Genomic DNA, 222,117 nt, shown 5'->3' with positions numbered 1-222,117 from the left:
GAGCGCCTGACCCTGGACTTCGGCGCCGCCCGCCGGCGCCTGCAGATCCAGAAGTTGCGTGGCGTGGACTTCATCGCCGGCTATCACGACTTCGTCCTGCGCCGCGGCGGCCTGGAGATCTATCCGCGCATGATCGCCGCAGGGCGCTACCAGGATTTCGTGGGCCAGCCCGTGCCCAGCAACATCGCGGACATGGATGCGCTGCTGCATGGCGGCCCCCTGCGCGGCACCAGCACCCTGATCACCGGCCCGGCCGGTACCGGCAAGACCACCCTGGCCCTGCAATATGTCACCGCGGCCTGCGCGCGCGGCGAAAGGTGCGCCGTCTATGAATTCGACGAGCGTATCGGCACCCTGCTCAAGCGCGCGGAAAGCATGGGTATGCCGCTCCATCGCTATATCGACGAGGGTCTGCTGGTGGTCCACCAGATCGATCCGGCCGAACTGTCTCCCGGCGAATTCGCCTGGCGCGTACGGCGGGATGTCGATGAGAACGACTGCCGACTGCTGGTCATGGACAGCCTCAACGGCTACCTCGCCGCCATGCCCCAGGAGCAACACCTGATCCTGCAGATGCACGAGTTGCTTTCCTACCTGAGTCAGTCCGGGGTGGTGACCTTTCTCATCAATCCCCAGCACGGTCTGGTCGGGACGATGACCTCCAGCCTCGACATCTCCTACATCGCCGATACCGTGGTGCTGATCCGTTTCTTCGAGGCCCAGGGCCGACTGCGCAAGGCCATTTCCATCCTCAAGCACCGCGGTGGCGGCCACGAGGACGCGATTCGGGAATTGCGCATCGATACCCGGGGCATCCGGGTGGGTCAGCCCCTGGTGGACTTCCGCGGCGTGCTGACCGGCACCCCGGAGTACTTCGGTGCCAAGCAACCCCTGATGGAAGAGCGCGATTGACCGAGACCAAGACGTCTTCCTGCGAGCTGATCATCTGTGCCCCGCTCCGGGGCGATGCCGCCAGCCTGCAGCGACTCTTCACCCAGGGCTATCACACGCGCTGCCTGTCCACGCTCAACGAGGTTGCAGCCGCGCTGGGCGACGAGACGGGCATCATCGTGTTTACCGAGGAGGCTCTGCGCCAGGAGCTGAACGCTCTGGCGCAGGCCTTGGAGCGCCAGCCGACCTGGTCGGACATCCCGCTGGTGCTGCTGGCTTCCGACTCCAAACGCTCGGGCCGCGGCAACGATCTCCTGCGTCGTCAGCTGCCCGCGGCCGCCACCAATCTGGTCATCCTGGAGCGGCCCCTGAGTGGGGCCTCCCTGCTGAGCAGCGTGGCCGCCGCCTGGCGGTCGCGACTGCGCCAGTTCGAGATGCGCGACCGTCTCGCCGAACTCGCCCAGGAGCGCGAACGCCTGCAGACGCTGCTGGAGAACCTGCCGGTGGGGGTGTGCTTCATGGATGCCCAGGGCCGCACCCTGGTCAGCAATCCCTTCTATGAGCAGTACGTGCCGGGTCAGCGCATTCCGTCCCAGCAACCGCAGGAAGTGGCGCGCTGGACCGCGCTCGACAGCAATGGCCGGCTGCTGCCGCCCGAACGTTTCCCGGGCGCTCGGGCGCTGGGTGGCGAGCGGGTCAAGGGGCAGGACTTCTATCACACCAGTGCCACCGGCGAGGAATCCTGGCTGCGGGTGAGCGCGGTGCCGCTTCACGACGCCGGCCAGCAGATCATCGGTGCGACTACGGTGATCGCCGATATCAGCGAGGAGAAACGCGCGGAACTGGCCTTGCGCCGCTTCAACGAAGAACTGGAAGTCCAGGTCGAGGAGCGCACCCGTACCCTGGCGCTTACCCTTAGCGAATTGCAGCGGGAAACCGCCGAACGCAGTCGCGCCGAAGAGCAGCTGCGTCAGTCACTGAAGATGGAAGCGGTCGGCCAGCTCACCGGCGGCATCGCCCATGACTTCAACAACATGCTCACCGGGGTGCTGGGCGCCCTGGACCTGATGAAGATCAAGAACAAGGGGCAACTTGCCGGCCTGGAGCGCTACATGGAGGCGGCGCAGCACTCGGCGCATCGGGCGGCGGCGCTCACCCAGCGGTTGCTGGCCTTCTCGCGCAGGCAATCGCTGGAATCGCGCCCGATGTCGGCCAACGACCTGATCCTGGCGCTGCAGGATCTGCTGCAGGGCACCGTGAGCGAGCAGATCTCGGTGACGCTGGAACTGGACCCGACGGCGCCCTGGATCCTGGCCGACGCCAACCAGCTGGAGAATGCCCTCCTCAACCTGGTGATCAATGCCCGCGATGCCATGCCGGATGGCGGCGTCGTCACCCTGGCGACCTATCCGGTGACGGTCACCGAGCCGGCGGCCGAAGACGAGGCGCTGCCTCCAGGAGACTATGTCTGCATCGAGGTGCGGGACACCGGAACCGGCATTCCGGAGCGGTTGCTGGACAAGGTGCTCGAGCCCTTCTTCACCACCAAGCCCCAGGGCCAGGGCACCGGTCTGGGGCTGTCGATGGTCTATGGCTTCGCCCGGCAGAGCAATGGCCGCCTGACCCTCGCCAGTGACGCCAGCGGAACCCGGGTGTGCGTCTATCTGCCCACGGCGGAACAGCGCCGCGAGCCGCAGCGCGCCGAGCCGGCGGAGCTCGTCCAGGGTGCCGGCCAGACCATCCTCCTGGTGGAAGACGACGATGCGGTACGGCTGGTCAATCAGGAGGCGCTGCAAGCCCTGGGCTATCGGGTCTGGAGCGCGGCCGAGGGCAAGGCCGCGCTGCGTCTGCTGGATCAGATCCCGCAGCTGGACCTGCTGGTGACCGACGTCGGCCTGCCGGGCCTGAACGGCCGCCAGTTGGCGGAGGTCATCCAGCAGCTCAGGCCGCGGCTGCCGGTGCTGTTCCTCACCGGCTACGCCGAGGGCGCACTCAGTAGGACCTCCTTCCTGGGTGGTAACATGGAGCTGATGACCAAGCCCTTTACCCTGGACCAGTTGGCCGCGCAGGTCGCCGCCATGCTGTCCGGGTCCGCCAATCGGGCCGTGGCGCCCTCCTGAGGTCGCCGCCGCCCCGCGACCTAGCCAAGGACCCCATGACCTCCCAGATCCGCCCCGCCCGCCGCGAAGACGCCACCCGCATCCACGAACTGATCGTCGAACTGGCCGACTATGAAAAGGCCGTCCACGAGGTGCTGGCCAGTCCGGCCCAGATCGAGGCGACGCTGTTCGCCGCCGACACCCCGACCCGGGCGCTGGTCGTCGAGCACGACGGCGTGGTGGTGGGCTATGCCGTGTATTTCTACAGCTATTCCACCTGGCTGGGCCGCAACGGCATCTACCTGGAAGACCTCTATGTGAGCCCCAGCGCCCGCGGCACTGGCCTGGGCAAGGGCCTGCTGCGCGAACTGGCCCGCGAAGCGGTGGCCAACGACTGCGGCCGCCTGGAATGGAGCGTGCTGGACTGGAACACCCCGGCCATCGACTTCTACGAAAGCCTGGGCGCCCAGGCCCAGAGCGAATGGGTGCGCTATCGCCTGGATGGCGCGGCGCTGCGGGATTTCGCCGAGAGTGGGCGGTAGGATTCACAGGTTGAATTGAGCGCCAGCGAAGCCCGACGCGATGGGACGCGACATGGGTAATGTTGGTTGCGGTTATGGCGATCCGCTGTTGCCGGGGGACGCCGATCGCGGCCATGGGCCGCTCCTACGGATTCCGATTCCCCTGCAGGAGCGCCCCATGGCCGCGATCAACGCCGTAGCGTGGAAAACGGCGCAGCCTTTTCCACCGGGGACGTCGGCATGGGGCGCGCCCTCACCCCAACCCTCTCCCAAAGGGAGAGGGGGATTTTCGACCAAGGATCAGCGTCGTAGCGTGGAAAACGGCGCAGCCTTTTCCACCGGGGACTGCGGCATGAGGCGCGCCCTCACCCCAGCCCTCTCCCAGCGGGAGAGGGGGCTTTGTCCGAGTGATAATCAGATCTTTGCCAGCCCTGAAAATCGCAGCACCGTAGCGTGGAAAACGGCGCAGCCTTTTCCACAGGGGACTGCGGCATGGGGCGCGCCCTCACCCCAGCCCTCTCCCAGAGGGAGAGGGGGCTCTGTCCGAGTGAAAATCAGATCTTTGCTAGCCCTGAAATCGCAGGCGACCGGCACAAGCCTGTCCGCATCGGCGGACCGCCACCCGTTACCGATCCGCCAGTTCCACCTGTGCCGGGCGGCGCTGCATCAGTACCTTGCCGTTACGGATGGAGTACAGCGGCAGGCCCTGGCTGCGGACCATCTCGTAGTCGCTGTCGGCGGAGAGCACCAGCAGGTTGGCCGGTCGCCCTTCCTCCAGGCCGTAGCGATCGCCCAGGCACAGGGCCTTGGCGCTGTTGACCGTGACCAGATCCAGCGCCGATTGCAGGTTGCGATAGCCGAGCATGTGGCAGATGTGCAGCCCCGCTTCCAGCACCCGCAGGATGTTGCCGTTGCCCAGCGGATACCAGGGATCGACGATGGAATCCTGGGCGAAGCAGACGTTGAGGCCGGCCTCCAGCAACTCGTTGACCCGGGTCACGCCGCGGCGCTTGGGAAAGGTGTCGAAGCGGCCCTGCAGGTGGATGCTCTCGGTCGGGCAGGAGATGAAGTTGATGCCGGCGTGGGTCAGCAGGCGGAACAGCTTGGCGCAGTAGGCGTTGTCGTAGGAGCCCATGGCGGTGGTGTGGCTGGCGGTGACCCGCGAACCCATGCCGCGGCTGCGTGCCTCTTCGGCCAGCACCTCGAGAAAGCGCGAATGGGGATCGTCGGTCTCGTCGCAATGGACGTCCACCAGGCAGCCGGTGCGCTCGGCCAGGTCCATGAGGAATTTCACCGAGCTCACGCCCTGATCGCGGGTGTATTCGAAGTGCGGGATGCCGCCGACCACATCCGCGCCCAGGCGAATGGATTCCTCCATCAATTCGCGCCCATTCTTGAAGGACTCGATGCCCTCCTGGGGAAAGGCGACGATCTGCAGGTCGATAAGGTGGGCGGTCTGCTCGCGCACCTCCAGCATGGCCTTGAGTGCGGCCAGCGACGGATCGGTGACGTCGACATGGGTGCGCACGTGCTGGATGCCATGGGCGGCCAGGGCGCGGATGGTGCGCGTGGCGCGGGTCTTGGTGTCTTCCTGGGTGATGGTGGCCTTGCGCTCGCCCCAGCACTCGATGCCCTCGAACAGGGTGCCGCTCATGTTCCAGCGCGGCTCGCCGGCGGTCAGGGTGGCGTCGAGGTGGATGTGCGGCTCGACGAAGGGCGGCACCACCAGGTTGCCGGCGGCGTCGATGTCGTCCGGCCCTACCGCAGGCGGCATGAGCTGCTCGGCGATGGCGGCGATGCGTCCGCCTTCGAGGCGGATGTCATACAGGCCTTCGCGGTCACGCAGGCGGGCGTTGAGGATGCGCATGGTCGATCTCCTAGAGCGAAGCGGGGGCGGCGGCACGACGACCGCGACTCAGGCCATTGAACACGCCATAGCCGAGCGCCGCCACCCCGATGCCCACCAGGGGCGCCACCCAGGGCGAACCGAAGGCGGCGATGGTGCCCAGGCCGTAGGCGGCCAGCCCCGGCCAGTTGTAGTGCGGCAGGCGGGCCTCGGCGAGCAGCGGATAGCGCCCGCGATGGCGCAGCCAGAAGTCGGCGACGATCACCCCGCCTATGGGTGGGATCACCGTGCCGAGCAGCACCAGATAGGGCACCAGCAGGTCGTACATGCCCAGCACGGCCAGGGCGGTACCGATCAGGGCGCCGGCCAGGGTCACCGTCTTGCGGCGGCTGGTACGCACCAGATTGCAGCCGGCCACGGCGAAGTTGTAGATGGTATTGTCCTGGGTGCTCCAGATGTTGAGCAGCAGCATGGCCAGGGCGGCGGTGGCGAAGCCCTGCAGCATCAGCACCTCCACCACGTCCGGCTGCTGGTAGACGATGGCGCCATAGGCGCCGATCAGCACCATCAGGCCGTTGCCGATGAAGAAGCCGATCAGGCTGGCCAGCACCGCCACCCGGGTGGAACGGGCGAAGCGGGTCCAGTTGGTGGCCTGGGTTGCGCCGCTGACGAAGGTGCCGAACACCAGGGTGATGGCGGTGGACAGGTCCAGGCTGGCGCTGGGCTGGATCGCCAGCAGGCCGGCCAGGCCGCCGGCCTTGGCGGTGGTCACGCTCATGGACAGGATCAGCAGCAGCGCCATGGCCGGCACGGCGATCCAGGAGAGGATCTCAAGGCCGCGGTAGCCGATGTAGGCGGTGGCGCAGAAGCCCAGGCCGAATACCGCCATCAGCGCCAGCACTGCGCCCTGCTCCAGGCCGAAGTACCTGCCCAGCACCACGGCAGCGGTGGCCGTCCCCCAGGCGTACCAGCCGATCTGGGTGAAGCCGAGGATGAGGTCGCACAGCTTGCTACCGCGTTCGCCAAAGGCGAAGCGCCCCATCAGCACCGAGTTGAGGCCGCTGCGACAGGCGATATGGCCGAGGGCGGCGGCATAGAGACCCAGCAGCAGATTGCCGAGGGCGATCACCCACAGCAGGTCGGTGAAACCGAAGGCGACCCCCAGCTTGCCGCCGGCGAACATGGTGGCGGTAAAGAAGGTGAAGCCCAGCAGCACCATGGCCAGGGAGGCCAGCCCCTTGCGGGCGTGGGGCGGGACTTCGCTCAGGGGATAGTCGTTGCCGGCGTTGCTCATAAGGCATTCCTCGGGATGGGCGTACCTGAGACTTAGCAGTGGCCGTGCCAGGCCCCGCCAAGCGGCATGGCAGAGGCCAGGACGCCCTCGCCGGCCGGCCCCTGGAGCCCGGCTTTGGTGCAAGGCACAGCCCCGTGCCTTGGCCGGGAGCGGTCAAGTGTGAGACGGTTGCCGCGGCCGTCTCACAAGGAAAAGATCATGACCACGCCACGCCTCGCCGTCCTGGGTTCCGGTCTCATGGGCATCGGCATCGCCGTACACCTGGCGCGCCACGGCCATGCCGTGCAGCTGCAGGACGTCGACCCCGCCCGCCTCGCCGAGGTGGCCGCCACCGCGCGCACCCTGCTCGCCGAGCTGGAAGAAGCCGACATCGCGGTGGACACCGAGGCGGTCATCGCCCGCCTCAGCACCACGACCGAGCTGGCCGATCTCGCCGACTGCGACCTGCTGTTCGAAGCCGTGCCCGAGCGCCTGGAGCTCAAGCACCGCCTCTATGCCCAGCTCGAAGCCGTGCTGCGCCCCGATGCCCTGATCGCCAGCAACACCAGCGGCCTGCCACCGGACGAGTTGGCCGCGCACCTGCGCCATCCCGAGCGCCTGCTGATCGCGCACTTCTGGAATCCACCGCACTTCATTCCCCTGGTGGAGCTGGTGCCCGGCACGGCCACCCTGCCCGCCCATCTGGAATCCGTGCGCCTACTGCTGGAAGCCGCGGAACTGGAAGCCGTGGTCCTGCAGCGCGCCATTCCCGGCTTCGTCGGCAATCGCCTGCAATTCGCCCTGCTGCGCGAGGCCCTGCACATCGTGCAGAGCGGCGCGGCGGATGCCGAGACGGTGGACCGGGTGATGCGCGCCTCCCTGGGTCGGCGCTATGCCATGGTCGGGCCGCTGGAAGCGGCGGACATGGGTGGCCTGGATACCTTTCGCGACATCGCCCGGCATCTCTGGCCGACCCTTGCGCGGGACGAGGCGCCGCTGCAGCTGCTGGAAGACCAGGTGGCCGCCGGCCGTACCGGCCTGCGCAGCGGCCACGGCTTCCATGAGTGGGACGCCGCGCGGCGTGAGCGCATCGTCCAGCGGCGGCTGCACCAGCTGCGCCATGCGCTGAAGCCATGAGCCGCACCCCGCCGGGTCTGCCCGGGCTGGAAGACTACGCCGACATCCGCCAGCGGGCGATCCGCTCGCTGTTCGAGATCATCGAGCAGACCAGCAACGGCACGGTGATCGTCGACCGCGAGGCGCGCATCGTCTGGATCAACCAGAGATACGCCCAGCACTTCGGCCTGCCGGATGCCGCCGCCGCCATCGGTCAGCCGGTGGAACAGGTCATTCCCCACAGCCTGCTGCGCGAGGTGGCGCGCAATGGCCAGCCGATCCTGCTGGACATGCTGGAGACCCGCAACGGACCGCTGGTGGTGATGCGCCTGCCGATCCATACCGACGAGGGCGAACTGATCGGCGCCATCGGCTTCGCCCTGTTCGACCAGTTGCAGCAACTGGCGCCGCTGGTGACCCGCTACCTGCGCATCCAGGAAGAACTGGCCACCACCCGGCGCTCGCTGCAGCATGCGCGCACCGCCAAGTACGGCTTCGGCCACTTCGTCGGCAGCGGCCCGGCCAGCCTGGAGGTCAAGCGCCGCGCCCGGCGCGCGGCCGCCAGCGAGGCCGCGGTACTGCTGCTGGGCGAAACCGGCACCGGCAAGGAGTTGCTGGCCCACGCCATCCACGGCGCCTCGCCACGGGCCGGGCGGCCCTTCGTCAGCATCAATGCCGCGGCCATCCCGGAAAGCCTGCTGGAAGCGGAATTCTTCGGCACCGCGCCGGGCGCCTTCACCGGTGCCGAACGGCGCGCCCGCCCGGGCAAGCTGCAGATCGCCCAGGGCGGCACCCTGTTTCTCGACGAGATCGGCGACATGCCCCTGGCCTTGCAGGCCAAGCTGCTGCGGGTGCTGCAGGAAAAGGAGTACGAACCCCTGGGCTCCAACGAGGTGCTGGCCTGCGACGTGCGCATGATCGCCGCCACCTCCCGCGACCTGGAGACCGCCGTGGCCGAGGGACGCTTTCGCGCCGATCTCTATTACCGCCTCAACGTGCTGCCGATCCGCATCCCGCCGCTGCGTGAACGCCTGGACGACCTGGCGGTGCTGGCCGAGGCCATCCTCGACGGGCTGCCGCAGGTGGGCGGACAGTCGACGCCCGACCTCACCGCCGACGGCCTGGCCTTACTGCAGCGCCAGCCCTGGCCCGGCAATGTGCGGGAGTTGCGCAACGTGCTGGAGCGCGCGGTGCTGCTGGGCGACGACAGCCAGCTGGACGCCGCGGCGCTGGCGGAGGCCCTGGGCGTTTCCGCCGAACTGCCAGCCAAGCCTGTGACGAGCGCTACCGGCGAAACCTACGCCGAAGCGCGCCAGCGCTTCGACCGGGAATTGTTCCAGGCGACCCTGGCCGCCTGCGGCGGCAAGGTAGACGAAGCCGCCCGGCGCCTTGGGTTGGGGCGTTCCACGCTATACAAGAAGCTGGTGGCGCTGGGGCTTATGTCTCGAACATGAGACAGATCCATAGATAGAGACAAAGCCTGTAGGAGCGGCCCATGGCCGCGATTGACGATCTATCGCGGCCATGGGCCGCTCCTACAGAGTCATGCGCAGGCTGGGTGGAGAAGGCTTTATCGTCGAAGCCCAACATGGCCGGCGTCGAGCTGTTGTTGGGCTTCGCTGCGCTCAGCCCAACCTACGGGGTCCAGATTTTGAGACAAAATGGCGGTAATTGGCAGCGATCAAAATAAAAATCCATACAAAACAATAACCTATGAATCTGGCACGGTTCTGGCTCCTGCATTCGGGCGATCTCTGCATCGCCCTATAACAACAAGAACCGCTTCGCCCCAGGCGAAGCTCTAGGAGAAGCCATGAGTGTCCTGATCGCACTCGCCGCCCTGGCGCTGCTGATGTTCGCCGCCTACCGGGGTTTCAGTGTCATCCTCTTCGCCCCTCTCGCCGCCCTCGGCGCCGTGCTGCTCACCGACCCGTCCGCCGTGGCGCCCGCCTTCACCGGGGTGTTCATGGACAAGATGGTGGGCTTTCTCAAACTCTATTTCCCGGTGTTCATGCTGGGCGCCCTGTTCGGCAAGCTGATCGAGCTGTCGGGCTTTTCCCGTGCCATCGTCGCCGCGGCCATTCGTCTGCTCGGTCGCGAGCGGGCCATCCCGGTGATCGTCGCGGTCTGCGCCCTGCTCACCTATGGCGGCGTCTCGCTGTTCGTGGTGGTCTTCGCGGTCTATCCCTTCGCCGCGGAGATGTTTCGCCAGAGCGACATCCCCAAGCGGCTGATCCCGGCGACCATCGCCCTGGGCGCCTTCTCCTTCACCATGGACGCTTTGCCCGGCACGCCGCAGATCCAGAACATCATCCCCACCAGCTTCTTCCAGACCACCGCCTGGGCCGCGCCCTGGCTGGGCCTGGCCGGATCGCTGTTCGTCATCGCCGTGGGCCTGACCTACCTCGGCAGCGCTCGCCGCAAGGCGCGCAACAGTGGCGAAGGCTATGCCAGCGTACCGCTGCGCAACGAACCCGAGACCGCTGCCGACCTGCCGCTGCCCAATCCCTGGCTGGCCCTGGCGCCGCTGGTGCTGGTGGGCGTGCTCAACCTGCTGCTGACCCGCTGGATTCCCGACTGGTACGGCGCCACCCATAACCTGGCCCTGCCCGGCATGGCCAAACCGGTGACCCAGGAAGTCGCCAAGCTGACCGGCATCTGGGCGGTGGAAGGCGCGCTGCTGGCGGGCATCCTGCTGGTGCTGGCGACCGGCTTCGGCGCCATCCGCGGACGCCTGGCGGAAGGCAGCAAGACGGCCGTCTCCGGCGCCCTGCTGGCCGGGATGAACACGGCCTCGGAATACGGCTTCGGCGCGGTGATCGCCGCCCTGCCCGGCTTCGTGCTGTTCGCCCAGGGCCTCAAGGCCATCCCCGATCCGTTGATCAACGAAGCCGTCAGCGTGACCCTGCTGGCCGGTATCACCGGCTCGGCGTCCGGTGGCATGAGCATCGCCTTGGCCGCCATGAGCGACACCTTCATCGCCGCCGCCAACGCGGCCGGCATCCCCCTGGAGGTGCTGCACCGGGTGGCGGCCATGGCCAGCGGCGGCATGGACACCCTGCCGCACAACGGCGCGGTCATCACCCTGCTGGCGGTGACCGGCCTGACCCACCGCGAAGCCTATGGCGGCGTGTTCAAGATCACCCTGATCAAGACCGTGGCGGTGTTCTTCGTCATCGCCCTCTACTACCTGACCGGCCTCGTCTAAGGAGACAGCCATGGACCTCACCGGCAAGACCGCCCTGGTCACCGGCTCCACCAGCGGCATCGGCCTGGGCATCGCCCAGCGCCTGGCCGCCGCTGGCGCCACCCTCATCCTCAACGGCTTCGGCGATCCCGCTGCGGCCCAGGCCAGCCTGCCCGGCCGCAGCGGCTTCCACGGCGCCGACCTGTCCAGGCCAGAGGAGATCGAAGAGCTCTTCGCCTACGCCCAGCGCGACTTCGGCGGCGTGGACATCCTGGTCAACAACGCCGGCATCCAGCACGTGGCGCCGGTGGAAGACTTTCTGGTGGAGCGCTGGGACGCGGTGATCGCGCTCAATCTCTCGGCGGTGTTCCACACCACCCGCCTGGCGCTGCCGGGCATGCGCGCGCGCGACTGGGGGCGCATCATCAACATCTCTTCGGTGCATGGCCTGGTGGCCTCCACCGGCAAGGCCGCCTATGTGGCCGCCAAGCATGGCGTGGTGGGCCTGACCAAGGTCACCGCCCTGGAGACCGCGCGTACCGGCATCACCTGTAACGCCCTCTGCCCGGGTTTCGTGCTCACCCCGCTGATCCAGCAGCAGCTGGACAGCCGTGGCAGTGATCCGGACCAGGCGCGGCGCGACCTGCTCAGCGAGAAGCAGCCGTCGCAGGAATTCGTCACCACCGACCAGTTGGGCGAACTGGCGCTGTTCCTGTGCAGCCAGGCCGCTGCTCAGGTACGGGGCGCCGCCTGGACCATGGACGGCGGCTGGACCGCCCAATAACGACAAGAGGATCTCCATCATGAACAAGCTCTATCCCAACGCCGCGGCCGCCCTCGATGGGCTGGTCAGCGACGGCATCACCCTGGCCGTGGGCGGCTTCGGTCTCTGCGGCATCCCCGAGGCGCTGATCGCCGCCCTGAGAGACACCGGCGCCCGCGAACTGACCGCCATCAGCAACAACGCCGGGGTGGACGGCTTCGGCCTCGGCCAGCTGCTGGAGACCCGGCAGATCCGCAAGATGATTTCCTCCTACGTGGGCGAGAACAAGGAATTCGAGCGCCAGTACCTGGCCGGCGAACTGGAGCTGGAATTCACCCCCCAGGGCACCCTGGCCGAGAAGCTGCGCGCCGGTGGCGCGGGCATCCCGGCGTTCTATACCCGCACCGGCTACGGCACCCTGGTGGCCGAGGGCAAGGAGGTCCGCGACTTCAATGGCCAGCCCCATGTCATGGAGCTGGCGCTGATCGCCGACGTGGCTCTGGTCAAGGCGCAGCGCGCCGACAAGGCCGGCAACCTGGTCTTCAACAAGACCGCGCGCAACTTCAATCCGCTGTGCGCCATGGCCGGTCGCGTCTGCGTGGCCGAGGTGGAAGAGCTGGTGGAGGTCGGCGAGCTGGATCCCGACCAGATCCACCTGCCCGGCATCTTCGTGCAGCGCCTGGTGGTCAACGCCAGCCCCGAGAAACGTATCGAGAAACGCACCCTGAGCGAGGAGAAGTAAGATGGCCTGGACCCGCGAACAGATGGCGCAACGCGCCGCCCGGGAGCTGCAGGACGGCTTCTACGTCAACCTCGGCATCGGCTTGCCGACCCTCGTCGCCAACTATATCCCCGCCGGCATGGACGTCTGGCTGCAGTCGGAAAACGGCCTGCTCGGCATCGGCCCCTTTCCCACCGCCGAGACGGTCGATCCGGACCTGATCAACGCCGGCAAGCAGACCGTCACCGCCCTGCCCGGCAGCAGCTATTTCGACAGCGCCGCGAGCTTCGGCATGATCCGCGGCGGCCACGTGAACCTCGCCATCCTCGGCGCCATGCAGGTGTCGGAACAAGGCGACCTGGCCAACTGGATGATCCCCGGCAAGATGGTCAAGGGCATGGGCGGCGCCATGGACCTGGTAGCCGGCGTGCAGCGCGTGGTGGTGCTGATGGAGCACACCGCCAAGGGCGCCCACAAGATCCTGCCAGCCTGCGACCTGCCGCTGACCGGGGTCGGCGTGGTCGACCTGATCATCACCGACCTGGCCGTGCTGGAGGTGACCGAAGGCGGCCTCAAGCTGGTGGAACTGGCCGAAGGCGTGAGCCTCGATGAACTGCGCGCCGCCACCGGCGCCCCCATCCAGGCCTGAGGAGACCCCAGCCATGCAAGACGTCGTCATCGTCGCCGCCACCCGCACCGCGGTCGGCAGTTTCCAGGGCTCCCTGGCCAACGTACCCGCGGTGGAGCTCGGCGCCACCGTCATCCGCGCCCTGCTGGCGCAGACCGGTGTGGCACCGGCCGAGGTGGATGAAGTCATCCTCGGTCAAGTGCTCACCGCCGGCGCCGGCCAGAATCCCGCCCGCCAGGCGGCGGTCAAGGCCGGCCTACCCCACGAGGTGCCGGCCCTGACCCTCAACAAGGTCTGTGGCTCCGGCCTCAAGGCGGTGCAACTGGCCGTCCAGGCGATCCGTTGCGGCGACGCCGATATCGTCATCGCCGGTGGCATGGAGAACATGAGCCTTGCGCCCTATGTGCTGCCCAAGGTGCGCAGCGGCCTGCGCCTGGGGCATGCCGAGCTGGTCGACTCAATGATCAGCGATGGGCTGTGGGATGCCTTCAACGACTACCACATGGGCCAAACCGCGGAGAATCTGGTGCAGCAGTACCAGATCAGCCGCGAGGCCCAGGATGCCTTCGCCGCCCGCTCCCAGCAGCGCGCCGCGGCGGCGGTGGAATCCGGGCGTTTCCGCGAGGAGATCACCCCGGTGGCCATCCCCCAGCGCAAGGGCGAGCCGCTGCTGTTCGACACCGACGAAGGCATTCGCGCCGACACCACCGCCGAGGGCCTGGCCCGCCTGCGGCCGGCCTTCGCCAAGGACGGCAGCGTCACCGCCGGCAACGCCTCCAGCCTCAACGACGGCGCCGCCGCGGTGCTGGCAATGAGCGCGACCAGGGCCGAGGCGTTGGGCCTGACGCCGCTGGCCCATATCGCCGCCTATGCCAGCGCCGGGGTCGACCCGGCGATCATGGGCATCGGCCCGGTCTCGGCCACCCGCAAGACCCTGGAAAAGGCCGGCTGGCAACTGGCCGACCTGGACCTGATCGAGGCCAACGAAGCCTTCGCCGCCCAGGCCCTGGCCGTGGGCCAGGAGCTGGGTTGGGATGACGAGAAGGTCAACGTCAACGGCGGCGCCATCGCCCTGGGCCACCCTATCGGCGCCTCGGGGTGCCGGGTGCTGGTGACCCTGCTGCACGAATTGCGGCGGCGCGAGGGCCGGCGTGGCCTGGCGACCCTGTGTATCGGCGGTGGTCAGGGCGTGGCCCTGGCGGTGGAGCGGCGCTAGTCCCTATCGCGGCCGTGGGCCGCTCCTACAGATACGGACACACTGTAGGAGCGGCCGCATCGGCGGACCGCCATGGCCGCGATATGACCCCAACCGCGTGGAAAAGGCTGCGCCGTTTTCCACGCTACGCCTGATGTTCCCCTGAAAAACAACAACAAAAGGATCTCCCATGAGTTCAACCCCCTCCCGCGATTCGCGCAGCGCGCGGTTCGCCCTGGCCTGTTCCAACTGGGCCGAGCGCTGGTTTCCCGATTCCTGGGTGTTCGCCGTGCTCGCCGTGGCCGTGGTGGCCGTGGTGGCCCTGGGCATGGGCGCGCCGGCGGCCAAGACCGCCAAGGCCTTTGGCGACGGCTTCTGGAGCCTGATTCCCTTCACCATGCAGATGGCCTTCGTGGTCATCGGCGGCTATGTGGTGGCCAGTTCCGGCCCGGCCGGGCGCCTGATCGAGCGTCTGGCGCGGGTGCCCCGTACCGGTCGTGGCGCGGTGTGCTGGGTGGCCCTGGTGGCCATGCTCGCCTCGCTGCTCAACTGGGGCCTGAGTCTGGTGTTCGGCGGCCTGCTGGTGCGCGCCCTGGCCCGCCGCGAAGAACTCAAGATGGACTATCGCGCCGCCGGCGCCGCGGCCTACCTGGGCCTGGGCGCGGTCTGGGCGCTGGGGCTGTCGTCCTCGGCGGCGCAGTTGCAGGCCAATCCGGCCAGCCTGCCGCCCTCGATCCTCGCCATCACCGGGGTGATTCCCTTCAGCCAGACGCTGTTCCTCTGGCAATCGGGCGCCCTGCTGCTGGTGCTGCTGGTGGTCTCGGCGGTGATCGCCTATGTCACCGCGCCCGGGCCGGACAGCGCACGCGATGCCCGTGCCTGTGGCGTCGACGTCACCCCGGCACCCAAGCCGGCCGCCACACCGACCCGCCCGGGAGAATGGCTGGAATACAGTCCGATCCTGATCGTGCTGCTGGTGCTCCTGGCCGCGGGCTGGCTGGTGCAGGAATTCGCCAGCAAGCCGGCCATCGAGGCCATTTCCGGGCTGAACACCTACAACCTGCTGTTCATCTCCCTGGGCGCCCTGCTGCACTGGCGGCCGCGGCATTTCCTCGACGCCGTGGCCCGCGCCGTGCCGGCCACCACCGGAGTGCTGATCCAGTTTCCGCTGTACGGCTCCATCGCTGCCATCCTGACCAAGGTCAATGGCGCCGATGGCCAGACTCTGGCGCACCATATCGCGGCATTTTTCACCCAGATCGCCACCCACGACACCTTCGCCCTGCTGATGGGCGTCTACTCGGCGCTGCTGGGGTTCTTCATCCCCTCCGGCGGGGGCAAGTGGATCATCGAGGCGCCCTACGTCATGCAGGTGGCCAACGATCTGCAGTATCACCTGGGCTGGGCCGTGCAGATCTACAACGCCGCCGAGGCATTGCCGAATCTGATCAATCCCTTCTACATGCTGCCGCTGCTGGGCGTGCTGGGGCTGAAGGCGCGCGACCTGGTCGGCTTTTCCTTCGTGCAGCTGCTGGTCCATGCACCCCTGGTGCTGGTGCTGCTATGGCTGTTGGGGGGAACGTTGGCCTATCTGCCGCCGGTACACCCGTAGCTCGGGTGGGGCGCAGACGGTAAAGCGGGAGGGGTGGAGCGGGAGCCGGCTGAATCTCAGCCGGCGATGGCCAGGCGGGTGCTGTCGATGATGGCCTGCAGGCGGCTCGGGTTGCTGTATTCGTCGCGGTAGATCCGGCGGGTGTGCTTGGCCACGCCATGCTCGTTGACGACGATGAAGGAAAAACCACGCTTGCTGGGCGCGTCGATGACGCAGCTCATCGGCGCGAAAGCGGCGCTGAGGGCATGCATGGCGTTCTGGGCTTGGGCTTGTATGTTCATGACTTCAGTTGTAAACCTCACGTGTGACGCTGCTATGACAAAGGTCTTGACCGATAGTGCCTAGACTTGCCAGTTATTGTTAGCAATAGGCGTGCCGGAATGTAACAAGGCCTTTTCCGACACGCCCTGCCCTCACTTGCCGGCAGCCTGCTGGCGACGCTTGGCTCGCCGCGACAGCATGTTCAGGCCCTCGATCAGCGCCGAGAAGGCCATGGCCGCGTAGATGTAGCCCTTGGGCACATGGGCGCCGAAACCCTCGGCGATCAGGGTCATGCCGATCATGATCAGGAAGCCCAGCGCCAGCATCACGACGGTGGGGTTGTCGTTGATGAACCTGGCCAGGGGGTCGGCCGCCAGCAACATGACGGTCACCGCCACCACCACCGCGATCACCATCACCGGCAGGTGCTCGGTCATGCCGACGGCGGTGATGATGCTGTCCACCGAGAACACCAGGTCCAGCAGGAGGATCTGCACGATGGCCGAACCGAAGGCCAGGGTCGCCGTCTCGCCGCCCTTGCTCAGGGCGCTGTCGGGCTCGGGATCGACGTTGTGATGGATCTCCTTGGTCGCCTTCCACAGCAGGAACAGGCCACCGGCGATCAGGATCAGGTCCTTCCAGGAAAAGCTCTTGCCGAACACCTCGATGATGGGCTCGGTGAGCTGGACGATCCAGGCCACGGTACCGAGCAGACCCAGGCGCAGGATCAGCGCCAGGCTGATGCCGATGCGGCGGCCCTTCTGCTGTTGGTGCGCGGGCAGCTTGTTGGTCAGGATGGAGATGAAGATGAGGTTGTCGATGCCCAGCACCACTTCCATCACGATCAAGGTGGCGAGAGCAGCCCAGACGGTCGGGTCGGCGGCGAGTTGTAGCAGATAGTCCATTGCGGCGCGGTTCCAGTGGGAAGAGAAAGGCCTGACAGGGTCAGGCCGCAGGTCTCACCATCAGAGCTTCGCATCTGTGAAATGCTCGTGAAGGCCTCTGCCGCAATTGTTTCAAACTGTCGCAGCGGTACGCCGCTGAACGAAGCGCGCCACATAGTCGTCGGCCGGCTGGCCGAGGATGTCCGCCGGGGTGCCCACCTGCACCAGCCGACCGTCACGCAGGATGGCGATGCGATTGCCCAGGCGCAGGGCCTCGTCCAGGTCATGGGTGATGAAGACGATGGTCTTGTGCAGGCGCTGTTGCAGCTCCAGCAGTTGCTCCTGCATCTCGGCGCGGATCAGTGGATCGAGGGCGGAAAAGGCCTCGTCCATCAGGATGATCTCGGTATCGGCCGCCAGGGCGCGGGCAAGGCCGACGCGCTGGCGCATGCCGCCGGAGAGCTGGTGCGGCCATTTGCGCTCGTAGCCGGCCAGACCCACCACCTCCAGCCAGTGCAGCGCCCGTTCGCGGCAGACCGCCTTGGGCTCGCCGCGCACCTTGAGACCGTAGGCGACGTTGTCCAGCACTCGCCGATGGGGCAGCAGGCCGAAGCTCTGGAACACCATGCTGATGCGCTGGCGGCGCAATTCGCGCAGCGCCGGCAGTGGCAGCTGGAGGATGTCCTGGCCATCGATGAGGATGCGCCCGCTGCTGGGATCGATCAGCCGGTTGAGGTGGCGCACCAGGGTCGATTTGCCGGAACCGGAAAGGCCCATGATGACGAAGATCTCGCCCTCGGCGATTTCCAGGGACAGATCGTCCACCCCCACCACGCAACCGGTGCGGGCGAGGATCTCGGCCTTGTCGTGCCCCTCGCGCAGCAGCGCCAGGGCCGCCTGTTCGCGCTTGCCGAAGATCTTGGAGACCCGCTCGACGACGATCTTCATCGCTCCACCTCATGGCGCTGGCGGCCATAGGCCTGGGTGATGCGGTCGATGACCACGGCGAGGATGACGATGGCCAGGCCCGCCTGCAGGCCCTTGCCCACGTCCAGAGTCTGGATGCCCACCAGCACCTCTTCACCGAGGCCGCGGGCGCCGATCATGGAGGCGATCACCACCATGGACAGCGCCATCATGGTGGTCTGGTTGATGCCGGCCATGATGCTCGGCAGCGCCAGCGGCAGCTGCACGCCGAACAGCTGCTGCCAGCGACTGGCGCCAAAGGCGTTGACCGCTTCCATGACCTCGCGATCGACCTGGCGGATGCCCAGATCGGTGAGGCGGATCAGCGGTGGCGCGGCGTAGATCACCGTGGCGAAGATCGCCGGCACCTTGCCCAGGCCGAACAGCATCAGCACCGGGATCAGGTACACGAAGCTGGGCATGGTCTGCATGATGTCCAAGAGCGGCATCAGCACCAGGCGCAGGCGGGCGCTACGGGCGCAGAGGATGCCCAGGGGCACACCGATGATGACCGCGATGGCGGTGGCCACCAGCACCAGGGCCAGGGTCTGCATCAGCTTGTCCCACAGCCCCAGGGCGCCGACCAGGAACAACAGGCCGGTGATCAGTAGCGTCGGCACCACCCGGCGGGTGGCGTGGGCGGCCAGGGCCGCGACGATCAGCAACAGCGCCCACCAGGGGGTGCCGCGCAGCAGGCCCTCGAGCCAGACGATGGCCTGCAGCAGGGTGTCGGAGATGGTTCGGAAGACGTCGCCGTAGCGCGTCACCAGCCAGTCGACGCCACGATTGACGGCGTCGGCGAAGGAAAAGGTCAGGCCTTCGGGAAACATCCTAGAGCGCCGCCTGGATCTTGCTGCGCGCCGCGGCGTCGGTCACCCAGGCCTGCCAGAGTTCCGGATGGGCCTTGAGCAGCGCCTTGGCGGCGGCGGGGGCGTCCTGCTTGGTTTCGGCCTGCTCGGCCAGGGTGCGGTTGAGCAGTTCGATGGGCACATTGACCCGACTCAGCACCGCCACCAGTTCGGGGGCGCCGTCGTGGAAGGGCTTGGAGAGGCCGGCCTGCACCTGGATGCGCTTGGCTTCGCCATCGCGCGGCTTGAGCTGGACCATGTCGACCCGACCCAGCAGGGGCGTTGGCGACCAGTAGTAGGTGAGGATCGGCTGCTTGCGCTTGGTGGCCGAGACGATGGCCGCATCCAGCGCCGGACCGGTGCCGGGGCGGAAGTTGGTGTATTTGTCGCTCAGGCCGTAGCTCTGCAGCATCTGGGTGTTTTCCAGTTCGCAGGTCCAGCCGGCCGGGCAGTTGTAGAAGCGGCCCTTGCCCGGCTCTTCCGGATCGCGGAACAGCTCGGCGTACTGACCCAGGTCGGCGATGCTCTTCAGCTTGGGCGCCTTGGCGCCCTCGCCTTCGACCAGATAGCGCGGCACGTACCAGCCTTCGGTGGCGCCCTCGATTGGCGCACCGACGCCGATCACCTTGCCGGCCGCGGCGGCCTTGTTCCAGGCCTCGCTGCGGCCGATCCACTCCTCGGCGAACACCTGGATGTCGTTGTTGCCCAGGGCCTGCTCCAGGGTGATGGAGTTGCCGGGGATGCTATCCACCTTGCAGTCGTAGCCGTGCTGCAGGACGAAGCCCATCAGTTCGGTGAGCAGTATGCCGCTCTCCCAGTTCACCCCGGCGAACTTGACCGGCTTGCTGGCGCACCAGCTGTCGGCTTGGGCGGTACCGGCGGCGAGCAGGCCAAGGGAAAGGCCGGCGGCCAGGAGGGAACGGCGAGGAAAGGCTGTAGGCATGGGTGGCTCCGTCTGCACTGGGAGGGCCAGGGCGGCAGAGCCGGTCCGCTGGCTATCCTATCTTGGTCAGCGCCAATGGCTCAGGGTTCAGCCAGAGGCCCTGGCACTGCCGTTACCCGCCTCGGCGCTGCTGAATCCGGGAGCCTGCTCCGGTCGATCGATCGTCGCCACCCGGGTCCGTCGATCTCTCTTCACTGGCTGCGACACCCGCGCGAATGGCCGCTGCGCTCGAACTTTGCCCACGCGCGCCTCTTCTACCGGAGGTCACCTTCGCGGAGCCGAGCATGCGTATCCATCACCTCAACTGCGGCTGCATGTGCCCCCTGGGCGGGGCGCTGTACGACGGCTTCAGCCGCGGACTCGCCGCCCACCTCGCCTGTCACTGCCTGCTGGTGGAAACCGACCGGGACGGCCTGGTGCTGGTGGATACCGGCTTTGGCGAAGCCGATCTGCGGGAGCGCGGCCGGCGCCTGAGTCCCTTCTTCCGGCTGATGAATCGTATCCAGTACGATCCCGAACTCAGCGCCCTGGCGCAGCTCCGCCGCCTGGGTTTTCGTCCGGGCGATGTCCGCCATATCGTGCTGACCCATCTGGATTTCGACCACGCCGGCGGCCTGGACGACTTTCCCCAGGCCCAGGTCCATGTGCTGCAGCGGGAGTGGGATGCGCAGCGCCAGCGCCACGGCTTCATCGGTCGGCGCCGCTACAGTCCGGCGCAGTGGCAAGGCATCCGCCATTGGCATTTCCACGAGCCCCGGGGCGAGGCCTGGCACGGCTTCGCCAGCGTGCGAGACCTGCCTGGCCTGCCGCCGGAAATCCTGATGATCCCCCTGCCCGGCCACACCCCGGGCCATGCCGGCATCGCCGTCCAGCACGACGGGGGCTGGTTGCTGCACGCCGGCGACGCCTATTTCTACCGCGACGAGATGCGCCGGCCCGAACGCCACTGCACGCCGGGGCTGAGGTTCTACCAGCGACTGATGGAAGCCGACCGCGCCAGCCGCCTGGACAACCAGGCCCGCCTGCGCGAACTCTCCCTGCGCCAGGACCTGGGGCTGACGCTGTTCTGCAGTCATGATCTGATGGAGCTCAAGCGGTTGCAGGAGGGTGAGCGGGTTTAGGTTGCATAAGTACGGGGCTGACTGCGGTACAAGCACCCAATCGCGACCATGGCGGTCCGCCGATGCGGCCGCTCCTACAGTTCAGATTGGATGCAGGAGCGAATGTCTTGGCGTTTTAGGGGTACATCAGGTGTAGAACCGTAGCGTGGAAAACGGCGCAGCCTTTTCCGCTGGGGACTTCGTGGCGAGGGACGCCCTCACCCCAACCCTCTCCCAAGGGGAGAGGGAGTCATCCGTGCAGACGCTCATCGCCACTAGCCCCCGCAGGATCGCGGTCGGCCGACGTGCCTGCGTCCGCAGGAGCGGCCGCATTGGCGGACCACTATGGCCGCGACAGGTCTTAAGCAATCACTGGATAACCCTGCTCCACCGCTTCTCGCCGCCAGTCCAGCAGCGGTAGATAGGTCGTCTCGTCCACCGCCGTGACGCCCTCGAGGGCCAGGATGTCGGCCAGGGCAGGATCGGCGGCCAGGCTGTCGTTCAGGGCGGCGCGCAGGGCTTCCACGTCCGCATCCGAACGACTGGCGGCGGTGACGAAGGGCAGCGTCGGACTGGGGCGGGTGCGTTGCAGCAGGCGCAGACCGGCGACCCGCTCGGGTTGGGCGCGCTGCAGATAGCCGTAGGTCACGGCATCCACCGAGGCGACATCGGCATGCCCTTGCTGCAACAGTGCCAGGCTGTTGGCGTGGCTCTCGCTGACGATCATCTCGCCGAAGAAGCGGGCCCGCTCCGCCAGGGGCGCCACGGCGTGGCGCAGCAGATTCATGCCGGTGTTGGAATCCAGGCCGTTGAGCGCCACGCGCTTGCCGCGCAGATCGGCCAGGCTGGTCGCCTCCAGCGTCTCGGGCACCAGGATGAAGGCGCAGTGCTCGGCCGCCTGGCAGCCCGCGAAGCGATAGCGCGGCGCCGCCACCAGGCGCACCTGGCCGCGCAAGCGGGTGGCCCAGGGATAGCCGCAGGTCTGCGCCAGCAGCAGCTCGGGATGCGTCCAGAGCGCCGGCAGCTCCTCGGGCGCGGGGTCGAGCGTCTCGTCCAGGCGCAGCGCCACGGCTTCGGCCAGCTGGCGATAGGCGTCGCGCACCTCGGCAGGCTCGACGTACATGGTAAGGGCGGCGACGGTCATGGGCGGCTCCAGCATGGAAAACCGCCATTATCCGCTATCACTGCACTCAGAGCGCCGCCTTTACCCGTTCGGCGTTTTCCGCCGGCAGCCAGGTCGTCCAGACCTCCGGATGCTCCTTGAGGAAACGCTTGGCCACCACCTGGGCGTCTTCGCGTTTCTCGGCCATGCCGGCAAGGATGCCGTTGAACTGGTCGAGGGGGAATTCGACCTTCTCGAACAGCGCCACCAGGGCCGGTGCCTTGTCGTGCAGGTCGCGGGAGACGCCGATGGTGATCTTGGCCGGCAGCGAGCGCGACGGCAGCGGATCGGGATTCTTCGGATCCGACAGGGTCTCCCAGGCCTTCTCGCTGAAGGGCGGCTCTTCCAGCTGGACCAGCTTGTAGCGGCCCATCAGCGGGGTCGGCGACCAATAGTAGAAGAGCACCGGCTCGCCACGGCGCATGGCGGTGGCGATGGCCGCGTCCAGCGCGGGACCGGTACCGGTGCGGAAGTTGGTGTAGCTGTCGGTCAGCTTGTAGGCCTTGAGCTTCTGGCTGTTGACGATCTCGCAGGTCCAGCCGGTCGGACAGTTGAGGAAGCGGCCCTTGCCAGGCTCTTCCGGATCACGGAACAGCTCCTTGTAGCGCGGCAGATCGGCGACGCTCTTGAGGTCCGGCGCCTTGGCCTGGATGCCACGCGCGGGGTCGCCCTTGACCAGGTATTCCGGTACCCACCAGCCTTCGGTGGCGCCCTTGACCGTCTCGCCGACGGCAAAGACCTTGCCGGCCTTTTCCGCCGCGCGCCCGGCCGGACTGCGCCCGGCCCACTGCTCGCCAGTGACCTGGATGTCGTTTTGCGCCAGGGCGTTTTCCAGGGTCACGGTGTTGCCCGGCACGCTGTCGGTCTGGCAGCCATAACCCTTTTCCACCAGCAGGCGCAGCACCTCGGTGGTGAACATGCCGCTCTCCCAGTTGGGGCCGGCGAACTTCACCGTCTGCGGATAGGGACAGCCGCCGTCGGCGGCAAAGGCCAGCGGGGTGATGGCGAGGCTGGCGAGGGTCAGGGCGAGACGCAGGCGCATGGGCTAACTCTCCGACGAGGACGTGGGCCTTTCGACCCCCGGCACTGCCATTCGTCCCCGCGGCCCAGAGCTATTTCACAGCGGACCGCCCTCGGCGGTCTTGCGCAGGCCGGCGATCACCGTCTCGCCGGTTTCCCGGGCCAGCTCGGCGTACCAGGCCTGGGTGGCCAGGGGCTCATGCCCGTGGGTGATCTCGCAGCGCTTGCGCGCCCGCTCGACGATGCCGGCCACCCGCTCCAGCCGCGCGGCCTGATAGGCCTGGAGCGCGGCCAGGGGATCCTGTTCGGCGTCCAGACAGCGCGCCAGCACCCAGGCATCCTCCATGGCCTGGCAACCGCCCTGCCCCAGGTCCGGGGCCATGGCATGGGCGGAATCGCCCAGGAGCGCCACCCGCCCCTGCACCAGGGTCGGCAACGGCCGGGTATCGTGGATCTCCACCCGGGCCACGCCCTGGGGGTCCAGCCGTTCGATCAGGCGCTGCACCGGCGGCGCCCAGCCGGCGAAATGCTCGGCCAGCTCCGCACGGTAACGGCTGCGATCGTTGGGCGTGCCCTTGGGCAGGGGCACGTCGAAGAAGAAATAGAATTCATCGCCGCCCATGGGCATCAGCGAGACCCGCTGATGCGCCCCGACGAATTGCGCCCAGTCCTGGGCCTCGGCCAGATCCGGCGCGATCTGCACCCGCCCGTTCCAGTTCACGTAGCCGCAATACTCGCGGGTGATGGCCTGGCCCACCACCCGCTCCCGCAGGCGCGAGTGGGTGCCATCGGCGGCGATCAGCAGGTCGGCCCGTTCGCGCCGACCATCGCCGAGCAGCACGGTCACCCCGGCCGCATCCTGCTCGAAGCCCTCGCAGCCGACGCCCAGGGTCACGTGCTCGGCGCCCACCGCTTCGAGCAGGAGGCGCTGCAGGTGGGCGCGGGCGATGGGGCGCGCCGGTCGGCCCACGGCCTCGTAGAGCGGCAGCAGGCTGAACCGGGTAAGCAACTGTCCCTCATGGTCGCGATAGCTCATGGTCTGCATGTCGCCGCTGACCGCGGCGATAGCGGACCCGAGCCCCAGTTGCTCCAGCACCTTGACGCCATTGGGCCAGATGGAGAGGGCCGCGCCGATGGGGGCCAGATCCTGCGCGCGCTCGAACAGGCGGACCCGGTGGCCGGCCTGTTGCAGCGCCAGGGCGGCGGTGAGACCGCCCATGCCGGCGCCGGCGATGATGATGTCGAGAGATGGCATGACGGACCTCGTTGACCGGTAACAGATGCCTTGGGCAAGCAATTTCCTGACCAAGTGGTCAAGTATTGCCGCCCGGGCGTTGCCCGCTTGCCAGGGGCCCAGAAACGCACCAGGGTGGTGCCCCTTGACCATTGGTCGCTTCGTTTCCAGGCAGGCTGCCCTTCGTCGGCTCGCATGACGCATTCCAGAGCTCTTCTATACTCCTAAGGTAGTCGCCAGTCGCGTTGTACCCAGCATTCGCCATCCACAGAGGCCCGCTTGCGGCGACCACAGCGGGTGAGGAGCAGGATCATGATCAATCATGTCTGGGGCCTGCTGGCCCATCCCGATCGCGAGTGGCAACAGATTCGTCGCGAAGGGGAAACGGTCGGGCACTTCTTTGCCCATCATGTCGCCTTCCTGGCGGCCATTCCCGTCGTCGCTTCCCTCGTGGGTACCACGACTTTCGGCTGGCGCTTCGGTGGCGGTGAGGCCCATGTGCTGGACCTGCCCACGGCGGTGGTTCTGGCGGTCATCAGCTATGCGCTGATCATGGCGGCGGTGGTGGCCATGGGGCACGTGATCCACTGGCTGGCGCGGCGCTATCCGGATCGGCCCAGCGCCAACCGCTGCATCCTGTTCGCCGGCTACGTGGCTACGCCCATGCTGCTGAGCGGCCTGGTGGGCTTCTATCCGCTGGTGTGGCTGTGCGCCATCGCCGGGATCGTCGGCCTGGCCTATTCGGCCTACCTGCTCTATACCGGCATCCCCTCCTTCCTCAATATCGATCAGCGGGAAGGCTTCATCATGTCCGGCTCCACCCTGGCCATCGGGGTGCTGGTGCTGGAGGTGCTGATGGCCACCACGGTGATGATGTGGGGGTATGGACCCGAGTTGTTTGGCTGATCGAACGTCGTTTTGACATAGCAAAAAGCCCGGATCCGTCAATCTATCCGGGCTTTTTGTCGTCAGGGGCTAGTGGCGGGAGAAGCCGTAGAGATCCATGGCCAGGATGCGATGGGCGATGCCGTCGTGATGAACGCTGAAGGTGCCCTCTGGATCGGCCGCGCCCAGGGCGACGAACAGCGGCAACAGGTGCTCGTCGGTGGGATGGGCCTGACGGGCCTGCGGCGCCTGACGCCGGTAGTCGAGCAAGGCGTCCAGATCCCGCTCGCGCAGGCGGCTCTGGATCCAGAGCTGGAAGTCCCGCACATAGCCGGGAGACTCGGCGCCGCCACGGCGGAAGTCACCGAGGTTGTGGGTCAGGCTGCCCGAACCGATCAGCAGGGTATCCGCCGGTAGCACCCTGGCCAGTGCCCGGCCCAGGGCAAAGTGATAGTCCGGTCCACGGGCGGCGCTCATCGACAGCGGCACCACAGGAATTTGCGCGTCGGGATAGAGATAGCGCAAGGGCACCCAGGCGCCATGATCCAGCCCCTGCTCGCCCGTCTCGGCCTCCCAGCCCTGCTCGCGTAGGCCCTGGGCCAGCTGCTCGGCCAGGGTCGGAGCGCCAGGTGCGGGATATTCCAGCTGATAGAGGGCCTCGGGAAAGCCGTAGAAGTCATGGACGGTGGCCGGCCGCGTGGCGTTGCCGAATACCGGTATCCGGGTGTCGAAGTGCGCCGAGACCACGACGATGGCGGCTGGGGTCGGCAGCGACCGTCCCAGGGCGCGCCAGGCCGCTCCCGCCGCACCGGCGTCGAGCGCCTCCATGGGCGAGCCGTGGGAAACGAACAGGGTGGGAAGCGACATGGTGGCGACCTCTCGAGCAGGATTCAGGAGCGCTTGCGTGCATCCCAGGAGAGCTGGCCCGCGCCCAGCAGCGCCAGGGCGGCAGCGGTCACGGCGAGAAAGACCGGATATTCCCAGCCACCGTGGGGATTGGAAAAGGACCAGCCGTTGCCGAAATGGACCGTCGCCGCCGCGAACAGTTGGACGGCAGCGACTGCCGCGACCGGACGCACCCAGGCGCCCAGGATCAGCAGCACGCCGGCGCCCAGCTCGAAGAAGGTGACCGGATAGGCCAGCCAGCCGGGAAAGCCCACCGAGGCGAAGAAACCCGCCGTGCCCGGCAGAGTGAACACCAGCAGCTTGGTCAGGCCATGGGCCAGGAACATGGCGCCCAGGGCCAGGCGCAGCAACAGAGGAGCATAGGAAGAGGTACGGTCGGTCATGCTGATTCTCGAACTGAGGAAAGATGACCCCATTGTCCTGTTTCCAAGACGCGAATAAAGGTGCACGCTGGGAATGAACTGTGCACGTTATGGAAACAATCCTTGGATACCCTGAAAGCTCTGCAGGCCTTCGTCAAGATCGTCGAACTGGGCAGCCTGACCGCGGCGGCGGAGCGGTTGGAGCTGTCCCGCTCGGTGCTGACCAAGCACCTGGCCGCCCTTGAACGGCATTACGGTACCCGGCTGCTGCAGCGCACCACCCGTACCCTGAGCCTAACCGAAGCCGGACGCACCCTCCATGAAGGACTGGTGCCCCTGCTGGGTGATCTGGAGGCCCTCGAACAGCGCCTGCAGGAAGGCCACGAACGGCCCCGCGGGCGTCTCAGGGTCAGTGCGCCCCTGACCTTTGGCGTGCGTCACCTTGCGCCCCTGGTGAGCAGTTTCCTGCACGAATATCCCGAAGTCGCCATCGACCTGGAGCTGAGCGATCGCCAGGTGCGCCTGGTCGAGGAAGGCTTCGATCTGGCCGTGCGCATCGGCGACCTCAGCGATTCCAGCCTGGTGGCGCAGCCCCTGGGAGCGGTCGAGCTGTTCATCTGCGCCGCGCCCGCCTATCTGCAGCGCCACGGTCGCCCCGAGCATCCTGCCGAGTTGCGCGAGCACCGCTGCCTGCTCTACAGCTATGCCAGCGACGGCGATCTCTGGGAATTCCGGCGCGACGACGAGCGCCTGCAGATCAAGGTCAGCGGGCCGCTGCGAGCCAACAACGGCAGCGTCCTGCACCAGGCGGCGCTGGACGGCCATGGCATCATTCGCCAGCCGGATTTCCTGGTGGGTGATGACCTGGCGGCAGGTCGCCTGGAGCGACTGTTCGCGCCCTGGTACACCCAGGCCATCGCCATCCATGCCCTCTATCCCCATCGACGCCTGGTGCCGGCCAAGGTACGGCTGTTCATCGCCTGGCTGCAGCGACACCTGGTCACGCCCGGGCCGCGAAAAGCACTGCCGTAGGTCGCCGCCGAACGGTCATTGGGAGGGGCTTCGCAGCCTCGCGGGGCTTGCCTAGAATCCCCGTCTGTCCCGCCGGCGCTGCCGGTTTCTGCGATGGCTGTCGTCCATGTCGACCGAGAATCCCTGCCTCAGCTGTGGCGCCTGCTGCGCCCATTTCCGCGTGTCTTTCTATTGGGGCGAATGCCAGTCGGCCGGTGGCCTGGTGCCCGATCACCTGACCGTCGCGATCAGCCCGCATCTGGTGGCCATGCAAGGTACCGAGCAGAAGCCGGTACGCTGCACCGCCCTGCTCGGCGAGGTCGGCTGCGGCACGCGCTGCACCGTCTACGAGAACCGTTCCAGCACCTGCCGCGAGTTCACCGCCGCCTGGGAGAACGGCGAAGCCAATCCCCATTGCGATGCGGCCCGCGCCGCCTATGGGTTGCCGCCCCTGACGCCACCGTTGCAGCCGCATCTATCGCCCGATCGCGTAGCTTAGGCACTGTACGAAAACTGCCTGCGCTCGGTGATGCTTCGTTGAAAAACCTTTCGGAATGCTCATTTACCACTCGTAAACTCCGCTTCCTCAAGGTTTTTCGCCTCGCCTCACCATCGCTCGGCGACTTTTCGTTCAGCGCCTAGAGGAAACCAAACGGCCATCGCCGCTGCCCAAAAAGGCGACGGCTGGGCTGTAAAGCGTGGAAAATGCAGTGCGGATCAGGTTTTCACGGCCCTGCTTGATCGAATACCCTATCGCTCTTTCGCCCGCTATGCGTATCCTGTAGCGCCGAACAACAAGGCTGCTTCAACCGGCCACGTAGAGGCTCACAAAGGCTCTACGCAAGGCAAAGCTGCCGCTATACTGCCTGGCCAATACTCACACATGGAGTTTTTACATGAATAAAGCTGAGCTGATCGACGCCATTGCCGCGTCTGCCGACCTGCCCAAGGCCACCGCTGCCAAAGCCCTGGACGCCTTCACCACTGCGGTGACCGACGCCCTGAAGCAAGGCGACAGCGTCAGCCTGGTCGGTTTCGGAACTTTCGCAGTAAAAGAGCGCGCTGCTCGCGAAGGCCGCAACCCGCAGACCGGTGCCACCATCAAGATCGCCGCTGCCAAGCTGCCCGGCTTCAAGCCCGGCAAAGGCCTGAAAGACGCCGTCAGCTAAGACTGCGTTGGTCGATTCTTGTCTTCCGGGCGCTCCAGAGCGCTTCGGAAGACAGTCCCCCGCTCCACCCGCTCTCTCCCTCCTCCGCTTTTCCCCTCTTCGTCCTAGTGAAAATCCCGACTCGACACCATGAGCTCGTCGAGCAGCGGACTCAGATCGGTCAGGCGACCGGCGATCAGGTGCTGCACCCCCGCCTCCCGTTCCAGATGCCCCTCGACCTGTAGCAGCCGTGCCTGCAGCAGGGGTCGACGCTGCTGTTCACCCACTGCGCGCCAGACCACCACATTGAGCATGCCGTGCTCGTCTTCCAGGGTCACGAAGATCACCCCGCTGGCCGTGCCCGGGCGCTGACGTCCGCGCACCAGTCCGGCTACCCGCACCAGGGCACCGGGCTTGATCTCGTCCAGCTGCCGGAAATCCCGACAGCGCCGCGCCTGGAGTTCGCCGCGCAGCAGACTCAGCGGATGCGGCCCCAGGGTGGTGCCCAGCATGCGGTAGTCGGCATGGACGTTTTCCGCAACACTGGGCGCGGGCAAGGCTGGTCGTTCCTCCAGGGCGCTGTCCGCCGATGCGAACAGCGGCAGCTGGCGCTCCACCCCGGCCATGGCCCAGCGCGCCTGATGGCGATCACCGGCCAGCTCCGCCAGAGCACCGGCCTCGGCCAGCTGTCCGCGCGCCCGGGCATCCAGCTCGGCCCGGCGACAGAGGTCCTCGACATCGCGAAAGGGCTGCGTACCCCGTGCCGCCACCAGGCGCCGACCCACCGCCTCCGCCAGTCCCTGCACCAGGCGCAGGCCTAGGCGGATCGCCGGCTGATGGCCGGCCCCCGCCTCCAGCCGGCAGTCCCAGTCGCTGGCCTGCACGGTCACCGCGCGCACCTCGATGCCGTGGCGCCGGGCGTCCTGGAGGACCTGGTCGGGACTGTAGAAACCCATCGGCCAGCTGTTGACCAGGGCACAGGCGAAGGCGGCCGGCTCGTGGCACTTGAGCCAGGAGCTGGCATAGGTCAGCAAGGCGAAGCTGGCGGCATGGGATTCGGGAAAGCCGTAGCTGCCGAAGCCCTTGATCTGCTCGAAGAGGCGCGCGGCGAATTCCGGGCGATAGCCGCGTTCGACCATGCGGCTGTGCAGGCGTTGACGGTGGGGTTCGAGGCCGCCATGACGCTTCCAGGCCGCCATGGAGCGACGCAGCTGATCGGCCTCGCCCGGCGAATATTCGGCGGCGACCATGGCGATCTGCATCACCTGTTCCTGGAACAGCGGGACTCCCAGGGTGCGTTCCAGCGCCGGCCGCAATTCGTCATGGGGATAGTCCGCCTCTTCCTCGCCATTCCGGCGGCGCAGATAGGGATGCACCATGTCGCCCTGGATCGGCCCGGGGCGGACGATGGCCACCTCGATCACCAGGTCGTAGAGGGTTCGCGGCCGGAGGCGCGGCAGCATGGCCATCTGGGCGCGGGATTCGATCTGGAACACCCCCACCGTGTCGGCGCGGGAGATCATGGCGTAGGTGGGCGCATCTTCCTGGGGCAGGCTGGCCAGGGTCCAGCGCTGGCCGCGCCAGTTGGCGACCAGGTCGAAGCAGCGGCGCAGGGCGCTGAGCATGCCCAGGGCGAGGATGTCGACCTTGAGCAGGCCCACGGCATCGAGGTCGTCCTTGTCCCACTGGATCAGGGTGCGCTCGGGCATGGCGGCGTTTTCCACCGGCACCAGCGTGGCCAGGGGCGCTTCGGAAATGACGAAGCCGCCGGGATGCTGGGAGAGATGCCGGGGAAAGCCGATCAGTTGACCGGCAAGGATGAGCACCCGCTGCAGCAGGGGGCTGTCGGGATCGAAACCCGCTTCGCGCAGGCGCGCGGGGCCGGGGATCTCGTCGGTCCAGCGCCCGGCGCACCCGGACAGGGCGTCGAGCTGGTCGCCCGGCAGGCCCAGCGCCTTGCCGACATCGCGCAGGGCGCCGGCGGCATGGTAGGTGCTGACCACCGCGGTGAGCGCGGCCCGCTCGCGGCCATAGCGGCGAAAGACGTACTGGATGACCTCTTCGCGGCGCTCGTGCTCGAAGTCGACGTCGATGTCGGGCGGTTCGTCGCGCTCGCGGGAGATGAAGCGCTCGAACAGCAGATTGCCGGTGAGCGGATTCAGCTCGGTGATGCCCAGCACGTAGCAGACCACCGAGTTGGCCGCCGAGCCGCGGCCCTGGCAGAGGATGTGCTGGCGGCGGGCATAGTCGACGATGTCGTGCACGGTGAGAAAGTAGTTCTCGTAGCCCTTCTCGGCGATCAGCGCCAGCTCCCGGGCCACCTGGTCGGTGACCCTTGCCGGCGCCCCCTCCGGCCAGCGCCATACCAGGCCGCGGCGGGTCAGCTCGGCCAGCCAGGAGCCCGCCGTCTCGCCGGTGGGTATCACCTCCCGGGGATAGCGATAGCGCAACTCGCCCAGTTCGAAGCGGCAGCGGGCGGCGATCGCCAGGGTCTCGGCGCGCAGCGCCGCGGGATAGAGGCCCTCCAGCACTGCCAGCGGCCGCAGATGACGCTCGCCGTTGGGATGCAGGTGATAGCCGGCCTCGGCCACCGGCAGGTGATGGCGGATGCCGGTGAGCACATCCTGCAGGGCACGGCGTCCGCGGGTGTGCATGTGCACGTCGCCGCAGGCCACTGCCGGCACGCCCAGCTGCCTGCCCAGCGACTGCAACTGCAAGAGTCGGGCGGCATCGTCGGCGCCGCGCAGCAATTCGACGCCGAGCCAGAGGCGCTCGGCGAAGACGCTCCTGAGCCATTCGCCCTCCTCGGTCGCGGGTTCGCCGCCCGGCAGCCAGATCGCCAGCAAGCCGGGCAAGGGCTGCTGCAGATCCGCACGACCCAGCTGATAGCGGCCCTTGGGTGCTCGGCGGCGGGCCCGGGTGATCAGCGCGCAGAGGCACTCGTAACCCGGCAGATCCTCCACCAGCAGCACCAGGCGCAGACCGTCGTCGAGGGTCAGTTCGCTGCCGATGACCAGGGGCAGCCCGACCTGGCGCGCCGCCTGCCAGGCGCGGACGCTGCCGCTCAGGGTGCATTCGTCGGTGATGGCCAGCGCCGCGTAGCCCAGCGCCTTGGCCCGCTCGAACAATTCCAGGGCACTGGAGGCACCGCGCTGGAAGCTGAAATTCGACAGGCAGTGCAACTCGGCATAGCCGCTCATGCGAACCAGCCCTGGATCCACCAGGGCGCCTCCTCGCCATAGCGGCGAAAGGCCCAGGCCTGGCGTCCGTCGGCCACCTCGATGCGATAGTAGTCGCGCCGCTGATCGCCCCCGTCCCACCAGCCGCTTTCGATGCGCTCGGGACCGGCGAGGACCCGGCGCGGCTGACCGTCGAGGGGACGCGGTTCGCTCAGCAGCCAACCCGGACGCAGGCCGGGCAAGGTGGTCTCCAGACGCCGCTCATGACGCCAGACCAGGGCGCGCTCGGGACGATGATCCGCCTGGATGCCGAGACCCAGCACCGCTTCCTCGCCCAGCCGGGCACGCAGGCGTTCGCGCAGCACCTCCCAGCCCACCGCCTGGGCGGGGCGCTCGTCGAACAGGCCATGGCGTTCCGGCACGAAGAGCGGCAACTCCTCGCTTTCCAGGCGCAGCGCCAGCACCGGCGCCACCACCTGCAGCTGTTCGAGGCGACCGCGGGCGAATTCGAACAGCAGGGCGGCATCGCGTTCGGGGGCCAGCAGGCCGATGGTGAGGGTGGTGGCCGGCCCCTGGCGATGTTCCAGCCAGAGCAGGAAGCGCTGCACGCCCCGGTCGCGACTTGCCAGCCAGACCGCCAGATCGGCGGTGAGGCGACGCAGGGGGAACAGCAGCGCCTGGTGGGATTCCACCTCGAAATTGAGCTCCACCCGCGCCACGAAACGATCGGGCGGCCGATAGAACTCCAGCGCCAGGCTGCGACTGCCGCCCAGCAGATCCAGCTGCTGCAGCAGCTCGGGGGCGAAGCGCCGGGCCAGGGCGGCCCTGGGCAGGGCCTTGAGTTGCTCCAGGCGGCGGATGCCCATGCGCACCAGCGCCTGGGCCTGCTGGGGGGCGAAACCGGCGCGCTCCACGGGCAGCCGATCGAGCAGGCGCGGCAGATCGTCCGGCGCGGCGATGAGGCCATCGGCGACATTGGTCAGCATGCGCGCCGCCACCGGATTGGGCGCCAGCGCCAGCCGGTGGCGAAAGCCCAGGCCCTGGAGCTCCTGGCGCAGGCGCCGCTCCAGCCGTGGCCAGGGCCCCAGCAGCGGCAGGCTGGACTGGATCTCCAGCAGCAGCGCCCGCGGATAGTGGCGACTGACCTGGGAGCTGAAGCCGTAGCCCCAGGCCGCCAGCAGCGCCTCGGCCGTCTCGATGAGCGCCGGGTCGTATTCCTGCTGCTCGAAGTCGCGGGTCAGCGCCTGGGCGGCGGCCAGGGTCAGGCCGGGGCGCAGCCCCAGGGCCCGCGCGGCCGGATTGACCGCCTGCAGCAGGCGGCGCTGTGGCGGACCGGAAAGCAGCACCAGCGGCCGCTCCGGCTGGGGATGACGGCGCAGCACGGCATCCAGCGCCAGCTGCGGAAAGAGGATGCAGGCCCAGCGCATGGCAAGCTCAAGCGCCGCCGGCCAGATCGAGCACGCCGGGCTGACCGCCGCGGCATTTGCGGATGTGCAGCCGCTGCAGCGGCGCCCTGAGTTCCAGGCGCAAGGCCGCCGGCGAGGGATTGTCCAGGGCGGCGGCCGGGCGCAGGGCGAAGGCCAGGGTACGACCGCTCTCGGCGGCGACCTGCAGCCGGCGCAGCTGGCGATCGTCGGCCCGCTCGGGCCAGCAGAGCACCGCGCCGAAGCAACCGGAGCGCAGGCACTGCTCGGCGGCCCAGAGCACCTCGGCGCCCTGGGCGCGGATCACCACCAGGGCATCCAGCGCCACGCCGGCCGCCTGCCAGGCCAGGGGATAGGGCAACAGCGGCGGCCCGATCAGGGCGATGCGCTCGGCGGCCTGGCTCAGGCGCGCCAGGGTCGGCCAGAGCAGCCGCAACTCGCCATGGCCGGGGCCGGCGAGCAGCAATTCGGTCAGGGCCGCCTCCGGCCAGCCGGCGCCGGGCAAATGGGCATCCAGGGCGGCGACCCCGGTGGGCTGGTCGCTGCGCCGGGCGTCGGGACTGGTCTGCCCCTTCCACAGGCGCCGCTCCTCGAACAGCCGGGCCAGGCTGGCGCCGCCGCTCATGCCGCCAGACCTGCAGGGATATTGTCCATGGCCATCGCCTCTATCTGTATATGCATACAGTATTAGAGGCGATTCGCATCGGGGTCAAGTCGAACCGCTGTCTTTGCGGTTGCAGGGATCGCTCAGATCCAGATCACCACGCCGACCAGCGCGGCCAGCAACAGCCACTGTTCGAGGTAGTAGCGGAAGCGGTTGCGCTTCTTCAGCGCCTTGCCGCGCTGGCGGATGCGATAGAGGTGCCGGAAGGCGCGATTGAGGCCGCCGGTCTTGTCGCTGGCGTCATTGGGCGAGGCCGCCGAGGCCAGCAGGGTGCCACTGACCCAGCGGTTGAAGGCGCTTGCCCAGCGATAGCGCAGCGGCCTTTCCACGTCGCAGAACAGGATGATGCGATCCTGGTCGGTGGTGTTCTCGGCGTAGTGGATGAAGGTTTCGTCAAATACCACCGCCTGGCCATCGCGCCAGTGATAGCGCTGGCCGTCCACCTCGATGAAGCAGCGTGGATCATTGGGCGTGGCCAGGCCCAGGTGATAGCGCAGGGAGCCGCCATAGGGATCGCGATGGCGCACCAGCCGCGATCCGGGCGGCAACTCGGCGAACATGGCCGCCTTGACCGTGCCGATGCCGCGCAGCAATTCGGTGGTCCTGGGGCACAGCTGCATGGCGGAAGGATGGCTGTCGCCGTACCACTTCAGATAGAAGCGCTTCCAGCCGCTCTTGAAGAAGGAGTTGAAGCCGGCATCGTTGTGCTCGGCGGATTTCTTGATCTGGCCGGCGCGCAGCAGGTCGAGGGCCTCGTCGCGGATCAGCTGCCAGTTGTCCTGCAGCACCTGGAGTTCGGGAAAGCGCTCCACCGGGTGATAGGGCGCGTTGGGCACCCGCGAGGTCAGGAACATGAAGGTGTTCAGCGGCGCCAGAAAGGTCGAATGGTCACTGAGCTGACGCAGCAAGCGATGGCGCACCCGGCCGCGAAAGTGCACATACAAAACACAGAGAAAAAAACCGCCAATCACGAACCACTTCACGCGTCGCTGCCCTGAAAAGAATGTTTCCGGATGTTATACGCCTCACCTCGGGCCGGGCCTAGTCTTTACAGTCTGACGATAAGCTGAATGCCTGGTGTCGAGCCGGACAGCAGCACTGGGAGCCGTAGCGGGCATCTTGTATCCTGCAGGTGACAATTCGAGTGCCCGGAGGGCCTCATCATGCGTTCGCTGCTCTATGGCCTGCTGCTCGCCAGTGGCGTCGTGGCCGCTCAGGATGTCTACAAGTGCGTAGACGACCAGGGCCGGACGACCTATACCCAGGGCGCCTGCCCGACGAATAGTCAGATCACCACCATTCCGCTGCAGAGCCTGCCCGAGAGCAACGGTTTCACGCCGCCGCCCCGGCCTGCCACGCCGCCGCCGGCCGCCGCGCCGCGGGAGGTCACCGTGGTACCCGCCCCCGCTTCCAGCCGCCAACGTCCGGTCGACGACGTCACCGTGGTCGGTGGCTCTTCGTCCTCTTCCAGCTTTCGCCAGGAAAGCGAGGTGCGCGGCTCCGGCATCATCTATCAGCCGGTGCCGGTCTACATCGACCGCCGGCCGCGCAACGAGACCTGGCACATGGTGCCCCATCCCCAGGCGCAGCAGCCCCAGCCGCCGGCGCCTCCGCCGCCGCCGAACCGGGGCATTCCCATCGATCGCTAGCACTAGAGCTTGTGCAGGAAGTTGACGACGAACTTGCGCCCTTCGGTGCGGTTCTCGGCGTCCTGCTCGAAGTAGCTGTTGACGGTGATCAGATTCTCCCGGGAAAAGGCGTAGGTGAAACCCGGCCCCCAGGCCCAGACCTTTTCCCGCCGCCCGCTGACGTCGTGACCATCGACCTGGGTGTCGGTGATCTGCCGCAGCCAGTAGCCGCTCAGACCGACGCTGAGGCGATCGTTCAGCGCGTACTGGGTGGCGAAGTTGGCGTGCAGCGCCTGGCCGGCCTGGGTGTCGGAGACCGCGCCGAAGCTGCGCAGCGGCTGGTCGTTCTTGCCGTTCCACAGGTACCAGAAGCGTCCGGTCACCGACCACTGGGGCGTCAGCCAATAGGTGGTGGCGTAGTAGGGATTGAAGGACCAGAAGTTGCTGCCCGGATTGATCGCCCGGTCGCGGTCGTAGCGACCGGTGGGGGCGACGATCTCGGCCTCGATGCGTTGCGCCCAGCGCGGACCGCCGTCGGGGCGGGTGGTGGTGGGCAGTTGCAGGAAGGCACCCAGGGTCAGGTCCCCTACCCCTTCGCGGGCGCTCAGCGCCTGGCCGCCGAGGCCGTCATCGACATCGGCGTGGGCCAGCCAGGGCAGGATGGCGGTGAATCCGGGCATGGCGCCGTTGGCCAGGGGCTGGCCGACATAGATGATCTGGCTGACCGGGGCGAAGGTGGTCAGCTCCTGCTTGGGCAGGGGCAGCTTGCGGCCGTCCTGGTCGTTGAAGCGGCTGGTCTTGCCGTAGATCAGGTACTCCTCCCAGTACCAGCCGGGACCGTCCGGCGCCGGGGCGCCGTCGTAGAAGCTGGTGGAGCCGAGATTGAGACCGGGCAGGTCGTAGGCCTGGGCCAATGTGGAGGCGAGACTGGCCGCGGCCAGCAGACCGAATCCGAAACGTGTGCGCATGACGTCGTCCTGAAGTTGTTCTTGTTGTGGGAAAACGCGATCGCCGCACCGGCCGGCGCGGCGATCCGGGTCAGACGTAACTGGCGGCGAGACCGCCATCCACCGGCAGGTTGGCGCCGTTGATCCAGCGCGAGGCATCGCTGCAGAGAAAGGCGATCACCGCGGCCACCTCGTCGGCCAGCGCCGGGCGCAGCATGCGCTGGCTGTCGCGGGCGACGCGCTCTTCGCCGAGCATGCTGACGAAGTCGCCGAGGATGGGGGTGAATACCGGCCCGGGCGCCACGCAATTCAGGCGCACGCCGAATTCGCGCAGCCAGCTCTGGGACTGCACGAAGCTCCAGACGATGAGCGCTTCCTTGAAGTACTGGTAGCAGGTGGCCTGGTCCACCGGATGACGCTCCAGCCAGGCCTGGGCCGGGGCGAAGTCGGCGATCTGCGCCAGCTCGCGGTGCTGTTCCAGGCGCTCTGGCCATTCGGCGCCGAGGATGGAGGCGACATTGACGATGGCGCCGCCCGGCCCCAGCCGCGCGACCAGTTGCTGGCTGAGCAAGCGCAGGCCGAGGTAGTTGACGCGCGCCACCGTCTCCCGGGGCGCCGTGCCCGGTACCCCGGCGATGTTGCACAGGCCGTGCAGGCGCGCCGGCAGGCGACTGACCAGGGCGGCAATGCTGTCGGGGTCGCCCAGGTCGGCCTGGTGGAAGTCGTCCAGGCTGAACTGGGGCTGGTTGCGGTCGACGCCGATCACATAGGCGCCCTGGAAGCGCGCCAGCCGCGCCAGTTCGGCGCCGATGCCGGAGGCCACGCCGGTGACGACCAGGGTCTTGCCATTCAGGGTCATGGGATTTTCCTCTTGTTGTTATTGGTTGGGTAACACGGGCTAGAAGGGATAGCTCGGCGGCTCGTTATGCTCGGTCACCCACTGCCACTGGCTGTAGTCGTCCCAGTTGCACAGGCCACCGACGCTGCCGCCGTTGCCGGACTGCCCACGGCCGCCGAAGGGATTGACCACCTCGTCGTTCACCGTCTGGTCGTTGAGGTGCAGCATTCCGCACTCCAGCCGTTCGCCCAGCGCCCGGGCGCGGGCCAGGGAGCCGGAGAGCACGCCGGCCGCCAGGCCGTAGGGGGTGCGATTGGCCAGGTCGACGGCCTCGGCCTCGCTGGCGAAGGTCACCACGCTGGCCACCGGTCCGAAGATCTCTTCGTCGAAGGCGCGCATGCCGGGACGGACGCCGCTCAGTACGGTCGGGGCATAGAACAGCCCTTCGTGCCGGCCGCCCTGCTCCAGCCGGGCACCGGCAGCGAGGCTGTCGGCGACGATGCCCTGTACCCGTTGCAGTTGCCGGGCATTGATCAGCGGACCCAGCTGGGTAGAGGGTTCCAGCGGATTGCCCAGGCGCAGGGCGGCGGCGCGGGCGGCCAGGCGTTCGGTGAAGGCGGCGGCGAGGCGCTGGTGCACCAGGATCAACCCGGTGGCCATGCAGATCTGCCCCTGGTGCAAAAAGCTGCCCCAGGCGGCGCAGCCGACGGCGCGGTCGAGATCGGCGTCGTCGAGCACGATCAGCGGATTCTTGCCACCCAGTTCCAGGGCCACCTTCTTCAGGTGGCGTCCGGCGCTTTCCGCCACCTGGCGTCCGGCCTGGGTCGAGCCGGTGAAGGCGATCATCCGCACCTGGGGATGGGCGCAGAGCGCCGCGCCGGCTTCGGCGCGACCGGGCAGCACCTGCAGCACGCCCCGGGGCAGGCCGATGGCCTCGAACAGCCGGGCGATGAGGATGCCGCCACTCACCGGCGTCTGGTGATCCGGCTTGAGCACCACGGCATTGCCGCAGGCCAGCGCCGGGGCCACGGCGCGCAGGGAAAGGATCAGCGGAAAGTTGAAGGGCGAGATCACCCCCACCACGCCATGGGGCAGGCGCCGGGCATAGGACAGGGCCCCGCGCTCGCTGGGCAGGACCACGCCATGGGCCTGCAGCAACTGACCGGCGACCTGCTGCAGGATGACCCCGGCTTCGCGCAATTCCAGCTCGGCCTTGGGCAGGATGCCACCGGTCTCCCGGGCGATCAGGGGGGCCAGTTCGGCGCGATTCATCTCCAGGTGCGCGGCGGCGGCCAGGAACAGCCCGGCCTTTTGCCGGGCGGTCCAGGCCGCCCAGGCCGGTTGCGCCCGGGCCGCCTTGGCGCAGGCCTGGTCGATGTCGGCGACGCTGGCCAGACCGGTGCGGTGCAGGGGCTGGCCGGTGGCAGGTTCGATGACCTCCAGGGTGCCGCCCTGGGCGGCGATCCAGTCGCCATCGAAGATCCGCTCGCGCCAGGGGGCGCCGTCCAGGAACGGCGTGGATGATCTGCTCATAGCCTTCTCCTTGTTGTTATCGGGCCGCGGTGGGCACAGGCAAGGGAGCAAGGGCTGTGCCCAGACCGGGCTGACAGGAAAAAGCGCCGTTCAATCAGGGACTTGCTGGCTTGAGCGGACGCAGGTAGCAGGCTCGACCGGCAAATGCCTTGCTCAAAAGATAAAGTTATGAGGTATAACCTTTTCCTCGATTGCGCATTTGCGCAATTCACCCGAGAGGTCGTGCCATGGCCCGTTCCGAACGTCTGTCCCTCAGCGATCTGCAGCAGGCCGCTACCGGCTTCCAGCGTGGCGACAGTGCCGCCTGGGATGGCAGCGCCAGCCCGACCCAGGCGGAACTGGCCGAGTGCCTGTTCTTCTCCCCCGGTGATGGCCGCATCTGGCTCAACGACCAGCGCATGCTGCTGGTACACGCCTCCGCCTTTGGTGCCCTGCGGCGCGAGCTGATCGGCGCCCTGGGGCAGGAACGCGCCCGCGGCCTGCTGACCCGGGTCGGCTATCTTTCCGGAGTGCGCGATGCCGAGCTGGTGCGCAAGCGCTGGCCCCAGGCCGACGCCGCGGCGATCTTTGCCGCCGGTACCCGGCTGCATGGCCTGGAGGGCCTGGTGCGGGTCGAGCCGCTGCATTTCGAATTCGATGTCGACCAGGGGCGCTATGGCGGCGAATTCCTCTGGCATCACTCGGCCGAATGCGACGAGCACCAGATCGCCCATGGCCAGGGCAGCGATCCGGCCTGCTGGATGGAGATCGGCTATGCCATCGGCTACGTCAGCAGCCTGTTCGGTCGCCTGGTGATCTTTCGCGAGGTGGAATGCCGCGCCATGGGGCATGCCGTCTGCCGGGTTGAGGGTCGCAACGCCGAACGCTGGCCCGACGTGGCGGAAGACCTGCGCTATCTCAATGCGGCCGGCGATGGCGCTCCGGCGCTGACGCCGGCGGAACGCCTGCCCGCGCCCCTGCCCCACGCCGCCGACGGCCAGCAGCCGCTGGTGGGGGCCTCAGCGGCCTTCAACAGCGCGTTCCAGGCGCTGCAGCGGGTCGCCCCGACGCCGGCCACGGTGCTGCTCACCGGCGAATCCGGGGTGGGCAAGGAACTGTTCGCCAGCCACCTGCACCGCCTCAGCCGCCGCGCCGACGGCCCCTTCGTCGCCCTCAACTGCGCGGCCATTCCCGAGAATCTCATCGAAGCCGAATTGTTCGGCGTGGAGCGCGGCGCCTTCACCGGCGCCAACCAGTCCCGCGCCGGACGTTTCGAACGGGCCCAGGGCGGCACCCTGTTCCTCGACGAGATCGCCTGCCTGAGCCTGCCCGGCCAGGGCAAGCTGCTGCGCGCGCTCCAGGAGCGCGAGATCGAGCGGGTCGGCGGCAGCCGCACGCTCAGGGTGGACGTCCGGGTGATCGCCGCCACCAACCTGGATCTGCGCGAGGCGGTACGTCGCGGCGACTTCCGCGAAGACCTCTTCTATCGCCTCAACGTCTATCCCATCGGCATTCCGCCGTTGCGTGACCGGCGCGACGACGTGCCCCTGCTGGTGGATCTGTTCCTGCGGCGCTTCTGCGCCGCCTACGAACGGCCGCCGGTGGGCCTGACCATGCGCGCCCTCAAGGCCCTGCTGCGCTACGACTTTCCCGGCAACGTACGGGAATTGCAGAATCTGGTGGAGCGCGGGGTGATCGCCAGCGATCCGGGCGAACTCATCGACCTGCCCCATCTGTTCCGCGGTGAACCGTTGCCCGCCGAGCTCATCGACGAGGCGCCGCCTGCCACCGGTTGGCTGGAGCGCCTGGGTGTGGATGGCGAACGCCCGCTGCCGCTGGCGCAGCTGGAAGCCGAGCTGCTCGACGAAGCCCTGGCGCGCAGCCAGGGCAACATGGCCGCCGCGGCGCGCCTGCTCGGCCTGAGCCGCGCCCAGTTCGCCTATCGCCATCGCCGCGCCCGCCAGGATCTGGACTAGAATGACCCCTCGATACCCTCCCCTCGCCATCTCCGACGGAAGCCCTTCCCGCCGATGAGTTCCCCCGACGACGCCACGCCCCTGGACCCTGCCGCCACCCCCTGGCTGGACACCGCCGTAGGTTATGCCCTGCGCCGCGCCCAGATGAAGATGTTCCAGCATCTGGTGGACAGCCTGGCCGCCTATGACCTGCGCCCCGCCCAGTTCACCGCCCTGGTGATCCTCGAGCAGGAGCCCGGCCTGATGCAGGCCGACCTGGCCCGGCGCCTGGCCATCGAGCCGCCGCAACTGGTCCTACTGCTGAACAAGCTGGAACGCCAGGGTCTGGCCGAGCGGGTGCGCGGCACCCAGGATCGCCGCGCCTATGCCCTGCACCTCACCGAGCAGGGCCGCGCCCTGGTCGGCGAACTCAAGGAACGCGCCGCCGCCAGCGACCGCGCCGCCAGCGCCCCGCTGGACGACGCCGAGCGGGCTGAGCTGTTGCGGCTGCTACGCAAGCTCAATGGGGAGTTGGGCTGAAAGTTGGTTAGCGGTGTGCCCTGTTGGGCTTCGCTGCGCTCAGCCGCAACCTACGGAAGCTGACCGCCCCTCTCCTTCAAGGAGAGGGCTGGGGTGAGGGTCAACAGAAACAGCTTGGGCGCGCCCCTCAGAAACCGTACAGACTGACCGGATTATCGCGCAGGATGGCATTGCGTACCTGCTCATCCGGCGCCCAGTCGGCCAGCAGGTCGAAGATGCGTCCATCGTCCGGCTTGTTGCCGGTCGCGACCGTGGGATGCGGCCAGTCGCTACCCCACAGCAGCCGCTCCGGATGGCGACGCACCAGCTCCCGGGCCACCGCGCCCACATCGGCGTAGTCCGGCGCACCGCTGCGCGACCTGATATAGGGGCCCGACAGCTTCACCCAGGTACGCTCGCCGTCCAGCAGGCGGGTCACCACGGCGAAGGTCGCCGAATTCACCCCCTCCGGTTGAGGCACATGGCCCATGTGGTCGATCACCAACCGCGCCGGCAGCCGTTGCAGCCGACTCTCCAGCTCTGTCAGCTGATTGCCCGTGGCGACCACCTGGACATTCCAGCCCAGCTCATCGACCCGCGCCGCCAGGGGCTCCAGATCGGCCAGGTCGGCGCCCCCATAGCTGAGATTGAAACGGATCCCGCGCACCCCGGCCTCGTGCAGCGCCTGCAGTTCGGCATCGGTGATGCTCCGGTCGAGGACAGCTACACCGCGGGCCTGGCCCCGGCTGCGCGCCAGGCCGTCGAGCATGCAGCGATTGTCGGTGCCGTAGGTGGACGGCGTGACGATGACCATCCGGCGCAATCCCAGCAGCGCCTGCAGCTGGTGATAGTCGTCCAGGGAGGCATTGGGCGGGAGCAGCTTGGCGCCCGGCGCCGCCGGGTAGCGGTCGTCATAGAGGTGCATGTGACAGTCGACACTGCCGGCCGGCGCCTTGAGTCTCGGTGCCGTTTGAATACTGGAGAACGGAGTGGCGGCCTGGACGCCGAGGGCATCGAAAAGGCACAGGGCGGCACTCGCCTGGGCGCTCGCTTTCAGGAAGCGCCGACGATTGAAGGTCATGATGGATTCCTTGAAAGGCTGCCGGCCCGGACGGGCCGGCAGCGATCAGCTTTAACCGGCGTTGGTCGCTACGGCCTGGGCGTCTGCCTTGGCGCGCGCCGCGGCTTTACGACCCATGATCAGTACCAAGAGGCCACTGATGGCGCACAGGGTGGCCAGCGGCAGTACCGCCAGGGCGTGGCTGTGGGTGGCGCCATGGATGGCGCCATAGACGTTGACCATCACCCCGCCGCCGATGAGGTTGGCCAGGGCACCGATGGCGGCCAGGCCGGCGGCGGCGGTGGAGGACGACAGCCAGCCCGAGGCCAGTGCCCAGAACGGCCCCTTCATCGAATAGGCCCCGATCAGCACCAGACTCAGCAGGATCACCGTGGCGGCCAGGGACGAGGTGAACATGCCCGCCAGCAGGCCCACGGCGATCAACAGCATGGTGAGCGAGGTGTGCCAGCGACGCTCGCCGGTGCGATCCGAACTGCGCCCCCAGAGGACCATCGCCACCGAGGCCAGGCCATAGGGAATGGCATTGGTGAGGCCGACCTCCAGGTTGGACAGGCCAAAGGACTTGAGCAATTGCGGTGCCCAGACGCTCATGGTGCTACCGGCCGCCGAGGCGCCGGAATAGATCAGCGCCATTACCCAGATATCCTTGTGCTTGAGCAGCTGCCACAGCGAGATATGGCCGATGCTGGTCTTGCGATTGCGCTCCTCGGCCAGCTTGAGCGTCAGCCAGTTGCGCTGCTCGTCGCTCAGCCATTTGGCCTGCTCCGGACGGTCGGTCAGCACGAACAGGCAGGCGATACCCAGCAGCACCGCCGGAATGCCTTCCAGGATGAACAGCCAGTGCCAGCCACGCATGCCCATCCAGCCGTCCAGGCTCAGCAGCAGGCCGGAGAGCGGTGAACCCAGGAAATTGGCGCCCGGGATCGCCACCATGAAGATGGCGACCATGCGCGCTCTATAGTTGGAGGGCAGCCAGTAGGTGAGGTACAGCAGCACGCCAGGGAAGAAGCCGGCTTCCGCGGCGCCCAGCAGAAAGCGCATCACATAGAGCGAGTTGGCGCCCTGGACGAAGGCGGTACCGGCCGAGATCAGGCCCCAGGTGATCATGATCCGGGCGATCCAGATGCGCGCACCGAAGCGCTGCAGCGCCAGGTTGCTCGGCACCTCCACCAGGAAATAGGAAAAGAAGAACAGGCTGCTGGCGAAACCGAAGATCGCCGGCGTCAGGCCGAGATCCTGGTTCATCTGCAGCGAGGCCATGCCGATGTTGCCACGGTCGATGATGGCGATGAGGTAGCAGACGATCAGGAACGGCAGGAGGCGCCAGGCGACGCGGCGCATCGTCGCGCGTTCCAGTTCACTGATTTCGGACGTGGAAGAGGTCATGCAGGCTCTCCGTCTTATTGTTGTGGAGATAGACGTAGCGAGCGGCTCCGGGAAGGAGACCGCCCGCCCTGACGCGAGGATCAGGCCGCGATCAGGTGACGATTGACCACGGCACGGGTTTCCACCGCCTTGCCGTTCCAGCGATCGAGTACCTGCTGCACCGCCACCAGCCCGACCCGGTCGCGGGCCTCGGTGGTGTTGGCGCCCACGTGCGGCGTGGCGACCAGGTTGGTCAGGCCCCAGAGGGCGCTGTCGGCCGGCGGCGGCTCGGGGTGGAAGGTATCCAGGCCGGCACCGCCGATCTGGCCGTCGCGCAACGCCGCGACCAGCGCCTGGGTGTCGATCAACTCGCCGCGGGCGGTATTGATCAGCAGGCTGCCGGGACGCATCCGGGCGAACTGGGCGGCGCCGAACAGGTGGCGATTGGCCTCGGTGAGCGGGCAATGCAGGCTGATGATGTCGCACTCGGCCAACAGGTTATCGAAGCTCTCCTCCCGGCGCACGTGGTCACGCACCGGCAGGCTCTGAAGGTAGGGATCGTAGACCCGCACCTGCATCCGCAGCGGCGCCACCAGGTCCATCAGCACGCTGCCGATGGAACCCAGGCCCACCAGGCCGAGGGTCTTGCCAAACAACTCGGTGCCATTGGCCTGGGCCTTGTCCCAGTGCCCGGCATGCATCCGCGCGTTCAGCCAGGGGGTCTGCCGGGCCACGCTGAACATCAGGGCGAAGGCGTGCTCGGCCACCGACTGGGCATTGGCGCCCAGGGCGATGGTGACCGGAATGTTTCGGTCGGCCGCCGCCTGCAGATCAATGGTGTCGTAGCCGACGCCGTGCTTGGCGATGATCTCGAGCTTGGCCGAGGCCTCGATCATCTCGCGGGTCAGCTTGCCCTGGCGGACGATGATGGCGTCGGGCTGTTCCTGGCGGATCAGCGCGACCAGCTCGTCATGGGGCATGTAGGGCTGGGTGGGTACCACGCGGATGCCGTGGGCGGCAGCCAGGGCCATGGCGTCGGGCGCGAGTTCGGGGCCGGTGAGAAGCAGGGTGCGGGTCATGTGGGTTATCCCTTGTTGTTATGACGTCGTCCGTCGAGCGGACAGCCAGATGAGCAGGCCTTGACCTTAGCATAATGGAATAGCGTTGCAATACTGAACGTAACCTGGAATTTAACGCCACCCATCCGACCGTTGAATGTTTAAAAAAGAAATGCCATTCTGAAATTCGACACCCGCTCCAGCGGCATCCAACAAAGCCCACAAGAGAAATGCCCATGACCATCGGATTCAGAGTTCTCAATGCCCAACGCAAGGTCGCAGCCGAATGGGTCGCGCGTTATCGTGAGGTTCCGGTCGCCAATGTCAGCGACTCGATGAACCGCATGACCGCCGGCGGCTCGCGCCTGCGTCCCATGCACCGCCAGGGCGTGCTGGCCGGCCCGGCACTGACCGTGAAGGCGCGCCCGGGTGACAACCTCATGCTGCACTACGCCCTGGACATCGCCGAGCCGGGCGACGTCATCGTGGTGGATGCCGGTGGCGACCTGACCAATGCCCTGATCGGCGAGATGATGGTGGCCTATGCCCTCAAGCGCGGCGTGGCCGGCATCGTCATCAACGGCGCCATCCGCGATGCCGCCAACATCGGCGCGGGTGACTTCCCCCTGTTCGCCGCCGGCATCTCCCACCGCGGCCCCTACAAGGATGGCCCGGGCGAGATCAACGTCCCCATCGCCATCGACGGCATGGTCATCGAGCCGGGCGATCTGATCATCGGCGACGACGACGGCCTGCTCTGCGTGCCCTACGACCAGGTCGCCGAGGTCTATGACCGCGCCACCGCCAAGCACGCGGCGGAAGAAAAGCAGATGCGGCAGATCGCCGAAGGCACCAACGACCGTAGCTGGGTGCTGGAATCGCTCAAGAAGAAGGGTTGCGCCCTCCCCTAGTCCGTATCCCGAATGAAGAAAGGCAGCCTGGTGCTGCCTTTTTTATTGTGCTTCAGCCCAACGGGTATCCCGTTGACCTCAACCTGTCTCCCTGACCGAGCACGACAGGTCCGCAGGAACCAGGAACCAGGAACCAGGAACCAGGAACCAGGAAAGCATGGTCGCGGTTCGAAGGCTTGAGCCAACCAGCCTTGCGACGCGTCAGGAGGACATGACAAGACAGCCGGGTAAACCCCTTGCTGCGAAGAGGCGCGTCATAGATCGACGACGCCAGCTGCCGGCATCCCGCCAGCGTCTCCTGCCCGGTCCTATCCGGAGCGCTGGCCTCTCGCCCAAGAGCAGCCAGCCACAAAAGCAGAAGGCGGCTCATCGCCGCCCCCTTCCTGGCTCGCCCCTGAATCAGGTGCGACCCGCAGGCTCTAACCCGGTCCCACCAACTGGCTTCACCGGCGCCCGGCGACTCGGGTCGCCCAGCCAGAGCATCATGACGACACCCAGCGCCAGTACCGAGGCCACCACATAGAAGGGACCGGAGTAACTCTGGGTCGCATCCTTGACCAGGCCGATGGCGAAGGGCCCGACGAAGCCGCCGAGGTTGCCGATGGAGACGATCAGCGCCAAGCCGCCCGCTGCCGCCCTACCGGTCAGGAAGCTGGAGGGAATGGCCCAGAAGGTCGCCTGGAAGGACAGGATGCTGGCCACCGTCACGCTCAGACAACTCATGCGCAACAGCGGATCGGCCGAGAGCGCAGCGCCCACCAGACCGCAGGCGGCCAGCCCCAGCGCGCCGGCCACATAGGGCAGTCGGTGCGCACTCAGGTTGGCCTGCCGCGCCCAGAGGGTCATGGCGACGGCGCCGAGGATATAGGGGATGGTCGCCACCAGTCCCACGGTGGTGTTCTGCATGCCCAGGCTCTTGATGATCTGCGGCATCCAGATCCCGATCCCCACGGAGCCGACGATGCCGCAAAAGTTGATGGCGGCCAGCACGAAGACCTTGGGATTGGTGAGGGCAGCGCGCAGGGTGGAGCCATGGGCCGCGCCTATCTCGCGCTGCTCGCGGGCCAGTCGTTCGGTCAGCCAGGTGCGCTCGCGAGTCGACAGCCAGCGCGCCTTGGCCGGCGAATCCACCAGCACGAAAAGACAGAGGATACCCAGCAGCACCGCCGGCAAGGCTTCCACCACCAACAGGAATTGCCAGTTCTTCAACCCCATGAAGTCATGGATGTCCAGCAGGAAGCCCGACAGCGGCGAGCCGATGATGTTGGCGGTGGGGATGCCCAGCAGGAAGGCGGCGGTCGCCTTGGCGCGCCACTTCCCCGGGAACCAGTAGGTGAAGTAGAGGTAGACCCCCGGGGTGAAGCCGGCCTCGGCCACCCCGAGCAGGAAGCGCAGGATGCTGAAGCTGACCGGGCCGGTGGCGAAGGCCGTGGCCATGGAGATCAGGCCCCAGCTGATCATGATCCGGGCGATCCAGATCCGCGCGCCAAAGCGCTGCATGAGCAGGTTGCTGGGAATCTCGAAGATGAAATAACCGAAGAAGAACAGACCCGCTGCCCAGCCGAACATGGTTGCCGTCAGGCCCAGGTCCTTGTTCATGCTGATGGCGGCGAAGCCGACGTTGGTGCGATCCAGGTAGCTGATCACATAGCAGGCGAAGATGAACGGCAGGATGCGCCACAGGGCGCGATGCAATACCTGTTCGCCTTCGGCATCGGTCAAGGGCGGCTGGCCGCCCAGCGGGGTCTGACTCATGGATAACCTCTGTTGTAATTATTGTGGTGCTGACAGGGGCGCCGGAGCGCTGTTTACAGATGAGAGAACAGGGGTAGGCCCCGCACGCTGGTTTCCACCCGCAGGATGCTGCCGGTCTCGGATTCGGTGATGAACAGGCTGCGCCCCTCGGGGCCGCCGAAGGCCAGGTTGGTGTTGCTGATGCCCGCGCAGGATTTCAACCGCGCCAGGGGCTCGGCCACCTGCGACAGCTGCCAGACCGAGCCGAAACCGGTATGGGCGATATAGAGGTTGCTCTCCTCATCCAGCGCCAGGCCGTCCGGACCACCGAGGCCACCGTGGAGCTGGGCGAAGACCCCGACCTTGCCGATCAGCGAGCCGTTGCCCAGGGGAATACGCCAGATCTGCTGCGCACGGGTCACCGCGATCAGCAGGTGGTTGAGCCGCGGATCGAAGACGATGCCATTGGGGCTGGGCACCGTGTTCAACAGACAGCTGAGCTGGCCGTCGGCGCTCAGGCGATAGATCCGGCCGCTGGCATCCTGCAGGCCGGTCTGGCCCTGGTCGGTGAAGTAGAGATCCCCGGCCGGCGAGAACACCAGGTCGTTGACCCCCTTGAAGCCTTCCGAGCCGGCGCTGCCCAGTAGCGTCTCCACCTCGCCGCGCAGCGGATCGAGCAGCAGGATGCCGCGCTTGTAGTCGGCGATGAAGATGCGCCCGTCACGATGGATCTTCAGGCCATTGGGCCAACCGTCGTACTCGCAGACCAGTTCCCACTCCCCTTGGGGATCGATGCGGAAGATGCGCCCATTGGGGATGTCGGTGACATAGAGATTGCCCTGTCGATCGAAGGAAGGCCCTTCGAGGAAGGAATCGATCGCCCTGCCCTGGCGGTTGGCATCCGCCCAGGCCGTGCGCTTCGGCTGGCGATAGCGATCGGGCAGGCGGGTGAAGACAGAGGTTTGGATAGTCGGCGGCGCAGCGAAAAAGCTCATGACCAGGCACCTGAGAGAGGCTGAAGCCCCTCGGCAAAAAGGGCTATGCAATTTTATTTTTAACGAAATGCCGTTGCAAAAATAAAACACTCAAGGCCAATTGCAAGCAAAAGTTTTCAGCTGACGAAGGCTGCATCCTCAAGGCTGCTTGACAGGCACGGCTTTTCTAAATACTCCTTAAAAGAAATGGCATTTCAAAAATAACAAGGAGAACGCCATGCTGCATTCGTCCGGCCGCTCATCCCGTCCCGCCCTGCGTCAGCTCGCCCGCGTCCTGGGTCTGGCCGCCAGCCTCACCTTGGCTACCGTCCTCCCGGCTCAGGCCCAGACCGAACAGAGCCAGGTCACCCTGGCCATCCAGTACGGCTACGCCTATCTGCCCGTGACCCTGGCGGACAAGCTGGGCTTCTTTCGCGAGCAGGCCAAGGCCGCCGGCCAGCCCGACACCCAATTCGAGATCAAGCGCATCAGCGGTTCGCCGGCCATCAACGACGCCCTGATCAGCGGCAACATCGACATCGGCGGCTACGGCCTGCCCGGTACCCTGGTGGCCTGGCAGAAGACACAGAAGTCACTCGATATCCGCGCGCTCTGCGCCCTTGTCGCCGGCGACAACGCCCTGTTCGTCAACGACCCTTCGATCAAATCACTCAAGGACTTCAAGGCCGACCAGAAGATCGCCGTGAGCTCTCCCACCGGCCAGCAGGCCCTGCTGCTGCAGATGGCCGCCGAGCGCACCTTCGGCCCGGGCCAGGCACACCGGCTGGACAACCTGATGGTGGCCCTGCCCCATCCCGACGCCACCGCCAGCCTGCTCAACAAGGCCGGGATCACCGGCTACATCGGCCCCAACCCCTACAGCTATCTGCTGGCCAAGGACGCCAAGGTCACCAAGCTCTTCGACTTTTCCAAGGAACTCGACCTGCGCATGACCAGCGGGGTGCTGACCACCACCGGCAAGTTCGTCAAGCGCAACCCGAAACTCAGCGCCGCCGTGGTCGCCGCCATCGGCCAGGCCCAGGACTTCATCAAGGCCGAGCCGCGCAAGGCTGCCGAACTCTTCCTGCAGTCGGAGCCCTCCAGCCTGAGTCTCGATCAGGTGGAAGAGATGCTGCGTGGCGTCAGTGGCGAATGGTCGGTGCAGCCTATCGGCGTCATGACTCTGGCCACCTTCATGGTCGGCAGCGGTGCTCTCAAGGAGGCACCGCAACGCTGGCAGCAGGTCTTCTTCGATCCCGTGGCCACCGGCGAGGGCAACTGACATGAACGCCGTACCGACCTCCGCACCCACCGCCGTACCGGATAGCCCTGCCTGCCTGCTGCAGGTCGACAACGTGACCCTGCAATACAAGACCCGCGAACAGCTGATCACCGCGACGCACCAGGTGTCCTTCGCGGTCCGCGAATACGACCGCTTCATCCTGCTCGGCCCCTCGGGCTGCGGCAAATCCAGCCTGCTCAAGAGCGTCGCGGGCTTTCTCGAACCGGCGGCGGGCCACATCCGCCTCCAGGGCCAGGACGTCCGCGAACCCGGTCCGGATCGCATGATGGTGTTCCAGGAATTCGACCAGTTGATGCCTTGGAAGACCGTACTCGGCAATATCCTCTTCCCGCTCCAGGAAACCCGCCGCTTCCCCGCCGGCGAATTGCGCGACCGCGCCCGGGCCGCCGCGGTCAAGGTGGGCCTGGAGAAATTCGTCGATGCCTATCCGCACCAGCTCTCCGGTGGCATGAAGCAACGCGTGGCCATCGCCCGCGCCCTGGCCATGGAGCCGGCCATCCTGCTGATGGACGAACCCTTCGCCGCCCTCGACGCCCTCACCCGGCGGCGCATGCAGGAGGAACTGCTCGGGCTCTGGGAGCAGTCGCCCTTCACCCTGATGTTCGTCACCCACTCCATCGAGGAGGCCATCCTGCTCGGCTCGCGCATCTTGGTGCTCAGCCCTCATCCCGGCCAGGTCCGTGCCGAGCTCGATGCCAGCCAGTACGGCTTCCGTCAGCAGGGCGCCGCCGGCTTCACCGCCTTCCACAATCGCATCAGCCAGATGCTGTTCGGCCCCAACGCCAGCGAGACCGCCCATGACTAAGCCCGCCGTCATCCTGCAACCGCGCCCGGACCTCGAATACACCCCCGTCGCCCCCGGCCAGGTCGGCGACATCGCCCGGCGCCTGGGCCTGGCCGAGCGCCTGTTCGCCCAGGCCGGCGTGCGCCGCACACTGGTGCTGATCGCCCTGGCGCTGATCTGGGAGGTCTATGCCCGCTATCTGGACAACCCGCTGATGTTCCCGACCTTCAGCGACACCGTCGTCGCGCTGTGGACCGATCTGGTCAATGGCGCCCTGCCCCTCGCCGTGCTCAGCTCGCTCAAGGTACTGATGGTGAGCTATGGCCTGGCCATCGCCCTGGCGATGCTGCTCACCACCCTGGCCGTGTCCACCCGGGTGGGCACCGATATCCTCGCCACCCTCACCGCCATGTTCAATCCGCTGCCGGCCATCGCCATCCTGCCGCTGGCCATGCTCTGGTTCGGCCTCGGCGTGCAGAGTCTGATGCTGGTCATCGTCCACTCGGTGCTCTGGGCGGTGGCGCTCAACACCTACTCGGGCTTCCTCTCGGTCAGCCAGACCCAACGCATGGCCGGGCGCAACTATGGGCTGCGCGGCATCCGCCTGGTAGCTAAGGTGCTGATCCCGGCGGCGGTTCCCTCGATCCTCGCCGGCCTGAAGATCGGCTGGGCCTTCGCCTGGCGTACCCTGATCGCCGCCGAGCTGGTGTTCGGCGTCTCCGGCAACTCGGGCGGCCTGGGCTGGTACGTCTTCCAGCACCGCAACGCCCTGGAGACCTCCAACGTCTTCGCCGGCCTGCTGATGGTCATCATCATCGGCCTGGTGGTGGAAGGCCTGGTGTTCCGCAGCATCGAGGTGCTCACGGTCCGTCGCTGGGGCATGCAGAATTGAGCCTTCGCTCAGCGTCCAAAGGAAGCTCCTGGAGCCGTCACCATGGCTGAGGCTCCGGCTTCCCCCCACGCCCCGGTACGCGAGGCCTGGCTGGCCCAGGTCCAGGAACCGATCCTGGAGCCCGAGCTGCCCATCATCGACGCCCATCACCACCTCTGGGACCGACCCGGCCAGCGCTACCTGCTGCCCGAGTACCTGGCGGACACCGGTAGCGGCCATCGCATCCTGGCCTCGGTCTATGTGCAGTGCCGGTCGATGTACGGCGCGGACCGGGCCGCGCCCTTCGACGCTGTGGGGGAAGTGGAATTCGCGGCCGGAATAGCGGCCCAGAGCGCCAGCGGTCTCTATGGCGAGAGCCGGCTCTGCGCCGCCATCGTCGCCGGCGCCGACCTCCGCCAGGGCGAGGGGATCGTCCCGGTTCTGGAAGAAATGCAGGCGCGCAGCGGCGGACGCCTGCGCGGCATCCGCAACGCCACTGCCTGGCATGGCGATCCGCGCCTGGTATCCAATCCGCGACCACCGCCGGCCAAGGTGCTCACGGACGAGCGCTTCCACGAAGGCGTGGCCTGTCTTGCCCGGCATGACCTCTCGCTCGACATCTGGGCGTACCACACCCAGCTCGACGAGGTCCTGGCCCTCGCCCGCAGATTCCCCGACCAGTTGATCGTCCTCGATCATTTCGGCGGCCCGCTTGGCGCCGGACCCTATGCGCACCAACGCCAGGAGGTGTTCCAGACCTGGTCCCTGGCCATCCGGGAACTGGCCAGGTGCAGCAACCTGCGCCTGAAGCTGGGCGGCCTGGGCATGAAGGTCGGCGGCTTCGCCTTCGACGAGAGAGCCACGCCGCCCAGCTCAGCGGAGCTGGCGGACCTGTGGCGGCCCTATGTGCTGACCTGCGTGGAAGCCTTTGGCGCCGAGCGCTGCCTGTTCGAAAGCAACTTTCCCGTGGACAAGGGCATGTTTTCCTACGGGGTGCTCTGGAACGCCTTCAAGCGCCTGACCCAGGGCTGGGACAAGGATGACCGGGCAGCGCTGTTCAGCGGCACGGCCAAGGATACCTACCGCCTATCATCAAATAGCAGATCGGCCGTGGTTACCGCACGATCCTGAGGCTGTCGCGACGGACCTCGCCGGGACTCTGGATCCCCAGCAGCGCCATGTTGCGCGACAGTTCGGTGGCCAGGATGCCGATCGCATGCTTGATGCCCGGCTGGCCGCCCACGGCACCGGCATAGTTCATCGGTCGACCGACGAAGACGAAGGTCGCCCCCAGCGCGAGCGCCATGAGGATGTCACCGCCGCGGCGGAAGCCGCTGTCGATCATCACCGGATAATCCGAACCGACCGCCTTGACCACCTGCGGCAGGATGGCGAGGGGCGCGACACTGCCATCCAGCTGGCGTCCGCCGTGGTTGGAAACGATGATGCCCTCCACGCCGACCTCCCGGGCGCGCACGGCATCCGCCGGATCGAGGATGCCCTTGACCACCAGGGTGCCCGGCCAGTGGCGGCGGATCAGCGCCAGATGCCGCCAGCTCAAATGATCGCGGGCGCCGAAATCGCGCATCACATTGGCCGACACGATGGGCGCGCCACGGCCGACGCCGGAATTCTCGAAGTGCGGCATGCCCCGCCGGAGCAGGGTGCGCAAGGCGGTACCCAGCAGCCAGCGCGGGTGGGTGATACCCTCCCAGGCCAGGTGCAAATCCGGCTTCAACGGCGTGGAAAAGCGTGCGCGAATCAGATTCTCCCGATTGGCCGACACCGGTACGTCGGCGGTGACCACCAGCGTCTTGAAACCGGCGCGCTGCACCCGCTCGAGGAGAGCGAGGATCCTGGCGTCTTCGCCCGGCACATAGGCCTGGAACCAGGCGCCTGGATTTTCCTGCACCACCGCCTCCATCGGCAGCAGGGAGGAGCCGCTCATGATCGCCGGAATATTGGCCTCCCTGGCCGCCCGGGTCTGGATGAGGTCACCCTCGAAGGCGGTGAGGGCGCTGATGCCCATGGGCGCGATGCCGAAGGGCGCGCTGTAGCGCTGCCCCAGGAGCGTCGTTTCGAGGCTGCGCGCCGAGGTATCGGTGAAGACGCGCGGGACCCAGGCATAGCGATCGAATCCCGAGCGGTTCCCGTGCAGCGACTTTTCCTCTTCCGCGCCACCGCTGACGTAGGCGAACAGCGGCTTGGGCAGGTGGCGGCGAGCGGCCGCCTCGAAATCATCGAGGGACAGAATCGCCTGCAGGCGTCGGGGTATCCGGTAGCCGCCGCTGCCCTTGGGCAGGGTGTGGGACGCCAAGGGATAGTCTTGCAGTCTGCTCGTCTGGTTCATGCCGCTGGCCTGGTCGTTTTGGCCATCTTAGGCACCCGACCCGCCAAGAAAAGTTATTCTTCGTCGATCCAAAAACAAGAAAAACTCATGAAGATCGAAGCCTTCCTGACCTTGCAGGCGGCAGTGGAGCGCGGCTCCTTCGCCGCCGCCGCGGAGGCGGTGAACCTGACCCCCAGCGCTGTCAGCCTGCAGATCAAGCAGCTCGAGGCCTACTTCGGCCAGTCACTGTTCGATCGCTCGGGTCGGGCGGTGCAAGCCACGGGGTTCGCCCGACAATTGATCGACACCATGGCCCGGCCGTTGGCCGATCTCGAGAAGTTGCGCAATCAGCGCGCCCAGCCGCTGACCGGTCGCGTCCGTCTCGGGGTGACGGGTTCGGTCCTGACCACCCTGCTCCCCAAGGCGGTCGCCGAACTGCAGCAACGCGCTCCCGGCATCACCCTGCAACTGGAGCGGCACAATACGCCCGAATTGATCGCCGCCCTGAAAGCGGATCGTCTGGATGCCGCCATCCTGATCAGACCACCAGGCGGCGGCTCGGCCCGGCTGCATTGGCATGACCTGCTCCGCGAGCCGCTGGTACTGGTGGTGCCAGCGCAGCTCGCACCCCTGGAGCCCGAGGCGTATCTGCGGCGCTATCCCTGGATCAGGCTGGATCGCAAGCTGGTGGTCGGTCGCCTGGCGGCGCGCTTCGTCGATGGCCTGGTGCCCCAGTGCGAGGCCCTGCTCGATGTCCCCAGCGCCGACGCCATCGTCGCCATGGTCGGCCTGGGTCTGGGCGTCTCGGTGCTGCCGCGACTGCGCCCGGAACACCTGGGGCCCTATGAGATAAGGGAGGTCTCCCTCGGCACCGCCGCGCCCACGCGCCAACTCGCCATGGCGCGCCGCAAGCAGGACTCCGAAAGCGCCTTGCTCGACACCATCGCCCAGGCCTTCGACGTCGCCTGTCGCTAGCACGCCGAGGGGGCGGCGAGCTCAGCCCGTCGCCCCCTCCCCGCTCAGGCCTCTTCCTCCTGGAAGGCCTCTTCCCGCTTCCGGCGAAACGCCGGCAACACCATCATCACCAGCAGGATGGCCGAGGCGGCGAACAGGGTGGCGCTGATCGGCCGCTGGACGAGCACGGACGGATCCCCCTGGGAAATCAGCAGGGCGCGTCTCAGGTTGGTCTCCAGCAAGGGGCCGAGGACGAAACCCAGCAGCAGCGGACCCGGCTCGCACTTGGCCTTGCGGAACAGATAGCCCAGCAGCCCGAAGATGATCACCAGGGCGACATCGAAGCCGCGGTTGTTGACGCTGTACACCCCGACGCAGCAGAACAGCAGGATGGCCGGGAACAGCAGCCGATACGGCACCTGCAGCAATCGCACCCAGACGCCGATGAGCGGCAGGTTGATGACCAGCAGCATCAGGTTGCCGATCCACATGCTGGCGATCAGGCCCCAGAACAGCGCGGGCTGGTTGGTGATCACCGAAGGCCCGGGAGTGATGCCGTGGATCATCATGGCGCCGAGCATCATGGCCATGATCGAGTTGGACGGGATGCCCAGGGTCAGCAGCGGGATGAAGGACGACTGGGCGCCGGCGTTGTTGGCCGACTCCGGCGCGGCGACGCCTTCCACCATCCCGGTGCCGAATTGCTCCGGCGTCTTGGAAACCTTCTTTTCCAGCGAATAGGCGCTGAAGGCGCTCAGGGTCGCACCGCCGCCCGGCAGGACGCCGAGGAAGGTCCCCAACGCCGTGCCCCTCAGGGTAGCCGGCCAGGCCCTGCGGAAGTCCTCGCGGGTGGGCCACAGCCGGGTGATCTTGCCGGCCAGGGTGCCGCGGGCTTCGCGGGATTCGAGGTTGACGGCGATCTCGGCGATGCCGAACAGGCCCACCGCGATCACCACGAAGTCGATGCCGTCGTAGAGATCGGTGGAACCGAAGGTCAGGCGCGTGGTGCCGCTGCTGACATCCATGCCCACCATGCCGAGCAGCAGTCCCAGGCAGACCATGCCGACCGCCTTGATCACCGATCCGCTGGCCAGGATGGTCGCCGCCAGCAGGCCGAAGACGGTGAGCGCCACGTATTCCGCCGGCCCGAAGGACAGGGCGAAGCGCGACAGCACCGGGCCGGCCACCGCCAGGGCCACGGTGGCGACGGTCCCGGCGAAGAAGGACGCCAGGGCGGCGGTGGCAAGCGCTGCTCCCGCCCGCCCCCGCTTGGCCATGGCATGGCCGTCCAGCGCCGTGACCACCGCCGAGGCCTCGCCCGGCAGATTGACCAGGATCGCCGTGGTCGAGCCACCGTACTGGGCCCCGTAGAAGATGCCCGCCAGCATGATCAGGGCCGCTAAGGGTGGCAGGAAATAGGTGATCGGCAGCAGGATCGCCACCGTCGCCGTGGGCCCGATGCCGGGCAGCACGCCGATCAGGGTTCCGAGCAGGGCGCCGATCAGGCAGAACGCCAGGTTGGTCGGGCTCATGGCTTCGGAGAAGCCCAGGTAGAGCGCGTCGAAGATCTCCATCAGAAAGGCCCCACACGCATTTGGACATCCAGTCCATAGATGAAGACCAGCACGCCGAACAGGGTCAGCACCACGCTGGAGATCAGCACCTCGCGCAGCCGCCACTCGCGGTCGGCCATGCTGCCGAAGATCACCAGCCCGGCCGCCGCGACGATGAAGCCGGCATACTCGGCCGCCAGGGCGAAGCCGCCGACGGAAGCCAACAGGATCAATAAAGGCCTGAGCTGTACGGCGCCGATGGATTCCGCGTGCTGCCACAGGCCCAGCAGACCGATGACGACGCCGAGGATGATCACCAGCGAGCCGACCAACACCGGCAGATAGCCCGGCCCCATCATGGCCGCGCTGCCGAACGGCAGATCCTTCGACGACCAGAGCACCAGCGCCCCCAGGCCGATGAAGATGGCACTGGCGAGCAGGTCGGGGCGGCTACCGCGCGCCGCGCGTGTCACTGCACCCATGGCGAGACGCTCCACAGCTTCTGGTAACCCGCGAGCTGCGCCGGCATCTGGGCGGCCCAATCCTCGCCGGACAGATAGGCCAGCGGCAGCGACAGGTCCCCGGCCTGCTTGACGAAGGCCGGATCCTCGATGACCTCTTTCACCGCCTGCGCCATCCGCTGCTCGATGGCCTCGGGCACCCCGGACGGGGCGGCGATGCCCCGTTCGGAGGTCATGACCAGGTCGACGCCCTGCTCCCTGGCAGTGGGTAGATTGGGCTGCTGCGGCATACGCTCGGCGGAGAATTGCGCCAGCACGCGGAAGTCGTCGTCCGCGTTCATCTCGCTGATGTTCTGCCCGGCCGCGCTGATATGGCCGCCCATCAGCGCCGTGCGCGACTCGGACGCGCCGCTGAAGGGCACGTGGGTGAGCTTGATGTCGGTCAGCTGCTGCAGCTCCACCATCATCAGGTGGTCATCCGTCCCCACGCCGGAGGTACCGACCGAGAACTTGCCGGGCGCTGCCTTGGCGGCCGCGGTGAAGTCGGCCAGGGTCTTGTAGGAGGAATCCTTGGGGACCGCCAGCACGGTGGGGTCGTCGACGATGCGTGCCACCGGGCGAATCTTCGCCGGGTCGTAGCCGACCTTGCGCTGGACCCGGGTACTGAGGAAGCCGGGGGTATTGATGAAGGCGAAGGTGTAGCCATCGGGTTTCGCCTTGCTCAGCATGGTGTAGGCGATCTCGCCCGCCGCGCCGGGGCGGTTGACGATGACGATCTTCGCGCCCAGGCGCTTCTCCAGATAGGGCTGCATCGCACGCGCCATGACATCGGTGCTGCCACCGGGGGCATAGGCGACCAGGAATTCGATCGGCCGGTCTTCCGGCCAGGCGGCCTGCGCACTGAAGGAGCTGAGGGACAGCGCCAGGAAAGAGGCAAGCACAGCACTCGCGGTCTTGGTCATGGATAGCTCTCTATTGTTTTTGTTGGATTTGACGTGGCCAGGCGTCACGCGCGGCAGCGGCGTCCAGGGCGACGCTGCCGGCGTTGACTGATCACGGAATAGCGTTTCCGGCCGCAAGGAAGATCTCTCGGCCGGCACCCGTTGAAGCAAGATAATGGAATGCCATTTCGTAAACGAGACAGGGCATTGGCTACGCTGCTGAAAATTCGTAACCAAAAAAGTCCTATCAAGCTTTTTACGGCCTAACGATCAGCGTGAGCCAGGCTCCTGAAGCCGCCAAAAAATATTATTTGAAATGACATTTCTTTTTCAAAGGATCGCTCATGACTTCCCACAGCTTCACTCGCTAGCCCGGAACGCCCTTCCCACTTCAAAAAGGAATACAGGACCCATGATGAGGGCCGCCGGCCTGGTCATTCGTTGCCTGGAAACGAGGGTGGAATACCTCTTCGGCATTCCCGGGGGAGAAAGCCTGGACTACTTCGAGAACGACCGGCTCCTGCGCCAGGAGATCCAGGAACGCAGCGCGGCGATCTGAGCGGCGGCGCAAGCAAAGCAATGCTCTGACGGCATGATCGGGGCATTGGTGGACGCTCACCTCGGGGCGGGTGGGCCATTGCCATTGAAATGTCTAGCTATCAATAAAGGTGGATAGCAGCGCCTGGACAGCTGACCGGTGTGAGTGACTCACTAGGCGCACACCGGGCGCTCGCGGATAATGGGGCGATAGCTGCCCTTTAGGAACACTCGCTTGAACACCAACCGTCCTCGCCCAGGCGTTTCCGGCGTTGCCTCTGCTGATCGCGTCTTGACCGTTCTCACCGCCTTTCGCATCGGCGATGCCGCCCTGAGTCTCGCCGAGCTGGCCAATCGCACCGGTCTGATCAAGAGCACCATCATGCGCCTGGTGGTGTCCCTGGAAAAATACGGCCTGGTGACCCGGCTCGCCGATGGCAACTATATCCTGGCCAGCGAGGTCGTGCGCCTCAATGCCGTCTACCAGGACTCCCACGATGTCGGCCGCCACATCATGCCGCGGCTGCATCAGCTCACCGAAGAGAGTGGCGAAACCGCCTCCTTCTATGTACGACACGGCGCCTACCGACTCTGTCAGTACCGGGTGAATTCCCCGCATCGCCTGCGTCTGCACCTCCAACCCGGCGACATGCGTCCCATGGACCAGGCGGCCGGTGCCCAGGCCCTGCAGACGCCCTACGCGGTGGCCAAGGCGGGGATCATCCCCTTCTACTCCTGCGGTGCCACCGATCCGCACGCCTCTTCCGTCGCCCTGCCCATCTATGACGCCCAGGAAGAGCTGCTGGGTGCTCTGGTGATCTCGGGGCCGGCCAATCGCCTCAGCCTGGAACGCGCCCAGACCCTGTACGAGGTCCTGCGCGAAGCCGCGGATGAACTCACCCGCAGCCTGGGCGGCAAGCCCCTGTACGGCACGGATCAGGCGAAGCGCAAGCCACGCAAGGATGAGTGATCGGGCATAAGGGCCGGCGGCCCCTGGCGCCAGTCTCCGCCGCCCTCGCGTAACGCCCCTCTCCCACGGAAGAGGCTGGGATGAGGGATGTCGTCAGCCCCCCTTGTAGGGCTTCCCTACGCTCAACCGCAACCTACGAACGTCGCGCAGTGGCACTGAACGCTCCTTCTCCCTCTGGGAGAGGGCTGGGGTGAGGGATGTCGTCAGCCACTCACCCCCTTGTGGGGCTTCGCTACGCTCAACCGCAACCTACGAAAATCGCGCAGTGGCACTGAACGCCCCCTCTCCCTCTGGGAGAGGGCTGGGGTGAGGGCAACCCCAGCCGCCGAATTACGCCCTGATCAACAGCGGCGCCGTTCCCCGGTAGCAGGCGTCCAGCCGCTCGGCGCGATGGGTCAGGACGCTGCGCTGGTTGAGCGAGCCCTTGTCGGTGATCTCGCCGCGGTCGGCGGATGGTGGCTCTTCCTGCAGGGCGATCCATTCCAGGCGGCTGGCGTTGCCCGAGGCCTCGCGATTGAGGCGCCCCAGCCAGGCGGCGAACCAGTCCTGCACGGGGGCGCTGGCCAGCACCGTGGCGGCATCGACCCCATCGTCCAGCCCGGCCAGTTGTCGGCAGTCCGCCAGGCGCGGAAAGACCAGCAGCCCCAGGCACTCGCGATCCGGCGCCGCCACCACCACGTCCTGCACCAGCGGCGTCCCCTCCAGCACCGCGCGATTGCGCAGGGGACCGACGCTGACGAAGACCCCGGACGAGAGCTTGAAGTCCTCGGCGATGCGACCGTCGAACATCAGGCCCAGTTGCGGATTGGCCGGATCGACCAGCTTGAGCGCATCGCCCGAGCAGTAGAAGCCTTCCTCGTCGAAGCAGGCGGTGGTCTGGGCGGCATCGCGCCAGTAGCCGGGCATGATGTGCGGACCGCGGAAGCGCCCTTCCAGCTTGCCGTCCACCGGTACCAGCTTGAGTTCGCAGCCCGGTGCCGGCACCCCGACATAGCCGGCCACCGACAGCGGGCCGGTGGTGAAGGTGCAACTGGGCGAGGCCTCGGTCATGCCCAGGCCGGCCATCATGCGGATGCGTTCGCCGCAGTGGGCCTCGGCGATGCGATCCAGGCGATCCCAGACGCTTTGCGACAGCCCCGCCGCGGCAAAGAAGAACAGTCGCATGCGGGCGAAGAAGCGCTCGCGCAACCTGGCGTCGCGCTCCAGGGCATTGGCCAGTTCTTCCCAGCCGCGCGGCACCGTGAGGTAGGCGGTGGGCGACACCTCCTGCAGGTTGCGCAAGGTCTCGCCAAAGCCCTGGGGCGTCGGCTTGCCCTCGTCCAGGTAGAAGGTGCCACCGTTGTAGAGCACGATCCCCAGGTTGTGGCTGCCGCCGAAGGTGTGGTTCCAGGGCAGCCAGTCCACCAGCACCGGCGGCTCTTCGCCGAACACCGGAAAGGTCTGCAACAGCATCTGCTGGTTGGCGCAGAGCATGCGCTGGGTGGTGGTCACCGCCTTGGGCAGCTTGGTGGAACCGGAAGTGAAGAGAAACTTGGCGATGCTGTCCGGCCCGGTGGCGGCGAAGGCGCGCTCGGCGGCGGCCAGCTCACCGCGGGCGAGCAGCGCCGCGAAGGCCAGGGTGCTGCGACCCTGCACCTGGCCGCGGGTCGCGATCACCGGTACGTCGGCGGGCAGTACGGCATCCAGCGCCTTCTGGAAGGCCGGGCCGTCGCTGACGAACACCAGCCCCGGCTGCAGCAGACCGCAGACATGGCGCAGCTTGGCGTGGTCCTGGGACAGCAGCGCATAGCCGGGTGACACCGGGCAGAAGGGAATGCCGGCATAGAGCGCCGCCATGGCCAGCTGCAGGTGCTCGGGGTCGTTGCCGGAGAGAATCGCCAGCGGACGCTCGGCGCAGAGGCCGAACTCCAGCAGCGCGGCGGCCAGCTGGCGCACCCGCTGCAGCATCTCGCCATAGGAAAATTCGCGCCAGGCGCCGCCGGCCTCCCGTGCGGCGAAGAAGGTGCGGTCCGGTGCCACCGCGGCCCAGTGCAGCAGGCGATCCAGCAGCCGCGGCGGCGGTGGGGTCAGGGCTTCCTGGGAGGCCATGTAGAGCAGTCCCCCGCGCTCTTCCACCGTGACCCCGGGGTGGCCCAGGGTCACCGGGCGATAGCGCAGCGGCTGATCGGCGGGCGCGCGGGTTTGCGTGACGTGACTCACCTTGAATTCTCCTCTGGGCTGGCGCCCGGAGGCGCCTCTTATTGTTGTTGCAACAGGAGCTAGGGACTGCGGACGCTAGATCGGGTAGTGACGTGGCCCCGTCTGCAGCGTCACCCAGCGCAACTGGGTGAAGTGGTCGATGGAGGCGCGCGAACCGAAGCTGCCGTAGCCGCTGGACTTGACGCCGCCGAAGGGCATCTGCGCCTCGTCGTGCACCGTGGGGCCATTGATGTGGCAGATGCCGCTCTCCACCCGCTGGGCCAGCGCCAGGGCGCTGGTGGTGTCGCGGCTGAAGATGGCGGACGAGAGACCGAATTCGGAATCGTTGGCCAGGCGCAGCAGGGCTTCGTCGCCCTCGGCACGGATCACCACCGCGACCGGTCCGAAGGATTCCTCGGCATAGAGCTGCATCTCGGCGGTGACGCCATCCAGCAGGGTCGGCTGGAGGATGCTGCCGTCGAGCTGGCCACCACAGACCAGCCGGGCGCCCTTGCCCACGGCGTCGTCGATCATGGCCTTGATGCGGGTGCCGGCGCTGGCGTCGATCAACGAGCCCAGCACCGAGTCGGCTGCACTGGGATCACCCGCCTTGAGGGTGCGCACCTTGGCCGCCAGGCGCTCGACGAAGGCGTCGGCGATGCGGCTGTCGACCAGCAGGCGCTCGGTGGACATACAGATCTGCCCCTGGTTGAAGTAGGCGCCAAAGGCTGCCGCGGCGACCGCGGCATCCAGGTCGGCGTCTTCCAGCACCAGCAGCGGCGCCTTGCCGCCCAGTTCCAGCACGGCGGGCTTCAGATGGCGCGCCGACAGCTCGCCAACGATGCGACCGACCCGGGTGGAGCCGGTGAAGTTGACCCGCCGCACCGCCGGGTTGGCGATCAGCCGTTCGACGATGGCCGGGGCATCCTCCGGGGCGTTGGTGACGACGTTGACCACGCCGTCGCCCAGCCCGGCGTCCTGCAGCACCTGGCCGATCAGCCGGTGCACGCCCGGACTCTGTTCGGAGGCCTTGAGCACCACGGTGTTGCCGCAGGCCAGCGGCATGGCCAGGGCGCGGGTCCCCAGGATCACCGGCGCGTTCCAGGGCGCGATACCCAGCACCACGCCACAGGGCTGGCGCAAGGCCATGGCGAAGCTGCCGGGAACGTCGGAAGGGATGACTTCGCCCTGGATCTGGGTGGTCATGGCCGCCGCCTCGCGCAGCATGTTGGCGGCCAGGTGGACGTTGAAGCCGTACCAGTTGGCCATGGCTCCGGTCTCCCCGGCCAGGGCGACGAATTCGCCACTGCGCGCCGCCAGGCCATCGGCTGCCGCCAGCAAACGGCGGCGGCGCTCGCCCGGCGGCAACGCGGCCCAGGCGGGAAAGGCGGCCTGGGCCGCGGCCACCGCGGCGTCGGCATCGTCCAGGGTGGCGGCGGCCACCGTGGAGACCACCGCGCCAGTCACCGGATGGCAACGCTGATAGCTGCGACCGTCGCCGGCCGGGCGGCTGGCGCCGCCGATGAGCAGGGATACCTCGACCATGACGCTACCTCTTGTTGTTGTATGTGGGGCGGTGGCGATCTAGCGCTTGTAGGTCTGCAGACCGGGCTTGATGCTCTTGTCGTCGAGGAATTGCTTCATCCCCTGCTCCCGCCCGCCTTCCGGATCCTGCAGGCGCGACTGGTCGAGCTTGGCATAGAGGTAGTCCTCGTTCTGCTCCCAGGTCAGTTCGCGGCAGCGCTTGAAGCCGACCTTGGCGGCACGCAGCACCACCGGATTCTTGTCCAGCAGCTCGCGGGCCAGGGCGGTGGTCACCTCGCGCAACTGGTCGCGCGGCACGCTCTGGTTGACCAGGCCCATGGCCGCGGCCTCGGGACCACTGAAGGTCTTGCCGGTCATCACATAGTAGAGGGCGGTGCGATGGCCCACGGTATCGGCCAGGGCCTTGCTCACCAGGTTGCCCGGCGGGATGCCCCAGTTGATCTCGGACAGGCCGAAGGTGGCCTCGTTGGCGGTAATGGCCAGGTCGCAGGCCACCAGCGGACTGAAGCCGCCGCCAAAGCACCAGCCGTTGACCATGGCGATGGTCGGCTTGGCGTACATGCGCAACAGCTTCCACTGCCACTGGGAGGCTTCGCGGCGAATCTTTTCCTGGAGGATCTCGGGGCCGGCATCGGTCTCGCGGAAGTATTCCTTGAGGTCCATGCCCGCGGTCCAGGCCTCGCCGGCACCGGTCAGCACCAGCACGCCGGCACTGGCGTCCTGCTCCAGGGTCTCCAGCACCTCGACCATCTCGCGGTTGAGGGTGGGGCTCATGGCATTGCGTTTTTCCGGACGATTGAGCGTCACCCAGGCGATACCGTCCTCGATGTCCACTTTGACCGTCTGCCAGCGTCCGTCGTAACTGCCCATGGCGTGTGCCTCTTGTTGTTGGGTGGGTATGGCACTGAAGCTACGCCAGGGAATTAGTTAAGTCAATTAACTATTTTTGGCAAAACGATGATCCTGGCAAAAGCGGCTAGCCCAGCGCCTTGCCCGCGGACACGCTCAAACCCGCTGACGTCGGCCGTCCTTCGGGGCGGGTCAGCAGGAGCAGCAGCCCCGCCGCGACGAAGACGCCAGCAAAGACCAGGTACAGCCGCAGCGGCGGCCACCCGTTATCGAGGAGCAGTCCTGCCACCACCGGCGAGAGAATGGCGCCCAGGCGACCAATCCCGATGCCCCAGCCCACCCCGGTGGCGCGCACCTCGGCGGCATAGGCCAGTGCCGGCAGCGCATAGAGCCCGGCGACGCAGCCATTGGCGAAGAGCCCGATCAGCAGCCCCATGGCCAGGGCGCCCAGGTAGGAACTGTCCATATGGGCGAAGGCCACCAGCAGCAGCGCGGTGGTCAGCATGAAGCCGCCCAGCGCCCGGGACAGCGGCAGGCGAGCGAACAGCAGACCCACCAGGGCGGCGCCAAAGATGCCGCCCACGCTCAGCAGCACGCCACCGGCCACCCCCTGCTGCTCGGAAAGCCCCAGGGTGGTCAGCAGCTTCGGCGTCCAGCTCATGATGAAGTAGAAGCCGAACATGGCCAGAAAGAACAGCGTCCACACCAGCAGGGTGGTCCGCCGCAAGGCCGGAGCCAGCAGCCGGCCAACGGTGCCGGCGGCGCCGGGGCTTGCCACCTGCGGTGGCAGCGCGGCGAGCTCAGGCTGGCCAAGTCGCCGCGCCAGGCGATTGACCTGTACCAGGGCCCCGAACGGCCGCCGCGTGAGCAGAAAATCCAGCGATTCCGGCAGACCAAGGAGCACCAGTGGCATGGCGCCCAGGGTGATGAGGCCACCCGCGCAGAAGACCGCGCGCCAGCCCCAGTGCGACAGCAGCCAGACCGCCAGCAAGCCACCCAGGGTCGCTCCCAGCGCATAGCCCATGCCCTGCAGGCTGACCGCCAGGCCCCGCCAGCGGCGCGCCGAATATTCGCTAGCGATCACGTTGCTGCTGGCCAGCACTCCACCCACGCCCAAGCCGGTGAGGCCGCGTAGCAGTGCCAGTTGCAGCGGCGACCCCGCCAGCGCCGAGAGCAACATGCCGCTCCCCGAGAGCAGCAGGCAGACCAGGATCAGCCGGCGGCGCCCCCAGCGATCGGCCAGCGGCGCCAGCAGCAGCGAACCGGCCGCCATGCCGACCAGGCCGGCGCTGAGCAGCAGCCCGACCTGAGCACCGGAGAGTCCCCACTCGCGGGATACCGAGGCCGCGGTAAAGGCCATCACCAGCACATCGAAGCCATCGATCATGTTGAGCAGGATGCACACCAGGACGGCCAGGTACTGGAAGCCGCGCATGGGCCCCCGGTCGACGATCTCGCGCAGGTCGGTCATAGCCCACCTCGCGCAACGAGCAGGTGACGGCGACCGCGCGGGACGCGCCCGGGATTGGACGGAAAGAGAGCGAGGCGTACTGACATGGCGAGCATCCTTGGGTTCTTGTTGTTGGAATCTCAGCCCGCTAACGCTGGCAAATATGGATCCAATCCACAAGATGCCGCTGCCCAATCGAATCCAGGCGCCAACCTCTGTCCTGCCCGGAAAGCGATGGCCGATCAAGGCTATTCCGTCTTATAAGAGCCCGTATCTTTGACCAATTAGCGGGCGATTATCGAGCAGCAATCGCCCTCGACGACCTGGCAGCCGCATTGACACCCCCAAAGACATCAATCGATTATTGGATCCAATATACAACAACAAGAGGTCTCGTTTATGTACCCGAAGAACGCCTGGTACGTCGCCTGCACCCCCGACGAAGTGCAGGACAAACCCCTGGGCCGCCAGATCTGCGGCGAACCCCTGGTCTTCTATCGCGATGCCAACGGCCAAGTGGTGGCCCTGGAAGATTTCTGTCCGCACCGCGGCGCGCCGCTGTCCCTGGGCTTCGTCCGCGACGGCACCCTGGTCTGCGGCTATCACGGCCTGGAGATGGGCTGCGGCGGCAAGACCCTGGGCATGCCGGGGCAGCGGGTCGGCGTCTTTCCTGCGGTACGCCCCTATGCCGCCGTCGAGCGGCACGGCTTCGTCTGGGTCTGGCCGGGCGACCAGGCCAAGGCCGATCCTGCGCTGATCCCCCACCTGGAATGGGCCGAGAGCCCGGACTGGGCCTATGGTGGCGGCCTCTATCACATCCAGTGCGACTACCGCCTGATGATCGACAATCTCATGGATCTCACCCACGAGACCTATGTCCACGCCTCCAGCATCGGCCAGAAGGAGATCGACGAGGCGCCGCCGGCCACCCGCGTCGAAGGCGACGAGGTCATCACCAGCCGGCACATGGAAAACATCTCCGCCCCGCCCTTCTGGCGCATGGCCCTGCGCGGCAACGGCCTGGCCGATGACGTCCCGGTGGATCGCTGGCAGATCTGCCGCTTCACCCCGCCCAGCCACGTCATGATCGAGGTAGGCGTGGCCCATGCCGGTCATGGCGGCTACGACGCCCCGGCGGCGGTCAAGGCCGCCAGCGTGGTGGTGGACTTCATCACCCCCGAGACCGAGACCTCCATCTGGTACTTCTGGGGCATGGCGCGCAACTTCAAGCCGGACGATGCCGAGCTCACCGCCAGCATCCGCGAGGGCCAGGGCAAGATCTTCGGCGAAGACCTAGAGATGCTCGAACGCCAGCAGCAGAACCTCCTGCGCTATCCCGAGCGCGGCCTGCTCAAGCTCAACATCGACGCCGGCGGCGTGCAGTCGCGGCAGATCATCGACCGCCTGCTGGCCGCCGAACAGGCCGCCACCGGCATCCCGGTCCGGCAGATCGCCTAGGAGACCTCCCATGCTCGACCTGATCGTCACCGCCGTGCAGCGCGAGGCGCCCACCATCCTGGCCTTCGACCTGGCCCGCGCCGACGGCGGCCCCCTGTCCGGCTTCGCCGCCGGCGCCCATCTGGAGATCGCCCTGGGCGACGGCCTGCTGCGCCACTATTCGCTGTGCGCCACGCCCGAACCCGCCCCGACCCGCTATCGCATCGCCGTGCTGCTCGTCCCCGACTCCCGCGGCGGCTCCCAGGCCATGCATCGCCTGCAAGTGGGCGATCGGCTGCAGGTCAGCGAGCCACGCAATCTGTTCGCCCTGGTGCCGAGCGCGCGCCGCACCCAGCTGCTGGCCGGCGGCATCGGCATCACCCCCCTCCTGGCCATGGCCGAACAGCTCTATCGGCAGGGCGCGCGTTTCACCCTGCGCTACCTGGTGCGCGACCGCGAACACGCGGCCTTCATCCCCTGGCTCAAGGCGCGGCCCTATGCCGAGCAGGTCAGGGTGCATTTCGACCAGCACGATCCGGCGCTGCGCCCCAACTTCCAGCACCTGCTCGGCCCGGCGGCGCCGGACGACCATCTCTATGTCTGCGGTCCGGCCGGCTTCATGGCCGCGGTGGTGGACGCCGCCCAGGCCCAGGGCTGGCAACCCGGACAGATCCATCGCGAATTCTTCGCCGCCGATCCCGCCGCCCAGGGCGAGCAGCGGCCCTTCGAGGTGGAGCTGGCGCGCAGCGGGCGCCGTGTGCAGGTACCGGCCGAGCGCAGCGTGGTCGAGGTCCTGGCCGATATGGGGGTCGTCCTGCCGGTGTCCTGTGGTCAGGGCCTCTGCGGCACCTGCCTGACCCCGGTGCTTGACGGCGAACCCGAGCACCGCGACCTCTTTCTCTCCGCGGCCGAGCACGCCGCCAACGACCGCTTCACCCCCTGCTGCTCCCGCGCCAAGGGCGAGCGACTGGTGCTGGATCTCTAACGACCCGAGCCCTCCTAGCCTCCCCCTCTCCCCCTGGGAGAGGGCCGGGGTGAGGGAACCGGCCTACACCAACACCCGCACCGACCCCGCCTCCCCCTCTTCCCCACCGAACCAGCGTGCATAGCCCAGGGTCGCCTGGGCGTGCTCGCGCATGATGCCCTCGGCACGCGCGCCCTGGCCGCGCACCAGGGCATCGAAGACCGCATGGTGCTGCAGATGGGCGAAGTTGAAGCGGCGGTATTCGCGCTCGAGATTGTCGGCATCCACCGCCAAGGCGCTCACCGAGGCGAAGGGCAGATGCTCGTGGCGGCCCAGGGCCAGACCGATGGCCGGATTGCCGCTGGCCGCGACGATGGCCTGGTGAAAGGCCCGGTTGAGATCGTGGTACTCCTCCAGATCCTCCAGCAGCACATGCCCCTTGGCGAACAGCAGATCGCCCCGGCGCAGGCAGTCTTCCAGCCGGGCGCGCGTCGGCGCGTCCAGGCCACGCTCGGCGGCCTGGCGCGCGGCCAGGCCCTCCAGCACCCCGCGCACCTCCACGGCGCCTTCCAGATCGGCACCGGTCAGCGCCCGCACCTGATAGCCGCGGGCACCGCTACGCTCCAGCAGGCCTTCCTCGGCCAGGGTGCGCAGGGCCAGGCGCACCGGCATGCGCGACACGGCGAAGCGCTCGGCGGTGGGAATCTCCGCCAGGCGTTCGCCCGCGCCCAGTTCGCCGGACAGGATCATCTGCCGCAGCGCCGCCAGCACCCGCTGTCCCGGCTTGCTCATGGCTGTCCCTCTCCTTCATTGATCTCGGCCAGCAGCCACTGCCGAAAGGCCTGCAGCGATGGCAGCCCCTCGTTGCGTGGCGGATAGACCAGGTAATAGCTGCGGCGACTGACCAGCGCCGGCCCACAGGCCAGCAACTCGCCCTGGGCCAGTTCGTCTTCCACCAGCACCCGCGGCACCAGGCCGATGCCGATGCCGGCGCGCACCGCCTGGATCAGGTGCGAGGTCAGCTCGAAACTCGGCCCCGGGCGCATCGCCCGATGCGGCAGCTCGTGATGCCGGAACCACTCGCCCCAGGCCTGGGGATTGTTGGCCACGCCCAGCAGCAGCTGGTCGGCCAGGGTGGCAGGCGTGGCGTCCGGCAATTCCGCCAGGGTCGCCGGGCTGGCGATCACCACCAGGTGCTCGGCTTGCAGCGGATGGGCACGCAGCCCCGGCCAGTCCCCGCTGCCGACGCTGATGGCGGCGTCGATCTCGCTGGCGGCGAAGTCCACCGCCTGGATGCGCGAATGCAGGTGCACCAGCATGCCGGGGTGGGCGGCATAGAAGTCGCCTAGGCGCGGCAGCAGCCACTTGGAACCAAAGGTCGGCAGCACCGCCAGGCGCAGGGTGCCCTGGCCGGAGGCGAAGGCCATGGCCTGCAAGGTGGCGCTGCGGATCTGCCCGAGGGCCAGGCCCAGTTCGCGACTGTAGGCGCGACCGACATCGGTGAGGACGATCTGCCGCCCCTCGCGGCGAAACAGCGTCAATCCCAGCAACTGTTCCAGGGCCTGCACCTGGCGACCGACGGCGCTCTGGGTCAGCGACAGCTCCTCGGCCGCCCGGGTATAGCTCTCATGGCGCGCCGCCGCCTCGAAAGCCAGCAGCAGCGACATGGAGGGCGTCAGGCGACGGTGATTCATTCAGGATCTTCCGGCATAGGCGGCGGAATCTTCGGTTGTGGCGCCGCCGCGCTGTGGTGAGAATGCCTACTATAGCCAGAAAAGGTCGACGCCATTCCTTCGCTCGCTGAAGGAGACGGCCGTCCGCCGCCAGAGAGCCCGCCTGATGAACATGATCGCCCGCCTGCCGGCCCCGGCGCCCCTCGCCGCCGCCTACACCGACTTCCTGACCACCCTGGCCGCCAGCGGCTTCCAGGGCGAGATCGCGCTGGACCATGCCAGCCGCACGGTCATGGCCACCGACAACTCCATCTATCAGCGCCTGCCCCAGGCGGCGGTCTTTCCCAAGGACAGCGCCGACGTCCAGCGCCTGGCCCGGCTGATGGGCGAGCCGCGCTTCCAGGGCGTGGTCCTGACCCCGCGCGGCGGCGGCACCGGCACCAACGGCCAGTCCCTGACCGATGGCATCGTGGTCGACCTCTCCCGCCACCTGAACCAGATCCTCGAGATCAACGTCGCCGAGGGCTGGGTGCGGGTGCAAGCAGGCGTGGTCAAGGACCAGCTCAACGCCGCGCTCCGGCCCCACGGCCTGTTCTTCGCCCCGGAGCTGTCCACCTCCAACCGCGCCACCATCGGCGGCATGATCAACACCGACGCCAGCGGCCAGGGCAGCGTGACCTACGGCAAGACCCGCAACCACGTGCTGGAGCTGGATGCCTACCTGATCGGCGGCGAGCGCCTGCAGAGTCGCCCGGTGGACAGCGCCGAGCTGGACGCCCTCTGTGCTCGCGACGACCGCACCGGCGCCGTCTATCGCTGCGCACGGGACATCGCCGAGCAGCAGGCCGACCTGATCGAGGCGCGCTTTCCCAAGCTCAATCGCTGCCTGACCGGCTACGACCTGGCGCACCTGATCGAGGCAGACGGCCGCTTCAACCTCAACAGCGTGCTCTGCGGCGCCGAGGGCTCCCTGGCCTTTATCGCCGAGGCCAAACTCAACGTCTTGCCGATTCCCAAGTATTCGGTGCTGGTCAACGTTCGCTACGCCAGCTTCATGGATGCCCTGCGCGACGCACGCGCCCTGATCGAACTCAAGCCGCTGTCCATCGAGACGGTGGATTCCAAGGTGCTCCTGCTGGCCATGCAGGACATCGTCTGGCACAGCGTGGCGGAGTATTTCCCCGAAGACGTCGCGCGTCCCACCCTGGGCATCAACCTGGTGGAATTCAGCGGCGACGATCCCGAGGAAGTGGATGCCCGCGTCCAGGGCTTCCTCGAGCACCTGCGCCAGGATCCTACCGTCGAGCGCCTCGGCCACACCCTGGCCGTCGGCCGCAATGCCGTGACCCGGGTCTACACCATGCGCAAGCGCGCGGTGGGCCTGCTCGGCAACGTCCAGGGCGAGATCCGCCCGCAGCCCTTCGTCGAAGACACCGCGGTACCGCCCGAGCGGCTGGCCGACTTCATCGCCGAATTCCGCGCCCTGCTCGATGGCCACAACCTGCAATACGGCATGTTCGGCCACGTCGACGCCGGGGTGTTGCACGTGCGTCCGGCGCTGGATCTCAAGGACCCGCGCCAGGCGGCGCTGGTCCGGCCGATCTCCGACCAGGTGGCCGCCCTGACGCAGAAATACGGCGGCCTGCTCTGGGGCGAACACGGCAAGGGCGTGCGCTCGGAATACGCGCCGGCCTTCTTCGGTGACCTCTACCCGGCCCTGCAGGCGCTCAAGGGCGCCTTCGATCCGCACAACCAGCTCAATCCGGGCAAGATCGCCACCCCGCTCGCCAGCGGCGCAGAGTTGCTCAAGGTCGATGGCGTGACCCTCCGCGGCGAACTGGACCGCACCCTCGACGAGCGCGTCTGGCAGAGCTACGGCACCGCCATGCACTGCAACGGCAACGGCGCCTGCTACAACTACGATCCCGACGACGCCATGTGCCCGTCCTGGAAGGCCACCCGCCAGCGCATCCATTCGCCCAAGGGCCGCGCCGCCCTGATCCGCGAATGGCTGCGCCTGCAGGGCCAGGCCGGCATCGATGTCCTGGCCCCGGCGCCGCGTGGCGCGCTGAACTGGCTCAAGGCCCTGCCGCAGCGCTGGCGCAATGGCCGCCAGGCCGAGGCGGACTTCTCCCACGAGGTCTATGACGCCATGGCCGGCTGCCTGGCGTGCAAGTCCTGCGCGGGCCAGTGCCCGATCAAGGTCAATGTGCCGGAATTCCGCTCGCGCTTTCTCGAACTCTATCACCGTCGCTATCTGCGCCCCGTCCGCGACTACCTGATCGGCTCCCTGGAATTCAGCCTGCCGCTGTTCGCCCGCGCCCCGGGCCTCTACAACGCGGTGATGGGTGCGACGCCGATCCAGCGGCTGTTCGCCGAGCGCATCGGCATGGTCGACAGTCCCCTGCTCAGCCGCTTCGACCTGGTGCCGGTCATGCATCGGTGGCAGGTGCAGATCGCCACGCCGGAGCGGCTGCTGGCGTTGAGCGAGGAAGAGCGCGCCAGGACCGTAGTGGTGGTACAGGATGCCTTCACCCGCTACTTCGAGACGCCGCTCACCGCCGCCTTCCTCGAACTGGCGGCCCGGCTGGGCCAGCGGGTGTTCCTCGCGCCCTATCGCGCCAACGGCAAGCCGCTGCAGGTGCAGGGTTTTCTCGGCGCCTTCGAGCGCACCGCACGGCGCAACGCGGCCCAGCTCGCCAGCCTGGCCGGCTTCGGCGTCAAGCTGGTTGGCCTCGATCCGGCCATGACCCTGGTCTATCGCCAGGAATACCCCAAGGTCCCCGGCATCGCCAGGATGCCCGAGGTCCTGCTGCCCCAGGAATGGCTGCTGCAGGTGTTGCCGAAAGAGCAGAAGGTGGTCGGCGACAAGGTCTATCGCCTGCTCGGCCATTGCACCGAGAAGACCAACGCCCCGGCCAGCGTCAGCCAGTGGCAGCAGGTGTTCGAACGCCTAGGTCTGGGCCTCAAGCCGGAAAGCACCGGCTGCTGCGGCATGTCCGGCACCTACGGCCACGAGGCACGCAACCTGGCGACCTCCAAGGTGATCTACGACCAGTCCTGGGCCCGCGCCCTGGCCGTCCCGGCGGACCAGGGCGAAGCCCTGGCCACCGGCTATTCCTGCCGCAGCCAGGTCAAGCGCATCGATGACCGCCGCCTGCGCCATCCGCTGGAAGCAGTGCTGGATGCGGTGCGGGGCTGAACGCTCCTGCCCTACCCCTGATCGCGGCCATGGGCCGCTCCTACAGCGGTATCCGTGCCTGTAGGAGCGGCCCATGGCCGCGATCAGAACCCTAATGCAGAAGCAGCCATATCGGCGGAGCACCGCGGCCATGATTAATCAGTAGCGAGGAAAACCGCGCAGCGTTTTCCACGGGCATGCGAACAGGCCGAAGGGCAAGAACCCTCGACCCAAGCAAGCTACATAGAGAAGGAAAAACCCGAGAAAGCCCGACCAGAAAAATCGCGCCCAAACGAAAAAGCGGCCACTAGGGCCGCTTCTCGATGGTTGCTGGCGTTCAGGACCAGACAACCTTTGAATGGCGCAGCGGACGGGACTCGAACCCGCGACCCCCGGCGTGACAGGCCGGTATTCTAACCGACTGAACTACCGCTGCGCATTACCTCGAGTGGTGGGTGATGACGGGATCGAACCGCCGACCCTCTGCTTGTAAGGCAGATGCTCTCCCAGCTGAGCTAATCACCCGTTTGCTCTCGAAGTGGGGCGCATTCTACGGAGGGGTTTACGACCTGGCAACCCCTTTTTCAAAAAAATTTTCCCAGCACTTCCAAAGGCTTAGCGCTGCCCCTGCGCGCACCTAAGAAAGCGCGCATTCCCGACGACCATCGCGATCCGGGGTTGGCCTCCGGGGCGGGCGACGCGGATAATGCGCGCTTCGTTTTTGGGAGTGACACCATGTGGTTCCGTAATCTGCTCGTCTACCGTCTCACCCAGGAAGTCGCCTTCGAGACCGAAGCCCTCGAAGCCGCCCTCGCCGCCAAGCCGGCTCGTCCCTGCGCCAGCCAGGAATTGTCCACCTATGGATTCGTCGCCCCCTTCGGCAAGGGCCCGGACCTGCCGTTGGTGCACGAAAGCCAGGGCTTCTTCCTGATCGCCGCGCGCAAGGAAGAACGCATCCTGCCCAGCAGCGTGGTCAAGGAAGCCGTGCAGGAAAAGGTCGACGAGATCGAAAACCAGCAGATGCGCAAGGTCTACAAGAAGGAGAAGGAGCAGATCAAGGACGAGATCGTCCAGGCCTTCCTGCCGCGCGCCTTCATCCGGCGCCAGACCACCTATGCCGCCATCGATCCCAAGCAGGGCTGGATCCTGGTCGACGCCTCCAGCGCCAAGCGCGCCGAGGACCTGCTCTCCACCCTGCGCGATGCCCTGGGCTCGCTGCCGGTCCGCCCGCTGGGCGTCAAGCAGGCCCCCATGGCCACCTTCACAGACTGGGTCAAGGCCGGTGACGCCACCCATGGCCTCTACATCCTCGACGAGTGCGAACTGCGCGATGCCGGCGAAGACGGCGGCGTGGTGCGCTGCAAGGGTCAGGACCTGACCAGCGAAGAGATCCAGAACCACCTGGGCGCCGGCAAGCTGGTCACCAAGCTGGCCCTGGCCTGGCAGGACAAGCTGGCCCTGCTGCTGGACGACAAGGTCACCATCAAGCGCCTGAAGTTCGAGGACCTGCTGCAGGACCAGGCCGAACAGGACGGCGGCGAAGACGCCCTCGGCCAGCAGGACGCCAGCTTCGTGCTGATGATGATGACCCTGGCGGAATTCCTGCCACAGCTGATCGAAGCCCTGGGTGGTGAAGAATTGCCACAGGGGCTCTAAGCTCACCTCAAGGCCGGCGCAGACCGGCCTTTTTTCTGCCTATTGAAAAAGGAGTTTGCCATGCGTGCCCTGGCCGCCTTCAGCCGCTTCGTCGGCAATACCTTCGCCTTCTGGGTGCTGCTCGCCGCCCTGCTGGCGTTCTTCGCCCCCGCAGTATTCAAGCCGCTGAGCGTGGCCATCGTGCCGCTGCTGGGGGTGATCATGTTCGGCATGGGCCTGACGCTCAAGGTCGAGGATTTCGCCGCCGTCGGCCGTCACCCCTGGCGGGTGCTGCTGGGGGTGGTGGCGCACTTCGTCATCATGCCGGGGGTGGCCTGGGCGCTCTGTCAGCTGTTCCACCTGCCGCCGGAGATCGCCGTCGGCGTCATCCTGGTCGGCTGCTGCCCCAGCGGCACGGCGTCCAATGTCATGACCTGGCTGGCCAAGGGCGACCTGGCGCTGTCAGTCGCCATCGCCGCGGTGACCACCCTGCTCGCGCCCCTGCTGACCCCGGCGCTGATCTGGCTGCTGGCCTCCACCTGGCTGCCGATCTCCTTTGGCGGGCTGTTCTGGTCGATCCTGCAGGTGGTGCTGCTGCCCATCGCCCTGGGTCTGGTCGCCCAGCGTCTGCTCGGCCAGCGCGTCGGCGCCCTGGTCGAGGTGCTGCCGCTGGCTTCGGTGGTGAGCATCGTGGTGATCGTTGCCGCGGTGGTGGCCGCCAGCCAGGCGCGCATCGCGGAATCCGGGCTGCTGATCATGGCGGTGGTGATCCTGCACAACGGTTTCGGCTTCCTGCTCGGCTATCTCACCGGCAAGTTCTGCAAGCTTCCGGTGGCCCAGCGCAAATCCCTGGCACTGGAAGTCGGCATGCAGAATTCCGGGCTCGGCGCCGCCCTGGCCACGGCGCATTTCTCGCCGCTGGCCGCGGTCCCCAGCGCCCTGTTCAGCGTCTGGCACAACATCTCCGGGGCGCTACTGGCCACCCTCTTCCGCCGCTTCAAGGACGACGACGCGCGTCCCTGAAGTCTCGTGCCACACCTGCCGGAGCAGCGCCTGGCAGGTGTCCTCGGTGAAGGGCTGCGGCCGGGCGATGCCGTAGCCCTGGGCATAGTCGACCCCCAGGGCAGTCAGCGCCGCCACCACCGCCGGGTTCTCGGCGAACTCGGCGATGGTCTTCTTGCCGGTGAGATGGCCCAGCTGATTGATCGCCTCGACCATGGCGCTGTCCACGGCGTCTTCCAGCAGGTGGCGGACAAAGCTGCCGTCGATCTTCAGGTAGTCCACCGGCAGGTGCTTGAGGTAGGTGAAGGACGACATCCCGGCGCCGAAGTCGTCCAGCGAGAATCTCACCCCCAGGCCACGCAATTCGTCCATGAACAACCGCGCCGCATCCAGATTGGCCACGGCGCTGGTCTCGGTGATCTCGAAGCAGATGCGCGCCGGCGCGATCTGCCAGCGCTGCAGCTGCTGCCTGACGAAATCGGCCAGACCCGCCTCGCCTAGCGAATGCCCGGACAGGTTGATGGCCAGAGTGTCGAGCAACCCGTCGGGCAGCTCGGCGAAGCGCGCCAGGGCCGCGGCGATCACCCAGCGATCCAGGTCCGGCATCAGGCCATAGCGCTCCGCGGCCGGGATGAAGGCGCCCGGCGCGATCAGCCGCTCGCCCTCTTCCAGTCGCATCAGCACCTCCACGTGGCGATCCGCGACGGTCTCCTGGCCCAGCCCCAGGATCGGCTGGACATATAGCCGAAACCTGTCCTCGGCCAGCGCCCGGTGCAGGCGCTGCACCCAGGCCATCTCGCCATGGCGCTGATCCAGCTCCACATCGCCCGGGGCAAAGACCTGGATGCGATTGCGCCCCTTGTCCTTGGCCGCGTAGCAGGCCAGATCGGCCAGGCGCAGCGCCTCCTCGGGCGCCAGGGCCTGGCCTCCCAGGTGCACCACGCCGATGCTCAGACCGACGCGAAAGCCCTGCCCGGCCGCTTCGAATTGCAGGCTACCGACGCAGCAGCGCAGGCGCTCGGCCACGGCCTCGACCTGCGCCGGCGTACGGTTTTCCAGCAGGACGCCGAATTCGTCGCCGCCCAGCCGTGCCAGGCAATCCTCTTCGCCCAGTTGCTGAGCGAGCAATTCGCACAGCTGGCGCAGCAGGCGATCGCCATGGAAATGCCCGGAGGTATCGTTGACGATCTTGAACTGATCCAGATCGATGAACAGCAGCGAGGCACAGGCCAGGTCCTCGCGGGCCAGCAGGCGCTCCAGCCGGGTCTCGAACTCGCGGCGATTGAGCAGCCCGGTCAGGGCATCGTGACTGGCCTGCCAGGCCAGATCATGCAGAAAGGCGCGCTCGCGGGTCTGGTCGTGCATCACCAGCACCACCCCGGTGCCGGACTCGCCCCGCGGCAGGGGGGTCACCGTCAGGGCCACCGGCACCCGGGTGCCGTCGATGCGCACCAGCTGATGCGCCAGAGGCTCGTTGCCCGCCAGCCAGTCCTGGCTGCGCAGGCGTTCGGCCAGCGGCTGGGTCGACGCCGGCTGGTCCTCGGTCTGGATGTCGAACAGGTGGGTGACGGGCGTACCCGCCGCCAGCCCCGGCCACGCCAGCAGGCGCTCCGCGGCCGGGTTGTGATAGAGCAGCCGACCCTGGGCATTCAGCGCCAGCACGGCATCGCCCAGGGACGCCAGGATGACCTGGATATGTTCTTTTTCGGCCTGCAGCGCCTGCTCGGAGCGCCAGCGCTGCTGCACCAGGCTGTGCATGCGCCAGATGGCCAGGAGCACCAGCAAGGCGCCGACCAGGACGTTGGCGATGAACAGGGCCGCCACCAGCTGCCGCGACGCCACCCCCAGGCGCTCCGAGAAGGCCACCGTTTCCGGCATCATCCGGTCGTGCAGGTCCAGCAGCTGGCGTTTCAGCGGAATCAGCGCCGGTCCCGGTCCCCGCAGCTTGATCAACTCGAAGCCGGTGCGCGCCAGGGCCTGGAATTCGTCCATGTAGGGATCGGTGATCTGCCAGCGGGCGATCACCCCTTCGAAGGGTTCCACATGGCGAGCCATCTGGAAGAGCGCGATGAGGCCGTCGATGTCGTCCGGACTGTTGCCGGCCAGGCGCAGCAGCCGCGCCGCTTCGGCGCGGTCGCCGCCGCTATCGAGTTCCTGCCGCGCCGCCCGGTCGAGGTCGTTGACGCTGATGGACGCGAGGTAGGCGTGATAGAACTCGGGCCGTCCTTCGTCCAGGTAGGCGCCGAGCGCCAGCATGGCGTTGCCGAGGCTCTTGCTCCACAGGCTTTCCGCGGACACATAGGCGCGCACCGTCGACAGCAGTTGCAGGCTGACGATGGCGACCAGCGCCTGGCAGGACAGGATGATGACGAAGGGCCAGACGACCCGCAGCGTGCGCAGCGCAGAGGAAGGCGACAGTGAAGACATACAGCGATCCGCAAAAGGAGACGGGCGAATTCTTGCCATTGAGCAGGCATGTCGGCCGTTTCGCGGAAAACTGTTGGCTCGTAAAGACAGCTACGTTGGATTACCGGCGCCAGACAAGCGACGCAGAGGGGGGTGCCGCCCTACCGCTGCCGGCGGCTGCCGACGAACGGTAGTCGAGGAGCCACCGCTAGTTGAAGGACGCCTCCAGGCGCGCCTTCACCTCGGGCCATTCGCGATCGGTGATGCTGTACATCACGGTGTCGTCCAGACGCCCGTCGGCCAGGCGCCGGTGATGGCGCAGCAGGCCTTCGCGGACCGCCCCCAGCTTCTCGATGGCGGCCTGGGATCGGAGATTGGTCGCGGCGGTCTTGAGCTGCACCCGCACCAGCTGCCAGTGCTCGAAGGCATGGCGCAGCATCAGGTACTTGATGTTGCCGTTGAGTCCGCTGCCATGCTGCTCACTGTCGAGCCAGGTCCAGCCAATCTCGGCGGCGGGCAGCGCCGGCAGGAAGTCGGCGAAACGGGTGGTGCCCACCAGCCGGTCGGCGATGCGCACGGCAAAGGGCAAAGCGCGTCCTTCGCGCTGCTCGGCCAGGGCCTGGCGATACCAGTCCGGACGCAGGGGCCCGCTCAGGTAGTGCAGCGCTTCGCGATTGCGCTCGGCCAGACTGACCAGCTCCAGCACGTCGCCTTCCGCCAGGGGGTCCAGGCGCAGCGCACCACGTTGCAGGGAAATGGGCTGCGCTTGGAACATGACGGTCTCTCGCTCTTGAATCAGCCCGCCAACCTAACAGGGCCGGCCGCCCGGCTCAACCCACTGGCATCCCCCAACGCACCAGAACTGACGTCTGGCACCCCAAGGTGCGACACTTTGTCCGGGCGCGATGGGCGCCTGGAATGTCTGGAGTCGCCATGTCCCTGCCCAGCGGACTGATCATCACCGTTACCCTCGGCTATCTGGCCCTGCTGTTCGCCATCGCCTTCTATGGCGATCGCCGGCCCCCGCTCAGGCCGCGCCTGCGGGCCTGGGTCTACAGCCTGTCGCTGGCCGTCTACTGCACCAGCTGGACCTTCTTCGGCGCGGTCGGCCAGGCCGCCGACCAGCTCTGGTCCTTCCTGCCCATCTACCTGGGGCCCATCCTTTTCCTGCTGCTGGCGCCGCAACTGGTGAAAAAGATGGTGCTGATCAGCAAGAAGGAAAACATCACCTCCATCGCCGACTTCATCGCCTCCCGCTATGGCAAGTCGCAGACGCTGGCCATCGTCGTCGCGCTGATCTGCCTGGTCGGCGTCCTGCCCTACCTGGCGCTGCAGCTCAAGGGCATCGTCATCGGCGTCAACCTGCTGACCGGCATCAATGCCGAGTCCCTGAGCACCCGCGCCCAGGACACCGCGCTGTTCGTCTCCCTGGTGCTGGCGGTCTTCGCCATCCTGTTCGGCACCCGCAACCTGGACGTCACCGAGCACCACCGCGGCATGATGCTGGCGATCGCCTTCGAATCCCTGGTCAAGCTCGCCGCCTTCATCGCCGTCGGCCTCTGGGTCACCTATGGCCTGCACGACGGCTTCACCGATCTGCTCACCCGCTCGCAGCAGGCGCCGCAACTGCAGGAATACTGGCGCGAAACCCTGGACTGGCCGGGGCTGCTGATCCAGACCGGCGTGGCCTTCATCGCCGTGATGTGCCTGCCGCGCCAGTTCCACGTCACCGTGGTGGAAAACACCGACACCCGGGACGTCAACCTGGCGCGCTGGGTGTTTCCGCTCTATCTGGCGCTGGCCGCGCTGTTCGTCATCCCCATCGCCCTGGCCGGCCAGTTGCACCTGCCCGGCGGTGTGCTGCCGGACTCCTTCGTCATCAGCCTGCCGCTGGCCCAAGAGCGTCCCTGGCTGGCCCTGCTGGCCTTTCTGGGCGGCGCCTCGGCGGCCACCGGCATGGTGATCGTCGCCTGCGTCGCCCTCTCCACCATGATCTCCAACGACATCGTGCTGCCCTGGCTGCTCAAGCGCCGCGGTCAGGTCGAGAGTCCCCATGCGGTGTTCAGCCACTGGATGCTCACGGTGCGCCGCGCCAGCATCGTGGTCATTCTGGTCCTGGCCTATTGCAGCTATCGCCTGCTGGGCTCCAACGCCAGCCTGGCCACCATCGGCCAGATCGCCTTCGCCGCCATCGCCCAGCTCGGACCGGCCATGGTCGGGGCGCTGTTCTGGAAGGCCGCCAATCGCCGCGGCGTCTTTGCCGGTCTCACCGCCGGAGCCCTGCTCTGGGGCTATCTGATGGTGCTGCCAGTGGTGGCCACCAGTCTGCAATGGTCGCTGGAGGCCTTTCCCGGCCTCGCCTGGTTCGAGCAGCCCGCGGGGGAGCGGACGCTGCAACCGACCACCGTCGGCGCCCTGGTCTCCCTGGCCGGCAACTTCCTGCTGTTCGCCCTGGTGTCGCTGCTCTCGCGCACCCGGGTCTCGGAATACTGGCAGGCCGGGCGCTTCATCGCCCAGTACGCCCTGCCCCGACCGCGCAATCGCGCCCTGCTGGCGGTCAAGCTGGAAGACCTGCGGCTGCTCGCGGCGCGTTTCGTCGGCGACGAGCGCGCCCGCCTGAGCTTCAGCCGCTTCGCCGAGCAGAGCGGCCTGACCTATCACCCCGGGATGAACGCCAACAGCGAATGGATCGCCCAGACCGAGCGGCTGCTAGCCGGGGTGATCGGTGCCTCTTCCGCCCGCGCGGTGGTCAAGGCCGCCATCGAAGGCCGCGACATGCAGGTCGACGACGTGGTGCGCATCGCCGACGAAGCCTCGGAGGTGCTGGAATTCAACCGGGCGCTCCTGCAGGGCGCCATCGAGAACATCTCCCAGGGCCTCAGCGTGGTCGACCAGTCGCTGCGCCTGGTGGCCTGGAATCAGCGCTACCTGGAGCTGTTCGACTATCCCGACGGCATGATCCAGGTCGGTCGCCCCATCGCCGAGATCATCCGCTACAACGCCCTGCGCGGGCTCTGTGGCCCGGGCGATCCCGACGAGCACGTGGCGCGCCGGGTGGAGCGGATGCGCCAGGGCATTCCCCACACCTCGGAGCGGACCTTTCCCAATGGCCGGGTGATCGAGCTGATCGGCAGCCCCATGCCCGGCCGCGGCTTCGTGATGAGCTTTACCGACATCACCGCCTTCCGCGAGGCCGAACGCGCCCTGCGCGAAGCCAACGAGGGCCTGGAGCAGCGTGTCGAGGAACGCACCCGCGAACTGTCCCAGCTCAACCAGGCCCTGGAGGAAGCCAAGGCTCACGCCGAAGCGGCCAACCAGTCCAAGAGTCGTTTTCTCACCGCGGTCAGCCATGACCTGATGCAACCCCTGAGCGCCGCGCGGCTGTTCACCGCCGCCCTCGCCCACCAGGACGGCCTGGCCCAGGAAGCCCAGGAGCTGGTGCGCAACATGGACAGTGCCCTCAGATCCAGCGAAGACCTGATCGCCGATCTGCTGGATATCTCGCGGCTGGAGAACGGGCGCATCCTGGCGGCCCCGGCGCCTTTCTCCCTGGCCACCCTGTTCGAAGCCCTGGGCGTCGAATTCAAGGCCCTGGCGCAGAATCAGGGCACCAGCCTGCGCATCCGCAGCAGTCGGCTGGTGGTCAACAGCGACAGCAAGCTGCTGCGCCGGGTGCTGCAGAATTTCCTCACCAACGCCCTGAGATACGCCCATGGCCGGGTATTGCTCGGCGTGCGCCGTCAGGGCCAGCACGTGAGCCTGGAAGTCTGGGACAGCGGCCCTGGCATCCCGGCGGACAAACTCGAGCTGATCTTCGAGGAATTCAAGCGGCTGGACAGCCACCAGACCCGCGCGGAAAAGGGCCTTGGGCTGGGCCTGGCGATCGCCGACCGCCTCTGCCGGGTGCTCGGCCATGAACTCTCGGTACGCTCCTGGCCGGGTCATGGCAGCGTCTTCAGCGTCAAGGTGCCCCTGGCGCCCGCCCTGGCGATCCAGGCCGCAGCCGCCAGCGAGGCGGCCCAGCCCCTGGCCGGCGATCCGGTGCTGTGCATCGACAACGAAGACAGCATCCTGCTCGGCCTGCGTAGCCTGCTGGGCCGCTGGGGTTGCCAGGTCTGGACCGCACGCAGCCGCGAGGAGTGCGCGGCCCTGCTCGCCCAGGGCGTGGTGCCGCGGCTGCTCATCGTCGACTACCACCTGAGCGATGCCGACACCGGCCCGGATGTCGCCGAATGGATTCGCCAGACCCTGGGCCAGGACATCCCGGGCATCGTCATCAGTGCCGATGGCCGCCCGGAATGCCTGGACAAGGTGCGCCAGGCGCGCCTGGACTTCCTGCCCAAGCCGGTGAAGCCGGCTTCGCTGCGCGCCCTGCTGAGCCGTCAACTGGCCTTGTCCGGTTGAGCGAAACCGGGGCGGCTGACCACGCTGCCGACCGGTCTTTCGTTCAGCGTCGATTAAGGTTGCCGAGGCCCAGCGAGACGGAACAATCCACAGCTTCTGTTGATAACTTTGTTGAAAACATGGTGGAAAAGAACCCGGAGCCTTGCTCTGCGGGCCCCTCAAACAAGTTGATCATTTTTTAATCACTTTAATAAGTTCAACATAATCAATAACTTAATTTAAAAGCAGGATTTCCGGCAGACAAAACTCCGGGCGAAAGAGGGCTTGACAAGCGCTAGCACAACTTGTGCACAACTCCGGATGAAAATGACCAACGGAGACCTGTCAGCCGTCGCACAATTGTCAAGTATTCGTGAAACAAATTTTTGCGCCACCTTGCCGAGGGCGGTAGCCAGAGGCAGCCCGCAGGCTAGAGCCGACAGCCAGGACAGAGGGCAGGCCAAAGGCTAGCCTTGTCCTCTGCCGGTCATCGGGTAGACTGCCTGCTTTTGCTCAGGGCTGTCGTGGCGACGCCCACCCTGTCAATCAGGCATGGACGCGCCAGCCCTTCTGGAATCAGCTCAGTCACATGAACGTCTTCATCGCCGGTCAACACGGCCAACTCTCTCAGGCGCTGCAAAAACTGCTGGCCACCAAGGCCCAGGTAACCGTCATCGGCCGGGCCCAGGTGGATTTCACCCAGCTAGACGCGCTCCATGACCGCGTCCTGGCCGCAAAGCCCGATGTCATCATCAATGCCGCCGCCTATACCGCCGTGGACGCCGCGGAGAGCGACGCCGAGACCGCGACCCTGATCAACGAGCGGGTGCCCCAGGTCTTCGCCCGGGCGGCGCAGCAGCTGGGCATCCCCATGGTCCACTACTCCACCGACTACGTCTTCGATGGCACCAGGGAAGGCCGGTATCGGGAAGAGGATCCGACCTGTCCGCTCAATGTCTATGGCCGGACCAAACTGGCTGGCGAGAACGCCGTGCGCGAACACGCCGAACGCCACCTGATCCTGCGCACCAGCTGGGTCTATTCCTGGCAGGGCAACAACTTCCTGCGCACCATGGTGCGGCTGCTCAGCGAGCGCGACGAACTGAACATCGTCGATGACCAGATCGGTGCGCCCACCTGGACCCGGACCATCGCCGACGCCACCGAGCGCCTGCTGGCCTATAGCAACCAGGACGATGGCCTCTGGGGCACCTATCACCTGACGGCCAACGGTACCACCTCCTGGTTCGGCTTCGCCGAGCAGATCGCCCAGCGCCTGCGCGAGACCGGTCAACTGAAGGCTCGTCTCAATCCGATCCCCAGCAGTTCCTACCCCACCCCGGCGCATCGCCCCATCAATTCGCGGCTATCCACCGAAAAGCTGGCAGCGGTGCTGGGGCAGCCACTACCCGACTGGCAAGCGGCTTTCGCCCAGTGCTGGAGCGAGCGCGAACTTCAGGTGAGCGGCTGAAACGGGCCGTCGGTCATACTTCTGGGATCTCCTCCAGAACTACCCCCGCCCCTGGAAGTCAATGGCACTGACCCCGCTCACGCCAGTCAGGTACGTCATGGACAACCCTTTCCAACTCATCGCCGCGGCTTTCGAGCAAGACTTTCGGGTCAATTTCCGCATCGAACGCCTCGACGGCAGCGTCAGCCTGACGCTGTCCGACGACAGTGGCGTCAAGGTCAAGCGGTTGATCAGCAAGCAGCAATTGCATGACCACACCCGCCTCGCGCGCCTGATCGACAGCATCCGACTGGGTATCGCCATCGACGAGGGCCATGGCGTCACGGCCCTGCTGGCCGGTGGCACTGGCGGTGCGCCCCGTCTGACCGTCGCGAACTGAGCAGGGATCCGCGCTATGCATACCATGGAAGGCTCCACCCCTCGTCTCATGCAGGCGGCGAACGCCGCTCCGCTGCTCGACAGTCTGGAAACGGCGGCGCCCGAGCGGCAGCCGGCGCCCACCTCGCTGTATCAGCTGACCTGCGCCCGTCTCGACGAACAGCTGGCACCGCTCAAGGTCTGGCCGACCCTGCCGGATCGTACCGGACGGTTTTCCTTTACCCTGCTGGACAGGTGCGGACGCATCCTCTATCGCTCGCCGACCTTGCGCCAGGCGCTGTATCGGGAAGAAGAGCTGCTCAATGGTGTGATCGCCAATGCGCGGCTGGCTGCCGTACAGGCCGGACAGGGCTTTCCGTCCTGGGGAGTGGTGGACGTCGCCTGCCCCATGTACCAGCTGCCTGCGACTCAACTTCCCTGCGCGGGATGCCGTCTGCTGAAGTGCAAGAGCTGACGAAGGCGTTGCGGGATTAACGCTAACTACTTGATTGCCATCTTTTAATCTTCAACGTTCGAGACCAACGAATGCCGAGGGCATCCGTACTGCAAGTCTCGCGCTGAAGCTTTGAAGCCGTGGTGTTACTCGGAATATCTCAGCATGTTGGCGCCCGTGGCCCGCAGCACCGCCATGGATTGCGGCGCCAGCGCACCGGCCCGCAGCGACACGTCCTTGCGCACCTCGTCGATCACCGTTTTCAACAGCTGGCTCTCGCCCAGTTGCCGGGCGCTGACCACCCGGTTCACTCGCGCATCGTCACACTGCTGATCCTGCACCGTCAGCACAATACTGCCGTCAGGGCGAGGCGCCGTAACCGAGCATTTATAAGTACTGAAAGCGGCAGTCAGTCTATCTATGGCGTTTTCCATTCTTCCCCCTCTTATTTGTCTAGAAGTGCATGGACGATCAAATACGACGCAACTGACAGTGATAGAAACAGCAAAGTTCTTGCGTCTTACTTGAATAAGACGAGCAATGGCGCTAGCGCCTGATTTTGTGAGCCAGCTCTTCTAATCCGTATTCGGTATGGAACTTTTGGCGAGGCTGAATCGAAAAGGTATGACCATTCGTCCGCCTTGGGCTGCGTTTCGGGTGCCATGCCTGGCCACCTTATAGAGGCGCCTAGCTCGTGCCGGGATGGCTCTGGCCGGTGGAACCTTTGCTCCAGGCGCTCACTCGAAAGGGCTGAAACGGATACCCATCGCCTACCAGGAGCGCGCCATGACCGACAAAACCCCTCCCGTGATCAAAGACGAGCTTGCCGCTGACATCGATGAGCAGGCACACAAGCAGAACGCTGACCGGGTCCGTCGTCATCTGGGCGAGGCCGAGCAGGCACTGACCGACGAATTTCACACCCTGCTGGCAGACGCCGAGCAACTGCTCAAACACACCGCGAGCATGGCCGGTGAGCAGGCGGACGAACTGCGCGCCAAGTTGAGTTCCAGCCTCGAACGCTCCCGCGACGTCCTCAAGACCAAGCAGGACGATCTCTATCGCCAGGGCGTCGCGGCCAAGGAGACCACCGAGGAGTACGTGGTCGACAATCCCTTCAAGGCCCTGGGCATCGCTGCCGGCGTCGGCTTCCTGATCGGTCTGCTGGCCTCGCGCCGCTAAACCTGGGGGACTGCCATGGACACCTCCTCTCCTCCACGGGAGCTGCCTGACGAGGCGCCCAAGCCATCGGTCAAGCGTCTCGCCGGCGCGGTGGTAGGGCTACTGCAGAGCCATCTGGAACTGCTGGGCATCGAGGTTCAGGAAGAGAAGGTCCGGACCTTCCAGCTGTTCCTCTTTACCGGCCTGAGCCTGATCTTCGGCTTGCTGGTGCTGGTCGGCGTCTCGGCGGCGGTCATCATCGCCTTCTGGGATACCTATCGCATGGCCGCGACTCTGGGCCTGTGCGCCTTCTATGCCGTGGCGCTGGCGATCTGCATCCTGCGGGCCCTGAGCCTGGTCAAGGGCGCCGCGCCCTTCCATGCCACCCTGGAAGAACTCAACCGCAACCGGGAGCGCCTACTGCCATGAACCAGCCGCTTACCTCTGCCACCAGCCAGGCCAAGCGCAAGGAACTGGTCCGGCTGCGCATGGAGATGTATCGCCAGCAGCTGATCTACAACGCCCAGCCCCTGCACAACCCCATCAGCCTCATCGGCGATCTGGTGCGGCCGAATCGGGACAAGGTCGCCAGCTCGGCGAAGAAGCCGCTGATGCTCGGCGCCACGGTATTCCTGTCGTTGTTCGGCAAACGCCTGGGCGCGGTGGGCCGTCTGGCCCGCATCGGTCTGGCCCTCTACCCGATCGTCAACCGATTGCAGGCTCACCATCGTGAACAACGGCAGGCGGAACACCCGCTGCCACCGCCGCGCTAGGTAGAGAATGGCTCCCTCGGGAGCCATTCTGTCATCTGGCACCCTTATCGCATGGTCAAGCCGAACGCTACTCAAAAGATAAGGATGCCCTGTGTTTTCCGGCCACCCCACCGCCTTCTTCCAACCCTTCATCGACACCGCGACCGGGCGCATCGCCGGCGTCGAAGCCCTGGGGCGCCTGCGCCAGGATGACGGCAGCCACACCTCCGTCGGCCCCCTGTTCGCCGATCCCGGCACCCCAACCCTGGACCTGCTCCACCTCGACCGCACGCTGCGGGACGATGCGCTGCGGCGCTTTGCCAGCGCACCGGATGACTGGTTTCTCAGCCTCAATCTCTCGCCGCGCTGGATCAGCCAGCTGGAAAGGGGCGCCGAATTGCCCAGCCTGGCGCAGCTGGAGCGCTCCGGCATCGCCCCGAGCCGAATCGTCTACGAGATCACCGAGGCCGCTGGCGATCTGCCCAGCCTGACCCAGGCCGTCGCCCGCTATCGCGAACTCGGCATCCGCATCGCCATCGACGATTTCGGTTCCGGCTATTCGCAACTGGATCGGGTGCTGGATCTGCAGCCGGACATCCTCAAGCTGGACATGCGCCTGTTCCAGGCCGCGGCCCGGGGTGGTACCCGCGGCGATGCGGTCAAGGCGCTGGCGCAAATGGCCGAGAAGACCGGCTGCTGGCTGATCGCCGAGGGCGTGGAGACCGAAACCGAACTCGACTTCGCCCTGGAGTGCGGTGCGCGCTACGTCCAGGGCTTCCTCTTCGCCGAGGCCACCGCCGAGCTGGGCGCCAGCGACAGCCATCAGCAGCGCTTCGCCGCCCTGCGCAGCCGCTTCGTCGATGGCAAGCTGGATCAGCAGACCCGGCTGCTGGAGCTGCGCCAGCAACTGGCCGACTTCGTCACCCAGCTCAGGCCCTGGGCGGAACACGGCGGCCCCCTGAGCGCCCTGCCCGATCCCCAGGCGTTTCCCGGGCTGCTGCGCATCTACCAGTGCGACCGCACCGGCACCCAGATCACCCCCAACCTGGAATGGAACGGCATGTTCTGGCGCGAGAATCGCCGCTACCTCAACCACAACTGGTCTTGGCGACCCTACTTCTATGCCCTGCTGGCCGAAGGCTGGAACGAGCGACGCCTGGCGCTTTCGACGGTCTATCGCGATGCCACCACCAACCAGTACTGTCTGACCGCCAGCCAGTTCCTGGAGAGCGGCCAGCGCCTGCTGCTGATCGACCTGGACGCCAGCCAGTTGCCGGGCTTTGCCAACTGAGCGGTGATGATCGTATGTTGCCGAGGTCAGAACGCAGAAGCGCCGAACGGCTACCGCCGGCGCTCCCCTTATCGGTGATAGCTCGAGGACGGCCTTGGACTGGCAGACACTTCTTATCCGCGAACGGCTGGGCAAACCCCTGCACAGCCCGGATGAACTGGGGCGTAGCCCCTTTCACAAGGACCACGATCGCATCATCTTCTCCGGCGCCTTCCGCCGGCTGGGGCGCAAGACCCAGGTTCACCCCGTCACCAGCAACGACCACATCCACACCCGCCTGACCCATAGCCTGGAGGTCAGCTGCGTCGGCCGCTCCCTGGGCATGCGCGTGGGCGAGAGTCTGAGGGGCGCCCTGCCCGAGTGGTGCGATCCGAGCGATCTCGGCATGGTGGTGCAATCCGCCTGCCTGGCCCACGACATCGGCAATCCGCCCTTCGGCCACTCCGGCGAAGACGCCATCCGCTACTGGTTCACCCAGGCCGCCGGCCGCGGCTGGCTGGACGACATGAGCGAGGCGGAACGCCAGGACTTCCTGCACTTCGAAGGCAATGCCCAGGGCTTCCGGGTACTGACCCAGCTCGAATACCACCAGTTCGACGGCGGCACCCGCCTGACCTACGCCACCCTCGGCACCTATCTCAAGTATCCCTGGACCTCGCGCTATGCCGCGGCGCCTGGCTACAAGAAGCACAAGTTCGGCTGCTACCAGAGCGAGCTGCCGCTGCTGGAACAGATCGCCGAGAAACTCGAGCTGCCGCTGCTGGGTCCGGAGCGCTGGGCCCGGCATCCGCTGGTCTACCTCATGGAAGCCGCCGACGACATCTGCTACGGCCTGATCGATCTGGAAGACGGCCTGGAGATGGAGTTGCTGGACTATGCCGAGGTCGAGGCCCTGCTGCTGGGCCTGGTCGGCGACGACCTGCCGGAAACCTATCGCCAGCTCGGCCCCAAGGATTCGCGGCGGCGCAAGCTGGCCATCCTGCGCGGCAAGGCCATCGAGCACCTGACCAACGCCACCGCCCGCGCCTTCGTCGACCAGCAGGACGCCCTGCTCGCCGGCACCCTGGGCGATGACCTGGTCGAGCACATGGCCGGTCCGGCCAAGCTCTGCGTGCAGCGCGCCAAGGCCCTGGCCCGGGAAAAGATCTTCCACGACAAGCGCAAGACCCTGCACGAGATCGGCGCCTACACCACCCTGGAAATCCTGCTCAATGCCTTTTGCGGCGCCGCCCTGGAACAGCACCGCGGACGCGAGCCCTCGTTCAAGAGCCGCCGCATCCTCGACCTGCTGGGCAACAGCGCGCCCGATCCATCCTGGACCCTGCACCAGGCCTTCATGCGGGTGATCGATTTCATCGCCGGCATGACCGACAGCTACGCTACCGCCATGGCGGCCGAGATGACCGGGCGTTCGAACCCGGTCTAAGGAGCGCCACGATGGCCACCGCATCCCGCACGCGCAAGGGCCCAGGCAGTCGCTGGCTGGCCGCCCAGGGCTGGAAGGCCTTTCCCTTTCAGCGCGAGGTGGCCAAGGCCATCGCCGCAGGCGAATCCGGCCTGCTGCACGCCACCACGGGTTCGGGCAAGACCTACGCCGTCTGGCTGGCCGCCCTGGATGCCTTCGTCGCCCCCAAGCCGATCACCGCCAAGGGCCTGCCCAGCAAGCGCAAGCAGGCACCACCGCCGCTCACCGTGCTCTGGCTGACGCCCATGCGCGCCCTGGCGGCGGACACCCTGCGCGCCCTGGAGCGCCCGGTACTCGACGAAGAACTGGAGTGGACCCTGGGCCTGCGCACCGGCGACACCGGCAGCAGCGAGCGTGCGCGACAGAATCGGCGCCTGCCGACGGCGCTGGTCACCACCCCCGAAAGCCTGTCGCTGCTGCTGTCCCGCGAAGACGCCCAGGAGGCCCTGGGCCAGGTTCGGCTGGTGGTCATCGATGAGTGGCACGAATTGCTGGGCAACAAGCGTGGCACCCAGACGCAACTGGCCCTGGCCCGCCTGCGCCGCTGGAATTCCGGATTGCAGACCTGGGGCCTGTCGGCCACCCTCGGCAACCAGGCCCATGCGCTGGATGTGCTGCTGGCCGGCGCCCCGGGCCATCTCGTCCAGGGGCGCCAGGACAAGCGCCTGCAGGTGGATACGCTGCTGCCCGAAGGCGGCGTCGAGCGCTTCGCCTGGGCCGGGCACCTGGGCATGCGCCTGCTGCAGCAGGTGATCCGCGAACTGGAGGATAGCCCCACCACCCTGGTCTTCACCAACACCCGCGCCCAGACCGAACTCTGGTACCAGGCCCTGCTGCAGGCGCGCCCGGACTGGGCCGGCCTGATCGCCCTGCACCATGGCTCCATCGAGAAACAGGCCCGCGAGTGGGTGGAAGGCGGTCTCAAGAATGGCCAGCTCAAGGCGGTGATCTGCACCTCCAGCCTCGACCTCGGGGTGGACTTCCTGCCGGTAGAGCGGGTACTGCAGATCGGCTCGCCCAAGAGCATCGCCCGCCTGCTGCAGCGCGCCGGCCGCAGCGGCCATGCCCCGGGCCGTGCCTCGCGTGCCACCCTGGTACCCACCTACAGCCTCGACCTACTGGATGCGGCGGCCACCCGCCGCGCCATCACCGCGGGCGAGATCGAAGCGCGCACCGCCCCGGTCAAGCCCCTGGATGTCCTGGTGCAGCACCTGGTGACCGTCGCCCTGGGCGGCGGCTTCGAGCCGGATGACCTGCTGCCGGAGATCCGCAGCGCCTGGGCCTATCGCGACCTCAGCGAGGGCGAGTGGATCTGGGCCCTGGCCTTCGTGCGCAACGGCGGCGCCTCGCTGTCGGCCTACCCGGACTATCGCCGCGCCGAGCCCGACGCCGAGGGCATCTGGCGCGTCCCCGATAAGCAGCTGGCCAAGCGGCATCGACTGGGCATTGGCACCATCGTCAGCGAGACCAGCCTCAATGTGCAGTTCTGGTCCAAGGGCGGCGGTGGCAATCGGCTGGGCAACATCGAAGAAGGTTTCATCGCCCGCCTGCGGCCCGGCGATCACTTTCTCTTCGCCGGGCGCACCCTGGAACTGGTGCGGGTGGAGAACATGACGGTGTATGTGCGCCGCGCCACGGGGCGCAAGGCCGCCATCCCGCGCTGGAGCGGCAGTCGCATGCCGCTTTCGGACACCCTGGCCAAGCACGTCCTGGCGCTGCTGGAAGACGCCGAGGCGCAGCGCTACGAGAGTCCGGAGTTGCGCCTGCTGCAACCGCTGCTGGACGTGCAGCGGCAGTGGTCGGCGCTACCGAGCGCCCACTACCTACTCGCCGAGACGCTGGAATCCCGCGAAGGCTCGCACCTGTTCCTCTATCCCTTCGCCGGCCGTCACGCCCATCTGGGGCTGGCCAGCCTGCTGGCCTGGCGGCTGGCGCAGCGGCGCCCCTGCACCTTTTCCATCGCCGTCAACGACTACGGCCTGGAGCTGGTCTCGCCGGTCAGCCTGGACTGGCAGGAACTGCTCGATGCCAGTCTCTTCACCACCGACGACCTGGTCAGCGACACCCTGGCCAGCCTCAACGCCGCCGAACTCGCCCAGCGCCGCTTTCGCGAGATCGCGCGCATCTCCGGGCTGATATTTTCCGGCTATCCGGGGGCGCACAAGAGCAATCGCCAGCTGCAGGCCAGCAGCAGCCTCTTCTACCAGGTGTTTCGCCAATACGATCCGGACAACCTGCTGCTCGGCCAGGCCCAGACCGAGGTCCTGCGTCAGGAGCTCGATGCCGATCGCCTGCAGCAGACGCTGATCCGCACCGGCGCCCTGCCGCTGCGCCTGGTGGTCCTGGACCATCCCTCACCCTTCGCCCTGCCGCTCATGGTCGAGCGGTTGCGCGAGAGTCTGAGTTCCGAAAAGCTGGCCGACCGCATAACCCGCCTGGTCGGCGATCTGGAGCGCGAAGCCGGGCCGGACGAGCGGGCGCGCGCCTTCGACCCCGAGTCCCTGGTGCAGCCCAGCCACGACAGCGATCTGACCCCGCGGCGCGGCGCTAGCCAGCGGCGTCCTCGCGTACAGAAATCCGGTCGTCCTCGATAACGATCCGCCCCTGGCGATAGAGATGGCCGATGGCCTTCTTGAAGTTGCCCTTGCTGACACCAAACAGCTGATGGATCAGCGCCGGCGGACTGCTGTCGCTGAGTTCCAGAACCCCACCGCGTGCCTTGGCCAGGCCGATGATCTGTTCGGCGAGATCGCTTCCGGCGGCAGCTCCCTGAGGCTGCAGGGTCAGGCTGATCTTGCCGTCCGCCCGCACCTCGCGAATGAAGCCCCGCTCCCGCTGCCCCAGGCGCAGTGGCTTGAAGGCCTCGTTGCGATGCACCAGGCCCCAGTGCTTGTTGTCGACGATCACCTTGTAGCCCAGGTCGGTCCGCTCGACCACCAGCAGGGGTACCGGCTGACCCACCTTGTAGCGTGGCGGTTCACGATCCAGGTAGCGATCCAGGCGCGCGGTGGCAACGATCCGCCGGGTCCGCGCGTCCAGGTGCACATGCACCACGCAATGATCGCCCACCTGCAGCGGACGCTTCTCCTCCGAATGCGGCAGCAGCAGGTCCTTGGGCAGGCCCCAGTCGAGGAAGATCCCCACCCGGCCGACCTCCACCACGCGCAGACTGGCGAAACCGCCGACCTGCACCTTCGGCTTTTCGGTGGTGGCGATCAGGCGGTCTTCGCTGTCCAGGTAGAGGAAGACGTTGAGCCAGTCGCCCTCGGCGCAGGGTTCGTCGCGAGGCGCATAGCGGCGCGGCAGCAGCACCTCGCCGTCATTGCCGGCATCCAGGAACAGACCGATGGGGGTGTTGCGCAAAATCTGCAAGCTGTTGAAGCGACCCAGCAAGGCCATGAGTGGAGACTCCTGTAGAAAGCGGTGCATTTTACCGCGATCAGCAGAGTCACCGCTTGGTCGCGACCCTTCGTCGCTGAACGGTCGCGAGGCGTGGCTGGCAGCCGGGTGGGTACGAATCTCGACCCGATCGGCCTTGCCCCCACCGCTCGGCACGCTGCCGTGCGGGAGACCTGACCAAGATGTTTGAGGAGGAACGCCTCACGGCAGGTGGAGGCGGCGGGCGTCTTGAAGGCGATGCCTGGAGATCGCTTTGGCTCGCCTCAGGCGAGCGTCCGACTCAGGCGGTAAGGCAGTCGTCTGCGAGGGGAATCTCGATGAACAGACCCACGGTGTCAGCCTCGACCCGCATGGCGGCCACCACCGCATTCAGCAAGAACGGATTGGTCGCCTGTTCATTGGTCACGATACGCTGGGTCAGCTTGATCGACTGGTGGGCGTGGTAGACGGCTACGAGTATTTCATTGAGGTTCAGGCGACGGAGCTCGACCCGGTATCCGGCGAGTCCGTGGCCCAAGGCGCGTCCTGCGCTTTCAAGCCCATTTTTCACGGTAAGTCCTTGGACCGTTGCGGTCCGGGGTAATGATTCGAACGGAATAATAGCACCAGGCCATTATCCTTATTGCGCAGGCCATCACCGTTTCGATACCACTGGCCGAAGAGACTGAACGCGCCCATGAACGTGCGCCTGCCGGGTGCTGCCCAGCGCTTCGCGCGGCGCCCCTTTCGTGCCCGGGAAACGATTCAGCACGGTGCCTTTGCCACGATCGACCGGTCCCGGTGCCAGAGCGCGCCACGCCTCCCCCCTTCAACCGCCGTTCGCCCGCTTCAGCCCGCACTTCGACCATGGTCGGTAAAGTCAACATCGAGCTGCTCAAAGGTCTTGTTTTGCGCAAGCCAGTCTGAGACCATCCTTCGCTGTCAGGTGAGGCTGTCTCCACGGAGCGGCTGACCTGTCGAGAACCTGGAGTACATCAGGGCCAGCTTTCGCGGCATGGGTTTCTCCTCGTTTCAAAACTGTCGTCCTTCGCGGACAACAACGTCATCTTATTCAAGGAGAAATCCATGTCTACTCGCCAAACTGGCACCGTCAAGTGGTTCAACGACGAGAAAGGCTTCGGCTTCATCACCCCCCAGAGCGGCCCGGACGTATTCGTTCACTACCGTTCCATTCAGGGCAACGGCTTCAAGAGCCTGCAAGAAGGCCAGGCTGTTTCCTTCCTGGTCGTGCAAGGCCAGAAAGGCCTGCAGGCCGATGAGGTGCAGGTGATCTAATCACCCGCCTTCTCGAAAAAGCCCAACCCCCGGTTGGGCTTTTTTTTGCGCGGACGTTGGCCTCGCCAGCCTCTGCTATCGCCACTTAGGGATGAGGTGCGTCTCGTGAAAACCTTCGCTGCCCTGCTCTGCCTGCTCCTGCTCGCCGGTTGCGCCGCCTTTCCCGGCGATGAACTCTCTTCCCAGCCGTTCCGCGTGCCCCTGAGCGAGCAACCGCAGCGGCCCAAGGTGCTGGTGGAATTCAACTTCTATCGCGGCACTGTCGAGGACGCCAAGGACGCGACGTCGATCGCCGTCGCCCGCGAAGGCCTGAAGCCCCGGCTGCGCGAGGTCCTGGAACGCTCCAATCTGTTCGACCGCATCACCCTGGTGCCGGAGCCCGGCAGGCCCGACGACGCCCTGCTGCGCCTCAAGCTCTACAACAGCACCTCCTACGCCGCCGCCATCGCCAGTGGCCTGATTACCGGGGCCACCTTCTTTCTCGTCCCGGGTACCGCCAAGGACGACTATGTGCTGACCGCCGAATGGATCGCACCCGGTAGCGGTCCGTCCACCCGGGTGCGCAATGCCAGTTCGGTACGCACCTGGATGGGGGTCTGGTTCCTGCCCCTGGCCGCCAGCCATCAGGCCGGGACCGCCATCGAGGAAACCTTCGCCCGCCAGGTCAACGACGCCCTGCGCCAGCTGCAGAGCGCCGGCGCCTTCGCCGACCGCTCCTCGCCCCAGGGGAACGGCGAAACGCCTGCACCGGTCACACCTTGACCGGCAATCACGTAGACGAGGATCCCATGGCCGAAGAAAAGCGCAAAGCCGACGAACGCGAACTGCCCAAGGACGAAAAGCCCCTGCGCACCGAACACGCCAAGACCGACGACGGGCGCAATCCCCCTTCGCCCAACAGTCCGGACCGCACCAAGGACGCCACGGGCTACAACTGATCCCGACCTTTCCGGAAACGACCGCCACGGCGGTCGTTTCTTTATCTGCGCCCTGCCCCGCGGGGTTGGCTCGCCCCTCCCTCCTTACTGCATAATGCCCACACTCCGACGTCTATCGGCCCCTTTTCTCTTCAACTAGGCCGGTACCCTGCCAAGGTGTGTGTCCCGATGCGAAAGACCTTCCGATCTCTGGGCCTGCTGCTGAGCTGCTGCGCCCTGGGCTTTTCCCTGCCCGTCAGTGCCGATACCTCCTACCTGCCGCCGCGAATCGAAAAGGCGATGCAGACCAACAAGATCCCCGGCAGCGACCTGTCGCTGGTGATGCTGCCCCTCGATGGCCCGGGCGAGAACGACTACTACAACGCCGACGTCTCGGTGAATCCGGCGTCGACCATGAAGCTGATCACCACCTTTGCCGCCCTGGAACTGCTGGGTCCCACCTACCAGTGGAAGACCGAGTTCTATACCGACGGCACCCTCAAGGACGGCATCCTCAACGGCAACCTCTATCTCAAGGGCGGTGGCGATCCCAAGCTGAACATGGAGCGGCTGTGGCTGCTCATGCGTGACCTGCGCGCCAACGGCGTCCTGGAAGTCACCGGTGACCTGGTGCTGGATCGCGGTCGTTTCGTGAAGCCCAATCTGCCGGCCTTCAACGACGACGGCGAAGACGAGAACAAGACCTTCCTGGTCGGTCCGGATTCGCTGCTGGTCAATCTCAAGTCGGTGCGCATGGTGGTGCGCTCGGCCGATGGCCGGGTCAGCGTCTCCATGGATCCGCCGCTGACCAACGTCAGCATCGACAACCAGATGCGCGCCACCGGCAAGAGCGGTTGCCCGGCCTGGCCGGAGGTGCGCTTCAATCCGGTGCCCCAGGCCGATGGCAGTACCAGCCTGGTGGTCAGTGGCCAGTTGCCGGACGGCTGCAACGCCCAGAGCTATCTGTCGCTGCTCGACCACCCGGCCTATACCGCCGGCGCGGTGCGGGCCATCTGGCAGGAACTGGGCGGCAGCATCAAGGGCCGTACCCGCGAGGGCAGCGTGCCGCGCAATGCCGAGGTGCTGGCGCGGGCCTTCTCGCCCGATGTGGTCGAGATCATTCGCGACATCAACAAGTACAGCAACAACACCATGGCCCAGCAGCTGTTCCTCTCCATCGGGGCGCAATTCCGCACCTCGGCGGATGCGGACGACAGCAAGGCGGCGCTGCGGGTCATCCGCTCGTGGCTGGCGCGCAAGGGCATCAATGCCAGTCACCTGATCATGGAGAACGGCTCGGGGCTGTCGCGCACCGAACGGGTCAGTGCCCGGGAGATGGCCGAGATCCTGCGCGCCGCCTGGCAGAGTCCCTACGGCCCGGAGTTCATCTCTTCGCTGCCGTTGGCGGGCATGGACGGCACCCTGCGCAAGCGCATGAAGAATTCGCCGCTCACCGGTCAGGCGCACATGAAGACCGGCACCCTGAACAACGTACGGGCCCTGGCGGGCTTCGTCCGGGATGCCAATGCGCGCAACTGGGTGGTGGTCGCCATCCTCAACAGCAGCCGCCCCTGGGGCGCTTCGTCGATCCTCGACGAGGTGGTGCTGGACCTCTATCTGCGCAGCCGCCAGGACGGCGCGGTCGCCAACTGACGCGCAAAACAAAACCGGCGTCTGCTCACGCAGACGCCGGTTTTGTTTACAGCACTCGGCAAGGCAGGCCGGAAAGCCGACGTTACCGCGCTGCACCGCATTGGGCAAGAACTTTGTCCAACGCACCTTTGTGGGGCATTTTCAGGCGACCGTCAGGGTCTAGATCATGCCCAGCAGCAGCAGTACCAGCAGGACGACCAGAATGGCGCCCACGATGCCGGACGGGCCATAGCCCCAGCTGCGCGAATGCGGAAATACCGGAAGTCCGCCGATGAGCAGGACCAGAAGCACCAGAACCAGGATGGTCGAGAGAGTCATCTGCCATTCTCCATGAAGGCCAAGGGTCGACCGCCGCCGTAACAGGATGATACGAAGCGACGGGCTTATTCCATGGACCTGCGCCAGCGGCGGAAAATCCCGACGTCGTCAGCTAACCCTGCCCGCCCTCGCCGCCTCCCAGGTGCCAGCGCACAAAAAAGCCCGGATCAGAGATCCGGGCTTGGTCTTGTCGCAGCTGGCTGTCAGTGGGCCACAGCGCCACTGGCACCCAGGCCGGTCTGGGATCTCACGAACTGCGGATAGAAGCGTGCCCGCTCCTCTTCGGCAGCCGCCGACTTGTCGGTGATGGAGAAGAACCAGATGCCGATGAAGGCCACGGCGATGGAGAACAGCGCCGGGTATTCATAGGGGTAGATCGGCTTGGCATGACCGAGGATGGTCACCCAGATGGTCGGGCCAAGCACCATCAGGGCCACCGCGGTGATCAGGCCGAGCCAGCCACCGATCATGGCGCCCCGGGTGGTCAGACGCTTCCAGTACATCGAGAGCAGCAGGATGGGGAAGTTGCAGCTGGCCGCGATGGAGAAGGCCAGGCCCACCATGAAGGCGATGTTCTGCTTCTCGAAGAGGATGCCCAAGGCGATGGCGACCACACCCAGCGCCACGGTGGTCATCTTGGAAACGCGGATTTCGTCCTTCTCGTTGGCTTTGCCCTTCTTGATCACGCTGGCGTAGAGGTCGTGGGAGACCGCCGAGGCACCGGCCAGGGTCAGACCGGCGACCACCGCCAGGATGGTGGCGAAGGCCACCGCCGAGATGAAGCCGAGGAAGATGCTGCCGCCCACGGCGTTGGCCAGGTGCACCGCCGCCATGTTGTTGCCGCCCAGCAGGGCGCCGGCGGCGTCCTTGAAGGCCGGATTGGTGCTGACCAGCAGGATGGCGCCAAAGCCGATGATGAAGGTCAGGATGTAGAAGTAGCCGATGAAGCCGGTGGCGTAGAACACGCTCTTGCGCGCTTCCTTGGCGTCACTGACGGTGAAGAAGCGCATCAGGATGTGCGGCAGGCCGGCGGTGCCGAACATCAGCGCCAGACCCAGGGAGAAGGCCGAGATCGGATCCTTCACCAAGCCACCGGGGCTCATGATGGCTTCACCCTTGGGATGCACGGCGATGGCTTCGGCGAACAGGCGGTTAAAGTCGAAGCCGACGTGCTTCATCACCATGAAGGCCATGAAGCTGGCACCGGACAGCAGCAGCACGGCCTTGATGATCTGTACCCAGGTGGTGGCCAGCATGCCGCCGAAGAGGACGTAGAGCACCATGAGGATACCCACCAGCACCACGGCCAGGGTGTAGTCCAGGCCGAACAGCAGCTGGATCAGCTTGCCGGCACCGACCATCTGGGCGATCAGATAGAGGGCGACCACCACCAGCGAGCCGCAGGCGGACAGGGTCCGGATGTCCTTCTGCTTGAGGCGATAGGAGGCCACGTCGGCGAAGGTGTACTTGCCGAGGTTGCGCAGGCGCTCGGCGATCAGGAACAGGATGATCGGCCAGCCCACCAGGAAGCCGATGGAGTAGATCAGGCCGTCGTAGCCCGAGGTGAACACCAGCGCGGAAATACCCAGGAAGGAGGCGGCCGACATGTAGTCGCCGGCGATGGCCAGGCCGTTCTGGAACCCGGTGATGCGGCCACCGGCGGCGTAGTAGTCGGCGGCGGAGCGGTTACGCTTGGAAGCCCAGTAGGTGATGCCCAGGGTGGCGCCGACGAAGGCGACGAACATCAGGATGGCGGAGATGTTCAGCGGCTGGCGCTGGACCGCGCCGCTGATGGCATCGGCTGCCCACAGCGAAGGCGAGAGCGCCAGCAGCCCGGCCGCGAGGGAAAGACGTCTCATGGCTGCACCTCCCGGAGAATTTCCGCGTTGAGCCGATCGAACTCGCCATTGGCCCGGCGCACATAGATGCCGGTCAGGACGAAGGCCGAAAGGATCAGACCGACGCCCAGGGGGATGCCCCAGGTCATGGCGGTTTCCGCATGGATACGGGTCGCGAGAACCTTGGGAGCGAAGGCGATCAGGAGGATGAAGGCGGAATAGAGTCCGAGCATGATGGCGGAAAGCGTCCAGGCGAAGCGCCCGCGCTTGGTCACCAGTTCTTGGAAACGCGGACTGGCTTCAATCCGCCGGTAGGTGCTGTCATTCATTATTGTTGTTCCTTACAGCATGACGGGAGCGTCGAGCTCTACTCTAGGCCCGCCCGGTAAGGCTTCCAGACGACTTTAGTCGTACCCCTCCAGACCTCAGTAACCCCAGAGCCGACGCCAGCCCTGCAGCGGGTGGTGACCCTCGCCATCGAGCACCGAAACGCTTGCCGTCATCCCCGCGCTGAGGTGGATATCCGCGGGGACGTCCAGCAGTTCGATGCGTACCGGGATGCGCTGCGCCAGGCGCACCCAGTTGAACGTCGGCTCGACGTTGGCCAGCAGCTGGGTATCGCTGGCCGCGTTGCGATCGGTGATGCCGCTGCTGATGCTCGCCACCCGCCCCTGCAGGGGCGCCGCCTGGTTCATCAGGCGCACCCGTACCGCATCGCCGGGGTGGATGTGGGGAATCTTGGTCTCTTCGAAATAGGCCATGACGTAGAAGGAGCGGGTATCCACCAGGGCCATCACCGCCTGGCCGGTCTGCACATAGTTGCCCTCGGCGAATCTGAGGTTGGTGATCCGCCCTTCCCGCGGCGCCAGCACCCGGCTGCGATCCAGGTTGATCTGGGCCAGGTTCACATCGCTCAGGGCTTCCTGGTACTGGCTGCGGGCGACCGCCACGTTGACCTGGGCGGTCTCGCGATCCTCGGCGCTGATGGCGCTGGTGCCCAGCCGTTGGCGCCGGGCGGCCTCGCTCTCACGCAGGCGCAGCTGCTGCTGGCGCGTCTCGGCCACCGCCTTGGCATGGGCGAGGTTGGCCTGGTAGCGCTGCTGATCGATCTGCAGGAGCAGATCGCCGGGCTTGACCAGCTGGTTGTCCACCACCGCTAGGCGCGTCACCCAGCCCGATACGTCGGGCGCGACCACCACCACATCGGCGCGCACCCGCGCATCGCGCGTCCAGGGCGTATAGAGATAGAAGTGCCACAGCCAGGTGCCGGCCAGGATGGCGAGCAGTACCACGATCAGGGTTATCGCCACACGCAGGGTCTTGTGCATCGCCTTGTCGATCCTCTTGTTATGGGGCTCAGGTGGCCAGCACGGCCACGAGGGCGGCCAGCCACAGCACGAACAGCGCGCAACCGAACAGGGCGCTGTGCCAGAGATGGCGGCCCAGGCCACTGCGCTGCAGCAGCCACAGCGACAGCGCCGTCAGCAGCAGCGCCAGGACGCCATAGACGAACAGCGGCCCCAGGTAGACCCCGCCGATGGCCCATTCATGCAGATTCATCCGCACCCTCCTCCGCTACCGCCTCTAGACAACAGCTGCGCCAGGTCTGCTGGAGCTGGCCGATGGCGCCGCGCGCCAACCGATGCGGCTCATCGTCTGGCGCCTGGTGCAGCGCCTGTCGCAGACGCTCTGCCGCCGCGTCCAGCGCGCCCGGCTGCAGGTTACCGAAGCCCACCTCCAGCTGTTCGGCGAAGCGGCCGAGAAAGGCATCCCGCGCCCGGGCCACCTCGCCCTGGGCACCTGCCAGGCAGGCGCGCAGATGCAGTAACTCATTGCCCAAGTCCAGCGCCAGCAGCCCCTGCTCCCAGCGCCCGCGTTCGCTGGCCGACAGCTGCTCGATATGTCGCGCCAGCAGTAGCAGGCGATCCGCCATGCGCCCGCCGAACCAGGTCTCGGCGTTGGCTAGGGGGACCGTGGTCAGGCGCTGCAGGTCGTAGGTGGTGGCCTCGAGGATGCGGCGGCTGGTGCGCCGCGGCGTGCGTAGACTGATCAGCCGGAACATCAGCACGGCCGAACCGACGCCGATCAATAGACTCTGCAACTGGTTGAGCAAGGCGCCCATCTCCACCTGGCCGTGGTTGCTGGGCGAGACCAGCACCAGCAGATGGATGGCGAAGGCCGTCGCCGTCCCCACCACGCCCGGCGGTCCGGCCATCCCCAGGGCGGCAAAGAACAGTGGCACCCCCAGCACCAGGCACAGCAGCGGATAGCCGCTGATCTGCGGCAGCAGCACCTGGCTGACCAGGATGGCGACTGGCGCGGCATAGAGGATGCCCCGCAGGAAGCCGACGCCGATGGTGGCGGCGTTGTCGCGATTGGCGAACAGGCTGCAGATGACCCCGGCCATGAGCATGGCACCCGGCGCCGAGGGCCAGGCGCTGGCCAGCCAGAAGACGCCCACGACCAGCAGCGCACAGGCGCTGCGCAGGCCGTAGAGCAGCGCCGTCTGCACATCGCGATGACGCGCCAGTGCCGAGGGCGCCACGGCGCTGAGCTGGGCCGTGTGGACGCTGTCCAGGGCGCGACCGGCCAGCAGGATCTTGTCCAGCAGGATGGCGAAACGGGCCAGCAGGTAGCGCTGATCGTTGTCCAGCTCCGGGGCGGTGCCCGCAGCCTCTCTCAGACGCTGCAGGAGGGCCTCCAGGGCAGACGCCTGGGGGTCGGCCAGGGTCGTGAGCAGTTCGTCGCGCCAGGGCTGCAGAGCGGCCCTTCTCGGCTCGTCCAGACCACGCCACTGCCGCATGGCACCACGGGCGGTGCGCAGCAGGCTGAGCAGATCCCGCGAGAGCAGGCGCAACGCCCTGGCGCGTTGCCGGCCGCGCTGGCCTTCGAACCAGGCGTGGTCGCGCTGGGCATCCACCGCCACCACCTGGCCAAGCATGGCCAGCAGACCCTGGGTGGCATCCTGGGCCTCGGCCAGCTCCGCCCGCGCCGCAGCCACGCCCTGCTCCCAGGTGCGCCGCGCCTGGGCGGCCAGGTTCTGCTCCACGCGCTGCGGCCAGAACAGCGCGCTGACCGCCGAGGCCACGACGATACCCAGGCAGATCTCGGTGCAGCGGGCCACCGCCTGGTCGAACACGGTCAGCGGATGGGCAATGGCGGGCAGGCCGATGATGGCGACGGTATAGCCGGCCAGCACGAAGCCATAGGCGACATGGTTGCGCAGCAGGGTCGAGGCTGCCGTGCAGAGGGCCATCCAGCCGGCCAGGGCCAGGAGGAACAGCCAGGGCGTCTGGGCGAAGAAGCCCATGAGCACCACCGCCATGCAGGTGCCGGCAATGGTGCCGAGCAGGCGGAACAGGCCCTTGGCCAGCACCATGCCGGACAGCGGCTGGGAGACGATCATCACCGTCATGCAGGCCCAGACCGGTTGTTCGAGGCTGAAACGGAAGGCCAGCCAGAGCGCCAGTCCGGCGGCGAACAGGGTCTTGCCGGCAAAGAGGAGTGCCGCAGGCGTGGGTGCGAGAAAGACCGTCCAGGGTAGGCGCACGTCGGCTCTTGGTGTGCAGGGGGTCCAGCATAGGCCGCGTGGCCCAGGCGAAGTTCCAGGCGGGCGCCCAGACGAAAAAAAGGCGACCCGGGGTCGCCTGAAGTGCCTTGCGTGCTCGAGCGACGACGCTCCGTCGTCACCACTCCCCAGAGACTAGACGAGTTGCGGCCGGCGTTCTTGATCGAGATCAAGTTCGGCTGGATTGTGCCCGGCCATGCCGAGCAGGCGGTCGATCAGGGCGCAATCGGATTCGCGCCGCACCTCGGCGAACAGGGCCGCGGCCTCGGGATAGCTGCGGGTCAGCATGCCCAGCCACTGCTTGAGGCGACCGGGGGCGTAGCGCGGCGCCAGCTTGCGCTGCGCCATGACCCAGAAGCGTTGCACCCGCGGCAGGATCTCGGCCCAGCCCTGCGCCGCGGTCTCCTCTCCGCGTACCGCCGCGGCGATCTGCAGCGCCAGGTCCGGTCGCGAGACCAGGCCGCGCCCCAGCATCACCGAGGCCTGGCCGCTGACGCTGCGGCAACGCCAGTAGTCGTCCAGGGTCCAGATCTCGCCGTTGGCCAGCACCGGCACGGATACCCGGTCGGCCACCCGCGCCACCCATTCCCAGTGCGCCGGCGGCTTGTAGCCCTCGACCTTGGTCCGCGCATGGACCACCAGTTGCGCCGCGCCACCCTCGGCCAGGGCCTCGGCGCAGGCCAGGGCGGCGTTCGGACTGTCGTAGCCCAGGCGCATCTTGGCGGTGACCGGAATGTGCGCCGGCACGGCCTGGCGCACGCTCTCGACGATCCGGTTGAGCAGCTCCGGCTCCTTGAGCAGCACCGCCCCGCCGCGGGACTTGTTGACGGTCTTGGCCGGGCAGCCGAAGTTGAGATCGATCACCGGGGCGCCCAGGGTGCAGGCGAAGGCCGCGTTGTCGGCCAGGCAGGCCGGATCCGAACCCAGCAGCTGCACCCGCATGGGCGTACCCGACGGCGTACGCGCGCCCTGCTCCAGCTCAGGTGCCAGCTTGGCGAAGGCCGCCGCCGGCAGCAGGCGATCGCAGACACGGATGAATTCGCTCACGCACCAGTCGAGTCCACCGACCTCGGTCAGCAATTCCCGCAGGATGTCGTCGACGAGGCCCTCCATGGGCGCCAGGGCGATCTCCATGCTCAGACGTCCTCGCCAGGTAGTGCCTGGCCATAACCGGCCAGGAATTCGGGTGGCATGCGCCTGGGCTTGCCGGAAGACAGCTCGATGCAGACGAAGGTCGTCCGGGCGCGCAGCAGGGTCACGCCATCGGCGGGACGCTGCAGCTGGAATTGCCGGGTCATGCGCAGACGACGATCCCAGTCGACCAGCCAGGTACCGAGCACCAGCTCATCGTCCTGGTAACCACTGCTGAGATAGTCGATCTCGTGGCGCACCACGGCCATGGCGCGGTCCAGCCGCTGGAAGGTGGCGAGGTCCAGGCCCAGGGCCGCCGAATGCTGCCAGGCGCACTGTTCGAGCCAGCTGACGTACACGGCGTTGTTGGCATGGCCCAGGCCGTCGATGTGCTCGGCACCGATGCGCAGCGGCAGGAGGTGGGGAGTCGGTCTGTCCCACTGCATGAAGAGACCCTCTCGCGGGCAAGGTCGAAAGACGCACGGCCTGACCGGACGGAATCCTGGCCAGGCCAACGGTCGCGGATACTGGCACGAATCCGCAGACAATAAAAAAGGGCCTGCATCGCTGCAGGCCCTTCTTCATATTTGGCGCACTCGGGAGGATTCGAACCTCCGACCGCTCGGTTCGTAGCCGAGTACTCTATCCAGCTGAGCTACGAGTGCGTTTCGGTGCGTTTAGCCAGAACACCGCTGGTACTGCTGAAGCCAGAGGCTTCGTCGATTTGGCGCACTCGGGAGGATTCGAACCTCCGACCGCTCGGTTCGTAGCCGAGTACTCTATCCAGCTGAGCTACGAGTGCGTTGAAGCTGCGTATTCTAGCTTCCGTTTCTGACCTGTCAAGCAAATTTGCTTGTTTATCAGGTACTTACCAATCGGTCAGTACAGCGGAGCCAGTTTGAAGCAAATGGCGGTGAGGGAGGGATTCGAACCCTCGACACCCTTTTGAGGTGTACTCCCTTAGCAGGGGAGCGCCTTCGGCCACTCGGCCACCTCACCGCAACGGGGCGAAACTATATCGAAGGTTTGCCCGTTTGCAAAGAGAAAAATTCAAAAAAAATCAGTGGTTTGGTTCTTGGTCCTTTTCCTTCTGGATGCGCTGGTAGATTTCCTCGCGATGAACCGCGACTTCCTTGGGCGCATTGACGCCAATGCGGACCTGGTTGCCCTTGACTCCCAGTACCGTCACGGTGACTTCATCACCCACCATCAGGGTCTCACCAACCCGACGAGTCAAAATAAGCATTCCATTCTCCTTAAGCTTTAACTCAGTCTGCACGTATGAACCGAAACGATCCCTGAATGGACCCTCTAGTCGCTATTGACCTCTGTCCATGCAAGTAAAGTTCCGCAGAACCCGTGTCGGATGAGGTCCCTGTGGCAGGAACCTCATCTGGCGGGTCACTCGGCGCCGCGTGCGGGGGCGTCGAGTTCGAAGGCGGTGTGCAGGGCGCGGACGGCGAGTTCGAGGTATTTCTCCTCGATGACCACCGACACCTTGATTTCGGAAGTGGAGATCATCTGGATGTTGATGCTCTCCTTGGCCAAGGCTTCGAACATCTGGCTGGCCACGCCGGCATGGGATCTCATGCCGACGCCAACGATGGAAACCTTGGCGATCTTGGTGTCGCCGACGGACTCCCGAGCGCCGATCTCGACGCCGGTGCGCTTGAGGATCTCCAGGGCGCTCTGGTAGTCGTTGCGGTGCACGGTGAAGGTGAAGTCGGTGGTGTTATCGTGCGCGACGTTCTGCACGATCATGTCGACTTCGATGTTGGCCGCGCTGATCGGGCCGAGGATCTTGAAGGCCACGCCGGGGGTATCCGGCACACCGCGAATGGTCAGCTTGGCTTCGTCACGGTTGAAGGCGATGCCGGAGATGATCGGCTGTTCCATGGATTCCTCTTCATCAAGGGTAATGAGGGTGCCCGGACCCTCCTGAAAGCTGTGCAGCACGCGCAGCGGCACGTTGTACTTGCCGGCGAACTCCACCGAACGGATCTGCAGCACCTTCGAGCCGAGGCTGGCCATTTCCAGCATTTCCTCGAAGGTGATCTTGTCCAGGCGCTGGGCCTGGGGCACCACGCGCGGATCGGTGGTGTAGACGCCGTCGACGTCGGTATAGATCTGGCACTCGTCGGCCTTCAGCGCGGCCGCCAGGGCCACGCCGGTGGTGTCGGAGCCACCACGGCCCAGGGTGGTGATGTTGCCCTGCTCGTCAACGCCCTGGAAGCCGGCCACGACCACCACCTTGCCGGCCTTGAGCTCGGCTCGGATGCGGGCATCGTCGATCTGCTGGATGCGCGCCTTGGTGTGGGCGCTGTCGGTGAGGATGCGCACCTGGTTGCCGGTATAGGACACCGCCTGGACGCCACGCTTGAGCAGCGCCATGGCCAGCAGGCCGATGGTGACCTGCTCGCCGGTGGAGACCATGACATCCAGCTCGCGCGGATCGGGTTGCTCCATGATCTGCTTGGCGAGGCCGATCAGGCGATTGGTCTCGCCACTCATGGCCGATACCACCACCACGATCTGGTCGCCCGCCTCATGGAAGCGTTTCACCTTCTCGGCGACCTGCTCGATACGCTCCACCGTACCCACCGAGGTACCGCCGAATTTCTGTACGATCAATGCCATTGCTTGCTGCCCGTCCGCAGAAAAATCTGATTCAAGTTGTTGAGGGAGGAAGCGGGCCGCCCTCCCCGGCGACCCGCAGCGCTCTTAGAGGCTTTCCTCGGCGTACTGCGCGGCGCAGGCCAGGGCCGCCTCGAGCTGGCTGGCATCGGTGCCGCCGCCCTGGGCCATGTCCGGACGACCGCCGCCCTTGCCACCGACCACGGCCGCGGCGCGCTTCATCAGCTCGCCGGCCTTGAGCCTGGCGGTCAGGTCGGCGGTGACGCCGGCCACCAGCACCACCTTGCCGTCGGCTACGCCACCGAGCAGGATCATGCCGCTGCCGAGCTTGTTCTTGAGCTGGTCGACCAGCGCCAGCAATGCCTTGCCGTCGAGACCGTCGAGGCGCGCGGTGAGCACCTTGGCGCCCTTGACGTCCTGCGCCTGGTCGACCAGGTCACCGGCCGAGGCACTGGCGGCCTTGGCCTTGAGCTGCTCGATTTCCTTTTCCAGCTGGCGATTGCGCTCGACGAGCGCGGCCAGCTTGTCCAGCACGTTGTCGCGACTGCCCTTGAGCAGGCTGGCGGCTTCGCGCAGCTGCTCTTCGGCGCTGTTGAGGTAGGCCAGGGCCGCGGTGCCGGTGATGGCTTCCACACGGCGCACGCCGGAGGCCACGCCGCCTTCGCTGACCAGCTTGAGCAGGCCGATGTCGCCGGTCTGGGCGACGTGGGTACCACCGCACAGCTCGACGGAGAATTCACCGCCCATGCCGACCACGCGCACTACGTCGCCGTACTTCTCGCCGAACAGCGCCATGGCGCCGCGGGCCTTGGCCTCGTCGATGGCCATGACCTCGGTGGTCACCGCGCTGTTCTTGCGGATCTCTTCGTTGACGATGGTCTCGATGCGCTTGAGCTCCTCGGGCTTGATGGCCTCGAAGTGGCTGAAGTCGAATCTCAGGCGCTGGTCGTTGACCAGGGAGCCCTTCTGGTGGACATGGTCGCCCAGCACCTGGCGCAGGGCGGCGTGCAGCAAATGGGTACCGGAGTGGTTCAGGGCGATGCCCTGGCGGCGCCCGGCATCGACCTGGGCCATCAGCGCGGTGCCGACATTGAGGCTGCCCTTGGTCACCACGCCGTGGTGCAGGAAGGCCCCCTGGGTCTTGGTGGTGTCGCGCACGGCAAAGCCGACACCGGCGCTTTCCAGGGTACCGGTATCGCCGACCTGGCCACCGGATTCACCATAGAACGGCGTCTGGTCGAGGATGACCACGCCCTCCTCGCCTTCGGCGAGGCTGTCCACCGGCTGGCCGGCGCGGTACAGGGCGACGATGGTGCCCGAGGCGCTGGTGGTGTCGTAGCCGAGGAAGCGGGTCTCGCCCTCGACCTTGACCAGGCTGTTGTAGTCCACGCCGAAGGCGCTGGCGGAGCGGGCGCGCTCGCGCTGGGCTTCCATCTCGCGCTCGAAACCAGCCTCGTCGAGGTTGAGGTTGCGCTCGCGGGCGATGTCGTTGGTCAGGTCGACCGGGAAGCCGTAGGTGTCATAGAGCTTGAACACCACGTCACCGGGAATGGTGTCGCCCTGCAGCTGCGCCAGATCCTGTTCGAGGATCTTCAGGCCCTGCTCCAGGGTCTTGGCGAACTGCTCTTCCTCGGTGCGCAGCACGCGCTCGATGTGCGCCTGCTGCTGGACCAGCTCGGGATAGGCCTGGCCCATCTCGGCCACCAGGGCGGCGACGATCTTGTGGAAGAAGGTGCCCTTGGCGCCCAGCTTGTTGCCGTGGCGGCAGGCGCGACGAATGATGCGACGCAGCACGTAGCCACGGCCTTCGTTGGACGGCAGCACGCCATCGGCGATCAGGAAGCTGCAGGAACGGATGTGGTCGGCCACCACCTTGAGCGAGGGGGCGTCGTCGTTGGCGCAACCGATGGCCTCGGCCGAGGCCGCCAGCAGCTGCTGGAACAGATCGATCTCGTAGTTCGAGTGCACGTGCTGCAGCACGGCGCTCACCCGCTCCAGGCCCATGCCGGTGTCGACGCTGGGCGCCGGCAGCGGATGCAGGACGCCATCGGCGGTGCGGTTGAACTGCATGAAGACGTTGTTCCAGATCTCGATGTAGCGATCGCCGTCTTCTTCCGGCGAGCCGGGCGGGCCGCCCCAGATCTCGGGACCGTGGTCGAAGAAGATCTCGGTGCAGGGGCCGCAGGGACCGGTATCACCCATGGTCCAGAAGTTGTCCGAGGCATAGGGCGCGCCCTTGTTGTCGCCGATGCGCACCATCTGCGCCTCGGGCACCCCGACTTCCTTGGTCCAGATGTCGTAGGCCTCGTCATCGGTGGCGTAGACGGTGACCCAGAGCTTTTCCCGGGGCAGACCCAGCCACTGCGGCGAGGTGAGGAATTCCCAGGCGAAGGTGATGGCGTCGCGCTTGAAGTAGTCGCCGAAGCTGAAGTTGCCCAGCATCTCGAAGAAGGTGTGGTGACGCGCCGTGTAGCCGACGTTCTCCAGGTCGTTGTGCTTGCCGCCCGCGCGCACGCACTTCTGGCTGGTGGCGGCGCGGGTGTAGCTGCGCTTTTCCATGCCGAGGAAGCAGTCCTTGAACTGGTTCATCCCGGCGTTGGTGAACAGCAGGGTCGGATCGTTCGCGGGGATCAGCGAACTGGAGGCGACCCGGGTGTGCCCCTTCTCTTCGAAGAAGCGGAGGAAGGCTTCACGGATTTCGGCGCTTTTCATATTCATTCCAGACAATGGGCTTTTCGACGCGCGTGACGGGCATCCGACTGGATCGCAGACGAGACGAACGGAGCGGGCGCCGCAGACGCGGCACGTGCGGAAAACGGACACGCATGTCTGGGAGTATATCGACGCCTGCGCCCCGGTGTCGCCCCGGTTGCGCAGGAAAAACGTCGTCGGAAGACTTAGCGGCGGCGGTAGGTGGCGAAAGCGGCGATGACCGCCTCGATATCGGCGGCGCTGACGTCCAGATGGGTGACCAGTCGCAGGCGCGGCGCAGGACTGATGCGGATGCCGCGTTCGGCCAGGAAGGCCTGCAGGGCGGGCGCCCCGTCGCCCAGGGCGAGGTAGACCATGTTGGTCTGCACCGGCTCCACCTGATAGCCGAGTTCGGCCAGGGCGGTGCCGAGCTGCGCCGCGTGGGCATGGTCCTCGGCCAGGCGCTCGACCTGGTGGTCGAGGGCATGCAGACCGGCCGCTGCCAGCATGCCGGCCTGGCGCATGCCGCCGCCGACCACCTTGCGCCAGCGGCGCGCCTTGGCGATCAGGGCGGCATCGCCGCAGAGCACCGACCCCACCGGCGCGCCGAGGCCCTTGGACAGGCAGACCGATACCGAATCGAAATGCTGGCTGATCTCGCGCGCCGGTACCCCGAGCTTGACCGCGGCGTTGTACAGCCGCGCGCCGTCCAGATGCAGAGCCAGGCCGTGCTCCCGGGTGAAGGCGCGTGCCGCGGCCAGATAGGTCAGCGGCAGCACCTTGCCGTGCATGGTGTTTTCCAGGGCCAGCAGCCGGGTGCGAGCGAAGTGGAAGTCATCGGCCTTGATGTAGCTGCGCACCAGATCGAGGTCGAGGCTGCCATCGGCGGCCATCTCTATGGGTTGCGGCTGGATGGAGCCCAGCACCGCGGCGCCGCCCCCTTCGTACTTGTATGTGTGGGCCTGCTGGCCGACCAGGTATTCGTCGCCCCGCTCGCAGTGCGCCAGCAGTCCGAGCAGATTGCTCATTGTGCCGCTGGGCACGAAGAGTCCGGCTTCCAGGCCCAGATCGCCCGCCAGACGCTGTTCCAGGCGGGTGACGGTGGGGTCTTCGCCATAGACGTCATCGCCCAGCTCGGCGGCCAGCATGGCCTGACGCATGGCCGAGGTGGGCTGGGTGACGGTATCGCTGCGCAGATCGATCATGAGGTCGCTCCTTAAGCCGGGACAACGATGAGTCCGGCCCGCAGGCCGACGGCGACCTTGGGATTGGGAAAGATGATGCGCGCCTCGGCTTCGTCGACGATCCAGCGCTCGCTGCCGTCTTCGGCCAGCAGCGAACCCTGGCGCAGCGGCGAGAAGTTGGCCACGTCGTCGGCCAGGTGCAACTGGAAGCGCGGACTGGACTTGTACACCTGGCGCGCCACGCGGAATCTCAGCAACGAGGAATCCGGCGGCGGCAGCTCGGCTTCGCGGCCTTCGATCAGCGCCTCGAGCAGCAGCCGCAGGCGACTCAGGTCGAGTTCGCTGTTCTCGCCGAAGGGCCGCGCCTGGCCCAGCTCCAGGGTCAGGGCCTCGGCCTGGCACTCGGCATAGGTATAGGCGCTGAAGGTAATGCCCGGCTTGTCGTAGAGCAGCACGGCTTCGATACCGGCGGCTTCGAGACGCTGCAACTCGGCTTCCGAATGCTCGCGCCCGGCGCTCCAGGGATAGAGGGCGAAACGCGGCAGCGCCGAGGCGCGCAGCGCGGTGTGCAGGTCGTAGTGCAGGCGCGCCCGATCCGGCTTGCTGAAGAATTGCGCGGACAGGCGTTCCAGGTCGTTGGCGCGTTGCGCCTCGGGACCTTCGGCCTGAGCATGGCGGCCGTTGAACAGGCGATTCAGGTCCTGCTCGACATAGCGGGTGCCGCGGCGCATGGCGTCGGGATTGCCGAACATGAACAACAGGCGGCAGGCGGGACGCAGGGCGCCGCTGGCGATGCCGCCGAGCAACTCGTCGAGCAGCTCCATGGGCGCCGTCTCGTTGCCATGGATGCCCGCCGAGAGCAGCAGGTCCATGCGGTTGTCGCGCGCCACCGGCGGGGTGACTTCCAGCACGCCTTCGGTCAGCCAGTGGAGACGGGTGCCGTCGGCAGTCAGTTGAATCTTCTCGGTCGGCTCGCGGCCGGCCAGGGTCAGGTCCAGCAGGCGGCCAAGCGCCAACCGATAACGTTCAGATGCAGCCATGCTCTACTCCGCTGAGCGACGTGTCGGAGCTAGATACTCAATGATCGTGGCCGCAACCGCAATCGGCGTCATGCACATGATTCTCATCGCCGTCGTCGGCGAAGGTCTCCAGGGCGATGGACAGGCCCAGGGCATTGAGGGCCTGAGGGCGCAGCACCAGGACCGGGGTCTGCTCTTCGTCATCCTGGGAGTCGGCGAAGATATTGAGGCCACCGGCGCCATCGGCTTCCAGCCAGAGGTCGCGACCGGCCAGGCGGATGGCCAGGCGCTGGACCTGCAGCGTCTGCTGCTCGTCGGCGGTGGGTTCGAGGATGAGATCGAGACGGTTGCTCATGGGGGCTCCGGACGTCAGGGCAATTGAAAGGGATAGACCGAGCCGAGGCCCAGCAACTGGGTCAGCTCGTCGAGGGCAGTGCGGACCTCGCCCAGCAACTGGGGATCGGCGAGATCCGCCGGTGCCAGGCGGTCGCGGTAGTGCCGATCCACCCAGTCGAGCAACTGGGCATGCAGCGCCGGGGTGAAGCGCACCCCCGGATTCACCGCGGCCAGCTCCTCAGGGGCGAGCGCCACCCGCAGGCGCAGGCAGGCGGGGCCGCCGCCGTTCTGCATGCTCTGCTTGAGATCGAAGACCTTGACCTCGCCCAGCGGGCCCGCGCCGCTGACCTGGGCCTGCAGATAGTCCCAGACCGCCGGATTCTGCCGGCACTCGTCGGGCACCACCAGCAAGGCGCCCTGCCCCGGTTGATCCAGCAGCTGGCTGTTGAACAGATAGGAGCGCACGGCGTCGCCGACGCTGATCTCGCTGCGACGCACGCAGAGGCGCTGCAACGTGGCGCCGCGTCGGGCGAGCTTGGTTTGCAATTCGTCCAGCACCCGGTCGCTGTCGAGGAAGGCATCTTCATGGTGGAACAGCACCTGGGCGTTGCCCACCGAGATGACGTCGTTGTGGAAGACGCCCTGGTCCACCACCGCCGGATTCTGCTGGGCGAAGACCACGCCCTCCTCGCTCAGGCCATGCAGCCGGGCGATGGCCTGGGAGGCTTCCAGGGTCTGCCGCGCCGGATAGCGATGAGGCTCTGGATAGCGCGGATCGAAGGCGCTGCGACCGAAGACGAAGAATTCCACGCCCGGAGCGCCATGGTCGCGACTGAAGCGGGTGTGGTTGGCCGCGCCCTCGTCGCCGAACTGGGCCACCGAGGGCAGCGGCGCATGGTGCTGGAAATGCGCGGAATCGCGAAACATCGCCTGGAGGATGCGCGCCGTGGTGCTGGGTTCGAGGCTGCGGTGGAACTTGCAGGCCAGGTTGGCCGGGGTGAAGTGCACGCGGCCATCGCGGGTGTCGGCGCTGGGGCTGACGGTGGCGGCGTTGGCCGTCCACATGGCCGAGGCGGAACTGGCGGACAGGAGCAGCGGCAAGGCTTCGCGTGCGGCGCTTTCCAGCACCTGGGCATCGCTGCCGGCGAATCCCAGGCGCCGCAGCGAGGCGATGTCGGGTCTTTCGTGGGGGGCCAGCACGCCCTGTTCAAAGCCCAGTTCCATCAGCGCCTGCATCTTGGCCAGGCCCTGGCGCGCGGCCTCGCGCGGATTCGAGCACTGCTGCTTGCTGGCCTGGGAGGCCACGTTGCCATAGGACAGGCCGGCATAGTTGTGGGTCGGACCGACCAGGCCGTCGAAATTGACCTCTCGAGCAGCAGGGGCGAGTTGACTCATAGCGGTAATCCTGGAGGCAATTGGCTAGGCAGGGTCAGGGCGTCGCTTTCCAGCGAGGCGACCGGGAAGGCGCAGTAGTCCGCGGCGTAGTAGGCGCTGGGGCGGTGATTGCCCGAGGCACCGACGCCACCGAAGGGTGCCGCGCTGGCCGCCCCGGTCAGGGGCCGATTCCAGTTGACGATGCCGGCGCGCACGCCCTGCCAGAAACATTTGTAGAGGGCCGGATCGTCGGCCAGCAGACCGGCTGCCAGCCCGAAGCGGGTGGCATTGGCGAGGGCCAGGGCCTGGTCGAAGTCGTCATAGCGCTGGACCTGCAACAGCGGCCCGAAGACCTCCTCGTCGGGCAGGTCGGCGATGTCCGACACCTCGATGATCCCCGGCGTGAGCAGCGCCCGCTGGACGTCCGGCTGGCGCTGCTCCAGCAGTGCCCGACCGCCCTGCGCCAGACGCTGGGCCTGGGTCCGCAGCAGGGCCTGGGCAGCGGCGAGGGAGATAACGGTGCCCATGAAGGGCGGCGGATCGGCGTCGAAGCGACCGATGCCGAGACCGGCGCTGACGGCCACCAGGCGTGCCAGCAGGGCATCGCCCCAGGCACCCTGGGGCACGAGCAGGCGGCGGGCGCAGGTGCAGCGCTGCCCGGCGGAGAGAAAGGCCGACTGGACGATGGTCACCACGGCGGCGTCCAGATCGGCCACCGGCGCCACCACCAGCGGATTGTTGCCGCCCATCTCCAGGGCCAGCAGTCGCTGCGGACGCTCCGCATTGAGCCGATGCAGCGCCGCTCCGGTGGCGCTGGAGCCGGTGAAGAGGATGCCGTCCAGGCCCGGATGCGCGGCCAGGGCCTCACCGGTGGTCCGACCGCCCTGCACCAGATTGAGTACCCCGGCCGGCAGTCCGGCGGCGATCCAGCACTCCAGGGTCAGAGCGGCAAAACGCGGCGTCAGCTCGCTGGGCTTGAACACCACCGTGTTGCCGGCCAGCAGCGCAGGCACGATATGGCCGTTGGGCAAATGGCCGGGAAAGTTGTAGGGACCGAAGACCGCCAGGACACCATGCGGCCGATGACGGGTGACGCTACGGGCATCCGCCACGCTGGCCGAGCGCTCGCCACTACGGGCCGCCTCGGCCTGGGCGGAGATGGCCACCTTGGCGATCATGCTGCCGAGTTCGGTATCGGCTTCCCACAGCGGCTTGCCGGTTTCCTCGGCGAGGGCCCGGGTCAGCGCGGAGCGGCGTTGCTGCAGCGCCTGGGCGAAGGCCTGCAGGATCTCCAGGCGCGCGGCCTGGCCGCGTCTTTCCCAGGCGGGAAAGGCCTGGCGCGCTGCGGCGATCGCCTGGTCGACGTCCGCTGCATCCGCGGCGGCGCCCTGCCAGAGCTCGGTACCGGCGTAGGGGTCGAGCGAGGTGAAGGTCTCGCCGCGCCCGGGGCGCCATTGACCAGCGATATAGAGGCTATCCATGAGCTCTCCTCAGGGCATCAGGCGCACGGCGCGCACCTGGGCGCCGGCCATCAGCCGCAATTCGCGGGCGGTGGCCAGATCGACCACCAGGGTGCCCGAAGCCAGGCGCGCGCGGGCGCTGGTGATGCGGCAGTCCTGGCACTTGCGGTTGTGGATCAGATAGACCTCGGCGTCATCGCCCGGCGTGCCCACTGCCAGCACCAGGCGCTGGCTGTCGCGGATCGCGCGTACCTTGGCGGTCTCGGCTTCCAGGGTCGGACCGGCATCGAAGATGTCGACGTAGCCCTGGTAATTGAAGCCCTCGGCCTCCAGCAGGCGGCGAGCGGCTTCGGTGTCCGGGTGTACCTTGCCGATCACCTGGCGCGCTTCCGCCGACAGGAAGCAGGTATAGAGCGGGAAGCGCGGCATCAGCTCGGCGATGAAGCCGCGATTGCCGATGCCGGTGAGATAATCCGCCTGGGAGAATTCCATCTTGAAGAAGTGGCGGCCCAGGCCCTCCCAGAACGGCGACTGCCCCTGGTCGTCGGACATGCCGCGCAACTCGGCGATGATGCGCTCGGCGAACAGCTCGCGGAATTCGGCGATGAACAGGAAGCGCGACTTGGACAGCAGGCGCCCGGCCGCGCCGCCGCGGCGATCCGCGCGCAGGAACAGCGAGCAGAGCTCGGAGCTGCCGGTCATGTCGTTGGCCAGGAACAGCGTGGGGATCTGCCGGTGGATGTCCAGTTCGCGCGAGGCGCTCACCGTCAGCCCGACCCGGTAGTTGTACCAGGGCTCGCGCAGGCCCAGGGCGGCGGCGATCCCGGCGATGCCGATGACCTCGCCGTCTTCTTCCAGGGCGAAGAGATAGTCCGCATCGGCGGATTCGGCCTGGCGCAGAAAGCTGCGCTCGGCATTTTCCACCCGCTGCGCCAGGCGTTCTTCGCTGGCCGGCAGGGTGGTGAGACCGGCGCCGGCCGCCTGCGCCAGTTGCAGCAGCGCGGGCACATCGGCACGGGTGACGGGACGGACGATCATCGGACCTCCAAAGACGCTAGGGTCGGCTACAGCGCTACCAGACGAACCCGGTCGCCTTCGGCGATCTCCAGGGTGGCGATCTGCTCGGGGGAAAGGACGACGGGATCGCCAGGCGCCCAGCGCAGCGGCGTGGCCAGTGCCCGGAAGTTTTCCAGGCCGTCGTTGGCGATCAGGAACCAGGGCGCCTCCTCGCCGGCCGGGGCCCCTTCGCTCACCGGCGCTAGGCGGCTCTCGGCGATGGAGCGGATGGCCGTGGTGCGGGCGTGCAGGGTCGGACCGCCATCGAAGATGTCGATGTAGTTGTCGGTCTCGAAGCCCTCGCGGCTGAGGATGTCGAAGGTGATCTGGGCGCGGGGATGCACCTGACCCATGGCCTCCTGGGCGCTGTCGGGCAGCAGGGGTACATAGAGCGGATAGGTGGGCATCAGTTCGGCGAGAAAGGTGCGGCTCTTCTGCCCGGACAGGCGCTCGGCGGCGGCGTAGTCCATATCGAAGAAGTTGCGCCCTACCCCGTTCCAGAACGGCGATTCGCCGTCATCATCCGCCAGCCCGACGATTTCCACCACCACCGTTTCGGCGAAGCGCGCCGGGTGGGCGGCCATGAACAGCAGGCGGGCACGGGAGTTGAGTTCGGCGTGGGGGGTGTCGAGCAGCGGGCGCTGGACATAGAAGCTGCTCAGCACACTGTTGCCGGTCAGGTCGTGACAGAGCGACAGCACATGCACCTTGTTGTGGATCTTCAACTCGCGCGAGGCGTGGATGAAGGTCTCGTTGCGAAAGCTGTAGAAGGGCTCGGAGAAACCGGCCGAGGCGACGATGGCCGAACAGCCCAGCAGCTCGCCGCTGGTGGTGTCTTCGAGCACGAAGAAATAGCTCTCCTCGCCATGAAAGCCCACCTCCGCCGCCAGCGACGACTCCGAGGTGCGGATCTTGTCGCGCAACCGCTCGGGGTTGTCGGGCAGCGAGGTGACGCCAACCGGGCTATCCGCGGCGAGCCGCTGGACCAGGGGCAGATCCGCCGCGCGCGCAGGGCGCATTACCAGCATGAGAACTCCTTGTGTACGGATCCATCCCTGGATGCCAGCGGTACGCGTCCCGCGTCCGGAGATTAGCCTTGGGTGAGACGCGCCAGGGCGCGATCCAGGCGGGCCAGGCCTTCGTCGATATCGGTCTCGGAGATGATCAGGCTCGGCGCCATGCGCAGCACGTCGGGACCGGCCTGCAGGATCATCAGACCCTCTTCGTTGGCGGCGGTGACGATGTCCTTGGCGCGCCCCTTCCAGCTGTCGTTGAGCACGGCGCCGATCAGCAGGCCCAGCCCGCGGATCTGCTGGAACAGGCCATAGCGGGCATTGAGCTGCTCCAGACCGGCGACGAAGCGCTGATGACGGGCAGCGACACCGGCCAGGGTTTCCGGGGTGGCGACGATGTCCAGCAGCGCGGCGCCCACGGCGCAGCCCAGCGGGTTGCCGCCATAGGTGCTGCCGTGCACGCCGGCGCTGAAATGCTGGGCGACCTTCTCGGTGGTCAGCATGGCCGCCAGCGGAAAGCCGCCGCCGATGCTCTTGGCGGTGGTGAGGATGTCCGGTACCACGCCATAGTGCTGGTAGGCGTAGAGATGACCGCTGCGACCGACCCCGCTCTGCACCTCGTCGAAGATCAGCAGGGCGCCATGGGCGTCGCACAGGCGACGCGCGCCCTCCAGGTAGGCCTGGTCGGCCGGCAGCACGCCGCCCTCGCCCTGGATGGGTTCGAGGATGACCGCGCAGGTCTTGTCCGAGACCACGGCTTCGAGAGCGGCCAGGTCGTTGTAGGGCACGTGGCGGATGCCTTCGATCTTGGGACCGAAGCCATCGGAATACTTGGGCTGACCGCCGACGCTGACCGTGAACAGGGTCCGGCCGTGGAAGCTGTTGGTGGCGGCGACGATCTCGTAACGGCTGCCGCCGCTGACGTCATGGCCATAGCGACGGGCCAGCTTGCAGGCCGCCTCGTTGGCTTCGGCGCCGGAGTTGGCGAAGAACACCCGGTCGGCGAAGGTGTGGTCCACCAGCTTACGCGCCAGGCGCAGGGCAGGCTCGTTGGTGTAGATGTTGGAGACGTGCCAGAGCTTGCCGGCCTGCTCGGTCAGGGCGTTGATCAGCGCGGGATGGCCATGGCCCAGGGCGCTGACGGCGATGCCGCCGGCAAAATCGACGTATTCGCGATCGGCCTGGTCCCAGACACGGGAGCCCTCTCCTCGCACCGGAATGAACGCGGCGGGGGCGTAGGTCGGGACCATCACCTCATCGAAGGCGGCGCGTTGCACGTTGGGTTGAGAAGCGGACATCGGGGTTCTCCTGCCGATCACGGCGGTGACTGAGGGGGATTGTAGGACGGCCTCCAGGCGCGGCATTGCGCCCAGGCGACAACTATTTACGGGCGAAAACGCAAACGGGCATCCGATTCGCAGTCTAGCGATTCGGACGCCCGTTCTGGAAGGGCATGGACGTACCTTCGGGTACGTCCGGCAGATCAGTTGGGCGCGACGCGGCTGGTGCCATTGACGGTCAGGATGCGCACCCGCTCGCCCACGCGGAAGATCTCGCCCTTGTTGACCGCCTGCACATAGGCGCGGGAGCCGCCGTCGTCTTCCTTCACGGTGATCTCGACCCCGTTGGCCTTGGTGAAGCCTTCTTCGGTGGCGGCACCCAGCAGGCCACCAGCCACTGCACCGATGATGGCGGTGACGAAGCTGCCACGACCGCCGCCGATGGCGCTACCGCCAATGCCACCGACCACGGCACCGGCCCCGGCGCCCACCGGCGACTTGGTGCCCTCGATGGTGACCGGGCGCAGGGCGGTGATGGTACCGGTACGGACCGTCTGCACCTGCCGCGCCTCATCGCGCGAATAGACGTCGCCGGACTGATCGGAGGCGCAGCCGGCCAGCAGGGCGACGGCGGTCAGGGAGGCGGCGAGCTGAAGGACTCTGTTCATGGGGCAACTCCAAGGGCAGTTGAAAGACACTGGCCGTACCGGGCAGCGGTATGGGCGCAGATCGCTATTATCCTTGACCCAGGGCGTCCGGGGAGGTTTCCGGCGACTGTAACGCCGGTACCTTGCGAACGCCTTAAGGTGCCAGGCGCTGGCGCTGCCACTCGCCTTCCATGCGCCGGTAGTCCAGCCGGTCATGGAGACGGCTGGAGCGGCCCTGCCAGAATTCGATGCGTTGGGGCCTCAGACGATAACCACCCCAGAACGGCGGGCGGCTCGGCTCCCCGTCGGCGAAGCGCTGCTGCACGGCGGCCAGGCGCTGCTCCAGCTCGTGACGATCGGCGATGACCTGGCTTTGCGGCGAGGCCCAGGCACCCAGGCGACTGCCCAGCGGGCGAACCCGGTAGTAGGCGTCGGACTCCTCGGTAGAGACCTGCTCCACCTGCCCCTCGATGCGCACCTGGCGCTCCAGCGCCGGCCAGAAGAAGGTCATGGCCGCCCGGGGTTGCCTGGCCAGCTGCTGGCCCTTGGCGCTGTCGTAGTTGGTGTAGAAGACGAAGCCCTGGGCATCGACGCCCTTGAGCAGCAACACGCGGCAATGCGGCTGACCCTCATCATCGACGGTTGCCAGCCAGCAGGCGTTGGCTTCGACGGGTGGCTGCTCGGTGCGCACCGCCTCTTCGAACCACTGCCCGAACAGGGCATAGGGATCCGCGGGCGCCTGGGCTTCGGTCAGGCCGTCGCGGGTGTAGTCGCGACGCATATCGGCGAGGGACGGTGACATGGAGGTCTCCTGCTAGGTCGTTGTCGACCTAGCTTAACCAAGTCCCGCCCCGCTCGCCTGCTTCAGGACAAGCTTTGCAGCTAGCGCGCGGCCAGGGATTGCAGGCTGGCCAGCACGGTGGCGCGCGGCTGGATCAGCACCTCGACGCGGCGGTTGGCGGCGCGGCCGGCGGCGGTGGTGTTGTCGGCACGCGGATGGGCGGCCGCCAGACCCCGCACGATCAGGCGATTGCCGCTGTAGCCACTGAGACGGAAGATCGCCGCCACGGCCTGGGCGCGCTGCAGACTGATCTTGTCGTTGAGCGCGGCGGCACCGGTGCTGTCGCTGAAGCCGAGCACGATGACGGCGCTGTCTTCATCCACGCTCACCGACTTGGCCGAACGCGACAGCGGGCCGAGCATCACCGGCAGCAGCATCTCGGCGCGATCCGGGTTGAAGGAGCCGTCCACCGGGGTCACCAGCACCAGGGCATCGTCGCGACGCTCGACCCTGACGTTGCTGCCGGCCACGGCGACGCGCAGCTTCTGCTCGTGCTCGTCCAGCCAGGCCTTGCTGACCTTGACCGGTACCGGCTTGAGGACTTCCGCCTTGGCGACGGGCTTCACGTCTTCGCTGCCGAAGGGCCACCACCAGTGACTGCCCTTCTCGCCGGCCGCAGCGGCCTGCTCCGGCTTGGCCGCCGGCGCCTTCGCCGCGACCTTGGCTTCGGCCTTGGGCTCGGCGGCCTTGGCCACCGGCTTGACCGGCTCGACCGCCTTGTCGCTGCCGCCGAACGGCCACCACCAGTGGCTGCCACTGGCGGCAGTGCTGGCCTGGGCATTGCCCGGCTTGGCGGGGGCGGCGGCCTGGTCGCCAGTGCCCTGGAAGGAGCTGCAGGCGGATACGCCCATGCAGAGAATGAGGGTGGTGGATTTGATCAGCTTCATGCAAAGTTTCCCATCGGCGAGCCGGAGGACAGAGTGAATCAATGCCCCGGCCAGAGCCGGCGGCACGAATTAACTTAAAGTAGTTTCGAGATTGTGGCCGCAAACCTACGCCGGGCAAAGCGGTGGAGTCACGAAATTTGCGTATCCGCCGACCAGTGGCGTGTCTTGAGCCACGCCTCGACCAGATCCATACAGGTCAGGCGACAATCGAGATCCGTGGGCGCAAGGTCGCCCGACGAGCAGGAGGCTTGGGCATGGAAGACTTCATCGATGTCGCGACCCTGAAGGAACTGGCCGCCACCGCTGCAGCCATCACCCAGGCCTGCCATTGCCAGCAGCGGGATCTGTCGGGATGGACAGCCTGGCCAGTGGGCTATCGGGAAGCGGATTTCGCCCGAGTCGGCACCCTGGCGCGCCACGCGCCCGAGGAGTCGACCCTTGAGGAGTATCACCCCGCAGGCACTCACTACTGGGCGAGCGCCGCCCCGATCGCACCGCGCTTCTATCCCTGCAACCAGAGCACACTGTGGCGGTGCCTGGGCTGCCAGCGGCTCTACCTGCGACATAACGATGACGGTGCTTACCACGTAGCACCGCGAATCCGGCTGCTGCAGCCGACGCTGATCGTCGATGCCGCCCACGCCAGCGACGGGCGCGACAGCACGGCGATCTGACTACGCCAGTGCCAGCCGGCCTCTGCGCTGAAGCTGCTGCCAGCGGCCTGGTACGACGCTCGTACCGAACTGGTGGTCGCCTCGCCCGTCGCCTGGAGCGACGCCTTCACCCTCGCGGGCGCTCTAGCATGCACCCCCTGGAATTCCTTCGCGTTACCTGAGGCGCAAACCGGGAATTAAGCCCACAATAGGCACCGCGTATCCCGCGTGCGGGTGTGCGCCCATCAACGGTAGAAAACCTGGTCCCAGCAATACGATGGCTACTACAACTCGAACGGGCGTCGCTTGGTTTGTCGACGGCGCCTACGCCCTGAGCGCCTGGAACGGGTCGGTATACGGCGCCAAATTCGACTATCTCAAACTGCGGCTTTTCATCGAGCAGGATGCGGGCGAACCCATCGGCGACGCCTACTACTTCAACTGCGACAGCGATCCGCCCACCGTCGCCCAGACCAACTTCAACAAGTTTCTCAGCTCGGCCCCGCCCAAGGGCGCCGGTCTCAGGGTCAAGCTCTACTGGCTGCAGAGCAAGGCCCACGAATGGCCGGCCTCGGCAGGCGGCGGCCCGATCCTGCATCCGGTGACCGGCGAGCAGTACACCACCAAGAGCCAGAAGGGCGTCGATGTCGGCCTGGCCTTTAACCTGATGCGCTCCCATGCCAAGCGCGGCTGGAAGAAGCTGTACCTGGTCGCGGGCGACGGCGATTTTCACGAGGTGGTGCAGTACCTGGTGGAAAACGAAGGGGTCGAAGTCACGGTGATAGGCGCGCACTTCTCCATCAGCGGCGAGATCGCGCCCTATGTCCGGGTGATCGAATTCAAGGACATCGAGGCGGCCATCGCCCGCTAGCCGCCCGTCGCGAGGCCCTTACAGGCACTCCCCCACCGCGCGCGCCAGGGCCTGGGCGCGCGGATCCATCAGCACATAGGGGCCGAGGGTGTTGGTGACGAAGCCAAAGGCCACCTCGCGCTCCGGATCGGCGAAGCCGGTCGAACCGCCCGCCCCCGGATGGCCAAAGGCCTGGGGGCCTAAGCCGTAGGTGGCATTGGCCTGGTCGGGCTGGTCGAGCATGAAGCCAAGGCCGAAGCGGGTCGGCGTGAGTAGGGTGCGGTCCTCGCCCTGGCTGTGCTCCACCAGGGCCTCGCTAAGCGTCTCCCATTCCAGCAGATCGCCGGCCAGCAGACCGGCATAGAAGCCCGCCAGGCTACGCGCATGGCCATGGCCGTTGGCGGCCGGCTGCTGGAAGCGGCGCCACTCCGCCTTGTTGGTGCTGGTGAGCACCCCGGACGGATTGCCAAAGGCCAGGGTCGGCAGCGCCGCCGGATCGCTCATGGTCGTCTTGAGCAGGAGCTGCGCCGCGGCGTCGCCCAGCACGCCTTTTCCACGCACGATATGGGCGACGCGTTCGTCTTCGCTGGCCGGCAGGCCGATATGGAAATCCAGGTCCAGGCGCCCGGCGGTACGGCCGACGATGGCCTCGCCCGGGCTACGGCCATCAGCGCGCCGGATCAGCTCGCCGAGCAGCCAGCCAAAGGTGATGGGCGCATAGCCATGGGCGGTGCCAGGCGTCCACCAGGGAGCCTCGGCGGCGACCGCGGCGGTCATGGTGTCCCAGTCGTACAGGGCATCCCCCGCCAGGCGTTCGCGCAAGGCGGAAACGCCGGATCTGTGGCTGAGCAACTGCCGCAGGGTGATGTCGGCCTTGCCGGCAGCAGCGAATTCGGGCCAGCGTTCGGCGACCGGGGCATCGAGGGCCAGCTTGCCCTCCTCCACCAGTTGCAGCGCCGCCACCGTGGTGAAGGCCTTGGTGCAGGAGAACAGATTGAGCAGGGTATCGGTGTGCCAGGGCGTCTGGCCGTCCTTGTCGGCCATCCCGCCCCAGAGATCCAGCACCGTTTCACCGCCGACCTGGACGCACAGCGCCGCACCGCGGGTCTGACCGGCTGTGAGCAATTCGGCGAAGGCTTCGCGGACGGATTCGAATCTCAGGTCGTGATAGCCGTGGACGGTCATGGGGGCTCCTGGGGGTATTAGGTGTTTACCGATAGCGCTGACAGGGAGTTTGGATAGGATCGCGGCCATGGGCCGCTCCTACGGTTAGGGTTACCTGTAGGAGCGGCCGCACCGGCGGACCGCCATGGCCACGAATTACTGGATCTCCCGCCGGAACGGCGGCAGCGCATTGAGGATGGCCTTGCCGTAGCGCTGGGTCACCAGGCGGCGATCCAGCAGCGAGATGGTGCCGCTGTCCTGCTCGGTGCGCAGCAGCCGGCCGCAGGCCTGGATCAGGCGCAGCGAGGCGTCGGGCACGGCGATCTCCATGAAGGGATTGCCACCGCGCGCCTCGATCCACTCGGCGAGGGCGGCTTCCACCGGATCGTCGGGCACGGCGAAGGGAATCTTGGCGATGACCACGTGCTCGCAATAGGCGCCGGGCAGGTCGACCCCCTCGGCAAAGCTGGCCAGGCCGAACAGTACGCTGGCCTCGCCGTCGTCGACGCGCTTCCTGTGCTTGTTCAGGGTCTCCTGCTTGGACAGGTTGCCCTGGATCAGCACCCGCTTGCGCCAGTCGCGCTCCAGGCCATCGAAGACGTCCTGCATCTGCCGCCGCGAAGAAAACAGCACCAGGGCGCCACGCGCGCCGTCGAGCATGGCCGGCAATTCGCGAACGATGGCCGCGGTGTGCTCGGCGGCGTTGCGCGGATCGGCCTTGAGATCCGGCACCCGCAGCACCCCGGCCTCGGCATGGCGGAACGGACTGGGCACCACCGCGGTGGCTGCCGACCGCGGCAGCCCGGATCTCATGCGAAAGCGGTCGAAGGTGCCCAGGGCGGTCAGGGTCGCCGAGGTCACCAGGGCGCCATAGGCGACGTTCCACAGGTGGCGGCGCAGCATCTCCGCGGCGAGGATGGGGCTGGCGTTGACCTCGATGTCGTACAGCGAACCCGTTTCGGCGAGGGTCATCCAGCGCGCCATGGGCGGGCTGTCTTCCGGATCCTCGCAGGTAAAGGCCGTCCACAACTCCCAATTGCCCTGGGAACGCGCCAGCAGACTGCCGAACAGCGGATACCACTCCTCGGCCTGGTAGCTGGCCAGGCCGATGCTGGATTCGCCATCCATGGCCTGCTTGAGCATCTCGGTCAGGCGGGTGAAGAGATCGGTGAGCTTGGCGAAGCCTTTCTTCAGCTCGATGCCCATCTCGCGCAGGTCTTCGGGAATTACCCCGCCGACGAATCTATGCCGCGGCCGCTCGCGGCCTTCCATGTCCTCGCCCGCGCGAAAATCCGCCAGGGCCTCGCAGGCGGTAAACATGAATTGCTGCTGGGTGCGGATCTCCCGCGCCAGTTCCGGCACCTGCTCCACCAGCCTGCCGAGATCGCCCGGCAGAGGGTGCTGGGCAAGAAGCTTGGTGAGGTTCTTGGCGATCTGCTCCAGCCACTCGGCGGTGGATCTCAGCCGGGTAAAATGGGCGAAGTGGCCGATTGCCTTGTCCGGCAGGTGGTGGCCTTCGTCGAACACATAGAGGGTGTCGCGCGGATCGGGCAGGATGGCGCCACCGCCCAGGGCCAGGTCGGCCAGCACCAGGTCATGGTTGGTGACGATGACATCGACCTTGGTCATGCCTTCGCGGGCCCGATAGAAGGCGCACTGCTGGAAATTCGGGCAATGGCGATTGGTGCACTGGCTATGATCGGTGGTGATGCGCGACCACTGGACGTCCTCGATGGCTTCCGGCCAGCTGTCGCGATCGCCGTCCCAGCGATTGCCGGCCAGGCGCTCGATCATCTTGCCGAACAGTTCGTTGGACGCCTCGTCCACATCGATCTTGAAGCCATCCTCGGCGAACAGCTGGGCCGTGGCGTTCTGCGCCTGGCCCTCCTGTAGCAGCATGTCCAGCTTGGACAGGCACAGATAGCGCCCCCGCCCCTTGGCCAGGGCGAAGCTGAAGGACAGGCCGCTGTTGCGCAGGATGTCCGGCAGATCCTTGTGCACGATCTGCTCCTGCAGCGCCACCGTCGCCGTGGCGATCACCAGGCGCTTGCCGGCCGCCTTGGCCGCGGGAATGGCGGCCAGGGCATAGGCCACGGTCTTGCCGGTCCCGGTGCCCGCCTCCACCGCCACCACGGCGGGCTCGCCTTCGCGATGCCCCTCCTCGTCCTGGGCGATGGCACCCAGGCCCTTGGCGGTCTCCGCGATCATCAGCCGCTGGCCATAGCGTGGCTTGAGCGACTTGGCTTCGAGGAAACGCGTGTAGGCGCCCTGGATCTGGGTCTTGAGTTCGGTGCTGAGCATGCCTGGTTCCGAGCGATGGCAAAGCAGCGCCACGTCCGGCGGACGAGCGCTGTATGCATCTACAGTAATGGATCTTGGGCGCTATGATAACGCGCCTGTCGTCAGGATGCGCCCGACGTTGAGGTCGCAGGCCGCTCAGGCCACCGGCAGCTGCGGCGGCAGCCGATGAAAGGCGCCAAAGATCAGCAGGCTCAGGCGGTCGAGCCAGGGATGGCGACGCAGGCGCAGGGCACGACGACTGGCGAAGACTTCACCCAGGTGCAGGAGCAGCAGGGCCAGGGCCACCAGGGCGAGCAATTGGGGGAAAGGACGAGCGAGAGGCAGAGCGATGGCGGCGGCTGCGGCGAGCCAGAACAGCAGGAGAAGAACTTTGCCGGTAAGGGACAGGGTTTTCATGGATTCCAGCAGGAGGACGAGATGGATCGGACCATAACGCCTGGAGCCGGAAAAAGTAAAGGCGGCGGACCAGGGTCCGCCGCCGATGCATCACTCGCGGTCGATCTGGATTTCGACGCGGCGGTTGGTGGCGCGGCCTTCAGCGGTCTCGTTGGTGGCGATCGGCTGACGCTCGCCCATGCCTTTCACGGAGACGATGCTGGCTGCCGGCACACCGGCCTGGATCAGGTAGTTGCTGACCGACTTGGCGCGACGCTCGGACAGACGCTGGTTGTAGGCGTCGGTACCCTTGCTGTCGGTGTGGCCGGTGATCGACAGACGGGTGCTGGCGGCTTCGCCACGCAGACGACCGGCGATGCCGTCCAGCTGAGCCCGGTCTTGAGCATCGATGGCGGCGGAGTCGAAGGCGAAGTGCAGATCACGGGCGGTGATCACTTCCTGCTTCGGCAGCGGGGCCGGTGCGGGAGCCGGTGCGGGCGCCGGAGCCGGGGCCGGAGCGGGCTCCATGCGGGCGACCTGTTCGTTGCCCTTGCCATGCACCCAGCAATAGGCGCCGGCGGTGGTACCTATGCCCAGGGCCGCCATGCCGGCGACGTTACCGCTCTGGGTAGCGCCGGCCGCACCGCCGACCAGCGCGCCGACCGCAGCGCAGACCGGCCAATCGGATTTCTGTACGCCGCCCGCACAACCAGCCAGCACGGTGCTTGCCAGGATGAGGGGTAAAGCTGTCCTTGCGATGCTCTTGCTCATGAAGGGGTCTCCTATAGACCAGGTACCGCGAGTTGTGCTCGTCTTTCGTTTTATGGCGCTGTCAGACTAATGGTGGCGTACACATCTTGACAACGCTGGTTGCTTAGTCAATCGCGATTTGATTAGGGTTCCCTTAATGGCAAACATATTCTCGTCCCGTACCCCGCAACAGGCTCTGGCAAGCCTGCTCGAGCATCATCAGCCCAGGCGCCTGCTCTGTGTGGCGCGCGAACCGCTGCCGGCGCTCGCGGCCTATGCCGAGGCCCATCCGCACTGCCAGCTGGTGCAAGCGACGGTGCCTCTGGATGATCCCAGCCTACTGGCCGAACGCTACGATCTGGTGATCGTCGCCGACTGCCTGGAACATCTGCCGCTGCGCCAGGGGCGCGAGTTGCTCGGCGGCTTGCGCAACTTCAACACCTCGCGCCTGGCGGTGCTGGTGGACCTGGCCGCCAGCGAATGGCAGCTGACGGATTTCTACGCCCTGGCCCTGCAGGCCAGCGAGCGCTTCGCCCGCGATGGCCAGGTGGTCACCCTGTTCAGCTATGATCTGCACGACTACAAACAGGTCCCGGACTGGCTCAATGCCAAGTTCTGGGCCAATCCGCAGAATTTCGGCAAGTACTGGTGGTGAGATGCAACCCATGGCCCCCTGCCCCTGTGGCTCGGATCGTCCGCTCAGCGACTGTTGCGGCGTCTTTCATACCGGCACCCCGGCGCCCGATGCCGAGCGCCTGATGCGTTCGCGCTACAGCGCCTATGTGCTGGGCTTGATCGACTATCTGGTGGCCACCACGGTGCCTGCGCAGCAGGGGCAGCTGGACAGGGAAGCCCTGACGGCCTGGAGTCTGGGCAGTCGCTGGCAGGGGTTGCAGGTGCTGGAGCATCGCCCCGAGCCAGGCGATCCTGACCATGCAAGGGTCAGCTTCGTGGCGCGCTGGGAGGATGGCCGCGGCGCCCATCGCCATGAAGAGCGCTCGGGCTTCGTCCAGCGCGAGGGGCGCTGGTACTTTCTCGATCCGACCGTACGCCCGCTGCCGGGTCGCAACGACGCCTGCCTGTGCGGCAGCGGCGCCAAGTTCAAGAAGTGCTGCGCCGGCTTCCTGTAACGCCGGCCGTGCTCACTCCCTGACCAGCGTCAGGTGATCGGTATCCGGGACCGCCACGGGTAGCGGCTCGGAGGCCGGGCCCAGGTCGCTGCCCACCGGCGCCAGACTCAGGTGCGACAGATCGACCCGCGGCGGCGCCACCGGTGCGGCCTCGTCCTGGAGATCGGCGCCCACCGGTGCCAGGCCGAAATCCGGTGCCTGGACATCGACGAAGGCCGCCATCACGGCATCGCGCGGGGCGACCGACAGGGATCCGCGCTCCGCGGACGGTGGCGAGGCGGTCGCCGTGGTGGCCGGGGTCGGTTCCCGCGGCTCTACGGGTGCGGCAGCCGGCTCGATCGTCTCGGCCATGGGCGCCACCTCGACCCGCGCCCCGGCCTGGGCCAGGGTGGCGCGATAGCGCTCGGCGGTGGCGGCATCGAGGCGATTCTTGATGATCATGCGGCGCCCGGAAAAGAGCACGGCGATGCGCTGTTCATCCGCCTGAAACAGACGCATCAGATTCTGTCGGGTCTGCTGCGCATCGGCGCCAGCGACCAGCTCGCCCTGGAAGGCGATTTCATAGAGCACGGCGGACATGACGACCTCCTCGGTCACGGCAAGAGCTGCAGGATGCAACGTCGCGCCGGAGGGGTCCAGTCCGCATGGTCGCCTGGCCCAGGCGTTTTTTTGTTAGCCTGTGCCGAAGCGGCCCCGACTTGTGCAGCAATCGGTGCTTGTTAAACTGCGCAGAAAACGGGAGTGCCGCATGCTTCGCCAGGCCTTGTTCATCACCCTGCTCGGCGTTTTGCTGAGCAGCCTTGGCGGTTGTACCTACATCGGGCGCAACTATGAGGAGCCCCAGGTCGAACTGACCGGCGTGGAGCTGATCCGCGCCCGGCTGTGGAGCCAGGACTTCGTGCTGCACTTCCGCGTCCAGAATCCCAACGACAGCGCCCTGCCCGTGCGCAGCCTGGCCTATACCGTCTACCTGAACGATCTGCTGCTGTCCCAGGGGACCGCCAACCTGCATTCGTCGGTGCCGGCCAATGGTCAGCGCAGCTTCTCGGTGCCGGTGCAGACCAATCTGTGGCGCTACGTGAAGGACGTCGGTCGCATGCTGGAAGACCCCAACCAGCCGATCAACTATCGGCTGCGCGGTCGGGTGAAGACCGGCTGGCTGTTCGGGCGCAGCGTCCATTTTTCTCGCCAGGGGCAGTTCGTGCCTGGCGCCTACATCCCGGAGTTATGAGATGAACCAACACGTCCACGGTCCCGATTGCAATCACGACCATGACCACGATCACGGCCATGCCCACCATGTGCACGGCCCGCACTGCAACCATGGCCCGGCCCAGGAGCCGGTGCGCAATCCGCTGAAGGAAGTGGGTCGCAACGATCCCTGCCCGTGCGGCAGCGAGAAGAAATTCAAGAAGTGCCACGGCGCCTGATCGCGCTTTGAGCGACGGGTGAGGCCCTGCCCTCACCCGCTCCGCGACCCTGGCGCGTTACCAGGGCTGTCCGCCGCGCTGCGACTCCAGCCGCCGAATGAATTCCTCCAGCACCAGGGCGTAGAGATCGTCCTTGAGCACCAGGTCCTCCACCCCGCAATCGATGTTGGGGTTGTCATTGACCTCGATCACCGCCAGCTTGTCGCCCGCCTGCTTCAGATCCACGCCATAGAGACCATCGCCGATCAGGTTGGCGGTGCGTACCGCCAGCTCGACCACCGCATGGGGCGCGTCCTGTACCGCCAGGGTGCGGAAATCGCCACTGACCTCGGTGGCGCTGGCGCTGTGGTCGTAGATCTGCCAGTGCCCCTTGGACATGAAGTACTGGCAGGCAAAGATCGGCTCCTGGTTGAGCACGCCGATGCGCCAGTCGTATTCGGTGTAGAAGAACTCCTGGGCCAAAAGCAGCACCGAGCGCTCGAACAACTCGGCGCTGGCCTTGCGCAGTTGCGCGGCATCCTCGACCTTGATGACGCCACGGGAAAAGGAGCCATCGGGAATCTTCAGCACCAGCGGAAAGCCCAGGCGTTCGCCGAGGCCTTCGAGCTGGCCGGGATTGTCCTTGTAGAGGATCTCGGTCGCCGGCATGTCCAGCTTGTGGGCGCGCAGCAGGTCGGCCAGATAGACCTTGTTGGTGCATCTCAGGATCGAGCGTGGATCGTCCATCACCACTAGCCCCTCGCTTTCAGCCTTTTTGGCGAAGCGATAGGTGTGGTGGTCGATGGCGGTGGTCTCGCGGATGAACAGGGCATCGAATTCGCCCAGCCGCGCGTAATCCTTCTTTTCGATCAGCTCCACGTCCAGCCCCAGGTGCTTGCCGACGCGCACGAAGTTCTTCAGTGCCTTGGCATCGGAGGGCGGAAAGGCTTCCTTGGGGTCGTGCAGGATGGCCAGGTCGAAGCGGTACTTCTCACGGCGCCCCGGCTTGAGCCAGACGCGGCGACTGAAGCCGTCGAGGGCGTTGGCGAAGAGGTCTTCCTGCTGCTCGTGGAGCTTGTGGATGCTGCCCAGCTTGAGGCCGCCGATGTGCCAGCCGGCGCGGTCGCGGCGGAATTCCACCAGCAGCAGCGGGCAGGGAAAGGCCTCGAACACCTGGCGCGCCAGGTCCTGCAGGGGGGCGATGTCGGTGTTGCCGAAATAGAGCGTGAGGGTGAAGCCGTCGGCGCTGCCATAGGGATGACCGGCCAGCGCTTTGGTCAGCAGCTTGTCCAGGTCCTCCAGGGCCAGGCCGTAGAGCGACTTGCGCGCCAATTCGCTGATGGTGCGCACCGAGGGGATGACCTTGTGCCCGCGGGCTTCGGCGAGCAGCGAGCAGTAGTAACCGTGGCCGAGGTACTTCTGGCTGCGGCACAGGTTGATCACCTGCACGCGCTTGCCATTGTCCTGTTCGTTGGATTGCTCCAGGTATTCCTGCGCGGTGATGACGTCTTCGCTGGGATAGTAGGACGACCAGTCTTCCTTGCGTTCCACGACGATATACAGCTTGCTCACTGGACCTCCTGGTTGCGGGGCGTGGTCCCGGCGGAAACCCGGATGCCGCCGGACCACTCCAACTGTTGTAACGCGGGTGCTATTAACCGTTGCTTAACCATGCCAGGCTGCCCGATCTGCTCCAGGAGAATCCTTCGCGATGAGTTTCATGCTCAGGCCCGCCGGGCTGGACGATCTGGCGGCGCTGGTCGATCTGGAAGCCCGCTGCTTCAGCTATGACCGCCTTTCCCGGCGCAATTTCCACTACATGCTCACCCGTGCGAACGCGGTCCTGATCCTGGCGGAAAATGACCTCCAGGTGGCGGGCTACGCCCTGGTGCTGTTCCACCAGAACACCTCGCTGGCGCGGCTCTATTCCATCGCCGTCGATCCCGAGGCCCGCGGTCATCGCCTGGGCCAGCGCCTGCTGGAGGCTGCCGAAGCCGAGGCGGTGGAGCGCGACTGCGCCTACCTGCGCCTGGAGGTCCGGCCGGACAACGCCGCCGCCATCGCCCTTTACGAGCGCAACGGCTATCTGCCCTTCGCCACGGTGGAGGACTATTACGAAGACCACAGTCAGGCGCTGCGCTTCGAGAAGCGCATCCGTCAGCCGCGCGAAGGCCAGGCCCGCCCGGTGCCCTTCTATCGCCAGACCACCGATTTCACCTGTGGCCCGGCCAGTCTGCTGATGGCCATGGGCGCCCTGCAGCCGGGCCGCCCGCTGGAACGGCGCGAGGAACTGCGGCTGTGGCGCGAAGCCACCACCATCTACATGACCGCCGGCCACGGCGGCTGCGGCCCCCATGGCCTGGCCCTGGCCGCGCTGCGCCGGGGCTTCAAGGTCACGCTGCAGGTCAATACCCGGGGGCCCCTGTTTCTCGACGGCGTGCGCAGCGAGGAAAAGAAGGAGGTGATGCGTCTGGTGCACGAGGACTTCAGCGCCGAGGTCAAGCAGTCGCCCATCGAGCGCCTCTACCGGACGCGCCTGGACATCGCCCACTGGGTCGACCAGGGCGCCTTTCCGCTGGTGCTGATCAGCTCCTTCCGCCTGACCAAGGCCAAGGGGCCGCACTGGGTGCTGGTCACCGACTGCGACGAGGATTTCGTCTACCTGCACGATCCCGATGTCGACCACAGCCAGCATCGCCGCGAACTGGATTGCCAGCACATCCCCGTGTCCCACGCCGAGTTCGACAAGATGAGCCGCTTCGGCCGCGGCAAGCTGCGCGCGGCGGTGATCCTGCGCACCGGCTGAACCCGGGGTTGTACTGGGCGTCGAACAGGGCCACGATCAAGGCCAACAAGAACGACGGGGCGGTCCATGAGTCAGTCCTTGCGCAAGCGCAATCCCTCCTACGAATTGATGGAGGACCTGAGCGGTCACTCGGTGATCTACCGGGAGCATGGTTTTCCCTGCCCGCTGGTGCGCTGGCATTTCCACAAGGAATACGAGCTGCACCTGATCGTGGCCAGTTCGGGGACCGCCTTCATCGGCGACTACATCGGCAACTTCTATCCGGGCAGCCTGTTCCTTACCGGGCCGCACCTGCCGCACAACTGGATCAGCCGCGTCGCCGAGGGCGAGGTGGTGGCCAAGCGCGACATGCTGGTCAACTTCACCAACGAGACGGTGGACAACGCCACGGCGGTGTTTCCCGAACTCAGCGGCCTGGCGCCGCTGCTGGAACGCGCCCGCTACGGCATCGAATTCCAGGATCCGCAGCTGATCGCTCGCGCCGAGGCCTTGCTGCAACAGATCTCCGAGAGCGGCGGCGCCACCCGTCTCGGTCATTTCCTGGTACTGATGGAGGCACTGGCCACCTCGGAGCGCTACCAGCTGCTGTCCGGCAGCGTCGAGCCGGCCACGGCCAGCGAACAGGCGGTGGATCGCACCAACCGAGCGCTGAATTTCATCTTCGATCACTACCAGCGTGACTTCACCCAGGAGGAAGTGGCCGAACACCTGGGCATGACGCCCACCTATTTCTCGCGCTTCTTCCGCCAGGCCACCGGTCGCACCTTCGTCGAATTCGTCAACAGCCTGCGCATCAGCAAGGCCTGCGAGATGCTCTCCCACAGCAGCATGCCGGTCACCGACATCTGCTTCGAGGCCGGCTTCAACAACATCTCCAACTTCAATCGACGCTTCCACCAACTCAAGGGCATGACCCCACGTCAGTACCGCACCCTGACGGTACAGCGGCTGACCGAGCAGAACGCCTGAACGACCTGTCGCGTCTCGGTCCTGCGGCGTCGAGCGGGTCTGTGATCAGCAACCGTCCTTGAGCCCTGCTGTCGTGTGAATGCGCGACAGTGTTTATCGCCAGCTTGCGAGCCATTGAACAGACCGGACGCAAAGTTCGGTTATGATCGAACTACCAACCCTTGCCGACTGAGGCCAGTGCCACCATGACCGAATCCTATACCCCCCCACGCGTCTGGACCCCCACCACCTCCGGCGGCAACTTCGCCAGCATCAACCGTCCCATTGCCGGCCCGACCCACGACAAGGAACTGCCGGTCGGCGAGCATCCCTTCCAGCTGTATTCCCTGGGCACGCCCAACGGCATGAAGGTGACCATCCTGCTGGAGGAATTGCTGGCGGCCGGACATGCCGACGCCGAATACGACGCCTGGCTGATCCGCATCAGCGAAGGCGAGCAGTTTTCCAGCGGCTTCGTCGAGATCAATCCGAATTCCAAGATCCCGGCCCTGGTGGATCGCCGCGGCGCCGAGCCGCTACGCGTCTTCGAGTCCGGTGCCATCCTGCTCTATCTCGCCGACAGCTTTGGCGCCTTCATCCCGAAGGATCACGCCGGTCGCACCGAAACCCTGAACTGGCTGTTCTGGCAGATGGGCTCGGCGCCCTTCCTGGGCGGCGGCTTCGGCCATTTCTACGCCTATGCGCCGGAAAAGCTCGAGTACCCCATCAACCGCTATGCCATGGAAGCCAAGCGCCAACTCGATGTGCTCGATCGCCTGCTGGCCGAGCGCACCTATGTGGCCGGCGAGGAGTACGGCATCGCCGACATCGCCATCTGGAGCTGGTACGGCAACCTGGTGCTGGGGCAGCTGTACAACGCCGCGGAGTTTCTCTCCGTGCAGGAGTACAGCCACGTCCAGCGCTGGGCCCAGGCCATCGCCGCCCGGCCGGCGGTGCAGCGCGGCCGGCGGGTCAATCGCACCTGGGGCGAGCCGGGCGAGCAACTGGCCGAGCGGCATTCGGCCAGCGATTTCACCTGATCCGGCAGAGCGGACGGCGGCGGCATCTCTCCGTCGCCGCTAGCGACTCCAGTCCGCGGTGGCGGAGCCGAGTCGTGTCGCGGGGCGTTGCCACTGCAGCTCGACCCCGCCGATCCTCAGCGGCGACCGCAAGCGCAGCGCCGGCCCCCAGGCGGTCGGCTCTTGCGTCTCGCCATAGTCGCCCTCCTCCGGCCCTCCATACGCCGGACCACCACTCGCGCCCGGTCGCTCGGTCAGTAGTACGGCGGTACGGGCAAGGGACAGTCGCGCCGTCATAGCTCGCCGCTCCCGCTGACGCAGCGCCAGCCCGCGAAGGGCGGCGGCCGCCATGAGGTAGCCGGTAGCATGATCGAGCGCCTGCACCGGCAAGGGCACCGGCTGCTCACCGCCCTGCCACTCACGACCCGCTGCGGCGATACCACAGGACATCTGCACCAGGCTGTCGTAGCCCCGACGGAGCGCCCAGGGACCGCTCCAGCCATAGGCGCAGAGCGAAATATCGATCAGCCCGGGATTCGCCGCGCGACGTGCAGCGACGCCGTAGCCCAGTCGCTCCAGCGCATCGGCGCGATAGCCGTGGACCAGGATGTCTGCCAAGGTCAGCAGCGCCTCGAATCGCTGGCGATCGGCGGGCCGCCTGAGGTCCAGTCGCGCGCAGCGCTTGCCCAGGGTCACCTCGGGTGCCTGGGCCGGTTCGTCCCAGTCGGGCGGATCGATCCGCAGCACCTCGGCGCCCAGCCCGGCCAGCAGGCGGGTGGCGATCGGCCCGGCGAGGATGCGGGTCAGGTCGAGGACGCGGATGCCCTGCAACGGACGCTGTGGATCGGGCCGCCAATTGCTGGCGATATCCGCGACTGTCCATTCCTGAGCGATCAGGGGTTCGGCGCCAACGGCCTGCCCCTGGGGATGCGCCTGCCACTCCGCCTGGGTGCGCAGCTTCGCCGCGCAGCCGCCCGCCGCGACGATGGCCGTCTCCAGGTCTTCGCCGGACCCGCCCGCCATGGCCTGAGCCACGGCGTCATGGCTATTGGCGCAGCCCAGCACGGCCAGGGCGCGCTCCCGGTGATGAGGTGCATTGGCGTGCAACCGTAGCCAGCCGTCGCGGGTACGGTAGTCGCCGGTGATGGGGTCCCAGACGGCGGGCAATTCCCAGCCCAGGGGACGCAGGGATGTCTTGAACCAGGCCCCGGCCAGGTGCCGGTCCACCTGCACCGGCAATCCGAGGGCTCCTTCGGCCAGCAGGTCGGCGGCGGCCAGGCCGGCGACCCCGATCGCCGCCGTGGCGAGGTCGCTGACCGGAAAGCCGGAGGCCAGGCTGTCGTTGCCCCGGACCTGCAGGTTTGCCGCCTGGGCGGCAGACAGATCCAGGGCGGTGACGAGTTCGCCGAGCAGGGATTGAAAGACGGCAGGCGTACGGGACGGATGGGTCAAGGCGCGGTCCTCCGCGGCAGTAGGCAGTGCTCTCACAGTAGCCCTGCTTGCGCGAGCAGGACACCGACTTTCGTCCACCTACCGTCCAGCCCGACACGGGGACAAATCGCCCTCTGCCTGGGTCTCCCCTCCATCAGCCCACCCACGCTATCGGGAGACCCCATGACCGAACGACAGCTACTCATCGCCGGCGCCAGCGGCATCATCGGCCAGGCCGTGCTGGAAGCCTTCGCCAACGCCGGCTGGTCCATCACCACCGTCGGCCGCTCGCGACAGGCACCCAGTCGCTTTCCGCACCTGACCGCCGACCTGCTGGACCCGGCCAGCCTGGCCGCGGCCAAGGCCCATCTCGCCGGTGTGACCCATCTCTTCTACAGCGCCCTCAAGCCCAACCCTGACCCGGGCGTCGAGGCGGACGAAAACGCCGCCATGCTGGAGAACCTGGTCGCCGCAGTGCGTAGCGCTGGCGCGCCTCTGGCCCGCATCACCTTCGTCCAGGGCGGCAAGATCTATGGCGCCCACCTGGGGGTGTACAAGACCCCAGCCCGCGAGGATGACAGCCGCCACTTCCCGCCCAACCTCTATTTCCGCCATGAAGACTTCGTGCGCAGCCTGGAGGCCGACGGCATCCGGTGGACCGCCCTGCGCCCCGACATCGTTATCGGCCACTCGCTGGGCTCGGCCATGAACCTGGGCAACCTGATCGGTCTCTACGGTGCCCTGTGCAAGGCGACCGGTACCGCCATGCAATTCCCCGGAACGGAGCAGGCCTATCGCGGCGCTTTGGTCAACGTCACGGCCGCGCCGCTGCTGGGTGAAGCCGCGGTCTGGGCCGCCGAAGAGCAGCGCGATGGCGCCTTCAATCTCACCAACGGCGATGTCTTTCGCTGGAGTCACGTCTGGCCACAGCTGGCCGACTGGTTCGGGCTGGACGTCGGCGAGCCGCAACCCATCTCCCTGGCTCAGCGCCTGACCGCCCTGAAGCCGGTCTGGCAGGCGCTGGCGCAAGGGGAAGGACTGGCCGAGGCCGATCCCGAGCGGATCGCGCCCGGGGCCTTCGGCGACTTCATCTTTCATGTCGAGAAGGATGCCATCTTCGATGTGACCAAGGCGCGGCAGGCCGGCTTCGGGCGGATGATGCTGAGATCGGACGAAGTCCTGCTCGCGCACCTGGAGGACATGCGTCGGCGGCGACTGATTCCCTGAGGCATCCCGCTTCGTCCCGGGTGCGGGAAAACGCCCGGGACGACGTGCGGTCTCAACCCCAACGTCTCGCCATTGGAGTTCTACCTTGTACGCCGACACCCTCACATGGGGCCATGGCCCCCGCACCTTCGAAGTCTTTCTCGAGCCCACCTGCCCCTTTTCGGTCAAAGCCTTCAACAAGCTGGACGACCTGCTGGCCCAGGCCGGACCGGACCGCATCACCCTGAAGATCCGCCTGCAATCCCAGCCCTGGCACCTGTTCTCCGGCGTCGTGGTGCGCTGCGTGCTGGCCGCCGCCACCCTCGATGGCGGCAAGGAGAGCGCCAAGGCGGTGCTGGCAGCGGTCGCCGCCCATCGCGAGGAATTCGAGTTCAAGGATCACGCCACGGGACCCAATCGCGACGCCACGCCCAATGACATCATTGCGCGGCTGGAAGGCTACAGCGGCCTGGCCCTGGCCGATGCCTTCGCCAATCCGGACCTGCAGCACGCCGTCAAGTGGCACTGCAAGTACGCCCGGCAGAACGGCATCCACGTCTCGCCGACCTTCATGATCGATGGCCTGGTGCAGCCTGATATCAGTAGCGGGGATTCGGTCGCGGACTGGCTCGCGCGGCTGGAGTGAGCGCCGGGGCTCAGGATCGCGAGGAGGCATAGTCCGGTCCCTCGCGCTATGCTCCGCGGCGTCCCCTCGACCCGAGACAGCCTCCTCATGGCCTGCCCTGCTGGAGCTCCATCCTGGAAGCCCTGAGCGTCTACCTGGGCCTGGCCGCCCTCGCCTTTGGCGCGGCCACCCTGTTGCCCCTGCAATCGGAAGCGGCCCTCGCCGGGCTGCTGCTCACCGAGCGCTATGCCACGCCCCTCCTGCTGCTGGCCGCGACACTGGGCAATGTCGCCGGCTCGACGCTGAACTGGTGGCTGGGTACCCATCTCGAACGCTTTCGCCAACGCCGCTGGTTTCCAGTGTCGGCGGAGCGCCTGGCGCGTATCCAGGCGGCCTATCAGCGCTGGGGCTGGTGGTCACTGCTGCTCAGCTGGACACCCGTGATCGGCGATCCCCTGACCCTGGTGGCCGGGGTGATGCGCGAACCCCTGTGGCGCTTTCTAGTGGTGGTGACCCTGGCCAAGGCCACGCGCTACGCCGTGGTCTGGGGTCTTACCCTGGGCTGGCAGTGATCGAGCGCAGCAGCCAAAGGTCCGGCGGTCCCTGCCATCCAGACCTTTCGATGCGCTACCGAAACATCGAGCGCGCTCAACCGGCCTGACGGGTGCGCTGGCCCAACCAGCCCGCCTCGACGGCGGCCAGGTCGGCGCGTGGGATGAGTTGCGCAGGAATACAGCTGCAGCGCGACAGATTGAAGACCTGACGGCCCGCGGCGGTCATGACGTCCTGCATGACCTTGAGCCCCGGCAGGATACGGTTGTGCAGATGCTCGTCCAGACCACAGGGCGATCTCGCGTCCGCGCCGCCTTCGTAGAAGCGTGGAGCTCGGGCATTGAGGTCGACACCGGCCAGATAGATCCGGGTAAAGCCCAGGTGATAGGCCAGCTGCAGCGCGATGAAGGCAACGGTCCGGACATCGAAGATGCCGTAGTCCATGTCCCGGCTGAAGCCGATGTCGCGCGCTCGGCGACTGAGCAGGGTGAGGGTACGTTCGGCCTGGTCGCGCTCGAGTCCGAGGTAGTGTTCCAGCCGGGTACTGGGCGCTCGTTTCAACGCGTGAGCCTTGGCCTGCCGGCTTTCCGCCAGGCTTTCGATCGCCGTCGGCCACAATGCCAGCCGCTGCGCCTGCTCGAGCCCGTATTCATAGAGCTCAGGTTGCTGCTCGGCAAAGCTCAGGTCGCTGCAGACGTAAAAGAGCGGACGGATGCCGCTCCCGCTCAGCTTGGCGATGGCACCGTTCATGGTGATGATCGGCACATCCTGCCAGACGTCCAGGTTGAGTTCGGCAGCCGAAGGTCCGGAGGCCAGCAGGAGCACCGGGCCCCGTTGACTGTTACGCAGGGGCGCGAAGTCCTGGCTCACAGCGGCGAGCCACCTGGACGCGCGTCATCAAGGACCTTGGACAGGCGGTTTGAAAGCTGCTCGAGTGGCATACCACCAGCTCCCTATACGGCAATGACGAAGGTTATTAGTCATACATATTCAACGGCGCCGATAAAAAAGTAACCGGGCACCCTCATGAATGACGCCATCAACGCTACGTTTTGCCGCTTAGGACTCACTTAAGGGGCCCGTACCGAATGAGGCACTCATAGCAATTAGAAGACTTGTCCGTGAGCCAGCAGGAGTCGAGGCGGCCCAGGGCCTGGAACGATCCGAAGATCCGCCCTACCCCCACCGACATCGCGGACGACCTATTACCCCTTAGCGGAGATGCCGCTCCTATGCTCAGGAATACCGCGCGGAGGGGCGCCATTCCTGCAGAGCCTCGACCGCTCGCGAATGGCCCTCACCAAGCATGGCAGGGTCACAGGGCTGGAATTTGCCGCCAACCGCACTGTGCCTGCACGAGCGCGGTGGACAGGCGCGCGGACTGACGCCTCGCCGGCGAACTAGGAGCCGCGGTAGGTGCTGAAGCCATAGGGGCTGAGCAACAGCGGGATATGGTAGTGCTGCTCCGGCTGGGTGACGTCGAACACCACTGGGATCTCGGGGAAGAAGGCGCTGCGGCCCTGCTGGCGATAGTAGTCGCCGGTCTTGAAGACCACGCGGTATTCCCCCTTCTCGAAGGTCTTTTCCTTGGGAAACAGCGCGGGCACCCGGCCCTGCTCGTTGGTGACCTCTTCCGCCAGCGGCTGCCAGCCCTGCCCCACCTGACGTTCCAGGGTCACATGTACGCCGGCCGACGGCTTGCCGTCTTCCAGGTTGAGCACATGGACACTCAGGGGATTGGGTGCGGCGACCGCGAAGCCGGACAGGGCCAGGCCAGACAACAGAACGAACGTCTTCATGAAAATCTCCTTCAAGGATGGGAGGTGAGGTTGAGGTGTTCAGCGGCCGCCAGCGCACAGCGCTCATCCGCCCCGCCACCGCCGGCACCGGCGATGCCCAGGGCGCCGACCAGCTGGTCGCCTTCGTAGAGGGGGATGCCACCGCCCAGCAGCAGCAATTCGGGCAGGGTGACGAGATTGGCCGCGTCCGGGTTCTGCCGGGCACGCTCGGCCAGCGCCTGCGAGGGGGTACGGGTGGACAGCGCGGTGAACGCCTTGCGCCGCGCCGCCTCGGCGTTGTGCGGCCCGACGCGGGTATCGCGTTGCAGGAGGATCAGTTGACCGCTGCGGTCGAGCACCGCCAGCGCGGCGCTGCAGGGCGCGGCCTGTGCCAGTCGCTGCGCGGCAGCAAGGTCGAGATCGGGATGCTGCGGCAGCGCCGCCTGCGCCTGACCGAGCAAGGCAGCGCCCAGCAGCGTGACGGTTAGGGAAGAAAGAAAGCGCGACATGATTGGAGGTCCAGGAGATGACCTCGCCAAATTATCCTGATCGTTCGGTCAGGAACGGGTACTGCGGGATGACAATTTTGTCAGAGGGATCAGCGGGATAGCTGTGCTTACAGTGCTACCTCACCTCTAACCTTCTGCCCACCGCGCCTCTCACGCCAGAGGCGCCGCATTGCGATATTTACGCATGACTCAGAGGGTGGCCCGCGGCTCAGGCAGCTCACCGGCAGCCCTTTCATAGGCACTGGTCATCCCAACGATTGTCACAACCTCTGCATACTTATGAGGAGACCACATGGCTATCAATGCAGAACTCAAAGCTGAAATCCTGCGCCGGCTGTATCACTCGCATCCAGAAGGCCTGGGTAACGAAATTCTCGATAATCATTACGGCGAAGAGGCCGTCATGGATGTGCTTCAGGACCTGCAACAGCATGGACTCATCCAGAAAGGCCATCTTTCGGTAGACACTCAAGGACAGCGCGCTCTGACGCTGCCCGTAAAGCTGACGTCCGCTGGAGCGGATGTAGCAAAGGACGTTGAGTGATCAGAAGGGCCCAACGCTATCGTTGGGCCCTTCGCCATAAGGCGTGCTGATTCAGCAAGAGCGACTTATCAAAAATGACCGGCTACCTGAACGCAGCACGGGTCCGGGGATACTTCCTAACTTGGCATCGACGGTAGTTAGGCTGCAGCAGAGAAAACAAGGTATCGGCAGACGCAGCAACACCAAGCCTCAAGAGTTTTTCTGCACTGTACGGACCGCGTCCAGATTTAGCAGAACTCGCTGCGTCCACAAGGTCGGCTTGGCTACCAGCCGCTAACTTTAACTCAGAACTGGATTCTGGTTGGGCTCAAGCGGGATCGTCATCTGATTTTGCTTGGATTTTGATTGGAGCCCAGAAACGAAAAAGGCCCAAGCCACTAAGTGCTTGAGCCTTCTCGTTAATTTGGTCGGGACGGAGTGATTCGAACACTCGACCCCTTGCACCCCATGCAAGTGCGCTACCAGGCTGCGCTACGCCCCGACTGTGTTCCTCTAGGGAACGGCGTGCATCTTACTGCAACACTTTGATTAATGGAAGCTTTTTTTCACTTCTTCAGTACGACGAGGACTTCTTCGAGTTCGCTGATCATCTGGCGGATGAGCTGGTGGTACTGCGAACCCTCATCGCGGGTCTCGTCGCCCTGGGTGAGGCGTTGGCGCGCCCCGCCGATGGTGAACCCTTCGTTGTACAGCAGCGAGCGGATCTGGCGGATCATCAGCACGTCATGGCGCTGGTAGTAGCGCCGGTTACCGCGGCGCTTCACCGGGTTCAGCTGGGGAAATTCCTGTTCCCAGTAGCGCAGCACGTGCGGTTTGACCAGGCAGAGATCGCTCACCTCACCGATGGTGAAGTAGCGCTTGCCCGGTATGACCGGCAGCTCGTCGTTATGACTTGGTTCCAGCATAGGCCTCGACCCTGGCTTTCAGTTTCTGCCCGGGGCGGAAGGTCACCACACGGCGCGCCGTGATGGGTATCTCCTCCCCTGTCTTGGGATTGCGTCCGGGGCGCTGGCGCTTGTCGCGCAGGTCGAAGTTGCCGAAACCGGACAACTTGACCTGCTCGTTGCTTTCGAGCGCATGACGAATTTCTTCGAAGAACAGTTCGACCAATTCCTTGGCTTCACGTTTGTTCAGACCGAGCTCTTCAAACAGACGTTCGGCCATCTCAGCTTTCGTCAGGGCCCCCATGCGCTATTTCCTTAAGGTGGCGTTGAACCTTCTTTCCAGAGAAACGAGGATTTTCTGCGTCGTTTCGTTGACTTCTTCATCGGTTAATGTGCGCGATGGATGTTGCAAGGTCAAGCCGATGGCGACGCTTTTTCTATGTGGATCAATGCCTTTGCCTTGGTAGACGTCGAACAGACGCAGCTCCTTCAGACCTTCTCCGGCGTTTTCACGGATGTCGGCCAGGAGGTCGCCTGCGGCTACGGTTTCGTCCACCACCAGCGCCAGGTCACGCCGCACTTCCGGGAAGCGCGACAGCTCGCCAAAGCGCGGCAGGCTGCCGGTGGTCAGGGCATCCAGCACCAGCTCGAAGAGGAACACCGGACGATCCACGTCCAGTTCGCGCGCCACTTCCGGATGCAGGGCGCCCAGGTAGCCGACTGGCTGCCCTGCCCTTTCGATCAGCGCGGTCTGCCCCGGGTGCAAGGCCGGATGCTCGCCTGCGACGAAGCGGAAGTCAGAACCCGCACCGGACTGGGCCAGCAGCGCCTCGACATCGGCCTTGACGTCGAAGAAGTCCACCGCCTCACGACCGGACGACCAGCTCTCCGGCAGACGCGAACCGCACACGGCGCCAGCCAGTACGTTTTCCTGTACCAGGCCTTCCAGCTGACCGACGAATCTCAGACCCGACTCGAACAGCCGAACGCGGTCCTGCTGGCGGTTGAGGTTGTATTGCACGGCCTTGACCAGACCGGGCCACAGCGACGAGCGCATGGCGGCCATGTCGGTGGAGATGGGATTGGCCAGCATCACCGGCTGCGCCTCAGGGGCGAACAGACGGAAGGTCTTTTCGTCGATGAAGCTGTAGGTGATGGCTTCTTGGTAGCCGCGGGCCACCAGCAGGCGACGCAGCTGGCTCAGCTCGCCCTTGCTCTCGGGTAGGGGCTGCGGGGCCAGGCGCGCCTGGGGGAAGCGGATCGGCAGCTGGTTGTAGCCATAGAGGCGCGCCAGCTCTTCGATCAGATCCACTTCGATGCTGATGTCGAAACGGTGGCTGGGCACGCCCACCTGCCAGCGACCGGCTTCCAGGCGCGCCACGGCCAGACCCAGGCCGCTGAGCAGCCGCTCGACCTGGGCATCGTCCAGGGTCAGACCCAGGACGCGCTCGATGCGCTCCGCGCGCAGCAGAATCGGCTCGACCTGCGGCAGGTGCTCGGCACTCACCGCCTCGATCACCGGACCCGGCTCACCGCCGACGATGTCCAGCAGCAGGCGGGTCGCGCGCTCCATGGCCTTGCGCGCCAGCTCGAAGTCCACGCCCCGCTCGAAGCGGTGGGATGAATCGGTGTGCAGGCCGTAGGAACGGGCCTTGCCGGCCACGGCGATGGTGTCGAAGAAGGCGCTTTCCAGGAACAGGTCACGGGTACCGGCAGCAACGCCGCTGTGCTCGCCACCCATGACGCCGGCGATGGCCAGGGCACGTTCGTGGTCGGCGATCACCAGGGTGTCGTTGCGCAGTTCGATGTCCTGGCCATCCAGCAGCACCAGGCGTTCGCCGGCATCGGCCAGGCGCACGCGGATGCCGCCCTTGATCTGGTCCAGATCGAAGGCATGCATGGGCTGACCCAGTTCGAGCATCACGTAGTTGGTGACGTCGACGGCGGCGTCGATGCTGCGCACGCCACTGCGGCGCAGACGCTCGACCATCCAGTCCGGGGTCGGGCGGGACAGGTCGACGTTCTTCACTACGCGACCCAGGTAGCGCGGGCAGGCCTGGGGAGCCAGCACCTCGACCGGACGGGTTTCCTGGTGCGTAGCCGCTACGGCCTCGACCTGCAGCGGCTCGACCGCGGCGTTGTACAGGGCACCCACTTCCCGCGCCAGACCGGCGATGGACAGGCAGTCGCCACGGTTGGGCGTCAGGTCGACGTCGATGATGGCGTCATCCAACTGCAGGTAGCTGCGGATGCTCTCGCCCACCGGCGCGCCGGCCGGCAGCTCCAGCAGGCCGCTGTCGTCGTCGCTGATCTGCAGTTCGCTGGCCGAGCAGAGCATGCCGTGGGATTCCACGCCGCGCAGCTTGGCCTTCTTGATGGTGAAGTCGCCGGGCAGCGTGGCGCCGACGGTGGCGAAAGGCACCTTAAGGCCCGCGCGCACGTTGGGCGCGCCGCAGACCACCTGGAAGGATTCCTGACCGTTGCTGACCTGGCAGACATTTAGCTTGTCGGCATCGGGATGGCGCTCGACGGAGACCACCTCACCGACGATGACGCCCCGGAAGCTGCCGGCCGCCGCTTCGACGCCGTCCACTTCCAGGCCGGCCATGGACAGCCGGGCAACCAGATCCTCGTGCGTAGCCGCAGGGTTCACCCAGCTACGCAGCCATTGTTCACTGAATTTCATAGGACTCCCGTCTGGCAGCTAGCGGAATTGCGCCAGGAAGCGCAGATCGTTGTCGAAGAAGAGGCGCAGGTCGTTGACCCCGTAGCGCAGCATGGCCAGGCGCTCGGCGCCCATGCCAAAGGCGAAGCCCTGGTACTTCTCCGGATCGATGCCGGCCATGCGCAGGACGTTGGGGTGGACCATGCCGCAGCCCAGCACCTCGAGCCAGCGCGAGGCCGGTTCGCCATCGCGACTCGGGCGGCGAATATCCACCTCGGCCGACGGCTCGGTGAAGGGGAAGTAGGAGGGACGGAAGCGGACTTCCAGCTCTTCCTCGAAGAATTCGCGCAGGAAGGTCACTAGGGTGCTCTTGAGATCGGCGAAGCTGACTTCCTCGTCGATCACCAGGCCTTCGACCTGATGGAACATCGGCGAGTGGGTCTGATCGCTGTCGCAGCGATAGACACGACCCGGGCAGATGATGCGGATCGGCGGCTGCTGGCTCTCCATGGTACGGATCTGCACCGGCGAAGTGTGGGTGCGCAGCAGCATGTTCGCATTGAAGTAGAAGGTGTCGTGCATCGCCCGCGCCGGGTGGTGGCCGGGGATGTTGAGCGCTTCGAAGTTATGGTAGTCGTCTTCGATCTCGGGACCGGTGGCGACGCCATAGCCGATGTTGGCGAACAGACGCTCGATCCGCTCCAGGGTGCGGGTGACCGGGTGCAGGCCACCGGAGGCCTGGCCCCGCCCGGGCAGGGTCACGTCGATGCGTTCTGCGGCAAGGCGAGCGGCCAATGCGGCCTGCTCCAGCGTCGCCTTGCGGCTGTTGATTGCGTCCTGGACACGTTCCTTGGCGGCGTTGATCAGCGCGCCAGCCTGGGGACGCTCCTCAGCGGTGAGGTGGCCCAGGGTCTTCATGATCTGGGTCAGCTCACCCTTCTTGCCCAGGTAATTGACCCGGAGCTGTTCCAGGGCATTGGTGTCTTCGGTGTGCCGCACGGCCTCCAGTGCTTGGGAGACCAGCGCATCCAGGTTTTCCATCTAGGGACTCCAGATACAAAATAGGGGAAGAGCTATGAGGCTCTTCCCCTATTGATAACGTTGCTTCGCGCCAGAGGCGCGAGATTGCCGGGGGGCTTAAGCCAGCGAAGCTTTAGCTTTCTCGACAATCGCAGCAAACGCCGCTTTTTCGTTCACGGCCAGATCGGCCAGTACCTTGCGGTCGATCTCGATGGCCGCTTTCTTCAAGCCGGCGATCAGACGGCTGTAGGACAGACCGTTGATACGAGCACCAGCGTTGATACGAGCGATCCACAGAGCGCGGAACTGACGCTTCTTCTGACGGCGGTCACGGTAGGCGTATTGGCCTGCCTTGATTACCGCTTGCTTAGCGACGCGGAAGACGCGCGAACGGGCACCGTAGTAGCCTTTGGCGAGCTTCAGGATTTTCTTGTGACGGCGACGAGCGATGACGCCACGCTTAACACGAGCCATGAGTAACTTCCTCTAGATTCTTGACCAGGATTAACGAAGGCGCAGCATGCGCTCGACCTTTTGGACGTCGGATGCATGCATCAGCGACGTACCGCGCAGCTGACGCTTACGCTTGGTGGTCATCTTGGTCAGAATGTGGCTCTTGAAAGCGTGCTTGTGCTTGATGCCACCAGCAGTTTTCACGAAGCGCTTTGCAGCGCCGCTTTTGGTTTTCATCTTTGGCATGTTCGGATACTCCGCATTGAGTGATTACGCATAACAGCAAGGCCTGCCAGTGCCCTGGTAGTTACTTTTTCTTCTTGGGGGCGATGACCATGATGAGTTGGCGTCCTTCCATCTTAGGATGCTGCTCAACGGCGCCATGTTCGGCGAGGTCAGCTTCGACCCGCTTCAACAGCTCCATGCCCAGCTCCTGGTGGGCCATCTCCCGACCACGGAATCTCAACGAGACCTTGGCCTTGTCCCCCTCGGTTAGGAAACGTACCAGGTTGCGTAGTTTTACCTGGTAATCCCCTTCTTCCGTCCCTGGACGAAACTTGATTTCTTTGACCTGAGCCTGCTTCTGGTTCTTCTTCGCCGCCGCGACTTGCTTCTTCTTCTCGAAGACGTGCTTGCCGTAGTCCATGATCCGGCAGACCGGGGGTACGGCGTCGGCGGTGATTTCCACCAGATCCAGCTTGGCGTCTTCAGCAGCCTGCAGGGCCTCCTGGATGGAGACGATGCCTACTTGCTGACCATCGGCGCCAATAAGGCGAACTTCCCGGGCGGTGATATTTTCGTTGATCGGTGCCCGGGGGGCGGCTCGCTTGTCTTGTCTCATGTCACGCTGCTTGATAGTGATTACTCCGAATCTTGCCGGCCACGCCGGGAAACCGCTTGCGTGAGCAGCTCGCGGAAACGCTCGATGGGCATGGAGCCCAGATCAACGCCTTCACGGGTACGCACGGCAACGGATCGTGTCTCAACCTCCCGGTCTCCAATGACCAGGAGATAGGGAACCTTGAGCAAAGTATGCTCGCGGATTTTAAAGCCGATCTTCTCGTTTCTCAAGTCGGCTTTGGCCCGGAAGCCCTCAGCGTTCAATTCGCCGACGACCTGCTGGGCAAAATCGGCCTGCTTGTCGGTGATATTGAGCACCACCGCCTGGGTCGGGGCGAGCCAGGCCGGGAACAGACCGGCATAGTGCTCGATGAGCATGCCGATGAAGCGCTCGAAGGAGCCGAGGATGGCGCGGTGCAGCATTACCGGACGCTGACGGCTGTTGTCCTCGGAGATGTAGCTGGCGTCGAGGCGCTCCGGCAGGTTCGGATCGTACTGCAGGGTACCGCACTGCCAGTTACGACCCAGGCAGTCCTTGAGGGTGAACTCGATCTTCGGCCCGTAGAAGGCGCCCTCGCCCGGCTGGTATTCCCACTCCAGACCCGAGGCATCCAGCGCATCGGCCAGAGCCTTCTCGGCGCGATCCCACAGCTCTTCGGAGCCGACGCGCTTGGCCGGGCGCGTGGAGAGCTTCATGATCACGTCGGTGAAACCGAAGTCGGCATAGACCTGCAGGGTCAGCTTGATGAAATCGGCCGCTTCCTTCTCCACCTGCTCTTCGGTACAGAAGATATGGGCGTCGTCCTGGGTGAAGCCACGCACGCGCATGATGCCGTGCAGGGCACCGGACGGCTCGTTGCGGTGGCAGGCACCGAATTCGGCCAGGCGCAGCGGCAGGTCGCGGTAGGACTTCAGCCCCTGGTTGAACACCTGCACGTGGCAGGGGCAGTTCATGGGCTTGACCGCGAAGTCGCGGTTTTCCGAGGCCGTGGTGAACATGTTCTCGGCGTAGTTGGACCAGTGCCCCGAACGTTCCCAGAGGATGCGATCGACCACCTGGGGCGTCTTGATCTCCTGGTAGCCGTGCTCGCGCTGGACCTTGCGCATGTACTGCTCGAGCACCTGGTAGACGGTCCAGCCGTTGGCGTGCCAGAACACCATGCCGGGCGCTTCTTCCTGCAGGTGGAAGAGATCGAGCTGCTTGCCGATGCGGCGGTGGTCGCGCTTCTCGGCTTCCTCGATGCGCTGGATATAGGCCGCCAGCTGCTTCTTGTCAGCCCAGGCGGTGCCATAGATGCGCTGCAGCTGCTCGTTCTTGGCGTCGCCACGCCAGTAGGCGCCGGACAGCTTAGTCAGCTTGAACGCCTTGAGGAAGCGGGTGTTGGGCACGTGCGGGCCCCGACACATGTCGACGTATTCCTCGTGGTAGTACAGGCCCATGGCCTGCTCCTCGGGCATGTCGTCGATCAGGCGCAGCTTGTATTCCTCACCCCGGGCCTTGAACACCTCGATGACCTCGGCGCGCGGCGTCATCTTCTTGATGACGTCGTAGTCCTTGTCGATCAGCTCGCGCATCCGCGTCTCGATGGCCGAGAGGTCATCCAGGGTAAAGGGACGCTCGAAGGAGATGTCGTAGTAGAAGCCTTCGTCGATCACCGGACCAATGACCATCTTGGCGGTCGGGAACAGCTGCTTGACCGCATGACCCACCAGGTGGGCGCAGGAGTGGCGGATGATCTCCAGGCCGTCCTCGTCCTTCGCGGTGATGATCTGCAGGTTGGCATCCTGCTCGATGAGATCGCTGGCATCGCGCAGCTGGCCATCGACGCGACCGGCGATGGTGGCCTTGGCGAGACCGGCACCAATGGACTGGGCGACTTCGGCTACGGTGACGGGCTTGTCGAATGGACGTTGGCTACCGTCGGGGAGAGTAATGACAGGCATGGCGCCTCCTCAACTCAGTGGTGACCCATACCAAGGGCCACATGGTGGGATTGGCCAGTAAGCAGCCGCACCGCTGGAAATCCCGCCGCACAGTGGCAGGGCCGCAAGGCATTCCGGGCGACGCGAAAGGATCACTGGAAAGTTTGGGACGGAAATCCTTTCAGAAACTGAGACCTGGCGCAACCTCGAGAGGAACAGTCGCCGGCTCAACGGGCCGCGTCGGGGTACTTCTTGAGGAACTGCTTCTGCATTTCCTGGCAATTTTCCATGAGCGCCTGGCGATCGGCCGGCGAGGTTTCCGGGGCATTGGCCCGCGCCAGGCACTGATCGATGGCCTGCTGCTCGTTGGCCCGATTGGCCGGCGTCGCATTGTGGCGATAGACATAGATGATGGAGCCGAAGACCACGACCGCGAACAGGATCGATAGCAGGATCAATCCCAGGCAGCCGCCTTTACCGATCTGCCGCCCTTCACCACCCTGCGTCATCACTCTCTCCTCGCGGTAACGGACCCCTGCTCGCGCCTTGGCGAAGCAACGAAGCCCCAAGAAAAATCGTCCGCCAGTCTACGTGAAAACCCATGGCATCACGACCGAGGCACGCGGTCACACCCTCCCGAGCAATCGGCAGAACCTTTATTCGCACTTCCGGAAAGTTCTAACGCGCAAACCAGACTCACGCCCGACCCGATCAATTCCGCCCTTCAATCAAGGCGCGGAAAGATCACGCGTAGTTAGCTGTGCCAACTTGTTCAGCGGCTATTCAAGAAAAGCCCCGCACCTATTAATCCAGTGTTAAGCGATACGGCGGAGTATCGATTCCAGGCACTGCAGAACCTGGTTCTGGTACCTGAGCGATAGCCTTACTTCAATTGCATATCCGCTGGAGGCAGCAAATGAACGTCAAGAATAAACTGGCAAAGAGCATGCTGGTCGTCGCCATCGTAGCCGCCTGCTCATCTGCGGCCATCGCCGCGAACCAAGCCCCCTCGGCAAACGAACTGGGTAGCTTCCAGGCCCTGTCCACCCAGGGACAACGGGCCTTTACCGACATCTCCGCCGCACGCCTGGAACTCTTCCAGGGGCAAACGAAGCAGGCGGTTTCCCATGTCAAGGACGCCCAGCAGGCACTCAAACTTGCGCAATCGGACAATACCGCGCTGAAAAAAGCCGCGAGCGAATTGCAGGTCAAGGATAATCAAGGCAAGGCCGATACCAGCACTACCATAACGTCCTGGCTACCCATCTGGGGCGATACCGTAGTACAGGACAGTTACATGGCCAGCCCGCAAAAAGTTAAGGCGGTGGCCGATGCCAATAACAAACTCAAGCATGGCGACGCCAAGGGTGCTGCAGAAACCCTGCGCCTGGCCGATGTGGATATCGACACGGCCATCGCCCTGGCACCGCTCAAGCAGACCATGACGGACGTCGACCAGGCGGCCAAGCAATTGGCCAGCGACAAGTTCTATGAGGCCAACCTGACGCTCAAGCAGGTTCAGGATGGCGTGCGCTACGCCTCGACGGCCCTGGACTTCACGGCGAACAAGCATGGGCTGCAGCCGGCAGGCTCCTTCACCGAAACCGTTAGCCCGAGCAGCTGATGGTTTGGCAGGGGCAACAGGGCGATCGCAGGGTCGCCCTGTTAAACGACCCGACACCTAGCAAGTCCGCCTGGACCCCAGCGCGGAGCAGGCAAACACGAAAGGGGCGGTCTCTCGGATCGCCCCTTTCCATTACCCGCCACCGATGCGGATGTTGTTACCTGGTCCAGCTGACCCAAACCCTACCCCTCCCGCACGGGCCTCGGCGAGACCTGTCCACAGCCGCTGACGCATGAACTTCAAGGTGCCGGACATAGACTGCCGCTGCAGGAGAGGCCGTCGGCGTGCGACTGCACCTGAGCCTGTCGCCATGCTGAGACTCCGCCCGCCCACGGATTCGCACAGGCTTCCACCCCCTCCCCGCAGGCAGAGCTACCCGGTCCTGCCGAGATACCTCGATGCCAGCCAGTTTTTAACCCACCCGGATCAGGCACGGCCTTCGCGCGCCGCAGATACAGCCGCGATATGCACGATTGTGCGCATTCTTGCTTAATCATGCATGATCAGCTAACACTGGTATGAGGTGTGATCACCCCTACCGTCATTTTTCTCCGGAGCCTCTCCAATGCAACATGTGCAACTCGCCGCCCAAGAGCCTTCGGGAGCGATCGAGCAATGGGCGACCCGCGCTGGCTTCCTCATTGCGGGTTCTGCCATGGCCGCGTGGGCACCCCTGGTGCCCGTCGCCAAGGCGAGGATCGGCGCCGATGATTCGACGCTTGGCCTTCTCCTGCTTTGCCTGGGCCTGGGATCCATTGTCGCGATGCCCATCGTCGGCATTCTCGCCAGCCGCTTCGGATGCCGCGCGGTGATCGCGACCAGCTCGGTAGCACTCGCCTTGGTGCTGCCGCTGCTTGCCGTCGCCGATTCGATCTTCGGCATGGCCATCGCCCTGGCCTTGTTCGGGGCAAGCGTTGGCGCGCTGGACGTCGCGATCAACATTCAGGCCGTGATTGTCGAGAAGGACAGTGGTCGCAACATGATGTCCGGCTTCCACGGCCTGTTCAGTGTCGGCGGGATCGTCGGCGCCGGCGGCATGAGCGTTCTGCTGGGGGCTGGAATCCAACCGCTGGTGGCGACCCTGGTGTTCAGCGCGCTGCTGATCGTGCTACTCGCGGTCTCGATCAAGGGTCTGCTGCCCTACGGCAATCATGACGCCGGACATACCCCGTTGTTTACACTGCCGCGCGGGATCGTCGCCTTCATCGGCTTGCTCTGTTTTCTGATCTTTCTCGGCGAAGGCGCGATCCTGGACTGGAGCGCCCTGTTTTTGATCGATGCGCATGGCGTCGACCCGGCGCAGGCCGGCTTCGGTTACACGGTATTTGCCTTGGCGATGACCATTGGCCGCCTGACCGGCGACTGGATCGTTAAGACGTTGGGCGGCCTGAAAGTGGTCGTAGGCGGCGGCCTGCTTGCCGCGGCAGGCTTCCTGATGGCGGTCCTGGCACCCACCCAGCCCTTTGCCTTCGCAGGCTTTCTGCTGGTTGGCCTCGGGGCTTCCAACATCGTCCCCGTGCTCTTCAGTGCCGCCGGACGGCAGACCCGGATGCCTGCAAGCCATGCCATTGCAGCGATCACCACCATCGGGTATGCCGGCATTCTCATCGGTCCGGCCGCGATCGGCTTCGTCGCGCAGCACTGGAGCCTGAGTGCAGCGCTGCTGCTGGTGGGTGGCGGAATGGCCTTCGTTGCGCTCACGTGGCCGATGACCGCCCGGCAGCGAGACGCCTAGCGCCTCGCCTTCGCCGAGGCAAAGACCAGGGCCGAGCAGTACGTCGCCGGGACCCATCTGAAGCCCTCACCGCTGGGACCCCAAATCAAATCCAAAACGAAAAAAGGCGACCCTTTCGGATCGCCTTTTTTCTTACCCGCCAGCAGTGCGGGTTTTGTTTGGTAGGCACGATTGGATTCGAACCAACGACCCCCACCATGTCAAGGTGGTGCTCTAACCAACTGAGCTACGTGCCTGCTGTGGGTGCGCATTCTACAGCGCGGGACTTTAGCGTCAAGCCCTTTTTTCAGCTAAACGCCTGAAAACGTGAAATTTTTTTTGAAGGCTAGGAAACCCGCCGGGCTGGACGCCGCGGATAGAGCAGGATTGAAAGCCAGAGCGCGAGGGTTTCCACCGTTATCGCCAGGGCCAAGCCCAGCCCTATCCCCCAGCCGATGGCTTCGGGGGTAAGCACTACCTGATAGCGATACTGCTGCAGGGTCTCGTCGCGCAGTTCGCTGTTGGGCCGTACCAGGATGTGCCAGGCCCGCTGGTACCAGGGACCCTGCAGCGCCTGCCACTCTTCGTTGAACAGCGCATTACGGCGCAGCAGTACGCCGAGGCTGTCGGCGTCGCTGCGAAAGACCGGATCCTCGCTGGCCCGGTAATGCGCCAGCAAGCCGTCGAGATTGCCTTCGAAGTACTGCTGCGCGGTCCGTCTGAAACCGCTCAGGGCCTGATCGGATTCGAGGCGATGGGCATCCACGCGCTGCTCGTAGTCGAGCATGAAGCCGGGGATCTGCACCCCTACCAGCAAGGCCAGGGTGAACAACAGCAGACGAATATAACTGCGCAGCATCGTGAAGTGGCTTCCTGTCTAGACGCGACCCTGGGAGACGATCTCGCCATCCCACCAGAGATGCCATTCCCCGGGCTGGTGCAGGGTCCAGACCTCGTCGGAGGTCAGCGGCTCGGTAGCGATGATGGTGACGACGTCATTGGGCGTGGTCTCGGCCTTGAAATCGATATGGACTTCCGCATCACGCAACTGGGCCGGACCGAAGGGGGCGCGGCGGGTGATATGGGCCAGCTTGGTGGTGCAGAAGCTGAACAGCCAGTCGCCGTCGCTGAGCAGGCAATTGAAGACGCCCTTCTTGCGAAAGCCGTCGCAGGCATTCACCAGCTGCGGCAACAGCATCTCCACCGGGACGGGTTCGGGAAAGCGCTCGCGGACCTGGTCCAGCAGGCTGCAAAAGGCCGTCTCGCTGTCGGTATCACCCACCGGCCGGTAGAAACGCGGCTCGGGATGGAAATCCTGCAGCTGGCCGTTATGGGCAAAGCTCCAATAGCGGCCGCCCAGTTCCCGTACGAAGGGGTGGGTATTGGCCAGATTGACCGACCCGACGTTGGCGTGACGGATATGGCCGATCACCGTGTGGCTCTTGATCGGGTAGCCCTGGACCAGCTTGGCCACCTCGGAATCGGCGCCTGGCAGGGCATCCTTGAACAGGTGCAGGCCCCTGCCCTCGTAGAAGGCCACGCCCCAACCGTCCCGATGCGGACCGGTACGTCCGCCCCGCTGCATGAGGCCCTGGAGACTGAAGACCAGATCCGTGGGCACGTTGGCACTCATGCCCAGCAATTCGCACATGTCCGTCCCTCCGGGGTGGCTGCCTGGTTCAACGGCGGCTGCAGCCGCTGCCCTTCGCAATCATGCTGAAGGGGTCACGTCCTGGGCGCAAGCCTGGATTACAGACGGGGTTCGACGCGCTCGCTGCGACCCCGGGGTTCGCGGCGTTCGACTGGGGTTGCCGGGGTCCGTGGGGTCATCGGCGATTCCGGTTGCGGATCATCCGTCGGCCCTTCGGCGACGACCGGCGCGGGACGCGGATGAGAGCGGCGGTACAGCCAGCGACAGAGGACGAAGATCAGGTAGAGCACCACGCCGATGGTGCCGGCAGCCGCCAGGTTGGCCACCGCCGACCAGGCACTGTTGCCCACCTTGAACACCAAGTCCAGCACCGTCACGGCGATGGCCGGGGCATAGAGGCCATGCTCGGCGTCCACCAGGGCCGGCGTCACCAGCAGCACGGCCACCACCAGCCGGATGGGTTCGCGCAGCCAGCGCCAGAGCCAGCCGGTGGCCTTGAAAGACACCACCAACAACAGCAGCGCGGCGATGGCGTAGACGGCCCAGGCGATCAGGTACTCTTGCTCGGTCATTGCGATCCATGGCGATAGCGGAAAGGAGAAGCCTATGATAGCGGTTTTGCCCCGCCCGCGTGTCTTTGCGCGGCACCCAAGGAGCCCGCATGACCCAAGCCCCCATTGCCCGCCGCGCCCCTGGCGACGATCCCTACGTCTGGCTGGAAAACCGTGACGCCCCCGAGGTGCTGGCGCACCTGGAGGCCGAGAACGCCTACCTGGAAGCCCAACTGGCACCCGAGGCCGCCCTCCGCGAGCAGCTGTTCGAGGAGATCCGCGCGCGCATTCGCGAGACGGATCTATCTCTGCCCGTCCCCCGCGGCGACTATCTCTACTATCAGCGTACCCAGGCCGGTGACGAATACGGCCGCAACTATCGCTGCCGCCGCCCGGCCAATGGCGACCTGACGCCCGATCCCGTGACCGAGGAATTGCTGTTCGACGGCAACGCCATCGCCGACGGCGGCTTTCTCTCCGTGGGCCGCTTCACCATCAGCCCGGACCAGACCCGCCTTGCCTACAGCCTAGATCAGGTGGGCGATGAGACCTACCGGCTCTATGTGAAGGAGCTGGCCACCGGCATGGTGACCGAACTGCCCTTCGAGGAATGCGACGGCAGCCTGACCTGGGCCAACGACAGCCGTACCCTGTTCTTTGGCGAGCGCGACGAATCCCATCGTCCGCACAAGCTCTATCGCTATCACCTGGGCGATGCCGAGCCGCAACTGGTCTTTCACGAGACCGATGGGCGCTTCTTTCTCGGCTGCTATCGTTCGAGCTCCGAGCGCAAGCTGCTGTTGCTGTCCCACAGCAAGACCACCAGCGAAGCCTGGGTGCTGGACGCGGACCGGCCGGACGAGGCCTTCGTCTGCCTGGCGCCACGCGAGGAAGGTCACGAGTACTTTCCCGATCATGGCGTCGATGGCTGGTACATCCGCAGCAACCAGGACGGCATCAACTTCGCCCTCTACCAGGCCGCCGAGAGCAGTCCCACCCGCGCGCACTGGCAACTGCTGGTGCCCCACGACCCCGAGGTGATGCTGGAGGATGCCAGCCTCGGCGCCAACGCCCTGGTGCTCAGCCTGCGTACCGCCGGACTGCCGATTCTGGAAGTCCGCCCCTACGGCCAGGCGCCCTATCGCGTCGACCTGCCGGACGAGGTCTACAGCCTGGATGCCATGGACGTGCTGGAATTCGCCAGTCCGGTCATGCGCCTGCGCTACGAGGCGCTCAATCGCCCCGCCGAGATCCGCGAACTGGACCTGGCCAGTGGCGCCCAGCACGTGCTCAAGCAGGTCCCGGTGGAAGGCCCGTTCGATGCCGACGCCTACGAGAGCCGCCGCCTGTGGGCCACCGCCGCCGATGGCACCCGCATCCCCATCAGCCTGGTCGGTCGTCGCGACCTGCCGCAGAGCGCGCCGCTCTATCTCTACGGCTACGGCGCCTATGGCCACAGCCTCGATCCCTGGTTCTCCCACGCCCGGCTGAGCCTGCTGGATCGCGGCGTGCGCTTCGCCATCGCCCATGTCCGCGGCGGCGGCGAACTGGGTGAAGCCTGGTATCGCAGCGGCAAGCTGGAACACAAGCAGAACACCTTCGACGACTTCATCGCCTGCACCGAGCATCTGCTGGCACAGGGCCTGACGACGCCGCAACAGGTGGTCATCAGCGGTGGCAGCGCCGGGGGTCTGCTGATCGGCGCGGTCGTCAACCAGCGGCCCGAGCTCTATGCCGCCGCCATCGCCGAGGTGCCCTTCGTCGATGTGCTCAACACCATGCTCAAGCCGGATCTGCCGCTGACCGTGACCGAGTACGACGAATGGGGCGATCCGAACGAGCCGGAGGTACGCGCACGCATCGCCGGGTACGCGCCCTATGAAAACGTGAAGGCCCAGGCCTATCCGGCCATCCTGGCGGTGGCGGGCTATCACGACACCCGGGTGCAGTACTGGGAAGCCGCCAAGTGGGTGGCGCGGCTGCGCGAGCGGCGGACCGATCAGGCGCCCCTGCTCCTGCTCAAGACCGAATTCGGCGCCGGCCACGGCGGCATGAGCGGGCGTTACCAGGCCTTGCGCGACGTGGCCCTGGAATACGCCTTCGTCTTCCGGGTACTGGGCCTGACCGGCTAGGGAACGGCGGGGGCTCTGGGCAGGTCTTTTCCACAGCTAAAGGAGAATCTGCCATGCACCTAGATGCCCCCACTCCCCCTCTCGCTCCTCCGCCTCGCGACGCCGCTGCTATCAAGGGCGTCGAACGCCTGGCCTCCGTGGCCGGCGGTGGTCTGCTGATCAGCCGCGGCCTGGCGCGTGGCGGTCTGCTCGGCCTGCTGACCGGCGCCACCGGTGCCTGGCTGCTGAAACGTGGCTTGCGCGGACACTGCTCGATCAAGAGTACCCTGACCAAGGTGCGTTTCGAACGCGACGTCCGCCGTTCGCTGGCCTGGCATTCGGCGGCCTCCCAGACCCGCCGGGTCGTCATCGCCCGCCCCCGCGATGAGCTCTATCGCTTCTGGCGCGACTTCTCCAACCTGCCGATCTTCATGCGCCATATCGAACGCGTGGACGTGCTCAACGACCGCTACTCCCACTGGGTGGTCAAGGCACCCATGGGGCGTTTCGAATGGGACGCCGAAGTCACCGACGACATCCCCGGCCAGTTGATCGGCTGGCGCTCGTGCGGTTACGCCGGCCTGAACAACCTGGGCTGGGTCAGCTTCGCCGACGTGCCCGGCGGTACCGAGGTGACGGCGGTCATGGCCTACGAGCCGCCAGCCGGTCGCCTCGGCCATCTGTTCGCCCGACTTTTGCGCCGCGACCCTGGCACCCGCATCGCCCAGGACCTGGCCGAGCTGAAGATCCTGCTGGAACGCGCCCATGCGGTCGGCGATCGCTACGGCGCCGTCGAGCGCACCTCGCGCATGGAGTCGCCGCTGGGTTGACCTCCGGCTGTGCGGCGGCGTCTCGCTCGGGATGCCGCCACCCTCCTCCCGAGCCGTTGAGCCGCTACTGGCTTATCTCCTAACGACCCCAAATCCCGCTTTGCGACACTTGGGTGACAACCGGCGTGTCGCCGCTTGCGACGCCTGGAAAACCGATGTTAGCTTTCGAACAACGGAGCGATTAATGACAGCTCGATAACATCGCAGGCTATCTGGTGTGACCAAGCCACTTTTCTTCCAAGCCCTCGAAGGCGCCTTTGCCAACCTCACCCCCACGGGCAAACGCGTCGCCGGCTACCTGTTGGCCAATCCGGAGAAGTTGCCCTTCGAGACCGCCGACAGCATTGCCCAGCGCACCAACACCACCGGCATCTCCGTGGGTCGGCTGCTGCGCTCGCTGGGCTATCGCAACCTCGACGACGTCAAGCAGAGCCTGAGAGACGAAGGCCTGGAAGCCTGGCGCATCACCGACCGCTTCAGTGCCTTTCGCCAGCAGAGCGGACGCAGCGATGCGCTGGACCGTTCCCTGGCCGCCGAGCTCGCCGCCATTGAGGACGTCTACCAGTTGGCCCGCGGCCCGGTGTTCGAACAGGTGGTCCAGCAGCTGACCGGCGCGGACGCCGTCTTCATCGCCGGCATCCAGACCACCCGCGGGGTGCTCGGCAGTTTCCACAGCCTGCTGGAATACATCCGTCCCAAGGCCTTCTACGTCGATGGCCTGTCGGGCACCTACGCCGACATCTTCAACAGCGGCTTCGCCCGTCCCTACCTGGTGGTGGCCGACTTCCGCGCCTATTCCAGCGTGACCCGCAAGCTCTGCGAAGCCGCACGTGATGCTCAGCTGCCCATGGCGCTGATCACCGACTACCACTGCCCCTGGGCCCGGGATTACCCCGCCGACCTGCTGCAGCTGCGCCTGGATGTCGACCAGTTCTGGGACTCCCTGGCCCCCCTCGCCTGCTTGCTCAACCTGCTGGTGTCAGCGGTGGCGGATCGCTCGGGTGATGCCCTGGAACAACGGCTGGCCAGTAACCGCGCCCTGCAGCAGCGCTTCGGACAATTCGAATGAGCCCTGGCCCTCTTCTTCACCCCAAGGAAGCACCCCGTACCGTGAACCATCCAGAACTCGTCGAGATCGACGCCCACCACTACGGCGTGGACATCCACCTGGTCTATGCGACCGCCGACAACCTGGCCGGCAAGGTGCTCTACCAGGACGCCCACTGCCTGCTGCACCGGGATGCTGCCGCCCGCCTGCACCGCGCCAGCGCGCTGGCGCAACAGGCCGGTCTGCGCCTCCAGGTGCTGGATGCCTACCGCCCGCCCTATGCCCAGCAACTGCTGTGGCGGGTGCTGCCCGATGCCCAGTACGTGAGCGATCCGGCGCAGGGCTCGCACCACAGCCGCGGCGTGGCCGTGGACGTGACCCTGCTCGACGAGACCGGTGAAGCCCTGGACATGGGTACCGGCTTCGACGACATGCGCGAGCTGTCGCACCTGTTCAATCCGGCGCTGCCCGCCGCCGCCCAGCGCAACCGCCTGCTCTTGCTGGGCATCATGCAGAGCGCCGGCTTCACCTTCATCCCCAGCGAGTGGTGGCACTTCGAACTGCCCGACGCCCGCCGTTATGCGCTGATCGACTACCACCATCTCAGCCCGGAGGAACTCGCCGCCCTGCTGAACTGATCCTGCCGGTGACCGGGTCATTCGAATCCGGCGCCGCGAGCCCTTCGCTCGACCACCTTGCCCACTGCCGAAACACCCATAAACCCAAACAATCCGAGGTACCGGCATGTTCTCGTCTTCGCGCACCTGCGTTTCATCGGCGTCCCGCGTGCTCGCCCTGGTTTCCCTGCTGGGCCTCGGCGCCTGGCAACCGGCCAGTGCCGCCACCGCGACCGACACCCTGGTCATCGGCAAGCCTGCGGATCTGCAGACCGTCGACCCGGGTGTGACCTTCGACAACAACGACTGGACCGTGACCTATCCGGCCTACCAGCGCCTGATGCGCTACAAGGTGGAAGACGGCAAGGGCAGCACCGACGTCGAGGGCGACCTGGCCAGCGGCTGGGCCGTCTCCCCCGACAACCTGGTGTGGACCTTCACCCTCAAGCCCGGCAACAAATTCGACGATGGCAGCGAGGTCACCGCCGAGGCGGTCAAGTTCTCGGTCGAGCGCCTGATGAAGCTCAAGCAGGGCCCGTCCAGCATCTTCCCGGCGGACATGACGGTGACCGTGGTGGATCCGCAGACGATCAGATTCACCCTGCAGAAGCCCTTCGCGCCCTTCCTCTTCGCCCTGGCCCACGACGGCGCCAGCGTGATCAACCCCAAGGTGGCCAGCACCCACGGCAAGGACGTGGACGCCTGGCTGGCCGGCCATACCGCCGGCTCCGGCGCCTATCGCCTGGCGGCCTGGCAGAAGGGCCAGTCGCTGACCCTGGAGCCCAACCCGCATTACGCCGGCAAGGCACCCACGCTCAAGCAGGTGGTGATCCGCATCATCGCCGAGCCTTCGGTACGCCGCCTGCAACTGGAACAGGGCGATCTGGACATCATCGAGGACCTGCCCGAAGACCAGGTCAAGGCCCTGGCGCAGAAGTCCGGTTTCGTCACCACCGCCTACCCCTCGCTGCGGGTGACCTACCTCTACCTCAACAACAGGCGCGCGCCCATGAACGATGTGAATGCGCGCAAGGCGGTGGTCGATTCCCTCGACTACCAGGGCATCGTCGAAGGCATCGCCATGGGCAAGGCCAAGCTCATGAACGGCCCGATCCCGGACGGCATGTGGGGGCATGACCCGAGTCTGCCAATGCCCAGGCAGGACTTGGAAGCGGCCCAGGCCGCCCTGGGCAAGGCGCCCAAGGTGCGGGAGCTGCAATTCCTCTACTCGGACAAGGACCCTGCCTGGGAGCCCATCGGCCTGACCCTGCAAGCCGGCCTGAGCACCCTCGGCGTCAACCTGAAGATGGAGAAGCTGGCCAACGCCACCTTCCGCGAACGCCTGGGCAAGGGCGATTTCGACGTCGCCATCGGCAACTGGAGTCCGGACTTCGCCGATCCCTACATGTTCATGAACTTCTGGTTCGACAGCACCAATGCGGGGCTGGCGGGCAACCGCGCCTTCTACAGCAATCCCAAGGTGGACCAGCTGCTGCGCGACGCCGCCAGCGTCAGTGACGTGGCCCAGCGCAAGGCGCTGTACCAGGAAGCCCAGAAGATCGTGGTGGGCGACGCCGCCTACGCCTACCTCTACCAGAAGGCCTACACGGTGCCGATGCGCGCCGCGGTGAAGGGGTACGTGTTCAACCCCATGCTCGAGCAGGTCTTCGATTTCGCTGCGATGTCCAAGTAAGGGCGACGGGTGCCGGCGCGTTCCGGCACCCGCCTCGCGAGGTATGCCATGGCCTTCTTCCATCTGCTGCGCAAGCAGCTGACCGATATCCTCATCGTGGTGATCGGGGTGTCCCTGATCACCTTCGTCATCTCCCACCTGATCCCGGGCGATCCGGCGCGGCTGATCGCCGGCGAGCGTGCCAGTGACGAAATCGTCGCCGGTATCCGTCAGCAGCTGGGTCTGGACCTGCCGCTCTACCAGCAATACTTCCGCTACATGGGGGACCTGCTGCAGGGCGATCTGGGCCAGTCGATCCGCACCCATCGGCCGGTGCTGGAAGACCTGCAGCTGTTCTTTCCGGCCACCCTGGAGCTGGCCCTGGCGGCGCTGCTGCTGTCGATCCTGACCGGCGTGCCGCTGGGCGTGCTCTCGGCGGTCTACAACAACCGCTGGATCGATCACATCAGCCGTACCCTGGCGGTGGCCGGCATCTCCACCCCGGCCTTCTGGCTGGGCCTGGGGCTGATCGTGCTGTTCTATGGGCACCTCGGCTGGCTGCCCGGCGGCGGGCGCCTGGACCAGGGGCTGACGCCACCGCCCACGGTGACTGGCTTCTATCTGATCGACACCCTGCTGGCGGGCGATCTCACCGGCTTCGTCAGCGCGGCCAGGCACCTGCTGCTGCCGGCGGTGACCCTGGCCTTCGTCAACCTGGGCGTCATCACCCGGCAGATCCGTGGCGCCATGCTCGAACAGCTGGGCGAGGACTATATCCGTACCGCCCGCGCCTATGGCCTGTCGCAGACCACCGTGGTGCTGCGCCACGCGCTGCCCAATGCCCTGATTCCCTCCATCACGGTAATCGGCCTAGCCCTGGGCGACCTGCTCTATGGCGCGGTGCTCACCGAGACCGTATTCGCCTGGCCGGGCATGGGCGCCTATGTGGTCAAGTCGATCCAGGCGCTGGATTTCCCGGCGGTCATGGGCTTTGCCATCGTGGTGTCTTTCATCTACGTCCTGCTCAACCGCTTCATCGACCTGCTCTACCGGCTGGTCGATCCCCGCATCGGCAAGGTGAACTAGCATGACAACCCTGACCGCCTCGCGCCCCGGCTGGCGCGAGCAGACCGCCTGGCTGGCCTGGCGCATCCGCCGCAATCCGCTGATGCTCACGGGGCTGGCGATCACCCTGCTGGTGCTGCTGTGCATGGTCGCCGCGCCCTGGCTCGCGCCCTATCAGCCCAACGCGCTGAAACTCACCGCCCGCCTGCAGCCACCCAGTGCCCTGCACTGGTTCGGCACCGACGAGGTGGGTCGTGACCTGCTCAGCCGGGTGATCTACGGCAGCCGCCAGTCGGTGGGCGTCGGCCTCTTCGTGGCCTTTGCCGCCTGCGCCATCGGCGGGCTGCTCGGCTGCCTGTCGGGCATCGTCGGCGGCGCCTTCGATCGCCTGATGATGCGCCTGATGGACATCATCCTCTCGGTGCCTTCGCTGGTGCTGATCATGGCCCTGGCCGCCGCCCTCGGGCCGAGCCTGTTCAACGCCATGCTGGCCATCACCCTGGTGCGCATCCCCTTCTATGTGCGCCTGGCGCGCGGCCAGACCCTGAGCATCCGCCAGCTGGCCTACGTCCAGGCCGCACGCACCTTCGGCGCCGGCAAGTGGCACCTAGTGCACTGGCACGTGGCACGCAACGCCCTGCCGCCGCTGCTGGTGCAATTCAGCCTGGACATCGGCAACGCCATCCTCATGGCCTCGGCGCTGGGCTTCATCGGCCTGGGCGCCCAGCCACCCACCGCGGAATGGGGCGTGATGGTTGCCAGCGGCCGCAATTTCATCCTCGATCAGTGGTGGTACTCGACCTTCCCGGGCCTGGCGATCCTGGTCACCGCCATCGGTTTCAACCTGCTGGGCGATGGCATCCGCGATCTGCTCGATCCTCGCCAAAAGGGCAAATGACATGGGCCAGCCCGTTCTGCACATCGACCAGTTGAATCTGGAATTTCCCGGCTTTCGCAGCAGCGCCAAGGCGCTCAACGGCGTCAGCCTGAGTGTGGCCCCCGGCGAGATCGTCGGCGTGGTGGGCGAGTCCGGCTCGGGCAAGTCGGTCACCGCCATGCTCACCCTTGGCCTGTTGCCCTCAGGCAGCTACCGGGTCACCGGCGGCAGCGTCAACCTGGTGGGCCACGACATGCTCGCCTTGAGCGAGCGCCAGCTGATGGAAGTTCGCGGCCGCGAGGCGGCAATGATCTTCCAGGAGCCGATGACCGCGCTCAATCCGACGCGACGCATCGGTCGCCAGCTGCTGGACGTGATCCGTCGCCATACCGCGCTGGATGCCGCCCAGGCCCGCGCCAGGGCGATCGAGTTGCTCAAGGACATGCACATCGCCGACCCCGAGCAGATCCTCGATCGCTATCCCTTCGAACTGTCCGGCGGCATGCGCCAGCGCATCATGATCGCCCTGGCCTTCTCCTGCGATCCGCAGCTGCTGATCGCCGATGAGCCGACCACCGCGCTGGACGTCACGGTGCAGCGCCAGGTGCTGCTCCTGCTGCGCGAGAAGGCGCGGGCGCGGGGCACCGCCATCCTGCTGATCACCCATGACATGGCGCTGGTCTCGCAATTCTGCGACCGCGTCTATGTGATGTACGCCGGCGGCATCGTCGAACAGGGAGCCACCGCGGCGGTCATGCAGTCCCCCCGGCATCCCTATACCCAGGGGCTGCTGGCCTGCCTTCCGGAAAAGGCGGTGCCGGGCAGCGATCTGGCCAGCATCCCCGGACAGGTGCCCAACCTGGCCCAGCTGCCTGGTGGCTGCAGCTTTAAGGAGCGTTGCAGCCGGCGCCATGAGCGCTGCGAGACACGCCCTGCGCTGCTGCCAACGGACACCCCCGATCACCTGAGCGCCTGCTGGCTGCAGGCAGAGGACGCCCCGGCATGAACACCCTTTCTCCGCCCGCCGTACCCTTGCTGGAGCTCAAAGGCATCGAGGTTCGCTATCCGGTGGGCCGCGACTGGCTCGGGCGCACCAAGGGCCAGGCCCATGCCCTCAACGGCATCGACCTACGGCTCTTTTCCGGCGAAACGCTGGGCGTGCTCGGTGAATCCGGCTGCGGCAAGAGCACCCTGGCCCAGGTCCTGATGGGGCTGGTGGCGCCGGTGAGCGGCACCCTCGCCGGCGCCGCCCGTGGCGAACGCAACATCCAGATCGTCTTCCAGGACCCGCAGTCCTCGCTGGACCCGCGCCTGCCGGTATGGAAGCTGATCACCGAACCGCTGGTGGTGCGGGGTCGCAGCTCCTCTGCCGAATTGCGCGCCCTGGCCGAGCGCCTGGCGCTGCAGGTCGGTATCCGTCCCGAATACCTGGATCGCTACCCGCACCAGTTCTCCGGCGGTCAGCGCCAGCGCATCGCCATCGCCCGGGCGCTGTCGTCGGATCCGGACATCATCATTCTCGACGAACCCACCTCGGCACTGGACATCTCGGTGCAGGCACAGATCCTCAACCTGCTGGCCCAGCTGCAACGAGAACGCGGCCTGACCTTCGTGCTGATCTCCCACAACGTCTCGGTGGTACGCCATCTGGCCGACCGGGTAGCGGTGATGTACCTGGGGCAGATCGTCGAGCTGGGGGCGGCGGCTGAGGTGCTGGAACAACCGAGTCATCCCTATACCCGGCTCTTGCTGGAGGCGGTGCCGCGCCTAGATCAGCCGCTCACCGGCAATGCCGCCGCGCAGCGTACCGAGTTGCCGGGCAACCGGGTGCTGCCGAGCGGCTGCTTCTTTCGGGATCGCTGTCCCCAGGCGGGTACCGGTTGCGAGCACCCTCAGGCGCTGTTGCCAGGCAGGTTGGCGGAGGTCCGCTGCCATCGGGCGGCGGGTCTTACGACGCCGCTACGGAACAGCCCAGCGGTGGTCTGAGGCCGGGATCAGCCCGCGCGAAAGATCAGATAGTCTTCCCAGTCGTCTTCGGCGACCTGGGTCTCGCTCAGCATGCGGCCGGACTGGGAGATGCCGGCCTTGTGCACCGCCTCGGGGTCGTCGCAGATCAGCGGGTGCCATTCCGGCAGGTCCTTGCCTTCGGCCACCAGGCGATAGCCGCAGGTGGGCGGCAGCCAGGCGAACTGGTCGGCCTGGGCGGGAGTGAGCTGGATGCAGTCGGGGACGAAGCGGGTGCGCTCGGCGTAGCGGCTGCACTGGCAGGTCTTGAGATCCAGCAGCTTGCAGGCGATGCGCGTGTAATAGACGGCGCCGTCGTCCTCGTCTTCGAGTTTCTGCAGGCAGCACAGGCCACAGCCGTCGCACAGCGACTCCCATTCCTGGGCATCGAGCTGGTCGAGGGTCTTGCGCTTCCAGAACGGCTGGGTGATGGCGGCCATGGCGGGGATCGTGGCAAAGAGAGGGGGCGCGCAGTCTAGTGCCGCACGCCGCGAGCGCCAAGCACCGTTCGCGCCCTTGTCGACTCCGCCCGGCCGGATTACCGTGCCGGATTCCCTTTCCTCCGTGGTGAAGCCATGACCAGCACCAGCCGTACCCCGCAATACCCCGTCGACGCGCAATTCGTGCAGCGCTGGTCGCCGCGCGCCTTCGAACCGGTCGCCATCGAGGAGGAGACGCTGCTCGGCTTCATCGAGGCCGCACGCTGGGCGCCCTCCGCCTTCAATGCCCAGCCCTGGCGCTTTCTCTATGCACGGCGCGGCGATGCCCACTGGGAGCTGTTCCTGAGTCTGCTGGCCGAATTCAATCGTGGCTGGGCGCAACACGCCTCGGCCCTGGTGATCATCCTGTCGAAGACCACCCTGCTGCGCGCCAGCAGCGGTGAGGAGGTCCCCTTCCCCAGCCACAGTTTCGATGCAGGTGCGGCCTGGGCCTACCTCGCGCTGCAGGCGACCAATGCCGGCTGGCACGCCCACGGCATGGCCGGGATCGACCGCGAAGGCATCCAGCGCGAACTCAAGGTGCCGGCGGCGTTCAAGGTCGAGCTGGCGGTGGCCATTGGCAAGCTGGGCGACAAGGCCAGCCTGCCGGAGTCCCTGCAGGGGCGCGAGCTGCCCAGCCCGCGCCTGACCGTCGAGGAGCTGGCGGTGGCCGGCCCCTATACCTTCGGCTGAGCGGCGAGCTCGACGGCGCCGCGCAGGGGCTGCCCCTGTCGCAGGCGCTGGAGATTGTCGAGGAACAACCGGACGGCCGCCGCCGGTGGCGTGGGTCCGGCGACATGGGCGGTGAGGTGCAGATTGGGCGTCTGCCAGAAGGGATGCTCGATCGGCAGCGGCTCCTGACGGAACACGTCCAGCACTGCGCCAGCCAGGTGGCCGCTTTCCAGCGCGGCGATCAGATCGGCGTCCACCACGCTGGTGCCGCGTCCGGCATTGATGAACAAGGCGCCGGCAGGCACGGCGGCGAAGAAGGCCGCGTCGTAGAGATCGCGGGTGCTGGCGCTGTCCGGCAGCAGATTGACCACGAAATCGGCCTCCCGCGCCGCCTGGTGCAGCTCTGAGAGCGGCACCACCCGCGCAAAGCCGGGCAGGATCCGCGCACTGCGGGCGACGCCGGTGAGGCTCATGCCGAACGGCGCGAGCAGGCGGGCGATGTCCTGGCCTATGTCCCCTGCCCCGACCAGCAACAGGCGCCGTCCGGCGAGGGTGCCTGGCGCCCGGGTATCCCAGCGTCCTTCCCGCTGACTGAGCTGACGCGTCGCCACCTGGCGCTCATGCTGCAACAGATAGGTCAGGACGTATTCGCCGATGCTCTGACCGAACAGACCCACCGCCCGGCTGAAGCGATAGTCGCATGGCAGCTCCGCGGCCAGCAGCGGCGCATAGCCGGCCCAGGTGGATTGCAGCCAGAGCGGCTTTACGCCCTGGCGCAGCAGGGCCGCAGCGCGATCGGGTTGGCCGAGCCAGTAGCACGGTTGCTGCGCCAGACGCACGGCCGCAGCCGGGTCCGCCGGCACCTGCAGGTCTAGCTCCGGCGCCAGCTGGCGCCAGGCATCGACATAGCCGGCCGGCGCGTCTTCCAGCAGCAGGACGGCGGTCATAGCGGATCGTTGAGACGCAGCAGTTCTTCGGGCAGGTGCTCGATATAGTCGTCGCGCTCCAGCTCCGGCGGCGGCATCTGCAGGTGGTAGCCCTGCTTGGCGATGTTCTCGAGGACCTTGGCGACGTCTTCTCGTGCCAGCTTGCGCTCGGGGGTCAGCACGAATTCGAAGGCCAGTGCCGGCGGGCCGAAGGCCGTGAGCAGGCCCTCGGGGACAGGTGTCAGGCCCTTGAGCTTGTCGACGTACAGGTACATTTCCGGCTTGCGCGGGCTTCGGTAGATGGAGCACAGCAATTTCATGGGGTGTCTTCCAGGGGCGCCGGCGGGGTGCGCTGCGCCTGCAGGTGATCGAGAAGGGCCTGGCCGAAGCGCTCGCGACGCCAGCCCCGCAGGTTGTCGGGCAACTGATAGTCGCCATCGGGCCAGCCGGTGCGCAGCAGGGCTTCGAGCACTTTCTTGCGCAGCATCAGTTCCGGCGCCATGCCCAGAGCCTCGGCGTCCCGTTCGCCGATGGCGCGCAAGGCCTTGAGCAACGGCGAGGCCTCGTGGGGCAAGGGCTCGGACTGCAGCGCCGGCCATTGCTCGGCCGGGGTGGCCACGCCTTCGGCGATCAGCGCCAGCAGGGTATCGCCATCCTGGCGCACGGTACGCGGGTGCATGTCGTCGATGCGCGCCAGGGCCTGCTTGTCGGTGGGCTGGAAACGCGCCAGCGGCCACAGCGAGCGTTCACGCAGGACATGGTTGCGCGGCTGGTCGCGCTCGCGGGCCTGGACCTCGCGCCAGTGGCAGAGCACCCGCAGCACCGCCAGTTGCTGACGCGACAGGCGCCAGGCCAGCTTGACATCGCGATAGGCTTCCCAGGGATCGCTGACGCGGCGCAGATTGGCCACCAGCTCGGCGCCATCCTCCAGCAACCAGGCCCGCCGCTGGTCATCCAGCCGCGCATCGAGATAGAGGTAGACGTCGACCAGATAGGTCACGTCGGCCGCCGCATAACGCTCCTGCAGGGGCGTCAGGGGGCGTTGCAGCCAGTCGGAGCGGGTCTCGTCCTTGGGTATGTCGATCTTGAGCACTTCGGCGACCAGCCGCGAATACCCCATGGAATGCGCCAGGCCCAGATAGGCCGCCGCCAGTTGGGTGTCGTACAGCGGCTGGGGCAGGCTGCCGGTCAGGCGCAGCAACACTTCCAGGTCTTCGCTGCAGGCGTGCAGCACCTTGACCACGGCCGGGTCCTCCAGCAGCGCGGCGAAGGGTGTCCAGTCGCCGATGCACAGGGGATCGACCAGGTAGGCCTGTTCGCCGTCGCCGATCTGGATCAGGCCGGCCTTGGGATAGAAGGTGTCGACCCGCATGAATTCGGTGTCGAGGGCGATGAAGGGCAAGGTCTGGCAGCGCGCGCAGAGGGCGGCCAGCGCCGCGTCGTCGCGGATCCAGTGAGGGGCAGAAGTCAAGGGCGCACTCCGAACAGATGAGCCGACAGTATAAGCCACCCTGGCACGATCTTCGGTGCCGCTCGACCCGCCTTTCCGGTACCGGAACGCATGGCATTCAGCGCCTTTCCAGGCGGGTTCGTCGGATGAACGCCGGCTGACCGCCCCGAACCAAACGTGACCGAATAGTTTTTTTTGTATTCGCAAGCAGGGCCTGCTAAAAGCTGAGTGTGCGCAGGTACTCACTCGGACTTGGGAATCCGCGGAGGTAAGCGCTTCTCGCCTTTCAATGGAGCTGCAAGAGCATGAAAACAATAAAACTGACCCTACTTGCATTGGCCGTTTCGAGCGCTTCCGGCTATGCCCTGGCGAACGGTCTGGCTATCAACGAACAAAGTGTCAGCGGGATGGGTACTTCCTTCGCCGGACGCTCTTCCTCCGCGCAGGACGCCTCCACCATCTATGGCAACCCGGCCGGCATGTCGCGCCTGGGTCGCGAGGTGTCCCTGGGCGGTGCCTACATCCATGCCAAGATCGACATCAAGGATGCCAGCGGCCGCTATGCCAACGGCCAGGCCGTTCAGGGCAGCAACGACGGCGACATGGTGCCCAACTCGGTGGTGCCCTTCGGCTACTTCGTGACCCCGGTGGATGACCGCCTGCACTTCGGCCTGGGTGTGTATGTCCCCTATGCGCTGATCAGCAACTACGAGCACGCCTTCCAGGGTCGCTACCAGGGTCAGGCGAGCAAGGTGGAAGTCATCACCATCCAGCCCACCGTCAGCTACAAGATCACCGACAAGGTCTCCATCGGCTTCGGTCCGACCATCAACCGCATCGAAGGCAAGCTCAACAGCAACGTCAACTTCGGCAGCACCCAGGATGGCCAGGTCAAGATCGACGGCGACGACACCGCCTACGGCTTCAACGTCGGCCTGCTCGCGGACCTGACCGATGACCTGACCTTCGGCCTGACCTACCACTCCAAGGTCACCTACAAGCTCAAGGGCAACACCGAGGTCACCGGCGCCAACAGCCAGGCCAGCCCGATCACCAACGCCCTGGTCAGCCGGCTCAACGGCAAGTATGACGCCAGCCTCAACATCACCCTGCCGGAAAGCAGCGACGCCTCCTTCACCTACCGACTGAACAACGACTGGACGATGTACGCCGGTGCCACCTGGACCCGCTGGAGTCGCCTCAAGTCGATCGACGTGGAGAACGAGGGCACCCCCACCCTGCCGGTGCTGGGTTCGCCCCTGGCGACCGTGACGGAAGAGCTCAACTGGAAGGACACCTGGTCCTACGCCGTTGGCGCGGCCTATCAGCTGAATCCCCAGTGGGTGCTGCGCGCGGGCATGGCCATCGACCCCTCGCCGGCCGACAACGGCAACCGCAACGTGCGCATCCCGGTGGGCGATCGCAAGACCTTCTCGGTGGGCGCCGGCTGGTCGCCGACCAAGGACATGACCATCGACGTCGCCTATGCCTACCTCTGGGAAGACGACGTGTCGATCAATCGCCCCGCCACCTCCACCAAGGCTGGCTACAGCGCCAAGTACGACAACAGCGCCCACGGTCTGGGTGCCCAGCTGACCTACCGCTTCTAAGCATCAGGGTCCGCTAGCGAAGCCGCCGCCAGGCGGCTTCTTGCTGTCTGGGCCCTCAATCCATCCGCACCACCACCTTGCCAAAGGCGCCCTGCTCCAGATGGGCCAGCGCTGCCGGCAACTCGGCCAGCGCGTACTCGGCCGCCAGCGTCGGCGTGATGCCTGCTTGGTCGATCCAGCGCACCAGATCTTCCAGCGTCCTACGACTGCCGACAGCGATGCCCTGTATGCGCGCCCGTTTCGCGAACAGCGTGGCGCAGGGAATCTGCAACTTGAATCCTTCCAAGACCCCAACCACGGTGATCACGCCGCCTGGCGCCAGGGCCTCCAAGGTCCGTCCCAGGTCGCCACCCGCCACCTCCACGGCGATGTCCACGCCCCGTCCGCCCGTCGCCTGCCACGCCTGCTCGGCCCAATCCGGCTGGGTGCGATCTATCACCTGCTGAATGCCTAGGGCCCGCGCCCGCTCACGCTTGTCGGCACTGGCACTGGTGAGGATCACCTGGGCGCCCAGGCTGAGCGCCAGCTGCGCGGCGAACAGCGAGACGCCCCCGCTGCCCTGTACCAGCACCCACTGGCCGGCCTGTAGCCGACCTACCTCGACCAGGCTGTGCCAGGCCGTCAGGCCGGCGCACACCAGGGTACTGGCAGCACCGTCGTCCAGGGTCTGCGGCGCGGCGACGAGATTGTCCTCGTGCACCTCGACATGCTGGCTGAGTACCCCAGGCAGATCGGCGCTGCCGAATGCCGCGTCGGCTGACTGATAGGGCACGGGCTGATCGAGCCAGTCACGCCAGAAGGTGTTGATCACCCGTTGGCCGACGCCGACCCGGCTCACCCCTTCACCCACGGCCACGACCTGGCCGGCCAGATCCGATCCCGGCACCAGGGGAAACCGCAGCGGGCTGCCCATGCCGTTCTCCAGAATCAGGCGGTCGCGGTAATTGAGGGACACCGCCCCTACCCGCACCACGACCCGATGGGGGCCAGGTCGAGAGAGGGGCGCTTGGGCCAGCCGCAGATTGGATGAGCCGTAGTCGTGCAGTTGCCATTGCCAGGTGGTGAACGGAAGCATGGGAGGTCCTCAATGAATGATGTCCCCCAGCTTATTGAATAGCCAGCCACTCCAGTTGCGCGATAAATTCTCCACATTGCATAGTCAGGCGCGACAATCGAGATGATCAGAGCAGATTCCCTGGGCAGCATTGCGGCCTTTGTCCAGGCCGTGAAGTCCGGCAACTTCAGCAGCGCGGCTCAACGGCTGCACCTGTCGCGCTCGGCCGTTGGCAAGGCGGTCGCCCGCCTGGAAGAGCAATTGGGCGTCCCGCTGTTCCAGCGCACCACGCGCAGCCAGAAACTCACCCTGGAAGGCGAGCTGTTCTACCAGCGCTGCCTGCGCATTCTGGCGGAGCTGGAGGGCGCCGAGGACGACCTCGCCCCTGGGCGCCCTACCCCACGCGGCCGACTGCGCCTGAGCATGCCGGTCCTGCTCGGTCGCCGCTGCCTGGCGCCCATCCTGTTCGAGCTGGCTGAGCGCTGGCCGGATCTGCACTTCGAGTTGTCCTTCAACGATCGCAAGGTGGACCTGCTGGAAGAAGGCATCGACCTGGCGATCCGCAGCGGTCCGCTGGACGATACACCCGGCCTGCGCAGCCGGTGGCTGGGCGAGGATCTCATGGTGGTCTGTGCGGCTCCCGCGTGGCTGGCCCGCCATGGAACGCCGCGCACCCTGGATGAACTCGCCCGGCAGCCGGCCGTGCTCTACAGTCGCGGTGTCGAGGGCGCGGGCTGGGTGTTCGAGGATCCGGCGGGCCGGATGCTGGAGGTGCGACCGCCCGCCCGGATCCTGCTGGACGATCTGGACGCCATGCTGCTGGCGACCTGCCGCGGCCTCGGCGTCACGCGCCTGCCGAACTGGCTGGTGGCCCCGGCCTTGCGCGAGGGTCAGCTGGTGGCGCTGAGCTTTGCCGAACGCGCCCGCCCCATCGCCCTGCAGGCGGTCTGGGCCGACACGCGACAGTTGCCCGTTCGGGTACGCCTGGTGCTGGACACCTTGATCGAGCGGCTGCCGCCACTGCTCGCTGCACCGGGAATGGCAGGGCCTGCGCCCTCGCCTACGCCCTGAGCGCCCAGAGGCCCTGTTCCTGCTCGGCGTACCAGCGCTGGAAGTCGTCCAGCGACAGGGCGCCGGCCACCAGTTGGCCCTGGATCTGGTCGCAGCCCAGATCGGTGAGCACCTCCAGGGCCTGGCGGGTTTCCACGCCTTCGGCCACCACCCGCAACCCGCGCAACTGGCCCAGCTGGACCAGCAGCCTGATCACCTCCTGGTCCCCGGGCAGCTGGCAGTGCTCGATGAACTGGCGGTCGATCTTCAGCTCGTCGATGGGAAAGCTGCTCAGGCAGGCCAGCGAGGAATGCCCGGCGCCGAAGTCGTCCAGCGACAATTCGAAACCCATGGCCTTGAGCTGGCGCAGGCAGTCGAGCACCTGCACCGGATTGCTCATGGCGCGGGATTCGGTGATTTCCAGGCAGAAGCCGGCGGCCATGGCGCCGGTCTCGTCCAGCAGCCGGCCGATGCGGGCGATGAAGGCCGGGTGCTCGAGGTCCAGCAGCGACAGATTGACGTTGAGCTTGAGGGCGCCCAGCTGCCGCTCCCGTTGCAGGCGCATGCAGCGCTCCAGCACCCAGAGGGTGATGTCGCAGATCTTGCGACTCTGTTCGGCGATGCCGACGAAGGCGTCCGGCTTGAGCAGGCCCAGTTCCGGATGCTGCCAGCGGATCAGCACCTCGGCGCCCTCGACGCGGCCGTCGGGCAGCGCGATCTTGGGTTGCAGATAGAGCCGCAGCTGATCGTGGTCCACGGCCAGGTCCAGGGCGTCGAGCATGGCGATGCCGAGCTGCCGCTGACGTTCCTGGTCCGGGTCATGGAAGGCGAAGGGCAGCTGACGCCGGCGCGCGTCCTGCAGCGCGGTCTCGGCGTTGGCCAGCAGGGCTTCGGCGCTGCCGCCATGCTCGGGGTAGCAGGCGATGCCGAAGGTGATGCGCAGGGACACCCGCTGGTTGCCGCTGACGAAGGGTTTCTCCACCAGGTTGCGCAGCGACAGCAGCGCCGCCTCCGCCGAGGCGTCGTCGAACCAGGGCAGCAAGAGGACGAAGGTGTCGGCGCCGATCCGCGCCACGCCATTCTCTTCCGGCGCCGCGACCCTCAACCGGCGGGCCAGGTGGCGCAGGATCTTGTCGCCGCCTTCCTGGCCGAGCAATTCGTTGATGTTGCGGAAGTTGGCCACGTCCAGCAGCAGCACGGCGAAGCGTCCGGCCGCGGCGCGCTCGATGCGCTGGCGGATTTCCAGCACCAGCCGCACCTGATTGGGCAGGCGGGTGAGCATGTCGCGAAAGGCCAGCTGGCTGATGCGCCGCTCGCGAGCGGCCAGGGCGGCGCCCATCTGGTTCATGGCGCGGCCCAGCCGGCCGACCGGATCGCGGCCTTCCTTGAGACCCAGTTGATAGTCACCGTCGGCGATGCGTTCGGTGGCCTGCCCGAGACGGGCCAGATAGCGATTGAGCGCGCCAGCCAATATCCGGCTGACCAGGGCGCCCATCGCGAAGATGATCGCCCCTATGAGCAGCGAATCCAGCAGAGCCGACTGCTCCGCCGCTGCTATTCCTTCCATGAACATGTCTGCCCCTATGACGACTGCTTGCCCGTCCTGTCCTGGAATGGCCAGGAACAGGGAACGGAAACTGCCAAAGTTATCCTGATACTCCGCGAAACGCGGTTGATGATCGGCAAACACCGCACCGAGTTCCGGGGGGGCCTGATCGTAGAGCTGGCGATAGTCGCCAAAGTAGCCGACGCGGATTTCCTCCTCGTTGGCCGAATCCATGATGAAGCGAAAGTCTGACCCTTCCTTGACGAAGGCATAGAGCGAGGCCAGTCCGGCCTTGCGGGCATAGCGATCCAGGGTGATCAGGGTTCGCTGGTAGCGCTCCGGGTCCGCCTTGGCCGGGTCCTGCAACTGGGCGAGATAGTCTTCGCCGAGGATCTCCGGCAGCGCCAGGGCCGCGCTCATCAGGCGATAGTCGATGCTCTGGCTGCTGGCGTCGCGCGCCTGGCGATAGCTGTGCAGGGTGAACAGCAGGGTACCCAGGGCGTCCACCAGGATGAACGCCAGAAAGAACTTGGCGAACAGGCTGCGAGGCTTGAGGCGGAGCCGCGACGCGGGGGCGACTTCCCGGGGCGAGGCGACGCTGTGAGGCGCATCGGTCATTGGGGCTCCTTGTCCAGCTGACGACGACTCCCTCTGGATCCGCACGTGCCGAGGTGGCTTCGCTGGGCGCGCAACCAAGCGCCTTATTAACCCGTTAACCGGGGTCGTTCAAGGACGGAGATCGCAAAATCCCGGGTATCTCACGCTTGGGCCGATTTTTCAGCCCAGCGTCAGGGCCAGCGCGACCAGCACCCCGGCTTCGACGATCTCCAGCAGGGCGCCCGCGGTATCGCCCGTAGTACCGCCAAGCCGCCGGCGCAGGGCGCGACGCACCAGCAGCGCGATCCCGGCGGTCACCAGCAGCGCGGTCAGGCCCTGGGGTAGCAGGACCATGCCCAGAGCCCCCAGCAACAGCACCCGGACCAGGACCTTCCGCGGCAGGTGACGACTGAGCAGCTCGCCCAGACCGCCAGGGCGCACATAGGCGGTGGTCAGCAACAGCCAGGGCAATGTTAGGCGACCGGCCAGCGGCGCCAGCCACAGCGCGGCCGGCGCGTGGGGCAGAAGCACCACCAGGGCGCTCCACTTGAGCAGCAGGGTCAGCAGCAGCGCCAGCACGCCCATGGGGCCGCAGGCCGGATCCTTCATGATGGCCAGGGTCCGCTCGCGGTCACCGTAGCCGCCGATCCAGGCATCCGCCGTGTCGGCCAGGCCGTCCAGATGCAGCCCGCCGGTGAGGATCACCCAGCCGGCCAGCACCAGGGCCGCCTGCAGCAAGACGCCGCCCGACGCCCCCAGCCAGGCGATCAGACTGAGCAGCGCACCCAGCAGCAGGCCGACCGCCGGATACCAGAGCACCGAGCGGCCGACGGCCGCAGCGGGCGGCATGCCGGGCAGGCGCACCGGCAGACGGGTCAGAAACTGCACGGCGATCAGCAGCGGCAGCGGCATCAGCCCTCCTCCAGCGTCAGCGGCTGCAGGGTCGCGTAGGGCGCCTCGACCTGCAGCAGGTCCTTGGGTGGCAGCCCCCGCTGGCGGGCCAGCAGCAGGCGGATGACGCCGCCGTGGGTGACGATCAGACTGCGCCGGCCCTGCAGCCGTGGCCGCCAGCGGGCCACGGCGCCCAGGACCCGCGTGGCGAAAGCCGCCACGGGTTCGCCCCCGGGCGGGGTGTAGGCATAGGGATCGGCCCAGAAGCGGCCCAGGGCCTCTGCCTGGTCCTGCATGAGTTCGGCGGCGGTACGGCCTTCCCAGGCGCCGAAATCCAGTTCGCGCAGATCGGCTTCCACCGCCAGCTCGGCGCCCTGCTCCGCCGCCAGCCACTCGGCGAAGCGCGCGCAACGCTGCTGCGGCGACGTCAGGATCAGCTCGAAAGGCGGCTGCGGGGCGACGGCGGCGCGCAACTGCGCCCAGCCGTGTTCCGCCAGCGGCGGATCGAGGCGTCCGCGAAAGCCTTCGGGGCCTTCGGTGACGCCATGGCGCAGCAGCCAGCAGTCAGTCATGGGCGCGACTGGAGACGCTGGCTTCGGCGAAGGTCGCCATCTCGCTGTGCAGGCGGCAGGACAGCTGCAGCAGCGGCACGGCCAGGGCCGCGCCGCTGCCTTCGCCCAGGCGCAGGCCGAGATCCAGCAGGGGTTCGCCGCCCAGCGCCAGCAGCACCGCGGCGTGGCCGGGCTCGGCGCCACAGTGGGCGAACAGCAGCCAGTCGCGAGTATCGGGTTGCAGGTGCTGGGCGCAGAGGGCTGCTACCGAGCAGATGAAGCCGTCGACCAGGGTCGGCAGGCCCTGCTGGGCGCAGGCCATATAGGCACCGGTCAGGGCGGCCAGCTCGAAGCCGCCCAGGCGGCGCAGCAGTTCGTAGGGATCCTCCAGGGCGTCGCCATGGCGCAACAGGGCGCGCTGGATGACCGCCACCTTGCGCGCCACGCCATCGGCGTCCAGCCCGGTCCCGGGGCCGGCCAGGGCCAGCGGCGAGGTATCCAGCAGCACGCTGGCAATGGCGCTGGCGGCGGTGGTGTTGCCGATGCCCATCTCGCCACCGATAAAAAGGTCGGCGCCGCCGGCACAGGCGCGCAGGACGGCGTCGCGACCGGCCAGCAGCGCCGCCTGGCACTGGTCATGGGTCATGGCCGGGGTCAGGGTGAAGTTGGCGGTACCGCGCCCCAGGGGCAGGTCGATGACGCCGGGCAGCGCTTCCAGCGGCGTGACGGTGCCCAAGTTGATGACTTCCAGAGCAGCGTCCAGTTGCCGGGCGAGCACGCTAATGGCTGCCCCGCCGCAGACAAAGTTGCGCACCATCTCGGCGGTCACGGACTGCGGATAGGCCGAGACGCCCTCTTCCACCACCCCGTGATCACCGGCGAAGACCGCGATGGCGGTGCGCTGCAGCAGCGGCCGCGGCGTGCCCTGCAGGGCCGCCAGCTGGATGGCCAGCACTTCCAGATCACCGAGCGAACCGCTCGGCTTGGTCAATACCGTCTGCCGCTGGCGTGCGGCTTCGGCCGCAGCGGTATCGGGTTGGCGGCAGGGTCCTTGCCACCAGGGCATGCTCATAGCGGGGTTCCTTTGAGGGTCAGGGGGAGACCGGCGACGGTCAGCACCACGCGCTCGCAGCGCGCGGCCAGGGCCTGGTGCAATTCGCCGGCGGCATCGACATAACGGCGGGTCAGCTCGCCCAGCGGGACGACGCCCAGGCCGGTCTCGTTGCTGACGAAGATGAGGTGACCGGGCAACTGCGGCAGGAGCTCGAGCAGCTCCGCGCAGGCACGATCGAGGCGCTGGGGATCGTCGAGCAGGAGCAGATTGGTCAGCCAGAGGGTCAGGCAGTCCACCAGCAGGCAGCGCTCCGGCGCCGCCAGGGCCGCCAGGCGTTCGGCCAGCGCCAGGGGTTCTTCCACCAGCGCCCAGTGCGCCGGCCGGCGGGCGGCATGGCGCTCGATGCGCCGCGCCAGCTCGGCATCGCTGCCACCGGCAGTGGCGATATAGGTGACGGCAAGGCCGGACTCGGCGGCCAGGCGCTCGGCCAGGGCGCTCTTGCCGGAGCGCGCGCCACCGAGGATGAATTCACGCATCTAGAGCTCGCAGAGGGCGCGCAGGCGCCCGGTGTCCAGGTGGTGTTCGACCAGATCGGCCAGGCGCTCCAGATCCCGTTCGCGCAGGGCGTGGTAGTCCAGCTGCCGCGGCTCGGCCAGGCCGGCCCAGCGCAGCAGGGCGACGCTGGCGGCTGGCGACTCGAACAGGCCGTGCAGGTAGGTACCCAGCACCTGGCCGTCGGCGCTGAGGCTGCCGTCGACACGGCCATCGGCGAAGCGCAATACCGGGCGCTCCAGGGCCGGGCCCTGGCTGACGCCGGCATGGATCTCGTAGCCGGCCACCTCGGCATCGCCGTCGTTCAGCCAGCCCTCCACGTTGCGCAGCTGCTTTTCCGCCGCCAGTTCGGTGGTCATGGCCAACAGGCCCAGACCGGCGCTGTCACCCGGCGCGCCTTCCAGTCCGAGGGGATCGGCGATCCGCTCGCCAAGCATCTGGAAGCCGCCGCAGATGCCCAGTACCCGTCCCCCGTATCTCAGGTGACGGGCGATGGTCGTGTCCCAGCCCTGGGCGCGCAGGAAGGCCAGGTCGCTGCGCACGCTCTTGGAGCCGCCGAGGATGATCAGGTCGGCGGCGGGCAATTCCTCGCCCTGGCGGACGAACAGCAATTCCACCTGGGGATGCAGGCGCAGGGGATCGAAATCGGTGTGGTTGCTCAGCCGCGGCATCACCGGCACCGCCACCCGCAGGCGCGGTCCCTGCTTGGCGACCTGGCCGGTGGCCAGGCGATCCTCGGCTTCCAGGTGCAGGTCGTGCAGATAGGGCAGCACGCCGAGCACCGGCTTGCCGGTACGGGCTTCGAGCCAGTCCAGCCCGGGTTGCAGCAGGGCCAGGTCGCCGCGGAAGCGATTGATGATGAAGCCGGCGACGCGCGCCTGTTCGCTGGGTTCGAGCAGGTCCAGGGTGCCGACCAGATGGGCGAAGACGCCGCCGCGGTCGATGTCCGCCACCAGCAGCACCGGGCAGTCCACCGCCTCGGCGAAGCCCATGTTGGCGATGTCGCCCTGGCGCAGGTTGATCTCGGCCGGCGAACCGGCGCCTTCAACCAGCACTACCTGATAGCGCTCGGCCAATCGCGCATGGGAGGCCAGCACCGCTTCCCGCGCCACCGGCTTGTAGGCGTGATAGGCCTTGGCATCCATGCTGGTGACGGCGCGACCATGGATGATCACCTGGGCGCCGACATCGGTATTGGGCTTGAGCAGCACCGGATTCATGTCGGTATGGGGCGCCAGGCCACAGGCCTGGGCCTGGACCGCCTGGGCGCGGCCGATCTCGCCGCCATCGGCGGTCACGGCGCTGTTGAGCGCCATGTTCTGCGGTTTGAAGGGCGCCACGGCCACGCCCTGGCGATAGAGCCAGCGGCACAGCGCGGCCACCAGGGTGCTCTTGCCGGCGTCGGAGGTGGTGCCCTGCACCATCAGCGTACTCATAGGGGACTCCGGTAGCTGGCGAGGCCCTGGTCCAGGCGCTGCCAGCCGGCCTCGTCGCCGGGCAGACCGAATCTCAGAGCGCCAAGCGCGGGAAACAGACGGGTCAGGATGGCCTGGCGGGCCAGGTGTTCGTGCAGATCCGCAACATCCGGGCGCTGCAGCAATTGAAACAGGGCACAGCCGCCGCTGGGCAGCAGATCATGGCTAGCGAGCACCGCGGCCAGCCGCTCGCTGGCCTCGAGCAACGCCTCGCGCTGACGCTGCTGGCCCGACTGATCGGCCAGCAGCTGCCGGGCGAGATAACGACTGGGGCCGTTCACCGTCCAGGGACCCAGCTGCTCGTCCAGGCGCGCCAGCAGGCTCGGCGCCGCCAGCACGAAGCCCAGGCGCATCCCGGCCAGTCCGAAGAACTTGCCAAAGGAGCGCAGCACGATCAGTCCGGGCAGATCGCTGAAGGGCGCAAGACTCGCTGCCGGGGTGGCATCCATGAAGGCCTCGTCCACCACCAGCCAGCCACCCCGGCGTTCGAGCCGGGCGTGCCAGTCCAGCAGCCGGGCGGGCGACAGGCGCTCGCCGGTGGGGTTGTTGGGATTGACCACCACCACCACGTCCAGCTGGTCGAGATGGGCCGCGATGCCTGTCTCGTCCCATTCCAGCACCTCGTGCCCGGCGCGACGCCAGGCCAGGGCATGCTCGGCATAACAGGGCGCCAGCACCGCGACCCGCGCGGCTGGACGCAGGGTCGGCAGCGCCTGGATGGCGGCCTGGGAGCCGGCCACCGGCAGTGCCGCGCTGGCCCGGTAGCAGGCGCAGGCGGCTTCCACCAGGCCGTCGTCGGGCTCGGGCAGCCGTGCCCAGGCGTTAGCGGGAATCTCCGGCAGCGGCCAGGGCCAGGGAGCCAGGCCGGTGGACAGGTCCAGCCAGTCGCCCAGGGGAATGTCGTAGGTGCGCGCCGCGCGCCTCAGGCGACCGCCGTGCTCAAGCAAGCAGCAGTCCTCCCAGGGCGATCAGTGCGGTCCACAACCAGGCGCCACGGCGGACCAGTTTCAGGGCGCGGGTGATGGCCAGGAAGGTCGGCGCCGGACCACGGCCCAGCACCGGGCGCTCGTGCCACTCGCCGTGGTAGCGGGCCGGACCGCCCAGGCTCACGCCCAGGGCACCGGCACCGGCCGCCATCACCGGGCCGGCGTTGGGGCTGTCCCACAGCGGCGCCTGGGTCCGCCAGCTTTCGATGGCGCTCCAGAAACGGCCGAGGCCGGCATAGGTCAGGGCCACCAGGCGCGCAGGGATATAGTTGAGGACATCGTCCAGCCGCGCCGCGGCCCAGCCGAAACGCTCCAGGCGCGGCGTGCGATAGCCCCACATGGCGTCCAGGGTATTGGCCAGGCGATAGAGCACCACGCCGGGTGCGCCGAGCAGGGCGAACCAGAACAGCGCGGCGAAGACCGCATCGCTGCCATTCTCCAGCACCGATTCGGTGGCGGCGCGGGCCACGGCGGTCTCGTCCAGCTCGCTGGTTTCGCGACTGACCAGATAGCCGACCCGACGCCGCGCCTCGGGCAGGTTGTTGCGTTGCAGGGCGCGCGCCACCGGCTCGGCGTGCTCGCCCAGGCTGCGCAGTCCCACGGCCAGATACAGCGCCAGGGGCTGGATGATCCAGGCCAGCCAGCCGATCTGGCAGAGCAAGGCGGTGATCAGCACCCAGGGCAGCACGGCCAGGCTCCAGGCCATCACGCCATGGCTGCGCCAGCCGCGCCCGCCGGGATTGAAGCGGGCCTCCAGGCTATCGGCCAGGCGCCCGAACAGGACCAGGGGATGGGCGCGGCGGGGTTCGCCGAGCAGCAGGTCGAGCAGCATGCCGCCGACGACCGCGAAGGCCAGCATCATGGCTTCTGGCCCCAGCGGTTCTCGAAGACCAGCTCCTCCAGTGGCCGCCCCTGGCGCCAGCCCTCCTCTTCCAGCATGGGCCGCGGGTAGAAGGCTTCCACCGGCCCCAGGCAGAGGATAGCCGCCGGCTGGGCGCCTTCCGGCATCTCCAGCAGGCTGCGCACGGCTTCCGGCTCGAACAGCGACACCCAGCCCATGCCCAGGCCTTCGCAGCGGGCGGCCAGCCAGAGATTCTGGATGGCGCAGGACAGCGAGGCGAGGTCCATCTCCGGCAGGGTACGGCGGCCGAAGACGTGGGCTTCGCGGCCGTCCATGAGCGCCGCCACCAGCACCTCGGCGCAGTCGAGGATGCCCTGCACCTTGAGCTTCATGAAGTCGTCGCTGCGCTCGCCAAGGGCCTCGGCGGTGGCGCAGCGCTCTTCTTCCACCAGTTCGTGCAGGCGCTGGCGCAGGGCCGGATCGCTGATGCGCAGGAAGCGCCAGGGCTGCATCAGCCCGACGCTGGGCGCCTGGTGCGCAGCGCCCAGCAGACGGGCCAGTTGTTCGGGAGGCACCTCGCCACCGCAGAAATGGCGCATGTCGCGGCGCTCGGCGATGGCTCGGTAGACGGCGGCTTGTTCGGCGGGGGTATAGGGGGTCGTGGTCACGGCTTGAGCATCGCGGCGGCCGCGGCGGGTGCCGACGGCATGTAGAAGTGAATATAGCTGGCGGTGAGGCGACCGTCTCGGTAGACCGCCTCGGCCACCGCCTTGCCGTTGGGGCACAGCCCGCGCGCCCAGGGCGTCTCGGGTGACTCCAGGGCGGAGTGGTGATAGGTGTGGCCGCGCAGGGTGCCCTGCGCGAAATCCACCGACTGCAGGGCCAAGGCGGTGAGTCGCGCCTGCATCCGCGCGCTGCCCGGCAGCAGTCCGAGCAGGCTGGCGGATTCGCCGGCCTTGTCGGTCAGTTCGTCGAGCAGATAGAGCATGCCGCCGCACTCGGCGAGGATCGGCTTGCCCGCTGCGTGGTGGGCGCGGATGGCCGCGCGCATGCCCAGGTTGTTGGACAGCGTCTGCAGGTGCAGTTCGGGGTAGCCGCCCGGCAGATAAAGGCTGTCCACCGCCGGCAGCGTCGTGTCGGCCAGCACGGAAAAGAACTGCAGCTCGGCGCCCAGGGCGCGCAAGAGATCCAGGTTGGCCTGGTAGATGAAGGCTAGCGCCGCATCCCGGGCCACGCCAATCCGCACTCCGGCTAGCAGTGGCTCGACCGCGGTCGGCTCCGGCGCGGCGAAGGCCACGGGCGGCGGCAATTCGATGTCGGAACTGGCGCCCAGGGCATCGGCCGCCATGTCCAGACGGCGATCCAGGTCGGTGACCTCGTCGGCCTGGATCAGCCCCAGGTGACGACTCGGCAATTCGATGCCGGCATCGCGCGGCAGGCTGCCAAAGAAGGTCATGCCCGCCGGCAGGCTGCCGCGGATCAGTTGGGTCTGCCGCGGACTGCCGCTGCGATTGGCCAGCACCCCGGCGAAGGGCAGACTCGGCCGGTAATGGGCGAGGCCATAGGCCAGGGCGCCAAAGGTCTGCGCCAGGCCGGCGGCGTCGATCACGCCCAGCACCGGTACGCCAAAGCGCTCGGCCAGGTCGGCGGCCGAGGGCTGGCCGTCGAACAGCCCCATGACGCCCTCGATGAGGATGAGATCCGCCTCCCCCGCCGCTTCCCACAGCAGGCGCCGGCTCTCGGCCTCGCCGATCATCCACAGATCGAGCTGGTAGACCGGCGCGCCGCTGGCGCGGGCCAGGATCATCGGATCGAGAAAGTCCGGGCCGCACTTGAACACCCTTACCCGCCGCCCCTGACGGGCGTGCAGCCGGGCCAGGGCGGCGGTGACGCTGGTCTTGCCCTGACCGGAGGCCGGGGCGGCGATCAGCAGCGCCGGGCAATGCCGCGTCTCGCCTACCATTCGATACCCTGCTGGGCGCGGACGCCGGCCTGGAAGGCGTGCTTGACCAGACTCATGTCGGTCACGGTGTCGGCGGCCTCGACCAGCGCCGGCGGCGCACCGCGGCCGGTCACCACCACGTGCTGATGGGCCGGACGCCCGGCCAGGTCGGCCAGCACCTGGTCGACATCCAGATAGCCATGCTTGAAGGCGATGTTGAGTTCGTCCAGCAGCACCAGGCCGATGGCCGGATCGCGCAGGAGCTCCACCGCCACCGCCCAGGCCGCGGCCGCCGACTGCAGGTCGCGGGCGCGGTCCTGGGTGTCCCAGGTGAAGCCCTCGCCCATGACGTGGTAGCGCACCTCGTCCGGAAAGCGCTTGAAGAAGAGTTGCTCGCCGGTGTCGCGGCGGCCCTTGATGAACTGCACCACCCCCACCTTCATGCCGTGGCCGAGGGCGCGCGCCGCCATGCCAAAGGCGGAGCTGCTCTTGCCCTTGCCGATGCCGGTATGCACCAGCAGCAGGCCGCGTTCGTCCTGGGCTTCGGCGATGCGGGCGTCGATCACCGCCTTCTTGCGCACCATGCGCGCGCGGTGGCGCTCGTCGCGCTCGGGGCTGGTCGAATCGGGGGTGTCGGTCATGGATGGTTCTCCGGGTGCGGGCGCGGCGGAGAAACGGGCAGAGACGCCGCCCGCGCAAGGCAGGTGGCGACGCCGCGCGACGCCCTCCGCATCGCCGAGATGAACGCAAGCGTGGCCGGTCTCCGGGCTGGTGAGCCGATGCCCTGAGGGCATCCGCTGCGCCCCTTCCCGGCCAGGGCCAGTGGGCATCGCGCAGCTACTGCTCAACTACCGTTGCGGGGGCAGCGCCGGCTCGACCGGCTTCCCTGTTTCACCCCGCTCCAGGCGGGGCACCACGTGCAAGGGCGCAGGGTACGGACTAGCCGGGAGAGCGTCAATCGATGGCGCCGCCCGAACTCGGCGTCGCGCGGACGGGTCCACCCTAGACACCCACCGCCAGGAGCTACCGGATGAACGATGCCACCCTCGCCGCCTGCATCAAGGCCTGCCTCGATTGCGCCGCCGCCTGCGAAACCTGCGCCAGCGCCTGCCTGGGCGAAGCCAATCTGGACATGATGCGTGACTGCGTCCGTCTGGATCGCGATTGCGCCGACGCCTGCCGCCTGGCCGCCACCTTCATGCAGCGCGGCAGCGACCGCATCGCCGAAGCCTGCGCCCTGTGCCTGGCCACCTGCCGCGCCTGCGCCGCCGAATGCGGCAAGCACAAGGCCGAACACTGCCAGGCCTGCGCCCGGGCCTGCGCAGCCTGCGCCGACGCCTGCGCGGCCATGGCCGCCTGAGGCGGCTGCCGATAACCGCATCCGCTGAGCGCCGGCTGCCGTGCTGCGCGCTCTGGTCGCAGCCGAATCCCGCACAGGAAGCCGCCGCTCGGGCGTTCGGCATTGGCATTACCCGGCGACGCCAGGGATAATGCCCGCCCTTTCATCGATATCCAGGCCTTCGCCATGACCGATACCAACCAAGATCCCCGTTTGAGCCGCATGAAGCGTCGCCTGCGCAAGAAGCAGTACCTGGGCGAATTCCAGGAACTGGCCTTTGAAATCAAGGTGAGCTTCAAGAACGAACTCAGCGAAGACGATCTGGACACCTTCCTGGGCGACTTCATCGACTACGTCGAAGAGCGCAAGCTGGACTACATCGGCGGCTTCGACAACGCCTGGGTCGAAGGCACCATCATGGCCAACAAGCGCTACACCTCGCCCACCGCGGAAGACCGTACCGCGCTGCTGGACTGGCTCAAGGCCCGCGCCGAAGTCGGCGAAGCCAACGCCTCCGATCTGCATGACGCCTGGCACCACGACGGCGAAGTCTAACTAGCCTTCGCCGGATAGCTTGGCGTCCGTTGCGGTCGTAAAGGGGAATCCGTTGGAAACCAGGTCCTCATGACGACCCTCCTGCAAATCTCCGATACCCACTTCGGCACCGAGCAACCCGCCGTGGTCGCGGCCCTGGAAGCCCATGTCCGCGAACACGGCGCCGATGTCCTCATCCTTTCCGGGGACATCACCCAGCGTGCCCGCCGCGAGCAATTCGCCGCCGCCAAGACCTTCGTCGAACGCCTGGAAAGCTACGGCATTCCCCGCACCCTGGTGATCCCGGGCAATCACGACCTGCCGCTGTACAATGTCTTCGCTCGTTTCCTGACGCCCTATGGCAACTATCGCCGCCATTTCGGCCAGGACCTTGAGCCCAGTTTCGAGAACGACGAGCTCCTGCTGGTCGGACTCAACACCACCGCCCCGCAACGCCACAAGGATGGTGCGGTGAGCACCGAGCAGATTGAGCGCGTCGCCGAACGCCTGCGCCGCGCAGGCCCGGGCAAGTTGCGCATCGTCATCGCCCACCAGCCCTTCGGCGCCCTCGAACTCAGCGACCTGAGCAATCTGCAGCACAATGCCTATCACGCCCTGGCCACCTGGGCCGATGCCGGCCTGGATCTGGTGATGGGCGGCCATATCCACCTGCCCTATGTGCTGCCGCTGAGTCGCCAGTACCCCACCCTCCCCCGCGAGGTCTGGATCGTGCAGGCCGGCACCGCCCTCTCATCGCGCGTGCGCGGCACCTCGCCCAACTCCTTCAATCGCCTGCTGGTCGGCGAAGGAACGGAGAAGACCGTGGACGTGGAGCGCTGGGACTTCCAGGGCGATCGTTTCGTCGTCGGCGAGCGTCACGCACTGCGCTGGCAGGCTGCGCAGGACGCCCTCGCGGAAGGCTGAGGCGTCCGACCGGGACGCCTATGCGCGCTCCTGCGCACTTCCAGCAATGGAAATTGATTCAAGCTGTTGAAACGGCTGGCAGGCCACGGGCGCCGCGTAGTCTTAGGACTTTCGGCAAGAGTGGCCTCCCATGGAATCCCTGACGCAATCGCTGCTTGGCTTTATCGAAACCCACCAGGCCTGGGCACCGCTGCTCGTCGGCCTGCTCGCCTTTGGCGAGTCCCTGGTGCTGCTGGGCGTCTTCATTCCGGCCACGGCGCTGCTGCTGGTGGTCGGCGGCCTGGCCGGCTCCGGGGTGCTCTCGCCGGTGCCGCTGGTGCTGGCCGCCATCGTCGGCGCCATCCTCGGCGACATCTGCTCCTATATCATCGGCCGCTGGCTCGGTCCCAGCATCGTCCACCGCCCGCCCTTTCGCCGCTATCGCAAGCAGGTGGCCCGGACCCGGCTGTTCTTCCGCCGCTATGGCTTCTTCGCGGTCTTCGGTGGGCGCTTCCTGACCATGATCCGCAACACCGTGCCCCTGGTGGCCGGGATGATGGCGATGAACCAGCTGCGCTTCCAGTCGGCCAACGTGCTCTCGGCCATCGTCTGGGCGCCACTGATGATGGGCCCGGGTTATCTGGCCGCCAAGGGCGCCAACCACTTCAGCTTCGCCGGCAACGAGTCGCTGTGGATCGGCGCGGCGGTAATCGCCGTGCTGGGCGCCGGCGCCGCGCTGTTCTTCAAGCAGCGGCTGAAACGCGCCTAGCGGCGGGCGGCCAGCGCCTCGCGCAGACGCTGGCGATTCAGCGGTACCTCGCGCAGGCGCAGACCGGTCGCCGCCGCCACGGCATTGGCGATGGCCGCTGGGATGGCGGCGGTGGTGGCCTCCCCGGCCCCCACCGCCGGCTCTTCCGGCCGATCGATCAGCTCCAGTTCCAGCTCGGGCAATTCGTTGAAGGTCAGCGGCGGATAGGCGCCCCACTCCAGACTGGTCACCCCCTGCTGATCGAAGCGCACCGTCTGCTTGAGGGTCCGGGCGATGCCCTGTACCACGCAGCCTTCCAGCTGGTTGCGCAGGCCATCCGGATTGACGATCAGCCCGCAGTCATGGGCCACCACCACCCGGGTGACGCGGATCCCCGCCGCCTCGCTCACCGCCACCTCGACCACCGCAGCCACATAGGCGTTCTCATTTTCATAGCGCAGGAAGGCCAGGCCCTGACCTTTCGCCAGGGCGCCGTCCCAGGTCTTTTCCTGCCGGGCCGACGGTCGCCAACCGGCCTTGGCCGTGGCGGCCTGCAGCACCGCCCGGGCGCGGGGGTCCTGCAGATAGCGCAGGCGGAATTCCAGGGGATCGACCCCGGCCGCCAGGGCCAGCTCGTCCATGAAGGATTCGTTGGCGAAGGTATTGCCGACCGCCCCCAGGGCGCGCAGGGCCGAGGGTCGCAGCGGCGAATCCCCGGCTTCCAGCCAGTGGGTCGCTACCTGGACATTGAGCAGGTCGTAGTCCAGCGGCGCATTGCGATTGCCACCGCCCCGCCCACCCTTGAGCGGCAGGTTGTAGGCCAGTTGCCCGGCGAGCAGCGCCGCCTTGCCGGTCTGGCCATTGGGGCGGGTCAGATGCGTGGGCGTCCAGTTGGCGAAGCGCCAGGCCAGCAGATCGCCGGCCGCGCTCAGGCCGCCGGCCAGGCGCATCAGCATGGCCGGTCCCTTGGGATTCCAGCCGTGTTCGTCGGCGCGACTCCATTGTACCCGGACCGCGCGGCCGCACAGCTTGGAGAGCAGCGCCGCATCGGCCGCCGCGTCATCGGCGCCGTTATGGCCATAGCAACCCGAGGCCTGCTGGTAGATGACATGGATGCTATCTTCCGGTAGCGCCAGCAGATCCGCCAGCGCCGCCCGGAGCTGATAGACGCCCTGGGTACCGCTCCAGACGGTGGCGCCGTCGGCACGCACCTCTGCCACCGCGCAGGACGGACCGATGGAGTCGTGATTCTGATACGGCCAGCGATACTCGGCGTCCAGGCGCTGGGCGGCGTTGGCCAGCTCCCCCGCGACATCGCCGGCCTCCTGCTGAAGGTCGGCCGGTCCGGCCTTGGCTTCCAGCCGGGCATAGAGTTCGCCTGGCAGGGGCAGGTCCGGTACCAGGCTCCAGTCCACCCGCAGCGCCGCCGCGCCCTGGCGCGCCAGCCAGGGCTGCTCGGCCACCACCGCGACGAAGGCGCCCTCGTACACCAGCTGAGCGCCCGCCGGCAGCGCGCTGGCATCGATACCGCGAACGCTCACCCCCGCCAACCGCGCCGAACCGATGCAGGGAGGCCGCACCACGCAACCGTGCAGCATGCCGGGAAGGCGCAGGTCGTGGACGTAAGCGAAGCTGCCGAACAGCTTGGCCGGGATGTCTTCCCGCGGCACCGAGGTCCCGACCAGGCGATAGTCCTTGACGGCGCGGGTCCGCACCGCCTGATTGACCAGCCGCCCCAGCGGCCGTCCGCCGACCAGCTCGCCATAGCTGACGAAACGCCCGGTGGGATCGCCACGATAGACCACCCGGCCATCCACCGTGTCCACCACCGCCAGATCCAGCCCCAGGCGCCGCGCTCCTTCCAGAAACAGGAATTGCCGCGCGCTGGCGGCGGCCTTGCGCAACTGGGCGCCGCCCACCTGCAGGCTCTTGCTGCCGGCGGTGATGCCCTGGTCGGGCGTCAGCCGGGTATCGCCCTGGATCAGCCGGGTGGCGGCAAACGCCACGCAGAGCTCCTCGGCCACGATCTGCCGCAGCGCCGTGCTGACCCCGGTACCCAGTTCCACCTTGCCGCTGTAGACGATGACCTGGCCCTGGGCATCCACTGCCAGCCAGGCGTCCAGTTGCCGTTGATCGAGGGTCTTGGCCAGACTCGCAGTGTCAGCAGGTGCGGGCAATACCTGGGCGGCGACCGGTCGCTGCAGGCTGAAGCCCAGCAGCAGCACCGCGCTGCCGCCGAGAAAGGTGCGGCGGGACAGCGTCATGCCGGGGCCTGCCCGTCGCGCAAGAGCACCGCCGCCCGCTTGACCGCGCGCAGGATGCGATAGTGGGTCCCGCAGCCACAGAAATTGGCCGCCAGCGCCTGGCGGATCTGCGCATCGCTGGGATCGGGCACGCGTTCGAGCAGTGCGCGGGCGGTCATCACCATGCCAGGGATGCAATAGCCGCACTGCGCTGCCTGCTCCTCGATGAAGGCCCGTTGCAGCGCGTGCGGCGCCGCTGGCGTGCCCAGGCCTTCCAGGGTCAGCAGCTCGCGACCGGCAAAGGACGCCGCCGGCAGCAGACAGGCACGCACCGGCTTGCCATCCGCCAGCACCGTACAGGCACCACACTCGCCCAGGCCGCAGCCGAATTTCGGCCCCTTGAGGCCCAGCTCGTCGCGCAGGGCGTCCAGCAGAGGCATGCGTGGATCGACGTCGAGCTGTCGCGACTCGCCATTGACCTTGAGTTCGAGGACCGCCACCGCTAGTGCTCCCGTTCGCGCGCCGCCGCCACGTCCTCGGGACGAATATCAGCGGCGTGACCACCAAAGCGGCGGCCGATGTAGGTGGCCAGATCGGCCAGTTGCTGATCACTGAGCAACGCCCGATAGGCTGGCATGAAGGCGTGCTCGGTGCGTCCCTGGCGGTCGAGCCCGTCGAGCAGCACGCGCACCAGGTTGGTCCCTGCCGGATCGCGCACCGCCGAATAGTTGCTGAAGGAGCGCGGATAGGGACCGGCCGGCCCCTGGTCGTCCGGCGCATGACAGCTGGCGCAGGCGGATTGCAGCAAGGCCGCACTTTCCGCCTCGGCGGCAGTGAGCGGCCCGGTTTCACCGAGTGGCTGCACCTCGGCACGCGCCGGAACCGCTCCGGGCTGCGCTGGTAGGGTCCGCAGATAGGCGATCAGGGCACCGAGATCCGCATCGTTCAGATGGCGGGTACCGCCGCTCACCACCTCGGCCATGGGGCCCGCCGCCACGGCCTCGCCGCGCTGATGACCTTCGCGTAGATAGCCGGCGAGCTTGGCATCGCTCCAACCACCGAGGCCGCGCGGATCCGCGGTGAGATTCCAGGCGGTCCAACCCTGCTGGGTTGCCCCGGCATAGGCCCGGCCGCTGTCGAGACCCTGACTCCAGGTCCGCGGCGTATGGCATTCCTGGCAGTGTCCCACCGCCTCGGCCAGGTAGGCGCCCCGAGCCACCTGCGCCTCGGCAGTAACCGGTAACGGACCCGGCGTGAAGTTGAGCCATTTCCAACCGCGGATCAGCGCGCGCTGATCGAAGGGAAAGCGAAGGGCGTTGGCGGGCGGCGCATAGGGCACCGGTCGCTGGATCTGCAGATAGGCGAAGATGGCGGCGACGTCCTCGTCGCTCAAGCGGGTAAAGGCCGTATAGGGAAAGGCGGGATAGAGCTGTTCGCCCTCCCGCCCCAGCCCGTCGTGCAAGGCGCGGCGAAACTCCTCCGCCGTCCAGTCGCCCAGGCCGTGCTCGCGATCCGGCGTGATATTGCTTGAGTAAAGACGGCCAAAAGGCGTATCGAAGGCGACACCACCGGCGAAGGGTGCACCGTCGGGACGGGTATGACAGCCCTGGCAGTTGCCCAACCGGGTCAGGTATTCGCCCCGCGTCAGGGTCGCCTCGTCGGCGCGCACCGGCGCGGCCTTGGACAGGAGCAGCATCCCCGCCAACAGGGGCAGGGCCAGGGATCTCATCAGCGCTCCTCTTGAGGTCGAACCGGACGGGCGGATTCCGCCGTGGCGTTGCCGTCATCCTAATCGCAGCGGCAAGCGCCCGTGGCGTTCGCCCCTGGAGGTGAGATGCAGGCGACAGTTTCGGCCCGCACGTCAACGGCGGCCTTTACATTCCTGCTCCACTCCGGCTGCGCTCTTGCGCGAGAGCTGTGAGTCGCCAGCAACCACCGATTCTGATTACCCGCACTCAGGACGGGAAGGAAGACCTCCCACGCCCAAGCACTATAGGGGTGGTATTACTCAACGCTTGGGCACGAAGCCATCGGGCTTGGCCGCCAGCCAGTCGACGAACTGGCGAATGCGTGCATCGCTGAGCAGCAACTCGCGGCTGTTGTATTCCAGCGCCAGGGTCTTTTCGTCGAAGGTCTGGTGGATATGGTTGTGGCAGGGTCGGCAGACCCAGAGGGTGGCGGTGATCCGGCTGACGCGGTCGAATCTCTTGCGCACGTATGCCTTGTCGTGCAGCGAGCGAGGGATCAGGTGATGGCGGGTGAGCGGCGCCGCCCTACCACACAGCTCGCAACGAGCCGGCTGGGGCGGCAGACGTATCGCCTGGGGCATGATGGGCTCCGCACGGGCTGGATGCCTATTCGAGCGGCCCGGGCGGAACGGGGTTCAATAGCCGCCGGCGAGACTCGGCGTGACCAGCACGCGCTTGGCCTGCAGATAGCTGTTCTGCCAATAGGGCTTGGCCAGGCTGTCCAGGCGCACCGTCCCGCCAGTGCGCGGTGCATGGACGAAGCGCCCTTCCCCGACGTAGATGCCGGCATGGCTGACCTGACGGCCACCGGCGGTGGCGAAGAAGATCAGATCACCGGGCTGCAGGGCATTGCGCGCCACATTAGGCGAGCCGAGGGTGATCATCTCGCGGGTCGAACGCGGCAGGGTCACCCCGGCCGCATCGCGATAGACGTAGCCGATCAGCCCGCTGCAATCGAAGCCACCCGCCGGGGTATTGCCGCCGTAGCGATAGGGAGTGCCGACCAGGCCAATGGCCCGAAAGAGCACATCGTTGGCGGCCTGGGCCTGGCTTTCCAGCAGGGGGCGGGAGACGACCGGGGCGACCGGTGCGGGTGCCTGGGGCGGCCTGCCGGCACAGGCGGCCAGCAGCACGAAGGCGCAATACAATCCGAGGCGAGCCGCATGCGGCATTGGAGACATCCTTAGTTATCCATCGATTACCGTCGGCCTGCCACGCAGCCTCGACGGGTCCTCGAAGCGCACCGGCGGAGATCGCGGCGATACGCCTCAGCGCAATACGCGCTTGCCTTCCAGGAAACTCACCTTCCAGTACTGGTCGTCCAGGCTGTCCACCCGCACCCCGCCGCTGCGGCGACTGGAGGAATGGATGAACTTGCCCTCGCCCATGTAGATACCGGTGTGACTGACCCGGCCACGGCCGTTGCTATTGAACAGCAACAGATCGCCAGGTTCCAGATCGTTCTTGCTGACTACCGGTACTTCGAGATCGATGATCTCGCGGGTGGAGCGCGGCAGGGTCATGCCGGCCCGCTCGCGAAAGACGTAATTGACGAAACCGCTGCAATCGAAACCGGCCAGGGTGCTGCCGCCGCGGCGATAGGGCGTGCCCACCAGCTGGGTGGCGCGATTGAGGATCTGGTCCGCCAGATTCGGCAGCGCCTGGCGCGGACCGACCTCGCGATCCCAATCCAGTTGATGCGGCGACTGGGTATGGGGGAAGACCGGACGTTGCTGAGCGCTCTCGGTCTCCACCGCGGCGGAACCGTTGCCAGCACCACCCAGACCATGCAGCGAGGCGGTCTGGAAGGTCCGGGAGGTAGAGGACTGATCAGGGGCAACGGCGGTGTCGGGACTTTGCGGCGCACTCGCACAGGCGGCGAGCAGACAGACAAAAGACAGGGGCACGAGGGGTGCGAAGCGTTTCCTTGGCATGGGCACGACCGTGTCGTTTTCTCAAAGTTTCGACACCTTGCCGACCTGGATCACAGATGGCAAGTTTTTTTAGCCTCCGATGTGACTCAAAAGCCGAGGAAGGACGTCTACGGCCCTTTTTTTGATCTGAACGGTCGCCAAGCCACTCAGCGACGAGCGGTCCGGGTTGATTTCGATGAGGTCACCACCCTGCGCCAGGGTCTGGCCAATCGGCGCCTGGATATAGCCGAAGGCGGCCGTGGTGCCGACGGCGATCACCAGGTCGAAGCCCTCCTCCATCGCCTCCTGCAGACGTTGCAGCTCGATGGCCGGCAGCGCTTCCTCGAACAGCACCACCGGTGGCCGCAGGATGCCGCCGCATGCGGGACAGCGCGGCGGCAGCGGACCGGCCAGGTGATCTTGGGCATCCGCGACCGTCTGCGCGCAACTCATGCAGGCGAGCGGCTCCAGTTGTCCATGGATCTCGATCAGCCGCTCTGGCGGAAAGCCTGCCTGCCGATGAAAGCCGTCGATGTTCTGCGTCAGCACCCAGCTGCCGGGGTGACAGACGCCGAAGTCGGTGATCGACTGGTGCGCCGCATTGGGCCTGGCCGCAGCGCAGGCCCGGCCGAGTTGCGCCAGGTAGCGCCAGCAGAGCTCCGGACGCTGCCGGAGCATGCTGCCCGAGAGCGCCGCCTCGATGGGGATGCCCTCTTCGGTGAGGCCGTTGTACAGCCCGCCCAGGCCGCGATAGGTCGGCAGTCCCGAATCGGCGGACAGCCCCGCCCCGGTGATGAACAGCACCCGCGCGGCCCGCTGCAGCAGGCCTTGGGCACGCACCAGGGCGTCGGTCAATGATTCACCGTCAGGGCCAGCATCACCGACAGCTGGCAGAGCGGGCGGCCGCTCTGTTCCTGCCAGAGGTTGAAGGCCTCCTGCATCTTCTGCCGATCGCGCTTGGCGGTGGGCGCCTTGTCGAGGATGTTCTGCGCCTTGAGCGCCGTCACCACGTCGTCTGTCGCCAGAAAGGTGTCCTTGCCGGCCATGCGCAGGAAGCGCTGCGCCGACAGGCCACCCAGCTGATTGCCACGCTTGGTCAGCAGCTCCCAGAGGCCAACGATGTCCTGGGTCGGCCATTCGGCCAGCAACTGGCCGAAGCTGCCGTGACTGCGCTGGAAGTCCAGCACCATCTGGGCGTTGATCGGCACGCTGCGCAACTTGCCCAGGTGGCGGATCAGACGGGCGTCCTGCATCAGCCGCTCCAGACGCTCGCCGCCCATGAGCACCACCTTCTCCGGATCGAAGCCGAAGAAGACCTCCTCGAAGGCCGGCCACTTGGCGTCCACCAGGCTGTGCTTGAGTCCGGCGCGAAAGATGCGCCGGGTCAGCAGCGACAGATAGCGGTCATCGCCCACGGACGCCAGGGTGGCGGCGTCCACGGGTTGCGGCAGCCGCGCCTCCAGGGCCGCTCGGGAGCCGCAGCGATTGAGGGCGTATTCGAGCAGCCAGGCGTAGTCCCGCATCAGAGATTCATCACCTGGACGAAGCGCGGCGTGGCGCTGTCATCGATCCTGAGACTGGCGAAGTCGAACAGCTCGCGATCGGCCAGTTGCGAGGGCACCACGTTCTGCAGGGCGCGGAACATGATCTCGGTACGCCCCGGCGTCTTGCGCTCCCACTCCAGCAGCATCTCCTTGACCACCTTGCGCTGCAGATTTTCCTGGGAGCCGCAGAGGTTGCAGGGAATGATGGGAAATTCGCGCAAGACGGCGTAGGCCTCGATGTCCTTCTCGTTGCAATAGGCCAGCGGACGGATCACCACGTTGCGCCCGTCGTCGGCGCGCAGCTTGGGTGGCATGGCCTTGAGCGTGCCGCCATGGAACAAATTGAGGAAGAAGGTTTCTACCATGTCGTCGCGATGATGGCCGAGCGCCATCTTCGTCGCGCCGATCTCGTCGGCGAAGGTATAGAGGATGCCCCGCCGCAGGCGCGAGCACAGCGAACAGGTGGTCTTGCCCTCGGGAATCTTTTCCTTCACCACGGAATAGGTATCACGTTCCAGAATGTGGTACTCGACCCCCAGTTCCTTCAGGTACTGAGGTAAAACGTGTTCAGGAAAGCCCGGCTGCTTCTGGTCGAGGTTGACCGCCACGATCTCGAAGCGAATCGGTGCGACCTTCTGCAAGTAGAGCAGCATGTCGAGCAGGGTGTAGCTGTCCTTGCCACCGGACAGGCAGACCATGACCTTGTCGCCGTCCTCGATCATGTTGTAGTCGGCGATGGCTTCGCCGGTAAGACGGCGCAGGCGTTTCTGCAGCTTGTTCTGGTTGACCGAAAGGGTGCCCATGGATGAATCCGCGAAAGGAAAAAACGAAAGGCCGGCATTTTACGCGCAAAGCGTCCGCCGCCCTACCCCGAACGTCAGTCCATGGCGACCGGCAGCCATGAGCGAAGCCCAGGCGCTCATGACGGCGCTCCACCAGGAACTGCTCAGGGCCCAGTCCAGCCTGTCGGAGTACGAGTTGCTGCAGGCCTTGCGCCGGGCGGGATCACCGCTGATCCCGCCGCGCCCGGTGACCGACAACTACGAACTCTTCCGCCTGCACTTCCGCGTCTTCAACGCCCTCTATCGACTGCGCGATCAACTCCGCGCCGAGCAGCGCGCCGAACTGGTCATCAGCGCCCTGCGCATCGAATTGCGCCCCTATCTGCGCGCCCGTGCCGGGCTGGTGGTGGCCGATCCGCTACGCGCCTACTACCTCGATGTCACCCAGCTGGAGACCACCACCCCGGAAGACGTGGCCAACCTGCTCAATCACTTCTGGGCACTGGTCAACGGTGAGTCCGAACTGCTGGAGGCCTTGCGCCTGCTGGGACTCGATCGCTCGGCGGACTATGGCCAGATCCGCCGCCGCTATCGCCAGCTCGCCAGCCGTCATCACCCCGATCACGGTGGCAGCACCGGCCGACTGCAGGCCATCAATGCCGCCATGGATACGCTGAGGCGGCACTACGGCCACCAGCCGACCGCGGACGCTAGGGCGCAGGCACGGGCTTCGGCATAATCACCCGCCTCGCCAGAGGTTGCCCATGCCTGAACAACTCACAGCCCGGGTCGAAGACTGCTATCGGCAGGCCGAGGCCTTCTTCAAACGCCGCTTCCCTCGCCCCGAGGTCAGCCTGGCCCTGCGTGGCCAGCGCGCCGGCGTCGCCCATCTCACCGAGAATCGGCTGAGATTCAACCGGCAGCTCTATCAGGAAAATCGCGCCCACTTCCTCGAGCAGACCGTCGCCCACGAGGTGGCGCATCTGGTGGCGCATCAGCTGTTCGGTGGCGGCATCCGCCCCCATGGCGAGGAGTGGCAGCTGATCATGCGCGGGGTCTATGGCCTGCCGCCGGATCGCTGCCATACCTACGAATTGCCGCAACGGGCACGCACCCTGTACCTGTATCGCTGCAACTGCCCCGACGGCCGCTTCGAATTCACCGCCCAGCGTCACGCGCTGGTGCGCAAGGGACGGCGCTATCTATGCCGGCGCTGCCGCGGTCCGCTGGACTTCACCCAGGAAGTCATCCGCGGCTGATCCTGCCGGTCCCGATCCGGGTTCCGGCAGGCAGGTCGCGAAAGCCCTCAACCCTGGGCGAAGACTTCGTCGAACAGGTTGTGCATCGCCAGGAAGGCGCGCTTGGCCACCACCGGGTGGTACTGCTGCTTGCCCGGATTGTTGGCTTCGGGATCGGTGAAGGAATGCACCGCGCCACCATAGCTCAGCAGTTGCCAGTCCACCTGGGCGGCATCCATCTCCTGGCGGAAACCGGTGAGTTGCTCGTCCGGCACCAGCGGATCGGAGGCGCCATGCAGCACCAGCACCGGGCCGGTGATCCGGGCGGCATCGGCCGGGTTGGGCGTATCCAGATTGGCGTGGAAGGTCACCACGGCGCTCAGCGCCGCGCCGTCACGGGCCAGTTCAAGCGCCGCGCAGCCACCAAAGCAGAAGCCGATGGCGGCGATCTGATGGACATCCACCGCCGCCGTCTCGGCCTGGGCGACCAGGGCCGCATAGGCCGCCTGCATGCGCTGGCGCAGCAGCGCGCGATCGCCGCGGATCGGCGTCATGGCCGCCAGGGCTTCGTCGGCGTTTTGCGGACGCACGTTGCGACCATAGAAATCCACCACCAGGTAGGCCAGGCCGTCGGCCTCGGCCAGGCCCTTGGCCTGCTCGACGGCGCCATGGGACACCCCCATCCAGTTGGGCGCCAGGAGCACGCCCGGGCGGGTGGGATTGCCGCTGGTGGCATACACCAGCTGGCTCTCGAACGGCTGGCCATCGATTTCGTAGGCGACGGGTTTTACAGTGACTTCGACCATGGGGTCCTCCAGAAGGTGGATAGAAAGAAGCCCGCCGAGGCGGGCTTCTTCGTTGTTAAGCGGACAATTCCACCAGCAGTTTGTTTAACCGGCGGACATAGGCGGCGGGATCCTTGAGGCTGTCGCCCGCGGCCAGCGCTGCCTGATCGAACAGGATGTGCGACAGGTCGGAGAAGCGGTCCTCGTCAGGCTCGCCATCGAGTTTCTCGATCAGCGGGTGCTGCGGATTGATCTCGAAGATCGGCTTGGAATCCGGGGCCTTCTGGCCGCTGGCTTCCAGGATCCGGCGCATCTGCAAGCCGAGGTCCTGCTCGCCGATGGCCAGGATCGCCGGCGAATCGGTCAGGCGATGGGAAACGCGGACTTCGCTGACCTGGGCCTCTAAGGCCTGCTTGAGGCGCTCGACCAGGCCTTCCTTGGTCTTGGCGACCTCTTCCTGGGCCTGCTTGTCTTCTTCGCTGTCCAGCTTGCCGAGATCCAGATCGCCACGGGCGACGTCGACGAAATGCTTGCCGTCGAATTCGGTGAGATAGCTCATCAGCCACTCGTCGATGCGATCGGTCAGCAGCAGCACCTCGACACCCTTCTTGCGGAAGACTTCCAGGTGCGGGCTGTTCTTGATCTGCGCGTGGCTCTCGCCGGTCAGGTAGTAGATCTTGTCCTGACCGTCCTTCATCCGGCCGATGTAGTCGGCCAGGGACACGTTCTGGGCATCGTCGCCGTTGTGGGTCGAGGCGAAACGCAGCAGACCGGCGATCTTCTCGCGATTGGCGAAGTCTTCCGCCGGACCTTCCTTGAGCACCTGGCCGAAGTGGCCCCAGAACGACTGGTACTTCTCCGGCTCGCTCTTGGCCAGCTTCTCCAGCATGTCCAGCACGCGCTTGGTCAGCGCCGACTTCATGGAGTCGATCACCGGATCCTTCTGCAGGATCTCGCGGGACACGTTGAGCGACAGGTCGTTGGAATCCACCACACCCTTGATGAATCTCAGGTACAGCGGCAGGAACTGGTCGGCCTGATCCATGATAAAGACGCGCTGCACATAGAGCTTGAGGCCCTTGGGCGCTTCGCGCTGGTAGAGATCGAAGGGCGCGCGGGCCGGCACGTACAGCAGCGAGGTGTATTCGAGCTTGCCCTCGACCTTGTTGTGGCTCCAGGTCAGGGGATTCTCGAAATCATGGCCGACGTGCTTGTAGAACTCCTGGTAGTCCTCGTCCTTGAGTTCGGTACGCGGACGGGTCCAGAGCGCGCTGGCGCGGTTGACGGTTTCCCACTCGGCTGCGGCCGGCTGCTCGTCCTCGCCACCCTGCTGCTCCTTGGGCAGCTCGATGGGCAGGCCGATGTGGTCGGAATACTTCTTGACCACGTTGCGCAGGCGCCAGCCATCGGCGAATTCGATTTCCTCGGGCTTGAGGTGCAGCACGATGCGGGTACCGCGCTCGGGCTTGTCGATGGTCGCGACCTCGAACTCCCCTTCCCCCTTGGACGACCAATGCACGCCCTCGGCGGCCGGCTGGCCGGCGCGACGGGTGTAGACATCTACCTGGTCGGCGACGATGAAGGCCGAATAGAAGCCCACGCCGAATTGACCGATGAGGTTGGAATCCTTCTTCTGGTCACCGCTGAGATTCTTCAGGAAATCGGCGGTGCCGGACTTGGCGATGGTGCCGAGGTGAGCGATCACCTCTTCGCGGCTCATGCCGATGCCGTTGTCTTCGAGGGTGACCGTGCCGGCCTCCTTGTCGAAGCTCAGGCGAATCTTCAGCGTATCCCCGCCTTCGAGCAGTTCGGGCTTGGACAGAGCCTCGAATCTGAGCTTGTCGGCCGCGTCGGAGGCGTTGGAAATCAATTCGCGCAGGAAGATTTCCTTGTTGGAATACAGCGAGTGAATCATCAGGTGAAGCAGCTGCTTCACCTCGGTCTGGAAGCCTAGGGTTTCCTTTTGAGTCTCCACACTCATGCTACGAACTCCGCTATCGATAGGTACGCACCAGATGCCTGGCGATGTCGCGGAGATGGGGGCGCGCGGTGACATTTCAACCTTGGCGCGCTCGGTTCGCGATGCAGGTAGGAATTTGCGCGATGCTGGAGCTAGACGCGGAACTTAACTTTTAGCGGTGCGCTCGAACGGCTGTCGTGTAGTTCATAAGGAGAAAACACATGAAAAAGCCCTTTGCCATCGCCCTGCTCTTCACTGCCGCCTTCGGCCTCGCCGCCTGTGACAAGCCTTCCGAAAACAAGGCTCAGGATGCTGCCAAGACCGAACAGAAAGCCCAGGAAAACCTGAACAAAGCCGCTGAGCAGAGCAACAAGGCTGCTGAGCAGCGCAACGAAGCTGCCAACGAAGCTGCCAAGGAGCAATCCAAAGGCGAAGCCACCTCGGTGAGCCCGGCTACCGGGACCACCAACGGCACCGCGCCGGCTACCCAGCCCAAGCCGTAAGCCGATCGGATATGAAAAAAGCCCGCTGCTGCGGGCTTTTTTGTGGGCGACCGATTCAGGAGCGCGAAGGATCCGGCTCGGCTTCACTCTCGGGCGCGCGCCCGCCACGTCTCAGACTTTCCAGGACGAGGGCGGCAAGACCCACCACCACGGCCGGCAACAGCCAGCCCAGGCCCGAGTCGGCCAGCGGCAGCCACTGCACGGCACCACTCAGATAGGGCACCGTCAGGTGCGCGGCCTGCAGGCCATCGAGGATACCGAAGGCCAGGGCCACCAGTAGCACCGGGCCGAGGATGCGCCCGGGCGCCGCCCAGCGGGCGGTAAAGAAGCTCAGCACCACCAGGGCGATGCAGGGCGGATAGATGGCGGTGAGGATCGGCACCGAGATCTGGATCAGCTGCGTCAGCCCCAGGTTGGATACCAGCAGCGAGAAGGCCGCCAGCAGGACCACCAGACTGCGATAGCTGAACGGCAGGAATTCGCTGAAGAACTCCGCGCAGGCGCAGGTAAGGCCCACCGCCGTGACCAGACAGGCTAGGGTGATCAGCACCGCCAGGAAGTCGCTGCCGACGCTGCCGAAGGTATGCTGCACATAGGCATGCAGCACCTCGGCGCCATTGCTGGCATGGGGCACCAGCACCCCGCTGCCGGCGCCGAGCTGGAACAGACTCAGGTAGACCAGCACCAGCCCGACGCCGGCGATCAGACCGGCGATGATGGTGTAGCGCGTCAGCAGCTGCGGCGCGGTCACGCCCCGGGCACGAATGGCGTTGACGATGACGATGCCGAACACCAGGGCGCCCAGGGTATCCATGGTCAGGTAGCCGTTGACGAAGCCCTGGGACAGCGCCCGCGAGGCGTAGTCCGGCGCCGCCGTGACAGGTCCGCCCGCCGGCCAGAATAGCGCCGCACCGCCCAGTACCGCCAGCGCCAGGATCTTCAGCGGACCGAGAAAGCGCCCCACGGTGTCGAGCAGGCGTCCCGGATAGAGCGAGACCACCAGCACCACCAGGAAGTAGGCCAGGCTGTAGAGGAACAGCGGGATCGGACCATTGCCCAGCAGCGGCGCAACGCCGACCTCGAAGGACACCGTGGCGGTGCGCGGCGTGGCGAACAGCGGACCCACCGACAGGTAGCAGACGATGGCCAGGGTGCGGGCGGCGGTCTGGCCGAGCGGCTTGCTCAGGGCGTCCATGCCACCGCCGACTCGCGCCAGGGCGATCAGCGTCAGCACCGGCAGGCCGACCGCGGTCAGCAGAAAGCCCAGGGCGGCGCTCCAGACGTGCTCGCCCGCCTGCAGGCCGACGATCGGGGGAAAGATGATGTTGCCCGCGCCGACGAACAACGCGAACGTCATGAATCCAAGGGCCAGGACATCCCGGCTTTGCAAAGCTTTCATGGAAGGCAGTACCAGCAATGAGGAAAACGAGGCAGCCCGCCCTCATGGGAGCAGGTCTTGGTGGGGCCACGGTGTGGCCGTTGGAGCGGAAGGTTGCCATCCTAACGAATTACCGGCGAAAAGGCAGCCGGCAGCTGATGAGGCGTCATCGCAGCGCCCATGAAAAAGGCCGCCCGAAGGCGGCCTTTTTACAGTCGGTCAGGCTCAGGCCTTCTTGACTTCCCAACCGGTCAGCTCGGCCAGGGCCTTGCCGATGTCGGCCAGGGAACGCACGGTCTTCACACCGGCGTCCTGCAGGGCGGCGAACTTCTCGTCCGCAGTGCCCTTGCCGCCGGAGATGATGGCGCCGGCGTGGCCCATGCGCTTGCCGGGCGGTGCGGTGACACCAGCGATGTAGGACACCACCGGCTTGGTCACGTTGGCCTTGATGTAGGCCGCGGCCTCTTCTTCAGCGCTGCCGCCGATCTCGCCGATCATCACGATGGCTTCGGTCTGCGGATCTTCCTGGAACAGCTTCAGGATATCGATGAAGTTCGAGCCCGGGATGGGGTCGCCGCCGATGCCCACGCAGGTGGACTGGCCGAAGCCGGCGTCGGTGGTCTGCTTCACGGCTTCATAGGTCAGGGTGCCGGAACGCGACACGATACCGACCTTGCCCGGCAGGTGAATGTGACCGGGCATGATGCCGATCTTGCACTCGCCGGGGGTGATGACGCCGGGGCAGTTCGGGCCGATCAGGCGTACGCCCAGCTCGTCGCACTTCACCTTGGCATCCAGCATGTCGAGGGTGGGGATACCCTCGGTGATGCAGACGATCAGCTTGATGCCGCCGAAGGCCGCTTCCAGGATGGAGTCCTTGCAGAAGGGAGCCGGAACGTAGATCACCGAAGCATCGGCGCCGGTGGCTTCCACGGCTTCCTTGACGGTGTTGAACACCGGCAGGCCGAGGTGGGTGGAGCCGCCCTTGCCGGGGGTCACGCCGCCGACCATCTGGGTGCCGTAGGCGATGGCCTGTTCGGAGTGGAAGGTACCCTGGCTACCGGTGAAGCCCTGGCAGATGACCTTGGTGTCTTTGTTGATCAGGACGCTCATTACTTACCCTCCGCGGCCTTGACGACCTGCTGGGCAGCGTCGGTCAGGCTGGTTGCCGCGATGATGTTCAGGCCGCTTTCGGCCAGGACCTTGGCACCGAGTTCGGCGTTGTTGCCTTCCAGGCGAACCACGACCGGCACCTTCACGCCGACTTCCTTCACGGCACCGATGATGCCTTCGGCGATCATGTCGCAGCGCACGATGCCGCCGAAGATGTTCACTAGAACGGCCTTCACGTTGCTGTCGGACAGGATGATCTTGAACGCTTCGGTCACGCGCTCTTTGGTCGCGCCGCCGCCAACGTCCAGGAAGTTGGCCGGCTTGCCGCCGTGCAGGTTGACGATGTCCATGGTACCCATGGCCAGACCGGCACCGTTGACCATGCAGCCGATGCTGCCTTCCAGGGCCACGTAGTTCAGTTCCCACTTCTGCGCATGGGCTTCACGGGCGTCGTCCTGCGACGGGTCGTGGAAGGCGCGCAGCTTGGGCTGACGGTAGATGGCGTTGCTGTCGATGTTGATCTTGGCATCCAGGCAGTGCAGGTTGCCGTCCTTCTTGATCACCAGCGGGTTCACTTCCAGCAGAGCCAGATCGTAGTCCTGGAACAGCTTGGCCAGACCGACGAAGATCTGGGTGAACTGCTTGATCTGGTCACCTTTCAGGCCCAGCTGGAAGGCCAGGTCGCGACCCTGGTAGGGCTGAGCGCCCACCAGCGGATCGATGGTGGCCTTGAGAATCTTTTCCGGAGTGTCGTGAGCGACCTTCTCGATGTCCACGCCACCTTCGGTGGACGCCATGAACACGATGCGGCGGCTGGAACGATCAACCACGGCGCCCAGATAGAGCTCCTTGTCGATGTCGGTGCAGGATTCGACCAGGATCTTGCTGACCGGCTGACCGTTGGCGTCGGTCTGGTAGGTCACCAGACGCTGGCCCAGCCACTTGGCGGCGAATTCCTTGGCTTCTTCCTTGCTCTTGACCAGCTTCACGCCACCGGCCTTGCCACGGCCACCGGCATGTACCTGGGCCTTGACGACCCACTCGTCGCCGCCGATACGGCCGCAAGCCTCGTAGGCCTCCTGGGGGGTGTCGACAGCGTAGCCTTTGGAAACGGGCAGGCCGTATTCAGCGAACAGCTGCTTACCCTGATACTCGTGGAGATTCATGCTTGTCTACCGTCTTCGTTGGGTATTGCGCATTAGACGCTGTGCGTTATCCGTGCCGTCCTCCGGACGGTCGCGGGCACCGCGCCACCTGTGACCCCTGCCCTCGCAAGGGTCCGAGGCGCCTTCCTGCGGTGGAGCCCTCAGGGCCCCACGGCGGTCGGCGACCCCGTGGTTCCGTAAATCTCTTACCGCTTCTTGCGATTCACTGCGTGGATCGCATGACCGTTCACCGCCAGGGCCGCTTCGTGCAGCGCCTCGGACAGCGTCGGGTGCGAGAACACCATCATGCCCAGGTCTTCGGCGCTGGTGCCGAATTCCATGGCGATGGCGCCTTGCTGCACCAGCTCTGCCGCGCTCGGGCCGACCACATGGACGCCCAGGACGCGATCGGTCTTGGCATCGGCCACGACCTTGACGAAGCCGGCGGTGTCGTTGGCCGCCAGGGCACGACCGCTGACCGCGAAGGGGAAGGTGCCGACGTTGACTTCGACGCCTTCGGCCTTCAGGGCCTGTTCGGTCTTGCCGACCCACGCGATTTCCGGATGGGTGTAGATCACCGAGGGGACCAGATCGTAGTTCATCTGGGCCTTGTGACCGGCGATGCGCTCGGCGACCATCACGCCCTCTTCCGAGGCCTTGTGGGCCAGCATCAGACCGCGAACGCAGTCACCGATGGCGAACACGCCCGGCACGCTGGTGGCGCAATGGTCGTCGACGTAGATGTAGCCACGCTCGTCGCTTTCCACGCCGCTGTCGGAGGCCAGCAGGTCGGTGGTGACCGGACGACGGCCCACGGCGACGATCAGACGATCGAAGGTGATCTGCTTTTCTTCACCGGCTTCGGTGTAGTGCACGGTGACTTCTTCGCCGTTGACCTGGGAACCGGTCACGCGCGCACCCATGCGGATGTTCAGACCCTGCTTGGAGAGGATCTTGTAGGCTTCCTTGGACACCTGCTCATCGGCGGCGACCAGGAACTTGTCCAGGGCTTCCAGCACGGTGACTTCGGCGCCCAGGCGGGCCCAGACCGAACCCAGTTCCAGACCGATGACGCCGGCACCGATCACGCCCAGACGCTTGGGCACGCTCTGGAATTCCAAGGCGCCGGTGGAATCGACGATGACCTTCTGGTCCACCGGAGCCGGCGGGATGTCGATGGGACGCGAGCCGGACGCCAGGATGACGTTCTCGGCCTCGACCACCTGGACGTTGCCGTCCAGACCGGTGACTTCGACCTTCTTGCCGGACAGCAGCTTGCCGTTGCCTTCCAGCAGGGTCACGCCGTTCGCCTTGAACAGGGTGGCCACGCCGCCGGTGAGGTTCTTCACGATCTGGTCCTTGCGGCCGATCATGGTGGGCACGTCGATGGTGACGTTCGGCGCGTCGATGCCGTGGACCTTAAAGCCCTCATGGGCCTCATGGTACTTGTAGGAGCTGTCCAGCAGCGCCTTGGAGGGAATGCAACCCACGTTCAGGCAGGTGCCGCCCAGGGCGACCTTGCCTTCCTTGCCCTTGTAGCGCTCGACACAGGCCGTCTTCAGACCGAGCTGCGCGGCGCGGATGGCGGCCACGTAGCCACCAGGGCCGGCGCCGATCACCACTACGTCGAATTTGTCGCTCATACACTAATCCCCTTGGAGCAGCTTCAGGCAGGAAAACTTGAAGCGGTGCGCGGCCCCTGCCCCGCACCGCGAGAGCCGGATCAGATGTCCAGCAGCAGACGAGCCGGGTCTTCCAGCAGGTCCTTCATGGTGACCAGGAAGGTCACGGCTTCCTTGCCATCGATCAGGCGATGGTCGTAGGACAGCGCAAGATACATCATCGGCAGGATCACTACCTGGCCGTTCACCGCCATGGGGCGTTCCTGGATCTTGTGCATGCCCAGGATCGCGGTCTGCGGCGGGTTGACGATGGGGGTGGACAGCAGCGAACCGAAGACACCACCGTTGGAGATGGTGAAGGTACCGCCCTGCATGTCTTCCATGGTCAGCTTGCCGGCCTTGGCCTTCTTGCCGAAGTCGGCGATGGTGCCTTCCACTTCCGCCAGGCTCATGAACTCGGCGTTGCGCAGCACCGGAACCACCAGGCCACGGTCGCTGGATACGGCCACGCCGATGTCCTGATAGCCGTGGTAGACGATGTCGTTGCCGTCGATGGAGGCGTTGACGCCCGGCTGACGCTTGAGCGCCTCGGTGGCGGCCTTGACGAAGAAGGACATGAAGCCCAGGCGCACGCCGTTGTGCTTCTTCTCGAACATGTCCTTGTACTTGGAGCGCAGGTCCATGATCGGCTTCATGTTGACCTCGTTGAAGGTCGTCAGCATGGCCATGCTGGACTGGGCTTCGACCAGGCGCTCGGCGACCTTGGCCCGCAGGCGGGTCATGGGCACGCGCTTCTCGGTACGGTCGCCAGCGGCGGTCACCACCGGAGCGGCAGCGGCAGCGGGCTTGGCAGCCGGAGCGGCGGCGCCGGACTTCTTGGCCTCGACGGCGGCAACGGCGTCTTCCTTGGTGATGCGACCGCCCTTGCCGGTGCCGACCAGGGTAGCCGGGTCGATCCCGTTCTCTTCGGCGATCTTGCGCGCGGCGGGGGCCAGGATCGGATCCTCTTCACCACCGGCAGCCGGGGCGGCGGCCGGAGCGCTGGCAGCGGCCGGCTGGGCAGCCGGAGCGGCGGCGGCAGCGGCGCCCTCTTCCACGCGAGCGATGACTTCTTCGCTCAGGACGGTATCGCCTTCGTTCTTCAGGATTTCGGCCAGCACGCCATCGGCAGGTGCCACGACTTCCAGCACGACCTTGTCGGTCTCGATGTCGACCAGCAGTTCGTCACGCTTGACCGCTTCGCCGGGCTTCTTGTGCCAGGTGGCGACGGTGCCGTCAGCGACCGATTCCGGGAAGGTAGGGGCTTTGATCTCGATAGCCATTCTATGAATTTCCTTAGTGATCTCTAGTAGTCGCGTGGCGAATCAAACGGAGAAAGCATCTTGCAGCAGTTTTTCCTGCTGCTCGGCGTGCATGGAGGCATAGCCGCAGGCCGGCGCGGCGGACGCATCGCGACCGGCGTATTCCAGACCCAGGCCCTGCTTGTAACCGGACACGGCGCGGCGCATGTGATGCTGGCTGCAGTACCAGGCGCCCTGGTTCATCGGCTCTTCCTGGCACCAGACCACGCGCTCCAGGTTCGGATAGCCGGCCAGTACCTCGGCCAGGTCGTCCTCCGGGAACGGATAGAGCTGCTCCAGACGCACGATGGCGATGTCCTGGCGATTCTCGCTGCGGCGCTTTTCCAGCAGGTCGTAGTAGACCTTGCCGCTGCACAGCACCAGGCGCTTCACCTGCTGGGCATCGAGCTGATCCAGTTCGTTGATCACGGTCTGGAAGGAGCCATGGGCAAGGTCTTCCAGAGTCGAAATGGCCAGCTTGTGGCGCAGCAGCGACTTGGGCGTGAGCACCACCAGCGGCTTGCGCAGCGGGCGGATCACCTGGCGACGCAGCAGGTGGTAGATCTGTGCCGGCGTGGTGGGTACGCAGACCTGGATGTTCTGCTCGGCGCACAGCTGCAGGTAACGCTCCAGACGGGCCGAGGAGTGCTCCGGACCCTGGCCTTCGTAGCCATGGGGCAGCAGCATGGTCAGGCCGCAGAGACGACCCCACTTGATCTCACCGCTGGTGATGAACTGGTCGATGACGACCTGGGCACCGTTGGCGAAGTCACCGAACTGGGCTTCCCAGACCACCAGCGCATTGGGCGTGGTGGTGGCATAGCCGTATTCGAAGCCCAGCACCGCTTCCTCGGAAAGGAAGGAATCGTAGATCTCGAACGACGGCTGATCCTCGGCCAGGTGCTGCAGGGGCACGTAGGGAACGGCGTCCTTCTGGTTGTGCAGCACCGCGTGACGGTGCGAGAAAGTGCCACGACCGACGTCCTGACCGGTGATGCGGATCGGATGGCCTTCGTGTAGCAGGGTGGCATAGGCCATGGTCTCGGCGAAGCCCCAGTTCAGCGGCAGGCCGCCGGCGGTCATCTTCTGCCGATCCTCGAGGATCTTGCCGACCTGACGCTGGACCACGACCCCTTCCGGAATCTGCAGCAGCTTGTTGGCCAGGTCCTGCAAGGTCTTGAGATCGAAGCCGGTGTCGTGACGCGCGGTCCAGGCATGGCCCAGGTAGGGCTTCCAGTCGACGAACAGGTCGCGATTGGGTTCCTTGACCAGGCTGGCCACCACGTGGCGACCCTCGTCGAGGGCGCCGCGATAGGCTTCGAACTGCGCCTGGACCTGCTCGGCGGTAACGACGCCGGCCTGGGTCAGGGCATCCGCATAGAGATCGCGGGTGGTGCGCTGCTTGGCGATCTGCTGGTACATCAGCGGCTGGGTGCCACTCGGCTCGTCGGCCTCGTTGTGGCCGCGACGGCGGTAGCAGACCAGGTCGATGACGATGTCACGCTTGAACTGCATGCGGTAGTCGACCGCCAGCTGGGTGACGAACAGCACCGCCTCGGGATCGTCGCCGTTCACGTGGAAGATCGGCGCCTGGATCATCTTGGCGACGTCGGTGGCGTACTCGGTGGAGCGCGCATCTTCCTGGCGGTTGGTGGTGAAGCCCACCTGGTTGTTGATGACGATGTGCAGGGTACCGCCGGTCTTGTAGGCCCGGGTCTGCGACATCTGGAAGGTTTCCATGACCACGCCCTGGCCGGCGAAGGCGGCGTCGCCGTGGATGGCCACGGGTACGACCTTGTCGCCGGTGCGATCGCCGCGGCGATCCTGGCGTGCACGCACCGAACCTTCCACCACCGGAGAGACGATCTCCAGGTGCGAGGGGTTGAACGCCAGCGCCAGGTGGACTTCGCCGCCCTGGGTCATGACGTTGGAGGAAAAGCCCTGGTGGTACTTGACGTCACCGGAGCCCAGCTCGACGAGCTTCTTGCCTTCGAACTCGTCGAACAGATCGCGCGGGTTCTTGCCCAGGGTGTTGACCAGCACGTTCAGGCGGCCACGGTGGGCCATGCCGATCACCAGCTCCTTGACGCCATAGGAACCGGAACGCTGGATGATCTCGTCGATCAGCGGAATCAGGCTCTCGCCCCCTTCCAGACCAAAACGCTTGGTGCCCGGGTACTTGGTGCCCAGGTACTTTTCCAGACCCTCGGCGGCGGTCAGGCGCTCCAGCAGATGGGTGCGGACTTCCGGCGAATATTGCGGGCGGCCACGGACGCTTTCCAGGCGCTGCAGGAACCAGCGGCGCTCCTCGGAATCGACGATGTGCATGAACTCCGCACCAACCGTGCGGCAATATGTCTCTTGCAGCGCATCCCTGATTTCGCGGAGAGTTGCCTCCTCTTTGCCGATGAACAATTCACCGGTACGGAAGGTGGTATCCAGATCGGCGTCGGTCAACCCATAGTGGTTGAGCAGCAGATCGGCAGGTGGCTGACGCTTCCACAGACCCAGGGGGTCGAGCTGGGCAGCCTGATGGCCCTGCAGACGGAACGCCTGGATCAGACGCAGGACTTCGACCTGCTTCTTCTCGTGTTCGGAACTGACGGTACCGGCCGAGACCGGTTGAGCTCGCCGCTGGTTCTTGCCCAACAGCACGAAATGGTCGCGGATCGCGGAATGCGCGACGTCCGGCGAATTGCCAGTGACCGCAGGCAGCTTCTGGAAGTAGGTGCGCCACTCTTCCGGCACAGCGTTGGCATCGTGCAGAAACAGCTCATAGAGCTCTTCCACATAGGCAGCGTTACTGCCGGACAGGTGAGCGCTGTCCCACAGTTGCTGCATCTGACTTTCGTGCATCTAGTTCACCCCTTCGGCAGAGATAGCATCAGCCGATGACCCGTCTCGACGCGAGACCTGGCCTCACTACGGCTGCGCCAATGCCCGGATCGTGTTCCGGGTATCCCTGAATGGACATTGGTTGAATCAAGCTATCAAGGTCGCTAACGAACCCGCCCGGCACAACAGGCCGGGCGGGACGTGGATCAGGTACCGCTCTGCAGCAGCATCGCCCGCACATGGCCGATGGCCTTGGTCGGGTTCAGCCCCTTGGGACAGACCGCCACGCAGTTCATGATCGACCGGCAGCGGAACACGCTGAAAGGATCGTCCATGGCGGCGAGGCGCTCCTGGGTCTTGGTGTCACGGCTGTCGGCCAGGAAGCGATAGGCCTGCAGCAGCGCAGCGGGGCCGAGGAACTTGTCGGGGTTCCACCAGAAGGACGGGCAGGACGTCGAGCAGCAGGCGCAGAGAATGCACTCGTACAGACCGTCGATCTTCTCGCGGTCTTCCGGGCTCTGCAGGCGCTCGATGGCCGGGGCCGGGGTCTCGTTCTGCAGGAACGGCTTCACCTTCTCGTACTGCTTGTAGAAGATGCTCATGTCAACGACCAGGTCACGGATGACCGGCAGGCCGGGCAGCGGACGCACGACCAGCTTGTCGTTCTTGACCACGGCCGACAGCGGCGTGATGCACGCCAGGCCGTTCTTGCCGTTGATGTTCATGCCGTCGGAACCGCACACGCCTTCGCGGCAGGAACGACGGTAGGAGAAGCCTTCATCCTGCTCTTTGATCAGAGCCAGGACGTCCAGCACCATGAGGTCCTTCCCACCGGTATCGACCTGGAACTCCTGCATGGACGGCAGGCCGTCCTGATCCGGGTTGTAACGATAAACGCTGACTTTCAACATGGTGGTCACCTTTAGTAAGTCCGAACCTTGGGTTCGAACATCGGTACGGTCTTGGGCGCGAAGTTGACTCCACGCTTACTGACCCGCTTTTCACCGGGGAAATAGAGGGTGTGGCACAGCCAGTTCTCGTCGTCACGCTCTTCGAAGTCTTCACGGGCGTGAGCACCACGCGACTCCTTGCGGTTTTCGGCGGCGATGGCGGTCGCTTCGGCCACTTCCAGCAGGTTCTGCAACTCGAGCGCTTCGATACGGGCGGTGTTGAAGCCCTGGCTCTTGTCGTTGATCTTGACCTTGGCGATGCGCTCGCGCAGGTCGGCGAGCTCGGCGATGCCCTTCTGCATGTACTCGCCGGTGCGGAACACCCCGAAGTAGTTCTGCATGCAGGTCTGCAGTTGCTTGCGCAGGCTGGCGACGTCGTCACCGGTGGTGCGCTCGTTGACGCCGGACAGGCGCTGCAGCGAGGCTTCCAGGTCGCTTTCCGAAGCACCGCGGTGCTCGATGCCTTCCTTGAGCGCCTTCTCCAGGTGGAGACCGGCCGCACGCCCGAAGACCACCAGGTCCAGCAGCGAGTTGCCACCCAGACGGTTGGCACCGTGCACGGACACGCAGGCCACTTCGCCCACGGCGAACAGGCCTTCGATGATCTTGTCGTTGCCGTTGGCGTCCTGAGTGATGGCCTGGCCATGAATGTTGGTGGCGATGCCGCCCATCATATAGTGGCAGGTGGGGATCACAGGCACCGGTGCGACGACCGGATCGACGTGGGCGAAGGTCTTCGACAGTTCGCAGATGCCAGGCAGACGGCTGTGCAGCACGTCTTCACCCAGGTGGTCCAGCTTCAGCAGCACGTGGTCGCCGTCCGGACCGCAACCGTTGCCGGCCAGCACTTCCTTGACCATGGAACGGGCGACCACGTCGCGGCCGGCCAGGTCTTTGGCGTTGGGCGCATAGCGCTCCATGAAGCGTTCGCCGTGCTTGTTGATCAGATAGCCACCCTCACCACGGCAACCCTCGGTGACCAGTACCCCGGCGCCAGCGATGCCGGTGGGGTGGAACTGCCACATCTCGATGTCCTGCACCGGCACGCCGGCGCGCAGCGCCATGCCGACACCGTCACCGGTGTTGATCAGGGCGTTGGTGGTGGAGGCATAGATACGACCCGCACCGCCGGTGGCCAGCACGGTGGCCTTGGACTTGACGTAGACGGTCTCGCCGGTCTCGATGCAGATGGCGATGACGCCAACCACGACGCCGTCCTGGTTCTTCACCAGATCCACGGCGTACCACTCGTTGAGGAATACCGTGTTGTTCTTCAGGTTGCCCTGATAGAGGGTGTGCAGCAGGGCGTGACCGGTACGGTCGGCCGCGGCGCAGGTACGCGCGGCCTGGCCGCCCTTGCCGTAGTCCTTGGACTGACCGCCGAAGGGACGCTGATAGATGCGGCCCTGCTCGGTGCGGGAGAACGGCAGACCCATGTGCTCGAGTTCGAAGACCGCTTCCGGGCCTACGGAGCACATGTATTCGATGGCGTCCTGGTCACCGATGTAGTCCGATCCCTTGACGGTGTCGTACATGTGCCAGCGCCAGTCGTCGTTCGGGTCGGCCGAGGCGATGGCGCAGGTGATGCCGCCCTGGGCGGACACGGTGTGGGAACGGGTCGGGAAGACCTTGGTGATCACCGCGGTCTTGTGACCGGACTGGGCCAGTTGCAGCGCAGCGCGCATACCGGCGCCGCCGCCACCTACGATGATGGCATCAAACGAAATATGACGAATTGTGGACATAGATCAAACACCCCAGAAGATCTGCACGCCCCAGACGAAGAACGCGAACATCGCGAACCCGCATACCGCCTGGAAGAGGAAACGCACGGCGGTAGCACCCTTGCCGATCGCCATGGTGGTCAGGTAGTCGGTGGAGATGGTCCACATACCAACCCAGGCATGAACGCAGATGGACACCAGCGCCAGCAGGCTGAAGATGCGCATCAGGGTGTGGGAGAACAGGCCGTGCCATTGCTCGAAGGTGAGCCCTGGGTGAAGGATCAGGTAGCCGATGATAAAGAGGAAGTAGACCGCGAGGACGACTGCCGAGACCCGTTGAGCCATCCAGTCATAGAGACCGGAACGCGAAAGATTGGTGACGTTGGTTACCATACCCAAACCCCTGCCAGAATGATCAGAACTGCGGAAATGACCAGCACGAGCTGCGCACCCAGCTTGCCGCCCTGCAGGGTTTCGCCGGCGCCACCATCCATGATCAGGTGCCGAATGCCGGCGACCAGGTGGTAGAGCAATGCAGACAGCAGACCCCAGATCACGAGCTTGACCAGCGGATAGGCCAGAAAAGCTTTCACTTGGCCGAAGCCTTCCGGGCTACCCAGCGACAGGTGCAGGCCATAGAGCATGACTGCGATGCCGAGGAACAGGATGACGCCGGAGATACGGTGAAGAATCGAGGTATAAGCTGTGATAGGTAGTTTGATGGTCCTGAGATCTAGGTTTACAGGTCGTTTGCTATTCACGGCTTCTTTCACACTGAGGGCCCAATTGCGGTCGGGCTAGTTATAGGAGATTCCACATCTGCTACACGCTTCCTGTCGGAGGCGTCTCGACCGCTCGGCATCAGCTCGCCGACCCGGTACGGTCGGGCGAGAATTATAGACAGTTAGCCTACTCATGACAAACGCGGATGCCCGATTCCGACGTCGCCAGCTGATATTCAGAAGCCTGCGTGTTAATGTCTTTTCGCCGCACAATCCGCCCAGAAAGAGCCTTTAGGGTGATATTTTCGTAAATTGACTTTCAAATTTATCCCTCTATAGTGGGCGAGGCCCTGAGTGGAGGGTTTATTGATGATTTCAAAGCAAAATAAGGAGGCCTAATGGCTGACAAGAAAGCGCAGTTGATCATCTCGGGAGCGGATCCGGTTGACCTGCCCGTTATGTCCGGCACCCTTGGCCCGGACGTGATCGATGTTCGCAACCTCACCTCCACTGGTGTGTTCACCTTCGACCCGGGCTTCATGTCCACCGCCTCGTGCGAGTCCAAGATCACCTATATCGATGGTGACAAGGGCATCCTCCTGCACCGCGGCTACCCGATCGAGCAATTGGCGGAGAAATCCGACTACCTCGAGACCTGTTACCTGCTGCTCAAGGGTGAATTGCCGAACGCGCAAGAGAAGGCGCAGTTCGTGGACACCATCAAGAACCACACCATGGTTCACGAGCAATTGAAGAACTTCTTCAACGGCTTCCGTCGCGATGCGCACCCCATGGCCATCATGTGCGGCGTGGTCGGCGCCCTGTCGGCCTTCTACCACGACTCCCTGGACATCACCGATCCGCAGCACCGCGAGATTTCGGCGATGCGCCTGATCGCCAAGATGCCGACCCTGGCAGCCATGGTGCACAAGTACTCCATGGGTCAGCCGATGATGTATCCCCGCAACAACCTGGGATACTCGGAAAACTTCCTGCACATGATGTTCAACACCCCGTGCGAGGAGAAACCCATCAGCCCGGTGCTGGCCCGCGCCATGGATCGCATCTTCATCCTGCATGCCGACCATGAGCAGAACGCCTCCACCTCCACCGTCCGCCTGGCCGGCTCTTCCGGTGCCAACCCCTTCGCCTGTATCGCCGCCGGCATCGCCGCCCTCTGGGGTCCGGCGCACGGGGGTGCCAACGAAGCCGTACTGAAGATGCTGGACGAGATCGGCGATGTCGCCAACATCGACAAGTTCGTGGCCAAGGCCAAGGACAAGAACGATCCGTTCAAGCTGATGGGCTTCGGCCATCGCGTCTACAAGAACTTCGATCCGCGCGCCACGGTGATGAAGCAGACCTGCGACGAAGTCCTGGCCGAACTGGGCATCAACGATCCGCAACTGGAACTGGCCATGCGCCTGGAAGAACTGGCCCGCAAGGACCCCTACTTCGTCGAGCGCAACCTCTATCCGAACGTGGACTTCTATTCCGGCATCATCCTCAAGGCGATCGGCATTCCGACCAGCATGTTCACCGTGATCTTCGCCATGGCGCGGACCGTCGGCTGGATCTCGCACTGGCAGGAAATGCTGTCCGGTCCCTACAAGATCGGCCGGCCGCGTCAGCTGTACACCGGCGTCGCCCAGCGCGACATCCCGGACGATCGCGGCTGATCGATCCGCCAGGAAGAACCCCGCCTCGGCGGGGTTTTTTTATGCCTGCAGCACCCGGCTGGAGTCGGGCACAAGAAATGCCAAGCATGAAAAAGCCCGCACTAGGCGGGCTTTTTTGGAGTCTGGATCAGGCGGATTACTTGGCCTGAGCTTCGACTTCGGCTTCTACGCGACGGTTGACGGCGCGACCGGCTTCGGTGGCGTTGTCAGCAACCGGGCGGGACTCACCGTAACCGACAGCGTTCACGCGGCTGCCCTGCACGCCGTACTGGTTGACCAGGACGTTACGCACGGCATTGGCACGACGCTCGGACAGCTTCTGGTTGTAGGCGTCGGTGCCGACGGAGTCGGTGTGGCCTTCAACGGTGGTAGAGGTCTGCGGGTACTGCTGCATGAAGTCAGCCAGGTTCTTGATGTCGGCGTAGCTGTTGGGCTTGACCACGGCCTTGTCGAAATCGAACTTCACGTCCAGCTCGACGCGAACGGTTTCGGCGGCAGCCGGGCAGCCGGTAGCGTCAACGGTGACGTTGGCCGGGGTGTTCGGGCACTTGTCGACGTTGTCGCAAACGCCGTCGTTGTCGGAATCGGTGCAGACGTCAGCAACGGGGGCCGGAGCCGGAGCCGGAGCGACTTCTTTCTTGGTGGAACCACCGAAGTTCAGACCAACACCTACAGCAGCGCTCCACTCGGTGTCGCCGTAGTCGATGTTGTAGTTGGCTTGTACGCCGGTACGGGCATACAGGTTCTCGGTGAAGTAGTACTTCAGGCCGGCACCCAGGTTGGCGTAGGTGGAGTGATCACGACCACCTTCGTTGATGTCGCGGTTGCTGATGGACTGGTGAGCGAAGCCACCGGATACGTACGGACGCAGGCCGACGCCGGGCTGACCGAAGTGGTAGTAGGCGTCCAGAGCGGCCAGGCTGCCCTTGATGTTCTTGTGGCCCAGGTCGTGGTCGCCACGGGCGTTGTGGTACTCGCCGTAGGACAACGCCAGCTCAACGTCGTCGGTCAGGAAGTAGCCAACGGAACCGCCGTACAGGTCAGCGTTGGTCATGTTGCGCTGGCTGTCGGTGAACAGACGGCTGCCGAACAGCTCGGTCTCGACGGCGCCTTGACCTTGTGCCAGGGCGCTCAGCGAGGCGCTTGCCAGCAGGGAGCCGATCACGACGCCCAAGGTGCTCTTCAGTTTCATCCTTTGTATCCCCATTTTAGTGGTACTAATTCCGGCAATCTCCGGAGGCTTCGACAACAAGTTTTCGTGAAGTTCAAAAACTTACGGCTGACACATCCGGTCAGCCCTCAACTTCAGCTGCGAACTTGTCACGCAGTTTGTCGAGTGCCCGCTTGTACCGCATCTTGGTGGCGCTGAGGCCCATGTGCATGATGTCGGCGATCTCCTGGAACTCCAGCTCTGCGACGAAGCGCAGCACCAGGATCTCCCGATCGACCTGACCCACATGGACCAGCCAGCGATCCATCCCTCCCTTTTCTTCCAGCTTCGGCGCCCTTTCCTCGGAGGCTTCCTCCATCGGATCCAGACTTAATGCCTCCACTAGCCGCCGCTTGCGGCGTTCCTTGCGGTACTGAGTGATGCACTCGTTGTAGGTGATGCTGTACAGCCAGGTCTTGAATTTCGATTTCCCCTCGAAATTCTTCAAACCGTAAAGCACCTTCAGCATGATCTCCTGGCAGACATCGTCTGCGTCCCGGTCGTTCCCCAGGTAGCGGGCACAGACGTTGAACAGGGTGCGCTGGTAACGGCGCATCAGTTCTTCGTAGGCTCGCGTCACGTGGAAGAGTTCACCATGCGCGCGCTGGACCAGCTCTTCGTCACTGAGCGTGGTCGGGTCGTAGGCATGAGGGGCAGGCTTGTTCAAGACGGAGTTGGCTACCAAAAAGTGGCGGGCATGATAGCCATCTCCGCGTCGCCTGTCAGCGGCTGCGCACCTGGGCCTCCAGCAATAGACGGTTCGGAACCGAAACGATATCGCCCTCTTCGGTCATGATGAGAGTCTTGGCAGTGCCGATCTCCTCGATCTCGCCTTCGACGTCCGCCAGGGTCACCCACTGGCCGACTTCATAGAGTTCGCGCACATAGATGCCGGCCAGGATCTGCGACACCAGCCCACGGCTGCCGAGCCCCAGGGCCAGGGCCGCCGCCAGGGCGAAGGCGGTGAGCACGATGGCGATGACCAGGTTCAGCAGTTCGGTCTTGATCTCCAGCTGACCGACCGCGACCGAGATCGAAATGATGATGACCAGTCCCTGGGCCAGGCGCCCCAGGCCGGCCGCGTAATCCAGGCCGACGCCTTCGGCGGCGCCATGCACCAGACCGCTGACCAGTTGCGCCAGCAGCACGCCAACGATGAGCACCAGGGCGGCGCCAAAGATCTTGGGCACATAGAGCGCCATGACGTCCAGGGTCGAGGACACGCGCTGCAGACCCAGGGACTCGGCGGCCGAGACCAGGAACACCAGCAGGACGAACCAGTAGACGATCCGGCCGATCAGGGTGGTGACCGGCATGCGGATGCCGATCTTGGCCAGTTGCTTGGTCACCCCGGCTCCGGCGAGGACGCGATCCAGGCCGAGCTTGGCGAGTACCTTCGACAGCACGGTGTCGAGAATCTTGGCGACGGCGAAGCCGGCGAGGATCACCACAAGGGCGCCGAAGACGTTGGGAATGAAGCCTGCCACCTTGCTCCACAGGGTGGTCATGGCGGACAGCAGACTCTGGGTCCAGATATCGAATTCCATCTACTTCAGGATCTCCGGGAGAGATTCGCGACGCGCGGTACGGCGCGTGCGCGGCTTCAGGTGAGGGGCACCGTTGCCCAGTGCCAGCAGCAGCGCCGAGGCCCAGTGCCGCCCGATCAGATCGAACAGTGCACCTGCGCCAACCTGACGGTTGGCGGTCTTGAGCACGCGATGCAAGCGGGCCTGGTCGTCGCCCTCCTCGTCCTGAGCATTGGCCGGGGTATTGAGGAGCGCCTTGAGGGACGCTTCGAAGGGATCGTGCATAAGCACCTCGCTGGTCGTTTCCTCTTGACGCAGCGAGGTGGGGACGGGTCACAGCCAGCGCAGTCGACGGAACAGCCAGACCTGGAAGACCGCCACCGCGCCGATCACCAGGCAGGCGGCCACGAAGCCGAAGGCGGATGACGAACCCGGCATGCCGCCCATGTTCATCCCGAGCAGACCGGTGATGAAGCTGATGGGCAGGAAGAAGCCGGTGATGATGGCCAACAGATAGAGGGTGCGATTGGTCTTGTCGGTGGTCGCCCGCTGCTCGGCGTCCTGCAGCAGCGCGACCCGCTCGCGCATCACCTCGAGTTCTTCCAGGTTGCGCACCAGGCTGTTGTGCAATTCGCTCCAGTAGCCCTGGCTGGCCGCCTCGACGAACCAGGCGGGCTTGCCGCGGGCGAGATCGCCATAGATGTCACGCTGCGGAGCCAGGTACCGGCGCAGCCCGGTCGCGCGGCGCCGGAGGGTCAGCACCTGGGCGTGATCGGGCAGGCTGCCCTCGTCCTGGTCGACCTGTTCCTCGAGGCCGTCGAGCTGATCGGAGAGACCACGTACCAGGTCGTCGACCCGACTGGTCATGTAGCTGGCGAGGTAGAGCACCAGGTCTTCGGCACTCTGGGCACCGATGCCCGCCTCCAGGTCCTCCTGGACCTCGGCGGCGGCCTTCATGGGTCTCATGCGCAGGGAGATCACCCGGCGTTTGTCGACGAAGACCCGCAGCGACACCATGTCCTCGGGCACGGCGCCGGGATTCAGATTCACCCCGCGCAGGAACAGCAGCAGGCTGTCGTCGGGCTGATTGACCAGGCGCGGGCGGGTCGCCTCTTCCAGCAGCAGGTCACAGGCGAATTCGCTCAGGCCGCTGGATTGGCGGAGCCAGGCCTGAGCTTCGGGGACGCTACGGTCCCAGTGCAGCCAGAGCACCTCGCTCGGGCTCGGCTCCACCTCCGCCAGCTCGCGACGACTCAGGCGTCGTCCGCCACCGCGACCATCGAGGAGATAGCCATAGATGAGGCCTTGTTCCACATCGCTGTCGTACTGCTGCATCTGGGGTCTCTTGCAGGGATCGCGACCACGGTGGCCAGGCGATCCGGCGAAGGTGGCCCGAGACAGGGCGCAGGCGCTACCTTCGTGGGGAATGAGAGGGATTAATCCTGGAAAGGACCACCCCGCCGCTGGCCGGCGGGGCGATCCCTGGCCTCAGGCGTTGCCTTCGGCCAGGAAGAACCAGGTGTCGAGCACGGAGTCGGGGTTGAGCGAGACGCTCTCGATGCCCTGTTCCATCAGCCACTTGGCCAGATCCGGATGATCCGAAGGACCCTGGCCGCAGATGCCGATGTACTTGCCGGCCCGGTTGCAGGCGGCGATGGCATTGGCCAGCAGCTTCTTGACCGCCGGATTACGCTCGTCGAACAGGTGGGCGATGATGCCGGAGTCGCGATCCAGGCCCAGGGTGAGCTGGGTCAGGTCGTTGGAGCCGATGGAGAAGCCGTCGAAGTGCTCGAGGAATTCGTCCGCCAGCAGGGCGTTGGAGGGCAGTTCGCACATCATGATCACGCGCAGGTCGTTCTCGCCGCGCTTGAGACCGTTCTCGCCAAGCAGCTCGACCACCCGCGCCGCCTCGTCCAGGGTGCGCACGAAGGGCACCATGAGCTCGACGTTGGTCAGGCCCATCTCCTCGCGCACCTTTTTCATGGCGCGGCATTCCAGCTCGAAGCAATCGCGGAAGTTCTCGCTGATGTAGCGGGAAGCGCCGCGGAAGCCCAGCATGGGGTTCTCTTCCTCGGGTTCGTAAAGCTTGCCGCCGATGAGGTTGGCGTATTCGTTGGACTTGAAGTCCGACAGGCGCACGATGACCTTTTTCGGCCAGAAGGCGGCGGCCAGGGTGGAGACCCCCTCCACCAGCTTCTCGACATAGAAGCCGACCGGATCCGAGTAGCCGGCGATGCGCTTGTCGACGCTCTCCTTAACCTCGAAGGGCAGGCTGTCGTAGTTGAGCAGCGCCTTGGGGTGCACGCCGATCATGCGGTTGATGATGAATTCCAGGCGCGCCAGACCCACGCCGGCGTTGGGCAGCTGGGCGAAGTCGAAGGCACGGTCGGGGTTGCCGACGTTCATCATGATCTTGAACGGCAGCTCGGGCATGGCATCCACCGAGCTCTGGCGGATGTCGAAGTCCAGCTCGCCTTCGTAGATCAGGCCGGTGTCGCCCTCGGCGCAGGAAACGGTGACGGTCTGGCCATCCTTGAGCAGGCTGGTGGCGTTGCCGCAGCCGACCACCGCCGGAATGCCCAGCTCGCGGGCGATGATGGCGGCGTGGCAGGTACGACCGCCGCGGTTGGTGACGATTGCGCTGGCGCGCTTCATCACCGGCTCCCAGTCGGGATCGGTCATGTCGGAGACCAGGACGTCACCGGGCTGGACGCGATCCATCTCGCTGACGTCGCGGATGATCTTGACCTTGCCGGCGCCGATGCGCTGGCCGATGGCGCGGCCTTCCACCAGCACCTGGCCCTTGTCCTTGAGCAGGTAGCGCTCCATGACGGTGGCGCTGGCGCGGCTCTTCACGGTCTCGGGACGGGCCTGGACGATGTAGAGCTTGCCGTCGTCACCGTCCTTGGCCCACTCGATGTCCATCGGGCGACCATAGTGGCGCTCGATGATCAGCGCCTGCTTGGCCAGTTCGGTGACCTCGGCGTCGGTGATGGAGAAACGCGCGCGATCCGCCGGCTCGACATCGACGGTGCGCACGGAGCGACCGGCCTTGGCTTCTTCGCCATAGACCATCTTGATGGCCTTGCTGCCCAGGTTGCGCCTGAGGATGGCCGGGCGACCGGCTTCCAGGGTGGGCTTGTGGACATAGAATTCGTCCGGGTTGACCGCGCCCTGCACCACGGTCTCGCCGAGACCGTAGGCGGCGGTGACGAAGACCGCGTCGCGGAAGCCGGATTCGGTGTCCAGGGTAAAGAGCACGCCGGCGGCGCCGGTTTCGGAACGCACCATGCGCTGCACGCCGGCGGACAGGGCGACCAGCTTGTGATCGAAGCCCTGGTGGACGCGGTAGGCGATGGCGCGGTCATTGAAGAGGGAGGCGAAGACTTCCTTGGCCGCGCGAATGACGTTGTCGACGCCGCGGATGTTGAGGAAGGTTTCCTGCTGGCCGGCAAAGGAGGCATCCGGCAGGTCTTCGGCGGTCGCCGAGGAGCGCACGGCCACGGCGAGATTGGGGTTGCCCGCCGAGATCTCGGCGAAGGCCCGGCGGATCTCGGCGTCCAGGCGCTCGGGGAAAGGCGCGTCCATGACCCACTGGCGGATCTGGGCGCCGGTCTTGGCCAGGGCGACGACGTCGTCGACATCCAGCGCGTCGAGGGCCGCGTGAATGCGATCGTTCAGGCCGCTCTGCTCGAGGAAGTCGCGATAGGCCTGGGCCGTAGTGGCGAACCCGCCGGGTACGGAGACGCCCGCGCCGGCCAGGTTGGCGATCATCTCGCCGAGGGATGCGTTCTTGCCGCCCACGCGCTCGACGTCGTGCACGCCAAGCTGTTCCAGTGAAATTACATACTCGTCCAAGGTCTTCTCTCCATCTTGTGTCTTTGTGGGAAAGCAGTACGCCTCGGCGCTCGCCCCATGGACAGTGGACGGCGGTAGGTTACAGTGCAGCGATCCCTGCCCCGTACGCCACCAGGACGTCCCTCCATGCAACGAACCGCCTTTTTCATTTCCGACGGTACCGGCATCACGGCCGAAACCCTCGGTCAGAGCCTCCTGGCCCAGTTCGGGGACATCACCTTCAGAAAGGTCACCCGCCCCTACGTGGATACGCTGGACAAGGCCAGGGCGATGGTACAGCAGATCAATGCCGCCGCCGTCCAGGACGGTGCGCGACCCATCATCTTCGATACCATCGTCAACCGTGACATCCGGGCCATTCTGGACCAGTCGAACGGGTTCATGATCGACATCTTCTCCACGTTTTTATCCCCGCTCGAAAGGGAACTTTCCGCCGAATCTTCGTATTCGGTAGGGAAGTCACATTCGATCATGCACAATAGTCACTACATGGAGCGGATCGAGGCCGTCAATTTCGCACTCGAAAACGACGACGGCGCCCGCACGACCCACTATGCGCAGGCCGATCTGATCCTGGTCGGGGTCTCGCGCTGCGGCAAGACGCCCACCTGCCTCTACATGGCGCTGCAATACGGCATCCGCGCGGCGAACTATCCGCTGACCGAAGAGGACATGGAGCGCCTGCAGCTGCCCGCCTCGCTGAAGACCTACAAGGACAAGCTGTTCGGCCTGACCATCGATGCCGAGCGCCTGGCGGCGATCCGTCACGAGCGTCGGCCCAACAGTCGCTATGCGAGCTTTGCCCAGTGCGAATTCGAACTGCGCGAGGTGGAGAGTCTGTTCCGTCGCGAGAACATCTCCTTCATCAACACCACGCATTTTTCCGTGGAGGAAATCTCGGCGAAGATTCTGGTGGAGAAAGGCGTGGAAAGACGGTTTAAATAGTCGACCACCCCTCCTCTTCGGCGCCCGTGCGGCGCACCAGGCGACCGCCATGAACCTCGTCGATGCCCTGCTGTTCTTTCCGGTCGCCCTGCTCATCGCCCTGACCCCCGGCCCCAACAACTTCTGCTCGCTCGGCAACGGCATCCGCCATGGCGCGGTGACGGCGGGACTGGCGGCCCTGGGGCGCGACGTGGCCTTCGTGATCTTCCTGGTGATTTCGGCGGTGGGCCTGGGCGCCATGCTGCTGGCTTCGGAGACGGCCTTTACCGTCATCAAGTGGGTCGGCGCGCTCTACCTGCTCTACCTGGGCGTGAAGAGCTGGCGCAGCCGGGCCTTCGACGGCCTGGACCTGGCCGAGAGCGGTGCGGCGCAACCGCGGGCGCTGCACCGGCTGATGCTGCAGGAATTCCTCATCGGCATCAGCAATCCCAAGGCGATCCTGCTGTTCGCCGCGGTCTTTCCGCAGTTCATCGATCCCACTCAGCCGACGACCCAGCAATTCGTCTACCTGGGTGGCACCCATCTGTTCGCGGAGCTGGTCGCGGCCGTGATCTATGGCCTGTTCGGCCGCCAGATCCGCCGCTTCATCCGCGGACCCCGTGGGGTGCGCCGGCTCAATCAGGCCACCGGGGCCTTCTTTGCCGGCGCAGGCGGTCTGTTGCTGACCGCCCACCGCTGATTCAGGACGACACCAGACCGGACTGGGCGGCGCCCAGCTTGGCCAGGGCCGCCTCGATCGCCGACCAGGGCTGTTCGCTGGGCGCTAGCGACGTGTCCACCCCGGCCTGGCGTGCGGTTCGCACCAGGGTGTTGAATTCGGCAGTCAGTGCCGCGGCCTGGATCGTGTCGACAGCTCCGGAAAAGGCCGCGGGCGACAGCCAGAGGCGTTCCTGCAAGCGCTCGCCGACCTGACGGGCGAATTGCAGCCGCCGCTGCTGGCCGATCGGCCGGGCTTCGGCGTCTTCCACCAGACCCAGCGACAGCGTCTTGTAGGCCGGCAGCCGATCGAGCAGCCCCTGCTGGGCCTGAACCGACCGCGGCCAGTCGACATGCAGCCCCTCCACCGGCAGACCGGCAGCCAGCCCCAGGTTGTCGAGCAACTCGCCCTGACGCACACCCAGCAGCTTCTTCAGCGGTTCGCGTTGCAGCAGGTTGTAGGCCCTCTCGAAGGCGGTGCGCCAGGCCAGCGGCAGTTCCAGCGTCAGCAGAGGCTCATCGAGCTGGACCCATTCCACGCCCTGGGCGGCCAACCGCGCGAATATCTCGCCATAGACCGGTAGCAGCGCTTCCAGCAATTCGAGGCGGTCGAAGGCCGGATCGAGCGAGCGACCGAGCCATAGATAGCTCAGGGGTCCGAGGATCACCGGCTTGGCCACCAGACCGAGCGCCTGGGCCTCGGCGACCTCGTCGAACAGCTGCTCCCAGCCGATGGCAAAGGACTGGTCCGAGGTGAATACCGGGACCTGACAGGGACCGGCGAATAGATGATCGTCTTCCGCCTCGGTGCGAGCGGCGGCGCCGACCAGATACGAATGCGCCAGAACCCGATCGCCCCAGCCGAAGTCGCCTACCGCGAGCCACTCACAACCCGCGGCCTGCTGGGCGCGCCAAGCCTGCTGACGCTGCTGGCGCCCCTGGGCGATCAGGGCGGTCCGGTCGCAATCGTCGAGAGACGCCAGCGTCGCCAGGGACGCGTCACCCTGTTGCGCGCGCCGCGCGGAACCCTGGGAATGAATCTTGACCATTGCACACCTCCACCTGACAGGGTGGAGATTGTCGTCGCGCATGAACCATGAAACAAACTCAGGTTTCTTGTGATGAACTCAAGTTTCTCTCATACACCGCGATCAGGGTTTGAAGCGCGCCATGCTGTAGGCGTCGACGAACACCCCATCGCGCAGGGCATAGCGACGCAGCAGCCCTTCCTCTTCGAAACCCAGCTTGCGATAGAGCGCCAGGGCCGGCTCGTTGTCGCTGAAGACGGTCAACTCGACCCTTTGCAGATTCATCCAGTTGTCGGCGAGGTCGAGCAGGGCCGTCAGCAGCTGGGTGCCTATGCCCTGCCCCTGGCAATCCCGGGCCACGCCCATGCCGAGGGCGCCACAGTGCTGGCGGCGAATGCGTTGCTGCTGTTCGAGACTGGCGCTGCCCACCACCCGCCCCTGCTGCAGGGCGACCAGTCCTATCCGCCCTTCGCGTTCGCCGCTCAGACGCTGCCGCCATTGTTCGGCGCTCTGATAGGGTAGCTGCAGCACCTGCCGCGCCACGGCCGGATCGCCATAGAGGGCAGCGAGGCCCTCGGCATGGCGGTCGGCATAGCGTTCCAGGTGGACGGTGGAACTGGACATGGGCGGCACTCCTTGGCGGAAGTCCGCAGCTTCGCCCAGGTCCGGGGGTCCGGACAAGGGCGAAGCGCAGGCGTCACGCGCCGGTTACAGCGTCCACTTCAGGCTGAGCATGACGTTGCGGGGATCGCCGTAGGTGCCACTCCCGGTACCTGTCGGGATGCCCTGCCAGTATTTCTCATCGAAGATGTTGTTGAAGTTGACCCGGCCATCCCAATGCTCGTTGAAGCGGTAGCCGGCCATCAGCCCCACCAGGGCATAGCTATCCTGCTTGGCTTCGCCGGTACCGACGCGCTGGAAGGTCTCGCTTTGGGCCTGCAGATCGCCACCGATACGCCAGTTGCTCAGGCTACCCGTGAGTTGATAACTGGTGGCGGCCTTGAACAGGTGCTTGGGCTGCTCGGGCGCGAAGCGGCGATCCTCGTAGGTGACATCCTTGGTGTATTGGCTAAGCACCAGGGTATAGGCCGCAGACGCCTGCCAGTTTGGCGTCAGTTGGCCGGAGATTTCCGCGTCGATACCGCGACTGCGGACCTCGCCCGCCGCGCTGTAGCAGCTCTGCGCGGGATAGCCAGGGCAGAAGGTGGCCTGGTTGGCTGGCAGGTAGGCACGATTCTCCTGAATGGTGTCGAACAGCGCCACGGACGCGTTCAGCGCGCCATCGAAATAGGCGCCCTTGAGACCGATCTCGTAGCTTTTGCCAGTCATGGGCTCCAGGACCGAACCTCCGGAGTTCTGCTCGCTTTGCGGCTTGAAGATCTCGGTATAGCTGGCATAGACCGAATAGGTGTCGTTCAGGTCGTAGATGATGCCGGCATAGGGCGTGACTTCGCGGGTGGCCTTGTAGTCGTTGTCGCTGTAAAGGTTGTCGAAGTCATACCAGCTGACTCGTCCCCCGACGATGACGTGCAGCGGATCTATGGGGTTGAAGCGCGCCGCCGCGTAGATCGCCTCTTCGGTC

General features: G+C 66.2%; 212 protein-coding genes, 7 tRNA genes and 1 riboswitch (2 of these 220 only partly in view). Of the genes, 83 read left to right on the top strand and 136 right to left on the bottom strand.

Annotated elements, in window-relative coordinates; translation table 11 throughout:
• The 3 genes in view from PSEK12I1_RS0120815 to PSEK12I1_RS0120805 are tightly spaced (at most 35 nt apart) and all read left to right on the top strand, a layout consistent with a single transcriptional unit that may run on beyond the window.
• Positions 1-912, top strand: partial view of an ATPase domain-containing protein gene (locus tag PSEK12I1_RS0120815; RefSeq protein WP_027602800.1) — the 3' portion only. The gene continues 582 nt to the left of window position 1, outside the view; only the last 912 of its 1,494 coding nucleotides appear in the window; its start codon lies beyond the left edge, outside the window; the stop codon is at positions 910-912.
• A complete protein-coding gene (locus tag PSEK12I1_RS0120810) occupies positions 909-3,011 on the top strand; it encodes an ATP-binding protein (RefSeq protein ID WP_027602799.1) in 2,103 nt (700 codons plus the stop codon). Before PSEK12I1_RS0120815 ends, PSEK12I1_RS0120810 begins: the two co-directional genes overlap by 4 nt.
• Positions 3,012-3,046: 35 nt before the next feature.
• Positions 3,047-3,532 carry a GNAT family N-acetyltransferase gene (locus tag PSEK12I1_RS0120805; protein ID WP_027602798.1) on the top strand — a complete coding sequence of 162 codons (486 nt, stop codon included), beginning with the start codon at positions 3,047-3,049 and terminating at the stop codon, positions 3,530-3,532.
• Between the two features lie 604 nt (positions 3,533-4,136).
• On the opposite strand, the gene codA is transcribed toward PSEK12I1_RS0120805, so the two are convergent.
• On the bottom strand, positions 4,137-5,378 hold the full coding sequence (codA, locus tag PSEK12I1_RS0120800) for a cytosine deaminase (protein ID WP_027602797.1): 1,242 nt from the start codon (positions 5,376-5,378) through the stop codon (positions 4,137-4,139).
• A gap of 10 nt (positions 5,379-5,388) precedes the next feature.
• Positions 5,389-6,651 (bottom strand): cytosine permease, encoded by a 1,263-nt coding sequence (codB, locus tag PSEK12I1_RS0120795; protein WP_027602796.1) that lies wholly within the window; start codon positions 6,649-6,651, stop codon positions 5,389-5,391.
• 198 nt (positions 6,652-6,849) lie between these two features.
• Here codB and PSEK12I1_RS0120790 point away from each other — a divergent pair, with 198 nt between their 5' ends.
• The 8 genes from PSEK12I1_RS0120790 (at position 6,850) to PSEK12I1_RS0120755 (ending at position 15,852) form a co-directional block, all read left to right on the top strand.
• Positions 6,850-7,767, top strand: coding sequence for a 3-hydroxyacyl-CoA dehydrogenase family protein (locus tag PSEK12I1_RS0120790; RefSeq protein ID WP_007162854.1), 918 nt, complete (start codon positions 6,850-6,852; stop codon positions 7,765-7,767).
• Positions 7,764-9,200: a sigma-54-dependent Fis family transcriptional regulator gene (locus tag PSEK12I1_RS0120785; protein WP_027602795.1), complete on the top strand. Its 1,437-nt coding sequence runs from the start codon at positions 7,764-7,766 to the stop codon at positions 9,198-9,200. Before PSEK12I1_RS0120790 ends, PSEK12I1_RS0120785 begins: the two co-directional genes overlap by 4 nt.
• Positions 9,201-9,559: 359 nt before the next feature.
• Positions 9,560-10,954 carry a GntP family permease gene (locus PSEK12I1_RS0120780; RefSeq protein WP_017641834.1) on the top strand — a complete coding sequence of 465 codons (1,395 nt, stop codon included), beginning with the start codon at positions 9,560-9,562 and terminating at the stop codon, positions 10,952-10,954.
• Positions 10,955-10,964: 10 nt separating this feature from the next.
• The gene (locus PSEK12I1_RS0120775) at positions 10,965-11,717 is read left to right on the top strand and encodes a 3-hydroxybutyrate dehydrogenase (protein WP_027602794.1); all 753 of its coding nucleotides are present in this window, start codon (positions 10,965-10,967) and stop codon (positions 11,715-11,717) included.
• 19 nt (positions 11,718-11,736) lie between these two features.
• The gene (locus tag PSEK12I1_RS0120770; protein WP_027602793.1) at positions 11,737-12,438 is read left to right on the top strand and encodes a CoA transferase subunit A; all 702 of its coding nucleotides are present in this window, start codon (positions 11,737-11,739) and stop codon (positions 12,436-12,438) included.
• 1 nt (position 12,439) lies between these two features.
• Positions 12,440-13,066, top strand: coding sequence for a CoA transferase subunit B (locus PSEK12I1_RS0120765; protein WP_007162849.1), 627 nt, complete (start codon positions 12,440-12,442; stop codon positions 13,064-13,066).
• 13 nt (positions 13,067-13,079) lie between these two features.
• A complete protein-coding gene (locus PSEK12I1_RS0120760) occupies positions 13,080-14,261 on the top strand; it encodes an acetyl-CoA C-acetyltransferase (protein WP_027602792.1) in 1,182 nt (393 codons plus the stop codon).
• Positions 14,262-14,430: 169 nt separating this feature from the next.
• On the top strand, positions 14,431-15,852 hold the full coding sequence (locus PSEK12I1_RS0120755) for a short-chain fatty acid transporter (RefSeq protein WP_027602791.1): 1,422 nt from the start codon (positions 14,431-14,433) through the stop codon (positions 15,850-15,852).
• Between the two features lie 56 nt (positions 15,853-15,908).
• Here the strand turns inward: PSEK12I1_RS0120755 and PSEK12I1_RS0120750 are convergent, their stop codons facing one another.
• The 5 genes from PSEK12I1_RS0120750 to PSEK12I1_RS0120730 form a co-directional block, all read right to left on the bottom strand.
• Positions 15,909-16,133: a hypothetical protein gene (locus tag PSEK12I1_RS0120750; RefSeq protein ID WP_007159037.1), complete on the bottom strand. Its 225-nt coding sequence runs from the start codon at positions 16,131-16,133 to the stop codon at positions 15,909-15,911.
• 132 nt (positions 16,134-16,265) lie between these two features.
• Complete coding sequence (locus PSEK12I1_RS0120745) at positions 16,266-17,018, bottom strand: TerC family protein (protein WP_007159038.1); 753 nt, start codon at positions 17,016-17,018, stop codon at positions 16,266-16,268.
• A 111-nt stretch (positions 17,019-17,129) separates the two neighbouring features.
• Entirely contained in the window at positions 17,130-17,945 is an 816-nt protein-coding gene (locus PSEK12I1_RS24015; RefSeq protein ID WP_007159039.1) for a glycine betaine/L-proline ABC transporter ATP-binding protein, read from the bottom strand.
• The gene (locus PSEK12I1_RS0120735) at positions 17,942-18,793 is read right to left on the bottom strand and encodes a proline/glycine betaine ABC transporter permease (RefSeq protein WP_027602790.1); all 852 of its coding nucleotides are present in this window, start codon (positions 18,791-18,793) and stop codon (positions 17,942-17,944) included. Before PSEK12I1_RS0120735 ends, PSEK12I1_RS24015 begins: the two co-directional genes overlap by 4 nt.
• Position 18,794: 1 nt before the next feature.
• Entirely contained in the window at positions 18,795-19,754 is a 960-nt protein-coding gene (locus tag PSEK12I1_RS0120730; RefSeq protein WP_027602789.1) for an ABC transporter substrate-binding protein, read from the bottom strand.
• Positions 19,755-20,038: 284 nt separating this feature from the next.
• On the opposite strand from PSEK12I1_RS0120730, the gene PSEK12I1_RS0120725 reads away from it, so the two are divergent.
• Positions 20,039-20,875, top strand: a complete 837-nt coding sequence (locus tag PSEK12I1_RS0120725) for an MBL fold metallo-hydrolase (RefSeq protein ID WP_027602788.1) — start codon at positions 20,039-20,041, stop codon at positions 20,873-20,875.
• A gap of 340 nt (positions 20,876-21,215) precedes the next feature.
• Here PSEK12I1_RS0120725 and PSEK12I1_RS0120715 read toward each other — a convergent pair whose 3' ends face one another.
• From PSEK12I1_RS0120715 to hpxO, 3 genes are all read right to left on the bottom strand, one after another.
• Positions 21,216-21,998, bottom strand: a complete 783-nt coding sequence (locus tag PSEK12I1_RS0120715; RefSeq protein WP_037007233.1) for a phosphate/phosphite/phosphonate ABC transporter substrate-binding protein — start codon at positions 21,996-21,998, stop codon at positions 21,216-21,218.
• Positions 21,999-22,044: 46 nt separating this feature from the next.
• Entirely contained in the window at positions 22,045-23,058 is a 1,014-nt protein-coding gene (locus PSEK12I1_RS0120710) for an ABC transporter substrate-binding protein (RefSeq protein WP_027602785.1), read from the bottom strand.
• A gap of 75 nt (positions 23,059-23,133) precedes the next feature.
• On the bottom strand, positions 23,134-24,291 hold the full coding sequence (hpxO, locus tag PSEK12I1_RS0120705; RefSeq protein ID WP_027602784.1) for an FAD-dependent urate hydroxylase HpxO: 1,158 nt from the start codon (positions 24,289-24,291) through the stop codon (positions 23,134-23,136).
• A 291-nt stretch (positions 24,292-24,582) separates the two neighbouring features.
• On the opposite strand from hpxO, the gene PSEK12I1_RS0120700 reads away from it, so the two are divergent.
• A complete protein-coding gene (locus tag PSEK12I1_RS0120700) occupies positions 24,583-25,176 on the top strand; it encodes a Yip1 family protein (RefSeq protein WP_037007232.1) in 594 nt (197 codons plus the stop codon).
• A gap of 69 nt (positions 25,177-25,245) precedes the next feature.
• On the opposite strand, the gene PSEK12I1_RS0120695 is transcribed toward PSEK12I1_RS0120700, so the two are convergent.
• Positions 25,246-26,022: a class III extradiol ring-cleavage dioxygenase gene (locus PSEK12I1_RS0120695; protein ID WP_027602782.1), complete on the bottom strand. Its 777-nt coding sequence runs from the start codon at positions 26,020-26,022 to the stop codon at positions 25,246-25,248.
• A gap of 23 nt (positions 26,023-26,045) precedes the next feature.
• On the bottom strand, positions 26,046-26,444 hold the full coding sequence (locus PSEK12I1_RS0120690) for a DoxX family protein (RefSeq protein WP_007159049.1): 399 nt from the start codon (positions 26,442-26,444) through the stop codon (positions 26,046-26,048).
• 102 nt (positions 26,445-26,546) lie between these two features.
• Here PSEK12I1_RS0120690 and PSEK12I1_RS0120685 point away from each other — a divergent pair, with 102 nt between their 5' ends.
• The 3 genes from PSEK12I1_RS0120685 (at position 26,547) to PSEK12I1_RS0120675 (ending at position 28,603) form a co-directional block, all read left to right on the top strand.
• Positions 26,547-27,455, top strand: a complete 909-nt coding sequence (locus tag PSEK12I1_RS0120685; RefSeq protein ID WP_027596810.1) for a LysR family transcriptional regulator — start codon at positions 26,547-26,549, stop codon at positions 27,453-27,455.
• A gap of 106 nt (positions 27,456-27,561) precedes the next feature.
• On the top strand, positions 27,562-27,933 hold the full coding sequence (locus tag PSEK12I1_RS0120680) for a YkgJ family cysteine cluster protein (protein WP_027602781.1): 372 nt from the start codon (positions 27,562-27,564) through the stop codon (positions 27,931-27,933).
• A 397-nt stretch (positions 27,934-28,330) separates the two neighbouring features.
• Positions 28,331-28,603 carry an HU family DNA-binding protein gene (locus tag PSEK12I1_RS0120675; protein WP_007159052.1) on the top strand — a complete coding sequence of 91 codons (273 nt, stop codon included), beginning with the start codon at positions 28,331-28,333 and terminating at the stop codon, positions 28,601-28,603.
• Positions 28,604-28,707: 104 nt separating this feature from the next.
• Here PSEK12I1_RS0120675 and PSEK12I1_RS0120670 read toward each other — a convergent pair whose 3' ends face one another.
• The 4 genes from PSEK12I1_RS0120670 to lpxO all read right to left on the bottom strand — a co-directional run bounded on the left by PSEK12I1_RS0120670 (position 28,708) and on the right by lpxO (position 34,832).
• A complete protein-coding gene (locus tag PSEK12I1_RS0120670; RefSeq protein ID WP_027602780.1) occupies positions 28,708-31,782 on the bottom strand; it encodes an error-prone DNA polymerase in 3,075 nt (1,024 codons plus the stop codon).
• Positions 31,779-33,188: a DNA polymerase Y family protein gene (locus PSEK12I1_RS0120665; protein ID WP_027602779.1), complete on the bottom strand. Its 1,410-nt coding sequence runs from the start codon at positions 33,186-33,188 to the stop codon at positions 31,779-31,781. The genes PSEK12I1_RS0120670 and PSEK12I1_RS0120665 overlap by 4 nt, the downstream gene beginning before the upstream one ends.
• Positions 33,189-33,195: 7 nt before the next feature.
• The gene (imuA, locus tag PSEK12I1_RS0120660; protein ID WP_027602778.1) at positions 33,196-33,810 is read right to left on the bottom strand and encodes a translesion DNA synthesis-associated protein ImuA; all 615 of its coding nucleotides are present in this window, start codon (positions 33,808-33,810) and stop codon (positions 33,196-33,198) included.
• 122 nt (positions 33,811-33,932) lie between these two features.
• A complete protein-coding gene (gene lpxO / locus PSEK12I1_RS0120655; protein WP_027596814.1) occupies positions 33,933-34,832 on the bottom strand; it encodes a lipid A hydroxylase LpxO in 900 nt (299 codons plus the stop codon).
• 180 nt (positions 34,833-35,012) lie between these two features.
• On the opposite strand from lpxO, the gene PSEK12I1_RS0120650 reads away from it, so the two are divergent.
• On the top strand, positions 35,013-35,498 hold the full coding sequence (locus PSEK12I1_RS0120650; protein ID WP_007159057.1) for a DUF4124 domain-containing protein: 486 nt from the start codon (positions 35,013-35,015) through the stop codon (positions 35,496-35,498).
• Positions 35,499-35,500: 2 nt separating this feature from the next.
• Here the strand turns inward: PSEK12I1_RS0120650 and PSEK12I1_RS0120645 are convergent, their stop codons facing one another.
• The 3 genes from PSEK12I1_RS0120645 to PSEK12I1_RS0120635 form a co-directional block, all read right to left on the bottom strand.
• The gene (locus PSEK12I1_RS0120645) at positions 35,501-36,445 is read right to left on the bottom strand and encodes a transporter (RefSeq protein ID WP_027602777.1); all 945 of its coding nucleotides are present in this window, start codon (positions 36,443-36,445) and stop codon (positions 35,501-35,503) included.
• A 70-nt stretch (positions 36,446-36,515) separates the two neighbouring features.
• Positions 36,516-37,283, bottom strand: a complete 768-nt coding sequence (locus PSEK12I1_RS0120640) for a coniferyl-alcohol dehydrogenase (protein WP_027602776.1) — start codon at positions 37,281-37,283, stop codon at positions 36,516-36,518.
• Between the two features lie 39 nt (positions 37,284-37,322).
• A complete protein-coding gene (locus tag PSEK12I1_RS0120635) occupies positions 37,323-38,795 on the bottom strand; it encodes a benzaldehyde dehydrogenase (RefSeq protein WP_027602775.1) in 1,473 nt (490 codons plus the stop codon).
• A 227-nt stretch (positions 38,796-39,022) separates the two neighbouring features.
• On the opposite strand from PSEK12I1_RS0120635, the gene PSEK12I1_RS0120630 reads away from it, so the two are divergent.
• Both PSEK12I1_RS0120630 and PSEK12I1_RS0120625 read left to right on the top strand, forming a co-directional pair.
• On the top strand, positions 39,023-40,750 hold the full coding sequence (locus PSEK12I1_RS0120630; protein WP_027602774.1) for a sigma-54-dependent Fis family transcriptional regulator: 1,728 nt from the start codon (positions 39,023-39,025) through the stop codon (positions 40,748-40,750).
• A 54-nt stretch (positions 40,751-40,804) separates the two neighbouring features.
• The gene (locus PSEK12I1_RS0120625) at positions 40,805-41,269 is read left to right on the top strand and encodes a MarR family winged helix-turn-helix transcriptional regulator (protein WP_027602773.1); all 465 of its coding nucleotides are present in this window, start codon (positions 40,805-40,807) and stop codon (positions 41,267-41,269) included.
• Between the two features lie 127 nt (positions 41,270-41,396).
• On the opposite strand, the gene PSEK12I1_RS0120620 is transcribed toward PSEK12I1_RS0120625, so the two are convergent.
• The 3 genes from PSEK12I1_RS0120620 to PSEK12I1_RS0120610 form a co-directional block, all read right to left on the bottom strand.
• A complete protein-coding gene (locus PSEK12I1_RS0120620; protein WP_027602772.1) occupies positions 41,397-42,329 on the bottom strand; it encodes an amidohydrolase family protein in 933 nt (310 codons plus the stop codon).
• A 51-nt stretch (positions 42,330-42,380) separates the two neighbouring features.
• Positions 42,381-43,715, bottom strand: a complete 1,335-nt coding sequence (locus tag PSEK12I1_RS0120615) for an MFS transporter (protein ID WP_027602771.1) — start codon at positions 43,713-43,715, stop codon at positions 42,381-42,383.
• An 80-nt stretch (positions 43,716-43,795) separates the two neighbouring features.
• Positions 43,796-44,773, bottom strand: a complete 978-nt coding sequence (locus PSEK12I1_RS0120610) for a hydroxyacid dehydrogenase (protein WP_027596823.1) — start codon at positions 44,771-44,773, stop codon at positions 43,796-43,798.
• 215 nt (positions 44,774-44,988) lie between these two features.
• On the opposite strand from PSEK12I1_RS0120610, the gene PSEK12I1_RS0120605 reads away from it, so the two are divergent.
• Positions 44,989-45,663, top strand: a complete 675-nt coding sequence (locus tag PSEK12I1_RS0120605) for an RraA family protein (RefSeq protein WP_027596824.1) — start codon at positions 44,989-44,991, stop codon at positions 45,661-45,663.
• A 399-nt stretch (positions 45,664-46,062) separates the two neighbouring features.
• Here the strand turns inward: PSEK12I1_RS0120605 and PSEK12I1_RS24010 are convergent, their stop codons facing one another.
• Positions 46,063-47,418: an MFS transporter gene (locus PSEK12I1_RS24010; RefSeq protein WP_044341410.1), complete on the bottom strand. Its 1,356-nt coding sequence runs from the start codon at positions 47,416-47,418 to the stop codon at positions 46,063-46,065.
• 53 nt (positions 47,419-47,471) lie between these two features.
• Positions 47,472-48,392 (bottom strand): SMP-30/gluconolactonase/LRE family protein, encoded by a 921-nt coding sequence (locus tag PSEK12I1_RS0120595; RefSeq protein WP_027602770.1) that lies wholly within the window; start codon positions 48,390-48,392, stop codon positions 47,472-47,474.
• A 217-nt stretch (positions 48,393-48,609) separates the two neighbouring features.
• On the opposite strand from PSEK12I1_RS0120595, the gene PSEK12I1_RS0120590 reads away from it, so the two are divergent.
• Genes PSEK12I1_RS0120590 through PSEK12I1_RS0120575 form a run of 4 tightly spaced genes read left to right on the top strand, consistent with a single transcriptional unit; the run spans position 48,610 to position 52,460 of the window.
• Positions 48,610-49,653 carry an ABC transporter substrate-binding protein gene (locus PSEK12I1_RS0120590; protein WP_027602769.1) on the top strand — a complete coding sequence of 348 codons (1,044 nt, stop codon included), beginning with the start codon at positions 48,610-48,612 and terminating at the stop codon, positions 49,651-49,653.
• Between the two features lies 1 nt (position 49,654).
• Positions 49,655-50,479 (top strand): ABC transporter ATP-binding protein, encoded by an 825-nt coding sequence (locus PSEK12I1_RS0120585; RefSeq protein WP_027596827.1) that lies wholly within the window; start codon positions 49,655-49,657, stop codon positions 50,477-50,479.
• A complete protein-coding gene (locus PSEK12I1_RS0120580) occupies positions 50,472-51,350 on the top strand; it encodes an ABC transporter permease (RefSeq protein WP_027602768.1) in 879 nt (292 codons plus the stop codon). Before PSEK12I1_RS0120585 ends, PSEK12I1_RS0120580 begins: the two co-directional genes overlap by 8 nt.
• Before the next feature lie 42 nt (positions 51,351-51,392).
• Positions 51,393-52,460, top strand: a complete 1,068-nt coding sequence (locus tag PSEK12I1_RS0120575; RefSeq protein WP_027602767.1) for an amidohydrolase — start codon at positions 51,393-51,395, stop codon at positions 52,458-52,460.
• On the opposite strand, the gene PSEK12I1_RS0120570 is transcribed toward PSEK12I1_RS0120575, so the two are convergent.
• Positions 52,444-53,646 (bottom strand): alpha-hydroxy acid oxidase, encoded by a 1,203-nt coding sequence (locus tag PSEK12I1_RS0120570; protein WP_231500968.1) that lies wholly within the window; start codon positions 53,644-53,646, stop codon positions 52,444-52,446. The two genes, PSEK12I1_RS0120575 and PSEK12I1_RS0120570, sit on opposite strands and share 17 nt — an antisense overlap.
• A 120-nt stretch (positions 53,647-53,766) precedes the next feature.
• Here PSEK12I1_RS0120570 and PSEK12I1_RS0120565 point away from each other — a divergent pair, with 120 nt between their 5' ends.
• Complete coding sequence (locus PSEK12I1_RS0120565) at positions 53,767-54,633, top strand: LysR family transcriptional regulator (RefSeq protein ID WP_027602765.1); 867 nt, start codon at positions 53,767-53,769, stop codon at positions 54,631-54,633.
• A 44-nt stretch (positions 54,634-54,677) separates the two neighbouring features.
• On the opposite strand, the gene PSEK12I1_RS0120560 is transcribed toward PSEK12I1_RS0120565, so the two are convergent.
• Genes PSEK12I1_RS0120560 through PSEK12I1_RS0120550 form a run of 3 tightly spaced genes read right to left on the bottom strand, consistent with a single transcriptional unit; the run spans position 54,678 to position 57,588 of the window.
• Positions 54,678-56,186, bottom strand: a complete 1,509-nt coding sequence (locus PSEK12I1_RS0120560) for a tripartite tricarboxylate transporter permease (protein ID WP_027596832.1) — start codon at positions 56,184-56,186, stop codon at positions 54,678-54,680.
• Complete coding sequence (locus tag PSEK12I1_RS0120555) at positions 56,186-56,647, bottom strand: tripartite tricarboxylate transporter TctB family protein (RefSeq protein WP_027596833.1); 462 nt, start codon at positions 56,645-56,647, stop codon at positions 56,186-56,188. Before PSEK12I1_RS0120555 ends, PSEK12I1_RS0120560 begins: the two co-directional genes overlap by 1 nt.
• A complete protein-coding gene (locus PSEK12I1_RS0120550) occupies positions 56,635-57,588 on the bottom strand; it encodes a tripartite tricarboxylate transporter substrate binding protein (protein WP_051399074.1) in 954 nt (317 codons plus the stop codon). Before PSEK12I1_RS0120550 ends, PSEK12I1_RS0120555 begins: the two co-directional genes overlap by 13 nt.
• Positions 57,589-57,979: 391 nt before the next feature.
• Between PSEK12I1_RS0120550 and PSEK12I1_RS24680 the strand changes: the two genes are divergently transcribed.
• Both PSEK12I1_RS24680 and PSEK12I1_RS24005 read left to right on the top strand, forming a co-directional pair.
• Complete coding sequence (locus PSEK12I1_RS24680) at positions 57,980-58,126, top strand: hypothetical protein (protein WP_155951349.1); 147 nt, start codon at positions 57,980-57,982, stop codon at positions 58,124-58,126.
• A 213-nt stretch (positions 58,127-58,339) separates the two neighbouring features.
• The gene (locus PSEK12I1_RS24005; RefSeq protein ID WP_037007228.1) at positions 58,340-59,074 is read left to right on the top strand and encodes an IclR family transcriptional regulator; all 735 of its coding nucleotides are present in this window, start codon (positions 58,340-58,342) and stop codon (positions 59,072-59,074) included.
• A gap of 330 nt (positions 59,075-59,404) precedes the next feature.
• Here PSEK12I1_RS24005 and PSEK12I1_RS0120530 read toward each other — a convergent pair whose 3' ends face one another.
• From PSEK12I1_RS0120530 to PSEK12I1_RS0120515, 4 genes are all read right to left on the bottom strand, one after another.
• Positions 59,405-61,273, bottom strand: a complete 1,869-nt coding sequence (locus PSEK12I1_RS0120530) for a feruloyl-CoA synthase (protein ID WP_027602763.1) — start codon at positions 61,271-61,273, stop codon at positions 59,405-59,407.
• 75 nt (positions 61,274-61,348) lie between these two features.
• Positions 61,349-62,797 (bottom strand): aldehyde dehydrogenase, encoded by a 1,449-nt coding sequence (locus tag PSEK12I1_RS0120525; RefSeq protein ID WP_027602762.1) that lies wholly within the window; start codon positions 62,795-62,797, stop codon positions 61,349-61,351.
• A gap of 39 nt (positions 62,798-62,836) precedes the next feature.
• Complete coding sequence (locus PSEK12I1_RS0120520; RefSeq protein WP_027602761.1) at positions 62,837-63,667, bottom strand: p-hydroxycinnamoyl CoA hydratase/lyase; 831 nt, start codon at positions 63,665-63,667, stop codon at positions 62,837-62,839.
• A 106-nt stretch (positions 63,668-63,773) separates the two neighbouring features.
• Positions 63,774-65,117, bottom strand: coding sequence for an MFS transporter (locus tag PSEK12I1_RS0120515; RefSeq protein WP_027602760.1), 1,344 nt, complete (start codon positions 65,115-65,117; stop codon positions 63,774-63,776).
• A 378-nt stretch (positions 65,118-65,495) separates the two neighbouring features.
• Between PSEK12I1_RS0120515 and PSEK12I1_RS0120510 the strand changes: the two genes are divergently transcribed.
• Both PSEK12I1_RS0120510 and PSEK12I1_RS0120505 read left to right on the top strand, forming a co-directional pair.
• Positions 65,496-66,554: an aromatic ring-hydroxylating dioxygenase subunit alpha gene (locus PSEK12I1_RS0120510; RefSeq protein WP_027602759.1), complete on the top strand. Its 1,059-nt coding sequence runs from the start codon at positions 65,496-65,498 to the stop codon at positions 66,552-66,554.
• A 10-nt stretch (positions 66,555-66,564) separates the two neighbouring features.
• Complete coding sequence (locus PSEK12I1_RS0120505) at positions 66,565-67,518, top strand: PDR/VanB family oxidoreductase (protein ID WP_027602758.1); 954 nt, start codon at positions 66,565-66,567, stop codon at positions 67,516-67,518.
• A 63-nt stretch (positions 67,519-67,581) separates the two neighbouring features.
• On the opposite strand, the gene PSEK12I1_RS0120500 is transcribed toward PSEK12I1_RS0120505, so the two are convergent.
• Together PSEK12I1_RS0120500 and PSEK12I1_RS0120495 are read right to left on the bottom strand one after the other, a co-directional pair.
• Positions 67,582-68,289, bottom strand: coding sequence for a GntR family transcriptional regulator (locus tag PSEK12I1_RS0120500; RefSeq protein ID WP_027602757.1), 708 nt, complete (start codon positions 68,287-68,289; stop codon positions 67,582-67,584).
• Positions 68,286-69,191, bottom strand: coding sequence for a LysR substrate-binding domain-containing protein (locus PSEK12I1_RS0120495; protein ID WP_027596841.1), 906 nt, complete (start codon positions 69,189-69,191; stop codon positions 68,286-68,288). The genes PSEK12I1_RS0120500 and PSEK12I1_RS0120495 overlap by 4 nt, the downstream gene beginning before the upstream one ends.
• A 151-nt stretch (positions 69,192-69,342) precedes the next feature.
• Between PSEK12I1_RS0120495 and PSEK12I1_RS0120490 the strand changes: the two genes are divergently transcribed.
• Entirely contained in the window at positions 69,343-72,372 is a 3,030-nt protein-coding gene (locus tag PSEK12I1_RS0120490) for an FAD-binding and (Fe-S)-binding domain-containing protein (protein WP_027602756.1), read from the top strand.
• A gap of 338 nt (positions 72,373-72,710) precedes the next feature.
• Here PSEK12I1_RS0120490 and PSEK12I1_RS0120485 read toward each other — a convergent pair.
• Both PSEK12I1_RS0120485 and PSEK12I1_RS0120480 read right to left on the bottom strand, forming a co-directional pair.
• A tRNA-Asp gene (locus tag PSEK12I1_RS0120485) sits at positions 72,711-72,787 on the bottom strand.
• A 13-nt stretch (positions 72,788-72,800) separates the two neighbouring features.
• Positions 72,801-72,876 (bottom strand) — tRNA-Val (locus PSEK12I1_RS0120480).
• Between the two features lie 210 nt (positions 72,877-73,086).
• On the opposite strand from PSEK12I1_RS0120480, the gene rdgC reads away from it, so the two are divergent.
• On the top strand, positions 73,087-74,007 hold the full coding sequence (rdgC, locus tag PSEK12I1_RS0120475; RefSeq protein ID WP_007159072.1) for a recombination-associated protein RdgC: 921 nt from the start codon (positions 73,087-73,089) through the stop codon (positions 74,005-74,007).
• 60 nt (positions 74,008-74,067) lie between these two features.
• Positions 74,068-75,009 (top strand): bile acid:sodium symporter family protein, encoded by a 942-nt coding sequence (locus PSEK12I1_RS0120470; RefSeq protein ID WP_027602755.1) that lies wholly within the window; start codon positions 74,068-74,070, stop codon positions 75,007-75,009.
• Here PSEK12I1_RS0120470 and PSEK12I1_RS0120465 read toward each other — a convergent pair.
• Together PSEK12I1_RS0120465 and PSEK12I1_RS0120460 are read right to left on the bottom strand one after the other, a co-directional pair.
• Positions 74,959-77,415 (bottom strand): bifunctional diguanylate cyclase/phosphodiesterase, encoded by a 2,457-nt coding sequence (locus PSEK12I1_RS0120465; protein WP_027602754.1) that lies wholly within the window; start codon positions 77,413-77,415, stop codon positions 74,959-74,961. The genes PSEK12I1_RS0120470 and PSEK12I1_RS0120465 overlap by 51 nt on opposite strands.
• A 187-nt stretch (positions 77,416-77,602) precedes the next feature.
• Positions 77,603-78,169, bottom strand: a complete 567-nt coding sequence (locus PSEK12I1_RS0120460) for a GNAT family N-acetyltransferase (RefSeq protein ID WP_027596845.1) — start codon at positions 78,167-78,169, stop codon at positions 77,603-77,605.
• Between the two features lie 158 nt (positions 78,170-78,327).
• Between PSEK12I1_RS0120460 and PSEK12I1_RS0120455 the strand changes: the two genes are divergently transcribed.
• The 4 genes from PSEK12I1_RS0120455 to PSEK12I1_RS0120440 all read left to right on the top strand — a co-directional run bounded on the left by PSEK12I1_RS0120455 (position 78,328) and on the right by PSEK12I1_RS0120440 (position 84,080).
• Positions 78,328-81,798 (top strand): PAS domain-containing hybrid sensor histidine kinase/response regulator, encoded by a 3,471-nt coding sequence (locus PSEK12I1_RS0120455; RefSeq protein ID WP_027596846.1) that lies wholly within the window; start codon positions 78,328-78,330, stop codon positions 81,796-81,798.
• A gap of 568 nt (positions 81,799-82,366) precedes the next feature.
• Positions 82,367-83,248 carry a dTDP-4-dehydrorhamnose reductase gene (gene rfbD / locus PSEK12I1_RS0120450; protein WP_027602753.1) on the top strand — a complete coding sequence of 294 codons (882 nt, stop codon included), beginning with the start codon at positions 82,367-82,369 and terminating at the stop codon, positions 83,246-83,248.
• 97 nt (positions 83,249-83,345) lie between these two features.
• Positions 83,346-83,627, top strand: a complete 282-nt coding sequence (locus tag PSEK12I1_RS0120445; protein ID WP_007159078.1) for a DUF3509 domain-containing protein — start codon at positions 83,346-83,348, stop codon at positions 83,625-83,627.
• Between the two features lie 15 nt (positions 83,628-83,642).
• A complete protein-coding gene (locus PSEK12I1_RS0120440; RefSeq protein WP_027602752.1) occupies positions 83,643-84,080 on the top strand; it encodes a hypothetical protein in 438 nt (145 codons plus the stop codon).
• A 125-nt stretch (positions 84,081-84,205) separates the two neighbouring features.
• On the opposite strand, the gene PSEK12I1_RS0120435 is transcribed toward PSEK12I1_RS0120440, so the two are convergent.
• Entirely contained in the window at positions 84,206-84,493 is a 288-nt protein-coding gene (locus tag PSEK12I1_RS0120435) for a DUF3509 domain-containing protein (protein WP_007159080.1), read from the bottom strand.
• Positions 84,494-84,845: 352 nt separating this feature from the next.
• On the opposite strand from PSEK12I1_RS0120435, the gene PSEK12I1_RS24000 reads away from it, so the two are divergent.
• The 6 genes from PSEK12I1_RS24000 (at position 84,846) to PSEK12I1_RS0120405 (ending at position 91,322) form a co-directional block, all read left to right on the top strand.
• Positions 84,846-85,241 carry a YqjD family protein gene (locus tag PSEK12I1_RS24000; protein WP_037007227.1) on the top strand — a complete coding sequence of 132 codons (396 nt, stop codon included), beginning with the start codon at positions 84,846-84,848 and terminating at the stop codon, positions 85,239-85,241.
• A gap of 15 nt (positions 85,242-85,256) precedes the next feature.
• Positions 85,257-85,649, top strand: coding sequence for a phage holin family protein (locus PSEK12I1_RS0120425; RefSeq protein ID WP_037007225.1), 393 nt, complete (start codon positions 85,257-85,259; stop codon positions 85,647-85,649).
• On the top strand, positions 85,646-85,993 hold the full coding sequence (locus PSEK12I1_RS0120420; protein WP_027596850.1) for a hypothetical protein: 348 nt from the start codon (positions 85,646-85,648) through the stop codon (positions 85,991-85,993). The genes PSEK12I1_RS0120425 and PSEK12I1_RS0120420 overlap by 4 nt, the downstream gene beginning before the upstream one ends.
• A 91-nt stretch (positions 85,994-86,084) precedes the next feature.
• Positions 86,085-87,263 carry an EAL domain-containing protein gene (locus tag PSEK12I1_RS0120415; protein ID WP_027602751.1) on the top strand — a complete coding sequence of 393 codons (1,179 nt, stop codon included), beginning with the start codon at positions 86,085-86,087 and terminating at the stop codon, positions 87,261-87,263.
• 94 nt (positions 87,264-87,357) lie between these two features.
• Positions 87,358-88,689, top strand: a complete 1,332-nt coding sequence (locus PSEK12I1_RS0120410; protein ID WP_027596852.1) for a deoxyguanosinetriphosphate triphosphohydrolase — start codon at positions 87,358-87,360, stop codon at positions 88,687-88,689.
• A gap of 11 nt (positions 88,690-88,700) precedes the next feature.
• Positions 88,701-91,322 (top strand): ligase-associated DNA damage response DEXH box helicase, encoded by a 2,622-nt coding sequence (locus PSEK12I1_RS0120405; protein WP_027602750.1) that lies wholly within the window; start codon positions 88,701-88,703, stop codon positions 91,320-91,322.
• Here PSEK12I1_RS0120405 and PSEK12I1_RS0120400 read toward each other — a convergent pair.
• Both PSEK12I1_RS0120400 and PSEK12I1_RS0120395 read right to left on the bottom strand, forming a co-directional pair.
• A complete protein-coding gene (locus PSEK12I1_RS0120400; RefSeq protein ID WP_007159087.1) occupies positions 91,276-92,127 on the bottom strand; it encodes a S1 RNA-binding domain-containing protein in 852 nt (283 codons plus the stop codon). The genes PSEK12I1_RS0120405 and PSEK12I1_RS0120400 overlap by 47 nt on opposite strands.
• Positions 92,128-92,407: 280 nt before the next feature.
• The gene (locus tag PSEK12I1_RS0120395) at positions 92,408-92,677 is read right to left on the bottom strand and encodes a hypothetical protein (RefSeq protein WP_231500969.1); all 270 of its coding nucleotides are present in this window, start codon (positions 92,675-92,677) and stop codon (positions 92,408-92,410) included.
• Positions 92,678-93,192: 515 nt separating this feature from the next.
• Between PSEK12I1_RS0120395 and PSEK12I1_RS0120390 the strand changes: the two genes are divergently transcribed.
• The 4 genes from PSEK12I1_RS0120390 to dacB all read left to right on the top strand — a co-directional run bounded on the left by PSEK12I1_RS0120390 (position 93,193) and on the right by dacB (position 95,972).
• Positions 93,193-93,402, top strand: coding sequence for a cold-shock protein (locus PSEK12I1_RS0120390; RefSeq protein WP_007159089.1), 210 nt, complete (start codon positions 93,193-93,195; stop codon positions 93,400-93,402).
• A 105-nt stretch (positions 93,403-93,507) separates the two neighbouring features.
• The gene (locus tag PSEK12I1_RS0120385; protein WP_027602749.1) at positions 93,508-94,164 is read left to right on the top strand and encodes a hypothetical protein; all 657 of its coding nucleotides are present in this window, start codon (positions 93,508-93,510) and stop codon (positions 94,162-94,164) included.
• A gap of 26 nt (positions 94,165-94,190) precedes the next feature.
• Positions 94,191-94,340 carry a hypothetical protein gene (locus tag PSEK12I1_RS24825; RefSeq protein WP_007159091.1) on the top strand — a complete coding sequence of 50 codons (150 nt, stop codon included), beginning with the start codon at positions 94,191-94,193 and terminating at the stop codon, positions 94,338-94,340.
• A 168-nt stretch (positions 94,341-94,508) separates the two neighbouring features.
• Positions 94,509-95,972, top strand: a complete 1,464-nt coding sequence (dacB, locus tag PSEK12I1_RS0120375; RefSeq protein WP_027602748.1) for a D-alanyl-D-alanine carboxypeptidase/D-alanyl-D-alanine-endopeptidase — start codon at positions 94,509-94,511, stop codon at positions 95,970-95,972.
• 159 nt (positions 95,973-96,131) lie between these two features.
• Here dacB and PSEK12I1_RS24460 read toward each other — a convergent pair whose 3' ends face one another.
• The 25 genes from PSEK12I1_RS24460 to PSEK12I1_RS0120250 all read right to left on the bottom strand — a co-directional run bounded on the left by PSEK12I1_RS24460 (position 96,132) and on the right by PSEK12I1_RS0120250 (position 119,249).
• On the bottom strand, positions 96,132-96,290 hold the full coding sequence (locus tag PSEK12I1_RS24460) for a DUF3309 family protein (RefSeq protein ID WP_007159093.1): 159 nt from the start codon (positions 96,288-96,290) through the stop codon (positions 96,132-96,134).
• A 203-nt stretch (positions 96,291-96,493) separates the two neighbouring features.
• A complete protein-coding gene (locus PSEK12I1_RS0120365; protein ID WP_037007224.1) occupies positions 96,494-98,149 on the bottom strand; it encodes a cation acetate symporter in 1,656 nt (551 codons plus the stop codon).
• Positions 98,146-98,457, bottom strand: a complete 312-nt coding sequence (locus PSEK12I1_RS0120360) for a DUF485 domain-containing protein (protein WP_027602746.1) — start codon at positions 98,455-98,457, stop codon at positions 98,146-98,148. The genes PSEK12I1_RS0120365 and PSEK12I1_RS0120360 overlap by 4 nt, the downstream gene beginning before the upstream one ends.
• Before the next feature lie 96 nt (positions 98,458-98,553).
• Positions 98,554-99,456, bottom strand: a complete 903-nt coding sequence (locus PSEK12I1_RS0120355; protein WP_027602745.1) for an HlyD family secretion protein — start codon at positions 99,454-99,456, stop codon at positions 98,554-98,556.
• Positions 99,457-99,484: 28 nt separating this feature from the next.
• The gene (locus PSEK12I1_RS0120350) at positions 99,485-99,688 is read right to left on the bottom strand and encodes a DUF1656 domain-containing protein (protein WP_027602744.1); all 204 of its coding nucleotides are present in this window, start codon (positions 99,686-99,688) and stop codon (positions 99,485-99,487) included.
• Positions 99,675-101,678: an FUSC family protein gene (locus tag PSEK12I1_RS0120345; RefSeq protein WP_027602743.1), complete on the bottom strand. Its 2,004-nt coding sequence runs from the start codon at positions 101,676-101,678 to the stop codon at positions 99,675-99,677. The genes PSEK12I1_RS0120350 and PSEK12I1_RS0120345 overlap by 14 nt, the downstream gene beginning before the upstream one ends.
• A gap of 153 nt (positions 101,679-101,831) precedes the next feature.
• On the bottom strand, positions 101,832-102,830 hold the full coding sequence (locus tag PSEK12I1_RS0120340) for a tRNA-dihydrouridine synthase (protein WP_027602742.1): 999 nt from the start codon (positions 102,828-102,830) through the stop codon (positions 101,832-101,834).
• 2 nt (positions 102,831-102,832) lie between these two features.
• Positions 102,833-103,273 carry a thioesterase family protein gene (locus PSEK12I1_RS0120335; protein WP_007159100.1) on the bottom strand — a complete coding sequence of 147 codons (441 nt, stop codon included), beginning with the start codon at positions 103,271-103,273 and terminating at the stop codon, positions 102,833-102,835.
• A gap of 142 nt (positions 103,274-103,415) precedes the next feature.
• Positions 103,416-103,492, bottom strand: a tRNA-Arg gene (locus PSEK12I1_RS0120330).
• 60 nt (positions 103,493-103,552) lie between these two features.
• Positions 103,553-103,629: transfer RNA gene (locus PSEK12I1_RS0120325), tRNA-Arg, on the bottom strand.
• Between the two features lie 106 nt (positions 103,630-103,735).
• Positions 103,736-103,826: transfer RNA gene (locus tag PSEK12I1_RS0120320), tRNA-Ser, on the bottom strand.
• A 61-nt stretch (positions 103,827-103,887) separates the two neighbouring features.
• The gene (gene csrA / locus PSEK12I1_RS0120315) at positions 103,888-104,073 is read right to left on the bottom strand and encodes a carbon storage regulator CsrA (RefSeq protein WP_007159101.1); all 186 of its coding nucleotides are present in this window, start codon (positions 104,071-104,073) and stop codon (positions 103,888-103,890) included.
• Positions 104,074-104,228: 155 nt separating this feature from the next.
• A complete protein-coding gene (locus PSEK12I1_RS0120310; RefSeq protein WP_007159102.1) occupies positions 104,229-105,464 on the bottom strand; it encodes an aspartate kinase in 1,236 nt (411 codons plus the stop codon).
• An 84-nt stretch (positions 105,465-105,548) separates the two neighbouring features.
• Positions 105,549-108,173: an alanine--tRNA ligase gene (gene alaS, locus PSEK12I1_RS0120305; protein WP_027602741.1), complete on the bottom strand. Its 2,625-nt coding sequence runs from the start codon at positions 108,171-108,173 to the stop codon at positions 105,549-105,551.
• Positions 108,174-108,358: 185 nt separating this feature from the next.
• Positions 108,359-109,357 (bottom strand): low-specificity L-threonine aldolase, encoded by a 999-nt coding sequence (gene ltaE / locus PSEK12I1_RS0120300; RefSeq protein ID WP_027602740.1) that lies wholly within the window; start codon positions 109,355-109,357, stop codon positions 108,359-108,361.
• Positions 109,358-109,368: 11 nt separating this feature from the next.
• Positions 109,369-110,376, bottom strand: a complete 1,008-nt coding sequence (astE, locus tag PSEK12I1_RS0120295) for a succinylglutamate desuccinylase (RefSeq protein WP_027602739.1) — start codon at positions 110,374-110,376, stop codon at positions 109,369-109,371.
• 37 nt (positions 110,377-110,413) lie between these two features.
• Positions 110,414-110,710 carry a hypothetical protein gene (locus tag PSEK12I1_RS0120290; RefSeq protein ID WP_007159106.1) on the bottom strand — a complete coding sequence of 99 codons (297 nt, stop codon included), beginning with the start codon at positions 110,708-110,710 and terminating at the stop codon, positions 110,414-110,416.
• A 14-nt stretch (positions 110,711-110,724) separates the two neighbouring features.
• Entirely contained in the window at positions 110,725-112,086 is a 1,362-nt protein-coding gene (astB, locus tag PSEK12I1_RS0120285; protein ID WP_027602738.1) for an N-succinylarginine dihydrolase, read from the bottom strand.
• Positions 112,083-113,546: a succinylglutamate-semialdehyde dehydrogenase gene (gene astD, locus PSEK12I1_RS0120280; RefSeq protein ID WP_027602737.1), complete on the bottom strand. Its 1,464-nt coding sequence runs from the start codon at positions 113,544-113,546 to the stop codon at positions 112,083-112,085. The genes astB and astD overlap by 4 nt, the downstream gene beginning before the upstream one ends.
• Positions 113,547-113,555: 9 nt before the next feature.
• Positions 113,556-114,563: an arginine N-succinyltransferase gene (astA, locus tag PSEK12I1_RS0120275; protein WP_027602736.1), complete on the bottom strand. Its 1,008-nt coding sequence runs from the start codon at positions 114,561-114,563 to the stop codon at positions 113,556-113,558.
• A gap of 26 nt (positions 114,564-114,589) precedes the next feature.
• Positions 114,590-115,609: an arginine/ornithine succinyltransferase subunit alpha gene (gene aruF, locus PSEK12I1_RS0120270; RefSeq protein WP_027602735.1), complete on the bottom strand. Its 1,020-nt coding sequence runs from the start codon at positions 115,607-115,609 to the stop codon at positions 114,590-114,592.
• Between the two features lie 62 nt (positions 115,610-115,671).
• Positions 115,672-116,892 carry an aspartate aminotransferase family protein gene (locus tag PSEK12I1_RS0120265; protein WP_027602734.1) on the bottom strand — a complete coding sequence of 407 codons (1,221 nt, stop codon included), beginning with the start codon at positions 116,890-116,892 and terminating at the stop codon, positions 115,672-115,674.
• Between the two features lie 185 nt (positions 116,893-117,077).
• A complete protein-coding gene (locus PSEK12I1_RS0120260) occupies positions 117,078-117,542 on the bottom strand; it encodes a membrane protein (protein ID WP_007159112.1) in 465 nt (154 codons plus the stop codon).
• Between the two features lie 133 nt (positions 117,543-117,675).
• Entirely contained in the window at positions 117,676-118,323 is a 648-nt protein-coding gene (pdxH, locus tag PSEK12I1_RS0120255) for a pyridoxamine 5'-phosphate oxidase (RefSeq protein WP_027602733.1), read from the bottom strand.
• Between the two features lie 80 nt (positions 118,324-118,403).
• Positions 118,404-119,249 carry an OmpA family protein gene (locus PSEK12I1_RS0120250; protein WP_027602732.1) on the bottom strand — a complete coding sequence of 282 codons (846 nt, stop codon included), beginning with the start codon at positions 119,247-119,249 and terminating at the stop codon, positions 118,404-118,406.
• 254 nt (positions 119,250-119,503) lie between these two features.
• Here PSEK12I1_RS0120250 and PSEK12I1_RS0120245 point away from each other — a divergent pair, with 254 nt between their 5' ends.
• A complete protein-coding gene (locus PSEK12I1_RS0120245; RefSeq protein WP_027602731.1) occupies positions 119,504-119,923 on the top strand; it encodes a hypothetical protein in 420 nt (139 codons plus the stop codon).
• A gap of 256 nt (positions 119,924-120,179) precedes the next feature.
• A complete protein-coding gene (locus PSEK12I1_RS0120240; RefSeq protein WP_027596872.1) occupies positions 120,180-120,773 on the top strand; it encodes an NYN domain-containing protein in 594 nt (197 codons plus the stop codon).
• Between the two features lie 18 nt (positions 120,774-120,791).
• On the opposite strand, the gene PSEK12I1_RS0120235 is transcribed toward PSEK12I1_RS0120240, so the two are convergent.
• From PSEK12I1_RS0120235 to PSEK12I1_RS0120220, 4 genes are all read right to left on the bottom strand, one after another.
• Positions 120,792-121,937, bottom strand: a complete 1,146-nt coding sequence (locus PSEK12I1_RS0120235; protein WP_027602730.1) for an EstA family serine hydrolase — start codon at positions 121,935-121,937, stop codon at positions 120,792-120,794.
• A gap of 135 nt (positions 121,938-122,072) precedes the next feature.
• Positions 122,073-124,217, bottom strand: coding sequence for an ATP-dependent DNA helicase DinG (gene dinG / locus PSEK12I1_RS0120230; RefSeq protein ID WP_027602729.1), 2,145 nt, complete (start codon positions 124,215-124,217; stop codon positions 122,073-122,075).
• A 135-nt stretch (positions 124,218-124,352) separates the two neighbouring features.
• Positions 124,353-124,613 carry a DUF1145 domain-containing protein gene (locus PSEK12I1_RS0120225; RefSeq protein ID WP_007159119.1) on the bottom strand — a complete coding sequence of 87 codons (261 nt, stop codon included), beginning with the start codon at positions 124,611-124,613 and terminating at the stop codon, positions 124,353-124,355.
• A 90-nt stretch (positions 124,614-124,703) separates the two neighbouring features.
• Positions 124,704-125,363 carry an OmpA family protein gene (locus tag PSEK12I1_RS0120220; RefSeq protein WP_007159120.1) on the bottom strand — a complete coding sequence of 220 codons (660 nt, stop codon included), beginning with the start codon at positions 125,361-125,363 and terminating at the stop codon, positions 124,704-124,706.
• 136 nt (positions 125,364-125,499) lie between these two features.
• Here PSEK12I1_RS0120220 and PSEK12I1_RS0120215 point away from each other — a divergent pair, with 136 nt between their 5' ends.
• Positions 125,500-125,997 (top strand): DUF6231 family protein, encoded by a 498-nt coding sequence (locus PSEK12I1_RS0120215; protein ID WP_027602728.1) that lies wholly within the window; start codon positions 125,500-125,502, stop codon positions 125,995-125,997.
• Position 125,998: 1 nt separating this feature from the next.
• On the top strand, positions 125,999-126,472 hold the full coding sequence (locus PSEK12I1_RS0120210) for a YchJ family protein (protein WP_027602727.1): 474 nt from the start codon (positions 125,999-126,001) through the stop codon (positions 126,470-126,472).
• A 12-nt stretch (positions 126,473-126,484) separates the two neighbouring features.
• Here the strand turns inward: PSEK12I1_RS0120210 and PSEK12I1_RS0120205 are convergent, their stop codons facing one another.
• A complete protein-coding gene (locus tag PSEK12I1_RS0120205; protein WP_027602726.1) occupies positions 126,485-127,051 on the bottom strand; it encodes a hypothetical protein in 567 nt (188 codons plus the stop codon).
• A gap of 169 nt (positions 127,052-127,220) precedes the next feature.
• Between PSEK12I1_RS0120205 and PSEK12I1_RS0120200 the strand changes: the two genes are divergently transcribed.
• Entirely contained in the window at positions 127,221-127,703 is a 483-nt protein-coding gene (locus PSEK12I1_RS0120200) for an LEA type 2 family protein (RefSeq protein WP_027596881.1), read from the top strand.
• Position 127,704: 1 nt separating this feature from the next.
• On the top strand, positions 127,705-127,902 hold the full coding sequence (locus PSEK12I1_RS0120195; protein ID WP_007159125.1) for an SEC-C metal-binding domain-containing protein: 198 nt from the start codon (positions 127,705-127,707) through the stop codon (positions 127,900-127,902).
• Positions 127,903-127,959: 57 nt separating this feature from the next.
• Here the strand turns inward: PSEK12I1_RS0120195 and PSEK12I1_RS0120190 are convergent, their stop codons facing one another.
• Positions 127,960-129,453, bottom strand: a complete 1,494-nt coding sequence (locus tag PSEK12I1_RS0120190) for a RimK family protein (RefSeq protein ID WP_027596882.1) — start codon at positions 129,451-129,453, stop codon at positions 127,960-127,962.
• A gap of 139 nt (positions 129,454-129,592) precedes the next feature.
• On the opposite strand from PSEK12I1_RS0120190, the gene PSEK12I1_RS0120180 reads away from it, so the two are divergent.
• From PSEK12I1_RS0120180 to yghU, 3 genes are all read left to right on the top strand, one after another.
• Positions 129,593-130,687, top strand: a complete 1,095-nt coding sequence (locus tag PSEK12I1_RS0120180) for a GNAT family N-acetyltransferase/peptidase C39 family protein (protein ID WP_027602725.1) — start codon at positions 129,593-129,595, stop codon at positions 130,685-130,687.
• Positions 130,688-130,753: 66 nt separating this feature from the next.
• Positions 130,754-131,656, top strand: coding sequence for an AraC family transcriptional regulator (locus PSEK12I1_RS0120175; protein WP_027596884.1), 903 nt, complete (start codon positions 130,754-130,756; stop codon positions 131,654-131,656).
• 185 nt (positions 131,657-131,841) lie between these two features.
• Positions 131,842-132,675, top strand: coding sequence for a glutathione-dependent disulfide-bond oxidoreductase (gene yghU / locus PSEK12I1_RS0120170; protein WP_027602724.1), 834 nt, complete (start codon positions 131,842-131,844; stop codon positions 132,673-132,675).
• Positions 132,676-132,714: 39 nt separating this feature from the next.
• Here the strand turns inward: yghU and PSEK12I1_RS0120165 are convergent, their stop codons facing one another.
• Positions 132,715-134,106 (bottom strand): CoA transferase, encoded by a 1,392-nt coding sequence (locus PSEK12I1_RS0120165; RefSeq protein ID WP_027602723.1) that lies wholly within the window; start codon positions 134,104-134,106, stop codon positions 132,715-132,717.
• Positions 134,107-134,268: 162 nt separating this feature from the next.
• Here PSEK12I1_RS0120165 and PSEK12I1_RS0120160 point away from each other — a divergent pair, with 162 nt between their 5' ends.
• The 3 genes from PSEK12I1_RS0120160 (at position 134,269) to PSEK12I1_RS0120150 (ending at position 136,488) form a co-directional block, all read left to right on the top strand.
• A complete protein-coding gene (locus tag PSEK12I1_RS0120160) occupies positions 134,269-135,312 on the top strand; it encodes an SDR family oxidoreductase (protein WP_027602722.1) in 1,044 nt (347 codons plus the stop codon).
• An 85-nt stretch (positions 135,313-135,397) separates the two neighbouring features.
• Positions 135,398-135,937 carry a thioredoxin domain-containing protein gene (locus tag PSEK12I1_RS0120155; RefSeq protein ID WP_027602721.1) on the top strand — a complete coding sequence of 180 codons (540 nt, stop codon included), beginning with the start codon at positions 135,398-135,400 and terminating at the stop codon, positions 135,935-135,937.
• Positions 135,938-136,050: 113 nt separating this feature from the next.
• Complete coding sequence (locus tag PSEK12I1_RS0120150; RefSeq protein WP_027602720.1) at positions 136,051-136,488, top strand: YqaA family protein; 438 nt, start codon at positions 136,051-136,053, stop codon at positions 136,486-136,488.
• Between the two features lie 76 nt (positions 136,489-136,564).
• On the opposite strand, the gene PSEK12I1_RS0120145 is transcribed toward PSEK12I1_RS0120150, so the two are convergent.
• From PSEK12I1_RS0120145 to PSEK12I1_RS0120135, 3 genes are all read right to left on the bottom strand, one after another.
• On the bottom strand, positions 136,565-137,338 hold the full coding sequence (locus PSEK12I1_RS0120145) for a 6-hydroxymethylpterin diphosphokinase MptE-like protein (protein WP_027602719.1): 774 nt from the start codon (positions 137,336-137,338) through the stop codon (positions 136,565-136,567).
• A 530-nt stretch (positions 137,339-137,868) separates the two neighbouring features.
• Positions 137,869-138,267 (bottom strand): hydroxyisourate hydrolase, encoded by a 399-nt coding sequence (gene uraH / locus PSEK12I1_RS0120140; RefSeq protein ID WP_027602718.1) that lies wholly within the window; start codon positions 138,265-138,267, stop codon positions 137,869-137,871.
• 11 nt (positions 138,268-138,278) lie between these two features.
• Positions 138,279-138,755: a heme-binding protein gene (locus PSEK12I1_RS0120135; protein WP_027602717.1), complete on the bottom strand. Its 477-nt coding sequence runs from the start codon at positions 138,753-138,755 to the stop codon at positions 138,279-138,281.
• A 292-nt stretch (positions 138,756-139,047) separates the two neighbouring features.
• Between PSEK12I1_RS0120135 and PSEK12I1_RS24455 the strand changes: the two genes are divergently transcribed.
• Positions 139,048-139,299 (top strand): hypothetical protein, encoded by a 252-nt coding sequence (locus tag PSEK12I1_RS24455; RefSeq protein WP_081737454.1) that lies wholly within the window; start codon positions 139,048-139,050, stop codon positions 139,297-139,299.
• A 404-nt stretch (positions 139,300-139,703) separates the two neighbouring features.
• Here the strand turns inward: PSEK12I1_RS24455 and PSEK12I1_RS0120125 are convergent.
• The 10 genes from PSEK12I1_RS0120125 to PSEK12I1_RS0120080 all read right to left on the bottom strand — a co-directional run bounded on the left by PSEK12I1_RS0120125 (position 139,704) and on the right by PSEK12I1_RS0120080 (position 147,593).
• A tRNA-Pro gene (locus PSEK12I1_RS0120125) sits at positions 139,704-139,780 on the bottom strand.
• Positions 139,781-139,844: 64 nt separating this feature from the next.
• On the bottom strand, positions 139,845-140,204 hold the full coding sequence (locus tag PSEK12I1_RS0120120; protein ID WP_007159195.1) for a MerR family transcriptional regulator: 360 nt from the start codon (positions 140,202-140,204) through the stop codon (positions 139,845-139,847).
• Positions 140,185-140,487 (bottom strand): integration host factor subunit alpha, encoded by a 303-nt coding sequence (gene ihfA, locus PSEK12I1_RS0120115; protein ID WP_007159196.1) that lies wholly within the window; start codon positions 140,485-140,487, stop codon positions 140,185-140,187. Before ihfA ends, PSEK12I1_RS0120120 begins: the two co-directional genes overlap by 20 nt.
• Positions 140,488-140,490: 3 nt before the next feature.
• Positions 140,491-142,869, bottom strand: coding sequence for a phenylalanine--tRNA ligase subunit beta (gene pheT, locus PSEK12I1_RS0120110; protein ID WP_027602716.1), 2,379 nt, complete (start codon positions 142,867-142,869; stop codon positions 140,491-140,493).
• 18 nt (positions 142,870-142,887) lie between these two features.
• Positions 142,888-143,889: a phenylalanine--tRNA ligase subunit alpha gene (gene pheS / locus PSEK12I1_RS0120105; RefSeq protein WP_017638834.1), complete on the bottom strand. Its 1,002-nt coding sequence runs from the start codon at positions 143,887-143,889 to the stop codon at positions 142,888-142,890.
• Positions 143,890-143,985: 96 nt separating this feature from the next.
• Positions 143,986-144,342 carry a 50S ribosomal protein L20 gene (gene rplT / locus PSEK12I1_RS0120100; protein WP_007159199.1) on the bottom strand — a complete coding sequence of 119 codons (357 nt, stop codon included), beginning with the start codon at positions 144,340-144,342 and terminating at the stop codon, positions 143,986-143,988.
• Positions 144,343-144,372: 30 nt separating this feature from the next.
• Positions 144,373-144,567 (bottom strand): 50S ribosomal protein L35, encoded by a 195-nt coding sequence (rpmI, locus tag PSEK12I1_RS0120095; RefSeq protein WP_007159200.1) that lies wholly within the window; start codon positions 144,565-144,567, stop codon positions 144,373-144,375.
• A 61-nt stretch (positions 144,568-144,628) separates the two neighbouring features.
• Complete coding sequence (gene infC / locus PSEK12I1_RS0120090) at positions 144,629-145,162, bottom strand: translation initiation factor IF-3 (RefSeq protein WP_007159201.1); 534 nt, start codon at positions 145,160-145,162, stop codon at positions 144,629-144,631.
• A 20-nt stretch (positions 145,163-145,182) separates the two neighbouring features.
• Positions 145,183-147,105, bottom strand: coding sequence for a threonine--tRNA ligase (gene thrS, locus PSEK12I1_RS0120085; RefSeq protein WP_027596901.1), 1,923 nt, complete (start codon positions 147,103-147,105; stop codon positions 145,183-145,185).
• Between the two features lie 206 nt (positions 147,106-147,311).
• The gene (locus tag PSEK12I1_RS0120080) at positions 147,312-147,593 is read right to left on the bottom strand and encodes a hypothetical protein (protein WP_007159203.1); all 282 of its coding nucleotides are present in this window, start codon (positions 147,591-147,593) and stop codon (positions 147,312-147,314) included.
• 407 nt (positions 147,594-148,000) lie between these two features.
• Here PSEK12I1_RS0120080 and PSEK12I1_RS0120075 point away from each other — a divergent pair, with 407 nt between their 5' ends.
• Both PSEK12I1_RS0120075 and PSEK12I1_RS0120070 read left to right on the top strand, forming a co-directional pair.
• Entirely contained in the window at positions 148,001-148,708 is a 708-nt protein-coding gene (locus tag PSEK12I1_RS0120075) for a YfdX family protein (protein ID WP_027602715.1), read from the top strand.
• Between the two features lie 565 nt (positions 148,709-149,273).
• Positions 149,274-150,443, top strand: a complete 1,170-nt coding sequence (locus PSEK12I1_RS0120070; RefSeq protein WP_037007221.1) for an MFS transporter — start codon at positions 149,274-149,276, stop codon at positions 150,441-150,443.
• Between the two features lie 159 nt (positions 150,444-150,602).
• On the opposite strand, the gene PSEK12I1_RS0120065 is transcribed toward PSEK12I1_RS0120070, so the two are convergent.
• The 4 genes from PSEK12I1_RS0120065 to PSEK12I1_RS0120050 form a co-directional block, all read right to left on the bottom strand.
• Positions 150,603-150,679: transfer RNA gene (locus PSEK12I1_RS0120065), tRNA-Val, on the bottom strand.
• An 89-nt stretch (positions 150,680-150,768) separates the two neighbouring features.
• The gene (locus PSEK12I1_RS0120060; protein ID WP_027596904.1) at positions 150,769-151,281 is read right to left on the bottom strand and encodes a DUF2937 family protein; all 513 of its coding nucleotides are present in this window, start codon (positions 151,279-151,281) and stop codon (positions 150,769-150,771) included.
• Positions 151,282-151,299: 18 nt separating this feature from the next.
• The gene (locus tag PSEK12I1_RS0120055; protein ID WP_027596905.1) at positions 151,300-152,073 is read right to left on the bottom strand and encodes a class II glutamine amidotransferase; all 774 of its coding nucleotides are present in this window, start codon (positions 152,071-152,073) and stop codon (positions 151,300-151,302) included.
• Positions 152,074-152,171: 98 nt separating this feature from the next.
• Positions 152,172-152,645: a hypothetical protein gene (locus tag PSEK12I1_RS0120050; RefSeq protein WP_027602713.1), complete on the bottom strand. Its 474-nt coding sequence runs from the start codon at positions 152,643-152,645 to the stop codon at positions 152,172-152,174.
• An 89-nt stretch (positions 152,646-152,734) separates the two neighbouring features.
• Here PSEK12I1_RS0120050 and PSEK12I1_RS0120045 point away from each other — a divergent pair, with 89 nt between their 5' ends.
• The 9 genes from PSEK12I1_RS0120045 to PSEK12I1_RS0120005 all read left to right on the top strand — a co-directional run bounded on the left by PSEK12I1_RS0120045 (position 152,735) and on the right by PSEK12I1_RS0120005 (position 162,830).
• Positions 152,735-154,756, top strand: a complete 2,022-nt coding sequence (locus tag PSEK12I1_RS0120045; protein WP_027602712.1) for a S9 family peptidase — start codon at positions 152,735-152,737, stop codon at positions 154,754-154,756.
• A 53-nt stretch (positions 154,757-154,809) separates the two neighbouring features.
• The gene (locus tag PSEK12I1_RS0120040) at positions 154,810-155,565 is read left to right on the top strand and encodes an SRPBCC family protein (protein ID WP_027602711.1); all 756 of its coding nucleotides are present in this window, start codon (positions 154,810-154,812) and stop codon (positions 155,563-155,565) included.
• 217 nt (positions 155,566-155,782) lie between these two features.
• On the top strand, positions 155,783-156,634 hold the full coding sequence (locus PSEK12I1_RS0120035; RefSeq protein WP_027602710.1) for a MurR/RpiR family transcriptional regulator: 852 nt from the start codon (positions 155,783-155,785) through the stop codon (positions 156,632-156,634).
• A 41-nt stretch (positions 156,635-156,675) separates the two neighbouring features.
• Positions 156,676-157,251, top strand: coding sequence for a D-alanyl-D-alanine dipeptidase (gene ddpX, locus PSEK12I1_RS0120030; RefSeq protein ID WP_027602709.1), 576 nt, complete (start codon positions 156,676-156,678; stop codon positions 157,249-157,251).
• 106 nt (positions 157,252-157,357) lie between these two features.
• A complete protein-coding gene (locus tag PSEK12I1_RS0120025) occupies positions 157,358-158,923 on the top strand; it encodes an ABC transporter substrate-binding protein (RefSeq protein ID WP_027602708.1) in 1,566 nt (521 codons plus the stop codon).
• Between the two features lie 48 nt (positions 158,924-158,971).
• Entirely contained in the window at positions 158,972-159,988 is a 1,017-nt protein-coding gene (locus PSEK12I1_RS0120020) for an ABC transporter permease (protein ID WP_027602707.1), read from the top strand.
• Position 159,989: 1 nt separating this feature from the next.
• Entirely contained in the window at positions 159,990-160,865 is an 876-nt protein-coding gene (ddpC, locus tag PSEK12I1_RS0120015; RefSeq protein WP_027602706.1) for a D,D-dipeptide ABC transporter permease, read from the top strand.
• Position 160,866: 1 nt separating this feature from the next.
• Positions 160,867-161,850 (top strand): ABC transporter ATP-binding protein, encoded by a 984-nt coding sequence (locus PSEK12I1_RS0120010; RefSeq protein ID WP_027602705.1) that lies wholly within the window; start codon positions 160,867-160,869, stop codon positions 161,848-161,850.
• Entirely contained in the window at positions 161,847-162,830 is a 984-nt protein-coding gene (locus tag PSEK12I1_RS0120005) for an oligopeptide/dipeptide ABC transporter ATP-binding protein (RefSeq protein ID WP_027602704.1), read from the top strand. The genes PSEK12I1_RS0120010 and PSEK12I1_RS0120005 overlap by 4 nt, the downstream gene beginning before the upstream one ends.
• Positions 162,831-162,838: 8 nt before the next feature.
• On the opposite strand, the gene PSEK12I1_RS0120000 is transcribed toward PSEK12I1_RS0120005, so the two are convergent.
• Entirely contained in the window at positions 162,839-163,288 is a 450-nt protein-coding gene (locus tag PSEK12I1_RS0120000) for a YcgN family cysteine cluster protein (protein ID WP_007159211.1), read from the bottom strand.
• Positions 163,289-163,423: 135 nt separating this feature from the next.
• Here PSEK12I1_RS0120000 and PSEK12I1_RS0119995 point away from each other — a divergent pair, with 135 nt between their 5' ends.
• Positions 163,424-164,020 (top strand): nitroreductase family protein, encoded by a 597-nt coding sequence (locus PSEK12I1_RS0119995; protein WP_027596916.1) that lies wholly within the window; start codon positions 163,424-163,426, stop codon positions 164,018-164,020.
• Here PSEK12I1_RS0119995 and PSEK12I1_RS0119990 read toward each other — a convergent pair.
• From PSEK12I1_RS0119990 to rnd, 3 genes are read right to left on the bottom strand one after another with little or no spacing between them, the layout of a single operon-like run.
• Positions 164,005-164,946: a D-2-hydroxyacid dehydrogenase gene (locus tag PSEK12I1_RS0119990; protein ID WP_027602703.1), complete on the bottom strand. Its 942-nt coding sequence runs from the start codon at positions 164,944-164,946 to the stop codon at positions 164,005-164,007. The genes PSEK12I1_RS0119995 and PSEK12I1_RS0119990 overlap by 16 nt on opposite strands.
• Positions 164,943-165,245, bottom strand: a complete 303-nt coding sequence (locus tag PSEK12I1_RS0119985; RefSeq protein WP_027596918.1) for a YcgL domain-containing protein — start codon at positions 165,243-165,245, stop codon at positions 164,943-164,945. Before PSEK12I1_RS0119985 ends, PSEK12I1_RS0119990 begins: the two co-directional genes overlap by 4 nt.
• Positions 165,242-166,396 (bottom strand): ribonuclease D, encoded by a 1,155-nt coding sequence (gene rnd, locus PSEK12I1_RS0119980; protein WP_027602702.1) that lies wholly within the window; start codon positions 166,394-166,396, stop codon positions 165,242-165,244. Before rnd ends, PSEK12I1_RS0119985 begins: the two co-directional genes overlap by 4 nt.
• 284 nt (positions 166,397-166,680) lie before the next feature.
• Between rnd and PSEK12I1_RS0119975 the strand changes: the two genes are divergently transcribed.
• Positions 166,681-167,985: an OmpP1/FadL family transporter gene (locus PSEK12I1_RS0119975; protein ID WP_027602701.1), complete on the top strand. Its 1,305-nt coding sequence runs from the start codon at positions 166,681-166,683 to the stop codon at positions 167,983-167,985.
• Positions 167,986-168,040: 55 nt separating this feature from the next.
• Here the strand turns inward: PSEK12I1_RS0119975 and PSEK12I1_RS0119970 are convergent, their stop codons facing one another.
• A complete protein-coding gene (locus PSEK12I1_RS0119970) occupies positions 168,041-169,060 on the bottom strand; it encodes an NAD(P)-dependent alcohol dehydrogenase (RefSeq protein WP_027602700.1) in 1,020 nt (339 codons plus the stop codon).
• 102 nt (positions 169,061-169,162) lie between these two features.
• Here PSEK12I1_RS0119970 and PSEK12I1_RS0119965 point away from each other — a divergent pair, with 102 nt between their 5' ends.
• On the top strand, positions 169,163-170,110 hold the full coding sequence (locus tag PSEK12I1_RS0119965) for a LysR family transcriptional regulator (protein WP_037007219.1): 948 nt from the start codon (positions 169,163-169,165) through the stop codon (positions 170,108-170,110).
• Here PSEK12I1_RS0119965 and PSEK12I1_RS0119960 read toward each other — a convergent pair.
• The 11 genes from PSEK12I1_RS0119960 to cobO form a co-directional block, all read right to left on the bottom strand.
• Positions 170,100-172,253 carry a bifunctional diguanylate cyclase/phosphodiesterase gene (locus tag PSEK12I1_RS0119960; protein WP_027602698.1) on the bottom strand — a complete coding sequence of 718 codons (2,154 nt, stop codon included), beginning with the start codon at positions 172,251-172,253 and terminating at the stop codon, positions 170,100-170,102. The genes PSEK12I1_RS0119965 and PSEK12I1_RS0119960 overlap by 11 nt on opposite strands.
• Positions 172,254-172,412: 159 nt before the next feature.
• On the bottom strand, positions 172,413-173,144 hold the full coding sequence (locus PSEK12I1_RS0119955) for an adenosylcobinamide-GDP ribazoletransferase (protein ID WP_027602697.1): 732 nt from the start codon (positions 173,142-173,144) through the stop codon (positions 172,413-172,415).
• Positions 173,144-173,695 (bottom strand): histidine phosphatase family protein, encoded by a 552-nt coding sequence (locus PSEK12I1_RS0119950; RefSeq protein ID WP_027602696.1) that lies wholly within the window; start codon positions 173,693-173,695, stop codon positions 173,144-173,146. Before PSEK12I1_RS0119950 ends, PSEK12I1_RS0119955 begins: the two co-directional genes overlap by 1 nt.
• Complete coding sequence (gene cobT / locus PSEK12I1_RS0119945; RefSeq protein WP_027596926.1) at positions 173,688-174,746, bottom strand: nicotinate-nucleotide--dimethylbenzimidazole phosphoribosyltransferase; 1,059 nt, start codon at positions 174,744-174,746, stop codon at positions 173,688-173,690. The genes PSEK12I1_RS0119950 and cobT overlap by 8 nt, the downstream gene beginning before the upstream one ends.
• Positions 174,743-175,264: a bifunctional adenosylcobinamide kinase/adenosylcobinamide-phosphate guanylyltransferase gene (cobU, locus tag PSEK12I1_RS0119940; protein WP_027602695.1), complete on the bottom strand. Its 522-nt coding sequence runs from the start codon at positions 175,262-175,264 to the stop codon at positions 174,743-174,745. Before cobU ends, cobT begins: the two co-directional genes overlap by 4 nt.
• On the bottom strand, positions 175,265-176,716 hold the full coding sequence (locus PSEK12I1_RS0119935) for a cobyric acid synthase (RefSeq protein ID WP_027602694.1): 1,452 nt from the start codon (positions 176,714-176,716) through the stop codon (positions 175,265-175,267).
• On the bottom strand, positions 176,713-177,702 hold the full coding sequence (cobD, locus tag PSEK12I1_RS0119930; RefSeq protein WP_027602693.1) for a threonine-phosphate decarboxylase CobD: 990 nt from the start codon (positions 177,700-177,702) through the stop codon (positions 176,713-176,715). The genes PSEK12I1_RS0119935 and cobD overlap by 4 nt, the downstream gene beginning before the upstream one ends.
• Complete coding sequence (gene cbiB / locus PSEK12I1_RS0119925) at positions 177,695-178,603, bottom strand: adenosylcobinamide-phosphate synthase CbiB (protein WP_027602692.1); 909 nt, start codon at positions 178,601-178,603, stop codon at positions 177,695-177,697. Before cbiB ends, cobD begins: the two co-directional genes overlap by 8 nt.
• Positions 178,600-179,250 (bottom strand): 5,6-dimethylbenzimidazole synthase, encoded by a 651-nt coding sequence (gene bluB, locus PSEK12I1_RS0119920; RefSeq protein WP_027602691.1) that lies wholly within the window; start codon positions 179,248-179,250, stop codon positions 178,600-178,602. Before bluB ends, cbiB begins: the two co-directional genes overlap by 4 nt.
• The gene (locus tag PSEK12I1_RS0119915; RefSeq protein ID WP_027602690.1) at positions 179,247-180,545 is read right to left on the bottom strand and encodes a cobyrinate a,c-diamide synthase; all 1,299 of its coding nucleotides are present in this window, start codon (positions 180,543-180,545) and stop codon (positions 179,247-179,249) included. The genes bluB and PSEK12I1_RS0119915 overlap by 4 nt, the downstream gene beginning before the upstream one ends.
• Complete coding sequence (cobO, locus tag PSEK12I1_RS0119910; RefSeq protein ID WP_027602689.1) at positions 180,539-181,165, bottom strand: cob(I)yrinic acid a,c-diamide adenosyltransferase; 627 nt, start codon at positions 181,163-181,165, stop codon at positions 180,539-180,541. Before cobO ends, PSEK12I1_RS0119915 begins: the two co-directional genes overlap by 7 nt.
• A gap of 95 nt (positions 181,166-181,260) precedes the next feature.
• Positions 181,261-181,457: riboswitch (cobalamin riboswitch) on the bottom strand.
• A gap of 97 nt (positions 181,458-181,554) precedes the next feature.
• Between cobO and PSEK12I1_RS0119905 the strand changes: the two genes are divergently transcribed.
• From PSEK12I1_RS0119905 to PSEK12I1_RS0119890, 4 genes are all read left to right on the top strand, one after another.
• The gene (locus tag PSEK12I1_RS0119905; protein ID WP_027596934.1) at positions 181,555-181,884 is read left to right on the top strand and encodes a four-helix bundle copper-binding protein; all 330 of its coding nucleotides are present in this window, start codon (positions 181,555-181,557) and stop codon (positions 181,882-181,884) included.
• A gap of 165 nt (positions 181,885-182,049) precedes the next feature.
• Positions 182,050-182,418, top strand: coding sequence for a YggL family protein (locus PSEK12I1_RS0119900; protein WP_037007217.1), 369 nt, complete (start codon positions 182,050-182,052; stop codon positions 182,416-182,418).
• A 69-nt stretch (positions 182,419-182,487) separates the two neighbouring features.
• Positions 182,488-183,321 (top strand): metallophosphoesterase, encoded by an 834-nt coding sequence (locus PSEK12I1_RS0119895; RefSeq protein ID WP_027602688.1) that lies wholly within the window; start codon positions 182,488-182,490, stop codon positions 183,319-183,321.
• A 130-nt stretch (positions 183,322-183,451) separates the two neighbouring features.
• Entirely contained in the window at positions 183,452-184,069 is a 618-nt protein-coding gene (locus tag PSEK12I1_RS0119890; RefSeq protein WP_027602687.1) for a DedA family protein, read from the top strand.
• Here the strand turns inward: PSEK12I1_RS0119890 and PSEK12I1_RS0119885 are convergent.
• From PSEK12I1_RS0119885 to ttcA, 9 genes are all read right to left on the bottom strand, one after another.
• Complete coding sequence (locus PSEK12I1_RS0119885; protein WP_027602686.1) at positions 184,066-186,312, bottom strand: molybdopterin cofactor-binding domain-containing protein; 2,247 nt, start codon at positions 186,310-186,312, stop codon at positions 184,066-184,068. The two genes, PSEK12I1_RS0119890 and PSEK12I1_RS0119885, sit on opposite strands and share 4 nt — an antisense overlap.
• A complete protein-coding gene (locus PSEK12I1_RS0119880) occupies positions 186,309-186,791 on the bottom strand; it encodes a (2Fe-2S)-binding protein (RefSeq protein WP_027596939.1) in 483 nt (160 codons plus the stop codon). Before PSEK12I1_RS0119880 ends, PSEK12I1_RS0119885 begins: the two co-directional genes overlap by 4 nt.
• A gap of 2 nt (positions 186,792-186,793) precedes the next feature.
• Entirely contained in the window at positions 186,794-188,020 is a 1,227-nt protein-coding gene (locus tag PSEK12I1_RS0119875; RefSeq protein WP_027602685.1) for a cytochrome c, read from the bottom strand.
• Between the two features lie 279 nt (positions 188,021-188,299).
• The gene (locus PSEK12I1_RS0119870; RefSeq protein ID WP_007159236.1) at positions 188,300-188,620 is read right to left on the bottom strand and encodes a hypothetical protein; all 321 of its coding nucleotides are present in this window, start codon (positions 188,618-188,620) and stop codon (positions 188,300-188,302) included.
• A gap of 54 nt (positions 188,621-188,674) precedes the next feature.
• Entirely contained in the window at positions 188,675-189,211 is a 537-nt protein-coding gene (locus PSEK12I1_RS0119865) for a C40 family peptidase (RefSeq protein ID WP_017638877.1), read from the bottom strand.
• A 96-nt stretch (positions 189,212-189,307) separates the two neighbouring features.
• Positions 189,308-189,946, bottom strand: a complete 639-nt coding sequence (locus PSEK12I1_RS0119860) for a C40 family peptidase (protein WP_081347965.1) — start codon at positions 189,944-189,946, stop codon at positions 189,308-189,310.
• A gap of 96 nt (positions 189,947-190,042) precedes the next feature.
• On the bottom strand, positions 190,043-190,807 hold the full coding sequence (locus tag PSEK12I1_RS0119855; RefSeq protein ID WP_027602683.1) for an NAD-dependent protein deacylase: 765 nt from the start codon (positions 190,805-190,807) through the stop codon (positions 190,043-190,045).
• Positions 190,804-191,475, bottom strand: a complete 672-nt coding sequence (locus PSEK12I1_RS0119850; protein WP_027596943.1) for a DNA-3-methyladenine glycosylase I — start codon at positions 191,473-191,475, stop codon at positions 190,804-190,806. Before PSEK12I1_RS0119850 ends, PSEK12I1_RS0119855 begins: the two co-directional genes overlap by 4 nt.
• On the bottom strand, positions 191,475-192,299 hold the full coding sequence (gene ttcA, locus PSEK12I1_RS0119845; protein WP_027602682.1) for a tRNA 2-thiocytidine(32) synthetase TtcA: 825 nt from the start codon (positions 192,297-192,299) through the stop codon (positions 191,475-191,477). The genes PSEK12I1_RS0119850 and ttcA overlap by 1 nt, the downstream gene beginning before the upstream one ends.
• 97 nt (positions 192,300-192,396) lie before the next feature.
• Between ttcA and PSEK12I1_RS0119840 the strand changes: the two genes are divergently transcribed.
• Both PSEK12I1_RS0119840 and PSEK12I1_RS0119835 read left to right on the top strand, forming a co-directional pair.
• On the top strand, positions 192,397-193,017 hold the full coding sequence (locus PSEK12I1_RS0119840; protein WP_027596945.1) for a DNA-J related domain-containing protein: 621 nt from the start codon (positions 192,397-192,399) through the stop codon (positions 193,015-193,017).
• Between the two features lie 19 nt (positions 193,018-193,036).
• On the top strand, positions 193,037-193,537 hold the full coding sequence (locus PSEK12I1_RS0119835; protein WP_255211827.1) for a SprT family zinc-dependent metalloprotease: 501 nt from the start codon (positions 193,037-193,039) through the stop codon (positions 193,535-193,537).
• 47 nt (positions 193,538-193,584) lie between these two features.
• Here the strand turns inward: PSEK12I1_RS0119835 and PSEK12I1_RS0119830 are convergent, their stop codons facing one another.
• Both PSEK12I1_RS0119830 and htpG read right to left on the bottom strand, forming a co-directional pair.
• Entirely contained in the window at positions 193,585-194,322 is a 738-nt protein-coding gene (locus PSEK12I1_RS0119830; RefSeq protein WP_027596947.1) for a dienelactone hydrolase family protein, read from the bottom strand.
• A gap of 55 nt (positions 194,323-194,377) precedes the next feature.
• The gene (gene htpG, locus PSEK12I1_RS0119825) at positions 194,378-196,282 is read right to left on the bottom strand and encodes a molecular chaperone HtpG (protein WP_027602681.1); all 1,905 of its coding nucleotides are present in this window, start codon (positions 196,280-196,282) and stop codon (positions 194,378-194,380) included.
• A 200-nt stretch (positions 196,283-196,482) separates the two neighbouring features.
• On the opposite strand from htpG, the gene PSEK12I1_RS0119820 reads away from it, so the two are divergent.
• Positions 196,483-196,764: a hypothetical protein gene (locus PSEK12I1_RS0119820; protein WP_027596949.1), complete on the top strand. Its 282-nt coding sequence runs from the start codon at positions 196,483-196,485 to the stop codon at positions 196,762-196,764.
• A gap of 55 nt (positions 196,765-196,819) precedes the next feature.
• On the opposite strand, the gene brnQ is transcribed toward PSEK12I1_RS0119820, so the two are convergent.
• The 10 genes from brnQ to sdhC all read right to left on the bottom strand — a co-directional run bounded on the left by brnQ (position 196,820) and on the right by sdhC (position 209,644).
• The gene (brnQ, locus tag PSEK12I1_RS0119815) at positions 196,820-198,163 is read right to left on the bottom strand and encodes a branched-chain amino acid transport system II carrier protein (protein WP_027596950.1); all 1,344 of its coding nucleotides are present in this window, start codon (positions 198,161-198,163) and stop codon (positions 196,820-196,822) included.
• 204 nt (positions 198,164-198,367) lie between these two features.
• Positions 198,368-199,255 (bottom strand): succinate--CoA ligase subunit alpha, encoded by an 888-nt coding sequence (gene sucD, locus PSEK12I1_RS0119810; RefSeq protein ID WP_027602680.1) that lies wholly within the window; start codon positions 199,253-199,255, stop codon positions 198,368-198,370.
• A complete protein-coding gene (sucC, locus tag PSEK12I1_RS0119805; RefSeq protein WP_007159249.1) occupies positions 199,255-200,421 on the bottom strand; it encodes an ADP-forming succinate--CoA ligase subunit beta in 1,167 nt (388 codons plus the stop codon). Before sucC ends, sucD begins: the two co-directional genes overlap by 1 nt.
• Positions 200,422-200,606: 185 nt before the next feature.
• Entirely contained in the window at positions 200,607-202,043 is a 1,437-nt protein-coding gene (gene lpdA / locus PSEK12I1_RS0119800) for a dihydrolipoyl dehydrogenase (protein WP_007159250.1), read from the bottom strand.
• Between the two features lie 80 nt (positions 202,044-202,123).
• Complete coding sequence (gene odhB, locus PSEK12I1_RS0119795; RefSeq protein ID WP_007159251.1) at positions 202,124-203,344, bottom strand: 2-oxoglutarate dehydrogenase complex dihydrolipoyllysine-residue succinyltransferase; 1,221 nt, start codon at positions 203,342-203,344, stop codon at positions 202,124-202,126.
• Positions 203,345-203,386: 42 nt separating this feature from the next.
• Positions 203,387-206,218: a 2-oxoglutarate dehydrogenase E1 component gene (locus PSEK12I1_RS0119790; protein WP_027596953.1), complete on the bottom strand. Its 2,832-nt coding sequence runs from the start codon at positions 206,216-206,218 to the stop codon at positions 203,387-203,389.
• 185 nt (positions 206,219-206,403) lie between these two features.
• Positions 206,404-207,108 (bottom strand): succinate dehydrogenase iron-sulfur subunit, encoded by a 705-nt coding sequence (locus PSEK12I1_RS0119785; protein ID WP_007159253.1) that lies wholly within the window; start codon positions 207,106-207,108, stop codon positions 206,404-206,406.
• Between the two features lie 11 nt (positions 207,109-207,119).
• Positions 207,120-208,892, bottom strand: a complete 1,773-nt coding sequence (gene sdhA / locus PSEK12I1_RS0119780) for a succinate dehydrogenase flavoprotein subunit (RefSeq protein ID WP_027602679.1) — start codon at positions 208,890-208,892, stop codon at positions 207,120-207,122.
• A gap of 3 nt (positions 208,893-208,895) precedes the next feature.
• Positions 208,896-209,264: a succinate dehydrogenase, hydrophobic membrane anchor protein gene (gene sdhD / locus PSEK12I1_RS0119775; protein ID WP_027596955.1), complete on the bottom strand. Its 369-nt coding sequence runs from the start codon at positions 209,262-209,264 to the stop codon at positions 208,896-208,898.
• On the bottom strand, positions 209,258-209,644 hold the full coding sequence (gene sdhC / locus PSEK12I1_RS23990) for a succinate dehydrogenase, cytochrome b556 subunit (RefSeq protein ID WP_026083585.1): 387 nt from the start codon (positions 209,642-209,644) through the stop codon (positions 209,258-209,260). The genes sdhD and sdhC overlap by 7 nt, the downstream gene beginning before the upstream one ends.
• 347 nt (positions 209,645-209,991) lie before the next feature.
• Here sdhC and gltA point away from each other — a divergent pair, with 347 nt between their 5' ends.
• Positions 209,992-211,272, top strand: a complete 1,281-nt coding sequence (gltA, locus tag PSEK12I1_RS0119765; protein ID WP_027596956.1) for a citrate synthase — start codon at positions 209,992-209,994, stop codon at positions 211,270-211,272.
• Between the two features lie 136 nt (positions 211,273-211,408).
• Here the strand turns inward: gltA and PSEK12I1_RS0119760 are convergent, their stop codons facing one another.
• The 6 genes from PSEK12I1_RS0119760 to ppsA form a co-directional block, all read right to left on the bottom strand.
• Positions 211,409-212,464: an OmpA family protein gene (locus tag PSEK12I1_RS0119760; RefSeq protein ID WP_007159258.1), complete on the bottom strand. Its 1,056-nt coding sequence runs from the start codon at positions 212,462-212,464 to the stop codon at positions 211,409-211,411.
• Positions 212,465-212,564: 100 nt separating this feature from the next.
• Positions 212,565-213,149 (bottom strand): RNA polymerase sigma factor SigX, encoded by a 585-nt coding sequence (gene sigX / locus PSEK12I1_RS0119755; protein ID WP_007159259.1) that lies wholly within the window; start codon positions 213,147-213,149, stop codon positions 212,565-212,567.
• 55 nt (positions 213,150-213,204) lie between these two features.
• Positions 213,205-214,029 carry a mechanosensitive ion channel domain-containing protein gene (locus PSEK12I1_RS0119750; protein ID WP_027596957.1) on the bottom strand — a complete coding sequence of 275 codons (825 nt, stop codon included), beginning with the start codon at positions 214,027-214,029 and terminating at the stop codon, positions 213,205-213,207.
• A complete protein-coding gene (locus tag PSEK12I1_RS0119745) occupies positions 214,030-214,293 on the bottom strand; it encodes a hypothetical protein (protein ID WP_007159261.1) in 264 nt (87 codons plus the stop codon).
• A 48-nt stretch (positions 214,294-214,341) separates the two neighbouring features.
• On the bottom strand, positions 214,342-215,343 hold the full coding sequence (locus tag PSEK12I1_RS0119740) for a zinc transporter ZntB (RefSeq protein ID WP_027602678.1): 1,002 nt from the start codon (positions 215,341-215,343) through the stop codon (positions 214,342-214,344).
• 153 nt (positions 215,344-215,496) lie between these two features.
• Positions 215,497-217,866: a phosphoenolpyruvate synthase gene (gene ppsA / locus PSEK12I1_RS0119735; protein ID WP_007159263.1), complete on the bottom strand. Its 2,370-nt coding sequence runs from the start codon at positions 217,864-217,866 to the stop codon at positions 215,497-215,499.
• A 126-nt stretch (positions 217,867-217,992) separates the two neighbouring features.
• Between ppsA and PSEK12I1_RS0119730 the strand changes: the two genes are divergently transcribed.
• Both PSEK12I1_RS0119730 and PSEK12I1_RS0119725 read left to right on the top strand, forming a co-directional pair.
• Positions 217,993-218,811 (top strand): pyruvate, water dikinase regulatory protein, encoded by an 819-nt coding sequence (locus PSEK12I1_RS0119730; protein WP_007159264.1) that lies wholly within the window; start codon positions 217,993-217,995, stop codon positions 218,809-218,811.
• A 49-nt stretch (positions 218,812-218,860) separates the two neighbouring features.
• Entirely contained in the window at positions 218,861-219,490 is a 630-nt protein-coding gene (locus PSEK12I1_RS0119725) for a LysE family translocator (RefSeq protein ID WP_027602677.1), read from the top strand.
• 1 nt (position 219,491) lies between these two features.
• Here the strand turns inward: PSEK12I1_RS0119725 and PSEK12I1_RS0119720 are convergent, their stop codons facing one another.
• The 3 genes from PSEK12I1_RS0119720 to PSEK12I1_RS0119710 form a co-directional block, all read right to left on the bottom strand.
• The gene (locus PSEK12I1_RS0119720; RefSeq protein ID WP_027602676.1) at positions 219,492-220,556 is read right to left on the bottom strand and encodes a 5-methyltetrahydropteroyltriglutamate--homocysteine methyltransferase; all 1,065 of its coding nucleotides are present in this window, start codon (positions 220,554-220,556) and stop codon (positions 219,492-219,494) included.
• Between the two features lie 102 nt (positions 220,557-220,658).
• Positions 220,659-221,159 (bottom strand): GNAT family N-acetyltransferase, encoded by a 501-nt coding sequence (locus PSEK12I1_RS0119715; RefSeq protein WP_027602675.1) that lies wholly within the window; start codon positions 221,157-221,159, stop codon positions 220,659-220,661.
• A gap of 84 nt (positions 221,160-221,243) precedes the next feature.
• On the bottom strand, positions 221,244-222,117 hold the final stretch of the coding sequence (locus PSEK12I1_RS0119710; RefSeq protein ID WP_027602674.1) for a TonB-dependent siderophore receptor. Its footprint extends 1,529 nt past the window's final position; only the last 874 of its 2,403 coding nucleotides appear in the window; its start codon lies beyond the right edge, outside the window; the stop codon is at positions 221,244-221,246.

This window comes from Pseudomonas sp. MOIL14HWK12:I1, assembly GCF_000510705.1.
Taxonomy (GTDB): domain Bacteria; phylum Pseudomonadota; class Gammaproteobacteria; order Pseudomonadales; family Pseudomonadaceae; genus Chryseomonas; species Chryseomonas oryzihabitans.
Note: the sequence above shows the minus strand (reverse complement) of the source record. Positions and strands in the feature narration are given on the sequence as shown.

Coding starts and splice junctions, on each gene's coding strand:
- PSEK12I1_RS0120805 (WP_027602798.1), top strand. CDS start 3,047: ATGACCTCCCAGATCCGCCCCGCCCGCCGCGAAGACGCCACCCGCATC.
- codA (WP_027602797.1), bottom strand. CDS start 5,378: ATGCGCATCCTCAACGCCCGCCTGCGTGACCGCGAAGGCCTGTATGAC.
- codB (WP_027602796.1), bottom strand. CDS start 6,651: ATGAGCAACGCCGGCAACGACTATCCCCTGAGCGAAGTCCCGCCCCAC.
- PSEK12I1_RS0120790 (WP_007162854.1), top strand. CDS start 6,850: ATGACCACGCCACGCCTCGCCGTCCTGGGTTCCGGTCTCATGGGCATC.
- PSEK12I1_RS0120785 (WP_027602795.1), top strand. CDS start 7,764: ATGAGCCGCACCCCGCCGGGTCTGCCCGGGCTGGAAGACTACGCCGAC.
- PSEK12I1_RS0120780 (WP_017641834.1), top strand. CDS start 9,560: ATGAGTGTCCTGATCGCACTCGCCGCCCTGGCGCTGCTGATGTTCGCC.
- PSEK12I1_RS0120775 (WP_027602794.1), top strand. CDS start 10,965: ATGGACCTCACCGGCAAGACCGCCCTGGTCACCGGCTCCACCAGCGGC.
- PSEK12I1_RS0120770 (WP_027602793.1), top strand. CDS start 11,737: ATGAACAAGCTCTATCCCAACGCCGCGGCCGCCCTCGATGGGCTGGTC.
- PSEK12I1_RS0120765 (WP_007162849.1), top strand. CDS start 12,440: ATGGCCTGGACCCGCGAACAGATGGCGCAACGCGCCGCCCGGGAGCTG.
- PSEK12I1_RS0120760 (WP_027602792.1), top strand. CDS start 13,080: ATGCAAGACGTCGTCATCGTCGCCGCCACCCGCACCGCGGTCGGCAGT.
- PSEK12I1_RS0120755 (WP_027602791.1), top strand. CDS start 14,431: ATGAGTTCAACCCCCTCCCGCGATTCGCGCAGCGCGCGGTTCGCCCTG.
- PSEK12I1_RS0120750 (WP_007159037.1), bottom strand. CDS start 16,133: ATGAACATACAAGCCCAAGCCCAGAACGCCATGCATGCCCTCAGCGCC.
- PSEK12I1_RS0120745 (WP_007159038.1), bottom strand. CDS start 17,018: ATGGACTATCTGCTACAACTCGCCGCCGACCCGACCGTCTGGGCTGCT.
- PSEK12I1_RS24015 (WP_007159039.1), bottom strand. CDS start 17,945: ATGAAGATCGTCGTCGAGCGGGTCTCCAAGATCTTCGGCAAGCGCGAA.
- PSEK12I1_RS0120735 (WP_027602790.1), bottom strand. CDS start 18,793: ATGTTTCCCGAAGGCCTGACCTTTTCCTTCGCCGACGCCGTCAATCGT.
- PSEK12I1_RS0120730 (WP_027602789.1), bottom strand. CDS start 19,754: ATGCCTACAGCCTTTCCTCGCCGTTCCCTCCTGGCCGCCGGCCTTTCC.
- PSEK12I1_RS0120725 (WP_027602788.1), top strand. CDS start 20,039: ATGCGTATCCATCACCTCAACTGCGGCTGCATGTGCCCCCTGGGCGGG.
- PSEK12I1_RS0120715 (WP_037007233.1), bottom strand. CDS start 21,998: ATGACCGTCGCCGCCCTTACCATGTACGTCGAGCCTGCCGAGGTGCGC.
- PSEK12I1_RS0120710 (WP_027602785.1), bottom strand. CDS start 23,058: ATGCGCCTGCGTCTCGCCCTGACCCTCGCCAGCCTCGCCATCACCCCG.
- hpxO (WP_027602784.1), bottom strand. CDS start 24,291: ATGCCATCTCTCGACATCATCATCGCCGGCGCCGGCATGGGCGGTCTC.
- PSEK12I1_RS0120700 (WP_037007232.1), top strand. CDS start 24,583: ATGATCAATCATGTCTGGGGCCTGCTGGCCCATCCCGATCGCGAGTGG.
- PSEK12I1_RS0120695 (WP_027602782.1), bottom strand. CDS start 26,022: ATGTCGCTTCCCACCCTGTTCGTTTCCCACGGCTCGCCCATGGAGGCG.
- PSEK12I1_RS0120690 (WP_007159049.1), bottom strand. CDS start 26,444: ATGACCGACCGTACCTCTTCCTATGCTCCTCTGTTGCTGCGCCTGGCC.
- PSEK12I1_RS0120680 (WP_027602781.1), top strand. CDS start 27,562: ATGTCGACCGAGAATCCCTGCCTCAGCTGTGGCGCCTGCTGCGCCCAT.
- PSEK12I1_RS0120675 (WP_007159052.1), top strand. CDS start 28,331: ATGAATAAAGCTGAGCTGATCGACGCCATTGCCGCGTCTGCCGACCTG.
- PSEK12I1_RS0120670 (WP_027602780.1), bottom strand. CDS start 31,782: ATGAGCGGCTATGCCGAGTTGCACTGCCTGTCGAATTTCAGCTTCCAG.
- PSEK12I1_RS0120665 (WP_027602779.1), bottom strand. CDS start 33,188: ATGCGCTGGGCCTGCATCCTCTTTCCGCAGCTGGCGCTGGATGCCGTG.
- imuA (WP_027602778.1), bottom strand. CDS start 33,810: ATGAGCGGCGGCGCCAGCCTGGCCCGGCTGTTCGAGGAGCGGCGCCTG.
- PSEK12I1_RS0120650 (WP_007159057.1), top strand. CDS start 35,013: ATGCGTTCGCTGCTCTATGGCCTGCTGCTCGCCAGTGGCGTCGTGGCC.
- PSEK12I1_RS0120645 (WP_027602777.1), bottom strand. CDS start 36,445: ATGCGCACACGTTTCGGATTCGGTCTGCTGGCCGCGGCCAGTCTCGCC.
- PSEK12I1_RS0120640 (WP_027602776.1), bottom strand. CDS start 37,283: ATGACCCTGAATGGCAAGACCCTGGTCGTCACCGGCGTGGCCTCCGGC.
- PSEK12I1_RS0120635 (WP_027602775.1), bottom strand. CDS start 38,795: ATGAGCAGATCATCCACGCCGTTCCTGGACGGCGCCCCCTGGCGCGAG.
- PSEK12I1_RS0120630 (WP_027602774.1), top strand. CDS start 39,023: ATGGCCCGTTCCGAACGTCTGTCCCTCAGCGATCTGCAGCAGGCCGCT.
- PSEK12I1_RS0120625 (WP_027602773.1), top strand. CDS start 40,805: ATGAGTTCCCCCGACGACGCCACGCCCCTGGACCCTGCCGCCACCCCC.
- PSEK12I1_RS0120620 (WP_027602772.1), bottom strand. CDS start 42,329: ATGACCTTCAATCGTCGGCGCTTCCTGAAAGCGAGCGCCCAGGCGAGT.
- PSEK12I1_RS0120615 (WP_027602771.1), bottom strand. CDS start 43,715: ATGACCTCTTCCACGTCCGAAATCAGTGAACTGGAACGCGCGACGATG.
- PSEK12I1_RS0120610 (WP_027596823.1), bottom strand. CDS start 44,773: ATGACCCGCACCCTGCTTCTCACCGGCCCCGAACTCGCGCCCGACGCC.
- PSEK12I1_RS0120605 (WP_027596824.1), top strand. CDS start 44,989: ATGACCATCGGATTCAGAGTTCTCAATGCCCAACGCAAGGTCGCAGCC.
- PSEK12I1_RS24010 (WP_044341410.1), bottom strand. CDS start 47,418: ATGAGTCAGACCCCGCTGGGCGGCCAGCCGCCCTTGACCGATGCCGAA.
- PSEK12I1_RS0120595 (WP_027602770.1), bottom strand. CDS start 48,392: ATGAGCTTTTTCGCTGCGCCGCCGACTATCCAAACCTCTGTCTTCACC.
- PSEK12I1_RS0120590 (WP_027602769.1), top strand. CDS start 48,610: ATGCTGCATTCGTCCGGCCGCTCATCCCGTCCCGCCCTGCGTCAGCTC.
- PSEK12I1_RS0120585 (WP_027596827.1), top strand. CDS start 49,655: ATGAACGCCGTACCGACCTCCGCACCCACCGCCGTACCGGATAGCCCT.
- PSEK12I1_RS0120580 (WP_027602768.1), top strand. CDS start 50,472: ATGACTAAGCCCGCCGTCATCCTGCAACCGCGCCCGGACCTCGAATAC.
- PSEK12I1_RS0120575 (WP_027602767.1), top strand. CDS start 51,393: ATGGCTGAGGCTCCGGCTTCCCCCCACGCCCCGGTACGCGAGGCCTGG.
- PSEK12I1_RS0120565 (WP_027602765.1), top strand. CDS start 53,767: ATGAAGATCGAAGCCTTCCTGACCTTGCAGGCGGCAGTGGAGCGCGGC.
- PSEK12I1_RS0120560 (WP_027596832.1), bottom strand. CDS start 56,186: ATGGAGATCTTCGACGCGCTCTACCTGGGCTTCTCCGAAGCCATGAGC.
- PSEK12I1_RS0120555 (WP_027596833.1), bottom strand. CDS start 56,647: ATGGGTGCAGTGACACGCGCGGCGCGCGGTAGCCGCCCCGACCTGCTC.
- PSEK12I1_RS0120550 (WP_051399074.1), bottom strand. CDS start 57,588: ATGACCAAGACCGCGAGTGCTGTGCTTGCCTCTTTCCTGGCGCTGTCC.
- PSEK12I1_RS24680 (WP_155951349.1), top strand. CDS start 57,980: ATGATGAGGGCCGCCGGCCTGGTCATTCGTTGCCTGGAAACGAGGGTG.
- PSEK12I1_RS0120525 (WP_027602762.1), bottom strand. CDS start 62,797: ATGGTCGAGGTATCCCTGCTCATCGGCGGCGCCAGCCGCCCGGCCGGC.
- PSEK12I1_RS0120520 (WP_027602761.1), bottom strand. CDS start 63,667: ATGGGCAGTTACGACGGACGCTGGCAGACGGTCAAAGTGGACATCGAG.
- PSEK12I1_RS0120515 (WP_027602760.1), bottom strand. CDS start 65,117: ATGACCGACCTGCGCGAGATCGTCGACCGGGGGCCCATGCGCGGCTTC.
- PSEK12I1_RS0120510 (WP_027602759.1), top strand. CDS start 65,496: ATGTACCCGAAGAACGCCTGGTACGTCGCCTGCACCCCCGACGAAGTG.
- PSEK12I1_RS0120505 (WP_027602758.1), top strand. CDS start 66,565: ATGCTCGACCTGATCGTCACCGCCGTGCAGCGCGAGGCGCCCACCATC.
- PSEK12I1_RS0120500 (WP_027602757.1), bottom strand. CDS start 68,289: ATGAGCAAGCCGGGACAGCGGGTGCTGGCGGCGCTGCGGCAGATGATC.
- PSEK12I1_RS0120495 (WP_027596841.1), bottom strand. CDS start 69,191: ATGAATCACCGTCGCCTGACGCCCTCCATGTCGCTGCTGCTGGCTTTC.
- PSEK12I1_RS0120490 (WP_027602756.1), top strand. CDS start 69,343: ATGATCGCCCGCCTGCCGGCCCCGGCGCCCCTCGCCGCCGCCTACACC.
- rdgC (WP_007159072.1), top strand. CDS start 73,087: ATGTGGTTCCGTAATCTGCTCGTCTACCGTCTCACCCAGGAAGTCGCC.
- PSEK12I1_RS0120470 (WP_027602755.1), top strand. CDS start 74,068: ATGCGTGCCCTGGCCGCCTTCAGCCGCTTCGTCGGCAATACCTTCGCC.
- PSEK12I1_RS0120465 (WP_027602754.1), bottom strand. CDS start 77,415: ATGTCTTCACTGTCGCCTTCCTCTGCGCTGCGCACGCTGCGGGTCGTC.
- PSEK12I1_RS0120460 (WP_027596845.1), bottom strand. CDS start 78,169: ATGTTCCAAGCGCAGCCCATTTCCCTGCAACGTGGTGCGCTGCGCCTG.
- PSEK12I1_RS0120455 (WP_027596846.1), top strand. CDS start 78,328: ATGTCCCTGCCCAGCGGACTGATCATCACCGTTACCCTCGGCTATCTG.
- rfbD (WP_027602753.1), top strand. CDS start 82,367: ATGAACGTCTTCATCGCCGGTCAACACGGCCAACTCTCTCAGGCGCTG.
- PSEK12I1_RS0120445 (WP_007159078.1), top strand. CDS start 83,346: ATGGACAACCCTTTCCAACTCATCGCCGCGGCTTTCGAGCAAGACTTT.
- PSEK12I1_RS0120440 (WP_027602752.1), top strand. CDS start 83,643: ATGCATACCATGGAAGGCTCCACCCCTCGTCTCATGCAGGCGGCGAAC.
- PSEK12I1_RS0120435 (WP_007159080.1), bottom strand. CDS start 84,493: ATGGAAAACGCCATAGATAGACTGACTGCCGCTTTCAGTACTTATAAA.
- PSEK12I1_RS24000 (WP_037007227.1), top strand. CDS start 84,846: ATGACCGACAAAACCCCTCCCGTGATCAAAGACGAGCTTGCCGCTGAC.
- PSEK12I1_RS0120425 (WP_037007225.1), top strand. CDS start 85,257: ATGGACACCTCCTCTCCTCCACGGGAGCTGCCTGACGAGGCGCCCAAG.
- PSEK12I1_RS0120420 (WP_027596850.1), top strand. CDS start 85,646: ATGAACCAGCCGCTTACCTCTGCCACCAGCCAGGCCAAGCGCAAGGAA.
- PSEK12I1_RS0120405 (WP_027602750.1), top strand. CDS start 88,701: ATGGCCACCGCATCCCGCACGCGCAAGGGCCCAGGCAGTCGCTGGCTG.
- PSEK12I1_RS0120400 (WP_007159087.1), bottom strand. CDS start 92,127: ATGGCCTTGCTGGGTCGCTTCAACAGCTTGCAGATTTTGCGCAACACC.
- PSEK12I1_RS0120390 (WP_007159089.1), top strand. CDS start 93,193: ATGTCTACTCGCCAAACTGGCACCGTCAAGTGGTTCAACGACGAGAAA.
- PSEK12I1_RS24825 (WP_007159091.1), top strand. CDS start 94,191: ATGGCCGAAGAAAAGCGCAAAGCCGACGAACGCGAACTGCCCAAGGAC.
- dacB (WP_027602748.1), top strand. CDS start 94,509: ATGCGAAAGACCTTCCGATCTCTGGGCCTGCTGCTGAGCTGCTGCGCC.
- PSEK12I1_RS24460 (WP_007159093.1), bottom strand. CDS start 96,290: ATGACTCTCTCGACCATCCTGGTTCTGGTGCTTCTGGTCCTGCTCATC.
- PSEK12I1_RS0120365 (WP_037007224.1), bottom strand. CDS start 98,149: ATGAGACGTCTTTCCCTCGCGGCCGGGCTGCTGGCGCTCTCGCCTTCG.
- PSEK12I1_RS0120360 (WP_027602746.1), bottom strand. CDS start 98,457: ATGAATGACAGCACCTACCGGCGGATTGAAGCCAGTCCGCGTTTCCAA.
- PSEK12I1_RS0120355 (WP_027602745.1), bottom strand. CDS start 99,456: ATGCACAAGACCCTGCGTGTGGCGATAACCCTGATCGTGGTACTGCTC.
- PSEK12I1_RS0120350 (WP_027602744.1), bottom strand. CDS start 99,688: ATGAATCTGCATGAATGGGCCATCGGCGGGGTCTACCTGGGGCCGCTG.
- PSEK12I1_RS0120340 (WP_027602742.1), bottom strand. CDS start 102,830: ATGGAGATCGCCCTGGCGCCCATGGAGGGCCTCGTCGACGACATCCTG.
- PSEK12I1_RS0120335 (WP_007159100.1), bottom strand. CDS start 103,273: ATGCAGTGGGACAGACCGACTCCCCACCTCCTGCCGCTGCGCATCGGT.
- csrA (WP_007159101.1), bottom strand. CDS start 104,073: ATGCTTATTTTGACTCGTCGGGTTGGTGAGACCCTGATGGTGGGTGAT.
- PSEK12I1_RS0120310 (WP_007159102.1), bottom strand. CDS start 105,464: ATGGCATTGATCGTACAGAAATTCGGCGGTACCTCGGTGGGTACGGTG.
- alaS (WP_027602741.1), bottom strand. CDS start 108,173: ATGAAAAGCGCCGAAATCCGTGAAGCCTTCCTCCGCTTCTTCGAAGAG.
- ltaE (WP_027602740.1), bottom strand. CDS start 109,357: ATGATCGATCTGCGCAGCGATACCGTCACCCAGCCCACCTCGGCCATG.
- astE (WP_027602739.1), bottom strand. CDS start 110,376: ATGGCTGCATCTGAACGTTATCGGTTGGCGCTTGGCCGCCTGCTGGAC.
- PSEK12I1_RS0120290 (WP_007159106.1), bottom strand. CDS start 110,710: ATGAGCAACCGTCTCGATCTCATCCTCGAACCCACCGCCGACGAGCAG.
- astB (WP_027602738.1), bottom strand. CDS start 112,086: ATGAGTCAACTCGCCCCTGCTGCTCGAGAGGTCAATTTCGACGGCCTG.
- astD (WP_027602737.1), bottom strand. CDS start 113,546: ATGGATAGCCTCTATATCGCTGGTCAATGGCGCCCCGGGCGCGGCGAG.
- astA (WP_027602736.1), bottom strand. CDS start 114,563: ATGATCGTCCGTCCCGTCACCCGTGCCGATGTGCCCGCGCTGCTGCAA.
- aruF (WP_027602735.1), bottom strand. CDS start 115,609: ATGCTGGTAATGCGCCCTGCGCGCGCGGCGGATCTGCCCCTGGTCCAG.
- PSEK12I1_RS0120265 (WP_027602734.1), bottom strand. CDS start 116,892: ATGTCCGCTTCTCAACCCAACGTGCAACGCGCCGCCTTCGATGAGGTG.
- PSEK12I1_RS0120260 (WP_007159112.1), bottom strand. CDS start 117,542: ATGAACAGAGTCCTTCAGCTCGCCGCCTCCCTGACCGCCGTCGCCCTG.
- pdxH (WP_027602733.1), bottom strand. CDS start 118,323: ATGTCACCGTCCCTCGCCGATATGCGTCGCGACTACACCCGCGACGGC.
- PSEK12I1_RS0120250 (WP_027602732.1), bottom strand. CDS start 119,249: ATGAAGCTGATCAAATCCACCACCCTCATTCTCTGCATGGGCGTATCC.
- PSEK12I1_RS0120245 (WP_027602731.1), top strand. CDS start 119,504: ATGGAAGACTTCATCGATGTCGCGACCCTGAAGGAACTGGCCGCCACC.
- PSEK12I1_RS0120240 (WP_027596872.1), top strand. CDS start 120,180: ATGGCTACTACAACTCGAACGGGCGTCGCTTGGTTTGTCGACGGCGCC.
- PSEK12I1_RS0120235 (WP_027602730.1), bottom strand. CDS start 121,937: ATGACCGTCCACGGCTATCACGACCTGAGATTCGAATCCGTCCGCGAA.
- dinG (WP_027602729.1), bottom strand. CDS start 124,217: ATGCTCAGCACCGAACTCAAGACCCAGATCCAGGGCGCCTACACGCGT.
- PSEK12I1_RS0120225 (WP_007159119.1), bottom strand. CDS start 124,613: ATGAAAACCCTGTCCCTTACCGGCAAAGTTCTTCTCCTGCTGTTCTGG.
- PSEK12I1_RS0120220 (WP_007159120.1), bottom strand. CDS start 125,363: ATGAGCAAGAGCATCGCAAGGACAGCTTTACCCCTCATCCTGGCAAGC.
- PSEK12I1_RS0120215 (WP_027602728.1), top strand. CDS start 125,500: ATGGCAAACATATTCTCGTCCCGTACCCCGCAACAGGCTCTGGCAAGC.
- PSEK12I1_RS0120210 (WP_027602727.1), top strand. CDS start 125,999: ATGCAACCCATGGCCCCCTGCCCCTGTGGCTCGGATCGTCCGCTCAGC.
- PSEK12I1_RS0120205 (WP_027602726.1), bottom strand. CDS start 127,051: ATGTCCGCCGTGCTCTATGAAATCGCCTTCCAGGGCGAGCTGGTCGCT.
- PSEK12I1_RS0120200 (WP_027596881.1), top strand. CDS start 127,221: ATGCTTCGCCAGGCCTTGTTCATCACCCTGCTCGGCGTTTTGCTGAGC.
- PSEK12I1_RS0120195 (WP_007159125.1), top strand. CDS start 127,705: ATGAACCAACACGTCCACGGTCCCGATTGCAATCACGACCATGACCAC.
- PSEK12I1_RS0120180 (WP_027602725.1), top strand. CDS start 129,593: ATGAGTTTCATGCTCAGGCCCGCCGGGCTGGACGATCTGGCGGCGCTG.
- PSEK12I1_RS0120175 (WP_027596884.1), top strand. CDS start 130,754: ATGAGTCAGTCCTTGCGCAAGCGCAATCCCTCCTACGAATTGATGGAG.
- yghU (WP_027602724.1), top strand. CDS start 131,842: ATGACCGAATCCTATACCCCCCCACGCGTCTGGACCCCCACCACCTCC.
- PSEK12I1_RS0120160 (WP_027602722.1), top strand. CDS start 134,269: ATGACCGAACGACAGCTACTCATCGCCGGCGCCAGCGGCATCATCGGC.
- uraH (WP_027602718.1), bottom strand. CDS start 138,267: ATGAAGACGTTCGTTCTGTTGTCTGGCCTGGCCCTGTCCGGCTTCGCG.
- PSEK12I1_RS0120135 (WP_027602717.1), bottom strand. CDS start 138,755: ATGTCGCGCTTTCTTTCTTCCCTAACCGTCACGCTGCTGGGCGCTGCC.
- PSEK12I1_RS24455 (WP_081737454.1), top strand. CDS start 139,048: ATGGCTATCAATGCAGAACTCAAAGCTGAAATCCTGCGCCGGCTGTAT.
- PSEK12I1_RS0120120 (WP_007159195.1), bottom strand. CDS start 140,204: ATGCTGGAACCAAGTCATAACGACGAGCTGCCGGTCATACCGGGCAAG.
- ihfA (WP_007159196.1), bottom strand. CDS start 140,487: ATGGGGGCCCTGACGAAAGCTGAGATGGCCGAACGTCTGTTTGAAGAG.
- pheT (WP_027602716.1), bottom strand. CDS start 142,869: ATGAAATTCAGTGAACAATGGCTGCGTAGCTGGGTGAACCCTGCGGCT.
- pheS (WP_017638834.1), bottom strand. CDS start 143,889: ATGGAAAACCTGGATGCGCTGGTCTCCCAAGCACTGGAGGCCGTGCGG.
- rplT (WP_007159199.1), bottom strand. CDS start 144,342: ATGGCTCGTGTTAAGCGTGGCGTCATCGCTCGTCGCCGTCACAAGAAA.
- rpmI (WP_007159200.1), bottom strand. CDS start 144,567: ATGCCAAAGATGAAAACCAAAAGCGGCGCTGCAAAGCGCTTCGTGAAA.
- infC (WP_007159201.1), bottom strand. CDS start 145,162: ATGAGACAAGACAAGCGAGCCGCCCCCCGGGCACCGATCAACGAAAAT.
- thrS (WP_027596901.1), bottom strand. CDS start 147,105: ATGCCTGTCATTACTCTCCCCGACGGTAGCCAACGTCCATTCGACAAG.
- PSEK12I1_RS0120080 (WP_007159203.1), bottom strand. CDS start 147,593: ATGACGCAGGGTGGTGAAGGGCGGCAGATCGGTAAAGGCGGCTGCCTG.
- PSEK12I1_RS0120075 (WP_027602715.1), top strand. CDS start 148,001: ATGAACGTCAAGAATAAACTGGCAAAGAGCATGCTGGTCGTCGCCATC.
- PSEK12I1_RS0120070 (WP_037007221.1), top strand. CDS start 149,274: ATGCAACATGTGCAACTCGCCGCCCAAGAGCCTTCGGGAGCGATCGAG.
- PSEK12I1_RS0120060 (WP_027596904.1), bottom strand. CDS start 151,281: ATGCTGCGCAGTTATATTCGTCTGCTGTTGTTCACCCTGGCCTTGCTG.
- PSEK12I1_RS0120055 (WP_027596905.1), bottom strand. CDS start 152,073: ATGTGCGAATTGCTGGGCATGAGTGCCAACGTGCCCACGGATCTGGTC.
- PSEK12I1_RS0120050 (WP_027602713.1), bottom strand. CDS start 152,645: ATGACCGAGCAAGAGTACCTGATCGCCTGGGCCGTCTACGCCATCGCC.
- PSEK12I1_RS0120045 (WP_027602712.1), top strand. CDS start 152,735: ATGACCCAAGCCCCCATTGCCCGCCGCGCCCCTGGCGACGATCCCTAC.
- PSEK12I1_RS0120040 (WP_027602711.1), top strand. CDS start 154,810: ATGCACCTAGATGCCCCCACTCCCCCTCTCGCTCCTCCGCCTCGCGAC.
- PSEK12I1_RS0120025 (WP_027602708.1), top strand. CDS start 157,358: ATGTTCTCGTCTTCGCGCACCTGCGTTTCATCGGCGTCCCGCGTGCTC.
- PSEK12I1_RS0120020 (WP_027602707.1), top strand. CDS start 158,972: ATGGCCTTCTTCCATCTGCTGCGCAAGCAGCTGACCGATATCCTCATC.
- ddpC (WP_027602706.1), top strand. CDS start 159,990: ATGACAACCCTGACCGCCTCGCGCCCCGGCTGGCGCGAGCAGACCGCC.
- PSEK12I1_RS0120010 (WP_027602705.1), top strand. CDS start 160,867: ATGGGCCAGCCCGTTCTGCACATCGACCAGTTGAATCTGGAATTTCCC.
- PSEK12I1_RS0120005 (WP_027602704.1), top strand. CDS start 161,847: ATGAACACCCTTTCTCCGCCCGCCGTACCCTTGCTGGAGCTCAAAGGC.
- PSEK12I1_RS0120000 (WP_007159211.1), bottom strand. CDS start 163,288: ATGGCCGCCATCACCCAGCCGTTCTGGAAGCGCAAGACCCTCGACCAG.
- PSEK12I1_RS0119995 (WP_027596916.1), top strand. CDS start 163,424: ATGACCAGCACCAGCCGTACCCCGCAATACCCCGTCGACGCGCAATTC.
- PSEK12I1_RS0119990 (WP_027602703.1), bottom strand. CDS start 164,946: ATGACCGCCGTCCTGCTGCTGGAAGACGCGCCGGCCGGCTATGTCGAT.
- PSEK12I1_RS0119985 (WP_027596918.1), bottom strand. CDS start 165,245: ATGAAATTGCTGTGCTCCATCTACCGAAGCCCGCGCAAGCCGGAAATG.
- PSEK12I1_RS0119975 (WP_027602701.1), top strand. CDS start 166,681: ATGAAAACAATAAAACTGACCCTACTTGCATTGGCCGTTTCGAGCGCT.
- PSEK12I1_RS0119970 (WP_027602700.1), bottom strand. CDS start 169,060: ATGCTTCCGTTCACCACCTGGCAATGGCAACTGCACGACTACGGCTCA.
- PSEK12I1_RS0119965 (WP_037007219.1), top strand. CDS start 169,163: ATGATCAGAGCAGATTCCCTGGGCAGCATTGCGGCCTTTGTCCAGGCC.
- PSEK12I1_RS0119960 (WP_027602698.1), bottom strand. CDS start 172,253: ATGACCGATGCGCCTCACAGCGTCGCCTCGCCCCGGGAAGTCGCCCCC.
- PSEK12I1_RS0119955 (WP_027602697.1), bottom strand. CDS start 173,144: ATGCCGCTGCCGCTGCTGATCGCCGTGCAGTTTCTGACCCGTCTGCCG.
- PSEK12I1_RS0119950 (WP_027602696.1), bottom strand. CDS start 173,695: ATGACTGACTGCTGGCTGCTGCGCCATGGCGTCACCGAAGGCCCCGAA.
- cobT (WP_027596926.1), bottom strand. CDS start 174,746: ATGAGCATGCCCTGGTGGCAAGGACCCTGCCGCCAACCCGATACCGCT.
- cobU (WP_027602695.1), bottom strand. CDS start 175,264: ATGCGTGAATTCATCCTCGGTGGCGCGCGCTCCGGCAAGAGCGCCCTG.
- PSEK12I1_RS0119935 (WP_027602694.1), bottom strand. CDS start 176,716: ATGAGTACGCTGATGGTGCAGGGCACCACCTCCGACGCCGGCAAGAGC.
- cbiB (WP_027602692.1), bottom strand. CDS start 178,603: ATGATGCTGGCCTTCGCGGTCGTCGGCGGCATGCTGCTCGACCTGCTG.
- PSEK12I1_RS0119915 (WP_027602690.1), bottom strand. CDS start 180,545: ATGGTAGGCGAGACGCGGCATTGCCCGGCGCTGCTGATCGCCGCCCCG.
- cobO (WP_027602689.1), bottom strand. CDS start 181,165: ATGACCGACACCCCCGATTCGACCAGCCCCGAGCGCGACGAGCGCCAC.
- PSEK12I1_RS0119905 (WP_027596934.1), top strand. CDS start 181,555: ATGAACGATGCCACCCTCGCCGCCTGCATCAAGGCCTGCCTCGATTGC.
- PSEK12I1_RS0119900 (WP_037007217.1), top strand. CDS start 182,050: ATGACCGATACCAACCAAGATCCCCGTTTGAGCCGCATGAAGCGTCGC.
- PSEK12I1_RS0119895 (WP_027602688.1), top strand. CDS start 182,488: ATGACGACCCTCCTGCAAATCTCCGATACCCACTTCGGCACCGAGCAA.
- PSEK12I1_RS0119890 (WP_027602687.1), top strand. CDS start 183,452: ATGGAATCCCTGACGCAATCGCTGCTTGGCTTTATCGAAACCCACCAG.
- PSEK12I1_RS0119885 (WP_027602686.1), bottom strand. CDS start 186,312: ATGACGCTGTCCCGCCGCACCTTTCTCGGCGGCAGCGCGGTGCTGCTG.
- PSEK12I1_RS0119875 (WP_027602685.1), bottom strand. CDS start 188,020: ATGAGATCCCTGGCCCTGCCCCTGTTGGCGGGGATGCTGCTCCTGTCC.
- PSEK12I1_RS0119870 (WP_007159236.1), bottom strand. CDS start 188,620: ATGCCCCAGGCGATACGTCTGCCGCCCCAGCCGGCTCGTTGCGAGCTG.
- PSEK12I1_RS0119865 (WP_017638877.1), bottom strand. CDS start 189,211: ATGCCGCATGCGGCTCGCCTCGGATTGTATTGCGCCTTCGTGCTGCTG.
- PSEK12I1_RS0119850 (WP_027596943.1), bottom strand. CDS start 191,475: ATGCGGGACTACGCCTGGCTGCTCGAATACGCCCTCAATCGCTGCGGC.
- ttcA (WP_027602682.1), bottom strand. CDS start 192,299: ATGGGCACCCTTTCGGTCAACCAGAACAAGCTGCAGAAACGCCTGCGC.
- PSEK12I1_RS0119840 (WP_027596945.1), top strand. CDS start 192,397: ATGAGCGAAGCCCAGGCGCTCATGACGGCGCTCCACCAGGAACTGCTC.
- PSEK12I1_RS0119830 (WP_027596947.1), bottom strand. CDS start 194,322: ATGGTCGAAGTCACTGTAAAACCCGTCGCCTACGAAATCGATGGCCAG.
- htpG (WP_027602681.1), bottom strand. CDS start 196,282: ATGAGTGTGGAGACTCAAAAGGAAACCCTAGGCTTCCAGACCGAGGTG.
- PSEK12I1_RS0119820 (WP_027596949.1), top strand. CDS start 196,483: ATGAAAAAGCCCTTTGCCATCGCCCTGCTCTTCACTGCCGCCTTCGGC.
- brnQ (WP_027596950.1), bottom strand. CDS start 198,163: ATGAAAGCTTTGCAAAGCCGGGATGTCCTGGCCCTTGGATTCATGACG.
- sucD (WP_027602680.1), bottom strand. CDS start 199,255: ATGAGCGTCCTGATCAACAAAGACACCAAGGTCATCTGCCAGGGCTTC.
- sucC (WP_007159249.1), bottom strand. CDS start 200,421: ATGAATCTCCACGAGTATCAGGGTAAGCAGCTGTTCGCTGAATACGGC.
- lpdA (WP_007159250.1), bottom strand. CDS start 202,043: ATGAGCGACAAATTCGACGTAGTGGTGATCGGCGCCGGCCCTGGTGGC.
- odhB (WP_007159251.1), bottom strand. CDS start 203,344: ATGGCTATCGAGATCAAAGCCCCTACCTTCCCGGAATCGGTCGCTGAC.
- PSEK12I1_RS0119790 (WP_027596953.1), bottom strand. CDS start 206,218: ATGCACGAAAGTCAGATGCAGCAACTGTGGGACAGCGCTCACCTGTCC.
- PSEK12I1_RS0119785 (WP_007159253.1), bottom strand. CDS start 207,108: ATGTTGAAAGTCAGCGTTTATCGTTACAACCCGGATCAGGACGGCCTG.
- sdhA (WP_027602679.1), bottom strand. CDS start 208,892: ATGTCCACAATTCGTCATATTTCGTTTGATGCCATCATCGTAGGTGGC.
- sdhD (WP_027596955.1), bottom strand. CDS start 209,264: ATGGTAACCAACGTCACCAATCTTTCGCGTTCCGGTCTCTATGACTGG.
- gltA (WP_027596956.1), top strand. CDS start 209,992: ATGGCTGACAAGAAAGCGCAGTTGATCATCTCGGGAGCGGATCCGGTT.
- PSEK12I1_RS0119760 (WP_007159258.1), bottom strand. CDS start 212,464: ATGAAACTGAAGAGCACCTTGGGCGTCGTGATCGGCTCCCTGCTGGCA.
- PSEK12I1_RS0119750 (WP_027596957.1), bottom strand. CDS start 214,029: ATGGAATTCGATATCTGGACCCAGAGTCTGCTGTCCGCCATGACCACC.
- PSEK12I1_RS0119745 (WP_007159261.1), bottom strand. CDS start 214,293: ATGCACGATCCCTTCGAAGCGTCCCTCAAGGCGCTCCTCAATACCCCG.
- PSEK12I1_RS0119740 (WP_027602678.1), bottom strand. CDS start 215,343: ATGCAGCAGTACGACAGCGATGTGGAACAAGGCCTCATCTATGGCTAT.
- PSEK12I1_RS0119730 (WP_007159264.1), top strand. CDS start 217,993: ATGCAACGAACCGCCTTTTTCATTTCCGACGGTACCGGCATCACGGCC.
- PSEK12I1_RS0119725 (WP_027602677.1), top strand. CDS start 218,861: ATGAACCTCGTCGATGCCCTGCTGTTCTTTCCGGTCGCCCTGCTCATC.
- PSEK12I1_RS0119720 (WP_027602676.1), bottom strand. CDS start 220,556: ATGGTCAAGATTCATTCCCAGGGTTCCGCGCGGCGCGCGCAACAGGGT.
- PSEK12I1_RS0119715 (WP_027602675.1), bottom strand. CDS start 221,159: ATGTCCAGTTCCACCGTCCACCTGGAACGCTATGCCGACCGCCATGCC.